The sequence below is a fragment of the Paenibacillus sp. OAS669 genome, assembly GCF_014873645.1.
GTDB lineage: Bacteria > Bacillota > Bacilli > Paenibacillales > NBRC-103111 > Paenibacillus_S > Paenibacillus_S vulneris.
On sequence record NZ_JADBDR010000003.1, the window covers coordinates 171479 to 402164 of the forward strand.

Here is a 230686-nt window from a genome sequence, read left to right on the forward strand (position 1 = left end):
CTGGTATCTCAAGGCAAACCGGTGACGGCAAGCGGGCAGGCATCAGGCTTCGGCGCACCCGCGGCTAATGACGGCAATTACTCGAATTATTTCGATTGGAACAGCACCTCCTTTCCGGCGTATTGGCGGGTGGATCTGGAGCGCGAATATGATCTGAGCCGCATCGATTTGAGCTGGAGAGAGACGAACGGCTCGGAGGTCTATTACACCTATAAGGTCGAAGCCAGCAACGATGATGTTAACTACACAACATTGGTAGACCAGAGCAAGAACAAGACGACCTCTTTCTTAAGCCATAAGCTGTCCGGCACCTATCGTTATGTTAAAGTAACGATCCTGGGCGAGTTCGGCCATTCGAACAATGCGGATAAGCCTGTCACCTGGTACAGAGGTTTGCATGAAGTAAGGGTCTATACTTCGGACAGGAAGCTTGACCCGCCGGCCGGACTCACGGCGACGCCGTTCATCACCACAAGCCAAACCAAGGAAACGAGTGTGAATCTCAATTGGAGCTCGGTGACGAATGCGCAGTGGTATGCTTTGTATCGGTCGAACGACAGGAACGGTACGTATTCCGAGATTTATACCGGCAGAGCGGCGGGTTACAGCGATCTTAATGTAACGGCGAATCAAACTTATTACTATAAGGTGAAAGCCTTCCATAATGGCGGAGAATCAGAGGATTCGGCCGTGGCGAGCGTAAGAACGTTCGTCGTGCCCGATCAGCTCGAAACCTATGACAACACCGTAGAGATGAAGTGGCTGGATGAAGCGGGCAATCCGAAGATTTTTCCCACGATCCAAGTGGGCTCGACATCCTACTATTACGAATACGAACGGGACAGCAGCGGCTTCAAGCAGATGAATGTCCAGACTTCGCAGGACGGGGAGCATTGGACGCCCAAGAAAGCGGTTCTCACCAGGGACTCCCATCCGGAGCTGGCAGCCTGCAAGTTCGAATCGTTGAACTTTACTTATCATGAGGGAACAGGCAAGATTGTCGTCTGGCTGCACTATGAAAATAATAAGGATTATTCCCTTGGCAGAGCAGCCGTCTTATCAGGCTATCCCGGAGAGGCGTTGACCTTCCACGGCAGCTTCAGACCGAACGGGAACGACTCTCGTGACATGACGTTCTTTAAGGATGACGATGGCACGGGATATATCATCTCGGCAGGAAACAATAACAATGATTTGTTCTTGTATAAGCTGAGTCCGGATTATCTTACCGTCGAGAAGCAAGCGGCCAAAATTCATGAAGGCAAGCATCGTGAAGCTCCTTCCATGATCAAGAAGGACGGCTTTTATTATCTGTTTACCTCCGAGGCGGCCGGATGGTATCCGAGCAAGGGAATGTATTCGTCCGCAGTGTCCATTGAGGGACCGTATTCGGAGCTGAGAAAAATCGGGAATTCGACGACCTTCTCCGCTCAGTCCGGCGGCGTCTGGACGATCCGTGGAACGGATACGACCTCCTATGTCATGCAAGCGAATCGATGGCTGCAAGGATGGGCCAGCGGGGCCACAGGCTCCAAGCAACGCTGGCTGCCGATAGCGCTGGATAACGGATATGCTTCTTATGATTACTACGATCAGGTTCTTTTGAATCGCAAGACGGGGGTCGTTGTCCCGGTTCAAGATGGCATGCTCCTGTCCCAGGGCAAGCCTGCCTTGGCACAGGACTCGGCCGATGGGAAACCGGCGTCCTATGCCAACGACGGGGACTATACCACCAGCTGGACAGCTGCCAATAATTCCTGGCCGAAGTGGTGGATGGTAGACTTGGAGGATGTGTATGACTTAAGCCGCATCCAGATTTCCTGGTATTTGGTGAACGGGTCGGAGGGCTATCACAGGTACCAGATCGAAACAAGCAAGGATGGCGTCACATTCACGACCGCGTTGGATCGTACAGACAACAAGGATTACGGGTTCACATCCGATAAGCTGTCGGTCGAAGCGCGATACGTGCGTGTGAAGATGATCGATGCCGTGCTGTGGAACAACCCGGGCAACAACTGGTATACGCCTCAGCTTGGAGAAGTGAAGGTATTCGGTTACCCGGTCGACCGTAAGCCTCCGGTAACGACAGCGGCAGTAACACCGGCCTTGCCGGACGGAAAGAACGGCTGGTACGTACATCCCGTGACGGTTAGTCTGGCTGTATACGATAACCTGCCTGGCACGCTCAAGACGGAGTACAGCCTGGACGGCGGCGGCACCTGGCTCAGCTATACCGGGGCAATGACGGTGCAGCAGAATGGTATGAATCCGCTCAGCTACCGGTCAACGGACAGGGCGGGCAACGTAGAAGCCGCACAAAAGGTCACTATCAAGCTGGATACGGAGGCACCGACGATTACAGTGACAGGCGTGGTGTACGATCGTATGAGTGATACCGGCACCTGGCTGCCCTTGATCACGATGAAGGACGATGTATCGGGGATCGATGAGAGCACAGCGCAGGCGACGCTGGATTCGAAACCCTACAAGCTTGGAGAGGCCATTCCGCTGTATACGCTGCCGCTCGGTTCGCATTCGCTAGCGGTCTCCGTGAGTGATAACGCCGGCAACACGAAGAGCTCCACCGTGACATTCCAAACCTATGCAAGCGTTGACGGCCTGAAAGCTTTGGTCGCCAGGTTCGTACAGAACGGCTGGATCGATAACGCCGGAATTGCCAACAGCCTGCAGGTAAAGCTGGAGCATAACAATATCAAAGCGTTTATCCACGAGGTGGAGGCGCAGAGTAACAAGCATATTACCAAAGAAGCGGCCGGATATTTGCTGCGCGATGCGAGTGCAATAGCACGTTAACCGGTCTTACTTGGATAGGCAAAATCTTAGTTTACAACACGTATGCAAAATCCTCATGCCCCTCTATCTTTCCGACTAGGGAAAGGTGGAGGGTCTTTTTCTGCAGTGCCAAACCCGGAAGAATCGAGGCCCGCCTGAGTTTTGTTTTGTTCCGGAACGGGTTCAAGCGGCAACTTTTTTTGAAGGGGTGTAACTTTCCCTGGTTTCATTCGTGTATAGAGAGAGGGGGGATGGAATGAAACGGTATTCGTTGGACAGCGTGTATCAGTTATATGTTAAAGATGTTTACCGGTATTTGTTCTCCCTCTGCCGGGATCATCATGCTGCGGAAGATTTGGTTCAAGAAACGTTTTACCGGGCTTACCTGTATTTGGAGCACTGCAAGGACGACAAAGTAAAGCCGTGGCTGTTCCGCGTTGCTTATAATGCATTTGTGGATTCCTATCGCAAGCAGAAGCGGAGCGTTCCGACCCAAGCGGAGTTTTTTGCCCGGCTGCCGGATCATCGTACCCCAGATCAATATGTGTTGGATCAAGAGCAGTGGGAGCAGATCGGAGATGTCATTCATGCTTTGCCCGAGCTTCAGATGCAGGCGATTCTGCTGCATGACTTTCACGGGCTGTCCTATCAGGAGGCTGCAGATATTATGGAGATCCGACTTTCACATTTTAAAATATTACTGTATCGCGCCAGGCAAGCCTTAAGGCAGCATAAGGAAAGGAAGGAGCAGCTATGAGCGAACACTTCAAACGTCAGCTACAGGACTATGCGGAAGGCAAATTAACAGGCAGCGAGAAAGAGCAGCTGGAGCAAGAGCTGGATAAAATGGAAGCTTACCAGAAATATTTGAATGAGATTCTGGGCAAGGAGGAGGAACGTGGTCCGCTCCAGGATGGGGCGGCTTCAACCAGCAAAGAGGCCTCTTTGCTTCGTAAGGGCAAATGGAAAGCCCGTTTGCAAACGGCCTTGACCGCCATCGGGATTCTCATTTCCGTAACGATAGTAAGTGCTATATTGACCGGATTGTTTTACGGGCTCGGCGATCGCTCCGCTGTGTACCAAGACGTTATTTCCTCGGCAATATCGCTGACCAGGCCTAATTTAAGTGTGAGCGGAAGCAGCAATTCGAGCGCCTTTTTCACGATGGATTACAAAGGAACACTGCGAAAGAAAATAGGGTCGGTGGAGTCGTCAATCGGGGATTTTCAGTTCTCGTTCTTGCTGGGGTGGCCGGGGATCGAACAGACGACGTGGCGTAATGAAGCCTCTGCTTCGGGTGCTTATTTGTTCCAGCTTCCTGATGCCAAGCATAAAGCGGTCCCGGAATGGACTCGGCTGGATAAGCTGCCGGAGGGCACGGTTTCCGAGGTGTTCGTCTCCTTGGATAGGTTGTACACGACTGATGAGCTGCTAAAGCTTCTCGAAGACAAACATATGGACCCGGTCTGGTTCGCCGCTTACACGGATCAAGAGAAAAGGACTGAGGACGATCCGGCGGTGATGGCCCCTGTTGGCTTTCCGTCAACTCCTATTTGGCATAAGAAGGATATGAAGGTCGACAGCTATGAGGAGCAAAAAACGGGGTGGTTCAGTAAGGTTGTCATAACGAGCTCCTCCTCGCCCGGGGTTCAAGTTTATGGAGACGGACAGATCAGGGAGCAAAATTTTATGGATACCCTCCATCTTCTGCAGCAATACTCCAGGATCACCCAGCGTCTCGCCCCTCGTCTTCAGCTGGACTCTGCCGTTCAATATCTAGAAGTAAACGGCGTTAAGCTGTACGGTATCGTCTTGACAGGTCCGACCAAGGAGCTGTTGAAGCTGCAGCAAGAGCCATGGGTGTCCACTATTCGGGTGGGCGAAGTGCGCTTATGGAATTGGCATGACCGTCCATGAGAGAGGGAAGGGCAGCCAGAGGCTTTTCGGGGCTCCCCGCAAAGTACCTGAATCAGGTTCGAAGCCAAGGCTCACTTTGTGGGGTTATTTTGCTGCCGTTTCCCTCTACCGCTGCAAAGACGGATTCTTGTAGAAAACGCCGTAACAAAAAAAGAGAGCTGCCCCGGCATAACCCGCATCTGGGGTCCTGAATCAGCTCCTGCTTGCTTTACCTTCATTTTATATGCTTATTTTCTTGTGTCATCTGGTACTGCTTATTGGCTTTGTAGGCAAAGAAAAGATACAAAATAATCATGAGCGGAATGATCATCCAGAAGAAGCCTCTAAAGAAAGCGAACGGAGTTTCAAACCAGAAGGCGCTCCAAAAGGAAGCTCCGGTTTTTTCCCACAGTCCTGGCGTGTAATATAACAACTTGGGGTTCAGAAGAGCCCCTACTTTAATCGACCCGGTGGAAACCAATGCGGCGAAAATAGGAATAAACGTTGCCGCAAGGGTAAACCACATTTCCGATATCCGTTTATAGCGGCTTGCTTTGGAGTCGGCATCAGAGAAAATATCCTCATTTCCACGGGCGTCGCTTCTTTTAAAATATTGCGTGCCGGAGCTCTTCGTTCCTGCAATGTGCTTCCAGCCGCAATCCTCAAATAGCGCCAGGTAATCTTCAAAATCCCCCTTCTTTTTAAAGGTGCGGTAATCGATTTTGATCATGGCAAGTTCAGGCTTCGCCGGTTGAAACTCATATCCAAACGATGATTTATTGGTTAGCTGATACCCTTGCTTCGCCATCTCGTTCAACCATTGCTCTTCTTTATCAAAGTTAAGAAAAAACTTGAATTTTCTCATCTGTCATTCCTCCCGTTCTTAACCGAGAATTGGTTTGGTTACTTCAATCATATGAATCATTCGTTCTAGGTCGAGCCGCAAAATCTCTCTGCCTTTATCTGTAATAGCGTAAACCTTGCGCCGGCTATCATCGCTTTGAACGGGCTGTATAAATTGAAGCTTCAGCAGATTCTCGACCGCTCCATACAGCGTTCCTGCCGCCATTCTGACCTGCCCGCGGCTGAGCTCCTCCACCTTTTGCATAATCAAATAGCCATGAGCTGGCTCCATCAAAGCCAAGAGAATATAGTAGACGGTTTCCGTGAGCGGTAAATGCTTATCGCGACTCATATAGGACCTCCTTTTTATTCAACCAAACTGTATATCGTCGAACTGTATAGTTATACTATATACATTCTGACTGTATATTGCAATGGGGAAAAAGCCTTAGAGAAGAATGAACTCTATTGGGGTTGAAAGGGCATCGTCTGGGGTCATTCTTATGTTTGAGGATTTTGAGAAAGGAAAGGTTTTCTCAAAGCGTACAAAGCCGTATAATGGACTGATGGCAATATTTCCCTTAGGGAGGACCGTTATGAAAACGAGAAGATTTCAAGCTTCCGATATGAACCAGATCGTCTCGCTGTTCTACGAAACCGTCCATTCGGTTAACGGCAGAGATTACTCGCAGGAGCAGCTGGATGCATGGGCGCCGAGAGATGAGCAAGCCCTGAAGCTGAAAGCCTGGGAAGCTTCGATGAGCCGCAATGTCACTTATGTTGCTGAGGCTGACGGGGTCATTACCGGATTTTCGGATATGACTTCTGAGGGACATCTGGACAGGCTGTACGTTCACAAAGACTATCAAAGACAAGGCATTGCTTCGATGTTGGTGGAGAGTTTGGAAAATGAAGCGAGACGGCTGGGGCTGGTTGAGATCGATGTGGAGGCGAGCATTACGGCCAAGCCTTTTTTTGAAAAGAGGGGGTATCGGGTCCTGGAATCGCAGGTGGTAGAGCGCAGGGGGGTGAAATTAGCGAATTATAAAATGATCAAGTCGTTATGAGGAAGCCGTTAAAATCCCGAGCTGGATACCTCATTCCCCTAACCTAAATCATATTGGTTCGCATTAAATCATCGGAGGAAGCTTGAATGAGAATCATAGATCTCTCACATCCCATTTATGACGGGATGTCTGTGTATCCTGGAGACGCCGAAACCTCGCTGGTACGCTCCAAGCATATCAAGCGAGATGGCTATACTAACCATCAGTTGTCCGCAAATATGCATGCCGGTACGCATATCGACGGGCCTATGCATCTTTTGGATTGCGATAAGTATCTTAACGAATTTCCAGTGGAAACCTTTGTAGGGGAAGGATGTCTGCTTGATGTCTCCCAAGATCGAACGATCGACTACAGGGCGGAATATGAGCAGCACATTCAGCAAAAGCAAATCGTCCTATTGTACACAGGATACAGTCAATATTATGGACAACCCCGGTATTACACGGATCATCCTGTGCTGACCCTCCAATTTGCAGAATTGCTGGTGCGGAAGCAGGTGAAAATGATCGGGCTGGATTTCCCGTCACCGGACTCATACCCATTTGAAATCCATAAGTATTTGTTTCAACACGACATTCTGATTATTGAAAATTTGACGAATGTGGAGAAGCTGCTGAAAGTGCCATCTTTTGAAATTATAGCCTTGCCGTTATCTATTAAAGCGGACTCTTCTTTAGCCCGGGTTGTTGCGAAAGCGGAATAGATGACAGGGGCAAGCGGCGGTTTTGTTATTTTAACGGATACGATGGATTCAAATCATTTTAACAAGAAAGAGATGAAGCATTGATGATCTATATCGCACTGCTGCGGGGGATTAATGTAGGCGGCAAAAATAAAGTCAAAATGGCCGATTTGAAGAAAATGATGGAACAAATGGACGGCATAAGCCGCGTGCAAACCTATATTCAAAGCGGCAATGTGCTGTTCGAGTCCGATGAAGAGCATGGATCGCTGCGCCAAAGAATGGAGCGGGAGCTGGAGAACACATTTGGCTTCGCTATTACAGTCGTTCTAAGAACTTTGGACGAGCTGCGAGAGGTGGCTGCCCATTGCCCATTTACTGAAGAAGAAATTGCCGAAGCGGATGCGGCCTCCGCTGCGGAAAGCTTATATGTGGCGTTTCTGCTGGAAGAGCCGTTGCCGGAGAAGCTCGAAAAACTAAAGCCGTACCAAACCGCGGATGATAAATATCATGCAGCGGGACGGGAGATTTATCTCTTATTCCGCTACAGCGTCCGCGATTCCAAGCTGGCGACGAATCTTGCCAAGCTGGAGGTTCCGACCACCGTACGCAACTGGAAGACGGTATCCAAGCTGCTGGCTCTTGGGCTGGCAATGGAGTCTTGAGCCGCGGCAAGCTCAGCAGGCCTTCTTGAGAGGCCTGCTTTCTCATACCAACCTATCCTGGGTGGTCGCGTATCCTCCGCTATTCCGCTTGTAAAATCTCCGCAAGGGCTTTAACCCCCTCCGCAATGCTTGATTCCGACACGTTGCCGAATCCCATAATGAGCCGGTCTTCGTACTGTCCTTTGGCGATGGTATACTTCTCCGCAGGATAAATAGTAATGTTCCGTTCCGCAAGCCGCGCAGCTGCATAGGAATCCAGCTTGTATTTGTTTAACTCCGCTACCAGATGCAGGCCCGCGGCATCGCCGGATATTCGGACCCCGCTGCCGAACGCTTCGGATAAGCAGGCGATGAGACGGTTTCGTCTTTTGCCATAGATGCGTTTCATACGGGCGATATGACGCTCCAAATGATGCTCGGCTATGAACCTTGCCAGAGTGAGCTGGGGTAGGGTCGGGCTTTGCATACCCGCCAGGCGCTTCAGGCGATGAAGAGGAGCGATCAGTTCATTAGGCACTACTATATAGCCTATCCGGAGTGCAGGGAACAGGTTTTTGCTGAAGGTTCCGACATAGATGACCCGTTCGGCATCCAGCTCTCTTAAAGCATGGACCGGCATTCCCGCATAGCGGAATTCACTGTCGTAATCATCTTCAATAATGTAACAGCCCGTCTGCCTGGCGTACTCCAGAAGCTCCATACGGCGCCCTATCGACAGAATACTGCCAAACGGAAATTGGTGGGAAGGAGTAACAAAGACACACTTGGGCCGAACGGAAGACGGGATATCATCGATGCATAGTCCGTGGTCATCGACAGGAGCGGGTACAATGTCAGCCCCGGTAGAGGCAAACATCTCATAAATAAAGGTAGCAGTCGGATCCTCTGAGACCATGGCAGCTCCGGGTTTCAATAAAAGCTGGCACAGCAGGGCTATGCCTTGGGTAGCACCGGCCGTAATAATGACCTGGGATGGAAGACAATGAATCCCTTTGGTATTTCGTAAGAGCCGGCATATGACCGTGCGGAGCTCGAGATTGCCCTCCGTTTGGTCATAGCCGTACTCCCATGCATCTGTAGTTTCGTATACGGCCAAGGCGGTTTCCTTCCATTTTTTGCGGGGAATATGCTCCAGTGCCGGAAAGCTTGGGCGGAAATCAATGCGATGGAAGTCTGTAGTAGTTTTAATAGAATTGGCTGCGTCAAGGGAGAGGCTTTCCTGCTGGAAAACCGGAGAGGGCCTTCGGCCGCCAAAATCCACGACATAAGTGCCCGAGCCTTGTCTGCCCTCCAAATAGCCTTCAGCGATCAGCTGCTCATAGACCTCCACGATAAGTGCCCGCGATACCCCGAATTCGCTTGCAAGATCTCTTGTTGACGGCAGTCTCCTGCCAGCCGGATATATGCCTAGAAAGATTCTCTCCCGCAGAAGGGTATAAACCTGCTTTGTCTTTGTCCCTGCAGGGTGGGACATAGGCTGTCTTGGCATAAGGATGCCCCCTTTTGACCCTGAATTGGTATGCTTAACTTAAACAAAATGTGGTACTTATTGCTACCAATTTAACATGATAACATGGACATTGCCAATGGAAAACAAAACATGGGAGGAAGGTGAAAACGATGAGTCTGTGGCTGCAGCTTGAGAGAAGCAGTAGGAAGGGCAAGATGGCCGATGGATTCATGATCGCAGCCCTCTTCATGGCCTCTTTGAATTTGCGGCCGGGGATCAGCAGCATAGCGCCGGTCCTTGAGAGCATCCGGGGAGAATTGGGGATGAATGCCGCTGTCGCAAGCTTGCTGACCTCCATCCCTGTCTTGTGCATGGGCTTCTTCTCACCGCTTGCTGTTAAAATTGCCGCACGCATCGGAATCGAGCGGGTTATTGCCTGGTCACTGGTGCTGATCAGCGGGGGCACCATGCTGCGCCTGGTCGTACACTCCACAGCCATTCTCTTGGCGACTTCAGTCCTGGCAGGCTTGGGGATTGCGGCGATGGGGCCCTTATTATCAGGGTTTATCCGGAGGCATTTCCCGCGCAATATCCCCATGATGATCGCCGTTTACTCCATGGCCCTGTCCTTGGGGGCCGCACTAGGCTCCAGCTTATCCGTTCCCTTGCAAATGGCCGCCCATTCGTGGCGAATGTCGCTGGCTTTTTGGGCGATGCTGGCTGTGGCAGCAGCACCGGTGTGGTATGCTGTTGTCAGACAAAGGGAGGAAGCTCCCGAGGATACGGCTGATCCGGCTCAGGCGGCAAAGCTGCCCTGGGGAAGTAAGAGGGCTTGGCTGCTGACCTTGCATTTTGGTCTCATGGCATTCGTATTTTATTCGTTAATGGCGTGGTTGTCGCCCATCACGGAAAGCCTCGGTTATTCCCGCCTCTATGCGGGAAATGTGCTGACAATCTTTGCTGTAGTTCAGATTCCCAGCAGCTGGGTACTGCAATTGCTGCTGAAGCGTGTCCCATCCCGCTTGTTGTGGCTGCTTAGCGCATCGTTATTGCAGCTCATCGGATTCCTGCTGATTTTATGCACGATGGTTCCCTGGTTAGCGGCTGTGCTGCTAGGCTTTGGATCGGGGATGCTGTTTGCGCTTGGAACCTTGCTCCCGATCGATGCGGCCTCAGGTCCGCAGGAAGCATCCTCCCTGGCTGCCATGACGCAATCGGCGGGATACATTATCGGGGCATTAGGACCCATCCTTTTGGGCTGGTTCAATGACATGACGCACCAATTTGGCTTGGCGGTCCTGCTATTGATCTTCGTCACGGTTATATTAATGGTGATTCAAGCTCTTATCTGCTCTCGAAATACGAATAAGAAATTAAAAGCGGTGACTCAAACTACAAACATGCAGGAGGGAATAGGATGAAAATATTTGTAGCAGGCTCCACAGGGGTTATCGGTCGTTTCCTGCTTCCCAAGCTAGGGCAAGCGGGTCATGAGGTCATTGGAATGACCCATGATGAAGCACGGAGGCCCCTCATTGAAGCTATGGGGGCAAGGTCTATGGTAGTCGATGTGTTTGATCGCGAGGCTATGATTAAGGCAATAGGGGAAGTGCGGCCGGATGTGATTATTCATCAGCTGACTTCGTTAAGCAACTGGAATTTCGCCGAGAATGCCAGGATTCGAATAGAAGGAACCCGCAATCTGGTGGATGCCGCACAAGCGGCAGGGGTTAGGCATATGATCGCACAAAGTATCTCTTGGGCATATGAGCCTGGCGATCATCCTGCAACAGAAGAAGTTCCTTTGGATATTCATGCACCTTTGCCCCGCATATCAATGATAAATGGAATTGTTGCATTGGAAAGGACCGTAGCCGAAATGCCGCACCACGTCATTCTCCGGTATGGAATGCTCTACGGACCGGATACTTGGTATGACGTCAAGGGAGACATGGCGGAAAAAGTACGAAATGGTGAGCTGCCGGCAACGGACGGACTCACGTCGTTTCTACATGTGGAGGATGCGGCAAATGCCGCTGTCCAGGCACTGGATTGGCCCACAGGAGCGGTAAACATCGTAGATGATGAGCCCGCTTCCGGTAAGGAGTGGCTGCCTGTTTACGCGCAAGCCCTGAATGCTCCTGCCCCCGTGTATAAACCTGGAAGTAATCGGGGGGAACGCGGGGCATCGAACACCAAAGCACGGGGAGAGTTAGGGTGGATGCCGATGTACTCTTCCTGGAGATCCGGATTTGCACAAAGCTTAAAATGATATAGTAGAAAATCAGTGAGGGACTGCCGTTGGGCAGTCCTATTTGATCTTAATATAATTTTTAAACTTCGAGATTCCCCGCAAGTACCTGAATCAGGTTATTTTACCTAGTAGATTTATTAAGAATCGGCAGTGTATAATGCTTTTAGCTAAGAAATGAAAGATTCCACTCCCCTTTCAGCAGCCTCTTTGACCCTATCCCTTCACAAGGAGTGAATGAAGCTAATGCGCGTTATACTTATCGATGATGAAGAGAATGCGCTGGATATTCTGGAAATCCTATTGCGCGAAATTGGCAGTGTAACGGTGACCGGTCGCTATACGAATCCGATGCAGGCGCTTGATGCTTTGGAACAGCTGCAGCCGGATGCCGTATTTTTGGATATCCAGATGCCGGGTATGCTGGGAATAGAAGCAGCGAGACGGATTAAGGCTGCAGCTCCGCATACCCAAATTGTTTTTACCACCGCCTATTCCGAATATGCAGTCGAAGCCTTTGAGCTTCAGTCCATAGACTATCTTTTGAAGCCGTTTACAAAGGAACGCCTGCGAAATACCATTTCCCGATTTGTGAAGCTGCAGCCGAATAACAGCCCGACAGAAGCTGAGCCTGGAGCTGGAACCTACGTTCAATGCTTCGGAGGCTTCCAAATTCAGACGGCCAACGGTCTGCTTTCCTGGAAGACGAATAAGGAAAAAGAGCTTTGCGCATTCCTGATTCATCATGCGGGCCAACAAGCGGATGCTGCGGTGATGATTAACTCGATCTGGCCGGAGTCTGAGCTGGATAAAGCGAAAGCTTATTTGTATACATGCCTCTCGTATTTGAGAAAAAGCTTCCAGGCTAACCACGTCAAGCTGAAGGTAACCAAAGCAGGCAGAGGCTACGCCATCGACATGGAAGGAACTCAAAGCGATGTCGCGGAGTTTCTGTTACTAGCCGAGCAGACGGCATCCGAGCAGGCTATGAGTGAGAAGCAATACGAAAAATTGAACGTGCTATATAAGGGGGAGTATTTGCAGGGCTGTGATTTTCATTGGGCGATGTGGAAAGGAGAAGAGTTGAAGAATAAATACATACAAACGTTGAGGACGGCATACGGCCATTTTTTGAGAAACGGCAATATGGCGCTTGCTGCGGACAGCCTACGGCATGTGTTGACAGCTTCCCCCGACTCGGAGAAGGATGGGAGAGATCTGATCCGGCTGTATCTCCATACGGACAAGCGTAACGAGGCCATGAAAATATTCCGGCAGCTGGATCACGCGGTTCGAGTCAATCTCGGTGTCGAGCTGGAAGAAGAGACGGTTCGCTTGTACAGAAGCTTCGCCTAATTCATTCGAGGAGACCAGCATGAGAAAAAAACTGGCCGCAGCGGCGGTAACTCTAATCATGTTAGCTGTTAGCTACGGATTTTTATATCATATGTTCATGGCGAACGAGAAACGTACGCCGGTGGCGACCGGAGGCCGAATGGATCTTAGCGGATGGCTCTTTTTCGAAAATGGAGCGGTTCCGCTTGACGGGGAATGGGAATTTTATCCGGGCAGATTGCTTGGGCGCGATGACCTGCTTTCCGCCTCCGGTTCAGATGCTTCACATGATCTCATCGACGTACCCGGTTCATGGGGAAGCCGGATGGATATGTTCGGTATGGCAACTTACCGTCTGCAGATTCGTGTAGATGACACCAGTCGAACCTACGGATTAAAGACGCTGTCCATTCAAATGTCCAATCGTATTCTGGTCAATGGAACGGTCATTGGCTCGGCGGGCAGACCGGAACAAGGCTCCTACACCGGAAGTAACAAGCCATACGTAAGCTATTTTACTTTGAAGCCAGGCTGGAATGAAATTATCGTTCAAGTCGCTAATTATGACTTCGCAACCAGCAGCGGAATTTCCAATTCTATATTTTTCGGCTATTCGGAGCAGATTTCCAAGCTGCGGGATACCGCGCTTGCTCACGATTTAATCTCGATCTGCTGCTTTTTTATTATCGGCATCTATTTTATCGGCATGTATCTGCAGCGGAAAAGCGATTTCTCTTTGGCCGCCTTTGGCCTTCTCTGCTTATTTACGACTGTGTACTTATCGACGCGTGGAGAAAGGCTGCTATTTATTTTATTTGACTACGTCCCCTACAGCATCTATATTCGCATGCAGACGATTTCGGTGTACGCCGCTTGTATCTCGCTGCTGCTTTACGTGTATACGGCATTTCGCCCCTTTTGCTCCAAGTGGACGGTGTATGTGGGCATCGGCTTCGGATTGTGCCTGATGCTAATCGGGCTTGTCGATATTAACAATAGCAAATATCTTAGGGTGCTTACAACTTTTTACGCCACGGCCCCTTTTTTATATGCGACGTATGTGTATGTGCTGGCCGCTTTTCATCGGGCGGAAGGCAGCTTATATCTGGTCGTAGCGGCGATATCCTTTAATTACCACTCCATGATTCAAAGCTTTAATGTTTATACGAATGTACCGTTATATCTCACCTTTCCTTTCGAGGTGTTCCTGGTTCTGCTGATGCTTGCCTTGCTGATGTCGCTTCGATTTTCCAATTCGTTCAAGAAGAACGAGCAGCTTTCCCTGCAGCTGCTTAAAGCAGATAAATTGAAGGATGACTTTCTGTCGAAAACCTCGCATGAATTTAAAATGCCTTTGCAGAGCATCATCATGATCTCTGAATCGATGATCGGCGATGAGCACAAGCCTCTGCCTGTGGAGCAGAAGGAGAAGCTGGAGCTGGTGCACAGCATCAGCAAGAAGCTGTCGCAGCTGGTCTTCGATATCTTAGACCTGTCAAGGCTCAGGCAGGGAGACCTGACGGTCAGGCCTGTGAAGGTGGATGTGCGTACTACGGTGGATATTGTCCTGCGGATCTTTTCCTTCCTAATAGCCGGCAAACAGATAAGCTTAATCAATAACGTTCCGGAGCATTTGCCGAATGTGCTGGCGGATGAAAACCGGTTTCGGCAAATATTGAACAATCTGCTCGATAATGCCGTGAAGCATACGGAAAACGGCACCATTGAAGTATCTGCGGAGGAACGGGACGGGGCTATTGAAATTTCAGTCAAAGACACGGGAGAAGGAATCGACCCCGAAGCTATCTCGCTTATCTATGAACCCTTTCAATCGTTCGAATCATCGGGAAGTCATAGCTTCGGTCTGGGATTACCTATCGTGAAGCAGCTGGTTGAGCTGCAGCATGGCCGCATTTCGGTTTTTTCTGTCAAAGGCGAAGGCACCACATTTACCTTCAGTCTTCCATCTGCCGGAAATAGCGATGGCGTCAAGATGGAGAGACCGGCACACGGTGAACTGGGCGGCAAGCTGACGGAATCCTTCCCCACTCCTTACTATATGGAGAGTGAAGGGCCGCATACGATTCTCATTGTGGACGATCATGTCGCGAACCTGAAAATTTTGATCGATGCGCTTAAGCCGCTGAGCTGTAATGTCATCGCCGTCAAAAACGGGTATGAGGCGGTCGAGCAGCTTGATATGCCTAACACGGTCGATCTGGTTATTTTGGATCTGATGATGCCCGGAATGTCCGGGTTCGAGGTATGCCAGAAGATCCGCAGCAAATATACGCTGCTGGAGATGCCGGTGTTGATGGTGACGACCGCGTCCCAGCCTCAAGATAAGCTCGCTGCTTTCGAAGCGGGGGCCAATGACTTTCTGACGAAACCGTTCGACGCGATGGAGCTGAAGGCGAGAGTCAAAGGCTTGCTGCTGATGAAGGATTCGCTTGAAAAGGCAATCGAGCTGGAGGTGGCCTTTCTGCAGTCCCAGATCAAGCCTCATTTCCTGTACAATGTGCTGAATACGATCATTGCCTTAAGCTATACGGATGAGGAAAAGTCACGGAAATTAATAACGGATTTGGCTGATTATTTGCGCGGCAGCTTCCGTTTCAGCAATGTTCAGAAGCGGACTACCTTCTCTCAAGAGCTGAGCTTGATCCGTTCTTATGTCGAGATTGAACGTGCCCGATTTAAAGACAGGCTGAGGGTTGAATATAACGTATCGGAGACGATGCACGGCGTCAGCATCCCGCCGCTGCTGCTCCAGCCGCTTGTTGAAAATGCAATCCGTCACGGGATCGGCGGACTGACCGAGGGAGGCACGGTGAAAATCACCGCAAACAAAACCCAACACCATTATTGCTTTCAGGTTGAAGATGATGGGGTCGGGATGGAAGCCGAGAAGATCGAGCAGCTGCTGGATCAGAATCAGGAGGCTGGCCGGGGAGTCGGACTTAAAAATATTATGAAACGCCTCCAATATGAATATCATTCCGAATTGCGGATGGAAAGCATACCGGGAAAAGGCACTAAGGTCACGGTACTGATTCCGATGGAAGTGATCCGGGACTCTATTCCAAAAGCAAATATCGTTTGATGTGCTGCACCAAGACGGCAATCTTCACCGATGCGAATCGGAGAAGGTTGTCTTTTTTTATAAGCCTAGGGACTTCTTGTGAAGCAGCTGATTAAGCTTACAAGCCAACTCACCGTCCTGCGGAGTTCATTTGTTTTCTAAACAAATCTTTAGGTTACAGATTGTTACATCATTCGATAATCTATGAGCCTTAAGAACTAGTTTTTAAGGTTTCTTTAAGGTTTGGTGTCGTAAGGTGTAAAAAAACACTAGGAAGGTCCTAGTAGGCAAGATGGGATGGTTCTCTAAGACTCCGGCATACCGGACAAAAGGCTTTCACGACAGCCTAGTCATCAAGGATTCTATTTATCTGAGGAGGTCTAGTTTTAATGCTTAACAGCAAGACGGCAAGACGATGGTGCTCAATCATTTTATGCTTGAGCATGTTATTTTCGCTGCTGCCCTGGGATGTTCCTGAGGTGGAGGCGGCGAGTGGCAGTTGTGGATCTGGAGATCTTGAGGTCAGATTCGGTTCTGCAGCGGTTAGAGTTGGTAACTGTTCCTACGACGCGGAGAATGCGTTAGCGAATTTTTGGAATTCAACTCCAGGCTACAGCCCCAGTAATATTGGCGGTAACCAGGATTTTGCCGGCGGGAATATTTTTGTTTATTCCGGCGATACGATGAATTTAACCATCAATGTTGCCCAAAATCCTACCTTGCATGATTTGGCTATGAGCGGGGATGCGACGGTTGCTATCGGATGGTCGTCTCTGCATTGGGTTGAACAAGGGAGCGGATGCGGTGTTTTTGGAGCATTTAAGTGCTTTCAGGGAACCGAAGTGACAGTCAGTGTCGATGGCAAAATCCTACTCGATGAAACTGCTTGGGATGGTGGAGTCGGTTCTAGGCACACTAACGATGTTGCTATCAATACTAACTCCGTGATTTTCATTAAAATAAAAGGGGTTCGGGACGAAACCGATGCTCCGTCAGGTCCAAGAGGATTATACGTTAAATTTAAAGATGAAAAACGTCCCGTTTTAAAGGACTATACCTTTAATGGCAATGGCGTGTCGGAAGTAAATGAAAAAATAGGCAAACGCGAGTTATACGCTAAGAAGGATGAATTTATCAGCATAGCTTATAACTTCAGTGAGGCTGTAAGACCGACGTCAGTGAGCTCAGCATACAGCGACCCATTTCTGAAGCATAAGCTGTTTGTAAATCCGGCAGATACAGGGTTACCGGCTGCCGGCGTTCAGCAGTATTTAACGAATACAAACTACACCGCAGCCGATTTTGCTCAGGGCTTTGACAAAGTGCCCATTACGAAAAGCATTGAATATAAGTATACGGCTAGCAAGTATCACCATAGTGGCAACATTCCTCTTATACCGGTCATATCCAGGACTGAGGCAGAGACGAATGCAAACAACGATATCTATGATATGGATTCGTCTTTGGAGCAAAAGCTTAGGGGAGCTGTACTTGCTGACGCAGCAGGGAATATAGTTCATGATTTTTCAGCCTTAAATACTCCAAGCAGCGCAACTACAGTAGGCGAAAATTACTTAGTCAACAAGTCTGTCGACCCCTTTGATTATGAGCACGGAGGCTTTAGGGTCATTGTGGATGCTGTGCGGCCTAAATATACGAAGGTTGGCAACGGGATTCAGCCGGAAATTTTGACCGGGGTCACCTTGAACCGGAACGACGGCTTCGATTTCACGGTACAGCTGACGGAAGAAGCCAAAGTAAAAACGGGGTGGAAAGCAGGGCAAACGTACCTGCTGCTGAATAACGGGATGAAAGCGGAGTATTTTTCAGGTGATGGTACGGATAAATGGACCTTCAAACTGAAAATTCCGGAAGGTGTGGACATAGAGGCCCCACTTCTTAAGGTGATAGCCTTGACCCATGAGAATCAGGTCATTGATCCTGCGACCAATCAGAATAAAGATACTAACGTGCTTCAGGATTATGCAGGCAATATGCTGATTCAGCCAGCTAACTATGACGATATCTTCACCGATCCGGAGGATGGCGAGGACGCCTCGAAGGTCAATTCCAAAATAGACTGGGCTCAGCTGTCCATCGACAATACGAATCCGGAAGTCAGCTACCGGTATGAAGCAGGCGGAGCTACCGACAAGATTTATCAAAAATCAGGAAAGGTCACGATTGACGCTAACGATCCGCCTTTGATCGTGCCACCACTGGATCCTAACCAACCGGGAGAGATTAGACCAAGCAGAGGTATTTACCGTCCTTCCAATATGACGGGATCGTCTGCACCTGCTGTAGGGCTGGTCTACTACATGTGGAGTCAAAGCCCGAACGATCCTTTTGCAGGCAAAGAAGCGGATCATTTTGCAGCAGTCAAAAGATTTTCCCTACAGGGCATTCAGCCTAGTAAAGATTTGTATCCAGGTGATGATTTTAAAGATATCAAGTTCAGCGTCGCCAACAACAAAACGAACCTGATCGCTGTGCCGTCTGAGGCATTGGCTGAGGAGAAAAGCGGCGAATGGTACTTGCATACTTGGACAGCCGATATGACCTGGGATTCAGCCAGGGAACTGATGCAATACCAGAAAAAACAGAAGTATGTTGAGAGTCACCCAGAGCAATATGAAGCGTGGATAGCAGAGGCTCCAGGCTCTGAAGCAGATAAAATCTTTTATGCAGACAATAAAGCGTTAGCCCAAGTGGGCGACTACGGCAACCTGGAGGTTTGGCCATTAAAAGACTTTAAACAAGACGATTCCAACTGGGTGTACAGTGTAGGAACTATCAAGATCGACAATAAGGCACCGACAGTTGCTGTCGAAGAAATCAGCGGAGACAACACGGCTGCGGTTCAAATGAAGCTCAGCATCACGGATGAGCACAGCGGCGTAGATAGCAGCTTCTACCAATGGGTGAAAAAAGAATCCGGCTCAATAGAAGAAGCGGCATGGATGCCTCTTGCAGGAAACCAAGCTATAGTAACAACTCAGAACGAGGTTGTTGAAGATGGAGAGTATGTTCTGAAAGTGAAAACGCGTGATAAGGCTGGCAACGAACGGATGTTTGACAGCCAGAAGATTACAGTCAACTCCTCCGATCAAATCAGCGGCCGCTTTGAGCCTGACTCCAATATGGAGGTCTATGTTAAAAGCCACGATGTGCAATTTAAGCTTATGGGGCTTAACAGTCAGGGACCTCTATCGCTGATGTCGGTGACATCCGCAACGTACCCGGGAACCGTCACCCAAACGACTTATACAAGAACAGTGACACAAACGACGTACTCGGGAACTGTAACGCAATCGACCTACCAGGGGAAAGCCCTGTTATCTGTGAACAATCTTATTTATGCAACGTATGCGGGTTACGCGGTTACTTCCAGCCAGCTGCGCCCGGGAGAAGCTTCATTTAAAGCCTTTGCCAGTTATAACAACGGGAGTAATGGAGAGCGTATTTACACGGTACCTGCCGATACGTCTCTAAATGGTAAGCCGTACATTCATATTTTGATCAAGGTCAATGACGGCGGTTTTGAGAAAACGTATTATTTTTCCAAGCAATACGCTTTCGACAACGAGCCTCCAACGGTTACTTTCAGCAAGACCGGTGTCAGTTATCCGCAAGATAAGCAATCAGTAACCGCAACGGTGAATGATCGCATGAGCAATATAGGGCTGCAAAAGAAATATCAATGGATCGACGATCAGCTTCCAGCTCCTAACGAAGCGTCCCCAGGATGGTCCGATTTGCCGGAAGGTGGGCAAGTTGAAATTAGCAATGCTGTGCTTCAGCCAGGGGAGCAAAAAAGCTTCCGTCTGTATGTATGGGCTACCGATGGGGCGAACAACAGCGTCATTGCAAAAACATCCGGAGTGTTTGTTGTATCGAAGTCTGAGGGTGCCGACAAGCCTCCTGCCGATGTGACATCCGACCTGATCTACTTGTACGGCGATGAAGAAGACGGCTATACGGCTATTGTGAAGCTCGGATTGGCTGAAGAATCGGTAGATAAAGGCGGTTACGATTTCTCCGTATCTCCCGACAATGGGGCTAATTGGCTCAGATGGCGTCCTTATACGAACTTTGTTGCACTTAAGGTGCCTACGAACAAAACCAGCGATTTGCATATTCAAGTGAAATACAGAACGCCTACGGGAGTTGTCGGTGAACCCAAGAGTCTTGATGCGGGCAGCATATCCAAACAGATGCCGGTCTATGCCTTAGCGACCTTAAGCACCGAGAGGCCAGTCAACGTACAAACAGGAGTAGATATTGATATCGCAGCTCCGCTGGGGATCAAAGTCGTGCCTTCGGCAGTGAATCCTTCAACACCGGTGCGTACCGGCAATACGTTCCATGTCAGCCAAAACGGACTGTATTCCTTTGATCTGACGGACAACGCCGATGCGTCCAGAAAAGCGACCCTGTATGCTGTGGTTAAAAATGTGGATACGATTGAACCGAAAGGCACGGTTGAATATTTGACGACAACGCAAACAAACGGGAATGTAACGGTTCAGCTGACCGGATTATCCGAACCGGTTACGGTTACTGCCCCTGAGGGCCGCTCGACCTACACTTTTAATGAAAACGGCACATTCGCATTTAAGTTTAAAGACGAGGCGGGGAATGAAGGCGAAGCCGTAGCAACCGTCAGTAATATCGATAAAAGCACGCCGAAAGTAAGAGTCGTGAGTTCTTATGCTTACGGTGAGAATGGCAGCAAGACATTCGGAACGATTGTGGACGATAACGGCAAAGTGCTGTACTCCAACGGAGTCACCTTAACGGTAGAAAAAGATGACAATGACAAAAACAAGCAAATCTTCTACGTGGATGGCAAGGATAGTGTGATGCTGCTCGACAACGGCACCGCTTCGTTTACGGTCTCCGACCAGTACGGCAATACGACTGTGGTGAAGGGCGAGGTAAACAATATCATCTCCACGGCTCCGACACCGGCTGCGATAACGTATACCTTTGTCGATGAAGACGGCAATGCCTTGCCGGACAGCAAAATCGTAACGATAAACGGACAGCCATATGCTAAGGGCAAAATGAAGGTAACGCTGACCGGACAGCAGGAGCATAAGGTCAATAAAGTATTTGCAGGAACGACGCCAATTCAAGTAAATGGCCAGTATACGAATCAAATCAGCGATGCGGACGGATCGTACAGCTACTCGCGTACGTTCTCAGCGGATGGATCGACCCTGGTCGCCCTGACGGACCTTCTCGGGAATACGAGGAAAGTTCCTGTAACGATCAAAGGCTTGGATAACACTCCGCCGGAGATCAAGCTCAATATGTCGTCGGTCGGCATTACGCAAAATAAACAAGACTTCGATGTGACCAGAGATTTGGGTGGATATACCGTAAGCGACAATGTGTCCGCCACACAAGACATCAAGGTTACGATCAGCGGCTTGGATCTGTCCAAGCTTGGCCGTCAGAGAGTGACTTATACCGCCGAGGATCAGGTAGGTAATACTTCGGTAGCTTATCAAGACGTGACTGTGGTCTCGAGCGACGGCATGCTCATCTTCGCCGATGATGTACTTATTTCCACCTCCAGCGGAGAATCGGCCTTGTTCGATAAAAATACGCTGACCTTCAACATCTCGAAGTACAACATCATGGAAGTCAACGGGCAGCAGCAGGTTAACGAATGGGGTACTTACGATCTGATGTATCAGCCGGGTCTGTACAGGGAAGGGCAAATGAAGTACATCGCCAGCAAAATTTCGTACAGCGACTTGGTGAACGGCAAGTTTAAGGTCACCTTCCCTGAAACAGGCTGGTACACGATCATTGTGAGAAACCAGGAGCGGGAACGTGAATATTCAACCTTCTTTATCGGCAAGAAAGATTAATCGTCAAAACAGATAGGATCAAGGGCCTCTTGCCAAGGGCGCCCTTGTCCTTGTTAAAAAGATGGCATTTACGGGTTCAAGATAGGAGGCAGTTGAATTGAAGCTTCTCAAAAGGACGCTTGTCTTATTATTCGCACTCATTTTCATCATGGGCTCGAATGCCCAGGTTGCGTCCGTTCTTGCGGCTGAGCTTAGTGCTCCCAAAGTGACGGTACTGCAAAACGATTTCATTAAAATTACAGTCGATAATGGTACCGGACGGTATGGCATAAGAACGGTAGCCGGACAGCCGATTCGCAAAAAGGACGATAACGTCAACATGCTGTTCCGTGGTGATGACCCGGAAACTTCCTTTACGACGTTTCGGATTGATGGAACCGATTATATTTTCGGAAATCCGTATAAGTTCGGGGCTAATTTTTTCTCGGAGGTAACTCCGCCTCGAATTGTTGAAAACACCGATCGAACCAAACAGATCGAAACGATCTGGCGGATCAAGGGTGTAGAAATTAAACAGATCCTGATGCTCTATAGCGACAGCTCGGATAAGAAAAACGCAGGCAATGTGAACATCCGATATGAAGTCATCAACCGAAGCGGCGCTCAGGTAGAGCTTGGCTCCCGGATTTTGCTGGACACGATGGTAGGAGGAAACGACGGTCCGGAATTCCAGATTGGAACTGCGTCTAAGGCACCTCTATTGGTCGAGAGAAAGCTTGTTCACGATCCGGAGAATGACCCGGCGATTACGGAGGAGGACAGACCGTTATATAAATTGCCGCCTTATTGGGTGATGCGGGATAAGCTGGATCCGACGAATCCGCAGGCTACCAACGTAATGGCTTATGGCTTCAATAACTTTGCGGAAAAAAATATTAACATCGTCGATGAAATGATCGTTGGTCATTGGAACGGTCTGGCGAATACCAAATGGGACTATACGCCGAACCCTAATCTTGATTTTACGAGAGATACGAACGATTACGGAACGAAGGATTCGGCCGTTGCTTTCTATTGGAATCCGAAATCACTTGCGAACAATGCGATACAAACGTTTGAAACGGTGTACGGCTTAGGGGAAATTATCGAACCGGATAAAGTATTCTCCATTCGTTATCTCGATACCCCGCAGCAGCTGGCTACTCTAAGCGACAACAGCAATTATGCCAACGAGGGCATATTCGATATGTACGCGGAAGTAGAAAATCTCGCTATGTACAACATGGAGCAGTCCAAAATCGAGGTCGAGCTGACCTTGGATTCCGGACTCAGCTTCGTCAAGCTGGATGAGTCAGGCAACATTATGCGCGACGCGAACGGCAAAGCTCTGACGGAGCCCGTTCGAAACAAGAAGCTGGAGTTTAGAAAAACGGCTACGCCGGAGGAAGCGGAGAAGGGCATTATTCCGAAATACAAGCCGGGCGAGACCGTTACCGCATCCTTTAAAATACAGGCAAAGGGAAGACCTTGGCCGACAACCAAGCAGTACTTGCTGACGGCAAGAAGTCCTGAAACCCAGGTCAAGCTCGAAGGGCAGACGGATGAAGGGATTAAAGCTCAGTATGAGTCCAGCAAATCCAACTTTATCTTATTGCCGGCTATCGGCAATGCCGTACCAACGTATGCATACGGTCTGTCTCCTAAAGAAGTGTACAGCGCCGATGTAAAATACATCACGGCCAATATTTCCAATATTGATGCCTATAATACGGGCAACGAGACAAGCGAACCGAACTTCGACCTGTTTCTTAAGGAGAAGGTGACAGGTAAGCGTTATAAGGTTCCTGTCAAAAGCTCGGTCATTATCCAACCGACTGATGACGGCTTCTCCGGTGATATGCGCATTACATATCGTGGCGGAGATTTGGTAGATGACAAAGGGAAAGTAATCCAAGCGGGACTTGGGCCTGAGCTGCCTTTGGGTGAATACCAGGTTGAAATTGATTATAAAGGCGATACCGGAGGCGATCCGGAAATCGCTGCGATGTATGACATCACGACGTCCCAAACCTTTGCTGTAACGGATAACGAGATCAATCGGGTCCGTGAGGCGAAGCTGATGGCCGTGTACAAGCAAAAGGTCGATTTAAGCCATGTGACGCCTTCGTTGAACGGTAAGCTGCTGGAACAGATCAATGAAGCTTTTCCGGGAGAGCCGTTTAAGAAGGGAGAGGATTTGTACAGTGCTGTAACGGTGTACAAGCAAACCAAGGCGTTTTTCGGTACAGCAAGCAAGGCATTGGATCCGGAATTCGATTTGGCGGCGTTCTTGGACGATGAAAAGCTGAAGGAAGTTCCTGCTTACAATTACCAAATGTTTGAATCGGAAGAGGAAATGGATGAATTTTTCGCGGATGAAGCTCGGGAGAAGCTGGTAGACATCCGCGGGATGATCAAGCAGGCGGGCACCGGTAACGACCGTCAGGTCGTTGTAGATACGAAGACCGAGCCGGCGATTATTAACGGGGCCGTTGCTTATCGGGGTAAGGATATGGTGTTTGCCCGTGGCAAGCTGGATATTTTCGGTGCCAAACAGCGGATGAACGGCTATGATAGCATGCCATTCTTCGACACGCTCTTTGTGAAGGGGGACGGAACGCTTAGTGTAGCGAACAGCGGATTTGTTTTCCATAAAGGAGAATGGACGCTCGATTTCTTCAACGGTTTTGAGAAAACATTAGGTGAAGGGTATACCATTCCGCAAGCGGAATATCCCGAGAAAAAAGGAAATGAAGAGGACGACAGCTTAAACGGCTCCTTAAAATGGGCTTCAGGTGCGCTGGGAGACAAAGCGAATCCGCTGCGTCAGGTAATGATCGAGCTGGTCTACTTCAACAAGCATAGCTTGTTCGCCGTGCCGAACTTTACTTTTTCCGGCTTTGGGTTATCGTTTAACGATTTTATTCTTAGACCCGGCGGCGTCTCCTTCGGAGGAACCATCTCGCTTAAGGTGCTGAACGCTGAAGTTCGCAATGTCCAATTTAACGAGAAAGGCTTTGTCGGGATTGAAGCCGGACTGAAATTTGATTTGAATGAAGAGTTAGGGTTATTCGAACCAAAGAACAAGGATAAGAAAGACGCAAAGGAAGATCCGGAAGGTCCTAAGAAGCCGAGCGGTGAGATCGACATTGTTCACTATGTGCAGCCGGTTGACGGCATTTCCAATACTTACGGATTAAAATTCGATGCCCAATTGAAAAGCATGACGGAAATCGGGGTCGAAATCGCGTTCAAGAAAGTGGATGACGGACGGATTTTGCCGGATGTGCTTGGCTTCAGTGCTTCGCTGAAAAATCCGGGAGTGCTGATTACCGGAGCAACTTATTTGACCGGAATACGCGGAGCGGTCCGTGAGCTGGCAGATACGATTGCCGGGGGAACCAAGGATGATCCGTTCCCGCTTGTCATTGAGGCCGGCGTCAGCTTGCGGTTCGGTATTGCCCCTGCTTACTTCTTTGGCGATATCGATCTGACGCTGAAGCGAACAGGAATCGCAATCCAAGGGAAACTCGATTATTCCCCAAAAAGTGATCCTGAAGAAGACGACTTAATCAAAATGCTGACCCAAGCTCTGATCGAAGCGCAATGGGTAACTCCATGGTTCGTAAGAATGCAGGCGGAGGTCGATATTGGCGGCTGGAATGTCATTGTAGGTAAAGTCGGAGTGTTCGTCGGACAAAATCTGGAGAAGCACCGGACGGACTTTGAAGGGTATATCGGAGCGAAGATACAAATTCCTGAAGAGGTGCCGGTTGTCGGCGGTATGCCGTTATCCAGCGTATTTTTCGGAGTGAACAACGATAAAGTATGGGGAAGCGTAGGCATCCTGTTCATTTCCCTAGGAATTACTTATTACTGGGGCGGCGGGGTTGAATTCGGAACCTCCAGCGAGCAGCTTCCTGACGGATTTACTCATTTGCTGATCGACGATCCGGAACGCGGACCGCGTCTGCTCGTTATCGGGCAAGGGGTCAAGACAGTCGCAACCTCTTGGGTAGAATCGGAAAAGGAAACTCATGAGATCGTATACCGTGATGTAGACAAGGGTGTTAAAGTGCTGGATAACGGTGCGATGAATATCGGCATCGGCGGCATCAAAGTGAAAAACAGCGGACGTATTCATGAAATTCCGATGAATGACGTATCCGGCAACGCGATTATTGAAGTGGAATATGATAAGGATCTGCCAAACCTGACGTTGAAGGATGCGGCTGGTCAGCCTTACCCGATCATTTTTGATGACGAAAATAAGAATCCGCAAGCGACAGCCTTTACACAGCATATCAAGCCGGACGCCAAGAAGGGAGATAAAGCGGATCATTGGAAGGCGTACATCATAGTTCCGCAGGATCGGGTAGCGAATGGCGGTACATGGACCCTTACCTCCGAGGCGGCGGTACAGAGCCGATTGTTGAATGTGCCTACTCTTCCACAGCTGCAAAACGTCAGCTTGACCAAGGATGCCGGCGACAAGAACAAATTCACGGCAAGCTGGACAGTCGCCAATGCCAAGAAGGAAGATACGGTCAATCTGTATTTGACTAAGGATACGGTAAGTGCGGCTACTACGAAGCTTGCAAACGGGGAAGATGTGCTTGAACCAGGGGATCCGGGCATTCTGATTGCCAAAAATGTTCCGGCTGCCGACGGCCATAAAGTGATTGACGTTACTAAAGTATCCCTGAACGAAAACGGTGGCGAAGAGGATATACAAGATATTACCGGGCTTATGCAGCAGGGCAATTATTATTTGCGTGCCGAGCTCAAATCCGAATCCACCTTCGGTACCAAAACCTCGGCAGAGCAATTCGAGATCATCGATCGACTAGCTCCGCAGGCCGTTAGCGACGTAACGATAGAGCCGGCAGGGGACGGGTATTTCAGTCTATCCTTCAAACCGGCTGCGAAGAAGGACGAGTTGAACAATTTCGAACACAGCTATGTTATTAATGCCATGCAGGAGCAGGGAGGCAAGCTGAAGCCTTACAACAATTTCGGTGAGCTCATGTTCACGGAAAAAGAGCTTGCAAACCATTGGAATCCTGCAACAGGCAAATACGAAGGCATTATGCTCGGCGGCTGGACCCCTACCACGACATCGGAAGCCAAGACGGATCCGAAGAGCCTGGACGCCAAGCCCGTAGATCCGGCTGAAGTGAAGTATGTCGGATTGCAGGTTGGCCAGGAGTATACGATAGGCGTGTCGTCTGTCGTCAAGCCTTCCAAGGAGCTGGATAAAAATGAAAACTACCATTATGCGAACCGGGTAGATAGCGCCAATACGCTGCTTCCGGTGCCTGTGAAGCCGGAGCTTCAACCAAGCAAGGAGCTGCTGCAGAAGCCTCAGCCGAAAATCGATTGGCTGACCAACAATGTGAAACAGCAAAGTATCGAGCTGTTCTCGAATCAGCCGGATGTTGCCGTAGAGGCCTTCTACGACAACCAATCGATTGGCCAGGTTCATCTCGACAATGATGGCAGCGGAAGCCACGGTGTGCTTGAGCTGAAGCAGCCGCTTACGACGGATGGAACTTATGCTATTGAGCTGCTCACCACAAATACGAAAACCAAAGATAGCAAGGTCAAGATGCTCTACCTGACCGTGGATACCCTTGCTCCTGTATTGTATCTGGACAAGCCGTTAACAGGTGCCAGAACGAAGGACGGCAAGATTGTATTCTCTGGCAGAAGCTCGAATGATGCCGTTCTGAAGGTGAGCGGAAACGGGAAAGAAACCGTTCTGAAAGTGCAGGACGACGGCCAATTCTCCGGTGAGGTGGCTGTAGAATCCAACGGTCCGACGGCTGAGCTTACCGTCAAGGCGGTCGATGGAGCCGGCAACGAGAATACGGCTGTTGTATCGGTGACGAATGATCGTTATGAAGTTCCGGCAGGGCTCGTCATTCATCAAGTGCCGGTCATGAAGCGCGGAGACAGCCAGAAGCTGGAAGCCTTCCTGCGTGTGTCCGATGGCAAGGACGCTCAAGGCAAGCCGAAGTTCAAAGAGGTAGCCGTTCCAGGGCATGTCAGCTATTCGGTCCTGTCAGGCGACGCGGTCGATCTGAAAGACGATGGAACGATCACAGCGCAATCGAGAGGAGCAAGTTTGGTTCAGGCAAGCTATGAGGTCGCAGAAGGGGTTACCTTGCAGGCTATGGCTGCGGCTGCGGTAGAGGTTCCAGCACCAACAGAGCTGGGAACCATTATGGCGACCACCTCAGCTTTGAGTAACGATAGCAGCAGAACAAAAGTAACAGTAACCGATGCTGGTGAAATGCTCGGCTATCAGCTGGCGTACAAGGTGTTTGCCAGAACAAGCGCAGTGCTTCCGAAGCTGAATCAGGATATCAGCAGCTGGAGTATCCTGCCTGCGAACGGAATCATAAATGCAGAAGCCGGAAATGACGTTGTTGTCGCCAAAAGAACCTCCACGGGCAAGCTGGCCGTAGCTTCAACAGGCATACTGTCCGCCAATGTATGGCGGTCCAAAGGAGGCGGCGGTGCCGGAGGTAGCGGTGGTTTTGGAGGAATTCCAACGCCAACGGAAACCTCGGAAATTACCATTAATGAGCAGCGCATGAATGCCGAGAAGCAGGATAATGTTCTTGTAGCCGACATTACGGCGGCGAACGTGGATGCTGCAGGCAGCGGAGACATCGTGATCACCTCTTTGGATAATACCGTGAGGGGCTATACGTTCCGGGTAGATCCGGCGGTGGTACAGCATGCGGTAAGCAAGCAGCGGAATCTTGTTATCGATGTTCCTTTGGCGCGGTTGACCTTAACGCCTAAACAATTGCAGGATCGGAAAGGAAACCTGGAGGTCCATATATTCCAGAACGAAAGCTACGAGCTGGGAGAACTGGGCAGCATAGCGGACAGTCTGGATTCGACCTTACTGGGATCAGGACAAGGCGTTTCCATTAAGACGAATATTCCGGCCGCCAGCTGGAGCACCTATGTTCCACTACGGGTACCGGTACCGGGTTCCATCGACCCGAGCCACCTTACAGCGGTTATGCTGAAAAATCCGGAGGGCGCTTGGACCCCGCTGCCTTGGAAGCTGAATAATAGCGGCAATGGGTCTTACGTCGATGTTCAATTGACGGGGAACGGAAATATCGCCTTTATCCGAAACGAAAAAACATTCTCTGATGTAGAGGACGGCTACTGGGGCAAGGATAGCATCAGCCAGGCGGCTGCGAAGCTGTTCGTACTAGGGAAAGACAAGGACCAGTTTGATCCGGAAAGCCATATTACCCGGGCTGAATATCCGACGATCCTGCTGCGTGCAGCAGGGATGATGAACAAGAACGGTCAAGCTTCATTCACCGATGTGAATACGGCAGACTGGTTCGACCGCAGTGTGTCGGTTGCAGCACAAATGGGTATCGTGAATGGTCTTGCAGATGGCTCTTACGCTCCTCAAGCAACGATGTCGAGAATCGAAGCCATGACAATGGCAGGACGATTGCTTAAAGTGCTCGGACTTGCTGAGGATGTGTCCAACGAGGAGGCCGATCAGCTGCTCAGTACTTTCTCAGACGCAGCGAGCGTTCCGGAATGGGCTAGAATACCGGCTGCCATCTGCATCAAGAATGGCATTATTGAAGGGGATAACCATAAAGTGAATCCGCTCGACGAACTGACGAGGGCACAAGGGGCAGCTATTGCCATAAGACTTGCCTCGTGGATCGCAAGCAACGAATAAACGAAAGCTACCGGCTTAAGTCTAGATGACTTTTGCCGGTAGCTCTTCGGATTTTTACCAAACTAAGGCGGTGTAAAGATGGCATTGAAGCAAAAATCCATCTATGCGATTGGATTTGCTATAGTAGTTTTAGCATTAATAGCCGGCTTTATGACATTCCGTGCCAATGCAGGCGCAAGCCATTGGACGGATGGCAGTAACGCGGATACGAGCTGGTTTGACAACGCAACGGAATACAGAACCTATACGATTGATACGTCGGCTAAGCTGGCAGGTGTTGCCAAGCTCGTTAACGATGGGACTAACCGGAATGGGGTAGCTGTTAACGGGTTCAGCGGGAGAATTTTAGAGATTAGCCAGGATCTAGACCTGTCCGGGCTCCAATGGGTACCTATCGGAACGGATGCCAGACCCTTCAAGGGCACGCTGATTGCCGCAGGCGGAGTGACTAAAGAAATTAGGGGCATGACCGTAAGCGACAATACCATGTACGGAGGCTTCATCGGATACATGGACGGAGCTACCGTAGGCGGCTTTAAGTTTACGGGAACCGGCAGTATTACCATGACCTCAGTGACTCAAGATGTCTATGTGGGTGCAGCCGTCGGTAAGATGGTGAACAGCAGCATTTTATACGACATTACTAATGATATGCCTATTACAGTTGATTCGAAGACCCGTGATACGTACGTGGGGGGAATCGTCGGTCAGGGTGGTGGTACGTTATCCAACTTGAAAAATAATGGCGCGGTAATAGCACTCGGCGGCAACGTTTATGCCGGTGGAGTTACAGGCAGCGTGTACGGAAATATGGTTAAAACGTGGAATACAGGCGCGCTGAACGCGACAAGCAAGACCAGTCAGGATGTGTACGCCGGGGGAATAATCGGACAATCGCCGATCTCCATTGTGATGGATACGGACAATACGATCATCTCGAACTCCGGTACGGTTACCGTATCCGGCGGTTTGAAAAATTATGCCGGCGGTATCGTGGGCAAGGCTAACGGGATGGCGAAGTTTTCTGCCAATACTTCCAATAGCGGCTCCGTCAACATTAACGCTCCTTCTGCAGGCGGATCCTACGCAGGCGGATTGGCGGGAGCATTGGGCACCGCGAGTACGGATATTGTGTTTAACAATACGGGCGTTGTAACTAACAACGGCGGAAGCAACGTGTACACAGGGGGGGCTGCCGGTTATATCGAAGGTGCTCTTTCCTGGGAAAAAAGCTATGTGAATAGTGTTAACGTGACGGCATCCGGTAAAGATCATCTGTATACCGGCGGATTGATCGGTTATGCAACAGGGGATTTCAGCTTTAAAGGAAATGCCCAAAATACCGGAGCGATCCGCGTAACAGGCGGAGCTCTAGCGGATAAACCGGATGAAGCCTATACCGGAGGTTTGATCGGTTATGCTGAGAATCGGGTTTTATTCGAAAGTACAGCCTCATCGGCTTATGAAAACAGCGGAACGATTACGGTAAGCGGCGGAACCGGCGTCTATACCGGAGGTGTTATTTCCAACCGGGCCTATGCGAGAACTGGGAATATGATTAGCAATGTCACGAGTAAGGGAGACATCAAGGTTGATGGTAAGACAAAGCTCTACACAGGAGGCTTCATCGGCCTCATATCGGCAGATAGCCCGGATAAAACGATAGCAAACGTAATGTTTGCCAATGATATTACCGTCACGGCTGCATCTTCCGCTCCTGAAAGTACAGTTAGTACGGGCGGTATCGTCGGCTATATGGCAGGCGGCAGTGCTAGCATCAGCAATGCTACCTTTACCAGAACCCCGTCGGCTGTGGTTAACGGAGTTCAAACCTACAAGGGTGGTACGATCGTATCCACAGGCGGCGGCGCTAGCACGTATACCGGCGGTATTGCCGGATATGTGGATGGAGGTACGGTTTCCAACGTCAATGCAGGAAACACGAAGGAGAGTCTAGCAGCGATCACTTCCGACGGCTTCATCGGGGGTGCAGCGGGCTACTTGAAGGGGACAATCAACACAGCAGCCATCAAGTATTTGACAGCAACGGTTCAAACGGCAGACGGCTTTGCCGGGGGAATTGCCGGTACAGCGCAAGGAGCCATTTCCGGTGAAATTATTGTTGGGGATGCTGACGCGTCCGGCAGTAATAGTGTGAAGCTTGAAGCTGCAAACGGCATCGACCGGTTGACAGCGGGGGGTATTGTTGGCCGCAATGAAGGACCTCTCACTGTCTCGGGGACGAAAATTTTAGTAACCCGAATCTGTCTGTTGAATGAAGCGGGAAGAACCGGTTACAGCTTGGGTGGCGTGGCGGGTACGCTGACGCCTGAAGCTCAAATTGGAGCGGCAGGGGCTCCCGTAAAGGTCAAGCAAGTGGACATTCAAATCAACGTGGATCAAAGTAATATAGGTGGAGCTATCGGTGTAAACCGTGCGCCGCAAACTTTTGTTTTTATTGAGGGACTATCCGTTCAAGTATCGGGTTCCGAGAATAAGGTGGGTGGTGCTGCCGGTGTTCAGGACACGGTAATAGGGAATGGGACCGACAACAGCTTGGTCATAGAGGGTAAAGATATCACTATGACCTCCCAAGGAAATGCGCTTGAGCTCGGTGGACTCTTTGGGGAAAATGTCAAAACAACGCCGAAGAGCTCGGCCTCTAATGTTCATGTGACAGCAGCAGGTTCTGCGAACCAAATCGGGGGTATTGCCGGTAAAAACCTGGGCGCGATTACCCATGTACAGACCCAAAAGCATCATCTTGAGGTTAGTGGCGAAGCAGGAGAAATCGGCGGTATCGTTGGACGATCCGAAGCACCGGACGGAAGTTCATCGCCAGCAAGCATTAACAACGCCTCGGTGCAAGCAGGAGAAGAAGTGCTGATCCAATCATCGGGAGCCAACAACGTTCTTGGCGGTATTGCCGGATATGCCAAAAATACGGAAATCAAGGATTTCTCGGTAGATGCGGAGCTTCCTGATTACGCTACATTATCCGTCACGGGCATCAATGCCATGGCCGGAGGTATCGCAGGTCGCATCGAAAACAGCAAAATCATTGGTGACGAAGTCAAAATCAATGCAAACAATCTGTTTATCATCAGCACGGCTGCTGCTGAGTCTCCCCATATCGGCGGTATCGCGGGATATAGCAGCCAAACCCGAATGGAAAAACTCGCATCGGGCTCTGTTAATTTGGTTGTAAATGGACCTGGTTCCGTAGTCGGCGGTATGCTCGGCTATAATCTGGGAACGGAAACGACCTCCATTCTTATCAATAATAATACGTCTGCACTCAGCTTAAAGGTGACACCTACCGCGGTTTCCTCCACAGTAGGCGGTATTGTTGGGATCAATGACCGGCGTGCGGGAGACCCGACTGCCGATCCGGGCAAAGCGGTCAGCACCATTCAGAACAGCCGAGCCGTGGGTACCTTATTGGTAAATGCAGAAGGTTCACTTATCGGCGGTATGGTCGGTGAGAACCGGAGCTTGATTGCCAATAACAGCATTTCCGATAAAATTTCCGTTACTTCCGAAGGGAATTCAAGCATTGTCGGCGGTTTAGCCGGACGGAATACGGAAACGGGAACCTTATATTACACGTACTCTAACGCGAACATGACGATCGAAGGCGAGAACACGCTTGCCGGCGGCTTGGTGGGCGAGAACCTGGGTCAAGTGCTGGCCTCTTATGTGGACATCGCTGTCACAGGCAATGCTCATGGTACGGAAGGCAGTCCTGTCTATTTGGGAGGACTGATAGGCCGCAACAGCGGAACTATGGACAAATCCTATTCGGTTTCCACGGTTACGGCAAAAGGCAGCTACTCCATAGTCGGAGGCTTGGTAGGTGATCATGTTGCGGGCAGCATGACGAATGCCTATGCAGCTAAAGAGGTTATTGCAAGTGCTGACCATTCCTATGCCGGAGGTCTTCTCGGCAGAATTACGAACGGAACCGTAACGACCGCCTATTCTGCAGGCAAAGTAACGGCAGTGGATGGCTCGTATGCGGGCGGCTTTGCCGGACGCTATGACAATACCAATAAAGAATTGCTGTACAAGGCTTATTATGTGAAGGATATAGACAACGACATTAATGGGGATTTGCCGGATTTTGCAGACGGTAGCTTCCTCTGGCTGAATGCTCATGCACGTTTGAGCACGATCTTGTCTGCAACGTTGAAGGACAGAAGCTACTTCCCGGGATTGTCCGGCTGGGATTTCAACTCGACCTGGAGATACGGCTCGGTGGATGCCGAGTATAAATATCCGGAGCTAATCCGTATTGCCAATGGCGGAGGAGAGACGGGCGGCGGCGGTGACGTCAATGCCAATATCAACTGGTATGTTCGTGATCCAGGAGCGATTACCTTCACGCTGAAAAGCGAGGCGGAGCTTGCCGGACTCGCGGCTATAGTGAACGGCACGATCCCTGGCGTTCCGAAATTCTCTTTTGAAGGCAGAACGATTAAAGTTATGAACCCGATCCACATTCAATCCAAACAGTGGATTCCGATCGGTCTTAATGAAGACAGTGCGTTTCAAGGTAGCTTTAACGGAAATAACCAATTGATTGACGGTCTGACGTTAACGTCGACGACCGCTTATTCCGGACTATTCGGAGTGATCGGGCAGAAGGCTAAAGTGGAAAGCATCAAGCTGGAACCTTTGTCCATGGCCGGGCAGCAATATACAGGCGTGCTTGCCGGATTCAATAAAGGCACCGTATCGGGTATTGACATTAAGCTGGTAGGCGGGGCCAAGATTAACGGCGGTACGGTTGGCAGCCTGTTGGGGAAAAATACCGGTACGATTAACAAGGTGGACATTAAAATTGAAGGCGGAAGCCGGATCGAAGGCACTGGTGCCAATGCCGTTGCGGGAGGACTTATTGGCGACAATGCGTTTGCCATGAATCCAGGCCTGTTTACATTCCAATCGGCAGACGGAAGTGTCGGAAGCTCGGCAAATCAGGCTACCATCGGCGGGCTGATAGGTAGACAAGCCGGAGATATCACCGGAATCAGCATGAATATTGCGGCTAATTACCGAATTTCAGCTGCGGGTCCAAGCAGCATTGTGGGAGGACTAATCGGGCAGCAGGTTTCAGGCAAGCTCGAGAACATTAGTCTTGCCTTTACTGACGGTACATTGCAAGCACTCGGAGCGGGATCGACTCTGGGAGGAGTCGTTGGACAATCCGGTGCGGATAATCCGATGAATCATGTGGCGATTGCTGCTGCCAATGCCGGTCAGCATATGCTCGGGAACGGCATTATCGGCGGTATCGTAGGTGTGAAGGAAGGAAAGGGCAGCAATTCCTTTGATATGGATCAAGTAAAAGCAGATGGTGTGACACTGTCCAGCTCAGAAGCAAGTGAGCAAGCCATCGTCGGCGGTATTGCAGGAAAGCTTGTCAACTCCGCTGTGCGTCAGGCATCGGTGAGCGGTTCGCTCCAAGCTGCTGGCGATCGGGTGTCCGTCGGCGGCGCCGCAGGGCAAGCCGAGCAGTCCATCCTTTATTTGATCGATGTGAAGTCAGATATCGAGTCAGCTTCTAAGACAGGTGAAACCTTTGTCGGTGGCGTGGCAGGACTTTTATCGTCGAATGACGTTAACAAAAGCTTTGATTTTGGCAAGCTTGCTCCAATGTATCACGGTGTTTATAATGCATCGGTGTCATCCAAAACCGTGAAAGCCGTAAGTGCCGATAATGGAGCGGATCTATACGTCGGCGGTATTGTCGGCAGCAATAAAACGTCTTCCACTTATCATTCCTTATCTGCTGCAGAGATTACCGTCAACGGAGGGAAAACCTCTATCGTCGGTGGCGTCGCTGGCTTCAGCAGCGGTATTATGGTAAGCACAACGGCGCATAGCAGCATTGCTGCAGATGCCAGCCGCGTCTACCATGTCGGGGGATTCGTGGGTCTTGCGGCAGGAGGAGAAATTCATTATTCGAACGCGGCAGCTGTTGCGGGAGAGAAAATCACCGTTGGCAGTGCCGTTACGAAATCGGGCATGATACCGGCTGCGCATGTCGGCGGCTTTGCAGGAATGGCGGACAACACGTTGTTTGCGGATTCTTTTGCCAACATTCCTGTACAGGTCGTATGCGACAATCAGGATAACACCATTTATGCAGGTGGCTTTGCAGGCCTATTGGGCGACGCAGATCCGGCAGGCGCAGGGGCCATTCACCGGGGTTATGCTAAAGGCAGCGTTGATGTCCAGGGTATAACGGGCGCTTATGCAGGCGGTTTTGCAGGTTCGGCAGACCGTTATGAGATTAATGATGCTTATGCGACCGGGAATGTAGTAAACACAGGCTTCGATACGAGAACCGGAGGCTTTGCGGGTGTCATCGAACGGTATGCAACCGTGAAGAACGCCTATGCGGCGCAGGACCATGTGACGACTAACGGGGTTAACCATGCCACCCGATCGTATACCGGAGGCTTTGCAGGGTATAACGACGGCGTAGTTCAACAGGTTTTTGCCGGCAGTACAGACATTAAGATGAATGTAACGGGCGCCAATGCATTCAGCGGTGCACTCATCGGCTATAACTTTAGAGACGGTAAGATATCTTCTTCCTCCTATCTTGGCTCTATGGCTCCTGTGGGCCGCAGCTTGGGTTCCGTAGAAGCTTATAAAGCGGAGGGAGACCAATCGGGCTCTTACGGCTTCGGAAATTGGAATTTCGAAGCGGATGCTTCCTACCTGAGCTTGTACGATGCCGGTGAAGTTGTGATTCAGAACGCAAAACAGCTTCATGGCGTAGTAGCGCTGTACAATGATTCGGATTTGAGCTTTTACCGGTTATTTAACCGGACAGCCGATAGCAAGCCTAGCTTGAACAAGCTTTCGCTCGGTGCAGATATTTCGATGGAAGGCACTTCGTGGACCCCTTTTGCCGTGTTCAATGGGGAATTCGATGGTAAGGGCAAGTCGATCAAAGGACTTCAAGGTACGGCTGAAAGCGCGTCTGCTTATGGATTTGTCGCAGAAAACAACGGTAAAATCAGCAACATCGTCTTTAGCGACGCTAACCTCACTGGTGGAACGAATACAGGTATCGCAGCAGGAATCAATCACGCGGGAGCGGTCCTGAGCGGAATTACAGTAGGCGGGTCGGTGAAGGGTACGGAGTATACCGGAGGAGCAGCGGGACTTAACCAAGGTGAGATTACGAATGTAACGATTCAGACCTTGAGCGTAACCGGTACAGATTACACAGGCGGCGCAGCAGGAAAAAATGAGAACTCGATTTCGAAAGTAAATGCTGGTGATTTGTCCGTAAAAGGCTCTCTGAATACGGGTGGAATTGCAGGTGAGAACCAAGGCGGGCTTACGAATATCAGCATTCAAGCTGCAAAAGTGAATGGTACTGACTTGACCGGCGGCGCGGCAGGGACCAATGGAGGGACTTTGTCGGAAGTCAGCATTACGTCTCTGACACTTGAAGGAGCTAATAACACGGGCGGCGTATCCGGCAAGAACTCTGGTACCATCAGCAAAGCGTCTGTCAACGGCATCATTAACGCTGCAGGCAGTGTTGTGGGTGGTATTGCAGGCACGAATGACGGTAAAATCAGCAAAGCTTATGCAAGAGGAACACTCCGCACCCTCCAGGAAGGCCAAACTGTGATGGCAGGCGGAATTGCGGGAGAGAATGGAAAAGCCGGAGAGATCAGCGAGTCATTCTCCTTTGCAGATCTTTCGATTACATCGGACCAAGCGACGGCCGGAGGTATTGCGGGGCTGAATCGCGGAGCGATCGCTAACACGTACAATTCAGGCCGTATCCAGGCTATGGGAATGGTGAAAGCATGGGCTGGGGGTATCGCCGGTTACGCAGTGGAAGGTGCGATAAGCGATTCGATGAATTATGGCGAAGCTTCTGCAGCCGTCAACGGTAAAATTGTACCTGGCTCCGCGTATTTCGGCGGTATAGCGGGTCAGAGGAACGATGGGGCCGTAATCAAAAATACCGCCTTTAACAAGCAAATGCTCAAAACGAGCACAGCTTATTATACGACGGCAGGAAAACGGTCCGAAGGAGCGGCAGGAGAAGCTGTTGGCCTGCTTGCCAAGGATATGGTCAAAGGAACGCTGCCGATTAGTCTGGATGCAGCCGTATGGAAGGGAGCACCAGGATTTTATCCTCAGCTCGCTGCGTTCAATGGAACCGCAGCATCCAAGCTGAGCGCCGCTTCCTTGATTCTGAACGATAAAGACACCCTGTCCAGCATCAAATCCGAATTTGAGCTGACTCGCGATAATGAAATGGTATGGACGGCAGATCCGAAGGCTATTGCACTTAACCTCACTTCAGGCACAGCGAAAGGTTCCATGGTAACATCAGGCAGTGCTGAATTGACAGCTGCTGTCCATGGTGACACAAGAGTATGGACCGTAAATGCGCCTGCTCCTGCCTTTGCAGAAACGGCTTTGAAGCCGAAAGTGGTCTCGGGTAATACTTCTTTCACTAGTCAAGTATCCGTTAAGCTGGCTACCGATGAAGCTAACGGGGTCATTTATTACACCTTGGACGGCAGTCAGCCGGACCCATGGTCCATGGTCTACACGGATCCGATCGTATTGACCAAGACGACCACGATCAAGGCCATCACCATCGCAGAGGAAAAGGAAAGCAGCGAAGTGCTGTCGGGAGCCTGGACGAAGTTAGAGCCGGATAAACCTAGGGGCGGCGGAGGAGGCGGCATCTGGTTGCCTCCTGCGGTAACCGAGCCGGCTGTTACAGCGCATATTGGCTCCAAAGCAGTTAAGGCGGATGACAATGCATCCGTGACGGTTGCAAGAAACAGCAAATTGACGTTATCGGCACCGGACGGTCAAATCATTTACTATACGACCGACGGAAGCACTCCGACCAAGAACAGCCTGCGCTATACAGGAGAGCTGATTCTTACCCGGAGTATGACGATCAAGATGATTACGGATCAAAATGATCAAGTAGTCACTATCCACTACGAGGTGGAAAATGCGAAGTTCGATTTAATGAGCGATGCCGGGCAAATGAAGTACATTTCCGGTTACGAGAACAACGAGTTCAGACCGGAAAAATCGCTCAGCCGATACGAAATTACGGACATGCTTGCTCCTTTGCTGAATAAGGAGGATGTAACTGTCAGTAACCTGCTGAAGGACGTCGACGGCAGCAAGGAAAATCAAATTGCGTTCTTTACATCCGCAGGCATTATTGACGGTTACCCGGACAATACGTATGGCGGTGATAAAGGCCTCACAAGAGCCGAATTTGTCGTCATCATGTCCAGAGTGCTGAAGCTCCAAATTAGTGAAGCGGGAGAGGCTGCATTATCCGACGTATCCGGCCATTGGGCGGAGAAATATATCAATTCCTTTACAAAAGCAGGCTACGTCGACGGCTTCCCGGATGGGACCTTTAAGCCTGACAGCGAAATTACAAGAGCTCAGGCCGTTGTCCTGATCAACCGCATCATTGGCAAGGAGAAGCAGGATTTGCCTGCAAAATTCAGTGATCTTCCGTCATCTCACTGGGCTTATCAAGATATTATGGCAGCTATGAAATAAGCTTCAGAATTAGAAAGGCGGCAATGCAAATGAGAAAAAAAGTAATGGCTGCAGGGTTAGGCATATTCCTCTTGCTGCTGGGCGGCATCGATTTTTTTGCCAAAGCCAATGCAGATGAGGCCGCTGTATATAATGCCGAGGATATTTATGAACGGTCGGAAAGTGCCGTGTTCTACATCCGGGCTCTGAACGGCGACGGGGCGTTAAAAGCCACCGGAACCGGGGTGGTGGTTTCACCCGATGGAGTGGCTGCGACAGCGTGCCACGTTCTTTCCGAAGCGGCGCAGCTGGAAGGAGTGTTTAACAACGGACGCACGGTTTCTCCAATTGAGGTGCTGAACTGCGATGAGCAGACGGATGCGGCGCTGCTGAAGCTGCCTGCACTCCATGATGGCTCACAAGGGATTACCGAATATCCTGCGCTCCCATTTAGAGAAACGGCAGTAAAGCATGGAGAACAAGTATTTGCCATCGGTTATCCGCTGAAAGATACTCCGATCATAACCGAGGGCATTGTGAACTCTCCGAATGCAGAGATCAACGGGCGGGGCCGTATTTTGACTTCGGCCCAGATCGTAAGCGGCATGTCGGGCGGACCGATCATAGACAAGTACGGGCGGTTAGCCGGGATTATTTCCGGCTCGCTGAAGACGATGAATAATATTCATCTAGTCATCCCGATGAATGATGTGCGAAGTTTGATGACATCGCCGCAATAAGATGAATCTGCAAAAGAGCTGTTCGATTGACGCAAAAACCGGTACGCCAAATGGTGTACCGGTTTTTTTACATTATAGTGTGATCTGTTCTCAGTAGATACTTGAATTCATTTTATAGAGAAGGCTTTGCTGGCAGCCCTGAATGCCTCGCCGATCTTGCCCTTTTGTGATGGAAAACATAGGAACCGGCAATCAAAATGTATCCGATTATAAAGAGCAACCATCCGCTGGGCGGGTCGCCAACCGATATGCTGGAATACATGGCTCCGGATAAATCAATAACAAACCCGGCATAAGCCCATTCCTTTAGCCGCGGAAAACCGGGCGTCAGCAGGGCTATAACCCCTAATAGTTTCGCAGTTCCAATGAAAGGCAGGAGGTAGGCCGGGTAGCCTAAATGTTGAAATAGTTCAACAGCGTCGGGTACGGACAAAATGTCAGGAATAGAACCGAAAACCATGATGGCTGAGAGCAGCCCGGTAAAAATCCAGTAAAAAATAGCTGTTTTTTTCATGCGTTATTCTTCCTCTCCAGTTTTGTTTTGTTTTGTTTCTGGCACAAACAACTTTGTTAAACCGTTTTCTCCCGCGGGCAGGGCATTACACAAGAGTTCAGCAACGCGCAGCCGATTAGGCACTGCAAAAACGTTATTATCGAGTTCATGTTTATAATATAACCGATAAGGAATATTCCTGTAAAGGAATATTTTAAATTATTTTTCGATTTTAGATTGAGGCAGCAAGTAAAGCAAGAACATATCTTAAGACCCATTGGATTATTATGGTAAAATAGTGGGGGGTTGAGGTTATTGAAGTTTTTATGAGGAAGGAGAGAGCGAGATGTGCAAATTTTATCAGGGCATAGGTGTCCTATTCATAATACTAGCTGGCTTGTTCTACACCGTAGAACGGTTTGGTTCTTGGATTGCCGTTGGCTTATCATCCGGAGGGCTGGCTGTCCATTCAGGGAATGGCTCCTTCAGCTCGCCTCAAGTAGATTTTACTGATAACCCGTTTGTCGTCATTTTCTTGATATTGGGTATTGTTATGTTTTTGTATGGTATAAAACAGAAATCTCCCTGAGCGGACTAAACAGTAGGACACGATATGTCAGGGTACTCCCTTTATACTGAGGGTGTAAGTCAAACCAATCAAGGAGGGAATATCCCAATGCAAATCCGTATCGCAACACACGACGAGCATCGAATGGCTGTCATTCAAGAAGCAGTGAAGCAGTTTCGCAAGGAGCATCCGGATGTCAGCGTTGTTCTGGAGATGCTTCCGGATAAGACGTGGATGAGGGAAAAGCTGATGGAGATGCTTCGTAGCGGCAACGGTCCCGATATTGTGGAATGGGAAGACGCAAACATAGGGCAATGTTTGGAGGGAGGCTTGCTGTCCGATTTGTCTGAGTTCATTGAACGAGACCAAGTCGATCTTGATGATTATTATCCGTGCATCCGCAATGCAATAACAGACCAGGGCAGGGTAGGGGCGCTGCCGGTGATGACGGAAACGATTGGTGTTTTCTACAATAAGGAGCATTTTGACGAAGCGGGTCTGCCTTATCCGCAGGAGGGCTGGACATGGGACGAATTTACGGCCACCGCGGCGCAGCTGACACGGACCGATGAGAACGGAAATATTGTGCGTCACGGCGTGTTCACCAGCTTCGGCTATATGTTCTACATCGAGCCGGTTGTTTGGAACAACGGAGGGGCATTCCTGGCCGAGGACGGCAGGACATTGGACGGCTATTTAAACCATCCGGCCACAATAGAAGCCTTCGAACAGTATTTGAGTCTGATCGATAAAGGAATTTCTCCAAGATTGGGCGTGGGGCGTGAATCCTGGATAGATTGCTTCATTCACGGCAAAATGTCCATGTATATGGATGCGAATTGGGCAATCAAACCGATGTCACAAGTGCAAAAAGACAAATTCGGCGTCGTCGGCTTTCCGTCGAACAAGATACAGCCGAAAGCCAATGTTTTTCAAGTCTACGGCTATGGAATTTCGCCGCAATGTGCCAACAAGGAGCTGGCATGGTCGTTTCTTCGCAAGCTTGCTTTACCGGGTAGCGGGGTCGATAAGCTATGGGCGGTTATTAATCTGGCCGTATCCAAAACGACAGCGATCCAAAGCGGGCAGGCGGCAGATCCATTATATATCCCATTCCTGGAGGAGTTGAAATATGGCCGAAAGAGCGCCTATCAATGGCTGAATATGATTCCGACTTTCCATCACCATAAAACCTTTGATACGATGCGCCACGCATCCGATGTGAAGCGGGTACTGCAAGAAACGGTCGATAGAACACCGGTCTTACAGCCTCTTGACCCTCACTCGCTTCCAGGATGGTAGCCGGATAAATAAGACCGCAAATGGAGTTGATGACGGTATCATGAGCAATATGCATCGGATCCTGTGGTTCGACGAACGAATCCGCGCCAAGCGTTACCCGAATGCCAAGGACTTGGCGGAGCAGTTCGAAATATCCGTTCGCCAGGCGGGACGCGATATCGAATACATGCAAAGCTCGCTCCACGCACCGATATCGTATAATGCCAAGCATCGCGGCTACGAATATGAGGATGCGGCTTATATTTTACCTTCCGTATTTTTGACGGAGACGGATGTGCGGATTCTTAACTTTTTAATCTACAAGTATGAGGAAGCGGCACAGTCCATGGGGTATATCGAAGGATTGGACCGGGTCGTGCAGACGCTCAAACGCTTCGTTCCCTATCAGCCTGAAGAGAGCGAGATTCCGCTCCTGTATGCAGACGCGAAGCAGGCCAACATGAAACATAGCATCGACGAGGCTATTAAAAGGAGCCTGAAGCTTAATATTACGTATCAGGACCGGGAAGACGAGTACACCGTCCTTGTACACCCGTATCGAATCTATTCCCAGTCCTCGCATTTGTACGTAATCGCCTTTTGCGAGCAATCGGGAGAAGTAGAGTATTATGCTCTGGAGAAGATGACACGAATCGCTTTGACCGACACCGTATATAGCATGGTGAAATAGCGGCTCAACGCCAGGTTGGAGCGGGAGCGGTTCCTGCCTTGCGCCAGTTTAAAAGAAGCATCGCCCCTTATCAGCCCGCAGTCTGATAAAGGGCGATGCTTTTAACCTGAAAAATGATGCTCAATCAACCGCTTGGCCGCACTCAGGAAATGTTCCGGCCGGAAGGAGGTCTTATCGATATAGGCGCTCATCATGGCCCCATCGCTAATGATGCGGAGCTGTGAAGTCAGCTCTTCCGGATCGCGAACGCCGCCTTTCATCGCAATTTCCTTCACCTTATCCCATGTCCGGTGGCGGTTCTCTACGGCGGACCGGTGACCCGGATGCTCCAGATCGGGAAACTCGACAACCGCATTCATAAATGGACATCCGCGAAATTCCGGATGAGTCATCCGCTCGACCAGTTCATCCAGAAGGGCATACAGCTGGTCCTTCGGGGAGTCGGGAAAGCGCTGGATGGCTTGTTCAATGGATATGGATCTATTGCAATGCCTTTTCTCCAAATATGCGACGATGAGGCTGTCCTTGGTCGGGAAGTTGCGGTAAAAGCTCGCCTTGGCGACCCCGGATTCTTCGATGATCCTGTCGATGCCGACGGCACGAACCCCCTCTTTATAAAACAACCTGGAAGCGACGCGCAAAATGCGCTCCTTCGCCGTTTCTTTCTTTTCCATAGATGATCACCCAATTCCAAATGTAAGGAAAAACCGATATTGACACGAGACAGATCTGTCTGTATCATACGAATCAGTAATGGATGAGACAGTTCTGTCTCATTTATTGTAATCGAGCATACCTGCTTATGTCAATGTTCCCAGGGTGCGTAAAGGAGGAGAAAGATTTATGTCTCAAGCGGCGGCACACGGCTCGCTAAATCGTCAGCAGGTGGAGGTGCATGCCCTCCAGCGTCCGCATCTCATGCTGGCGGTCATTTTGCTATCTGTTTTTATGGCGGTAGCCAATATTTTTATTGTCAATGTGGCGACCCCTTCGATACAGCAGGGGCTCCATGCCGATTTCTTCGGCGTTCAATTTGTCATCTCCGCCTACACCCTGTCTTATGCCATCGCGCTTATTATCGGCGGCAGACTTGGCGACCGCTTCGGGCGGAGAAATATGCTGCTTGCCGGCGTCGCCGGCTTTACGGTCAGCTCCCTGTTGTGCGGGTTATCTACCGGAGTGGGGATGCTCGCCGTGATCCGGGTCGTGCAGGGCTTGAGTGCAGCCATGATCTCGCCGCAAATTTTATCACTTATTCAAGCTCAATATGCGCCTGAGAAAAGAGGCAGGATATTCGGCCTTTACGGAGCTGCGCAGGGCATTGCCGCCTCTACGGGACAGTTGATCGGAGGGCTGCTGCTGTATTGGAACCCCTGGAATCTGGAATGGAGAATGGTATTCTTCTTTAGCGTACCGATAGGCCTCGCGCTGTTGGGCATGATTCCTTTTATCGCCGACTCCAAGGAAAAGGTTCAATCGAAGTTGGATTGGTTCGGCGCTTCGTTAGTCGCCGCCGGCTTACTCCTGCTCGTGTACCCGCTAGTGCAGGGCCAAAAAGAGGGCTGGCCGGTCATCCTCATCATTAGCCTCTTCCTATCGATTCCCGTGCTGGCTTTGTTCGGCTGGGTACAGCAAACCATTTTGCGCCGCAACGGCGATCCGTTCATGAACGTGAATTTGTTCAAGCAGCGGGGCTTCAGCATCGGGATGGCTGTCGTCTTCTTGCTTATGTCCTCCCAAGCCAGCTTCTTTTTAATCTCCGCTTATTTGTTCCAAATCGGGCTGGGATTTTCCCCGCTCAAAGCCGGAGCTGTCATTTTGCCTATGGGAATGGGGTATTTCCTTGCCTCACTCTTATCCTCGCGCGTTGCTTCCCGGATAGGGCCGCATGTTCTGAGCCTGGGTTCAGCGCTCACAGCGGGAGGGTACCTGTTCCTCGCGCTTACGGTGCAGGGCTCAGGGCTGTCGCCGAATATAGCCACATGGCTGCCGGCGTTGACCATCCTTGGACTAGGCCAGGGCTTTATTGCCGCTCCGCTGACGAATGTCGTGCTTTCCAAGGTCAACAGGCAGGATATCGGCTCTGCCTCCGGGATTTTGACGACAGGAATGCAAGTGGCTTATGCCATCGGAATCGCCCTTATCGGGATCGTATGGTTAAATTCGCTCAGCCACAATGCAGATAAGGCCGGCGCTCAGACCGAGGCGCAGCTTCGTCAGCAAACGGCGGTCTATGCGCCGCTGTCAGCAGAACAAAGCGAAGCCGCACTTTCCCGGTTCCGGGTCTGCTATCCGGAATTCGTAAGCACCCGTGCTTCCGTTTCAGCTGGCTGTACCGATCTGGCCTCCTTCTCCCCTGAAGCCAAGAAGCTGTTCGCGGACGGGGTCCGGCAGGCGACCACAAGGAGCTATATGGCAGCCTTTGTCTTTTGTCTGTACGTGCTTGCGGTATACACAGTTTTGCTATTGCCTTTAAGTCTCATTTTAGCAAGAAAAACTAGGCCTGCCAGGCAGTAGAATGTGAGTATTAGGTCCCCCTCTTTATAGGAGCAGGGACTTATTTTATATCATTTATGTAAAAAAATGCATATACCTATTAACTAATGTCATTTTCTTGCCGATAAAGTCAACCAAAGGAAATATTTATCAAAATGAAAATGAGGTGTGCGTGTACAAATGGAATGGTACATGAAAGTAATCAAAAATTACGCAGGATTTGAAGGGCGGGCAAGACGGCAGGAGTATTGGATGTTCGTTCTATTCAATGTTATTATCTCTGTTGTCCTGTCGTTATTAAGCTACATCACAAGTCTGTTCTCCATATTATCGATGCTTTATGCTTTGGCAATACTCGTACCGTCTATTGCGGTTGGGGCACGTCGATTGCATGATACGGGAAGAAGCGGATGGATGCTGCTGATTGGTTTGATCCCGATCATCGGGAGCATTATCTTGATTGTGTTTATGTGTCAAGACAGCCAAGCGGGTGATAATCAGTACGGCCCGAACCCTAAAGGTGATTTGTACGGAAATACGACTCACACTATGTAATGAAAAAGTGACCTCGAAAGAGGTCAAAGGTGTTGTAAAACTCTGTTTTGCGTGAACTATGCTACATATGGAGGTGGGGTATGCCTCGGAGGAGTTTACGTCCGCCTTTGAAACCCGTGAAAATACCGCTAAATCCAATCCAATTCACGGGTTTCAACAGCGGCTGGAGGGGGATACCCCACTGGAGTATATTGGCAGTAGTTCAAGCTTCACAGGTTTTTCAACAGACTCTAGACCTCGAAAGAGGTCTCTTTTTTTGCCCAAAACCCGAAAGAACATGAAGAAGTTTTTCTCTTTAATTCGGTCTTTCGCTGTATTTTAATGAATAGAAGGAATCGATTCGGGAGAGGCGGGGTACAGTGTCGTTAACCATTCTTTTTTTAATGGGAATTATAGGGGTTACGCTTGTTATGACATTCAGAGCTGCGCTGGCAAGGGCTATACTTGACGACAACGCCGTCGTTCAAAGATTGCGAGGAGCCGCATGGTTTCATCATTATTGGAAAGGCGGTCTGCTGCTGTTTGCGGTGAATGCCGCATTGTTTTTTACCGCCGTGCTTGGATTTTACGGGGCCATAATGTATTCCATACCGTACGTTCACATTCTGCTGATGCTTATTGCTGTCGTGGGGAGTATCTATGTATGGCTAATCATCAATCGCTCTTGGCAGGGGCTGCGGCGTGACCGTATCAAGATGGGATTGGTGGGAAGCAGCTTTTATGCTTTATTAGGCATGATGTTCATGTATGGGCTGATGACACTTAAGCCATCGTATCCGGGTGAGGATACCTTTATGGGAGCCATCGGTCTCCTGTTCGCCATCGTTGCAGCCCTCGGTGCATTCGTCACATGCTTGGTATTGACCGGCTTTTCGAAGAGCGATCAGAAATGAATCATAGGCTGTGAGAACTCGATCGGATGCGGGTCGGCCATACAGAGCTCCATTACTTATTATTTCTGCGTCTGATCTCAGCCAGCTTGATCTCCAGCTCATGCTCCAAATCCAGCTCAAAGAAATTTGCAAGCTTGCACAGATAAGCCAGGCAGTCGGCAAATTCCTTCCCCAGATTTTCTTTAATTTCTTCCTTCGCCTGCAGGTAGGCTTCGTTTTGGTCCAGGCCCGCGTCCCTCAAATCCGCCGTTCTATACAGCAGGGTACGGAATTCCTCCGCTACCTCGGCAACCTCTGTCGTGAGCAGCATGTGAATATACAGCAGAAACTCCTTGCTGGATTGAAAGTCATTCTTATCGACCTTGTCCCAGCCCATATCCTCCTGAAAAGTCTGATACATTTGTTGAACCGCTTTCAATTAACCTCTTCCCTTCTGATCCTGTTATAAATTACAATTATTGTTATTATACGACATAGATAGGAGGAAGAACATACATGATTTATGTCATCAGGCACGGGCAAACCGATAGGAACAAGGAAGGCAGACTGCAGGGGAGACAGGGGCTTCCGCTCAATGACAGCGGCATCAAGCAGGCGGAATGGGTAAGAGACCATCTTCGGCACATACCGTTTGATTACGTCTTTTCCTCTCCCCAGGAAAGAGCGCTCCAAACGGCACAAATCATAACGGGGAAGCCGCCGATAACGGATCCGAGACTCGATGTGTTTGATCTGGGCGAAGCGGACGGACTAACCAAAGCGGAAGTCAAAATGGCCGGTGCCGTTCCCGATCCCAGCGTGTATGAAGGCGTTGAGGATGTGGACGGGTTTGTTAGAAGGGTTTTCGCATTTATGCATGAGCTCGAGAAAAAGTACGGCTTGCAACAGGCCCACATTCTACTATCCGGACACCGGTGTACGACGGGATGTATAGGGGCGTATTTCGAGGGTCTCCCCAAGGATGGCAACCTCATGAAATTATCTTCAGATAATGGACAGTACAAAACGTATTCGTTCCGTTCGTTGAATTAGACATAACTATAATAAAATAAAACGAGGTGCATTACTAAGATGCCGCTGCCGATGATTCATTTCCAAGTTGCTGTTCATTTTTTCCGGAATGAGGATATTCCTGCTTCTTTTATTCTTGGCAGTATAGCGCCGGATGCTATCCACATGAGAAAGAACGCAAGCAGAGAGGATAAGAAGAGAACTCATTTTGATGCTGAATCCGATACTAGTAAACGGGAGCTCGTACAGAGGGAATATTCCCATTACATCAGCATGAATGCCGATGAGGAATGGAAATGGTTTGTTCGAGGATACTTTGCTCATGTGCTTACCGATTATTTTTGGGTGCAGCAAGTGTATTCCAGCTTTAAAGAGAAGGCTTTGGCTGATGGGCTGGAGCCCGAATCGATGAGAAGAGCCTATTATCGGGATACGGATCAGATCGACTTCAACTACTATCGAAACAAACCGTGGGCTGGAAAGATTTGGAGCCAACTGATTCAATCCAAAGCCTTTGCTCTGGAGCCTTGCGTTACCTTTGATGAAGTAAACTATTGGCGGTACAGGACGGTACATTGGTTCGATCTGTTGGCCAAGGAGCCGGGAGAGACGCCGCGTTATATTACGGAGCCGATGACCGAGGAATTTAGCCAAGCTGCCGCCGAGCGCGTGAAACAGGTACTTACGGATTGGGACCCAACGCTTTAATATTTCGTCTAATGGCAGCCGGACATAAGAGTATAATCATTTATTACCTTTATTTGGTGCGTGGATGAAGCATATTATTAGGAAAGGGCTGCCGCCTAAAGGAGTTTGATGATCATTCGACATAAATTCGTCTCCAGGGGGCTTGCGCTCATGCTGAAACCGGAAGAACAATATGCTCATGCACAATCGCAGTTAAACATACTGACTGAGATCCAGGCCCTATGTACTAAGCTTAATGTGCGCTGCTGGCTGCGCGGGGGCTGGGCGGTAGATTTTCTGCTTGGTAAAATAACCAGACCCCATGAAGATATAGATTTAGTCGTATGGGCTAGGCATCGTCAGAGAGTCGAGCGGGCCCTCAAGGATGCAGGGTACCAGTGCAACCCCATAAGCTCATCTCAAACGGACTTCCGGAGAGAGGAAGTGGATGTGCAGTTATGTTACTTGGCCAGAGGGGACGACGGCCGGATTGTAGCGAACGGTAAGCCTCATTGGGTATGGAGGGCGGATGCCTTGCCGTTAAAAAGGTTTCTTCTGTATGGGATATCCTCGTATGTACTGAGCCCGAATCAATTGCTGGAAGAAAAGGAAGTCTACAAGCAAATCGGCAGACTACCGCGTGCCAAAGATGCGGAAAGCATAAGACTGCTTCAAAGCATAATGGACTTTTGATCATGGAAGAATTGAACGATTAAGGGATGGAAGCGTATGATCTTTAGAGAATTGGATGAGCTGGATGAAAAACTGAAGGCGGGCATGGAAGCATTGAGAGGCACCATGATCGTATCTAGGGGCCGCGTACATATTTTGCAGGAGCTGCCGGGATTTGCCGCAATGATCGGCGACGAGATCCAGGGATTAATCACCTATCATCTGCGTGAGGACGAATGTGAAATTGTCTCTCTGGACAGCAAAATCGAGGGCAAAGGTCTAGGAACGAAGCTAATCCAACTTGTTATAGAAAAAGCAAGACAGAAGGGCTGCAGACGAGTCTGGCTGATTACGTCCAATGATAATACAAAAGCGATACGCTTCTATCAGAAAAGAGGCTTCGATTTAAAGGCTGTTTATCCCGATGCGATTACGGAAGCACGAAAAATAAAGCCCTCCATTCCATGGGTAGGGTACGACGGCATCCCCGTTCGGCATGAGGTTGAATTTGAGTATAGGGTAACGCAGCTGTAAGGTTGTTCTGCTCATAGATCGCTGCAGAATGAGGAGGATGTCAGGATGACGATAACCCGTGAGACCATTATACAAGAAATCGCCGCCGATCTCGGAAGTCAGGACTATATACTGGCAATCTGGCTGGAGGGCTCGGACGGTACCGGGAGCTTGGACGAATATTCGGACATCGACATGATGTGCTATACCAAGGAAGGCTTCGGAGAGGCCGCATTGTCGCGGCTGGATGATTGTATCGGACGCATGGGTGCGGTCGATATTGCCTATGAACAGCTGGGGCGGCCCGCCAGTAACCGTTATAAGGTTTATCATATCATAGGGACCCCGGACCATTTGTTGATCGATGTGACCGTGCAGAGCGAGAGTATGCCCGTTGCATTTATCCATGAGGACCTGACCGTCGTACCGGTTGTTTTGATCGATAAAGCAGGCATTGTGAAAATGGCGCATGTAGAGTCTGCTGCCCATCTATCCCGGCTTCGCCAGCAATGGCTGCAGGCCCAGGCTATATACAGCCAGAGGAGCCGGGCAGTGAAGTATACTAAGCGCGGGCTATTTTTGGAGTCGATGATCTACTATCAGAAATACGTTTTGCAGCCGTTGGTCGATGTGCTCCGCATCCTCCATACTCCTTATCAGGCGGACTGCTATTTAGTGCACGGTTCGAGGGATTTTCCGGCGGACGTGGTGCTGACTCTGGAATATCTATATGGGGTCAAAACCGTGCAAGATATAGCAGAGCGGATCGAGGCGGCCGATGAGCTGTTTCATCAGGCTGTGGCTGAGACGAAGGCCAGGCTCTCCTGGGCATAGGCGGATTAGAGTAACCACTGCGCTAAGTCTTGAGCAGCACAAGCAGCCCTCCACACGGATAAAGTGATGGAGGGTTCTTGCTTTCCGGCGTTTATTAATCCTAGCCAAACAAAATATCCAGTACAGTTCCCAGCTGCCCTCGGCTTTTTCCTTCAAGAATACTGGGATTGTACACTTCGACGAAACCGCAATGCTCACAGGAAACAAACAGAAAATGATTGTGTTGAATATCTAGGAGCTTGCTTAACCCGGTTCCTGTCATAGCAACTTCCTTGATTCTGCAGCTAGTGCCGCTGCATTTGGAGCATTTGAACTTTTCCTGGATGGCATCCTCGATTCTCATCAGCATTCGCCTCCTATTTATTTACAACTATGACGAGTGGTTGTAATAGAAAGTTCCGGTCCCGAAGAAAAAGAATCAGTCATACATCGTCATAATAGCCTGTGCCCCTGCCACGACGGCTTGCCGCAGCTCTGCGGGTTCCAGAATGAGAAGCCGGGCCCCGAACCCCAGTATGATCCCGACAGCCGATTCCAAGGTATTGAATGCCAATTCAGCTTCATACCATCCGTCAGGGGAGGGTTCGCTCCACGCTTGGATGCGGACATAACGTGTCTGCTCCAAACGGGCACGGGCCTCTTCGTGCACCCTTGCGCGTGCCGGATAAGTCGGCAGATCCGCGCGGAACCGGTTCACCGACTGCTCCCAATAGGAGGCAAGCTGAAAGCCTTCCGGCCGTACGGCGGGTGCTGACAGCATTTCCGCCGCGCGAATGCGCGAGATACGGTAGGTTCTTGGCTCGACAGTTTTCATATTTTGGGGGTCACTAGCATTCGAATCAGCAGGAAGCGCAACAAGGTACCAAAGCGTGCCCTTCACTACAAGGCCTAACGGATGCACCGTGCGATAGCCGGATCTGCTTTCCGATACGTAGTCCATATGAAGCTGCCGCCCTTCCCAGACGGCCTCTTGCACAAGGTGCAAGAGCGGCACATCCTCGCCGGACGGATGCCATCCGGCTCCGTCCACGTGCAGCCTCTCGCGGGTGTACTCGACATCCCGCCGCAAGGTGGGGGTCAATGAGGCCAGCAGCTTAAGCAGCGCGGCCTCAAAGGTACTGTCCCAGCCGAGATCGGCGACATGACGATGGGGCTTGGCAGCGAGTAAGGAGACGATCTCGCTCTTGTTCATGTTGGCCCAGTCTGTGCGATATCCCTCCATCAGCTTCCAGCCTCCTTGCGAACCTCGTTCGGCATAGACAGGTATGCCTGCAGCGCTAAGCGCCTCCATATCACGGAAGATGGTTCGTACGGATACTTCTAATTTTGCAGCCAGCTCATTCGAGGTCAGACTGCCCTGCGTATGCAGCAGGAGCATAATTTTCAAAAGCCGGTCCGCTCTCAAAGGGCATCACTTCCTTGCTCATGGTTTTCTTTTATTTTATCACATATATATGACAGTCCTTGACATGATTACTTTGTTATCTTAAAGATGAAACTAAGAGAGAAGGAGCTGCTAGTAGGATGAGCATTCATGCGAACAAGCCATTGGAAGGGCGCGTTGCTCTAGTTGCCGGAGCGACTCGTGGTGCGGGCAGAGCCATCGCAATCAAGCTGGGAGAAGCGGGGGCAACAGTGTATGTTACCGGCCGGAGCACCAGAGGCAACCCGTCCCCGATGAAGAGACCGGAGACCATTGAGGAAACCGCTGAGCTGGTCACTGCCAGGGGAGGCTTCGGCATATACCACGCTGTGGATCATACAGAGGAGTCCCAGGTGAAGATGCTGTTCGAGCGCATAAGCGATGAGCAGAAGGGACGGTTGGATATTCTCGTCAATGACGTATGGGGCGGGGAGATGCTCGTCCACTGGGGTACGGGCTTCTGGGAAAGCCCGCTGGCAGACGGCCTCCTTCTTCAAAAGCAAGCGGTGCACTCGCACATGATCACTTCGTATTACGCCGCGCCCCTTATGGTGAAACGTAAGCGGGGACTCATCGTCGAAGTGACCGACGGGGTAGGCTATCACTATCGTGGCAATCTGTACCACAGCCTTGCCAAAATCGGAGTTTCTCATCTAGCTCAAGCGATGGCGGCCGATCTCAAGCCGCATGGCGTTGCCGCAGTTTCGGTGACCCCGGGATTTTTGCGCTCCGAGGAGATGCTGGAGCATTTCGGAGTTACGGAGGAGAATTGGCAGGAAGCAGGGAAGAAGGATATTCATTTCCTGCAATCGGAGACTCCGTTTTTCGTCGGGCAGGCGATTGCTTCCTTGGCGGCGGACCCCCGAGTGATGGATAAAACCGGCCAGCTCCTCAGCTCATGGGGATTATCGGACGATTACGGATTTGCCGATGAAGACGGCCGACGCCCGCACTGGGGACGCTACGCGGAGGAGCAGGGCTTCAGCTAGAATGAGTTCGGCTTGAACCAAACTATTTTCAAACAATTCGGCGTATAAATAAAGGATCGCAGACTGTTATGCCAGTACTTCGATCCTTTTTTCTATGAATCATCATTGCTAAACGAACATTTGTTTGGTAAAATTACAATAATATGGTACAGTGTGTCAGTTTGGCAAGTCCAGTTCACTTGATGACATCGTCTTCTAGAGTGTTGGATCAGAGAGCTTTCCAATCCATTCATCAGGATGGCTCGGCCCTAAAGGAGGGGACAGAATGATTAAGAGAAAACTGACCGCCGCCTACTTCACTTCTTGGGCTATTGTGCTGTGGGTTTCATTTCCCTTCATGTCTCTGGAGGGAGCTTGGAATGCCGCTCAGAACTATTTGTCCTGGGCTGCTATCATTGGGATGTATGCCGTACCTTCCATTTTTCTGTACGGTATTCTTATTTCCTCTCTGCTGGAGCTGGGCGCAGCGAAGCTGAAAGTTTCCGGTCCTGTCGAATGGATAACGTCCGGCTTACTGCATGCCGTCTTCGGGCTTTTATTCGGTTTTGTCCTCCAATCTTCCATGTTCAGCATCATGGGCGGGGCTTCGGCGATCTTATTCTTTCTTATCGACAGAATCATTCTGGCGTTTCTTCCGTATCTCAGACGGACCTTTCGCGTTGTACTGCTCAGCGTACCCCTTCTTCTTTTTGGAATATCCGCAGGAGCGATCTATGCTTTCTCACCACCCAAACCGCCCTTCACCAGTATGAATGCCGTGCAATTCGCAACTTCGGGCACCGGCACGGTAATCGACTTATTCCCTAAGCAAGCCGGTATGGTGAAGCTTCAGATCGAAGGGTATGATGTAGAGCGAGAAACGGCCGTGGAAGAGACCGGGGAAAAAGAAAAGTATCTGGTACATTTCATAGAGCGTTGGAGCAAGGGGGAAGAAAAGGGAGAACACCGCATGATTTATGAGGTGACCCGAGGTGCGATGGGAGGAAAGGGCGGCGGAGGCGACGAGCCGCCTTATAGGAGGTAAGGGAGCAACTAAATCTAAGCGAAGGATGGGAAAAGTATGGGTTCGATCGATGCGGAGCTATCGGAACGCGTCCTGGGTTGGGTAATCCGGGCCGTAGATCCCGAGGCGACAATTCTTTCCGTACAGCAGCTGCACGGAGGCGTGTCATCTTTGGTTCATGGGATCAACTTGGCTGTACGCGGAGAAGTAAGCTCGGTCGTGCTGCGCCAGTTCCATGACGCGGAATGGATTCGGGAGGAGCCGGATCTGGCTGTCCGCGAAGCGGAGAGCTTGCGCAGGGCGGTGCAGTCGGTCGGCGTGCAGACGCCGAGGCTGATTGCCTTCGACGCGACAGGGGATCAGTGCGGCATGCCGGCCCTAATGATGACCCGGCTCGAAGGCTCCGTTGTGCTGGAGCCGAGGGAGCCGAACCGGTGGCTGCAAGGAATGGCCGAAGCGCTGGCAGGCATTCATGCGGCGGATGCAAGTGGCTTTGGATGGACGTTTAAGCCGTATACCAACGCTGCGAAGATGGATGCATCTTCGTGGTCGAGGTATCCGGACAAGTGGCGGATGGCGGCCGAGATCGTCCAAGCCTCCCGTCCGGAGGCAGTGACACGATTCATTCATCGCGACTATCATCCAACGAATATTTTATGGAGCGGGGATAAAGTGAGCGGCGTGGTGGACTGGGTCAACGGCTGCCTGGGCCCGGCAGGCATCGACGTCGGCCATTGCCGTGTGAACCTTGCGCAGCTGCATGGGGTCGCTGCAGCCGACACATTTTTGGAGTATTACCGGAATCGTACCGGAGACTCCTTTCAATACGATCCCTATTGGGATCTGGTTACCTTGATCGATTATGCCTTCTGGCCTCCTGACGTCTATGAGGGATGGACGGCGTTAGGGATGACCGGACTAACGAAGCAGATCATCATTGAACGGCTGGACTCGTATTTGATAAGCGTTCTAGACCGCGTGTCAGATTGTTAAGGCTTATTTTCAGTTGCATCGCTTTCAGGAATAGCCGCCTCGGGAGACGGTTGATGAAGCCGCACCAGAAACTACAAAAAGAAGTGTGGGAGAGCACACTTCTTTTTGTAATTTGGAGCTATAACTGGCCGCCGCTATCCTTGGGATTCGCTGCGCTCCAGCTCCTTATGCACGATAGGCGCTACCCGAGTGCCTAGCAGCTCGATGGCATGCATGATGTCGCGATGCGGCATCGTGCCGACGTTGATGTGGAGGAAGAAGCGGGTGACTCCCAGGTTTTTGCGCAGCAGGAGAATCTTCTCGGCTACGAATTCGGGATCGCCGACATAGAGCGCACCGCGAAGACTGCGTCCGGCATCAAAGGTGGAGCGGGTGTACGGTCCCCAGCCGCGTTCGCGACCGATGACGTTCATTTGGGCTTGTGTCGGCGGGAAGAACAGGTCGGCCGCTTGTTCGGTTGTGTCGCCTACAAATCCGTGCGAATGGGTCGCGATCTCCAGCTTGTCGGGATCATGCCCGGCCCGGACGGCGGCCTCTTTATAGAGCGCTACTAACGGTGCAAAGCTCTCCGGCATACCGCCGATTATGGCGAAGGCGATGGGGAGCCCGAGCATCCCCGCGCGAACGGCGGATTGCGGATTTCCGCCGCTTGCAATCCATACGGGCAGCGGATCCTGCACGGAGCGGGGGTAAACCCCGAGATTATCGATGGGCGGACGATGCCCGCCGCGCCAGGTCACCTTCTCCGATGCTCTGATCTTGAGCAGCAGCTCCAGCTTTTCCTCGAACAGCTCGTCATAGTCTTCCAGACTGTACCCGAAGAGCGGGAATGATTCGATGAACGAGCCGCGGCCGGCCATAATCTCCGCCCGGCCGTTGGAGATGCCGTCTAGAGTAGAAAACGCTTGATATACGCGAACCGGATCATCCGAGGACAGTACGGTTACTGCACTTGTCAACCGGATCCGCTTGGTCATAGCCGCTGCCGCAGCCAGCACAACGGCTGGCGAAGTGCCTGCGTAGTCGGCTCGATGGTGCTCTCCGATGCCGTAGACATCGAGACCGACCTGATCGGCCAGCACAATCTCCTCTACTGCGTCACGCAGACGTTCGGCATGGCTGATGCTTTTACCGGTCACCGGATCCGGAGTTGCTTCCAGAAACGTGCTGATTCCAATTTCTATTTTCTTTGCTTGATGGGCCATTTGATTTCGCCTCCTATATCCTATATATTACTCACTTTTTTATGGTTTCTCAACTAAAGTAAGTAAATAAAAGGGAAGGATGCGCCGTGGAACGAGAAATCATCCGGGCAGCGCGGGAGCTGGCATCACTCCGTTCCCTTTCCGCAGTGTGTCCGGAGAATGAAACGCGGATCAAATGATAGAAGAAGTGGAGGTGCGAACATAGGGGATTAGCAAGGGTTTCTTGGACTATTATGAAGTTCATTCTGAATTAGAGGAATCGGATGATAACGGTTGACGGCAGAGCATATCTTTGCTGCCGCCGGCCGCCGAATCATCTGCTTGCTTGTTGATCTGGGGCGTGTTTGCCTCTTACAGACTCAGAAGATTTTTCATTTTATCGGGGGTATCGTCTAAAGGCATATTAATTGTCACTGTAAGGTGCGGTGACGTTGTCGAAAGAAACGAAATCTGATCGAAAACAAGACGCCCCGCTATCGGATGATGATTGACCTTCAGCCCCTCAGGACCGCTTAACACATCATGCTGCGGCCACCAGGCTCTGAATTCTGCGCTGGTTCTGTTCAATTCCTCAATAAGCCCGCTCCACCAAGGATCGCCGACGAAATTTCCGTATAGGGCGCGAAAATTAGCCAGCCGATGCCGGGCATGATTCTCCCAGTTTTCCTGAAGCATCAGGCGGACATACGGGGACGTAAACGTCCGCCAGACCGAATTGCGCTCACGGCTGGACATCGCCGCATAATCCCCATATACGAGACAAGCCGCCCGATTCCACGCCACGATATTCAGGCGCTGATCCGTAACATACGCCGGACTTGTCCCTTGAAGATCGAGGAACGCTTGTAACGTTGAATCTACAGGTTCATCGATCGGTGCGGCGTCGGCTGGCAGCTGTTGCAGGGCAAGCATGTACAAATGCTTGCGTTCATTGGAATCTAGCTGAAGCGTGCGCGCAATGCTGTCCAGGACCTGTGAGGACACTTGAATGTCCCGCGCTTGCTCTAGCCAGGTGTACCAATCCACGCTGACTCCAGAGAGCAGCGCTACTTCTTCCCGGCGCAATCCTGGCGTGCGGCGCCTTCCTCCTCCGGGAAGACCTGCCTGCTCAGGAGAAAGGCGCGCGCGCCTGGAACGTAAAAACTGGGCCAGCTCCATAAGCCGTTCCTTGGCCGTTGGTGCCATTAGATTCACCTGCCTCTAAAGAAGGATATTAGGGTAGGAGAATAACTCCTAGGATAAACCGTCATCTTCTTTGCTGCTGTCATCCATTATACACTCTCCCTGAAGAAAGCAACTGCTTTCAATTAGGGAATAGAAGGGAATGGAGACAAATTGGACAACATCGCGCAAATTCAGACGGAAACGTCGAATAAGATGACAAGGGCTTTGCTGCTTCTTGGCATATCGTTAGGATACTTTATGGTCCTCCTGGATACAACTGTCGTGAGCATTGCGCTCCCGGCAATTCATGCGGACATGGGCGTAGGCATCGTCGGCCTGCAGTGGGTCGTGAATTCATACACCCTGGTTTTTACAGGCTTTCTGCTCTCAATGGGGGGAATTGCCGACAAGCTGGGAGCCAAGCGGGTGTACGTTGGCGGTCTTGTCTTGTTTCTTGCCGCATCGGCCGTTAGCGCCGCCGTTCCCTCGCTTCCTTGGTTAATTGCCATGCGTGCGGTACTTGGCATCGGCGGGGCCGCTCTGATGCCTTCCTCGCTTTCGCTAATTGCCCGGGCTTTTCCTGAGCCGGCGAAGCGTGCACGGGTTATGGGCATCTGGGCGGCGGTAACCGGAATCGCTATGGCGTCGGGCCCTGTTATCGGCGGATTTCTGGTCGATTCGTTTGGCTGGCGCAGCATATTTCTTCTTAACGTGCCGCTTGCTGCTGCCAGCGTTTTGTTAACATCACGGCTGGTCCCGGAGACGAAACGAAACCGGGAAAGCGGCTTCGATTGGTTAGGACAACTGCTTGCGATTGCCGCAATAACAGCATTGTCCTTTGCAATTATGGAAGGGGAGGTCTATGGATGGGGCTCCCCGGTCATTGCCGGGGGTTTCGGCTTCTCTGCGCTGAGCATTCTTTGGTTCCTGATCCACGAAGCCAAGGCCAAGGCGCCGCTTCTCCCGCTTCACATATTCCGTAATCCTACCGTATCCGCCGGCATGGTTAACGGGATGGCTATTAACTTCGGCTTATCGGCCGTTCTATTCATTCTGCCATTGTTCTATGAACAAATACGGGGTTTATCCGCTCATATGGCAGGACTTGCGCTTCTGCCGATGACCATTCCGCTCGCGGTGAATCCGGTGGTAACCGGGCGCATTGTGGGGCGCTTCGGAGCGCGAATCCCTATGACAGCCGGCTTCGCACTTACGGCTATTGGCGTGCTGCTGCAAACCGGAGCGGATACGGACACGGGCCATATTCTTGCAGCGATTGGATTGCTGCTAATCGGCCTCGGAGTCTCGCTCACGATCCCTTCGTTAATGACGGCCGTTATTTCTGCTGCGCCGAAGGAACAGACCGGCACCGTATCCGGCGCGCTTAATTCAAGCAGACAGCTCGGGGCTACCCTTGCCGTTGCCTTTGCCGGAGCGATCATAAACGGCAGCGAATCGTTCACAGCCGGGATGCGTGTATCATTCCTGGCTGCTGCAGTGATTTTGTTAGGCGGGAGCCTGCTTTCTTACCTGCTGATGGGCCGCAGGAAGGGATAGAGCAGTCGCAGCTGCGATAGCTCGTATCAGTCCAGTCCCTTAGGTTTAGGGGGCTGGCCCTCTTGGCAGAGTAACTTTCCGATAAAGTGCCTTCCCCACACCAGGGGGGCGGTTCATTTTCCACAAAACAATAAATCCCAATAAGAACGGAGTGCTTCATTTAAGAAAAATTCATGTAGCATTGGTCTGGATAACGGATGACGCGGGCAACGTCCTTCTGGTGAAAAACGTGAAAGGGGATAGAACCTATTGGGATCTTCCGGGGGGTGCGGTTGAAGAGGGCGAGACCTTCGAGCAGGCTGCGGTGCGCGAAGCGAGAGAGGAAACCGGACTTCATGTCGTCCTTACGGGTCTGAGCTCATTAAGAGAGAAGATTTTTTCAGAGACCGGCAGCCATGCTGTGATTGTCACTTTTTTTGCCCAAATCACTCATGGCGAGATGAGCTGTCAAGGAGATCCGGATCAAGATATCGCCGAGCTTCGCTGGGCGGATATGGACACAGCCCGGCGGCTCATGCCTGCCCTGTTCGAGGAGTTAAGGTTAAGCTCTGCGGGTGATAACTATGCTTATCATGGAACCGTATAACCATTCTGAGCCATCCTGCATTAGTGAAAGGCCGCCCACAGCAGAGATATCCCCGAACAGAACAGCAGCACGTCCAATACGTAATGGAAGGATGCGGCGTTCATTCTTTTTACAATGGCCTTGGCTCCAAAAGTGCCGAGCATGAGGGAGCTGCCGACGATAACACCTTTGAGGATCATGTCCGCCGGCAGGGCTCCGAGCTCCCGAAACGTGGCGATTTTACTGAAATAAATGGCAAGCGAGCTGGCGGCTTCCGTAGCTAGAAATGCTCCCTTGGTTAGACCGAAGGAGGTAAACGCAGGCACACTGAGAGGTCCTGTAGATAAAACGATTCCTGTTAAAAAGCCGATGACAGCTCCGGCAGCCGAAAGCTGCCACAGGGAGATACGTATCTGCTTGGATTGCAGCCAGTGCCTGACAGGGATCATCGCCAGAAAAAATAGAGCCAGCCCAATATCAACCCAATGAGCGGGTAATTCCCATAGCGTACGTGCCCCTAGTGCAGCAAAGGGGATGCCGGGAAGCGAGTATGCGGCAAATGCTTTCCAATGAATTTCTCGTCTCCAGGTGTAGACCCTTGCGATATTGGCCATGACGGCGGCTACGGCCATAATGGGTACGGCTTGCTTGGGACCGAAGGCAACGATCAGAACAGGCATTAACATGATGGATGAGCCGGTTCCGATGATGCCGCTTATGGCGCCTGCCGCCAACCCTACAGCGAGGACGAATAGGTAGGATGATTCCAAGACGTTACACTTCCTTTATCATATTGGCAATTTCTATAAAAACAGCTATTATTTTTATATATTAGGCCGCCTCATGCTTCCAAGCTTATGATATATTTAAAGAGGATGGGCAGCAATGTTCAATCCATAGAAGGTTTCGACCCCCCCCCCACCGGTCAACGGATACACGGGATGGTTGTGTACTCGGCAGATAACCTCCTGCGGAACCCATTTAAACCTGGAATCGGTTCTCAAATCACCTCTTGAAAAAAGCGATTGGATTTAAGCAGGTTGCCGCTTCGGATCAGCCGCCTCGTTGCGTTAAACCGTCTTCAAAGATTACACACCTAGCATAATAGCCTGGGTTTAAAAAAAGGAGCAGCCAAAGATCGTGTTCAACGCACCCGCTCTAAGAATGAAGGATAACAAATCCTACATAAAATATTTCTTCATGGTCACTCTATTTGTCGCGGTTCTTCTAAGCTTTCGGCTGCTTTGGTCCGTGATGTTTTCAACTCCGGAGCATCCTACCGTGGTTAAAGGTGTGCTTGACATGCGCGGTTGGAACTTTGAAACCTCACATACCATCAGCCTTAATGGGGAATGGGAGTTTTACCCTTCAGCCTTCATCTCGCATGAAGCATCAACCAGCCGTTCGGCCGAAGCTCCGCATTATCTCCAGGTTCCCGGGGACTGGCGCAGCGCTTTTCCGGAAGGTACCGACACGTCTTACGGATACGGGACCTACCGGCTGCGTATTTTGGTCGATGCAGGCCTGAAACAGCCTTACACAGTCTGGATTCAGGACATCCAAGCCTCTTCCGTCGTAGAGATTAATGGTCAAAAGCAAAAGGAGTTCGGCCATCCGGCAGAGAATCGGCAAAATTACAAGCCTTACAATGTTTCGTATACCGCCTCGTATGAGGCCAATGGGGCGGAGGAAATCGAGCTGCTTATCCGCGCAGCTAATTTTGAGCATCCTTTTTTCGGGGGCATAGCCAAATCGATCCGATTCGGCTCGCAAGCGGCCGTTGACTTTGAGCGTTGGTATTCCATCGGCTTTCAGCTTGTGACATTTGTCGTCCTGCTGCTGCACGGCCTGTATGCATGCATCCTGTACCTTTTCCATCCACGGCAAAAAGCGCTTCTTCTATTCTTCCTGCTGCTTCTGGTCGCGGCGATTACGGTTGTGTCCGATAATGACAAGATACTGCAGATTTGGTTTCCGATCAATTATATGTGGATTCTAAAAATCCGATTGTTCGCCTACATGGGAGTTTCTTTTTTTATTCTATATTTGACTAAAATGTTATATGGAAAGCCGGACAACCGACGATTGTTTCATTTTTATACCATTCTTCTCGTACTATATTCGATCTTCACCCTATTCGCATCGCCTCCGCTTATTTATTATTCCAGAAAGGCAATGCTTTTCGGATTTTTGTACTTCTTTCCGATGCTTTGGTTTGTTTACCTGGCCATCAAGATGGTGCTTAGAAGGCAGAGTGACTCCATCTATCTGCTGCTTGCGATTATAAGCATCGCTTCAAGCATTTTGTGGGGAGCCTTTAATTTCAGTGAGAAGGTTAGCAACGTATTTTTTCCAGTCGATATGATTGCGGCTATTATCGCATTCTCTTCCTATTGGTTCAAGCAGTATTTCCGCAATGCAGAGGAAAATGCGAGACTGAATAAGCAGCTTCGAGAGGCTGATAGGCTTAAGGATCAGTTTCTCGCCAATACATCGCATGAGCTAAGAACTCCGCTGCATGGGATTTTGAATATTTCCCAAAGCCTTATGAACAGACAGCAGCATACGTTGGATAACAAAAGCATGGAGGACTTGCAGCTGCTCGTCATGATCAGCACCCGGATGTCTCATATGGTGGAGGATTTAATGGACGTGGCGCGTCTTCAGGAGAAGCGCATTGTGCTGAAGAAGGAACCCTTGGCGGTCCGCTCCATCGTCACTGGTGTTTTCGGCATGCTTGCGTTTATGACGGAGAGCAAGCCCGTTCAGCTGGAAATGAAGATCCCGGAGACGATACCGCCCGTTCTTGCAGACGAAAAAAGATTAACGCAAATTTTGTTCAATCTGGTTCATAACGCTCTAAAGTACACTATGCAAGGGACGGTAGCCGTATCTGCCCGAAGCGAGAACGGCCAGGTCGTTATTGAAGTTTCCGATACAGGGTATGGCATGGATGCAGAAACGCAAGCCCGTATTTTCAGCAGATACGAGCAGGGATTTCACGGCGGCAGTAATAGCTCGGGGATTGGTCTCGGGTTAAGCATCTGCAAGGAGCTTGTGGAGCTTCACGGCGGGGATATTACAGTTCGCTCCACTCCGGGTGAAGGCTCCGTATTCAGCTTCACGCTGCCTATGCTGGATTTGCAGGAAATACCTGCATCAAACCTTGTGGCGTGTGGCATAGACACACCGCCCCGGCTCCTTCCGGAAAGCGTAGTAGGTCCATACCCATACCCTTCTATCGAGGTGGAATCGGTACCTTTTGAAGAAGGAAGGGCAAATATACTTGCAGTAGACGATGATCCGGTGAATTTGAAGGTGCTTGCAGGCATTCTCGGAACAGAACCTTATAATCTCAAATTAGTTTCCTCTGCGGACGAAGCATTGTCCTTGCTCGGCACGGAGCAGTGGGATTTGATTATCGCCGATGTGATGATGCCGGAAATGTCCGGCTACGATCTGACTCGTTTGGTAAGAGAGCGCTTCTCTGTATCAGAGCTTCCTGTCTTGCTGTTAACGGCACGTAACGAGCCCGCGGATATCTATGCGGGATTTAAGTCCGGTGCTAACGATTACGTCGCCAAGCCGGTCGATGCATTGGAGTTAAAATACCGAATCCGGTCCTTAATTGCGTTGAAGCAGTCGGTTCACGAACATCTTCGCATGGAGGCCGCCTATCTGCAGGCGCAAATACAGCCTCATTTTCTGTTTAATACCTTGAACTCCATTATGGCCTTGAGTGACCTGGATACCGAAAGGATGCGCAAGCTGGGGGATGCGTTTATCGAATACCTGCGAATCAGCTTTCATTTTCTAAATACAGGCAGCCTGGTACCTCTTTCTCATGAGCTGAAGCTTGTCCGTACTTATTTGTATATAGAGAAAGAACGATTTGGTGACAGGCTCTCCATCCTGTGGGAAGGGAATGCGGATGAGACTCTGCTTCTTCCGCCGCTGTCCATTCAGCCGCTGGTAGAAAATGCGGTGAGACATGGCATTCAAAGCCGCGCAAGGGGCGGGACGATACGTATCCGGATCGATCGCAAAGGGGATTGCATTCTCATAGAGGTTCAAGACGATGGAAAAGGGATGAAGGCCGACGACATCCGCATGGCATTGGACCCAACGAAGAAGAAAGAATGGGGCGGGATCGGACTTACCAATACGAATCGGAGATTAAAGCAAATGTATGGCAGCGGGCTGATGATTCAAAGCCTGGCAGATCAAGGTACCACGGTTTCATTTGAAATTCCGGTAACCTCGTTGTAAGATTCCTCCTCCGAATGGCATCTAACTGTTGATACGAATGTAACCAACATGGACACTTAGGGGTGAATGGGTTGATTACGCAATGGTTTGAGGACTCTGCCATGTCCAATGAAGTTAGAGATGGTGTGGAGGAGGTCATAAGCCTTCAGGATGACCAGCTGGTAGACCATGCCCGTACAGGGGATTGCGAGGCATTCGGGGAGCTGGTACGAAGGCACCGGGAGAGGGCACTAGGCTGGGCAACCGTCATCACGCAGGATGGTCATCTGGCTGAGGATATTGTTCAAGAGGCGCTGGTGGCCGCGTTTTTGCGGATCGAAACGTTGATGGAGCCGGGCAAATTCCGGTATTGGCTGCAGCGGATTGTCCGGAATCAGGCTATGATGAAGCTTCGCAGGGGGGGGCCGAACGGAAGAGAGAGTTCCTTTTCCGCGTTGGAATCACGGCGATTCCTGTCTCCTTCCGCGGGCGACGGCTCCATGCTGGATCGCCTGTTATATCGCATGACGGTACGCTTGGAGGAAAAGCCAGGTCCTCATCAAGATCCCCAGGTTCAGTGGATGCGCAAGGATCTGTATAACGGGTTGTATCAGCTGCTCCAATGCTTGACGGCGAAGGAACGGGCTATCTTCGAAGCCCATGTATTCCGCCAGTTTACTCCTGCGGAGATTGCCGTAGCGCTTGGTGTTTCCATTGGCTCGGTCTATACGGCGATCTCCCGTTCACGTACGAAGGTGCAGAGGGAACGCATTCGTGTCTATTTTCGAGGTTTTTTGTTGGAGAAGCAGCAGCATGGAAAGCCTACCCGCCGTGTGCTTGTACAGCCTATACGAATGTGAGGAGATGACGGAAATGACAGAGCGTTCCTGGGACAAGACATATACCGCTGCAGCGCAATCGATTTATGCAGCACTGCAATACACGGACAAAAAAGACGACTATTCCCTGGTTGATGTGATGGGGCTGACCAGCCATGCATTTCGAATCAATATTCATCCTGCGGATGTAAGCCCTGCGGGACCGACCATGTTCTCGCCTATGGAGCTGCTGGAAAAGGGATTGAATCTTCTTGGATTCCGGTGCGAGCAGCTTCATGGCTTTCGGACACCGGCACCGCCGGAAAAGCTGGAGCAAGCGATCCGATTCGCTCAGGAGACGATCGACCGCGGGATCCCGGCCATCGGATGGAGTCTGTTTATTCCGGAATTCGGGGTCATATACGGATATGACGACGAGCTGCAGGAGCTTTACTGCAAAGACCCTTCACATGACGGGCCCCTGCCCTATGCCAAGCTGAATGAGCTGCCGTTAAACTTCGTCTTCATGCTGCGAATTCTTGAATCGGTTCCCAGCGATCTGGTACAGGCGCTGACAGGGGCTTTGGAGCGGGCGATTCAATTCGCCCATGAGGAAGCTCCTACTTTGTCCAAAGAGTATAGACACGGATTAGCCGGATACGATGCCTGGATTCAGGCTTTCCAGAGCCGTACCGTAAACCCGTTCGGCAATGCTTACAATGCCGAGGTGGTTGGCGACGCAAGGGAGTTTGCCGCCCAGTTTCTCAAGACTTTGCCTGATAGATGGAGTGGAGTCAAGGAAATTGGGGAACCTTTCCGGGAATTGGCCCGGGAAGCGGGGAAGCATTATGAGCAGGTAGCGGAAGTCTTTCGTCAATTTCAACAGCGGTTTCCTCATCCGCACGGCGGCGAACCGAACGATCCGGAGCAGGCTCGGGAAGCAATCCGGTTACTGGAGCTCGCCAAGCAGAGCGAGGCGTTGGGAGTAGCTGTGCTAGAGCGAATGTATGAGGATATTTCAATAGCTGTCGGCCGTTAAGGCCGATAGCTTTTTCTTTTTTAAGGTAGGAGGCTTAAATCTTACCTCTCTATTATCCAACTTATGGTAATATAGAATGCATAAAAAGAGGGGATGAATGAAGCTTCAGCTTAAAGGTGTCTTCAAGCTGGTACTGATCGTCAAGCCTGAAAGCCATTTTTTCATAACTACACCGCCCGCCTTATATCTGTTTATGAAAGTACACACGCATTTAAAGGGTTGGTAGTTTATTTTTTGACGGCAGCCAATCGGGCTTCCGCTGCATGACTCCTGGACACATGCCAAATTCCTAAGAAAACAAAGGCGCTGCCTACAAGGTGGGCCGCCGAGACCGGCTCCTTCAGCACGGCATAAGACAGCAGTAACGTGCTGACGGGGATGCATCCGGTATAGACGGCGACAGTTCCCGCAGATACTTTGGCAACACCGCGGAACCACAGGATATAGGCGAGAGCAGTGACGAAAACGCCGTAGTACAGCAGCATACCGAATTCCTTCAGATGAATAGAAGCGAAGTCATATTGGTTAGCCTCGACCAGTGCGAACGGGGTAAACATCAAGAAGGAGAACAAAGTCACGTAAGTTGTTCCGACCAGGGAGGACACGCTGCTTGCCGTCATTTTCCGCAGAATCGTGAGCATCGCTTCCCCGCATACAGCCGCCAGAATGAGAGCCAGACCGAAGGAGGAGCCCGCCGAGTGGGGCGAAAAGGCTGATACGAACCAGGCCGGAGCTTGAATGCTGATAATCCCCAATAAGGAACACGTTACCCCAATGAGGAGTCTAGTCGTCAATCGTTCCTTCAAGAAAATAAAGGACAGAACGGCTACGGCCGCCGGAGTCAGGCTGGTTACGATGCCGGCCTCGGCGGCTGGTGCGGTTTTTAAACCGTAAAGCAGCAGCACGCGGAACAGGAACATCCCAAGGAACGCTTGTAAAAGTAAATACAGCAAGTCTTTTTTGGCCAGTGAAAGACTGGCGCTACGGCTCATCCATACCATCGGGACCAGCAGTATCAAGGCGATGGCAAGGCTTATGGATTGGGATAAAAAAACGGGTAGCTGCATCGTGGTCCATTTGCCTGCTACGACAGAGCTTCCTATAAGAACAGCGGCGGCACTCAGCTCCAGGTAAGCGGTAGTTCGAACGTTCATCCGTTAAGCATCTCCTTTTACTTTGGGTTCTTCTTACTGTAGCAGGCTGTAACTGGTTGTTGGTAGAGCCAGTAATTAGTAGTTTTGAGAGTACCACTTTAAAAAGGAGGGATCGGCCTTTGTGGTTTTCTATTGATAAGCAATCACGGTTGCCCATGTTCCGGCAGGTGTTTGAAGCCTTCCGAGGCGCTATTTTGTCCGGCAGGCTGCCGGCGGGTTACAAGCTTCCCTCCACGCGGGAGCTGGCCGGGGAGCTGCATGTTTCGCGCAACGTGATATTGGAGGCGTACGAGCTGCTGCTGGCCGAGGGCTATATTACAGGACGCCAGGGGGCCGGAAGCTATGTAGCGGAAGGAGCGCGTTTACTCGGATATCGGCCTTCGAATCCTAAGAAATTAGCTGAGAATGAGCGTGCAGGGGCTGACTCGGCTGAGGGTGTGATTTCGTTTCGTACCGGACTTCCAGCCGTCGATTTATTTCCTTTAAAGCAATGGGGCGCCCTTCTTCAGAGCGTGTGCATGGAGGCTTCCACGTCGCAGCTCGATTATGGAGATTGTTCAGGGAATCCGGAATTGCGGCGGATATTGGCCGATTATTTGTGGAGGATGAGGGGCGTGATTGCCAAGCCGGAACAGATCCTTGTCACCAATGGCGCCGTGCAGGCTCTGGATCTTATCGTGAGGGCGCTGCTAGCGGAAGGAGATGAAGCGGTAGTTGAAGATCCGTCCAATGAAGATTTGCGGACGATTCTGACCTCGACAGGCGCTGTTCTGCACCGGATCCCGGTGGACGATTCGGGCATGCTGACACAGAGTCTGCCCGCGGACAGTAGGCCCAAATGTATTTATGTCACGCCCTCGCATCAGTTCCCGTTGGGAGGAATCATGCCAATCCAAAGGCGGATCGAGCTGGTGGAGTACGCCCGCCGCTGCGGGAGCTACATCCTGGAGGACGATTACGACAGCGAATTCCGGTTCGACGGCGCGCCGGTTCATTCCTTGCAAAGTCTCTGCACGGAGAGAGTCATCTACATCGGGACCTTTAGTAAAATTATGTTTCCTTCACTTCGGATCGGTTACATGGTCTTGCCCGAGCCGCTGGTTCCATTGTGCAGGAAGCTAAAGAAGCTGACCGATTACCAGACGCCTAGCCTGGACCAGCTGGCTCTGGCTCGATTCATGGAGGCGGGCTATCTCAACACCCATATCCTTAAAATGAAAAAGCTGTACCGCAAGAGGCGCGAGAAGCTGGTCGAGGCTTTGCATAAGGTGGTGGACATGCCCTTCCGGGTATGCGGCAAGGCTGCCGGCTTGCATATGGTCATACAGTTTAAGCATCCGTTTCCAGAAGGCTTGAGTGATGCGCTGCTGGAGCAGCAGGTGGCTGTAACGGTGCTGCCGGACAACCGGATGCTGCTGGGTTACGGTCATTTGAATGAGGAGCAAATAGAAGAAGGGGTTTCCCGTATAGGCAGGGCTCTACAGGTTGGTGCCGGAGTTTCTTAGACAGATGGCTGATCGGGGGATGAGAGAGTGATAGAAAATAACACGGCTTTGTTGGTAAGCGAGATTCCTTCGGAGACCGAAGCCTCCGGTAATGCGATCAAATCGGGTATTGTCTTAAGCCTTCCAGCCCTCCTTCATCCAACCTCCGATTGGTTCAAGAACATAGGAGCATAGCGTTTCCAGCTCCTCTTTGGAGCCGGGTGAAGCGAGGCACCGTTCAAGCAGTTCGGCTATACTGACGTTGCGGCTCTTTATTTTTTAAAGCTGGTATTTGGGCTTTACAGCCCACCACCGGCGAGTTACAAATAACGTATTGACACACTCCTGAAGGATCACGAAGGATAGCCATTCTTTTTCCCGAGCATCGATAATATCGAGATAATCTTCCCATAAATCGGTTAGCTGAACCCGGAGTTTTCTCGTTTCATCAGCTGATGGAGCCTTTGGGCCCTCATGATAGAAACGGTATGCCAAGGCTTGCAATTCCCGCCATCTCCCGCTATCACCGATTAAGCATCGGCCAGTGGCCAACATAATAGTAATGGTGGCGATGTTTCCCTTGCGTTCGTAATCCTTAACAACATGCTCATACCATGCCCAAGGCGCGATCATGATTTGGAATTCACGTCCGCAATAGTAAATGCTTTCTCTTTGAAAATGATCGAACACGCCGATATAGCATAAATCGACGTCACTGTGTTCTGCCGCTTTTCCAGACGCATAGGAGCCGCACAAAACAACGGTCTCCACGTCTTCTCTTTGGGATAAATCGTGCTGTAAAAACTCGCTGATGAAGTCGTTCGGATGAGCCAAAACTATCACCTCTTTCCCTCCATATTACCATAATGTGGAACTCAATAGTGTGGCTCCTTTCCGCGGCGTATTAGCATGTGTGCTCGATAATCGAGCTGATCCCTTTAGCGTATTTTATCATCAAAGGCATTTTTATCATTATTAATTTCTGCTAAATGTGGTTGAAGAAGCGCAGAAGTTGCAATCATTGATGAGGCTGATTTACAATAAAAAGGTGAGGAATGAATATTCATTCATTTCCTGGAAGGAGGGCGATAGATGGAAGCGACGTTAAGCAAGCGGGATAAAATCATGGAGGCCGCCCTCGTCTTATTCGCGGAGCGGGGATATGACGGGACGACCGTACCGATGATTGCTGACAAGGCGGAGGTTGGAACGGGCACGATTTACCGGTATTTCGAGAACAAGGAGGCACTGGTGAATGCGTTGTTTCAAGACTGCGTCCAAGGTCTCCATGACACCGTGAAGCGGGATTATCCCGAAGCAGGCGGTGTGAGAGAGCAGTTCAGACATGTATTTTTCGCTATGGTTCGTTTTGCCAAGGCGAATATCCACGGCTTTTATTTCGTTGATACTCATAGCAATGCGAGATATTTGGACCCGGAGAGCCGGGAGTCGTTTCGTCAATTGATGGATTTTCTTCATGCTTACGCCGCTGCAGGCATTCAACAAGGGATCATTCGTCCGTCACAAGCGAATGTATTGATTGCGATTGTGTTTGGTGCATTTGCCAAGGTGTTCAGCCTGATTCGCGCCGGAAAGCTGACGGAAACTCCGCAAATGCTCGGACAGCTGGAGGAAAGCTGCTGGGATGCGGTCAGTGTCCATGGGAAGAACGTCTGAACGATGCATGGAAATGAAGGAATTGTGCAGAATGCTAAGTCTGCGTAGTTCTGAACCGCATGCGGAATGAATATTCATTCCTATGGTTGCTTTTGCATAATCAAGCACTTTATTGGCAAATTAACTAGATGAACCTACGACTTGATTTCATGTATGATAAAGTCTCCATTGGAAAGGATGAACTCTATGACTCAACCCGAATCTGTTACGATCCCCCAACCCAAAACCTTCGGACCGCTCGGTAACCTGCCTCAACTGAACTTGGATGAGCCGGTTCAATCATTGGTCAGGGTTGCTTATGAATATGGTCCTATCTTTCGATTCGATATGCCGGGAAGAAGCGAAATCTTTATTTCCAGCCATGAGCTGGTAGAGGATGCCTGTGACGAATCCCGATTTGATAAAAGAGTATGGGCACCGCTCAGGAAGGTGCGTGCTTTTGCGGGGGACGGCTTGTTCACAAGCGAAACGGAAGAGCCCAATTGGCGCAAGGCGCACAATATTTTGCTGCCGAGCTTCTCGCAAAGAGCGATGCAGGGCTATCACGGCATGATGGTCGATATTGCGGTTCAGCTCATTCAGAAATGGGCGCGGCTGAACCCCGATGAAAGCGTCGAGGTTCCCGAGGATATGACCCGCTTAACGCTGGATACGATCGGGCTTTGCGGCTTTAATTACCGGTTCAACAGCTTTTACCGCGAACAGCCGCATCCTTTCATTACGAGTATGGTGCGCGCATTGAACGAGGCGATGAATCAGCTTCAGCGTCTCGGGCTGCAGGATAAGCTGATGGTCATAACGAAGCGGCAGTTCAAACATGATATCCAGGTGATGAACTCGCTTGTAGATAAAATTATCGCAGAGCGCAAAGCCCATGGAAGCGAGGGTGACGATCTGCTGGCCCACATGCTGAACGGAAAGGACCCGGATACGGGAGAGGCGCTGGACGATGAAAACATCCGTTATCAGATCATTACGTTCCTGATTGCCGGGCACGAAACGACCAGCGGACTGCTTTCCTTCGCCCTATATTACTTGCTGAAGCATCCCGATAAGCTACAGAAGGCTTGCGAGGAGGTCGATCGGGTGTTTAAGGATCCCGTTCCGACCTATGGACAGGTACGGGAGCTGAACTATATCCGTATGATTCTTAATGAATCGCTGCGCTTGTGGCCTACGGCTCCCGCGTTCTCGCTCTATGCGAAGGAAGACACCTTATTGGCCGGGAAATATCCGATGAAGCAGGGCGACAGCGTCAGTGTCCTGATCCCGAAGCTGCACCGGGATGTTGAGGTGTGGGGCGAGAATGCCGATGAGTTTGTGCCGGAGCGCTTTGAAGATCCGAGCAAGATTCCTTTTCATGCCTACAAGCCCTTCGGCAACGGACAGCGCGCGTGTATTGGACAGCAGTTCGCACTGCAGGAAGCCACACTTGTTCTGGGCATGGTGCTCCGTCATTTTGAAATCATCGACCATACGAATTATCAGCTGAAGGTAAAAGAGACGTTGACGCTGAAGCCGGAAGGCTTCACGATGCGTGTTCGTCCTCGCGGCGCCCAAACGGTATTCTCGACTGTAGGCACGGCCCCTCAAGCCGAAAAGCGGTCTGCGCAGCAGGAAGAGCCGGCAGCGGCCGTCGAGGCGGCTCACCAAACGCCATTATTGGTGCTGTACGGCAGTAATCTCGGTACTGCCGAAGGCATCGCCAGGGATCTGGCGGATAAGGCCCGTTATCAGGGCTTCCGCAGTGAGGTTGCTCCGCTCAACGATTACGTAGGCAAGCTGCCCAAGGAAGGAGCCGTATTCATCGTCACGGCGTCCTACAATGGCAAACCGCCAAGCAACGCCCGTGAGTTCGTGCAGTGGCTGGAAGGCGTGGAGCACGGCGAGTTGAACGGGGTCCGTTATACCGTATTCGGCTGCGGCGACCATAATTGGGCAAGCACGTACCAGCATGTTCCGCGATTCATTGACGAGCAGCTGCAGGCCAAAGGAGCGACGCGTCTGGTCGTGCGCGGAGAGGCTGACGCGAGCGGCGACTTCGAGAAGCAGGTCGACGATTGGAGCGAGCGTCTGTGGCCGGACGTCCTCCACGAAATGGGCTTGAAGGCCATCAGCAAACCCCAGCAGGAGACCAGCACCTTAAGCATACAGTTTGTCAGTGGCTTGGTTGGCACGCCTCTGGCGGACAGCTACGATGCGACGCTAGCTACCGTTGCCGAGAACAGGGAGCTGCAGAAGGAGGGCAGCGAACGAAGCACAAGGCACCTGGAAATTGTCCTGCCCGAGGGGGTCACTTACCAGGAGGGGGATCACCTCGGCGTGATTCCGGAGAATTCGCCGGAGCTGGTTGACCGTGTGCTGCGGCGCTACGGGCTGAGCGGCAGCGATCACCTCATCATCAGCGGAAGCGGCCGCAGCGCGGCTCATCTGCCGCTGGACCGGCCGATCAGCGTCCATGATCTGTTGAGGCACAGCGTGGAGCTGCAGGAGGCGGCGACACGGGCACAACTGCGGGAGCTTGCAGCCTTCACCGTTTGCCCGCCGCACAAGAAGGAGCTGGAGGCGCTCTTTCAGGAGGAGGCCTACAAGGAGCAGGTACAGAGCAAGCGTCTGACGATGCTTGAGCTGCTCGAGCAGTACCCGGCTTGCGAGCTGCCCTTTGAACGGTTCATTGAGCTGCTTCCGCCGCTCAAGCCGCGGTATTATTCAATCTCGAGCTCGCCCAAGCTGCAGCAGGATAAGGCCAGCATTACCGTCGGCGTCGTCAGGGGACCGGCTAGAAGCGGCCGCGGAACCTATTTGGGTGTAGCTTCGAACTACTTGGCAAGACGCGAACCGGGTGATGCCATCGTCATGTTCGTCAAAACCCCTGAGTCGGGCTTCCAGCTGCCCGATAATCCGGAGACCCCGATCATCATGATTGGACCCGGAACGGGAGTAGCGCCGTTCCGCGGCTTCCTTCAGGCAAGGCGTGCCCTCAAGCAGGAAGGAAAGACTCTGGGAGAGGCGCATCTGTATTTCGGCTGCCGTAATCCTGAGCAGGATTATATATATCAGGAGGAGCTGGAGCAGGATCAGCGCGACGGACTTGTGACGCTTCATACGGCGTTCTCCCGAGTGGAGGGGCAGCCACGGCAGCATGTCCAGGATCTAATGAAGCTCAATGCGGCACAATTCATCGGCGTTCTCGAACGGGGCGGCATGCTATATGTGTGCGGAGACGGAAGCAGGATGGCACCGGAGGTCGAAGAGACGATGAAGCAGGCGTATTGCGAGGTCAAGGGAGTATCGGAAGAAGCAGCCGGCGATTGGCTGCAAGTCTTGCAGAAGGAAGGACGTTACGTGAAGGACGTCTGGTCAGGAGTATAGGCCATTCGGAGACCCGCGCTATGATTTCGCGCGGGTCGAGTCTGTTGAAAAACCTATAGAACTTGAAATATAGCCGAGATACTCCAGCGGGGTATACCCCTCCAGCCACTATTGAAACCCGTGAATTGGATTGGATTTAGCGGTATTTTCACGGATTTCAAAGGTGGACGTAAACTCTTCCGAGGCATATCCCGCCTCCTTATGTTGCACAGTTCTCGCAAAAGGTTTTTTCAACAACCTGGACCCGCGCTGTGGTTTTTGCGCGGGTCTTTCTCATTTTATTTAAATCGGGACTCTCCGCGATGCACATGAACTTCCGCTTTAAAGCTATGCTCCGCTTGTGAAGGGGACTGCGCAGTGAGGAAGCAAGGGTCTCGCTTATGATACAATAGGTGTTAAAGAGTGAGTGAGGAAACACCGCCTGACGGCCTGGATGCCGAAGGCAATTGAAGGAGGCTGAACAGATGAACGACCGTATCAAGAAGCTGTATTCTCTTCTGGAAGATGAAGCATTGGATGTTCTGTTTATTACGCTGCCTAAGCTGGTTTATTATTTTACCGGGTTTTATTCGGACCCTCATGAGCGCTTTATGGCGCTAATCTGTGCCAAGGGCGAGGAGCCGATGCTGATGGTTCCCGTGCTGGATTACGAGAAGGCTGTGCGTTCAACGAGCTTAACGCGCATCGTTTCGCACCAGGACACGGATAACCCTTATGAGGTGCTGAAACGCCATCTTGGGAACGGCATATCCCGTATGGGGATTCAAGCCGAGCATATGAATGTGAAGCGGTATCTCGCCTTGAAGGAAGCGACGGGAGCCGCGGAGATCGTTCAGCTGGATGACCGGATCGCCGATTTCCGGGTGATCAAGAGCGAGCAGGAAATCGCCTCGATACGACGGGCGATTCAATGTATAGAGGAGGCCGTACGGGATACGGTACAGCTGGTTAAACCGGGGGTAACCGAAGTGGAGCTTGTTGCGGAGCTGGAATATCGCATGAAGCGCTTGGGGGCCGAAGGACCTTCGTTCGATACAATGGTATTGACCGGTGAGAAGACGGGTCTGCCCCACGGGGTACCGGGAACGGACGCCGTCCGTGAGGGAGAGTTCCTGCTCATTGACGCCGGTGTTTTCGTGGAGGGTTATGCGTCGGATTTGACGCGTACCTTTGCCGTAGGTGAAGTGAGCCCGCGTCACAAGGAGATCTATGAAACGGTGCTTCAAGCGAACCGAAGCATGATTGAGGCTGTTCGTCCGGGAGTTCCCTTCGGCAGTTTGGATCATGCCGCAAGAAGCGTTATTGAGAGCAAAGGGTACGGGGAATATTTCATCACCCGGGCAGGACATGGCTTCGGGCTCGAAATCCACGAGTATCCTTCCATTCATGGCGGCAATACGGATTTGGTGCGACAAGGCATGGTGTTCACGGCGGAGCCCGGAATTTATATGTCGGGACTGGGCGGCGTCCGGATTGAAGATAATGTATACGTCACTCAGGCAGGGGCGGAAGTATTGACAACTTATCCGAAAGAGCTGACGGTTATCGGAGTCTAGGCTGCAGGCGGCCGCCGTGATATCAAGTGCTTTCATGAAATAAGGGCTGTCGCTTAATCCGCGGCAGCCCTTGGCGTTGATCTTGCGATTCCGGTGAAGGAATCGCCTACATAGTTTATGTGTATCGAATCCTAGTAGAATACAGGATTATTGTTCTCCATTCCAGGAGAAGCCGACAGCGTTAAGGAATGCTCTGGCCAAGGTCATATGGCCCGCCATGTTCGGATGAACCCGGTCCCAGGCCAACGTTGCCGGATAAATATGCTCCAGCACAGGCTTGAACGCCTCCTGCGTGTCAACGAAGACAGCGCCGTATTGGTCGGCGATTTTTTTGACGACGGCGCCGTACCGGTCCATAGCGGCTCTCATGCCATCATTGGGATTAGGCTCGATGTAGTAAGGAGTCATCAGAATTAGGCCCTTCAGGGAAAGCTTCGTACGTTCGATCAGCTCGCGCAGCGTCTGCTCGTACTCCTCTATGTACACATGCTTTTCAACAAGCTGCGGCAAGTCATATTGACGCCATACATCGTTGATGCCGATCATGATCGACAGCCAATCCGGCTTCAAATTCAGTACGTCGGTTTCCCAGCGGTCTTTCAGGTTACGCACGGTATTGCCGCCGATGCCCATATTCGTCACACGGATGCCCAGCTGCGGATAAAAGGATTGAAGGAAGGCATCGACCAAAGCGACATAGCCGTTGCCGAGCGAATCGTTACGGCCTTCCCCTTCCGGTTTTTTTCGGCCGCAATCCGTGATGGAGTCGCCAATCATAACGAGTCGATCTTGTTTTTGAAATAGCAATGCAGATTCATCCTCTCTTAGGTTGAGTTATTTAACTTAGTATTCTATGTTTAACAACCGTTTCCTTCTGGAAATGGAAACGTTTTTGGATCATTGGATTAAATCGGCGTACAGCTTGCCAGACTAACAAGAGGAAATCCATGGAGGTGAAGGAATGAAAGGATCGCTGCTGCACAGGATGCTTAACTGCACATTGGCATTCGGCCTGATTATAGTTTCCGGCTGTACGACTGCCCCCAGGCAAGGCAGCACGGAGACCGCACCGCCAGCCGTATCGCCGAAACCGACAGCTGCTCCGGATCCGATTCAGGATCTGGTGAACTCGATGACCTTGGAGGAAAAGCTCGGGCAGATGGTGCTGTTCGGAGTAGAAGGAACCGTACTGGATGACACGACCCGGAACCATATTACGAAGGACCACGTCGGCGGCTTTATTTTTTTCGGACCTAATATCAAGGATAGTCATCAGGCATGGAGCCTGTTCCAATCGATGCAAAAGGAGAACGCATCCGCCAAGCTCCCTTTATTGCTGGGCGTCGACCAGGAGGGCGGCAGGGTATCGCGCTTGCCTAAGGAGCTTCCCGCCTTTCCTGCAAGTCAGGCTGTTGGAGCTGCCCAGGATCCGGACTATGCCTATAAAGTGGGGAGCACCCTCGCCCACGCTCTGGGGGCCTTCGGCTTGAACATTGATTTTGCCCCGGTGCTCGATGTGAACAGCAATCCGAACAATCCGGTCATCGGGGACCGATCTTTCGGTTCCACGGCCGAAGCAGTAAGCAGGATGGCGATTCCGGAGATGAAGGGAATACAGTCCGGCGGTGTTATTCCGGTTGTCAAGCATTTTCCCGGGCATGGGGACACGTCTGTTGATTCTCACAAGGAGCTTCCCATTGTTCAGCATGATCTGCAACGACTGAGAAGCGTCGAGTTCGCACCCTTCGCCGAAGCGATCCGCCAAGGAGCCGATGCGGTGATGGTAGCCCATCTCCTCGTCACGAAGCTGGATCCGAAGCTGCCGGCATCACTATCTCCTGTCATCATTCAGCAGTATTTGAGGGGAGAGCTGGGCTTTAAAGGCGTCGTCATCACCGATGATATGACGATGGAGGCTATTGGTTCGACGATGCCGATCGATAAGGCGGCTGTGCAAGCCGTTCAGGCGGGGGCGGATATCGTCCTGGTCGGACATGAGCCTGCGAAGGAGCGGGCCGTGCTGAATGCGCTGCTGCAAGCGGCGCGCGAGGGAGCTCTGAAGCAGGAAACGATAGACGCGAGCGTGTATCGGATCGCCAAGCTGAAGACCAAAGCGAAGCTCACCAAGGAAAGCGTGCCGGAGCCGAATATTGCAAAGCTGAGCTCAGACATGAAATCGGCTTTAAAGAGAGAAGCGAAAAAGTGAATGAGTGTGCGGCTGCCAATCGGCAGCTTTTTTTATAGTAAAGGGATCAGTCCGTACTCCTGCGTTCTGCCCTTCTGCTTCTGCTTCTGCTGACAAGCATGAGCCAAACCACCGCGTTGCCTCCCAGGAGCCCTAGCGAACACAGGGTGAAAAACATCCACATGCTAATGCTTGCATGGTTCTTGTCCGATATAAGCAGATAAAGGGTGATAGCGAAGGAGACGAAGAAGGCGAATAGAAGGCATAGGATGATACGGGTGCGCTGTTTTATGGCCGCATTCAAATGGAATTTCACTCCTTTGGACCGTTCTAACGGGGAACCGCGTGAAGTTGCTAACTTGCTTCATACAAAAAAAGAGACCCACTGGCAACGGGCCGCGGGTCTTAAGGTTTATATATTAAAAAGGGGGTCAGGTATTAGTATAGCCCAGCAACATTAAAGGAAGATGAATGGTATATTTCAGTTTTATTACAAATGAAAACCAGCGCTTTTTCCAATTGAAGGGGAGGGATTATTTTCCAAGCGTCGAATTGATCTGGGAGGGGTGATAGGATGTCGAATGAACATGGAATCGTTATGGTTATTCAATTGAACGACAAAATAATGCCGGTAGATAGAGCGGAGCTGTATGAGGATCCGTTGGATGAATTTCTCTGCTCCAATAACTACGGTGAAATCATCGGAGGAGGGACGATGCAGTCCCAGTCGGGGGAAATTCTGTTCTGCGATATTGAAATTCAACTTCATAGCGGGAACGATCGCGAAATGATTATCCGTAAAGTGATTGAAATCCTTGAAGACGCGGGCGCTCCCAAAGGATCGCATCTCATGATTGAAGATTCAGACGAACGCATTGACTTTGGCCAAAAGGAAGGACTGGCGGTTTATCTGGATGGGGTCCATCTTCCTGCCAACGTTTACGCGGAGTGCGATTGCAATGTCGTATTAGAGGAGTTATCCGCACTTGTGGGATCTAAGGGAGAAGTGGAACGGTACTGGCAGGGGAATACCGAAACGGCTTTATATTTTTACGGGGATTCCTTTGAGGAGATGAAAGCTTCTATATCCGGCTTTATCCATACTTATCCGCTATGCCAAAATGCAAGAATTGTCCAGATAGCTTAAACAGGATTCATTCGAGCAGACCATGGGAAATGATTTTGAGTCTGGGGGAGCAGCTATGGTGATTTTTGGCTTTAGTGCCATGTACTTTGTTCCGGTATTCAGCTTTCTCTTTGTGTGGATATTCCTGAAAGCCATAGAGAAAATCGTTCATAAGAGAAAATACACCGCCGAGTTGTTTTGGAGCTGTACGATGTTTGCATTAACTATGTGGACGATTAGCGTAATGACCATCCTTCAATGACCCGCAGATAATGAAATAGCCGCAGAATCCAATACGTAGAGCAGGTACCTCAGTGGTCTGCTCTTTTTTGTTTTGCTGAAAATTCACAAAACGTTCACTTATGAGAAAAATTTCGTTTCGCTATACTTACAAAGAAAAATAAAAGAAGGGAAGAAAGGATTTGCCTACGACGAAAAAGCAAGGGATTTGTTTTGGACTGATGATGTGCTGCGGAATGGTTATAGCAATGACCTTCTATAACCTGCTGATGAATGATTTGCTTAGCGGCATGACGTTTATGAAAGGAATGCTCCAGCTTATTGTAACCTTCCTGGTTGCTGCAGCGTTGGAGCTGCTGGTGGTGAGCCCGATAGCCGGGAAGGTGGTTTCCAAACTGCCGTTTGATAAGAGCAAGAAGCTGCTGCTGATCCTGGCCATGTCCGGCTGCATGGTGCTTGGCATGGTAACATTCATGTCGTTCTACGGCCTGATAACGGCTTCTATCAATAATGGACTTCCTTCAGATTCCTTGATAAAAAGCTACCTTTTGATTTTTATTAAAAATCTGGTATTCGCTTTTCCTCTGCAGTTACTGATCATGGGGCCGCTAGTCCGTTTTTTATTTTCCAAGATGGTTAGAGCCCGGCAATCTTTAAAAGCAGCTTAATTCCAAACCATTCTTGGAATAAATCTCATCATGAGCTGGCATATGCCGCGCGGCGGCCTGTGCGAATACAAAGGGACAGCTGTCTAAGCAGGCAGCTGTTCTTTTTGTTTGCTGAAAAATCTCTCATATATTCTGAAATTTCCTGCCTCCAAGCAGGCAGCAGCCAGCAGCCAGCAGCCAGCATAGTTGAGCGAACGGGCTGACAATTACTGCTCGAGGCCAGCACAAAAAACGGCATTGACATGGATGGTATCCATATCAATGCCGCAGCTTTTTCCTTAATCATTAAGCAAATTCGTTAAGAACCTCAGGCGTCCAGTCTTTGACACCGTTATCTTCAATAATTCCTAACACAACATCCGTAATATCGGGATCAGCTATCAGCTTATCCTGAACCCGAAACTTTATATCGTCAGCATCGGCCAAGGTTAAGCCTTTGCGTAATTCTATCATAGCATCGACGTGGTAATAGCGTCCCTCCTGGGTAATCCGGAGGTCGTTAATGTCGGTTACATCTTTGTCGGAAAGAATCAGCATGGCGACCCTCTCAGCTACATCACGGGGAGCAGCTACACCGATTAAGCCTACCATATTGTCATAACCAACTCTAAAGGCTACGCCTACCATTAATAAGCCGATAAGGATGGTAACGACCCCATCCAACGCATTAAAGGCCGTCAAAGAGGTGATCAGCACGGCTGCCAAAGCTAATACCGCGCCCGTAACAGCAACCAGATCCTCGTAAAACACAAGACGAGTAGGAGGCGCTGAGCGGCCCACGTGTTTAAAAGATGAAAAAATAAATCCGAATCCCTTGGTTTCGACCCGGGCTTCCTTCGTAATTTCCTTCATCGCTTTCAACAAGATAGCTCCGTCGACGGCAAGGTTAAACAATAACGCTCCGATATTTAACCAGAATCCTCCGCCGGCCTGAACGGGATGCTGAAGCAAATGCCATCCTTCGCGAATCGTTTCGTAAGCCATGATGCTTACTACAATCACAGCTATCATACAAAAAATGTTAATCACTCGTCCGAATCCCGTAGGGAACTGCCGGGTAGGTTTTTTCTCCGCAAGAATACTGCCTGCGAATACAAAGCCTTGGTTAATGCTGTCCGCCAATGAATGCATGGATGAAGCGAACATAGCTCCGCTGCCGCTCATGGCAGCACCTACACCCTTGACTGCGGCAATCAAAGCGTTGCCGATCATCGCCAGTGCAGAAGATTTGTTACCTTTCTTCAGTAATTCCAATAAATTTTCTCGTTCCGGTTCGGGGTCCATTGTTTCCTCCTAAAGTATTTGGAATTCATTTGAACATTCCTAAGCCCAGCCGAGTTGTAAGCTTAGGCTTAGTTCTATCATATACTACGAGCAAGGGCTGGGGAAAGTTTCACAACAATTTATATATCGGCCTGCTCGTCCTTTTTTGACAGATTAAGTAATAAAACCATCCTTTTTGTCAATAATAAGAAAATTTACGTGAAAAAACATATCTGATTTTTCATTCTTGTGGTATCCTACTTACAAACAACTTTTAGAGGTGAAATCTATGCAATCGACTGTAGTGCCTACAACCTATTCAAGAACGAATCCGTTCCAAGCCAAAGTAATTAAAAATGTAAACTTAAACGGTGCAGGCTCCAAAAAAGAAACGAGACATCTCGAGCTCTCGTTAAAAGGATCCGACCTTTCATATGTTCCAGGTGACTGCCTTGGTATTCTTCCTACCAATGATCCGGAGCTGGTAGCTTCCATTCTGAGCGAAATGAACTGGGATGGAGATCAGCCTGTTGCCGTGAGCAAGCAAGGGGACACTCTGCCATTAAAAGAAGCGTTGTCTACCTACTTTGAGCTCACATTGTTGTCGAGAAAAATGCTCCAGCAGGCGGCTGAATTTACCGATAACGAGAAGCTGAAAGCGATGGCGGCCGACGCGAATCAATTGAAGGAATATACCGAAGGCCGTGATTTTCTTGATATGCTTCGGGATTTCGGTCCTTGGAAAGCATCTGCCCAAGAGCTGGTTGCCTTGTTGAGAAAGATGCCTCCGCGGCTGTATTCCATCGCAAGCAGCATTGCCGCCAATCCTGAAGAAGTGCATCTGACGATCGGTGCGGTGCGTTATACGGCCCATGGACGCGAACGCAAAGGAGTTTGCTCCGTACAATGCGCAGAGCGTCTTCATGAAGGCGACACGCTTCCGATTTTTATTCAACAAAACAAGCACTTTAATCTTCCGGAATCTCAGGACACCGATATTATTATGGTAGGTCCGGGAACAGGAATCGCGCCATTCCGCTCCTTCATCCAGGAGCGTGCGGTGAGCAAAGCGTCCGGAAGAGCATGGCTGTTCTTCGGTGACCAGCATGCAGCGACGGACTTCCTGTACCAAAGCGAGCTGGAAGGATATCAAAAGGACGGCGTGTTGACTCGAATCGATGCTGCGTTCTCCCGTGATTCGGAGCAAAAAGTATACGTTCAGCATAAAATGCTTGAAAACAGCAAGGAAATGTTTGCATGGCTGGAAGGCGGAGCTTGCTTCTACGTATGCGGTGATAAGCAGTATATGGCGAAGGACGTTCACAACACTTTGATTGATGTCATTGAAAAAGAGGGCTCCATGACCCGCGAAGCGGCTGAAGCGTACCTCAATACGATGCAAGAGCAAGGACGTTACCAACGCGACGTGTACTAAAATGCATAGTGCTTCGTAGGGGCTGACCCAATAGCTATAAGGAGTGACCCTTATTTCCGCAGGTGCGGTTTAAACTGGTCACTCTTTTTTTCTGTTAAAGAAGCAGACCGCAATTTGACCATTTTTGGATGGATATGGTATTATCGTTCTCGTCCGGAAACAGCGGATCGCGCGCCTCCTGGGGAAAGCACCTTGGAGGCATTTTATTTTTCACGGAAGACATGGGGGGCTATACATCAGATGAAACCATTAGTAATCGCCGCAGCTTGCATTATACTCTTAGCAGGGTGTCAGCCTAAAGAGCAGACTGCTGCACCAACCACAAGCCAGGCCGGAGGCACAGAGACCGCAAAGCAAGAGGGGGAAGCACAGAAAGTCCAAGTGGATAAAGGGCTCTTGAACGTCGAAATCACTCTTCCGGCATCTTTATTTAAGAACCAGGATATGGACAAAGTCATCGAAAAAGCAAAGGCTGACGGGGTGAAGGATGTAACCCCAAATCCGGATGGTTCCGTCACCTATAAAATGCCTAAATCGGTCCATGCCGAGATGATGAAGAAAATGGAGAAGAACATCACGGATTCCGTCCAAGATTTAAAGAGCGGCAATAGCTTCAAGTCCATTAAGGATGTCACTCATAATAAATCTTTCTCCGAGTTTACTTTGATAGTGGATAAGAGCGCCTACGAAAAAAGCTTTGATGGTTTCGCATCCATAGGGCTTGGCATGAGCGGCATGTACTACCAGTTGTTTAATGGGGTTTCTTCGGAAAAGCTGAAAGTGTCCATCCAAATCAAGGACGAGGCAACAAAAGAAGTGTTCAAGACGATAGTGTACCCGGACGCTTTAGACCAAATGAAAAAATAACGGACAATGCCCTCACCTGGATAAGATCTTAGTGGGGGTATTTCGTTGCTAAGCTATGATACTAATGATTTGATGAAGGATGTGATTCGGATGTGCCGCTACGGGATGTACGGTCCATACAAGGATATTTTCGCTTGTTTTGCCTGCCGCAAAGTGTTCAAGCAGACTTCCCGTTATGAGCTAAATCAACCGGAAGCCCAGAACAGACATTACAACTGTCCCCAATGCGGGGAAGTCATGAAGGATATGGGGCATGATTTTAAGGCGCCTAGACAAAATGACCTTAAACAATGGCTGAAGGTCGAGCAGCTGTATCAACACGGCTTTACTTATCATTCCTGCGGATGCGGGGGACCCGGGTACAGACCGGCGAAGCTGTCGGAGGTAGAAAAGTTCATAAGAAGCCGGAAAGACTTTGCCTCTGAAGGAGAACGCTTGCTGCACAATTTGACGGTCAAGATATAACCTTACTGCGAACTGCCGCTGTGAAAATGGATTATGATTAAGCCAAAGGGGGAAAAGGGATGGACCTGCATGCCGCCGAGAAGCGAATGAAAGAATGGGCCGCCGCAAACTCATCTTCCTTAGGGTTGAAGGGAGCGGATACGAAGGCTGAGTATATTTGGAATCCGGGAGGATTCGTCAATCAGTCCTATCGGATTTCCGACGGGGAGACGATACGGCATGTCAAGCTTTCAACGGAAGAAAATGCTTCTAGTCTTAAGCAATGGACCCTGATCAGCGAGTATCTGTCCCATCCATATCACGCCCCCCGGTTGGTGGGAGAAGTGACGCAGGAGATCCTGCCCGGGTATTCATATGGCCTGGTGTTTGAATATATTAAGGGAGAGCCGCTAAGCTCCATTTCCAATCCGGATCTGGTCGTGGAGAAGCTTCTGAACGTACTGAAGCGGCTGCATTCCGATGCAGAGATACGGCGCAGAATCCCAGGGAAGGCGAAGGGGCGCTCTTATGCAGAGGCCTTTATAGAGGAATACGTAGCCCGTTTCGAAGAGGATATGCAGGTCATCCGAGCCAAGCGGCACTTGCTGGCCTTTGTGACGGACAGCTCTTTAGATTGGTTTGATCATGAAGTCGAAGCCTTGAAGCAGATGGCGAACCGAAACGAGGCTTTTCAGAAGCAAGCGCAGGATATCGTGCATAACGATTTGAACTGGCAAAATGTTTTAGTCGAGGATAGTGGTCATTTTTGGATTATCGATTGGGATAACTTGGTGATCGACGGGGACGCTGCGATGGACTACTCTGTGCTTCTTTGGCCGATGGTTCGCTCCCCCAAATGGCCTTGGTGGAAGGAGAGGGTCGTAGGTTTGGCAGGGGAAGAGCTGCTTGAGAGAATGGAGCTTTACTTCAGAGCCAAGCTGCTGGATGATGTTATTGATATTCTTGCTGATTACGTGGAGGCGGAAAGCATACCGGAGGTCAAAGAAAAGACGCAAAGACGGGCCAAAGAAATCCATCTTCATGCCTATCCCGAGTATGTTAGATTGTACGCAAAATAACATCATGTACTGACATAGTAGACCCATGAGGCTGCTGGAATCATCCGGCGGCCTGTTTTTACATAACTGCCACTTGAAAAAAAGATCATTTACATAAGAACAAATGTACGATATTGTTATTGGGTAAATATGGAATTCGCTTTCTAAGGGAGGGCATTGTATGGGGATTCAATCGGTGATTCATCATCAGGTACCTGTTCAGAGCTTCAGCAAAAGCTGATCGATAGCGGTATTACAGCGACCTTGGAGGATGGCGGCGGATGCGGGTGGTGGCTGTATTTTAGCGATATCGACGGTAACCGGTATTTCGCAGCCGAGGACAAATAAGGCTCTTAATTTACCTATTTCATGGAGGTATGGATGACAGAACCTAAGGAAGTATGGCACCGCCATTTAGGAGCGTATGGGATTTGCTTGCGTCAGGAGGATTTGTTAGTGATCCGAAAAGGGGGCGGCCCCTATATCGGGCGTTACGATCTTCCGGGAGGTACTGTAGAGGAGTATGAAACCTTGAACGATGCGGTGATAAGAGAGTTTGTCGAGGAGACAGGGTTGAAGGTACGCATCGAAAGGAATCTCGGTGTGTGCGACTATATAGTTCCCTATGCATTGCGTAAAAAGGGAACCTCTCATATTCATCATGTGGCTGTATTTTACCTGGTTCAAGAGCTGGGCGGAGTGTTGGCGAAGCCTGACACTTTTGATGGGCAAGATTCTTTAGGTGCCTTATGGGTTTCCATTCGAGACATTACGGAAGATAATGCATCCCCGCTAGTTGTTCAGGCCGTGGAATGGATAAAGAAAGGGCAGCTGCCTGTTGAATCGAAAAGGCTGGATGATTGGGTTGTAATTAGCAGCTGATCGTTCGGGAAAGAGCCCGAAGGCTTATTGAAGCCTTGGCGGAATCTCGCGGTCATGCCGGTCCTTGCTGACTTCTGTAAAAATATTGGGAGACGGGGCTGGCGTTCCGAGCTTCACTCCCAGCATTAGCTCCAGATCGCCTCTAGTTACAGGCTGGGCGTGGGGCATCAGCTCATATCCGAACTCTCCATTGTCTTCGATTGTACCGGTCTTTACGTTGCGGATGCTTGAAATCCCGGCGATTCTCAGCCGTTTCTCCAGATCATCTACGGACATGCGAAGCTTCTTCAGGTTATCCAACACCATTTGTCCTTCCGAAATGACAAGGACGGATTTGCCTTTTAATATCGTTTCCGAACGGTTCCAATGAAGGGTGAGAAATTCCATAGCCACTAAAAATGCAATGAACGTCGCAGCGGCTAATAAGGAATAGCCTATGCCTTTGCCGCCGACCTCCGAACCAAGAATAGCACCGATAGATAGCAGAATAACGATTTGAGGCGTCGTCATTTGAGATAAAGATTTTCGTCCTGCCAATCTTAAAAATACGGTCCCCATAGCCGCCAATATAAGCGAATTAACAATAATATTCCACATATGCCGCCCTCCGAATGTTAATTTATTACAGTATTATTTGCATCTATGGGGGGCGCTTATGCATTGCTACAGCTATGAGGAACAGCAGAGGCAGCTTGCTTTTCATAAAATAGGCGCAGTATATAACTTTAATCTAGTGAAATGCGTCTATGGTTTAGGAAGAGCTTTCAGAACTGAGAGGGATGATAATGAGCAAAGAAAGCAATAAAGTTGTTGTGCTGCTCCTAACCATAGTCTGCCTGCTTCCGTTTCTTTTTCTCTGGTGGTTTATATCGGCAATGAATTCACCGATGGTGGACAATTGAAGCCCGTTTGAAAAACAATTTCGAAATCTACGGTGAACGGTACCAAGGTCCGGAGTCGGAGGACTCGTGGACGGACATTTGTTTTCCCATACGAAGAGTTACCGGAGATTAGTGAGGAGAATGTAAGTGAAACGATGGATTGGATTCATGGCCCTGACGATATTGGTCTCGGGCTGTTCGGGGGCTGCCGAAAGCAAGACCCAGGCTGCAGCGTCACTGATCCCACAGCTGGTTTTGGAACAACCTTACTATCAAGAGCTGTCTGCCCAACCCTCTCTTGAGCTGGAATTTTCTCCGCTGCCTTCAACTGAATTTCAGGAGTTACGTGAAGAGAAGCCCCCTAAGGAAGAGGTCTTTTTACATACAATCGAGGTTCAGACAAGCCATGAGCAATCTATCCTTGTTCACCTTTACGCACATAAAGACGATAAGAATCTCATTTATGGCTACTTGCAGGATCAGGATACCTGGTATAGCTTAGGGCGGCTTTCGGGCGACGGATCGAGTAAGGTTGAGCCTTCCCAGTGGAGAGGAGGGACCGTTCCGGAATTTGAGGTGAATGGCTCCATCGGATTAAGCATCTTTTACTACAGGGAGGACTCCCGTAAATGGGTTAAGGATAACGATTTCCAGATGCATGAGATTTACAAGCTCGATCTTGATGGTGACCATAAGGCTGAAATTATTGAGACGCTGTGGACACAGGATCCTTATGTTGCCGTTTATCGGTGGAATCCTGGCGTGAAGCAGTTTGAAACCGCGCATATCGCCCCTGCGGCTAATTCATTCTTTGCCGGGGGCAGCGAGCCGCAGTTTGCTTTTCCCTTTCAGGAGGACGGACAATGGTACATTCAGTCGGGAAATGGAGATGTGTACAGCTTTTTCAAGTATAGCAGCGGCTCCATCACCCCGGTCATTCTGGATGATACCCGAAATAGGTTAAAAGAACAGCTCAGGTACTAAAGGGTGAGGAGGGGAAGTTGTTGCCTAAGTCGATGGGAGCAGCGGCCGTTACGTTTCTTCCCAGACCCATTAGCGACTTCACATGTCAGCGTATTTGACTTTAATTGAATGATCGTTTATTATTCAACCATGAGATATAAGGACAAAAATAAAAATGAAGCTATTTTTCAAGCAACCATACAGCTTTTGAATGAGATCGGCTTCTCTGAAATTTCCATGTCTAAAATCGCCAAACGGGCTCAGGTATCGCCAGGAACGATCTATGTTTACTTCGAAAACAAGGAGGACATGCTGAGGAAGCTGTTTTTGAATGTCGAGCAAAAGATTAGTTCAAGTATGTTCCAGGGTGTTCATCATCCAATGCCGGTCAAGGAAAGATTTGAACTGATTATGAGCAACTATATTGAATTCATTCTTAACCATAAAGATGAATTCCTCTTCTATGAACAATTTTGCAACTCACCGCTTGTCGAGAATTTGTATCTTGAAGATTCCAGTATGATGTTCCAGCCTTTTTATAAATTGATTGAGGAAGGCAAAGAACAGAAGCTGCTTAAAGATTACGATACCATGCTGATGTTAGTTTTGATTTATGCTCCTGTTACCGAGCTTGCCAAGCAATATTACAGAAGAGAATTTGAATTTAATGATAAAAATGTGAAGGACTTGATTCAATCAAGCTGGGACGCTGTCAAAGCATAAGGAGTCCTTCTTTTTTTAAATCATAAATGAATGAACGTTCAATTTTTATTGATTTTAATAAACAATTGGAGAGTTGGTACCTATGTCCAGTAAGAAAAGAACGGAATATCAAACATCCAAAAACTTCGTAAACGGGAGGTTTAAATATCCTGTTGAAACGACTGTCGATTACAACGTGAAGGCTTTGCTCCCCATCTTGCGGCAATATATCAAAGGCAATCCCAGGGCTCGGCCGAAAGAAATACTTCCGGTCCAGCGAATCGTGGCACCTTTATCAAAGGAAGATGTTAATAAAACGGCTGTTACATGGCTCGGGCACTCTACTTCGTTAATTCAGCTGGAGGGGCGGCTATTACTGTTAGATCCGATATTTGAGTCCTATTCCTCTCCTTTCAGGTTTGGCGGCAGACGTTATAGCGAACAATTGCCCATTGAAATCGAGGATCTTCCGCAGATTGATGCGGTGCTTATCTCACATGATCACTATGATCATCTGGATTTCAGGTCTATCATGAAATTAAAAGATAAAGTGAGAACATTTCTTGTCCCTCTTGGGGTTGGCGGCCGTTTGGAAAGATGGGGTGTTGTTCCTGACAAGATTGTGGAGCTTGACTGGTGGGAGGAATTTGGGTTTGAAGGACTGAAGTTTCGCTGCACACCGGCAAAGCACTCATCGGGAAGAGGGATTTTTAGGAAAAACACTACGCTGTGGTGTTCCTGGATTATTGAAGGAAAACATACAAAGATATTTTTTAGCGGAGATAGCGGCTACGGCCCTCACTTTAAAGAGATTGGCGAAATCTGCGGTCCCTTTGATCTGACATTAATTGAGGCTGGACAATACGACAACAATGGCTTGTGGCCACTGCATATGCTGCCCGAGGAGACAGTTCAAGCCCACATTGAACTTCACGGTAACATATTGCTCCCGGTTCATTGGGGCGCATTTACACTCGCGTTCCATGACTGGGATGAACCGATCAAGCGTGTTCTCAAGGCTGCAGCTGAAAGAAGCGTCGTCATCGCGGTACCTCGCATAGGTGAAAGTGTTGAGATTGGTTCTTCCGAAAAGCCATCGGTTCCATGGTGGAGAGATATTACTTGAAGGGGGTGATTCATGTAAAAAGCGGCGCATCCAACGATGATCATTTTCTTATAAAAAAAGAAAGATTTCCAGTTTTGAAAAAAATGAATAACTATGATTAGGAGGCATTTATGAAATATTATTTATTAGGAAAAAGCGGATTACGCGTCTCGGAGCTTGCTCTTGGCACCATGACTTTCGGAACGGATTGGGGATGGGGTGCAGACAAGGATGAAGCACGCAATATGCTGGACATTTATCTTGATCGGGGCGGAAATTTTGTCGATACGGCCAGCGGTTACACGAACGGAAGCTCGGAAAAAATGTTGGGTGACATTCTAGGCGAGCGGCGTGAGCGTATCGTTCTTGCTACAAAGTATACGATGAATACGCACCAAGGGGACCCGAATGCAGGCGGAAATCACAGAAAAAATATGATTCGCTCTGTTGAAAAGAGTTTGTCACGAATGAAAACAGATTATATCGACCTGCTGTATCTGCACTCCTGGGACAATACGACGCCGGTTGAAGAAGTTCTGCGGGCCATGGATGATCTTGTGCGAGCGGGCAAGGTGCTCTATGCAGGGATATCGGATACGCCAGCTTGGCAGATTTCGCGGATGCAGACGATCGCAGACCTGAGAGGATGGTCTCCTCTAATTGCTCTGCAAAACGAACATAGTCTGATCGAGAGAACGTCGGAAAGAGAGCTCACTCCGATGGCTCAGGAAATGGGGCTCGGGATTATTGTCTGGTCGCCTCTGGCTAACGGTCTTTTGACCGGAAAATATTCAAGAGAGGATTTGCAGCAGCGAAATATGGAATCCGAGGGCTGGAGTTCACGGATAACCATGATGGCTAGCCATGGCATGTTAAACGAGCGAGTATTTAATATCGTGGATGAAGTCAAAAAGGTAGCAGATGAAGTGAATGCTCCAGCAGCACATGTTGCGTTGGCATGGCTGAGAGCCCAATCGTCCGTTACATCTATTTTGCTGGGTGCTAGTAAAGCTGGGCAGCTTGAAAGCAATTTGAACATGCTGGATCTGAAGCTGTCTGAAGCGCAGCTGCATAGACTCGATGCGATAAGTGCGATTGAGCTGGGGTTTCCGCATAAATACTTAAATGATCCTGCAAATCTGTGGGGCGTTTTTGGGGGCGTAGCCGTCGAGCGTCGCTAAGATATGTACAAAACACCTTCAAGTGATGTTTACCATGTCGTTAGATATGGAAATAAACTTGGAGGTGTTTTTTGAAAATGATAGAATTTTTCACTCAAATACTTGTCAATTTCGCCTGCGCAAGTCGAGTACTTTATTTTCCAGCCTATAACATTATTTTCTTCCGACAAAAGAGGGCTATTTGCGCTGTAGCTCAACTCAGGGTTCCATATTATAAAGCTGAAACGGTGTACAGGGGAAGATGGGATAAATTTAGTATGTGAAACGGCTAATATTGGATATGTACAAGGAAAAGTCTGCCTCCTATAATTGATAATAATTATCAGTATCAACTGAAAGGTCTAATTACGGGGGGAAGCAATCGGATGAGAGTAATAAAAATGATGTTGGTGCTAGTCCTGGCGCTGGCGGTTTCAGCTTGCGGGCAGTCGAGTACGGCTGGGACCGGGGATAGGAACAATAGCGGTCAGGCTGCCGATGGAGGTAAGCCGCCGCAAGGCGCTGCCGCCTACACAGAGAAAACAATTAAACACGCTATGGGTACGGTAACGTTGAAGAAGAAACCGGAGCGCGTCGTCGTCCTGTTTAACGGCGCTGTAGATATTGTTGTCACACTTGGCGTAAAACCGGTCGGGGCTGTAGAATCCTGGGACCAAAAGCCTTGGTACAACTATTTGCGTCCTCAAATGGAGGGGGTCAAGAACTTGGGGGATGAGCTTCAGCCGAATGTGGAAGCCATAATGGCATTGAAGCCTGATTTAATCATCGGACAAAAAACACGTCACGAAAAAATATACCCTCAGCTAAACAGTATCGCCCCTACGATCATCATGGAGGAATTGTTTGACTGGAAGGAAAACTTGAAGATGGCTGCAGATGCTCTGGATAAAGAAGACGAAGCGGCGAAATTCTTGAGTGATTGGGATAAGCGTGTCGCCGAATTTAAGCAAAAGGTTGGCAATAAGCTTGCGAATACAGAAGTATCGCTGATCCGGTTTGAGAAGGACGGCAGCGCGCGGATATATGTCACGGGTTTTGCAGGAACGATATTTAAAGAGCTGGGACTAAACCGGCCAAAAGCTCAGCAGGTGGAAGGCAAGAACGTCGTCAACTTAACTTCGAAAGAACAGATGTCTCAGCTTGACGGGGACTACATATTCGACATCACCCAGATCACAAGCGATGCGAACCACGCGAAAACACAAGGCGACTGGACATCACATCCGCTATGGAAAGGCTTGAAAGGCGTCAAGAACGATAAATATTTCAAAGTAGATGTCATTACATGGAATTTAAGCGGCGGTGCTACGGCAGCAAAAGCGATGCTCGAAGATCTGTACAAATACTTCGATATCAAATAGCTAATAAATGCCTATGAATGAGCCGGGGTGCTCATTCATTTGTGCATCACAGGGAGATTCTCAGATGATAGCAAGCAAATCTACAACCGGATGGAAATGGTTCGGGTTATTGGCAGGATGTATCCTTATGCTGCTGTGCGCTGCCTCAAGCATCCTGTTCGGAGCGACGAACTACAGCTGGCACACGGCGTGGGATGCAGCTTTTCATTACAATGAGGAAATTACCGAGCAGGTCATTGTCCGCACAACCCGGATACCGAGGGCGTTTATTGCTGCGTCGATCGGTGCAAGTCTCGCGATAGCAGGCGCGCTCATGCAGACGCTGACTCGTAATCCGCTGGCGGCGCCAAGCGTGCTCGGGGTGAATGCCGGTGCCTCCTTCCTTGTCGTATTGGGAGCAGTGGTATTCTCTGTCACATCCATGCAGATGCTTATGGTGCTGGCCTTTATTGGAGCGGCAGGCGCCGCCATTATCGTGTATGTATTGGGTTCGGCCGGACGCGACGGGTTAACGCCTTTGAAGATTGTTTTGGCCGGTGCGGCAATGACCGCTTTATTTTCTTCTTTTACCCAGGCCATTCTCGTCTTGAATAAGCAGGGCTTGAATACGGTGCTCTACTGGCTGACAGGCACGATCGCCGGCCGGTCCCCCGATAATTTAATCGCAGTTCTGCCTTACATGATCCTTTGTTGGATGGCGGCATGGGCCATAGCCAAGGATATGAATCTTCTGATGATGGGAGAGGACACGGCGAAAGGCTTGGGACAGAGGACGATGTGGGTTAAAGTGACGGCCGGGCTCATTATCGTTGTACTGGCCGGCGGCTCCGTATCCGTTGCCGGACCGATCGGCTTCATCGGGATTGTCATCCCGCATATTTCGCGATTTTTTACCGGGGTGGACCACCGGTGGGTGATCCCGTACTGCGCCGTACTGGGAGCCATTCTTCTCCTTGCGGCGGATCTGGTTGCCCGGTTCATCATGATTCCGGAAGAGATGCCCGTAGGTGTCATGACCGCGTTAATCGGAGCCCCGTTCTTCATGTATATCGCGCGGAAGGGGTTGGCCCGATCATGAAGCAATATGTCCCTTTGCGCACTAAGCAAGGCCGTCTCTCCATACTGATGCACAAGAAAACGATGTGGGTGTCGCTTGCGCTTTTATCAGCTTGTTTGCTGATAGCCATCCTGAGCACCGGGATGGGAGAGCTGTATATCTCTCCGTGGAACGTGGTTCTAAGCCTGCTCGGAGCAGGCTCCGATGACTATTCCATGGTGATTCAGAAGCTGAGGCTGCCGAGAATATTGGTCGGCTTGCTTGCGGGAGCTTCGCTGGCCGCAGCCGGAGCGATGCTGCAGGGCATCGTTCGCAATCCGTTGGCTTCGCCGGATATCATGGGAGTAACGGGCGGGGCTTCCGTTGCCGCCGTAGGCTTTCTTACTTATTTTGCAGGCAGCTTGAGCATTCGCTGGCTGCCGGTTGCAGCATTAATAGGAGGGGCGGCCGTCTCCATTGTGCTGTACTTGCTGGCGTGGAAGCGGGGCATAACCCCTTTTCGGCTTATTCTGGTGGGCGTCGGCATGTCTTCTCTTATGTCTGCAGCAACCTCGATGATGATTATGTTTAGCCCCAGCAATGATGCGGGTCAAGCCTATCTGTGGCTGACCGGGTCTGTGTATGCCGCCAACTGGGAGAACGTTCTGACCATCTTGCCTTGGACGGCCATCCTGCTGCCGCTTTCTTTCATTCTGGCCCGCCATGTCAACATCAGCCAGCTTGGGGACGACATCTCGGCAGGTGTCGGAAGCTCTGTAGAGCTGAACCGGATGCTCCTGCTGCTGGTCAGTGTGGCGCTGGCAGGAGCTGCCGTCGCTGTGGCGGGCGCTATAGGCTTCATCGGGCTTATCGCACCGCATATGGCGCGCAAGCTGGTCGGTTCCAGCTTCGAGAATGTGCTGCCCGTCTCCGCGCTGCTGGGAGGCGCCATCGTCCTGCTGGCCGATCTTGTAGGGAGAACCTGCTTTCTCCCGTTGGATGTGCCTGTAGGCATCTTCACTTCCGCTGTAGGAGCTCCATTTTTTATTTATTTGCTGTACGCAAGACGAAACTCGAGATAAGACTATGCATTAGAACAGGGAGGATTATCGTATGACAAGAACGGATACGAAGCCGGCAGGAAGTGTGGCCGAATTGATCAAGCAGAGAAGAACGATCAGATTATTTAAAAGCGATGAGGTCCCGACCGAGCTGTTGAAGGAGCTTCTGAATGTGGCGGTTTGGGCCCCGAACCATGAGTACCGGGAGCCTTGGAGATTCATCCTGTTTCAGGGAGAAGGGAGAGCCAAGCTTGCTCAGGCAATGGTACAGACCTATTCGGCAGAGGAGCGGGAGAAGTACGGCAATAAGAAGATGGACTACTTCCTGCGGGTACCGGCCCATCTTGTGATCGTCATGCAAGAGGATCCCCGGCAAAAAGTATGGGAGGAGGACTATGCCGCTGTCTGCAGCCTGATTCAAAACTTCCAGCTTGCAGCTTGGGAGCAAGGGCTTGGCGTCGTTTGGAAAACCAATCATTACAGCTTTGAACCTGATTTCAGGACGGCGATCGGCATCCGGCCGGGAGAGAAGATTGTAGGCGTGCTTCATATCGGGTACCCGGAGATCATTCCGCCGGCAAGACCTCGTACTGCAGCTGAAGAGCGATTGACTATCGTGGAGCATAGTTAAATAGAGAATGCAGCGGAATAACCCTTCCCAACAGTGAAAAAACCATCTATACTACAAAGTAATGATAATGATTCTCAATGCTGTTGGGGAAGGTGAAATGCAGATGCTGAAATGCCAATATCCTCTTGTTATCCTCTCCTCCATACATAAGCGCCGCTATCCCAAGTACCATACGCCGCAGTTTCCGGCAATTCCTGCTGACCTATTGTGCGTAGTAACCGGCGGGAAAGGGATGGTACGAATACAAAATCAAATGATTCCCCTAGGTCCCAACCAACTGTTTTATTTGAAGCCCTCCATGGAAATTGAGGTAATGCTGGAGTCCGATTATGCGGATTACTATTTGTTAATGCTGCGGCCAGTGACTGTTACCAGGCAAAAAGGCGAATGGTCATGCCAAGATTCGAACGGCACTATAGACCTTTTGCCAACCGGCAGGCTGCCTTTCCAGCACGCCAAAGGATGGATTCAACAAGTCGAGCAGCTGTACGCTCTCAGCAAGTCCGGGTCCAAAACCGGTTCTTTAGAGGCTCATCAGCTTTTTCAAAGACTTGTTCAAGAGCTTCTTCAGGAATTGCCCGAGCAGGAAGGGACAGAGCCATCGAGCAACGGCATCGACGAAAGCATAGGGTATATGTACAAGCATTACTCCGAGAAGATTAAGCTGGATACATTAGCGGACATAGCCGGTTTAACCAGGACCTCCTACTCCAGGAGCTTCAAAAAAGCCAAAGGGATCACACCGGTTCAATATTTGAACCAGATTCGGATTGAGAGCTCCAAGGAGCTTCTGAAGCAGGATTGCTCCATTCAGGAGGTTGCCGAATCCGTCGGCTTCGGAAATGAATTTTATTTTAGCCGCATGTTCAAAAGGACGATCGGTCTATCCCCCACCGTTTATATGAAACGCAAGCAATTGAGAGTGGGAGTGGCATCCTGCTATAGATATAGGGAAAATCTTCGCACCTTGGGCACTGAGGCCTTATATGAAATGAACGGCTATACCATTGAGCAGCTGAGTCCGGAGGAGCATCGAAGATTTGTCCAGGTACAGCTGGATGCTTTACGGGAAGCCCAGCCGGATATTATTTTATCCGATTATCGGCATCTGCCCTTCTACGATCGTCTAAAGGATATTGCCCCGACGATTTGTCTGGATTTTACGATGGATTGGCGCCAAAATCATTGGAGAATAGCGGAGCTTGTAGGCCGGGAGAAGGAAGCCAGACATAATTTCGATCAGATGGAGCTTAAGGTGAATTATGCCAAAAAAGTGCTGTCTCAACGGCTCGGGAATGAGACGCTATCGGTCATGCGCTTTTATTACGGCAAATTCCGCGTGTACGGCATGACCGATCATCCCTTGAATCATTTGCTGTATAAGGAGCTTGGGCTGAAGCCGGGGAGCTGTGTCCCGCAGCATGAACGGAGCAAGGAGTATTCGATGGAGAATATGCCGCCTTTCGAGACCGACCACCTGATGATCTACAAGCATCACGTGGGGCCGAAGGACGAAGCTAATTTTGCGGCCCTGCTGGCTGGTGAAGAATGGAGTACGATGAAGGCCGTTCGGAATCATCAGATTCATTTCACTCCGAATTGGATCGGCAAGAGCTGGTCGCCTACCGGGCAGAACGAGATCATCGATTATTTGCTGGCAGTTTATTCTTCGGTGAGAGCTTACGAATAAATTCATCCAACTCGATGGTTAAAGGGGTTTGCTTGTATGAAAGCATTAGAAGGAGCAGATCGCTGGAATAAGAGGCTTTCCTGTCCCCCTGATACAACGTCATGGTGTACGAATCCTCATCCTGTCCCTGGTATTGATCGGCTGGCTGCAAACGGATGCGTTGTAATCGTTCGGATAGGGCCTGGATGATGTCGGGTTCTTGAATGGTGATCCGCTTTCCTTGTTTAAATTGCAGTTCAATTTTATCGATACGGCTCACATCAAAATCAAGTATGGTGCTTAGAGGGATACCTTCTTCACTTGGTTTGTTGTCTCCAGCGATAGCTATTTCATAGGCGGTGGTCTGCCCAGGATAACTCATTGAGCTAAACCTTGCTTTCCAAACCTCTACGGTCTGGCCAATGGTAAGGTCATCGAAGCGGAGCTTTGAATCCTGCCCCTTTCTATGAATGTTCGAATCGCCGGCAACACTAAACCAACTCGCCTCAGGAGTAGGATTTATCAATCCAGTTCTTTTATTGTAATTAATAACAAGAATACGTTTCCTTGAATGATCAATTGACATAATATTCCCCTCAACATCCGCCTGGTGTGAAATAGTGAAGGTGGTAATGGAGAGAGGGAAGGAACCTCCGACTTCATTGAATAAGGCGTTTTTTAACGCTTCGATCTCATCGTAATTTAACATGTCTCTGTGGCGATAGAGCCTTCGAACTTCAAGCCGCTCTATATCGTTTTCGGTGAGGAGTGAAACAGGCTCCAGGGACAATTTTGTGAAAAGAGGCTCAAACTCTTTCATACCTGACGAACGGAATTTATCCCGGTAGTTTGCTTCTGAAGCGGTGAGGTGAGCTACAGCCTCGTTATCCTCGTAATGCTCAATAGCCCTAGCCGGGTGAATCCACTTTTCTCCTAAATAGGTTACTACGCGATACCATGGCTGGCAGCGTTCTGATTCCGGTTGGACGCTACCTAGAGTTTCGTCACTGCAAGTATAAAGTTCACCGAGCACTCTTACTGTCTGTGGGGAAAGTGTTCCCACGGTTCGTTCATTGTCCCCAGGAAAGTCATAAATGTCCTCAATATCCTTCAACGTGACATCCATCCGGACTGCATAATATTTTTCTTTGATCACCGCTGGCCCGTTTTGCAGCCATTTTTCGCCAAGCCATGTTTTTACAAGATACCGGTTATTTTCCAGTTGATTAGGTGATTCCGGGAGACCATTGCTTGTTTTAACTACCTGAACCGACTGGAAGGCTGATATAATTCCGACCGGCCCGTCGTTTGTTGAGGCCCCATTATAAACAGGGGTGTCAGCAAGCAGAGTAAGCTTTCCCGGCTGTTCATTTACACTCGTATCGGCTTGAGCCTCTGCAGCGTATATGGTTAAACAAGTAATGAATATTGCGATGATGATGGAGCAGAATCGCTGGAATCCATTTATTTTTGTCAAAATTACCACCTCTTTCCACACGTTTAGACGCATGGGATGGATGAAAGTTTCCCCCTAAGGAAAAATTCCAGATACCTACTTAAGTAACTGGCTAAGCGAAAAAGGTGATTGACACATTGGTCATTATGGATATAATTGACATTAACAATTGGAAATCCGATTATGCCAATGATGAGAATCCAACTCGGAGGCGTTTTCGTCAAGAGCTTTCCTTGGGGAATGCTTCCTAAGTCTACCGGCCCTGCCCGTTATCGCGGAACCAAGAGGATTGGACTGCGTAACCCGCAGTTCGATCAAGTTGGGTGGCACCGCGAGCAGACGCTCCTCGTCCCAATAAGACGAAGAGCGTTTTTTTGTTTCCACAAAAATGGGAGAGGATGAGTAAGGATGAATCGTGTCTACAACTTTAATCCGGGGCCGGCGGCTCTGCCGCTGGAGGTTTTGCAGCAAGGACAGCAGGATTTTGTCGAGTATCCATCGTATGGAATGTCGCTAATGGAAATGTCACACCGTAGCAAGGCTGTCGAACAATTAAACGAAGAAACGCAAGAACTATTAATTCAAGTCCTGGATCTTCCTAAGGATTATCATGTGCTGTTCATGGGGGGAGGGGCAAGCACGCAGTTTGCGCTAACGGCGATGAATTTTTTAAAGAGCGGTAGAGTCGGAAGTTATATCCTAACGGGCAGCTTTTCGGAAAAAGCTTATGCCGAGGCCCAGACTATTGGCCATGTAAACATTGTGGCCAGCAGCAAGGAGCACCAATGGAGAATACTCCCGCAGATTAAAACCCTGCCGCTAGCGAGTCATACGGCTTATGTGCATATGACGACCAATAATACGATTGAGGGTTCGCAGTTTCATGAAATCCCCGATACGGAGCAAATACCGCTGATTGGGGATATGACAAGCGATATATTGAGCAGAAGAATGGATTGGACCCGATTTGCGATGTTCTATGCAGCGGCACAAAAAAATCTGGGTCCCGCTGGGGTGACAGCGGTCATGATACGTGATGATCTGCTAAGGGAGTGTAACGAACATATCCCGGCCGTCTTCAAATACACCACCTATGTCCAGCACAAATCGCTGTACAATACGCCCCCGGTTCATTCCATTTATATGATGAAGCTGGTATTGCAATGGGTAATGCGACAAGGGGGGATTGCGGCGTTAGAGGAACAGAACGAGAGGAAAGCCGGACTACTGTATGAGGCTATTGATGCCAGCCATGGTTTTTATCAAGGGATCGTAGATCCATCGGCGCGTTCTGTTATGAACGTTACCTGGCGGATGGAAGACGAGCATATAGCGAAACGGTTTGTACAGGAGGCTGAGCGCAGCGGATTCGCAGGCCTGGCTGGACACCGAAGTGTGGGGGGCTTACGAGCTTCCATTTATAATGCGGTACCGCTTGAGGCTTGCAAGGCGTTGGCGGCATTTATGTGGGATTTCCAGCAACGTAATGGATAAAGCAATCTGAGGGCGCTAGGCGTTCCCCGTATCAGGCATCAAAAAAGCCGCCGGCTCTCGGAGCCAGGCGGCAATGCTTTACTTAACCTCGTTCAGACGCTCTTCCAGACGATCCCAAGTTTCGGTGATGCCCTGCAGCATGCCCATATCCATAACGGTCTTGAGGGCTTCCGCAGACACATATTCACCACGATTGACCAGCTTCGTCTTACCGCCCAAATCGATAAATTCCAATACGACCTTGGTCGACGGCATAGAATCGTTCGAATTGCCTTCTGCATCGGAGAAATAGTCCGTGTAGACGATTCTCTCCGGCTCGACAATTTCTTTGTACACTGCTTTGCCCCATGATTCCATACCATAATATTGCCCATGGTTCTGATCGACACACTTCATACAGTAGTGCCATACGCCCCCGGGACGGAAATCGATGCGGCATACCGGAACCTCCCAGCCTCTAGGTCCCCACCAGTGCTTAAGATGCTCCGGCTCTTTAAACATTTTGAACACGAGATCGCGCGGCGCGTCGAAAACACGCTCCAGTACCAGTACCGTATCATTTTCCACCCTCGAAACCATTGCGTTGCTTGACATGGTCATTCCTCCTCATGATTTGAATGCTTTAATGATTGTTCCTTGCTCTGCAGTTCACGCAAGTAGTTATCCAGATTATCGAATCTTTCTTCCATGACGCGCCGGAAGGAATCCACCCAAGAATCCAAAGCTTGGAAGGGCTCAGGCCGCAGCTTGTAGATCCGGCGATTGGCTTCGGCCTTCACCTCCAAAATCCCGCTCTCGCTAAGCACCTTCAAATGCTTCGAGGCTTGGGGCTGGCGGAGTCCCAGTCGGTCGGCGATTTCTCCAACGGTCAGGGGACCGTCTCGCAGCAGCTCGACGATGTCCATCCGATTCGGCTCGGCTAAAGCGCTCAGCGTCTTCATGTTCATGTCCGGATGTTTCCCTGACATGTCGTTCACCTCGTTACATGATGGTCTGCCGGAATATCCCATCTCCTTTTTTATTAGGATCGACTTCTTATGGATTAAATATACCGTAAAGGGAATATTCCTGTCAAGGAATATTATTGGTGCAATGTTGCTTTTTTAGGGGATGGAGTGAACTATAGGGCTATTGAACATTTGTTAACAATGCCAATCAACAAAACAGGTCAACCAGAACCCCTGATTGACCTGTTAGTACGAAGCGTCTTAATCGCTCCCGCGCTATTCTTCCACTATATCTGCCCTCAAATCGCTTGCAACCTCCATCATTGTGGGGATCACCGCTTCATTGGTGCCGGATACATAAAGGTCCCCTTGATAATGACGGAAAGGAATCTTCGCATCGCCATAGCTCCACATGAAAAAGTCGCCCTCAATGGACATGCTGGTGGAGCCCTTCACCGTAAACACGGATGTATAGGCAAAATCAGGCTTGGCTGAAAAGTACTGCTTGCACTCTTCCAAGGTAATGGCTGACTCCGATGGGTTGTTGTCCTGCAAGGTTCTTGTAATACGATAGCGTTTATTCATGCTAAAGTGCCTCCATAGGTTTCGATTGCTATTTGTCCCATGACCCCTATTCTACCATGACGGTTTGAATTTCACTATTCCTGTCCGCAAGGCAGCGTTAGAACATTGGAAAAACCATTGCTTTGTCCCTGGACAAGAGTGAAATTACCGGCTGTAAAAAGGAGAGGAGGTTCATTATAATGTCATCCATATGGATAAACTGAAAGTAAATTCAATGTGTCTTGGTGTATAAGAGAGGTGTAGCAGCTTTGGAACCATTACTGCGCATGTGCGTTATTGATGATATTAAAACCATTGTGAACGGCATTGTTCATCATATTCCTTGGGAGGAGCATGGAATTCAGATTGTCGGCACGGCCTCGAATGGAGAAAAGGGGATTGAGCTGATCCGAACAACGAAGCCCCATTTGATCTTATCCGATATTCGCATGCCGAAGCTGGACGGGTTGGAAATGACCCGCTCGGTCGTTAAGCAAGGGGATTTGACCAAAATTATTTTTTTGAGCGGCTATACCGATTTTGACTATGCCCAGCAAGCGATCCGGTTAGGGGCGTTTGACTTCATCCAGAAGCCATTTACCCCTTCACAAATATTAGAGGTCGTCTTGAAAGCCAAGAAAGCGCTGGAGACGGAGCTTTCCGAGCTCGAACGGATGAAGGAAATGGAAAGTAAGGTTCGTGAGAGCATGCCGCTGCTCCGCCAGGAGTATTTTCGATTGCTGATGCGTTACCCGACAAGCCCGATTAGCGCAAGCAAACGATGGGATTTTTTGCAGATCCCGATTGCGAAGCAGCATTTTACCGTCATGCTCGTGGAGATTGATCATTTCACAGAGCGGAGCCAGTCCCTCCCGGTGAGTGAGGTGGAGCTAATCCGCTTTGCCATTCAAAATATAATGGAGGAAACGATCGCTACCTATACGACGGGGCTGGTGTTCCGGGAGGATGTGCATCAGTTTGCGGCGATTTTGAACCCTTCACCCACTGAGAAAATGGAAGTTATAGCGGAAAAATGCCGGGAGCATATCAGCCGCTACACCCGCGAAACCGTCTCTATCGGATTAGGCAGCGAGGTTCAGGAAATTCATGAAATCGCTCATTCGTATCAACAGGCCATAACCGCTCTGTCGTACAATTTTTATACCGGGGGGGACAGCGTCTACAGCTTCAGCAACGTTCCCGAGCATAATGGACTGTCTCCGAGGTATTCTACGGAAAAAGAAAAAGAGCTGCTGTATTGCATCCGTTTGGGCAACGAGCAGAAGGCTCTGCAAAGCCTGGACGAGTTTTTTCAGGAGAGCCAAGCGATGTCGATGTCAACTCCTCCGAATCCGGAATCGATGAAATCGGTGTACTTCGAGCTGACCTTTCTGATTAACAGGGTGCTGGCCGAGAAAGTCCCGCCTGAAGAAATGGCCGAGATGGAAGCTCTGATGCTGGATATGAAGAACGACCCTTCCATCAACCTTAGTGAGCTGCAGGAGCAGCTTAAACGGCTGTGCCGGGTAGGCTGCCAAAAAATCCGCAGGCAGCAGAGCAAAGAGGCGAGCCAGCAGGTAGATGAAGTGATTGCGTATATCCGGGAGCATCTGGACTTGAACCTTACAGTCGGGGAATATGCCAAAATGGTGTATTTGAGCGCCAGCTATTTTTCCAACCTGTTCAAGAAGGTGACCGGGATGACGGTTACGCAGTTCGTTACGATGGAACGGATGGAGCGGGCTAAGGAGCTGCTGTCGCAGGGCATGCAGGTACAGGAAATTTCCCTTGCGCTCGGCTACGAGGACAGACCGTATTTTACCGAGCTGTTCAAAAGGCATACCGGAATGACGCCGTCGGAGTTCAAGCAGCTGTATGGCCTTCCCAAGTAAGCCTTATGGACCTTGCAATGCATAGGGGCGGACGATCACAGTTGCATTATCCCCTCTCAAAAGTGAGTTTCTCTCTCCTTGAGCCTGCAATGTTTCTCTTATAGTTAAGAGGAAGAAAGTTCATAAGGAGAGGATCACGCGTGTCTAAGAGGTCATTAAGCTATTTCAATTCCTATGTGTTCATTATACCTAGTCTGGTGCTCACGCTGGTTCTCGGTATTTATCCGATACTGTGGGCGTTCCGGTTTATGTTCTACGATTATCAGGGTTACGGTGTCCCGAATTTTATCGGTATAGATAACTTTACCCGTGTAATGAAGGACGATCAGTTCTGGCAGTCAGTGTACAATACGTTCCTGTATGCTGCCGGCAAAATTGTGGTCACAGTCCCCTTATCCCTGATTTTGGCGGTTATTCTGAATCAGGCGCTGAAGGGCAGGCAGCTGCTTCGGGCCATTTATTTCATGCCGACGATCATCAGCGCATCGGTCATGTCCGTTGTTTTCGGGATTGTGTTTAATTCGTACAACGGGATCCTGAACCAATATTTAATGAAGCTTGGCATCATCTCCAAGCCGATTGAGTGGCTGGGGCCTGACCATGCCATGCTCACCGTCATTATTATTGCCATTTGGGGGGCGGTCGGGAACTATATGCTTCTGTTTATCGCAGGTCTGCAAAATATTCCGGACGATCTGTATGAAGCGGCCTCCATCGATGGAGCCAACTGGGTGCAAAAATTTTGGTTTATTACCGTTCCGATGCTCGGCCCTATCCTGCAAATGATTATGATGCTCGTCATCACGGTTTCTCTGAAAGGCTACGAGAACATTATGGTCTTGACGGAAGGCGGTCCTTTCGGCAAGACGGAAGTCATGTTCCTGTATGTGTATAAGCTCTTCTTCCCGGTTTCCACGACGAATGCGAACGTACAACAGATTGGTTACGGGAGTGCCGTAGGCTTTGTAACGGCGGTTATTGTAGGCATCATCACCCTGGTGTACTTTGCTGCCTCCCGCAGACTTAACAAGATGTACTAATCATTCTTCAGGAGAGAGGGGAATCAACCGATGAATACGAATGTATCTGCACCCGGCGGCTTGAATGCCGCTAACCAAACGAAACGGCAATTACGATTGTACAAATACATCTCTTTCACGATTTTATGGGTATTTTTGCTTGCCCTTGCGATTATGACCTTGTTCCCGGTAGTGGTGGCTATTCTGGGTTCTTTCAAAACGAACATGGAAGTGACGGTTGGAGCGACGCTGCTTCCAGAGAAATGGCATTTTTCCAACTACATTGAGGCTTGGAAAAAGGCGAACTTCGCCCTATTTACCTGGAACAGCGTGTTCGTCAGCGCAGCCGCTACCGTCGGGACTCTGCTGGTAACTTCCATGGCCGCCTATTCCGTTGACCGCGGAAATTTCCCGGGGAAAAAAGCGTACGTAGCGCTGCAGGCGAGCACCATGTTTATCTCGATCGGTGCGGTGGTTTTGCGCCCGCAGTTCGACTTGATGGTCGCACTGCACTTGAATCAATCGCTCTGGGGAGTTATTCTGATTCTCATAAGCGCGCATGCGACTGCCTTTTTCATGCTGATCGGCTTTTTCAAAGGGATTCCTAAGGACCTGGACGAGGCCGCCTATATTGACGGATGCAATTATTACACGGTATACTGGCGAATTATACTGCCGCTGCTAAAACCGGCCATTGGCGTAACGGCGTTATTCACTTTCCGGAATGCCTGGAACGAATATATTCTTCCTTTCGTATTCACCATGAGCAATCCGAAACTGCAGACCTTGACGGTCGGACTGACGAACCTGAAATATGGCGTCGGCGCAGCCGCCGAGTTGCAGCTGATGTTGGCCGGGGCGTGCATTTCGATCGTACCGATGCTCGTCGTCTATATCTTCGCGAACAAATCGTTTATGCAGGTGACGGCCGGCTCCCTAAAAGGATAAATGATTTCTAAACGAAAATAACCTCTAGCTCAGGCTAGGTTAGATTGTTGAGAAACCCTGTTTTGCGAGAACTATGCTATATGTGGAGGTGGGGTATGCCTCGGAGGAGTTTACGTCCGCCTTTGAAACCCGTGAAAATACCGCTAAATAGAATCACCTTTCACGGTTTCAACAGCGGCTGGAGGGGCATGTCCCACCGGAGTATATTGGCAATAGTTCAAGCTCTATAGGTTTCTAAACAGATTCACTCTAGCTCAGGCTAGAGTTATTTTCGTTTAGACAGGAAATCATGAAGAGAACGAATAGTGTCGGAGTGATAGGGACTTATCGATTTTGATTTTCATACAGCAGGCGGTGAAGCTAAGAGATGAATCGGTTTTTTTATCGCTCATCTTTGAAGAGAAGAATTTGGATTACCTGTATTTTCTTAACGGTGCTGTGCATCGCGGCTACGGGGATCATGTCGTACTACATTGCCTCCAAGGTAACGGAAAACAATGCGTTTCAGCTGAGTCAGAACACTTTGAACAAATCCGCTCAGGTGCTCGACGAACGGCTGAGGCATATTGTGGTATCGTCTTCGACGATAATGATCAGCGAGCCGTTCAAGCGGATGATGGAGGATTCCGCCATGCGTAACGTGGATAGCTATTACCAGCATTTATCCGCGCTGCAGTCTCCCTTCACGCAAATCAAGCTAAACGAGTCATCGATTGAGTCTGTACTGATCAGCACGCCCATCGGGGATTTTTACCCTACCAATGCGGTGCGTAATACGCAGATTCCGTTCAAGAGCACTTCGATGTACAACCTGTTAGAAGAGCGCAGCAGCCCTGCTGTCTGGATGGAAGGACATGAGGATACTCTGTTCACCGGACGCAGCCGCGTCATCTCCTTGCTGCTCAAGCCGTTTACCGAGGGCTCGGGCTCGGATGTGTATATTGTGATCAATGTGAAGGAAGAGGACATTAAGCAGGACATTTACCAAAATTTTAACAGCAAGGGAGCGGAGTTTCTCTTGCTTGGCAGCGAGGGACGGGAGGCAGTGCCGATGACCGCAGCCTCCTCTTCTCTAAGGAATGATCCCGGCTTCCTTAACCTGCTGGCGGACCAGAAGGTGGGGCATTTTGAATATACGATGGGTCAACCGCGCAATAAGCTGCTGGTCAACTATTCACGTCTGCGGCTGGTCGAGGATTGGACGCTGATCAGCCTGCAGTCGAAGTCGGAGCTGCTGAGCCAAATCACGTTAATCAAATGGTGGATTGTGCTGATTATGGGCGTGTGCGTGGTGATCGCGTTTGTGCTCTCCAATGTGCTGTCCGAACGGCTTCTTAGGCCTTTGTACAAGCTGCAGGGACTCATGCATAAGGTGGAGCGGGATAATGCGTTGGACGTTCGTTTTGAAAGCCAGTTCAACGACGAGGTCACCAAGGTCGGCCACAGCTTTAACCGGATGCTGACGGAACTGGCGGCCTTGATCGAAGAGGTGAAGCTGTCGGAGCAGGAGAAGAGGAAATCCGAAGTTAAGGCGCTGCAAGCCCAGATTGATCCGCATTTTCTATACAACACGTTAAATACGATTCTCTGGAAGTCCGAGACGGCCGAGCAGCAGGATGTAAGGGAAATGATCATTTCCCTCTCGAAGCTGTTCCAGCTCGGGTTAAACAACGGGAATGAAATGACGACATTGGAGAAGGAATTGGAGCATGTCAGACAGTACCTGGACATTCAGCAAAAATGTTACGAGGGTCTGTTTACTTATATTATCGAGCTGAAGAATCCGGAGCTGGCCCGGCTGCCCATGATCAAAATTCTTTTACAGCCCCTGGTGGAGAACAGTATTCTGCACGGCTTTCAGCAGATGGAGCAGGGCGGGTTTATTCATATCTGTATTGAACAGGAAGGCGGCTATGTGAAGCTAAGCGTAGAGGATAACGGGTGCGGAATGGATGCAGAGGAGGTCTATAGTCAGCTTACCTCTCCCGGCACGGCAAGGTCATCCTACGCATTATCCAATGTGTACAGCCGGCTTCAGCTGTATTACGGCTCCGAGGCGAGGCTGAAGCTTGCCAGCGAACCCATGGTACGCACGGTGGTTACGATATGGCTTCCACTCGATGGAAAAAAAGCGATTTCATCCTCTATGGATAGTTGATTTGTCCTTCCTGCGGTTCGTCCGGAATGAACTATAATAAACAAGCAAACCTGACTTTAACCTGCATGGGGGAGGATTTTAGATGAATAAGAAAGTGTACGTACCGGCCTTAAGCATGCTGCTGGCAGTATCGCTAAGCGCTTGCTCGACTCAGCCGGACAGTTCTTCTGCAACGAACAGCGGCGCCAAAACCGGAGGCAAAACCAAGCTGACGTATTGGACCAATGACCGTTCCGATGCCGACTATATTAAACAAGTGATTGCGAAATACAATGAAACGAACAAAGATAACGTAGAAGTTGAGATGACGGTAATGGCCGATAATTACGACCAGTCCGTAGATATCGCTTTTGCCAGCAAGCAGGCGCCTGACATTCTGCGTGTTGACTTTAACAAAGTGGTGCCTTGGGTAAAGAAAGGCTTCTTGACGCCGCTGGATCCTTATATGAGCGAGGATATGAAGAAGAAGTTCTCCAGCACGTTAATCGAGGAAAAGAACCTGTATGAAGGCAAGATTTACAGTCTGCCTAACGTAGGCCAGATGTGGCGTTTAATTTATAACGTCGATCTGTTCGAGAAAGCGGGTATTAAAGAACCGCCAAAAACGTTGAAGGAGCTGGTCGAAGTCTCCAAAAAGCTGACGGAAGCGGGTAAAAGCATCGGAGCTTACGGATTCGCGGGCAACTTCAAGAACACCTCGGCTATCGACCGAGTCGCTTATCCGATTGCAACGTTGAGCGGTACGGGAGTAGTCGAAGGATACAATCTGAAGACAGGACAATTTGACTTCGGCGCTTATAAAGAAATTGCAGAAGCTTTGCGCCAAATGAAGGTTGACGGCAGCATGCTGCCAGGTTCGGAAGGGCTGGATATCGACCCGCTGCGCGCGCAATTCGCTCAAGGCAAGATCGGTATGTACATTAACCACTCGGCGGAGCCGGCTGTATACAAGAGCCAATTCCCTGCCCAAATCAAATGGGCTGCCGCACAGGTTCCGACCATTGACGGTACGGTGAAGGGCGCTTCGCTGGTTAACGGGGGCGCGTACTTGTCCATCAGCAAGGATTCCGAGAATAAGGAAAAAGCTTGGAGATTCCTTGAGTACATGTACAGCGACGAGGTTCAATCCGGTTACCAGGAGAACGGCTTCGGCGTATCCATTCTGCCGCATATTACTGCTACGGCCAAGAAAGCTAATATTCCGGGTATCGAGGGCTTTAACCCTACGAAATATGACGCTCTCTATCCTGCGGCCCCTACGCTGATTATTGAAAGCAAGGTCGAAGGAATGAAGAAATCGGATGCGCTGACGAAATATATGATTCAAGGCGGAGACCTGGATCAAGTGATCAAAGATTTGAATACGCGATATAATGCGGCTCTGGACAAAGCGAAAGCTTCCGGAGACACGCAGGCCAAAGCAGACCCGAACTTCGATTCGGCCAAGCTGCAGGGCACTTTGGCGAAGTAAGCCGAGTCACGGAACAACCCTTGAAAATGGAATTATTCCTTTTTAAGGGTTGTTTTATTTTGAAGCTGAGCTGGCAAGCTTTTATGCTCCCGGTACTGGGAAGGGGTGACGCCGAACAACCGGCGGAATAGACGGGTGAAATAAACGGCCTCCATCCCGACATGCATGGCCGCCTGCTGAACCGTCATGTTCGGATTCTGCTCCAGCAGCTGAACTGCCGTCTGGAGACGCAGCTTCTGCAAATATTGAAGCGGTGTCGTACCCAGCGTTTCTTGAAATAATCGAGTAAGCTGCTTAGAAGAATAGCCGACATGAGCGGAGAGCTCAGCCATCCCCAGGTTCCGCTGCAGATGATCCTGTAAGAAGCGGGTAGCTGTGTGGACGACTGCATTACGATACCGCATCGGTTTGGGCAGGCTTGTACTTGGAGGGTTTCCTGCCGCGGCTGCCTGTTTCTTGACCTCAAGGCAAAAGGAGAAGAGCAGCTCCGCGGATTGCCAAGGATCATAGTCCGGTCCGGAGTGGCTCCAAATCGCATAGAGCAGTTCGTCCAAGCGAGTTATTTCCTGAAGCTGCATACGGGAAAACGTGGAACCGAACCCCCAATGAGACAAGGGTCCGGACTCTCTTTCCATGAACGTAACATAGCCCACGAGCCAAGGCTCGGCATCCTGCGGACGGTACTCATGAGGGAGCCCGCCAGGGATGTATAGCAGCGTACGGGGTGGTACAGTGTCCCATTTGTCCTCACCTGTCAAGCGAAAGAGGCCTGTCCCCGAGAAGGACAGCAGCAGCTGATTGGCGGAGAAGCCTTCCCAGCGGTTCATAGGCTTCTGTTCATCGGCACCAACGGTATAAACGGCAAAAGGGATCTCTCCCTCAAGTGAGGAGAACAAGCTGCTTCGAAGCTGTAAATGCTGGATCATATATACCTCTGAATGTCCATTTTGTACTAGATGTTGTCCGCTTTATGATCTTAGCGGCAGGGCGATACCTTTATATAATATAGGTAATTATATTGCTTTGACAATGAAATAAGAAAAGGAGCTCATCACTATGTCATTTGTGAACAAATATTGGGAAGACCCGAATGTCCTCCATGTTAATCGCAAGAAGGCGAGGTCCTACTATATCCCCTATTCCGGCAAGGAGGCTGCGAAAGCAGGCCAAAGGGGAAGATCGCCTTTTTATCAGACATTGAACGGCAGCTGGAAGTTTCAATACTATCCGAGTGTGACTCAGGTGCAGGATGGCTTTTATCAGGAGCAGGCTGACATTAGCGGCTGGGATGATCTGCTGGTGCCGTCCTGCTGGCAGGTGAACGGATACGACCAGCTTCAATATGTGAATGTCCGGTATCCGATTCCTGTGGACCCTCCATACGTTCCGGATAGGAATCCTGCAGGCGTATATGTCCGTGAATTCAATCTGAAGGAACAATGGGGTGAGAAGGACAAGTACATCGTGTTCGAAGGAGTCAACGCCTGCTTCTATTTATGGGTGAACGGCGTATTTGTCGGCTACAGCCAAGGCAGCCGGATTCCTTCGGAATTCGATATAAGCTCCCATGTGAAGCGCGGCCGCAACCGCATAGCCGTTATGGTGCTGAAATGGTGCGACGGCACTTATCTGGAGGATCAGGATTTGTGGCGGTATACAGGCATTTTCCGGGACGTGTACCTGCTGGCAAGGGATGCCTCGCACATTCGCGACGTATTCGTCAAGCAGCAATTAACGGAGGATCTCAGCCAAGCGGTTCTGCAGGTGGAGCTGGAAGCAACGGGAAGCGCGGAAGTGAAGCTGGAGCTTCAGGACGCTCAAGGCAAACCGGTGGTTGACGGCGTGACGATCGTTGATGGACGGGGCCGCGTGCAGTTAACCGTGGACAATCCGCAGCTGTGGAACGCGGAGCAGCCTTACTTGTATCAGCTGTACGTGTGCTCCGGTAAGGAAGTTCTTCGTTTTCCGGTCGGATTCCGGCGGATAGACATTGTGGACGGCGTATTTAAGATCAACAATCAGGCGATCAAGCTGAAGGGGGTCAATCGTCATGATTCCCACCCGGAGCTGGGGCAGACCATCCCTATAGCTCATATGATTCAGGATTTGCGTTTAATGAAGCGGCATAATGTAAATACGATCCGCGCCTCCCACTACCCGAACGATCCGCGGTTTCTTGAGCTCTGCAATGAGTTCGGTTTCTATGTTATCGATGAAGCTGATCTGGAATGCCATGGGATCGGAAGAGCGGAGGATTGGGCGGAAGGAGCTTTTCACAAATTGTCCGCTAATCCCGAGTGGAGAGCGGCTTTTGTAGAACGGGCCGAACGCATGGTGGAGCGCGACAAAAACCAGCCTTGCGTGATCATGTGGTCGATGGGGAACGAATCCGGGTATGCCGAAAATCATATGGCTATGGCAGAATGGACCCGCGGACGCGACAGCTCCAGACCGGTTCATTACGAAGGAGCGGCGCCGGTTTATAAAGGAAATCCGAATGTGGAATGTCTCGATCTGGAGAGCCGCATGTATGCTTCGGTAGATGATATTCGCGGGTATGCTGAGGATGAAAGCAATACGAAGCCGCTGTTCCTATGCGAGTACAGCCATGCGATGGGGAATGGCCCCGGGGATTTGAAGGACTATTGGGAAGTGATCTACCGCTATCCCAAATTAATGGGCGGCTGCGTGTGGGAATGGTGCGATCACGGCATCAAGACCGAGACGGCGGATCGCGTTCCGTTCTTTGCTTATGGCGGAGACTTCGGCGAGGTGCCGCATGACGGCAATTTCTGTATCGACGGTCTTGTCACACCCGATCGGACTCCTCATACGGGGCTGCTTGAGCTCAAGCAGGTGATCGCACCTATTCGAATCGAAGCGGATGATCTGAAGACAGGCTTAGTGAAGGTAACGAACCTGTATGATTTTGCAGATTTGTCGCATCTGGCTCTGCGGTGGAAGCTGGAGAAGGATGGAGAGATCATCCAGCAAGGAACCGTATGGGAGCTTACAGCTGCTCCGCATGCAGCACAAGTCTTGAAGCTTCCTTATGAAGTACCGGCGAATCAGGCAGGAAGGTTTTTCCTGACACTATCCTGCTGGCTCAAAGAGGAAACGCGTTGGGCGGAAGCAGGCTACGAGATCATGTTCGAGCAGTTCGAGCTTGAGCAGGATTCGATCGATGCTCCAATTGCGGGAGGCGACGGATGGGGTGCTTCCGATATTCAGGTACGGGAAGAAGCCGGAAGGCTTGTTGTGGAAGGCTTTGATTTCCGCCATGTATTCGACCTGAATGCCGGAGCTTTTGTTGAGATCAGCAAGCAAGGAGTTCCTATGCTCGCCGCTCCGACCCACTTCCAAATTTGGCGTGCTCCCATAGACAATGACATGTATATGAGGAAAAAGTGGCAGGACAAGGGGCTCGATGGGGCCAAGACCAAGGTATATCGTGCCGAATGGAAAGCTCAAGGATCCCAAGCGGTAGAAATTGCCGTCAGCTTTTCGCTGACGGGGTATAACCGTTATCCGTATCTGCATGGGGAAGCCAGCTGGATCATCGCTGGAACGGGAGCGATCGAGCTGGATGTGCAGGTGAAGGTTAGAGAAGATCTGGAGTTTCTACCCCGCTTTGGACTGCAGCTGACGATGCCTAAAGGGATGGAGCAAGTCGAATATTTCGGGAACGGACCTCATGAGAGCTATATAGACAAACGCCAGAGCGTGAAAAAAGGCCGTTATCAGCTAACGGTAGACGAGATGTTCGAGAATTACATTATGCCGCAGGAGAACGGCTCGCGGTTCGGAACGGAACGGGCGGTTGTCTCGAACGCACTCGGTATGGGTCTAGCTTTTCAGGCTTCTCAACCGTTCTCCTTCCAAGCGTCCCACTATACGCCGGAGGATCTAACGAAAGCGGAGCATACCTTCGAGCTGGTCAAAAGAAAGGAAACGATCGTCCATCTTGACTATAAAATGAGCGGGGTAGGGTCAGCCTCATGCGGACCTGAATTGCTCGAGCCATACCGTTTCAACGAGAAAGAATTTCAATATAAGCTTAAGGTGCAGCCAGTCTTTAAAGAGGACGGCTATGATGGGATTTGAAGAACGGTGTGAAAAAAGCGAATTCCTCCGCCACGGATAGTTGATTTGCCCTTCTTTCCTGGAATCGAGGCTGGTCTATAATAAAACCAGTACTTGTTAACGAAAGCAGCACAAAAAGGACAGTCCTAGAAAATGAACTTGATTCATTGGAAGGACTGTCGTTTTTTGACAATGCAGCGTTTATAGATTTAGCTTCGAAGCCATGGCCCCACTTTGTGGAGGTATTTTGTCATGGCAGATACCATCAAGGGAAGGGTGACAAGGCATGTTATGGACGAAGGAAAAGCTGGCCGCGCGAATTAAGGATATCGAGGGCTTCCGGTATCGTGAAAGCATACAGATCACCGGCATGAAGATGAAGCAGGACGAGGAGGGACGGATCGGTGCTTACCCGACTGAAGACGGCGAGTGGAAGGAGGTATCGATAGGCGATCGGTGGACAGGCCGGGACCTGTACAGGTGGCTCGCCTTCACAGCGGACGTTCCTGCAAGCTGGCAGGGAAAAAGAATCGTCGGCCGGTTCGATTTCGGCCGGACGGGCGGTGGCAACAACAGCGGCTTCGAATCGCTATTGTTCTTGAACGGCCAGCCGTATCAAGGAGTGGATTCCAATCACGAGGAAGTATTCCTGGCTCCGGAAACGGCGGGAACCAAAGTGAAATTTCAGTTTCGCCTTTGGTCAGGGCTGAACGGGTACGGCAAAGCCGAGCCTATCGAAAACCAGCTTCAACGCGCTGAGCTGAGCTGGCTGGACGAAACGGCGGACGATCTATATTATACGAGCCGGGCTGTGCTTGAAACGGTGGAGCAGCTCGAAGAAAACCGTCCGGAGCGCCATGAGCTTCTATCGGCTTTGGACCGCGCCTATCTGCTCATTGATTGGAGCGATCCAGGCTCAGAAGCGTTCTATGCTTCGCTGGCGGAAGCGCTGGGACTTTTGCGCTCGGAGCTCGATCGGATGCCCAATAACCATCCGGTTCATGTATACTGCATCGGACACACCCATATCGACGTGGCCTGGCTATGGCGCTTAAAGCATACGCGTGAGAAGGCGGCGAGGTCGTTTTCCACCGTCCTTAGATTAATGGAGCAGTATCCGGATTATGTGTTTCTGCAAACTCAGCCGCAGCTGTATGAGTATATGAAGCAGGATTACCCGGCCATTTATGAGCAAATCAAAAAGCGTGTGGCAGAGGGGCGTTGGGAAGCCGGAGGGGCGATGTGGCTTGAAGCGGACTGCAATCTGGCTTCGGGGGAATCGCTTGTGCGGCAGCTCTTGTACGGCACACGTTTCTTCCGCGATGAGTTCGGCGTAGAATGCCGCTACTTGTGGCTGCCCGATGTGTTCGGCTACAGCTGGGCGCTGCCGCAAATCCTGCGGAAATCCGGTATCGACATGTTCATGACGACCAAAATCAGCTGGAACCAATATAACCGGATGCCTCATGATACGTTCGTCTGGAGAGGCATCGACGGCAGCGAAGTGCTGACCCATTTCATTACGACGCCGGACCCGGGGACGAGCGAGGGAGCCTTTTACTACACTTATAACGGCAGCATCACTCCGGCTTCCATTCAAGGAATCTGGGACGGTTACCGGGATAAGGAAATCAATCAGGAGCTGCTGCTCTCTTACGGCTATGGAGACGGAGGCGGCGGGGTTAACCGCGAAATGCTGGAGATGCGCCGCAGGCTGGAGAGCATGCCGGGGCTTCCGCAAGCCAAGACGGGACGGGCTGATGAATATTTTGACCGGCTGAAGGAGGAGATAGCCCTCACGGACCGCTATGTTCATACGTGGAATGGCGAGCTGTATCTGGAGCTTCACCGCGGCACTTATACGAGCCAGGCCTACAACAAACGCGCAAACCGCAAGCTGGAGCTGTTGTACCGGGAGACGGAATGGATGTCCGTTTTGGGAAGCGGCCTGCAGTCCGTCTGGAGCCTCTATCCGCAGCAGAAGCTGTACGAAGGCTGGAAAATCATCCTGCGCAATCAGTTCCACGATATCATCCCGGGCTCTTCGATCGGCGAAGTGTATCAGGACAGCAGGGAGGAATACGCCGAAGCCTTTGCCATTGCCCGTCAGGCGTGGCAGGAAGCGGGAGAACGGCTTGTTGCAGGGGATGAAGGGGCGGAAGAGAAGCACTTCACTTTATTTAACAGTGCTTCTTGGCAGCGCAGCGATGTAGTCCGTATTGAAGCTCTGGCCGGAATGGAACAAGGAATATGGACGGATACCGAAGGGAATGCGCTCCAGGCTCAGCTTAGCGGCGGGCAATGGCATGTTTACGTGCCGGATATGCCGGCGATGGGGTATACAACGGTGAGATTCGCCGTGGCCTCGAGCAGTGATGCGAGCCAGCCTCGTCCGTTCTGTGTTACGGAGAGCGGGCTTAAGACACCATTCTATGAAATCGAGTGGAATGAGAAAGGGCAGCTGACAAGGCTGTACGATCTCGCGGCAGACCGCGAGGTATTGGCGAAGGACGCTCGCGCCAACGTGCTTCAAGTATTCGAGGATAAGCCCAAGGGGCGCCACGAGGCGTGGGACATCGATATTTTTTATCAGGAAAAAATGCGTGAGGTCGAGCAGCTGACGTTCGTGGAAGTGGAGGAGGCTGGACCGGTTCGCGCTGTAGTCCGGATGGAGTGGAAGTATCGAAGCTCCAGCATCTGCCAAAGGATGATCGTCTATGCCGCGCATCGGCGGATTGATTTTGAAACGAAGGTTGACTGGCACGAGCAGCGCCAGCTGCTGAAAGCGGCTTTCCCCGTCCAAATTCATGCTGCCGAGGCTACCTATGACATTCAATTCGGTAATGTAAAACGGCCGACACATTGGAATACAAGCTGGGATTATGCCAGATTCGAGTCGGTAGGGCATCAATGGGCGGATTTATCCGAGCGCAGCTATGGGGTCAGCTTATTGAACGATTGCAAATACGGCTATGATATCAAGGATAACGTGCTTCGCCTGTCGCTGATTAAGTCGGCGATGGTGCCGGACCCTAAGGCGGATCAGGGAGAGCATGAATTCATCTATTCGTTATACCCGCATGAGGGCGATTGGCTGCAGGGCGGCACCGTGCCATCCGCTTGGGCGTTGAACAATCCGGTGCAAGCGATTAGCGGCAAGCCGGAGAAGCCGCAATTTTCTCTCTTGGGACTATCTGCGGACCATGTGATGATCGATGCGGTGAAAAAGGCGGAGGATAGCAATGCCGTCATCGTGCGGATGCATGAATTCGCAGGGATGAGAGGCAAGGTAACGCTGACAAGCGATGCCCGTATTGCAGGCTGGCAGGAGACGGACTTGATGGAATGTCCTGTCGACGGGGTGCAGGAAGAGGGGACGATCTCGTTGGAGATCAGCCCTTATGAGATCAAATCGATTTTGCTCTATTTGAGGGATTAACCTTTGCATCAATGGAAGAAGCAGGCTGTCAGCATCGCTGACAGCCTTTTATATTCATGAGCGGATTTGCTTAATGAAAGTCTGTAGTTGTGTTCAATATGTAAGGCTATGTCAGGATCCCTTATCTGCTTCGAAGCCAACGAAGCTGTTCACCGCTGACCGGAATGAGCCGCTTGTTCAAACGCTTTGTATGGAAACGCGGGATTAGCGCTTGCGCCGGGACGGGCTCCAGATGGTCGAGCCAGCCTGCCAAATAGCCGATCAACCCGCTTAATCGCTCCGGTGCAACCCCTTCGGCACGCAGCGCTGTGAGAGACAGGCTTTTGTCCCGTTTGGAGAATCGGTTGCCATCCGCATCGACCAGCAGAGGAATATGTGAGAAACGCGGAGGCTTCCGGCCGAGCGCCCCGTACAAAGCAAGCTGTCTCGGCGTAGAGTCGAGCAGATCGCTTCCCCGCAGCACATCCGTAATCCCCATCGCTGCATCATCCACCGTTACGGCCAGCTGATAGCTGAACATCCCGTCGGCCCGCTTGACGACAAAATCCCTTAACGTTTCAGCTCCATACGTTTGCGTACCTGTGATGCCATCCACGAAGCTGATCGGGTCATCAGGCATCCTAAACCGAAGTGAAGGGGTTTTAACCGCCTCCTTCGCGCGTCGCTCCTCGTCCGTTAAATGGCGGCATAGGCCAGGGTATGCCTCCCCTTCTGAAGAGAGGCCATGCGGCGCGCTGGCAATTCGGGCCAGGTCCGCGCGGCTGCAATAGCACGGATAAGTAAGCCCATCCGCTTTCAGCCGATCCAGAGCCTTGTCATAGAGCAGCTCGCGGCGGCTCTGTTCATAGGGGCCGAAGGGACCGCCGATGCCAGGTCCTTCGTCCCAATCAAGGCCGAGCCATTGCAGATCCTCCTGCATCTGCTCCGCCAAGGCGGGGCGGGATCTTAGCTTGTCGATATCCTCAATCCGCAGCAGGAATTGTCCGCCGGCTTGGCGGATTTGCAGCCATGAACACAGCGCCGTGAAAGCATTTCCGATATGAAGCTGTCCAGAGGGGGTAGGGGCGAACCGTCCGCGTCGAAGCATATAGATCACACTCTCCTGGTAATGCTGACCTGGAATGCAAAAAAAGAGCAGCTAGGCCGCTCTATGCTTTCGATTGCTTATGTACCAATTGAAATCGGATGTGATAAATGGCGGAGCCGACGGGATTCGAACCCGCGGTCTCCTGCGTGACAGGCAGGCATGTTAGGCCTCTACACCACGGCTCCGCGTTGCAAACCAGTGTTCTTAGTACAAATAGTATACTATCATGAAGCCGTGCCGTCTGACAAGCTATTTAGGAAAATTTCTACAGCTGCATCATTCCCTTTTGCGGCCTGTATCGGATCATTAGAAGATAAATAGGGCTCGCAGCCTTTTTCATAACAGAGGATTTTACTTGTAATAAGAACTTATGTTTGGTAAAATAGGGATAACTTACAAATAATAGGGATTTTAAGCGAATCTTTCATGTGGGAGCGATTGAGCGATGGAACCTGTTTTGGTTAAGAAAGAACGATTGGTGATCGTTGGTTTCCAGCAGCGTGTGCTTCCCTACGATAACGCGATTCCGCAATTGTACGGTCAATGGGCGGAGCGGGCTAACGAGGTTGATCAGGTGATCCCTGGACGAACCTTCGGTGTGGAACTGGTACCATCAGGTTCAACAAGGGAAGACGGTTTTGAGTTCGTAGCGGGAGCCAAAGTCATGACGGAGAGCTTGGTTATACCTGAGGGAATGATTACATTTGTTGCGGAAGCGGGAAGCTATGCCGTTTTTACATACAGAGGAACATTAGGTTTTATTCGGACCTTTATCGACCGCATATATAGGGATTGGTTGTCCCCCAAGTGGAGCGTTCGGGCAGGGTATCATATGGAAGTCTATGATGAGAGGTTCCTGGGACCTTTCAACGAAGAATCGATAGTGGAAATCTGGGTCCCTGTCACCGTTAACGAAGCGGCCTCTATAGCCTGACCTATATGGCATTACCAGAATTGCAGCGGAGATGATGCGGCGAATGAAACCAATAACCCGAGAACCTTATTTGAGACGGATAGAGTTGATAAGGGAAAGTGTTCCTTCCTTTGATCATTATCCATTTCATCTAGGCTCTATTCAACGATTGCATACGTTATCTTTTCATCCCAAAGTGACCTACATTATCGGCGAGAACGGAATGGGCAAATCGACATTAATGGAATCCATTGCCGTTGCCTGGGGCTTCAATCCGGAGGGCGGCACGAAAAATTTTACATTTTCAACGCAAGCCACCCATTCGAATTTGCACGAGCATATTCGGATAGTCAGCGGGGGACGTAAGCCGCGGGACGGATTCTTTTTCCGTGCCGAGAGCTATTATAACCTGGCTACTCATATCGAGGAGCTGGATAACGAATTCTCTTTCGGGCCGCCGATCAAAAACTCCTATGGTGGGAAGTCGCTGCATGAGCAGTCCCACGGAGAATCCTTCTTCGCCGCATTCCTGCATCGATTTGGAGGACAAGGCTTGTACATTCTGGACGAGCCAGAAGCAGCCCTGTCCCCGTTCCGGCAGATGGCGATGCTATCGCGTATTCATGAGCTGGTCGGGCAGAGCTCCCAGTTCATTATCTCCACGCATTCTCCAATATTAATGGCGTACCCCGACTCCATTATTTATTATTTGACGCCGGAGGGAATTGAGGAGCGGCGGTTGGAAGAGACCGATCACTTTATTATCATGAAGCAGTTTCTCAATAACAAGGACCGGATGATCGATGAGCTTTTTAATGGCTACGGCGAGGAGTAAATCGGCTGATTTAGCCTGAGACAGACCATTGGTTTTCTTCTGATGTCCGGCCTTTAATCATATTTCTCGTCGTCGATTCTGCTCCTATTCTCCATAATCAGCTCGGCCTCCGTTTCGAAGTTCAAGTAAAGCGGAGCAGGCAGGCGATCCGTGATGTCCCGGATAAAGGGCATCTCCAACAATTCATCCAAAGTTTGCGGACGAGGGTTTAGTGCATAGACCCATTCACGCAGCGCGTCGATGAAACGATAGAAGGCTGCTTCAAATGCATTCGCCATCTCTTCCGCCTCTTCCTGATCCGATCGGGACATGGCATTCCAATGGCTTAAAGCGGTGTCCAACTCCTTAGTTACTATATCCTTCATTCTGATACCCCCTAATCCATTCATAATACATCTTCTATTATACTTGCAATGAGCTTCAGAATCTCCCACTATGCAGATTTATAAAATACGGAACGAGGTGCTATGTTGCTTATTAAGGATAGCCGAGTCTTGATTCGTTTGATGAAGGATGCCGATGAAGATTATGCAAGTCTTTTGAGATGGCTTAACGACGAGCAAGTGCTTCGTTTCATTGAGGGGCCCAGTGCCCGGTACACACTGGAACAGATTAAGGATAAGTATGGCCCGCGGGCAAAGGGCGAGCACTATGTAACCCCATGTATGATCGAGATGGAATCGACATCAATTGGATATATTCAGTTTTACCCTCTGCAGCAGGAAGAAATCAAGGCTTATGGTGCTCAGGAGGATAGTCGGACCTTCGGGATAGATCTGTTTATCGGAGAAAGCATGCATTGGAATCAAGGGATCGGGACAGCAGCTCTGCGATTGGTTACTTCCTATTTGTTCGATGTAAAGGGAGCAGACGAGATCTATATCGACCCTCAAACCTGGAATACCAGGGCCATTAGAAGCTATGAGAAATGCGGCTTTGAAAAAGTGAAGGTGCTCTACGGACGCGAATGGTTCGACGGGGAGCGGAAAGATAATCAGATTATGCGCCTCTCATCGAATCGAAGACGGATTGAAGGAGGGGAGTCTTGAATCCCAAGGAGATTCCGAACGCTAGGGCCATGCTGGAAGCCGGCCGATGGCAATTTACTTAGCTTGCGGTTCCAACCCGACGAAACCTATAATGAAGCTAACCATTCCAGCGATATGCTTGGAGATAAACTAACAAACGAATGAAGGTACATCTTATGACTACAATCAGAGAAATGAAGCTGCAGGATTATGAGCAAATGATCGAATTATGGCAGCGGATCGACGGGCTGGCTTTAAGCGAGGCGGATTCGAAGGATAGTATTGCGGCTTATTTGCACCGGAACCAGGGGCTTAGCTACGTATGTGTCGATAAGGAGACGGTAGTGGGGACGATATTGTGCGGGCATGACGGAAGGCGGGGCTTTATTTATCACGTTGCGGTAAACCCGGAGTATCGCCAGCAAAGAATCGGCCATCGCTTGGTAGAAACAAGCTTAACCAAGCTGAGGGAGCTAGGGATCGATAAATGTCATATTTTCGTTATCGAGGATAATGAGATCGGCAATCGCTTTTGGAAGGCGGCAGGTTGGGAAAAGAGAAGCGGATTTTTAGTCTATTCGAGAAACACCGGGGAGCAGTAAACCTCATCACTATATTGTCTTAGGAGGTGAGTGCGGTTGATCTTTTTTGATTTGGACGGAACCTTATTAGATTTCAAAGCTGCGGAATTCATGGGAGTTCGAGGCTTCCATCAGCAATTCGGAGAGAGGCTCAAGCTCCAAGACGTGCCTTGTGAATCATTTTATGAGGAATGGTGCCGCGTAGCGGTAAAGCATTATTCGCGTTATTTAAAGGGAGAGCTGACCTTTGGGCAGCAGCAGGCGGAAAGAATGAAGGAGCTTGTAAAAGGGGAAATCAGCGATAAGGAAGCGTCAGCTTTCTTCGATACCTATATTTATCATTTTGAACAGCACTGGAAGCCTTATGATGACGTACTCCCCTGCCTCCAAAAGCTCTCTGGTTACAGATTGGGTGTCATTACGAACGGGGATTCCTGTCAACAAAGGATGAAGCTGGAGCGAATGGGGTTGAAGGATTACTTTGATGTTGTGGTCGCCTCGGGAGACATCGGGGTATCGAAGCCGGATGCGGCAATATTCACATACGCTTGTCAGTGTGCAGGGGAAGATGTTATGAAGGCGACCTATGTAGGCGATGATGTTCGTACGGATATTGTTCCTTGCGAGAAGCTCGGGATTTACGGCATATGGCTTAATAGAAAAAATGAATCTCCGGTTGTGCCAGTACAGCGGGAGATCCGTTCCTTGGACGCATTGTTCGACTATTTACCTTGCTAAGGGGATAAGGAGGGACAAATATGAAAGCATTTCAGCTTCGTCCGTTTATTCCTTCCGGAAAGGATTATGCACTGGCCCAACGATTTTTCGAAGCACTGAGCTTTGAGAAGGTATATTCGGATAATGGCTTGAGTATTTTTCGAACGGAAGGTCAGGACTTCTACCTGCAAAATATCCACAATCAAGAGCTGCAGGATAATTTCATGGTTGAATTACTCGTCGATGATCTTGACGGCTGGTGGACGCATATACAGGAAGCGGAGCTTGCCGAAAGATTCCCTATTAAGGTTAAGGAACCGACCTTATACCCATGGGGGAAGCGGGAGATCCATCTAATCGATCCGGCCGGTGTTTGCTGGCATCTTGCCGAAATGACTGTACCGTCCGGATAAGTGAGAACGGGTGAAGATTTAAATCGTTATTCCCTAGGTAATAAATTCCATTTGGTTTAGCCGAAAAAAAGTTTGGGCTCATGTCAGATTAGCACCTTGTGATGGCATCCTATTGTGATCAGGCATATTGCCCTGAATCAATAAAATATCAGGAGGCTTATGATGAGCGTACAGATGAAGACAGAGGACCCATCTCAAAGAACAGCATTTGAATGGAAGGGGCTCGCGTGTGTCTATATTCCAACCAGGGATGTAGTTAAAGCTGCTGATTGGTACGATAGGATGCTGGGAATGAAATCCAGTATTCTTGAACCCGGAAGCCATGCAATGCTATCGATGCCCGGAATGGGCTTATTCCTGGTGCATACCGATCTGGAATCGACAGTCAACTTTTATAAGCAAGAAGGCGGGGAACCGGAAGCGGCATGGTGTTTTAGCATCAAGAACATCGAAGGGTTATATGAGCATTTGAGAGCCCATGGCGTACAGGTAACGAAATTGCGGCACCGTGACGATTGCGGGATCAACTTTCAGTTCTACGATCCGGATGGCAACTATTTTGATGTTAATGATGATCACCGGATTTTTGTTCCTTTGGATAGAGTGAAGAAGGAAGAGGATCTGTTTGTTCTGCTCAAGCGCAAGGTCGGTTCTAAGGAAGCAATAGCCGATTGGGATGCTGTATCGGATACGCTTGGTAATAACAAACGTCTGCCTTGCCGCGTTGTGCTTCACGGATGGGATGAATTCCGTGCCAACTGGCCGGAGCAAGCAATGGAACTGATGCAAAGGCTTGAGAAGCATAATGAAGCCCATACGGACAAACGTGCGGAAATTATAACTCGTTAATTTAACAATTTGCAAAGAGAACGGTTGCTTCGGCAGCCGTTTTTTAAACATTTTAGGGTTTGCAAATAGAGGTTCCCCGGAAGGTACCTTTAATTAGATTTCAAGCCAAGCCCACTTTGTGGGGAATGTACGACTAGCGGTGGAATGTTTGTATATAGATGATTTTTATCATCCACTTTCCAGAAAAAAATTGTATTTTTGTATGGTAAAGGGTTTGGAAATGCAACGAAAAGGGGGGATCTCGGTGGAATTGTACCTATCACAAGAAATCGACAGCGAAGGCAAAGCCTGGGTAAGAAATAAGCTGATCGAGTTTAACTGGCGTCATTTTCCTGCTGAGCTAAGGAACCGATATCAAGAGGTAAACCTGTTTCTGAAAGATGGCGAGGGTCATATTTTGGGAGGACTAGTAGGGGAAGTATGCTGGAACTGGCTGGAGGTCCACTATGTGTTTGTAGAGGAAGCATACCGTAGATCGGGTTATGGTAAACAGCTGCTCGACCAAGCTGAACGCATGGCCCAAGAGCAGCAGTGCGATTTCATCAAGCTGGATACATTAAGCTTTCAGGCGTTGGGATTTTATCAAAAGCTCGGTTTTGATATTTAAACGATTCCTAACGCGGGAGGACACACTCATTATTATTTAAAAAAAGACCTAACGTGTTAGACGCGGATTACGCTGGGGGAGTCTTGAATTATATGAATTATATGGACAAAGCTGACGGAGAAATACCAAATATGGAGGTAAGTGATATGAAGACGCCGAGAGAAAAAATATCTTTTCGGTTACATACGCCGTCCGATACCCATGCTATCGTATCCTTGATCAGCCGCGAACCGTATCATTTCATGTACGGAGTAACAGCAGAAGAGTTTGAGCGTGATCTGGATGAACCGGGCGAACGCATTCGCGAGCATACTTTTGTCGTTGAGGCTGGTGCAGACATGGCTGCGTATTTTTCCTTGTGTTTCGTCAAAAGGAACTCTCATACGGCGGTTTATTGCTACGGAACGGTTGACCCTGATTGGCGCAGACAGGGTATTGGCACTGCTATATTTGACTTTATTTTCTCGAAACTTGAAAAGATTGCATTAGAAGAGTCGACTCCGATTCATTTCATTCATCGCGCCATAACACGTATTCCTGGTGAAACTGCACTGGGCATTCGGTTCCGCATGCAGGAGCAGCAAAGCTTGGAGGTTCTTCGTTGGAAGGCCGTTGAGGATTTGAGGCACAGAGCTCCGTCAAAGGAATGGCTGTTCCGTGCCCCGACCCTTGCAGATGCCCAAGCCTGGGCTGAAATTTATAACGATGCGTTTGGAGGTAATAAAAGTACGGCAAGCGTTGTCCATGAGTTCGAGGGGACAGGATTTTCACCGGAACTGTATCTGTTGTGTACTACTCTGTCAGGAGAGCCCTTGGGCTTCGTCTCAGCTACTCTCAGAGGGACCCAAGGGCGAATACCTACCATTGCGGTACGGCACGAGCATCAAAAGCGGGGTATCGGTAAGGCGATGCTATCCCAAATTCTTCAAAGATTAACTGTCCAAGGGGCGGAGGATGTTCGATTGTCTGTTGATACTGCTAACGCAGCGGCCAGGTCGCTGTACAGCATGTTTGGTTTTCAGCAGGATTACAGAAGAATCCATTACGCGACAAAGTTCTTGCCATAGTCTTAAGGAATGCATTTTAACGAATGAAAGGTGAAAATTTCATGACCAAAAAGAGAAACGATAGCAAGGAAGTGCAGCGCGCGGTGCCGGAATCTGACCTTCCTGCGGGGTTGGCGAAGCCGGCTGTAAGAGCTCTTACAGGTGCCGGTTATGTACGTCTGGAACAGTTCGCCAAGCTGAAGGAATCCGAGGTTCTTCAACTTCACGGCATGGGTCCCAAAGCGATGGAGCTGCTTCGCCGCGCCTTGGCAGAGAAGGGGCTCAGCTTCGCTGACGGCTCCTGAAGATTTAGGTTATTTTAACTTCATGTTAATCTGCGTATGGATAATTAAGGTATATCGACTACCTGGATGGAAGTGATGTACCTTGACGATCCGTATGAGATTAACCCTGCTTTATTCGGGCATTTTGACCTGCGTTTTATTATTTTTTAGTGCTGCTCTCTACATTTTTTTGGAGGCTTCCATATACAATGACTTGAAAAAATCGTTGAAGGCTCAGACAGCACAAATTCATCAACATATTGCTTACCAGCTGGAAATTTCCCCGCGAGGCTCGAATTTGGTCATCGGGCTTGATGATCTGGATACCGTCAGCTCGGGAATGTACATTCAGATTACCAACTTCCTTAGCGGCACCAAGAGCAAGACAGTCAATTTGAGCCATGCTGAGCTTCCCTATTCTTCACAGGCTTTGACGAGAAATCAAGAAGAGGAGTATTCCGTCGTTCCGATCCATAATACGTCCTTTTTGATCTATAGCGAGCCATTAGTTTGGAATGGAAGCACCGTCGGAGTGCTGCAGGCCGCTTATAATGTCGGCGTAATGGAAAGGTTCCTCGCGAATTTGCGTTGGATTCTTGGCCTCTTAGCCATCATTGTAGTGACCCTCGCCGCTTATATAGGCTGGCTCTTTTCACGCAAGGCGCTTAAGCCGATCTATTCGTTAGCGGCTGCGGCCAGGAAAATCCGGCATAGCGACGACTTTGGAACGCGAATCCAATATCAGGGGCCAATAGATGAAATAGGTCTTTTAAGCGAAACCATGAATCAGATGCTTGAACGCATTCAGAACATATATGCCCAGCTGGATCAATCGTCGATGATGCAGCGCAGATTTGTAGCCGACGCATCGCATGAGCTGAGAACCCCGTTGACGTCCATTCAAGGAAATGCCGAATTTTTGAAAACCGTATGGGGAGCCTCGAACCGCAAGCGGCCTCATACTCCTGTGGAAATTGAAATCTCTTTGGAAGCACTGCAGGATATTACGGATGCTTCCGAGAGGATGGGGAGACTCGTCAACGATTTGCTGTCTCTAGCTAGAGCCGATTCCGGTTTACAAATGAGCAGGGACGTATGGGAGCTGCGGTCAATTATTGAAACCGTCCTAAGCAAAGTCGAGTCCATTCCGAAGCATGTCAATTGGGCTGTAGAGAAGGCAGAGCTCACGCAGGGGATTCGTATCGTTGGAGATAGAGATTATTTGCAGCGGATGCTGCTTCTTTTTATCGAAAACGCCTTTAAGTTCACGCCCCAAGGGGCAGTCAAGCTGATTGTTGAGAAAGAGGACCAGAGAATAGGATTCAGGATAGAGGATACAGGAATCGGCATGAGTGAGGAGGAGATTGCTCATATTTTCGACAGGTTTTACCGGGCGGACTCCTCCAGAGGAATGACGCCTGGCAGCGGATTAGGGTTATCGATCGCCAAATGGATTCTTGAAGAGCACGGCGGGACGGTTCACGTTAGAAGCACGAAGGGTGCGGGATCGGCTTTTTCGATCTGGCTTCCTATTTATGGCGGCAATGATTGCGGTTCGGCCGCACTGACGGAAGGGGATAGCGTATGAATGCCCAAATAAGTAGGAAACGCTGCGCCATCTGCAGTTGTCTGAAGTGAACGTAAAAGGCAACAAAGGCTTGAGGGCGAGATATATCTATAGGTTTATGGCGCAGCCGGAGTTTCAAGATGTGCAGGATGACGAAGCGTTTATTTGTATTTTGAAAAATAACCGATTACTCTGAAGAGCTATTTCGTCAAAATCTTCATAAGAATATCGATCTGGCTAGACCAGCCTTGTTCCGGCGCTTCCTGAAGCATCAATCCCGTGATAACGGAGAAGTAGAGCATTAACAGCTCGGAAGGATCCCCTGCGCAAAATTCCCCGGACTCCTGTCCCTTTATCAAAATAGGAGCCAGCTGCTGGATCGTTTCTTGAGGCGAATACTGCCCTAGGATTTCTTTAACCTTACCGGGTACGTCATCGGATTGCCGCGCATGCTGCAGCAGAAGAAAGCTGTATTTATGATTGTCCTCCAGCATTTGAGCCGTCAATGTCCGGATTTGCTCCAAGGGAGTGCCGGGCAGCTGGTGCAGGCTGTGAATAGCGGATTGGGCCGCCTCCATCGCTTCCTGTACAAGTAAGGTAAAAATTTCCTCTTTGGATTCAAAATACCGATAAGAAAGCCCTTGGCTTACGCCGGCTTCGGCGGCGATCATACTCATCTTTGTACCCGAGATGCCCCGTTCTGCGAATACTTTGAGTGCGGCTCTTTTGATTTGTTCCTTTCGTTCGTCTGGAATAGGTTCTGCTTTGGTTTCGCCTGTTGGTAACACAGTCATACACGCTCCCATGAATAGGATGTTTGTTCTTCACTGATGCTCCACAATTTCTCGGCTGCAGCTCTGTTAAGACCTGATGCTACCGGTGTCTTTTGCTGCATATCTGCGTAGTAGAGCCCGCTTTGCCCCGTAACGTCGTTGGAGTCGGCCAGCCAGACCAACGTCTCAGCACCCTTCTCGGGAGTACGGGAAAATAATTTCATCTCGCTCATCGACAGGCGAACTACCGCCCCGTTATTTTGGTTGAAATTGGTGGCCACTAGGCCGGGATCGAAACAGTATGAGGAGACCCCCGTTCCTTCCAAGCGTCGGGCTAATGCAGCGGTAAATAATATATTCGCCAGCTTCGTCTCGGCATAGCGGAGGGTAGCTCCGCCTAACAGATTGAGCGGGAAGGTGAACAATTGTTTTGCGCTAATATCCTCGAAACGGATTCCACGCCTAGCCATCTTGTGCCCGTGGGAGGCGGTTGTAATGATACGGGCATTCCCGCTTTGCTTCAAACGGTCAAGCAGCAGGCCGGTTAACAGAAAAGGGGCCAGATGATTAACCGCCCAAGTCATTTCCAAACCGTCCACTGTAAGCTGGCGCGTCTCGTACATAGCCCCGGCATTGTTGATCAACATATCCAGCCTGGACCACCGGCTCAAAATCTCGTTCGCCGCCTGGCGTATGGATGCTTGAGAAGCCATATCTGCAAGGAAAACATCTACCGTATTATCCTTGGCGATAGCACGGAGCTGGGCTGCCACCTCATTCGCCTTGGCTTGATTACGAGCCACAATGCCCAAGTTAGCGCCGCGAGCGGCCAGCTCCTTGGCTGCCGCCAATCCGATTCCGCTGGTAGCTCCGGTGATCACAATATATTTGCCTTGTGCTGTCCATTGATTATTATTCATTATTTTGTTCATCATTACAACGCCTCCATTAGTGAATGAATGATTCATTCATTTTTCTTCATGATAACTTCGAGTACCAGTTGTTGTCAATAGACTTTTATCAGACACTATACCGAGCAGCTCGGAAGTTTCTTTGAGGAGAGTATAATCGTAGTTGTTTTTTCACACCGGGACATGGATGGGTGTGGTAAAATAATGAAAATAAGAGTGTGCTTAGTAAACGCAACGGCTGATTTTAAGTGAAAGAACCCTATAACATAAGATGTGGAGGGAATAGCTAATGCAAATCGTGGACTTACGCAGAGAAGACATGGCACGAATACAGGGGGCCGCTGCCCTCTTGATGGTAAACTTCACAGAAGCCTGGGCAACCATGGAGGAAGCCTTGCTAGAAGTAGAGGAGAGCTTGGAGGAGGACAGGATCAGCCGAGTGGCGGTTGATGAAGACGGCACTGTCGTAGGCTGGATCGGCGGTCAGAGCAGCTACGGCGGCCATGTGTGGGAGCTGCATCCGTTGGTGGTAGCAGAGAGCTATCGGGAACGCGGGATCGGAAGGACGTTAGTGACTGATTTTGAGGCATGCGTCCAAGCTAGAGGAGGTATCACGATTTACTTGGGAACAGACGATGAGTCGAACGGCACGAGTTTATACGGACAAGAGCTTTATCCGGATGTGCTGGGCAAGGTGATGCAGCTGACGGATCGGAACAGACATCCTTTTGGATTTTACATGAAACTGGGGTTTGAAGTGGTCGGTGTCCTGCCGGATGCGAACGGATTCGGCAAGCCGGATATCTTCATGGCCAAACGAGTCGGACCCGGAGAGGGGCGGGGATAGTGGACTGCTTGGGCTGCCGAATTGCCAATGGGACGGAGCCGGACGTGAAGATCGTTTATGAGAATGAGTATCTAAGCTGCGTTCTGGATATCGCTCCGTTTAACGAGGGCCATCTGCTCATTCTTCCGAAACGGCATGTGCTGGATGTCGATGAAATGGACATGGAAACAGCACACCGCATTATGGAGGCCTCCATGAAGCTATCCTCGATAATCAAGCGAGTATTTCATCCTGATGGGATCTCGATATGCCAGAATGGCGGCATATTCAACGACCTGAGGCATTATCATATGCACTTGATCCCGAGGTATAAGGATGATGGATTCAGCTGGAGCGAGCCCTTATCCCCCCATAACGCAGGTGAACGGTTAAGCGAAACCCGTGATAAGATCGTAGAAGCCTTGATCAGGAATGGGAGCGGGACCTAACCTGAGATGAATAAACAGAAGGCACCGCAGCCGGATGTATCCAAGGGTATCGTGGGTATAGTATTTAGGCTTACACTATCCCATTCATTCATGGAGATTTGGAGGATTCCCAATCTTTCATTAACAAGGTGAATATACTGAAGTGATTGATTTTTGGTGAAATGGAAGGCAGCTAACGGCTGTACAAATTTGGATTGGAAAAAAACGTACACTTGCTCTATGAAAGATTCAACGGTTTATTTTCAAATGGATGCACCTCATTGAAGGGAGTAATTAGTACACCCCCGCAAAGCGGCGCATTGATTTCGAGGCTAGTTCAATTACTTTGCAAGGAGCCACTAAAGTCATCATGTTAAAAAAAGCCTCTGCTGCATATAGCAAGCAAAGGCTTAGAAGGTCCCTTCCAAATGAAAGGTTTGCCCGATAAACGTTTGACGGTGTACTTCTTAATGCTCGCCTTCAGTGAAAACCTGGAACGAGACGCCGAATTTATCGGTCAGGTTGCCGTAAGCAGGGCTGAAATGGGTTTCCTGCAGCGGCATATGAACTTGTCCGCCTTCCGACAAAGCTTCGAACATTTGCTTCGCTTCGCTCGCATCCTTGGTGGAAATGCAAACGGTAACCTGATTGCCGCTTTGGTGGGGCTGACCAGGGAACGTATCAGAGAGCATAAGGTCCGTCTCGCCGACCTTCAGCAAGGAATAGGCGATCAGTCCTTTGGCCGCGTCAGGCAGCGGGAACTCCGGATTAGCGGGCATATCGGCGAACGTAAGGCTGTGGAGCAGCTGGGCGTTCAAAGCTTTTTCATAAAATGCAATAGCTTCCTTGGCGTTACCGTTCATCACAAAATAAGGCAGCAATCTAACTGTCATTATCAATGTCAGCTCCTTTGGTTGAATGGTTGGAATTCATGATGCTTCCGTGACGTGGTTTCCTTGTCGGCGAAACAGCACCACCTCCCAGTATTACCCATAATCAAACTATATAACAAAGAACATATGTTTGCAATCCGAAAATTGGTTATGTCCGGTCGTTCCTATTATTTTGTGATAAAATGGAAGTAAGTTGGATGCTTACATGGAGAAGCGGAGGTGATTACGATTCGTATTTCAGAATTGGATCCTGATCGTCTGACGAGACAGCAGATGACGACACTATTGTTCGAGGGCATTGCAGACGATGGAAGTCACGGCGACTGCATCTTTGTATTTGGCAGCAACAAAAGCTTGCGGTACAGGCTGCCTGCGGCAGTTGAGCTGTATCGTCAAGGCAGGGCTCCGAAGCTTCTCCTGTCGGGGGGAACCGTATGGCCGGCGCAATCCAATCAATGCGAGGCAATGCTTATGAGGGAGAGAGCTATTGAGCTTGGGGTTCCTCCTGAGCATATTTTGACGGAGACGGAATCCAGGCACACGAAAGAAAATGTTCTCGCCTCCCTGCTCGTCCTTGATAGAGGCCTAATGCTTCAGAATGTCCGCAGGCTATTGGTCGTTACTTCAGCATATCATGTGAGAAGAGCCCATCTGACTCTGAAAACTTACATGCCCCGGTGGGTCCAATATACCCTATGTCCAGTAGACGACCAAACGACCAAACGGGACAACTGGTGGCTTAGTGCTGAAGGGGCCAACAGAGTGGAAGCCGAATCCCGTAAAATCATTATGTACATCAGAGCGGGCGCCATTGAAGACGACGTATTGCCGCAAGCCAAACCATAGGAGGGGACTCAGCATGATAAAGGCGGTCGTATTTGATTTTGACGGGTTGATCATTGATACGGAGACCGTTTGGTACGAATCGTATAAAGAAGTTTTCGAGGCGTACCAAATCGATTTTCATTGGGAGCTGTTCGTAAATTGTGTAGGGACGGACGATTCGGCGCTGAACCAATATATCGATGAGAAGGTGGTGAACCTGGAGGTATGCCGGGATGACATTAAGCGGCAGGCAAAAGAGCTGCATAAACAGAAAATGAAAGCGGTTCCTATGAGGGATGGAGTTCAGGATTATTTGAATGAAGCGAAATCATTAGGATTGAAAATAGGGCTTGCTTCTAGTTCAAAGCGGGAGTGGATCGAGTTTTTCTTGAACAAGCTGCAGATCGGCGAGTACTTTGAAGCTATTTCAACAGGGGATCAGGTGGAGAAGGTGAAGCCGGATCCTACTCTTTATTTGAGAACGCTGGAGCTTCTTGAGGTGGCCGCTAATGAATCGGTTGCCTTCGAGGATTCCTCTAATGGCGCCAAGGCGGCGACAAGGGCGGGCATGAAGTGCGTTATCGTACCTAATGAGCTGACGCAATTTCTTACGTTCGAGAAGTATGATTTACGGATATCTTCCATGAGTGAAATGAGCCTGGAGCAAGTCATTCAGCATTTCAATTAACGGATGGCCGAGGTGGGGAGATGGAGGTAGAGCTGCAGCGAGTCGCTTATGAGGAAAAGGGGATTCTGCGCAATCTGCTGGAATTTTATTTATATGAATTAAGCGTTCATCTGGATAGCCTGGAGTTAAATCCATACGGACAATTCGAATATCGGATGCTGGACCACTATTGGACGGATTCGAGCCGGCATCCGTTTTTCATTCGTGAGTCGGGAAAATTGGCGGGGTTGGTGCTGGTCAGAGAGTGGGAGCGGGCTCCCGATCAATCCGTCACCTGGCTGATGGCGGAGTTCTTCGTCCTTCGCAAATATCAGAAGCTGGGGATAGGCCGATCCGCGGCATTCAAGACCTTCGACCGGTTTCCGGGACGATGGATCGTATCCCAAATCGAACATAATACGGCAGCAAGGGCATTCTGGAACAAAGTTGTCGCCGAGTACACGAACGGTGTATTTCAATCTATACAGTTTGGAAATCAGCCAGCCCAGCATTTTGAAGTAAAGGCCAAATAAGAGGGGTTAACGATGCTGAAACGGTTTTTACATACCGTTCATTTTATCGAGTAGGTTAGAGGAATACATCAAATACAGGAAGAGGCTTTCCATTGGAAGGCCTCTTTTTTACAACTCTTTTTCCACTTCTATTTATGGATATATCATCTTGTGATAAAAGCTTTAGACGGAGACCATCTCTGGCTAGGGCTCTTGGTGTTGAGCTAAAAAGCGGTTGACCTTTATCTGTTAATGAACTGTTTTCTAACAAGGAAAGGATGAACAGCTTCAAATACAGCACAAGCTGCAATAATGTCCAAGAAAGTCAAAATTGTACCAAAGAAAGACTATCCATAACAACGGCTTCCCCCATGAAGCAAGTCAATAAATCCAAGCGTACCAAGGGTTTCGGAATTCGGATAATACCCTGAAATAAGTCTATTGTGCTGTAAACAGCAGGCCGCGTATAGTTTGGGATATCGGCCCGAGCCGGAACCAATAGGGCTGTAGATGCTATAGTTTTGCATGATCATGATATAGCAACAAGTACGTCACAGGAAGAAGGGATGCACATGGACCAAAGTTCTACACAAAGCAAGCCGCAAATATTGCAGACAGCCGTCAGGCGCCGGCAGGCAACGGGGTTTTTGCGGGATTACCAGCTGTACTTACTGCTTGTTCTTCCTATTTTGTATTTTATTGTCTTCAAGTACGTTCCGATGTATGGAGCGGCCATTGCTTTTCAGGATTATAGTATTTTCCAAGGAGTAACCGGCAGCGAGTGGGTCGGCTTCGAAAACTTCCGGCAGCTGTTTGCGATGAGCCAGTTTTATCAGGTTGTACGGAATACGCTGATCCTCAATTTCCTGGATTTATTCTTTTCGTTCCCCGCACCTATTGTCCTTGCGCTTCTGCTTAATGAGCTCAGGGTCATTTGGTTTAAAAAAATGGCGCAGACCATTTTGTACCTGCCCCATTTTATTTCGTGGATCATTATCGGCGGTCTCGTGTATCAGATGTTTTCTACCAACGGAGGTCTCGTCAATAACCTGGTCACGAGTCTCGGCTTGCAGCCCATTCCATTCTTAACGGAAAAAAACAACTGGGTGCTCGTGTACCTGGCAACAGGAATATGGCACAGCGCCGGCTGGGGGACTATCATTTATTTAGCAGCGCTAACAGGAATCAACAAGGAGCTGTATGAGGCAGCGGAAGTTGACGGCGCCGGAAGAATGAAGAAAATATGGCATATTACGCTTCCAGGTATCCGCTCGACGATTGTCGTGATGCTCATTATGCAGCTTGGCCATATTATGACGATCGGCTTTGAACGGCCGTATGTGATGGGCAACCCGCTGGTTATGGATTATGCGGAAGTGATCAGCACCTTCGTATACAAGGCGGGACTCCAATCGGCACAATTCTCGCTGGCGACGGCGATGGGCTTGTTCCAGGCATTGGTTGGACTTGTTTTCGTCATACTGGCCAACACGATCGCCAAACGCTTCGGGGAGCAAGGAATATGGTAGGAGGGAACGATATGACAACTGGATTGCAGCGGAGAGCGCCAAGGATACGGATCACAGACGTCGTCATTATGCTGATCGTAGGAGCAGCCATGCTCCTGTGTCTCCTGCCGTTCCTGCATATTATCTCGATTTCATTAAGCTCCAAGCATGCCGTCTTGTCCAATCTGGTCACGATTTTTCCGCGGGAAATCGATTTTCATGCTTATGAGATCGTGTTTCAGGATTCAAGAATGCTGTGGTCGATGGGGCTGACCATCATCCTGACGGTTGCATATACAACAATTAGTATGGCGATGAGCATCTGTGCGGCGTATCCATTGACGAAGGAGCGATTGAAGGGAAGATCGGTCTTCATGATCTTGATCGTCTTTACGATGTTCTTCAGCGGCGGCTTGATTCCCGAATATTTGCTGGTGAAGCAGCTCGGTCTGCTGGACAATTTGTTAGCGCTCATCGTACCGGGAATGATCAGTGCGTTTAACTTGATTATTTTGCGGACCTTCTTCTCGTCGATCCCGGCGAGCCTGGAAGAATCGGCGTATCTGGACGGCAGCTCTCATATCGGCACGTTACTGCGTATTGTTCTGCCGCTTTCGCTGCCGGTGCTGGCGACGCTCAGTCTGTTCTATGCGGTCTCCAGATGGAACGGCTTCATGGACGCGCTCTTCTACATTACGAACGCGAATTTGTATCCGATTCAGCTGAAGCTGTATCAGGTCGTGATGAACAGTATGGTAACGGACTTAACGGCTCAGGAGGGCGCGGTTCAAATCGATGTCGTCCCGGAAGGAATCAAGGCGGCCAGCATCATGTTCGCTACCACGCCGATCTTAATCGTGTACCCATGGCTTCAACGGTATTTTGTTTCCGGTATCATGATCGGAGCGGTCAAAGGCTGATCCGTTCCTGCGGATTTGGATTCATTTGGAATTAGCAATTCCTCTGTTCCTTAGAGGTGAAGATAATTTGAAAGTCGAAAACATAGGTGAAGGGGAGTTCTGAACATGAAGGCAAAGCAAAGAAAGTGGTTAGGAGTTTCAACGGCGGCACTAATGCTGACCAGTATGCTGTCGGCATGCTCCGGTCCGGCCAAAGATTCTGTACAGGGTCAATCCAACGGTGCAGGCAAGGAGCCTGTCACCTTGAAGGTGGAGATATTCGATCGCGGCAACGCGCCCGCAGGCGCCGGACCGGTCGACAACAACTTCTGGACGCAGTGGATTCAGAAAAACTTCGGCGATCCGAACAATATCAAGCTGCAGTTCATTCCGGTTCCGCGCAATCAGGAGGTAGATAAGCTTAACGTGCTGATGTCCACCGGCGATGCACCCGATCTTGTGTTTACTTATGACATGAACACGATTTACAATTATGTCAAAGGCGGCGGCTTGACCGAGCTCGGCAAGCTGATCGACGAGAACGGGCCGAATCTGAAGAAGTTCCTGGGTCAGGAGGTTCTCAACTACGGCATCTTTAGCGGCAAGCAGTATACGATCCCGGCGAAGAGACCGCTTCAATTCACTCAATCCTCCTACATCCGAAAAGATTGGCTGGATAAGCTGGGATTGCCGGTTCCGAAGACCACAGAGGAATTTTACCAAACTATGAAAGCGTTTAAGGAGAAGGACCCCGGGCAAACTGGCGGTAAAGTCATTCCTTACGATTTCAGCGCTTCGAACGGCACGAATATTACGACTCCCGGCGTTTTGATCAGCTCATTCGTTAAAAAGCTGTCGGAGGAGGATTTTTACGCGATGCCGGAGCTGCTGAAGCCGGGCTACAAGGACGGCGTCCAGTTCTTGAATAAGATGAATCAAGAGGGCTTGATCAACCCGGATTTCGCTCTGGACAAAGACGGCAAAAGCTTCGAGAGGGACGTGGCGAACGGTTATGTCGGCGCCTTCACGGCGCTGGCGGCTCACCAAAACCTGATGGGGCCAGGGAACGTATTCGATACGCTTAAAAAGAATGTTCCTGGTGCCGAGTATGTGGCTATGGATCCATTTACGAATGAGGAGGGCAAGCATCCGAAAGTAATTTACGACCCGATCGGTATGCATATCATGATTCCGAAGTCGAGCAAGCATGCGGTGGAGGCAATCAAGTATTTGGACTGGATGTCGAAGCCGGACGTGCTGTTTACACTGCAGAACGGTATCGAGGGCCAGCATTATACGCTGGAGAACGGCTTCCCGAAGGCCATTACGACCGATGAGGCGAAGAAAACGTACTATAACAACACCGATATTGCGATTATCAGCAACGGAAGAGATTTTGGTTCCAAGGATAAAAATATCGAGGCAGGCGCCCTTCAGTTCCCGAGCTACAAAGAGCTTGCCAAGCAAACGATGATCAATGCTCTTAATGACGGATACACGAATCCGCGCTTCGAGCGGCCGATCGATTCCGAGATCAAGTACAGCAAAACGCTGGGAGACAAATCGCAGGAGGCTGTAGTGAAGAGCATTCTGGCCAAGCCGGAAGAATTCAGTAAGCTGTTTGACTCGAAAGTCGAGGAATATTTGAAGCTGGGCGGGCAGGCTGTGATGGACGAACGCAGAGCCGCCTACAAGGAAATGAAAAAGAAATAAGCAGGATGCACGGCAATCCCTTCTAATGAAGAGGGGGTTGCCTGAATGTTTACTATAAAAGGGTGGGGAATATGAATATCAACAACAACTACATTAAGCGGATGCTGCTGTCATACCTCCCCATTCTGTTTGTTACTGTCAGTGTGCTGATATTTATTTTTATTTCCATCATCAATGAAATTAATGTTCGAAATGCTATTCAGGCGAACCGGCTCACGGCTGCGTATATTGTGAATATGGTGGACAGCTCGTTAAAAGGCATCTCTTTTGATGCTCAGAAAATGATAGAAACGAGCGGTGAACTGCAGCAATTCCTCGACGGTCCCTCCGACAGGGCTCGGGAATTCGATGTGTCCAATATGCTGAGCGGTCTCATGGTACGATATGGGCTCGTCGATTCGATTTACTTATATCGGGCCAAGGATGGCAAGGTTCTTGATCAAAGCACGATACGTTCGATAGAACAATTTCCGGACCAGAGCTATATCCGCAGCTCACTGGACCGCATGCTGGCGGGAGTCTGGTCTTCGCCACGGCTTAAGGAGAACGAAGGGCTGAACGCATCGACGTCTGTGAGCGTTACCTCCTTGGGGTTGAAAATTCCGCGCGATTCCGGAAGTCTCGGCTATATGATCATTAATATCAAGGTTTCCTCGTTAGATTCCTACATCCGTCAGATGATCGATCAAAAAATTACGGAGACGCAGCTGTATGATGCTCAGGGAAAGCCTTTCTTCGAGGATAGCCATCTGGTTTCGTCCAATAACAGTCTGAATGCGGATATCGTCTCGGATTACACGGGCTGGAAGTATCGAATGAGCATTAAAGGCGGCAAGCTGTTCGATCTATTGTTCCACGGAAGCACGGTGTGGGTCATGCTGGGCCTTGGGGCCATCGTCTTTGCAATCGGGTCGACCTTCTACGTGACACGGAGAAGCTACAAACCGATTGAAGCCATTTTGCATCGGATCGACCGCTTTTCAACGGCTATCAAGCCTTCCGATCAAAGGGATAAGAGCAATGAGTTTGCGTTTATCGATCATGCGATCGAGCGGTTAATAACGAACAACATGGCGTTTCAGGAAAAGCAGCAGGAACATCTGGTCATTCGAAGACAGCAGTTTCTGCAAATTTTGTTAAAGGGCGAATATGATGACGACCGGGCTGCGTGGGAGCAGGAATGGCATCATTTCGGGTTATCGGCGGGTCACTTTATCGTAGGGCTGCTGGAGCTTGATCATTATGTGCAGTTCGGTCTGAAGTACAGCCCTAACGATCAATCATTGTTCAAATTCATTATCAGCAGTGTCACTGTCGAGATAGCCGAACAAAACAGCCAGAGCATCGTAGCGGAGTGGATTTCGAAGCACCAGTTTGTTATTCTTCTTCTCTCGAAGGAAGGCGAGGCTTTGGAACATCACATGCTTCAGCTGTCGGACCAGATCAGAGCCTGGGTAGAGAGACATCTGGATTTTACGGTTACGATCGGCATCGGCTCGGCAGCCAGTCAGGAATCGGAGATAGGGCGTTCGTTTGATGAAGCGGCGGCGGCCGTCAGCCGAAAAGTGACGCTTGGTGTGAATCAAATTATCGATGTGGTTGAAGTCAAGGGGAGACCTGACGGAGAATGGTTCGCTTATCTGGAAATGATCCGCACGATAGTACGCAAGCTCCGTATGTCGGAGCCGGAATGGTTGAGCGAGCTGAAGCAGTTATTCAACGAGATGACCGTTCACCGGCTTGGCAAGGATGATGTTGTACGGCTGCTGCATTATTTCATCTTTCATCTGGAATACGAGGTGGAGGGCACGCTGCCTGAAGCAGCCAAGTTATGGCTTCAGGATGCCAAGCCGGTCCTGCTTCTTGCGCTGGAGCAATCGGATACGCTGGCTCAGCTCGAGTCCTGCTTCCTTGAGGAGCTGGAGCAGCTATCCGGGCGCATCGGAGAACTTGTGCAGAGCAGGCGTTACAATGCACAGATGATAGAGATACGCGACTTCGTGACGAAGCACTTCATGGACCCGAATCTTTCGCTCACAATGCTGAGCGATCGGTTTCAAATCGGCTCCAAGTATTTAAGCCAGCTGTTTAAGGAAAGCATCGGCCAAAACTTCTCGGATTTCCTGATCGGCTTACGAATCGAACATGCCAAAAAACTGCTTCGTGAGTCGGATGTTTCGGTACAGGACATCTCAGACCTTATGGGGTATGCAAATACGACGTCGTTTATAAGGATTTTTAAGAAAATCGTCGGAGTGTCTCCGGGGCAATATCGGGAGTCTCAGCTTCGTAACGAAAGTAAATAAAAGATGAAAAGGAGGTTGGCTGGTGAAGCATCATGTTAACGGCCCGCTTGTTATAAAAGGGCGTGTGCGTATCCAAATTCCCGAATTACGGACTTCTCCGGTCGAGCATGCGATCCGGATGCTGGTCAGAGACTTTGAGGCAGTGCTGGGAGCCAAACCCGAGCTAGTGACGGAAGCAACGGAGGCAGCGGAAATCGGTATCCGTATAGCTGGGGAGAAGGGTGGCTGCCAGCAGCGTCCGGAAGCGTTCGGCTTTCGTTTCTGCAGCAATGGCGGCACCCCTCGCATGGAAATAATCGGCTATGATGATTTGGGCCTTCTGTATGGCATATTAGCATTCAGCAGGAAATTCCTGGGCATCCAGCCGTTCTGGTTTTGGGCGGACCAGCCGTTAACCAAGCGGCATGAGCTCGTGATTCCATGCGTCGATTATGATGCTCCTGAGCCTAGGGTTCGGTACCGGGGCTGGTTTGTCAACGACGAGGTATGCCTGATCGGCTGGAAAGACCCATATCCGCCTTCCAGAGAAGTGTGGGAGCCCGTATTTGAAGCGCTGCTCCGTTGCGGGGGGAATATGGTCATTCCCGGCACGGATTTGCCGAAGCAAGGAATCCATTATGAGCTTGCTTCCGAGATGGGGCTATGGGTAACGCATCATCATGCGGAGCCGTTGGGGGCGGAAATGTTCCTTCGTGCCTTCCCGGGCAGAACGGCCAGTTATCACGAGTATCCGGAGCTGTTCGAAAGCTTGTGGCAGGAGGCTATAGAGAAGCAAAAGGACAAGAAGGTTCTCTGGGTGCTCTCGTTCCGCGGGCAAGGAGATAAGCCGTTTTGGATTGATGATCCTGCTTTTGACACTCCCGAAAAACGCGGGGCGATGATAAGCAAGGTGATTCGCAAGCAGTACGACATGATCGGCAGCGCTGTCTCCAATCCGGTTTATTGCGCAGCACTATATGGAGAAATCGCTGAATTGTACAAGGGAGGGTTCGTGGAGCTTCCGGAGGACGTGATCAAGATATGGGCCGATAACGGGTACGGCAAGATGGTTTCCCGCCGGCACGGCAATCACAATCTTAGGGTACCGGCGCTCCCGGCAGCTGACGATGGAGGCAAGCACGGCCTATACTACCACGTGACATTCCATGACCTGCAAGCCTCCAACCACCTGACGATGTTCCCGGGACCGGCGGAATTTTTGAAGCAGGAGCTTGAGAACTCCTTCTCCTCCGACGCAGATGAATACTTGCTGCTCAATTGCGGCAATATTAGGCCTCATATCTATCCGTTGGATGTGATCCGAGAGCTGTGGAGCGCCGGCACGGTGGATGTTGGCAAGCATTTAACTGAATTCGTACGCAGCTATTATGGCTCCCATCATGGTGAGCTGGAGGAATTATACGGCAGCTATGCGGAGGCGGCATTGTCGTACGGACCGCATGACGATGATTGGGCTGGAGACGAATATTATCACCATCCGGCCAGGGTTATCATCGGCCATTGGCTGCAGGGGAAGGGAGATCAACCGAATCCGAGATTATTCTGGGCTGCGGAGGCGGATTCTTTCCTGAAGCAGGTGAAGGGGTTCGAGGAACGGCTGGAGAGCGGCATGCAGAAATGGGGCGCATGGCTCAAGCGGTGCGGCGAAGTGCTGAATCAGCTTGGAACGGACGATAGGCGCAGAGCCGGCGATCAGCTGCAGTTCCATGGTGCCCTTCATTTGTCCGGCTGCGAAGGGTTTTATTGGCTGTGCCGCTCTTACAGAGAGTATAGCGAGAAGCGTTACCCGCAAGCGTTCGTCTGCGCCTCCGAATCGATGTGGAGCTATCAGAAAGGACTCGACCAATTAAGAGCTTCCGAGCATGGCAAGTGGGACCGGTTTTACCGGGCGGATTGGCTTACGAACATTCAGAGCACCGTCCAAAATGTGGATACTGTAAGAAGGTTCCTTCGCATCCATGGCGACAGTCCCGACTTTTTCTTATGGTATAAGGAGTTCCTGATGCCGGAAACGGAAAAATACATTTATTTGGAAAATACCCACCGCAATCCCTTATCCAATGATGAGCTGGCTCAAAGGCTTAAAGCTTATTTTCAGCAAAGGGACCTTCTGTAGAGCCTGCGGTCTGTGAGAAGGGTACATGCAATAAAAAAGTCCCTGAGCGAGCGATTCTGACTGCACCCAATTGTTAGACACCATCCAACAGTTGAAGGTGCAGTTTTTTTGTTTGCTGCCACTATGGATGCAGGACTGTATGTTAAGAACGGACGATTTTTTGCTGCCTCTGTTCTATGTTTGTAGGCTGCCCATGATTTATTATCAAAGAGATATATGCAAATATGACGATTCCTATAGGAGCGATAGAGATGACAGGAAAACATTCCCCTATAAGCAGTAAGCTGCCCGTCCTGATGCACGGCGCGGACTATAATCCCGAGCAATGGCTGCAAGATCCGAAGGTGCTGGAGGAAGATATCCGGCTTATGAAGCTGGCCGGCTGCAATGTCATGGCCATCGGCATATTCTCCTGGGCTTCGCTGGAGCTTCAGGAAGGCGTGTTTTCCTTCGAATGGATGGATCAGGTGCTGGAGCGTTTTGCACAGAACGGGATTTATGCCTGGCTTGCCACGCCGAGCGGGGCGCGTCCCGCCTGGATGTCCGCCAAATATCCGGAGGTGCTGCGCGTAGGAGCCAATCGGGTCCGCAACCTGCATGGAATGCGGCATAATCACTGCTACACGTCGCCGGTCTATCGGGAGAAGACGGCCATCATCAACGGCAAGCTGGCTGAACGCTACGCCAAGCATCCGGCCGTACTCGGCTGGCATATCTCCAATGAATTCGGCGGAGATTGCCACTGCGGCCTCTGTCAGGATGCCTTCCGCAGCTGGCTGAAGAAGAAGTACGGGACGCTGGAGGCTCTGAATGCGGCTTGGTGGACGACCTTCTGGGCACACACCTACACGGATTGGTCTCAGGTGGAATCTCCAGCTCCCCACGGGGAGAACATGGTTCACGGCATGAATCTGGACTGGCGCCGGTTCGTAACGGATCAAACCGTCGATTTCTGCCGGCATGAGATAGAATCGGTGAAGAGAGCCAATCCCGAGCTCCCGGCCACCACGAACATGCATATGATCGAAGGCCTGGATTACCGCAAATTTGCCGATGTACTGGATGTGATCTCCTGGGATGCGTACCCGACCTGGCATCAAGGGACGAACGATATCAAGCTCGGCGCATCCATAGCGTTCTACCACGACTTATTCCGTTCGATTCTGAAGAAGCCGTTTCTTCTTATGGAAAGTACGCCGAGCTTGACGAACTGGCAGCCGGTCAGCAAGCTGAAGCAGCCGGGCATGCATCGTCTGTCCTCGCTGCAGGCGGTAGCCCATGGATCGGATTCCGTGCAGTACTTCCAGTGGCGCAAGAGCCGCGGCTCCAGCGAGAAGTTTCATGGCGCCGTGGTGGATCACGTGGGCCATGAGCACACGCGAGTCTTCCGGGATGTGGCGGAGCTGGGGAGGTCGCTGGCGGCCATCTCGGAAGTCACGGGCACTTCGACTCCGTCGGAGACGGCGATTCTGTTTGATTGGGATAACCGTTGGGCCGTGAAGAATGCCCAGGGTCCCCGAAATATGGGGATCCATTATGAGCAGACGGTCCTGGACCATCATCATGCCTTCTGGGAGCAGGGAGTGCCGACGGACGTCATCGGCAGCGAAGACGATTTCGCACCGTATAAAGTGATTATCGCCCCCATGCTGTATATGTGCCGTGAAGAGACAGGCAGGAAGCTGGAGCGATTCGTTGAGAACGGCGGTACCTTGGTGGCTACCTATTGGTCAGGCATTGTCGATGAGCATGATCTATGCCATTTAGGAGGCTTCCCCGGACCGCTTCGCAAGGTGCTCGGTATCTGGGCGGAGGAAATCGAAGGACTGTACGAGGAAGACCGGAACGGGCTGGCGTTGTCTCCGGATAACGCTCTTGGTCTGACAGGAACCTTCGAGGCTCATGAAATTTGCGAGCTGATTCATGTGGAGAGCGCCGAGGTGCTGGGGCTTTATACGGACAGCTTTTATGCCGGGCGCCCGGCTTTAACAGTGAACAGTCTGGGCCAAGGACGCGCGTACTATATGGCTGCCCGGCTGAAAGCGGATTTCCTTTCCGCTTTTTACCAACGGATCGTTGAGGAAGCGGGGCTTCCCCGCACATTAAATACCGACCTGCCGCGGGGTGTTACGGCCATGTGGAGGACGGATGGGGAAACGGACTATGTGTTCGTAATGAATTTCAGCGGGATGGAGCAGCAGATTCCGCTTGATGGGCGCGAATATACCGATCTGGAAAGTGGAGAGCCTGCAGGGGATAGTTTAAGTCTGCCGGTTCACGGTATAGCGGTGCTAAAGCGAGAGGCGTGAAGTGTGGAGCGGGGTGCCGGAGAAAAGAAAAACCGGAGCGCTATGCTCCGGTTCCGGCATGCTGTTGAAAAAAATGTTTTGTGGGAACTATGCTGCCTACGAAGGTGGGTAAGCCCGGAGGAGGTTACGTCCACCATTGAAAGCTGTGAAATACCGGTGCATAGATTTACTCGCACGAGTTTCAATAGTGGCGGCTGGAGGGGCATACCCACCGGAGTATATTGGCAAAGTTCGAGCTCTATAAGTTTTTCCTCAGATTCACAGGATCAAACCATAGCCTGATCACATTGTATGAATAAACCGTTCCAGCTCGTTCGCTACGGCATAAAGGCTGGCGCGATTTTCGAATTCATGGCGCGTTTCCGGCAAGGGAAGCAGCTTATGGTATTCACGGATGGCACGCAGCGTTTCGCGCAGATGGGCTGTTGAGCTTCCAGGTTTCAGGCTGCTGACCTCAAGAATAAAGTCTCCTATCCGAATGCCCTGGTCCATCTTAACCGAAATTCTTGAAATATACGGGAGCATTCGTTCCAGGATTTCGTACTGCTGGCGTTTTGTATCAAAATAACTCTCGTAGGAGTTCGTTTTGCGCAGTAAATTATTCTCCGCATCGAGCACTGCGAGCCTCTTGGCTTGCTGAAGCTCGTCGCCAAGCTGCAGCAATTCCTTCCCGTCCCACAGCGTATAGCCTTCCTTGAGATAGGCGGCCATCTCTTTCAAAATAACGGAAATGAGCCGGTCCACTTCCTCCTTACGGCGGTTTAACTCCTTATCGATGCTGGGCATGTACCAATTAACAAGCAGGGCGACACCTAAGCCGATTACTATCACCAAAAACTCATTAAGGAAAAAGGCCGGTTCAATGCCTCGATGCATATAGACATGCATGACGATAACCGAACTGCTTGCGATGCCTTCCTGCATGCGAAACCGGACGCAGAACGGGATAAACAGCAGCAGATAAACGAGAAAGGAATACGGATGATAGCCGATGATAGCAAACAGCAGGCTCGAGAATAAAAGGCCGGATAGACAAGCAAACAATCGGCTGACGACGGCTTGCGTTGATTGCTTGCGCGACTTTTGAATGCACAGCAGGGTCAGTATCCCCGCCGCAGAGTAGTATTCGAGCTGCAGCAGCTGGGCAAGCAGAATGGAAATGCTGACGCCGACGGCAGTTTTTAGAGTACGGAAGCCGATTTTCATCTTCGTCATGCTGTCACCACCAATAGCATTTTGCTATATTGTATAGCGCTCGGGTTGGAGTGTAAATGTAATTCACACAAAAAACAACATCATTCAACAGCATTTTTGAATAATAATTGAAAACATTGTCGTTGCAGTGAGAAGGTTCACGAAATACGAAAAAAATGTTGTATTACATTACATAAAAATGGGCTGAAAAGCAGAAAAAAAGGCGTTCCACAGCGGAACGCCTTGAACCTGTTTGCTTCTAAGATGCAGCAGCCTGTGCAGCTGATCTGCGATTGGATACGGCTACGCCAACCAGAATAAGAATCCCGCCGACGATTTGAACCATCTGGATCGTATCCCCAAGAACGAGATAAGCCACGATAATGGCGATGAACGGGGGAATATTCATAAACATGGAGCTGGTGGATGCACCTACCTCGGAAATGCTCTGATTCCACCAAAAGCCCGCCAAGCCTTGGCCGAAAATAGCGGCGCAAGCCAGCAGCAGCCACATCGTGAGGTGAAGGCTGAAGTGCATATGGCCTTGACTCGCTTCCCATAGGGCTGCGGGAGTCATCAGGACGGTTCCCATGACGGTTGCAAAAATAGTGATGTCATAGGATGGCATGCTAGTTGTTAATTTGCGGATGAACAGCAGGCTGACGGACAAGGCTAGCATAGCCAGCAGCAGCAAAATATCGCCTTGCGAAATGCCGATAGATTTGCCTCCGAACAGCACGATAAGAACGACGCCGACAAGCGCAAGGCCGGCCCCGGTCAGCTTGTTCACCGTGATGGCCTCCCTCAAGAATATGCGGGCAAGCAAAGTAGTAGCGACAGGAGAGAGCGCAATGATGAGTGATGCATTACCGGCCGTAGAGTGCTGAAGACCGATGAAATAAAAGAATTGGTTGAACAGGGTGCCGAACAGACCTGCAAACAGCAGAATAAGCCACTCTTGCATAGTCGGACGCTTCATCCTCCGGTTAATCAATGCCACCGAAAGCAAGAAGAGCGAGGTTAGTACAAGACGGGAGTAAGACAAGAAAATAGGAGAAAAATCTCTCAGCAAATAGGCGCTTGCGACATAGTTGCACCCCCATAGCAGGGAGACGCCTAGCAAACGCAAAAAAACAGCCTGATGGGCCATGACAGCAGAATTCCTTTCGATTTCACACATGATTCGTCCATTATAATCAGCGGCCAGTTTTATTGTAAAACCAGAAATAAGCTAAAAATAACAGAAATTCGGGCGTATGCCTTCGTTGCGGCGGTAGAGCATCGGCTGTTCTTACGAATAGTGGCAATCGATAATGCTAAGCCAGCTTTCCCTGGAAAAAGGTTGAGCGGGATACTCGTTAACAGGCGATTTTAGAAAAGGCTTTGACGGATAAATAAATATTTGATACACTCCTTATATGTAATTATTACGTTTAAATAAAGGCAAGAGTACTTAAATGATGAAAATCATAGGAAATGATAAATGGTAAGAAGAGGGGCTGCTATCTTGGTAGATGGTTTTTATTATTTTTGATAATCGTAAAAATTACATATAAGTAATTGAGTTGTCTGAGTGTTAGCAAAGTTCCAATGAAGGGAGGTGATCGCATGCGAGTCGTTGTCACATTGGCGTGCACAGAAACGGGTGATCGTAACTACACCACAACGAAGAACAAAAAGACGCATCCGGAACGTCTGGAATTGCGCAAATACAGTCCTCGTCTAAAAAGAGTAACGCTTCATCGCGAAACGAGATAATACATCATCTTGATGGGTAAGGCCGGAATCTGGGTTCCGGTCTTTATGTTTCGCTCAGATGAAATAAATCCATGATACCTATCTCTTCGGGAGGAAAGAAATCAATGAAAGCTTTATCCAAATGGCTAATGACCAGCCTTGTTTTGATTATCGCAGCGGGATGCTCCGCGAAAGCGATCCCGAATAGCGGGAATGCCTCTACCGAATCACAGCCAGCTGCGGACACGACGAAGTCATCTCCTGCTCCGGATCACAAGGGATTTATGAGCTTTAAAGACGACATAGGACGTACGATTGATCTGAAAACGCAGCCGAAGAGAATCATCGTGCTATCGCCGCAGCTGCTGGATCTTCTCTATGCTGTTGATGGAAGCACCATCGCTAAGACTACTTCACCAAGCGCAGCCGTCCCCGAACAAGCAAAGGGCATCGAAGATGTAGGGGGAATGACAACCGTCAATACGGAAAAGCTCCTGGCCTTGAAGCCGGATCTGGTGATCGGTTCCACCTCATTTCATCGTGAATTAGCCAATGTATTGGACGCAAGCGGCATTCCGTTTGCTCTCTTCAGCCTCAGCACTTATCAGGATTTAAAAGAAAAAGCCCCTCTGTTCGGTCAACTTGCCGGTAAGCCAAACAGAGCGGATGAGGAGCTTGCCAAGCTGGATGAGAAGATCAAGCTTCTTACGGCCAAACTGCCGGGACAAAAGCCGACCTTCATTATGCTGAACGTCACGCCGACCAGCATCTCCGTTCAAAGAACGAATACGGTCGGACTTGAAGTCGCAGGAATGCTGAAGATGAAAAATGTCGCTGAAGCGCTCGATGCTTCTTCCAAAAGCCAGTCTACGGCTCCCTATAGCTTGGAAAAGGTGGTGGAGCTGAATCCTGATTACTTATTTATCCTGATTCATGGCGCCCGTGAGGACGGTGAGAAGAAAATAAAATCCGAGCTCGCCGCACAGCCAGCTTGGTCTTCCCTGCGAGCGGTCAAGGAAAATCACATGACCGTCCTTCCATCCGACCTGCTGCTATCCAATCCCGGTTTCCGGTTGAACGAATCCGTCGCTTATTTAGCCGAATATGTGTATCCGGAGATTTATAAGAATGCCAAATAAGGGAGAACGAATCTCAGGCCGAAGAAGTACGATTGTCCTTGCGTTGCTCCTTGCAGCAGCTTGTCTGTCTATTGCGTTCAGCCTTAGCTCCGGCGCGGTCTCGATATCTTTGCCTGACATATGGGGCTATTTGTTTCACGATAATGCGGGTCCGATGAAGGAGGTCATCTGGAATATCCGGCTGCCCAGAACACTGATTGCTGCTCTTGTGGGGATTCATCTGGCGTTGTCCGGGGCGCTGCTGCAAGGAGTTATGCGCAATCCGCTGGCGGATCCGCATATTATCGGCGTTTCCTCCGGTGCGGGGCTGGTCGGCGTCGTGATTCTGATTTTATTCCCGAATTTGCCCTGGCTGCTGACTCCGATGGCTTTTCTCGGCGCCTCGGGAGCGGCCGTCGTTATTTATTTGCTGGCCTGGAAAGGCGGTATTCAGCCTGTACGCATTATTTTGGCCGGCGTAGCGGTATCTGCTTTTCTCGGTTCCGGCATTTCGGCACTGCTGACCTTCTACAGCGACCGAGTCCACGGGGCGTTAGTGTTTCTTGTGGGAGGGCTGGCAGCCAAAAGCTGGCCGCAATTATCCATCATGCTGCCTTATTCGGTTATTGGCGCAAGCTTGGCTTTGGCAGGTGCCGCCCACATGAACATTCTTGGGCTAGGCGATGCGAATGCCAAGGGATTGGGGCTTCGCGTCGAGGCGACCCGTCTCGTCATGACGGCCGTTGCTGCGCTTCTGGCGGCAAGCGCGGTCAGTGTCGTAGGCCTGCTCGGTTTTGTCGGCCTGATTGTTCCTCATTCGACGCGGCTCCTTATCGGCAGTGATTACCGGTTTCTGCTTCCGGCGACAGCTCTGATGGGCGTAATCGTCGTTACATGCTGCGATACGTTGGCACGTCTTCTTTTTGCCCCGATAGAGCTGCCTGTCGGTATCCTGATGGGAGCCTTGGGAGGGCCGTTCTTTTTATATTTGTTGAGGAGAGAAGCGGAATGATCTCGATGGCGATGCACGATATATCCGTCCAGTATAACGGCCGAACGGTCATCAACAAGCTGAATTGGCATGTAGACTCCGGGAACATATACAGCATTCTCGGACCGAACGGATGCGGGAAGAGCACCTTGCTGAAATCTATTTCCAGCCAACTGAAAGTACAGACCGGCTTCATTCATCTGGATGGCAAGGCGCTGAACAGCATCACACCTCGCCAGCTGGCCAGGCAAATGGCGGTTCTCCAGCAGAGTCAGGAAAAGCTGCCTGAGCTGACTATAAGAACCTTGGTCGGCTACGGGCGGTTTCCCCATAAGCCGGTTTGGGAGCGGCTCGGTAAGGAGGATGAAGCGATCATTGACTGGGCACTGGCACAGACAGGCACCGAAGCCTATGCAGGGCGCAAGCTTGCTTCGTTATCAGGGGGAGAACGGCAGCGGGTCTGGATCGCGATGGCGCTTGCCCAGCAGCCCGGTATTCTGCTCCTGGATGAGCCTACAACGTATCTGGATGTCAGCCATCAGCTCGAAATTATGGAACTGATAAAAGAGATTAACCGGTCGTATGGAGTCACGATCATCATGGTGCTTCATGATATCAACCATGCGGCTTCTTACTCGGATGAAATAGCGGTCATGAAGCAAGGCGGTTTATATGCAAGCGGTACCCCGGAGGAAGTGATCACGGCTTCCATGCTCGCAGACGTCTTTGGCGTCAGAGCCAGAATGGACTGGGATAGCGAGAGCGGGCGTCCCTCCTGCCTGATAACGGGGCTGGTCGAGAAAAAAGCGCCTGATCGCAACCGAGAGGAGCTGTTTCAACCGTTTTCCCGCTCGCAGGGATAACCATTATCGAAGGAGGTTCAGGATCTATGCAGGACATGTTTCCGTTTACGGCAATTGTTGGCCAGGAAAGAATGAAGCAGGGGCTGCTTCTCAATCTAGTGAATCCAAGGCTTGGAGGCATATTGATACGCGGAGAGAAGGGGACAGCCAAATCGACGGCGGTTCGCGCGCTGGCCGAGCTCATGCCGGATATCCATGTGGTTACGCTGCCTGTCAGCGCTACCGAAGACAGAGTCGTAGGGACGCTGGACATTGAGCATGCCATCAAACAAGGCGAAAAGCGTTTCGAGCCTGGGCTTTTGGCAGCCGCCCACGGACATATTTTATATGTGGATGAAATCAATTTGCTGGATGACGCCATTGTGGATGCGCTGCTGGATGCGGCGGCTATGGGAGTTAATACCGTGGAACGGGAGGGGGTGTCTTATTCACATCCATCGCGATTCATCCTAATCGGCACGATGAATCCCGAGGAGGGCGAGCTTCGTCCGCAGCTGCTGGACCGGTTTGCTCTCTCCGTCGAAGTGAACGGAGAGAAGGAGGTGGACACCCGAATGGAGGTCGTTCGCAGAAGGCTTGCGTTCGAATCGGCCCCCGATCGGTTTCGAGGACGGTTCGAGCAGGAGCAGGCAGCGCTTCAAAAGCGGATTATGGAATCGCGCCGGATGCTGAGCCTGATGGAGCCTACGGATTCTATGCTGGAATGGGCTGCTCATATCGGAATCCGATTAGAAGTAGACGGCCATCGAGCAGACATCACCTTAATCAAGACGTCCATGGCGATAGCTGCGTTTGACGGAAGATCGCAGGTTACAGCGGAGGATATGATGGAAGCGGCCATGCTGGTCATGCCCCATCGGATGCGCAAGCAGCCTTTTGAAGATCATGTTCATGGAGCGGAATCCATCCGCATGCTGCTGAACAATATGCAGATGGAGAGCCATTATGTTTCCTAATGAGGCCTCGGCTCCTTTTCCATTTTGTGCGGTGGTCGGACAGGAACGGGCACAAAAGGCCCTGCTGCTTCATGCCATAAATCCCAGGATTGGCAGCGTGTTGTTGTGCGGAGAAACCGGGACAGCCAAGACGACGCTAGTGCGTGGTCTTACTGCCTTGCTGCCGCAAAGAAGAAGAGTCGTGGTGCCGATTCATGTTACCGAAGATCGGCTCTTCGGGTCAGTAGATAGTGCTGCGGCTTTCCGTCAGGAAGGAAGAAGGCTGGCCCCAGGCTTACTCTCGGAAGCAGATGAACAAATGATGGCTGTAGACGATGTGCAGCTGATGTCCGAGCCCCTGCTGAGGTCCATTCTGCAAACGGCGGAGAACGGTTCCTACCGGATCGAACGGGAAGGCTTGTCGGAGCTCAAGACGGCCCGGTTTCTTCTGTTCGGAACGATACATGTGGATACTCTGCATAGCCATGTGCTAAAGCAACCATTATGGGATCAATGGGGGCTTTTTGTCCAGATGGAACCTGTTCGAGGGCATGAACAGAGACAGCAAATCATCCGCCGCTGCCTGGCTTTCGAACGAGACAAAGCCCTTTTCGTCAGTGAATATGAGTCGGAAACAAGAGAGCTGCTTAACAAGGTGACGAAGGCATCGCTGCTTCTTTCTTCAGTACATGTAGGCAAAGATATGCTGCGGTTGGCAGCTGAAATATCGCGAGAAGCAGGGTGCCAGGGGCACCGGGCGGAAATGATACTTGTCCAAACAGCCACGGCTATAGCCGCTTGGGAGGGCCAGATGGAAGTGAAGTCGCATCATGTGCAGGAGGCGGCACCATACGTGATCCCGCATCGGATGCGAGACGCTAAGGCTCCTAATGATTTGTCCGAAACTCCGTATAATGGCCATGTAATGAATGGCTCCGACAGACAGGACGAGATGCCTGGAGTGCCATCTCGTCCTGAACGCTACCCTCATGCACCATCCGAAGCCCAGCAGCAGGATGCAGAGGATGAGCTTTCGCCGCCCAAACATTCTGGGATGGATTTCAAAGCGGATGCTCATAACGAAGCCCCTGTCAATGAAAGGAACGGGGAATCACCGGATACGGTCGGTGCGCGGGAAATCGTAGAGGCGATCGGGCGAGATTACGAAGTGTTCCGCTATAGCTTTACCGCTATATCCAAGCCTGGCAGCGGAAGATTCGGTAAGCGCAACAAGTCCGCAGCGGGAGTGCGTTCCACATCGGGCCGTTATGTTCGGGCTATGCTGCCCAAGGGGCCGGTTCGGGATCTGGCTCTGGATGCAACGCTACGGGCGGCGGCCCCATTCCAACGTCTTCGCCATGACCGGTTACTGAGGAGCAAAGGGACACGGGTCAGCCGGCTGCTGATCGAAACAAGCGATCTTCGGGAAAAAGTACGGGAAGCCCGATTGGGAACGGCTCTTCTATTTGTAGTGGATGCCAGCGGATCGATGAACGCTTCCAAGCGGATGAAGGCCGTTAAAGGAGCTATCGTATCTTTACTGCGCGATGCTTACCGGCAGCGGGATGGTGTAGGCTTGATTGCATTTCGCGGGGAGAAAGCCGAGTTGATGCTGAACATAACCCGGAGTGTCGAGCTTGCCGAACGCAAGCTGAGAATCATGCCTACAGGGGGCAAGACGCCTCTGTCTGCTGCTTTAAGGAAGGGCGCGGAAACGCTAGAAGCCTGGATGAAAAGAAAGAGCGGCCTAGTACCCGCCATGATTGTTATCACCGACGGTAAGGCGAATGTAAGCCTCAAACCGGATAGCGATCCATGGAATGAAAGCTTGAATATCGCCCGGCGAATCGCCGCCTCCGGCATTCAGACGATGGTGATCGATACGGAAGCCGGTTTCGTTTCCCTAGGGTTTGCGAACAAGCTGGCAGAGGGGCTGAGGGCAGCCTATTATCGTCTTGAACAAATAGAAGCAGGTAATATCGAACGGGCCGTACGCAGCATGCTTACATAATTCATGGGGGGAGATACAGCATTGAACATCATCGTTTTGACAAGCAACGAAATGATTCAGGCCCATCTGTCGGAAGCGTACAGGTCTTTGAACGACGATCAGCGAAGTCTCTTGAAGCTGAGCGTGATGAACCTGGATGGACGGCAAGCCTTTGTCTTGGATAGTGAAAAAGAACGAAGCTTCGAGGAAGCAGACTTACTGCTCTTTGACGCCCACGGAGTCCGCAAAGAAGTGGTCGGACGCCTCTCCCGGTTTATTAGCAGCCTGACCGCTCATGTTGTGCCGGTAGGTAGCGATTCTTCCGATATTCGGGCATTAACGAGGCTTGGCAGCTTGAGAGCAGATGATCTGCATGTTCCGGCGCTGCGAAGCAGAGCGCATTCGATTGCTGAAGAGCTGCGCCAAGATTATTTGAGCTTCGTTTCCTTCAACGAATACTGGCGCGGCGGCGGAGCGGCCAATATGCTCGGTCTTCTTTGTATGGCGGGACGGGAATACGGCCATTGCGACATACTGCCGGAACCTGCCGAGCCGAACGTGCTGCAGGAGCTGTGCATTGTAGATCCGGCAACCAGAATCGCCTATTCCTCTGCCTCCGCTTACTGGAGCAGCCGAACGGCCAGCAGCAGGCCTGTTGTAGCTCTGTTCTTTCTAGGTAACGGCAATCCGGGGCTCGTTTCGGATTGTATCGGCCCGATCAGTAGTAAGATCGAGGAGTTCGCTGATGTTCTGCCGATTGCTTTTCCATCGGTTATGAATATTTCTGTGACAAGATTGCAGGAATTGCTGCAGGATGCGGAACGTCGCGTCAACCTGCTCGTCAATTTCCTGCCGTTCCGCCTCGGTTCCGGGCCAGGCGGCGATGCTAACGGTGAAGCCAAAGAGCTGCTTACCGTGCTTGGAGTGCCGATGCTTCATCCGTTTTTTCTATCAGGGATGATGCACGAGGAATGGGAGCACTCAGCTCGCGGTCTGAATCCTTCCCAGCTGCTTGTTCAAGTCATGCTGCCGGAACTGGACGGCAGTATTGAAACGTATCCGGTAGCGGCATTGCAGCGCGAGAGCACGGATCGGGAGCTTGGCATTGAACGGACCCGCCTGGCGTTGATTCCCGAAAGAACCGATAAGCTGATCGGCCGCATCCGAAGGTGGCTTAATTTGCAAAGCACATCAAACCGGGAGAAAAAGCTGGCCTTGATCGGTTACAATTATCCCCCGGGAGAAGGGAATGTGTTTGGCGGATCTTTTCTGGATACGTTTGAATCCTTATCCCGCCTGCTTACATTGCTTAAACAAAATGATTACGATGTAGAGGAGATGACTGCCGAGGAGCTGCATGCGAGCTTCGTAGAGGGCGGGCTGGTGAATTCGGGGGTATGGTCCGGCGAGCATGCAGTGTCTTCGATGATCCGCTTCCATGATTCCGATTTTCAGCGTAAGCTTCTAAGCAGAGTCTGGGGAGAGGGGGCTGTGGCACGGTGGGGAGAACCACCTGGCGACGTCATGTCGGAGGAGGGAGCATTTCTTCTGCCGGGGATCATCAATAAGAATGTGTTTATCGGGCTGCAGCCTTCGCGCGGCATCCATGAGCATCCCGAGCAAGCGGTCCATGACCGGACGCTGCTGCCGCCGCATCAATATACTGCATTTTATCAATGGATCAGGGAAGAGTGGAAGGCGGATGCGTTAGTCCATATCGGTACCCACGGAACGCTCGAGTTCCAGCAGGGCAAAGAATCCGGAATGTCTGCTCACTGCATTCCTGATGATTTTATCGGGGAGCTGCCTCACTTATATTTTTACTATGTCGGCAATCCTTCTGAGGCGATGATCGCGAAGCGGAGGAGCCATGCGCTCCTGATCGGCTATCAAGCCCCGCCTTTCATGGAAGCCGAATTGTATGGAGAATGGTCAGACCTTGAAGCGCTGCTTCACGAATACCGAGCTGCCGAGCAATTGGATCCTGACCGGTGTACCGCTATCCTCGCCAGAATGCTGGATAGTGCCAAGCAGCTCCATCTTAATGCCGGCGAGCCCGAAACCATCGAAGAAGAGCTGTACAGGATGAAACGATCGCTGATCCCAAGCGGACTTCATGTATTAGGGGAGGGATACTCTTCGGAGGAAGCCTCTGCGCATATGAGGTTCGTCCTGCGTCACGAGCGCGGTAGCATCCGTTCCTTGCGCGGGCTGCTGGCCGATCTTCAAGGCCGGAATACAGAAGCAGGGGCAGCTGGTGGGGAGACCGAACTATGGCATGAGCTTGATCAGCAAGCAGAGGCGGTTGTCCAAGCCTACATAGATACCAGAGAGCTACCAGAGTCTTACCGGGGTGCGCCAGCCGAATGGCGGGCAGCAATGCAGGAGTCGCTCGAATACGGTTATACATCTTATCAAGCCAGCAAAAGCAACAATGAGCTGCAGAGCTTGCTTAGAGCGCTTGAAGGCCGATACATTCCGGCGAAGCTGGCGGGGGATGCCCTGCGCTCACCGGAAGTGTTGCCCTCAGGGTACAACTTGGTTCAGTTCGACCCGCGAGCGGTACCAAGCCAGACGGCAGCAGAGAGGGGAGCTGCCACAGCGGAAAATTCCATACGGCGGTATTACGACGAGCATGGCGAATACCCGAATACGACGGCAGTCGTATTATGGGGACTGGAGACCTCACGTACCCAGGGTGAAACCATCGGGCAAATCCTGCATTATTTGGGCGTCCGAATAGCTGGCGGGACGATGCGCACTTCCTATGACATCATTCCGCTTGAACAATTAGGACGTCCCCGCCTGAACGTTGTCGTTCAGATTACTGGAGTCTTTCGCGATATGTTCCCTAATTTGCTGGAGGATTTAAACCGTTTGTTCCAGCGCATATCCGAGCTGGATGAGCCGGAGGAAGAGAACTACTTTAAAGCCCGTACCTGCGAGACGGCGGCATCGTTAAGTCAGAACGGCTACAGTGCAGAAGAGATGGCGGATCTGGCGAGCGCTAGGATTTTCGGTCCGGCTGAAGGAGCATACGGCACTTCGGTGACCCGGCTCATCGAAACCAAGCATTGGAGCGGAGAAGATGAATTGGGCAAAGCTTACGAGGACAGCCAGCATTATGTATACAGTCTGACGCAGCGAGGCAGAGGAGAGCCGGAATTGCTGCGCTCTCATCTGAAGGCGGTCGATATCGTATCGCAAATCCGCAGCAGCCATGAGCATGAAGTAACGGATTCGGATCATTATTATGAATATTTCGGCGGCTTATCCAAAGCGGTAGAGATGGCTAAAGGCGGCAAGGCTGACATTCATATTACGGATACTACCGGCGAGCATGTTATTACAGAGGAAGCGGAGCGTGCTATTGCACGTGGTATACAAACCAGGCTGACCAATCCGAAGTGGATAGATGCGCTGCTGCTTCATTCTTATCATGGAGCGCAGCAGATCGCCAGACGATTTGAGAATGTGATGGGTCTGGCTGCAACGACAGGGAGTGTAGCTCCATGGGTATTCGAGCAGCTGAATGATGTGTATGTCAAGGATGAATCAAGAAGCCGACAGATGGAACAAAATAACAAATGGGCTTATCATACCATGGTGGAGACGCTGCTTGAAAGCCATCAGCGCGGCTATTGGAAGCCGGATGAAGAAACGCTGGATAAGCTGCGCAGGAAGTACATCGAGCTGGAAGGAAATCTGGAATAGCTCCGGTCTCTTCATCAACGATATTTCGGCCACAAGAAGAGGCCGACTTTTGCCAATTCGCAAAAGTCGGCTTTTTTGCCGTTTCGTTATATAATAGAATGGGTAATGTACTAAAATGCCTTCTTCTTCGCGCGCTAATTGTTTTTTTCGAGCATATCAACGAAAATCCGGACTAAAGTCCGAACTATATGAGTAAGATGGATAGGGTATTTAAAGAGAAAGGGGGCTGCTTTGATGGAAGATCGCATGGAGCAGAGATATGTACCCGAGCAACCGATCCTGCCGCTGGAAGGCGGGATGGTCTATATGGGAAAAGATTTATCCCTAAATCGAAAGGTTATTCTGTACTCTCTCGATATTCCGGACGAAGAGTTTGTTCGGACCTATACGCAAATGATAGGGGAAGCATCCCAGTTTACGGACAGGGCGTTTATTCATATTCTGGATACGGGATACAGCCGCGCAGCGAAGCGTTTAACCGCTGTTCTAAAGCCTTGTAACGGTACGCTGCTGATTACGGAAATCGACAAAAAGACGCTGGCTTTTGCAGAAATGATATCCATCGTGCACAAGCTGGCGTTAGGCATGCAAAAAGCGCTGGAGGAAGGCATTGTCGGTTTTTCCGTACGCCCGGACAATATATGGCTCGATTCGGAGCGTTATCCGGTGATTATGAATTATTGGGAGCAAGGAAAAGACAATGAGCGCGGGACATTCGGATTAAGCAGCTTGCTGCTGCAGATGCTGACAGGCTCCTCCACGGCACAGCTGCATTTGGAGGATGCTTCTGTTCAAGAGGCTTTAAGAGCGGTGCCAAGCGAGCAAAGAAGCGTGCTTGTTCCACTGATTCAGCAGGCGATGACGGAGGATGTTTCGTTAAAACTTTTCATTACTCAGCTTGCCCGCATAGTTATAATGAGAAGCTCGCAGAGCGCGGCAAGTACCGCGGAGCCTGACACGAGAAAACGGCCTGTGTCGACGATCATGAAATCGCCGGCAGATGAGATACCGGCACCAAAGAAGGCGGCCCAGTACGACGAGCCTGTACGAAAGGCGACCCGAATCGTTGAGGAAGACGACGATGAGGAAGAAGAAGAGGAAACCCGAAAGCTGACGGTAGGGAGCGTGATGAAAAAGCTGCTCTTTATCGGCGGGGCGATCGTCGTTATAGGGATATGCTCCGTGCTGATCCTGATGGGCTTGCTCGAGGCCTTGAAGCCGGATAAAGGCTATAGTCCTCCGAGCAGCAACGCCGTTTCGGAGACGACGCCGACACCAACGCCGGAGCCTAAGGCAACACCGAAGCCGGATGCGCCGAAGGAGACGAAGCAGCCTGATAGCGGTAGCGTGAAGACTCCAGGCAGTCCGACTAAAGTTCCTAATTTCATCGGAATGACAGAGAGTGAGGCTCATCAGGCCGCTCTGGCTGCCGGTCTGCGTTACAAATTTTCTCTAGAAAACAATGATATGGAAAAGGGGAAAATATTTAAGCAGGATCCGCAGCCAAATGCTGATGCCAAAGCAGGCGATAGCGTCGTTTTTTCGATAAGCAAAGGGCCGTAACATTCGTTTAGAAGCCGTAACATTAGATAAAATGAATAAAGCCCGATAAACCGCTGCGAGGCGATTTATCGGGCTTTGTCTATAGAATTTATAGATTTCGGGGATCCCCGCAAAGTACCTGAATCAGCTCCGAAGCAAGGGCCACACTTTGTGGGGCTATTTTAAGTATAAGAAAGTCCGTTAAGCTGCGGCAGCGGGATGGCGGTCCAGCCCGGCAGCTGCTTTGCATGCGCCGATTCCGGGTCGAACAGCAGAGAGACCAGCTCCTCTGCGGACAGCTCCAGGCTGACGCTTCCATCCGGGAGCGTCACGCAGTATTGGCCCTCCTGCAGGGCGGTGACTGCAGGAACAGGGCTGCCGCTCGCGCGCAAATAGGGAGCGGCTTGCTCGAGCAGGCGCTCGGCGCTAACGACGAACACGGTTCCGCTGTTCGTCCCCGGCGTCGAGGCCAAGCCTGCTTCGCGCAGCAGCTGCATGAGCTCGTGCTCATGCCAGCCGACCGCAACCTGGAGCTCCGCAAGGTTGAAGCGCTCTACCGCGTCGGCGAGCATCGCGCCGACGGCTTCAGCCGGCCCGGCCCACTCGGTGGCCGCCGGCTGTCTCTTGCTGTGATAGCGGCCGGGGGCCTCGATCACAGCATAGCTGTCCACGCCGCCTCCCGCCGGGGCGGCGACGAGCACCTGCTGCGCCAGCTTCGTGCAGCTGGCGTGGGCTTCCGCACCGAGCAGCCGCTGCAGCTCGGTGACGCTTTGCGCGAACGCGACCTCACGGGCGTTCGCGGCAGCCTGCATCGCGAACGCGTCCGTCGGCGCGTGCGGGCGGACCGTGCGGCCGCTAATCCCCGCGGTTAACGAGCGCAGCCGGGCTGCGCCCTCGGCATCCAGCGTGAACCGCTCCGTGCGGCCGAAGTGATAGCAGTGCGCCCGCGTATACAATGAGCGGTCGCCCGAGATAAACACCAGCGAAGCGCCGGCCTGCTCGGCGTGCTGCTTGCACAGATCCAGCAGGCGGCCGGCGGTGCCTTGGCCGCGGTAATCCGGATGGGTGCATACCGATCCCATCGAGAATACGTTCAGCCGCGCGTCGCCTGCTTGCAGAACGAACGGGACGAAGCCCATGAAGGAGACGAGCTTGTCACCGACGAAGGCTCCATAGGAATGGCTTTGCCCTGGCGAGAAAATAAGCGGGAAGGCGGTGCCCATCGAGATTTGCTCGGCATCGCGGAAAACGTCGTCCGCCAGCTGGACGGCCTGCTTCAATTCACTGCTTTGTACCAATCGAAATTCCACTTCTAGCGCCTCCCATACGGATCATGTCCATTGTTGTTAAGTTAAGTATGCGATCATGGATGTCTCTACTTGAATGTATACTCGCAAGGGATCGCTTAGTCGCGGATTTCCACGATGATTTCGATTTCTACCGGCGTATGGAAGGGCAGATCGCTCGTTCCGATAGCGGAGCGGGCATGGCGGCCGTTCTCTCCGAATACTTCGACCAGCAGGTCGGAGGCGCCGTTCATAACGTAGGGCTGGTCTCCAAAACCGGGCGCGCTGTTCACGAAGCCGAGCAGCTTGACGATTTGAACGACGCGGTCCAGATCGCCGAGGTACCCTTTTAGTACAGCCAGGCAGTTAATGATAACCTGACGCGCTGCTTCTTGGCCTTGTTCGATGGTGAGGTCGCTTCCTACCTTGCCTTCATACATCAGCTCTCCGTTGATCCGGCAATCCTGCCCGGATAAGTACAGCAGGTTGCCTGTGCGCTTGCATGGAACGTAGGTGAAACGCGGCTCCGGGGATGGGGGAAGGACGATGCCCATGTCCTGTAATTTTTGTTCGACTTTGTTCATAAATGATGACCTCCATTGGCATTAGATTTGATCATGTAATGATTCTTTGTATAAAGGAATAAGGGCTAATGACTGCAGCAGTGATGCGCCCGGATCAGAGCGCCTTCTCTGGCCTGGGTATGACGATGGCCGAGCAGCGTAGGCTTTCCGCCGACCAGCACATGCGAAATACCTGCCGGGTACTGGCGCGGATCCTCGAAGGTTGCGTTGTCCTGAATCGTTTCCGGGTCGAATACCGCAATGTCGGCGGCATAGCCGGGGACCAGCAGGCCGCGTTTGCCGAGCTTGAAGCGCTGCACCGGGAATGATGTCAGCTTGCGCACGGCTTGCTCCATCGTGAGCACCTTGTCCTCCCGCACATACTTGGCAAAGACGCGCGGGAAAGTACCGTACAGCCGCGGATGCGGCTTGCCCGTCTCACAGGTCAGGCTGTCAGACGCAATCAGCGACCGTTCGTAGCCGATGACCTGCTTCACATCCTCATCGGCCATATGGAAATAGACGATAGAGATGCGGCCCTGCTCTTCAAGCAGCAGATCCATCATGCAATCGGCCGGATGCTGGCCACGTTCCTCGCTGATCTCAGCCAAGTGCCTGCCTTCGAGATGCCGGTTCGCTTCGTTGTGCACGGCGGAAATAAAGACGCTTTGCCAGCCGGTGGAGCACACCAGGTTATCCCAGTCCTGCTGCTCCTGTCCCAGCTCCTCGCGGATGCGTTGGCGTAAGCCGGGGTCCCGAAAGCGTTCAAGCACGCTCTCAATGCCTCCTTCCAGCGCCCATGGAGGGAGGATGGTCGTCAGCGTCGTAGAGCCGGCGTTATAAGGGTACACGTCGCAGGTAACATCGAGCCCGCGGGAGCGTGCTTCCTCTATGAGCTCCATCGCTTCCAGCACTTTGCCCCAATTGATTTTGCCCGCTGCCTTTAAATGGCTGATGTGCAGGGAAACGCCGGCTTTCTCGGCAATCCAGATGACTTCCTTGACGGAAGGAATCAGATTGTTCCCCTCGCCGCGGATATGGGTAGAGAACAGTCCATTGTACTTGGGCAGCACGGAGCATAGCTCGGCGATTTCCTCCTTGGACGTATAGCTTCCCGGTGCATACAGCAGTCCGATAGAAAAGCCGATGGCACCGGCCTTCAGTCCTTCCTCCAGCATATGCTTCATAAGCTTCAGCTCTTGGGAGGTCGCCGGGCGATTGGCAAAGCCCATCACCGCGATACGAAGCGCCCCATGAGCTACGTAGGTAGCGATGTTCTCCGAAGGAGAAGATTTAGAAAGCGTTTGCATGTACTGCTCGACGGTTTCCCAAGGCCATTCCCAGGATGTTCTCCCAAGCACCGGCTGAACATAGCTTTGCAGCAGCTCTGCCTGTTCCCGGACGAATGGAGCGGGAGCGAGCCCACAGTTGCCGACCACTTCCGTCGTTACGCCCTGGCGGATTTTTATTTCACTGAACGGATGATCCAGAATCATAAGATCGGAATGACAGTGGCCGTCAATAAAGCCGGGGGAGATCACCTGCCGATGGACATGAATCGTCTCGTGCGCCTCCATATCCAGCTGCCCCACAGCTGCAATTTGCCCGTCTTTGACGCCTACATCCCCGAAAAACCAGGGGTTGCCTGTTCCATCGACAATACGTCCGTTTTTCAAGATTAGATCCAGCATGCGCTATATAGCCCTCCTTAAGGCGTAGTTTATTTGGAATATTCAAAATTTTCCGACGATAAAAGGCGAGGTCTATGCAAGTAAAACCTGAAATGTGTTAAAAAGCCTGCAGAAATGGAAACATAGCATCGGTATCCCGGTGGGGTATCGCTTCCGGCCAAGCTTCCGAAGCAGGCTTTGCTGCGCAAAGCCCTCAGCTGTTGTTCCTGGGAAATTTGATTCTATTCGCTTTACAGCGGGGTTCCCGAGAACAAAAGCAGACGCTTGAAAGATTATTAAAGGATAACTTACTTCGTAAGCAAGAGAATACCCCACCTATCCATCGTATGGACCCGTTACCAAAGGAAAGTGATTCCTTCCATGCTCTACTCCAGCATTCCCCGCCCCAGTACGTCGAATGGTACAAGCTGGTCTCCTTGCTGGAAAAAGACGCGATTATGCAAATTAACGGTACTGCAAATATGATTAGGAATAATATGCAGCCGGTCTCCAACCTTCAATTCGGCACGCTGTGCGTCAGGACCGAGCCGCAGCATGCCGTGCTCTTCGGACATTCGCTCCAATATGGCATCCTCCAGGCCGACGACATGGCCGAAGCCTTGGAGCAGGAGCGGCTCGGTGTTTGGCTGCACATCGGTCGCGAACGTCTTGCTGCCGCCGTCGATGACGGCCAGATCTGCCGATGGACGGCTCACGACCGTGACGAGCACGCTGCCTGCACAATCCTCTATCCCGCAGACGCCAAAGCGGGCCTGCATCCGATCCTGAAATACGTAGGTGCCCGGGCGAATTTCGGTAACGCCTTCAACGGCTGCAGCGTATGCGCCTGTCGGGGTGGAGCCGACGCTGACATCGGTAATAGGAATGCCTTGGGCACGAATCCGGTCTGCGAGCCCGACCATCAACCGTCCTTCCTCCTCACCGGCGCTTTTCAAATCCAGAGTGGGCTTCTTGTTCATCAACGCACCGCGGAACGTGTAAATACCGGTAAGGCGCAGGGCTTCCATCCCATGGATGCGGGCAGCCAGAGTCAGGGCATCCTCGTACAATACCCCCGTCCGCCGCAAACCTGTATCGATCTCAAGCCGTACGTTCAGCGTATGGCCAAGCCTTGCAGCCGTTTGCGACAGCAGCAGAGCGCCTTCCTCGCTGTCTACGCCGAGAATCAGGTCGATTTGCTTGCTCAGAGCTGCGGCGCGCTCGATTTTGGATTCGGTGACAAGCGGGTAAGCAATGAAGATGCTGGTGATTCCGTGCTGCGCCATCACTTCTGCCTCGGAGACTTTGGCTACCGTAATGCCTACGGCTCCCGCTTCAATCTGCTGGTGCGCAACGTGGGGCATCTTGTGCGTCTTGGCATGGGGCCGCAGGCGGACTTGATGCCGGCGGGCTGTATGCGCCATGCTCTGAATGTTGTGCTTCATGATCTCATCCTGGATGATGATACAGGGCGTTTCCGGTACAAAGGACGAAGCAACGGTAGGGCTCATGCTTCCTCATTCCCTTCTGTTTCCAGTAGTGTTTTGCCTTCCTCCAAATAGTTGTACAAGGTATACTTGGATATATTCAAATAGCCGCAAATTTTTTCTCCGCCTTTTTTAATCAGGAAGGCTCCTTTGCGGTCGAGCAGCTGAATCATCCTCATCTTGTCTTCCTTGGTCATAACAGCGACAGGCTTGCCGATCTGCTCCTGCGCTTCTTGAATCAAGGCATCCAGCAGATCGCTGACGTTGCTGACGAACGACTCCTTTACTTCAGTCTGCAATCCGGTGGAGGTGAGGGATTGAAGTGTTTTCTCCGCTATCATCAGCTCGGTAATATCAAAATTAATGCACAGCGCTCCGACCGTCTTGCCTTCGCTGTTCTTCATGTAGATGGAGGTGGAGCGAAGAATGCGGCCGTCTTTGGTCTGGGTCACATAATTGAACTTGTTGCCGTCCACATGATTGCCGCGGAGCAGCTCCAGGCCAAGATTCGTGCCGGGATCTCCGACCTTTCGGCCGGTAATATGACCGTTCTCGATCGCTGTTATTGTGCTTTCATACGAGCCCGTCAGGTCGTGCAGCACGACCTCGCAGTTGTCGCCGAATTGAGCGGCAATTCCTTTCACCAGGCTGTTCAGAAATTCGGCTTCCTCGCGAATATGCTCCATAACGAAGGGCGTCTCCTTTCTCCCGGTCATCCGGGGACCTTTCTGAGAACGATAGTATCACAACCTTTTCAAAAGTCAAACAAAAAGTTTGTTTAAAAGAAAAAAAGTATGGTAGTATACGATGGAATGATGTATGCGATTACAAAATGAAGATGCCTGGGGGAATCTATGATGTGGCGCTGGTTCGGGAAATCGTTAAAACGAAAAATGTCCCTGTTTTTGCTGCTGGCGATTCTGCTGCCTTTGTTATTAACCGGGGTCGTCTCTTATACGATCGCCACCTCCATTACGGAGGACAAGGCCAAGCAGTCCGGGATGAACACGCTGCGGCAGATCGGGGGCAAACTGGATTTTATTATCGAGGATGTGGAGAGCATGTCCCTGTTCATTATCGGGCAGCGGGATATTCAAGCCTACCTGGATGATGAAAAAGAGGATGTCGTCCGGTTCACCTTGAACGTCGGCTTTTTAACCAATCTGGCCTTTTCCAAAAAGCATATTTCGAACATTACGATTACAAGCGACACAGGAAAGCCACCGCTTTCCAACACAACCGTACTCCAGTCCGGGCTTCCCGAGGTGCTGAAGCAAAATGAGCAGATTTACCACAGCAGCACGCGATGGTGGACGCCCCTGTACGAGAATCAGACGACGGAGGGCTTGAAGAAGGTCATCTCCCTTGTGCGGCCTGTTCGTAGCACCAACAATTTTAAGAGTCTCGGAATGATTTCCATCAGCGTTGACGAGGCTGAGATCGCCCGGTATTTGACGGAAGCGGGGTGGGAATCGAGCGGCTTCGTGCTTCTGCTGGATCAGCAGGGCCGGGTATTATCGAGCGGCAAGCCCGAGTGGCTGAATCATATGATTACGGATCTCTTCCCGGATATAGGGGAGATGGAGGAAGACAGCGGCATTCTGAATTACGGGACGGGGAAGGAGCAGAAAACCATTCTGTATTACACGATCCCCGGACAGCGGTGGAAGCTGGTCGGTTTTATCCCGACCCAAATTTACATGAAGCAGAACGGCTATGTGCTGATGGTAACGGCCGTAGCGGTTGGTCTTGCTTTGCTTATGGCGGCCGGACTTGTCATTTATTTTCTGCAATGGGTGACACGTCCGCTGACCAGGCTGACCCAAAATATGAAGGACATCAATCCGGATGAGCCGATCCCTCACTTTGAGGTGCGGAGCACGGATGAGGTCGGCTTGCTGCTGCGCAGCTACAACAAGCTGAGCGACCGTATCCAGCGTTTGAAGGAGCAGGTGCAGAAGAACGAGGCAATGAAGAAGGAAGCGGACATTCAAGCGCTGCAGGCGCAGATCAATCCGCACTTTTTGTACAATACGCTGTCGTCGATCCATTGGATCGCGCTGATGAATAAGGACCGGCAAATTGCCGAAATGGTAGGCGCCTTGAGTGATTTTCTCCGATTCAGCCTGAATAAGGGGGAGGAGTTTTGCCCCGTCCAGCAGGAGGTGGCTCACGCGCAAAACTATGCTTATATCCAATCGATCCGTTTTCCGGAGCAATTCGAAATCGAGTTTTTCATTGATCCTGCCATGCTGCAAACCCCGATGCTGAAGCTGCTGCTGCAGCCATTGATCGAGAACAGCGTCATTCACGGGATTCAGAAGCGGAAAGAAAAAGGCCACGTATACGTTCACGGCGAGCTGCTCGGAGCATCGCGGATGAAATTTGTGGTGGAAGACACGGGAATTGGCATGGAGCCGGCCAGACTGAGGGAAATCCGCAGAAACATAAAGGCGGAGGATACCCGAACGGGGATGCTTAAACCAAGAGCCAGCTACGGACTGCGCAATGTCCATCAGAGGCTGCTCCTGCATTACGGCCATGAATCGGGGCTAGAGATAGACAGCGAGCCTGGAAAAGGAACGAAAATCTCGTTCACCATTCCGATAGGGGAGGAATTGACATGAGAATTTTGATTGTAGATGACGAGGTGATCATCCGCACCGGATTGTGCACGGTGATCGACTGGAAGGAGCTCGGGATGGAGCTGCTGCCGCCGGCCTCCTCTGCGGAAGAAGCGCTTGAGCGGGTTCCGGTGGAAAAGCCGCATATTATACTGACCGATATTCGCATGTCCGGTATGGACGGAATCGAATTGGCGCATAAGGTAAAGGCCATACTGCCTGACACGGAAATTGTCATTCTAACCGGCTATGACGATTTTACTTATGCCCAGCAGGCGCTAAGAGAAGGGGTTACAGATTATTTGCTCAAGACGAGCCGTCCTGAGGAAATCATTAAGGCTGCGTTGAAGGCAAAGCAGCGCATTCTGGAGAAGTGGGAGGCGCTTAAACAGGAAACGGTCCAAACGGCGGCACTGCGCAGCCAGCTGCTGGAGCAGTTGATTATACAAGGGCTGGAACAGGAGAGCGTTCCTGAGCAATTGCAGGTCTGGTTTTGCAAGAACGGCTTGCAGCAGCCGCAGGGTAAGACTGCGCCTATGAGGGTTATGCTCGTATCTGCTTTGGGCTGGGGGGATAACCCGCTCGCAAGACTTTTACTTGGTGCCGCCGAAAATATGCTGTTCGAGCTGCTGCCTTCCGTCACGCTGCTTAAGAAGGACCGGATCATGCTTGTGCTGCCTGCAGCGCCTGACATAGCGGACCGCGAAGTGCTGGAGCGTGCGCTGCTCCGGGTGGAGCAGACGCTGAAGTGCACCGTCTATGCAGCGGCGGGCTGTGCCGTCAACGACTACGCCGGGCTCAAAATGTCCTATCTGGAGGCGGAGCATGTGTTTTCTTTCCGGGGATTGGCTGGGGAGCGAGGGCTGTATACGATCGATGAAGTGAAAGAGCGCAAAGGAGGCAGGACCGTGTGCTCCCAGAAGGAGGAGGCCGAGCTTTCCGCCATCCTGATGAGCAATAATCCAACGGAGCTGCGGCACTGGGTGAATCAGAAGGTGCGTTCCCAAATGGAGGACGTATCCGTGACGGCTCTGTCTTTGCAGGCTTATTTGCAGTCGATCCTTTTATCAGGGCACCGGTGGCTGGAGAGGGCTGGTTCGTGTGCCGGGGATTTGGCAGGCGGTCAAGAGCATGGACGTTCACAGCCTGCCGCCCATTTGTTTACCTGGGAGTCGCCTGGCCAGCCCGAAGAAGATGTGTTCCGGCTGCTGTCGGGAATGATGTCCGCTTATCATGAGTCCTTGGCGGAGAGCAAGTTCTCTTACATTCATAAATCCATCGCCTATATCAAAGCTAATCTGGATAAGAATTTATCGCTTCAGCAGGTGGCGCAGTTCGTCCATTTGAACCCGAACCATTTCAGCGAAGTGTTCAAGAGAGAGACGGGTCTTACCTATATCGAGTTTGTAACCCAGGAACGGATGAGGCAGGCGGCCGAATGGCTGCAGGGCTCTCAGGCCAAAATCAGCGAAATCGCCAACCGCGTCGGTTATGAGGACATCAAATATTTCGGCCAGCAGTTCAAGAAATACTCGGGGCATACCCCTTCGGACTATCGCCAGCTGTCAAAAGGCTGAAAAAATTCCCCCATCACTCCGAAGTCTCTCCCGTTTTGCATGCCGGGACTGTCCCCTATACTTAAAGCTGTAAAGAGAAGACCAAGGAGGGTATAACAATATGAAAAAAGCGGCGGCGGCAGCACTGACAGCGGTTATGGCAACGGCTCTTCTGGCCGGCTGTGGTTCAACCGGTACGGACGGCAAAGCGGCTGGAGACAGCGGCAGCAAAGATAAAGCGCAGGCCAAGGTAAAGCTTTCCTTATGGCATAACTACACGGGCGACGATCTTCGTGCCAAAAACATGAGAGCCATTATGGAGCAATTCAAGAAAGACCACCCGAACGTGGACCTGGATATTCAGGGGATTCCGCCCGATGGCTATAGAGCCCGTTTGAAAACGGTTGCTGCAGCAAACGAAATGCCGGATTTGTTCGTCATGTGGCCTGGGGTTATGACCAAAGAGTTCGTAGGCGGCGATTTGCTCCAGCCGATCAATGCGCTGCTGGACAGCAAGCCGGAGTGGAAAAATGGCTTCCTGCCGAATTCCTTCGACGATTTCACTATCGATGGCAAGACGTACAGCGCTCCGATGGGATTGTCCCCGACGTCGATCCTTTACTATAACAAATCAATCTTCGATAAATATGGCGTGAAGCCGCCAAAAACATGGGATGACATGATGAGTCTCGTGGAAACGTTCAAAAAGAACAATATTACGCCTATCGCGCTGGGGAATAAAGCGGCTTGGCTGGCCCAGTCGAGTATTTTAAGCTCGCTGGCCGATCGTGTCACCGGCTCCGAATGGTTCTTGAACGCCGCCAATCAAAAAGGTGCGAAGTTCACCGACCCGGAATTCATTCAAGCATTGACCTACCTGCAGCAGCTCGGCAAAGCGGGAGCGTTCCAGGAGGGCTTCAACAGCATCGACAATACGCAAATGGAGCAGTATTTCGCACAGGGCAAGGCGGCGATGATGATCGACGGCGGCTGGGCGTTGACCAATCTTGCGGCGAGCGCATCCAAAGAAACATTGGATAACATGGCCGTCACCGTACTTCCGTCCGTGCCAGGCGGCAAAGGCGATCCGAACTCGCTGTCCGGCGTTGTCGGCACCGGTCTCGGCATGAGCAAGAAAACAACCGGCGCAGCCAAAGATGCGGCTTATGAATTGATCTATGCGTTATCCGGCCCTGCCGCTCAAAAGTCCACTCTGGAGAGCAATCAGCTGGTCAGCTACAAGGTAGAGCTGGATAAGACGAAAGTATCTTCCTTGTTTGCGCAAGTCTATGAAATGCTCGGCAAAGTGAAAAGAACGCCGGTATACGACGGCGTGCTGAGCTCTGCGGCAGCGGATGTAGTGAACAATGGCTTGCAGGAGCTGCTGATGGGCGGCAAGCCGGAGGATATCGCCAAGAAGATTCAGGAAGCGCAGGCGAAATCGGTGGGAGTCAAATAATGTAGCAGGACAGCAGATGGCTCCAGTCTTGGCGAAAGGCTGGGGCCATTGGTTTCGCTGGGGTGAATCAGCTGGCGAGAAGCCGAGTGTGGGGCAAATTGGCTAATATATCTCCGGTGAGATATGCCCCTCCAGCCGCTGTTGTTACCAGGAAAATTTGAATTAATTATTTTATAGGTTTTTTTCCTGGTAACAAAGGCGGACGCTTTCGCTCTTCCGAGGCATATCTCACCTCCGTTTTAGCCAATTTCGCGGGGAGGCAGGCTTCTCTGGCCGAGTATCGCCCACACTTGAAACTACATTTATATTTAATAGGTCAGTTTCGCGTTAGCGAAACTAGGCTTGGCGGTAAGCCCTACTTTATTTGAAAATTTAAGGTAATAGGTGGGGTATCCCCTGCAGGAGCGATAGCGACCGCCTTTGTTATCGGGAATTCACCGCTAAAAAGGCGGATTAATTAAATATTTCCCGATAACAACAGCGGCCGGAGGGGGATACCCCAGCGGAGTAAAATTAAATTTCATAAATTAGGGTTTCTCACCGCCCACGCCAACATAGCCAGTTTCGCTAACGCGAAACTTTAGGAGGGAAGTCATGACATCAGCGGCACGCATACGGGGGTTCATAACAGTTGCGCTTCTTCCGGCCTTTGTGCTATACGCTTTTTTTGTTATCATACCGGTGTTTTGGTCCGCTTATTACGGTTTTTTTGACTGGAAGGGGATCGGAGCTGCGAAGTTTATCGGCTTCGACAATTATGCGGAGGTCATCAAGGATCCGATTTTTTGGAGGTCGTTCAAAAACAATATGCTGATCGTGGCGGCATCCGTATTCGGCCAGGTGCCCATTGCCTTGGTGCTTGCCATTGTATTATTGAAAAACACGCTGTTTCAACGTATGATCCGCGCCTCCATTTTTATGCCGATGGTGCTTTCATCCGTAGTGGTAGGGATTATTTGGGGCTACATCTATCATCCGCAAATCGGGATTCTGAACTTTTTGCTGGAAAACCTGGGTCTTGCCTCGTGGAAAAAAGCATGGCTCTCCGACCCGAAAATTTCGATGTATGCCATCATGGTGCCGATTATTTGGAATTATATCGGTCCGTACATGATTATGTTCATCGCTGCGCTGCAAAACATTTCCCCGGAAATTGACGATGCTTCGCAGATCGACGGTGTCGGTCCGGTGCGCAAGCTGTTCGTCATTACACTGCCGATGATTTGGGATACGATCAAGGTTGCGGTCGTTCTATGCATTTCCGGAAGCTTGAAGGCTTTCGACTTGATCTATGTGATGACCGGCGGCGGTCCTGCTCATTCCACGGAGCTGCTCGCTTCTTATATGTACAATAATACGTTTAACGTGTTCCGTTACGGCTACGGCAGCGCCGTGTCGACGGCGATCATTATTCTGAGCTTGGCCTTGATTGTGGGAAGCCAATATTTGATGAAGCGGGAAACGAGATAAACGAATGGGAGGGAATACGATGGAATCCGGATATGTAGTGAAGACGACCGCCTTCCCTCAAGGGCAAACCGGGCAAAAGGTAAAGAGGGGCTCCATCAACATCATGCTCACGCTTTACGCTTTAGTTACGCTTTACCCGTTATTTTGGTTATTCATGAGTGCGTTCAAAAACAATGAGGAGTTTTTCTCGGCTCCTTTTTCATTACCGTCGCAGTGGCATTGGGATAATTTCAGCCGCGCTTGGGAAGTATCCGGTATGGGCGTTTCGCTTATTAATTCTACCATTGTTACTATTGCTTCCTTGGTGCTTACTCTGGTGCTTGGAGCGCTTGCAGCTTATGTATTGGCAAGATTCGAGTTCAAGCTGAAGCCTTTGATGATGGGACTTTTCCTGCTTGGCATGCTGATTCCCATTCACAGCACGCTGGTGCCGCTATTTATTATTATGAAAAAAATCGGGCTGCTGGACAGCTACGGGGCGTTGATTTTGCCCTACACCGCGTTTGAGCTGCCGCTTGCTATATTCGTAACCGCCGCATATTTGACCTCTGTTCCTAAAGAAATTGAGGAAGCTGCGCTAATGGACGGAACCGGGTACTGGGGCATCTTTTTCCGTATCATGCTGCCTCTTAGTATTCCTGCGCTGTCTACCGTCGCTATTCTCGCTTTCTTACGATTCTGGAACGATTTTGCGTTTGCACTTGTGTTTATCAGCAAGCCCGCTCTGAAAACGCTGCCGCTCAGTCTCTCAGTGTTCGCTACCGGCTATTCCACGGATTACAAGCTGACGATGGCCGCATTATCCATTGCCGTGCTGCCGACGATCATCGTGTTCCTGCTATTTCAGGAGCAGATCATGAAAGGAATGACGGCAGGGGCCGTAAAGGGGTAAAATAGAATCGAAGGAAAATAAAATCAAGGATAAGCAGGGAGGAACGGAGCATGGCATTGTCCAATCGTATCGGCGTTATTGTCGACAGCTTTGGTATCGGTGTGCGTGAAGGCTTGAAAAAGGCGAAGGAGGTTGGCGCCGACGGCGTGCAAATTTATGCGGTGAGCGGGGAGATGGACCCGGCTGCTTTGTCGGCGGATGCGCGAAGAGAGCTGAAAGCTTATATCGCTTCTCTCGGTCTTGAAATTTCTGCTCTATGCGGCGATCTCGGCGGACATGGCTTCCAGGATCGTACGGCTAATGCGGCCAAGGTGGAGAAGTCGAAGAGGATTCTGGATTTGGCGCTTGAGCTTGGTACGAACATCGTGACCACGCATATCGGGATTGTACCGGAGGACGAGCTAAGCGAAGTCTACCACAGCATGCAGTCCGCCTGTGAGGAGCTCGGGCAGTATGCCAAGAGCTTGAACGCCTATTTTGCTATCGAGACAGGACCGGAGCGTGCGGCCCATTTGAAGCATTTCCTCGATTCGCTCAGCACGAACGGTGTTTCCGTCAACTTCGATCCGGCGAACATGGTCATGGTGACCGGCGATGACCCGGTCCAAGGGGTTCATTTGTTGAAGGATTACATTGTTCATACGCATGTCAAAGACGGCATCCGTTTCCGTGAAGTCGATCCGAGAGAAGTGTACGGTGCACTTGGCTTCGAGCCTATGGATCACGGCAAAATCGCGCAGATGGTATCCTCCGGCGAAATTTTTAAAGAAGTGCCGTTAGGGGAGGGCAAGGTACCGTTCGACGCTTATTTTGCTGCCCTGCAGGAGATCGGCTATCAAGGCTATTTAACGATCGAGCGGGAAGTCGGCGCGCAGCCAGAGGCCGATATTCGCAAAGCGGTGGAGTTTATCCGCCGTTATAAATGAAGCTTTCATTAGTGATAGGTAAGAGATGAATCGTGTATGGAGCGCCAGTTTGGCTTTGATGCCGGGCCTGGTGCTTTTTTGCGACGGATACAAATACCTTTCACCGTATAAATGGATATGAGAAGAGCTTGAAAGGAGCGTTCTCATGGATATGACATCTTTTTTGATTTACTGCGTGATTGCTACTTTTACACCGGGACCTACTAATCTCGTCATCTTGTCCACCGTTAACCATTTTGGGGCAAAGCAAGCCATGCAGTATTCGTACGGTGCAGCGGCCGGTTTTGGCTTATTGCTTGTGATTTCTGCTGTTTTGAATAACTTGCTACTAACGGTCATACCGAAAATAGTAATTGCGATGCAGGTTGTTGGGAGCATATACATGCTATATCTAGCTTATCTCATGTGTAAATCGGATTCGTCCAATCCTGCAGGAAACCAGACGGCTACCTTTTTATCCGGCTTTATGATGCAGTTTCTAAATCCAAAGGTAGTACTTTTTTCATGGACGGTCGGGAAGAAGGGGATTGTGCGCTTTTCCACTCCTATTGTGTACGATCATAGACTAGGAGAACGGGTGGTTAGCCTTTCTAAAGCAATATTAGGCGATAAAGACGAGGCGTTATGCAGCGAAATGCCAACTTGGAACAAGTCCTCAAGCTGGATGAGATATGTACAGAGCTTACTTTATCCAAATTTCAATTTATCCGGTTATTTAAGGCTCATACTGGAATTTCCCCTTACCAATACTTCCTTAATTGCAAGGTAGAACGCGCCAAGCAGTTAATTGAACAAAATAAAGATATTTATTTAGCGGTTGCTGCATGTGGTTTTTTCGATTTAACCCACTTAAATAAACACTTTAAAAGCGTATATGGAACAACAGCCCTAGAATATATTTCACATCTTCACTAAGACGAGATACCCCCACCCGCTGTTGTAAGCAAATGAGGGCATGGTTTATAACCCTAACGATTGCTGCTGATAAAAATACCTGAGGATTTCTGAATGTGGATTTGGCCGTAGGACTGAGCCATCTTTTGATCAATAAATTGTTTAAACCGATCCGCCATCCCGGGGTCCAGAACAACCTGATCTGGGGAAAATCCATTCATAGACAATACATAGTTCACAATGGCATCGGACTCCGTTACCAGCAATGAATCCTCATACAAATGAAGCTCTACATCGCTGAAATACTCTAATAGCTGCTCTCTCCCATTCTCAAGAGAAAAGCGGCTCTCAATGGAGCCGAGCACTTCATTGTACTTGGAGTGGGGATCGAACGCATTGATGATCTCTCTCATCTCCAGCATGTTCCGGTTGCCTACCGTACTAGCGTAGAAGGTGCCGTCCTTTTTTAAAACCCGCTTAATCTCCGATAGGGCTTTTCTTCTGTCCACATGATACAGCATATGATTGGCGATGACGATGTCGAAGGTACCGTCAGGATAATGGAGCTGCTCGGCATCCATGACCTCGAAGTGAAGTCTGCCTCTTAAAGCATCCAGTTTTGCCCTGGCATCCTCCAGCATTCCTGAAGAAATATCCGTAACGGTAATATCCCAGTGTGCCGGAATCCGCTGGGCGTTCGCCATCCACAGTAACCCGTTGCCTCCCCCGAGCTCGAGAACCTTGGCAGGCTCCTTTAGCTTGAACTGATCGAATATCCAACACGGCCACGGGTATTTGTTCGTGCTGAACATACGGTGCATATAGATTCGTGCATTGAAATTACCTGGGTTCGCATACTGTTTTTGCTGAAGCTTTTCCTTATTCTCCATGATCTTTAACCCCTTCCTGGGTGTTGGCAGTTGATGTCCGCCATGTTTCCATTGCATCGGCGTAACGTGTCAAACGATCGGCAAGTACCCGAATCTCATCATCGTTCCATTCCATAAGAATATCGGCCAGCCCATCGACACTTCTTTCGAAGAATTCCTTGAGCATCTCTTCGCCAATTTCGGTTAGGCAGATGAGACTTGATCGGAGATCATTTGGGTCGGAAATCACGGAAATCTGGTTTAATTGTTTCAAACTCTGAATTCGTCTAGTAATTGAGGAGGGATTCATTTGCAATTCTTTAGCTATATCCGTCAAGCGAATTTGCTCGCGGATTTTAACGAGCATCAGGATTTCGAACGTCACTCGATCCAGATCGGACCTTCGATCCTGTGCATGCTGGAACTCTTTCACTAGCTTTAGAGTTCCTAGAGCCAGCTTGCGCAGCTCATTGCGGCTCTTCGTCAAAATAAACACCACCCTAGTAAAATTAATTTATGTTGGTTGCTCTAAGTTTAATTTATTTGCTTGCACAAAGCAAATAATATTTTTGAAAAAAATGGAGCTACGGGATATATCAGGCAGCTCCATTAACAACGTAATACAATTAGTTACCATATTTTGAGTGTACCCACCCGAAAAGATTGATGTTAAGGTTAAAACTAGGGAGGTATTACATTAAGACTAATACGACTTAGGAGGTTACAATGAAGAAATCTGTCATCTTGAGTTCCGCGTTAGCCATAAGTATTATGTTTTCTAGCGTTGCATCTGCAGCTACATATGATCAGTACTCGGCTAAAGACGGTGATACGTTCTGGACAATTGCCGATCGGCAGGGCGTAAGTTTATCCAGTTTAGTGGAAATAAACCCTAACATTGATCCGAATAATATTTATGAGGGTCTGGTCCTAAACTTGCCCAATGGACATAAGCAAAACTGGGAAGCACAGGCAGATGCAATGATTGCCAAAGGAATGACGCAGCTAGGAGTTCCCTATGTATTTGGAGGAGATCAGCCGTACCAAGCATTTGATTGTTCCGGCTTTACTCAGTATATGTTTAGAGAGATTGGAATGGAGCTTCCTCATTCATCCTCCATGCAGAGCGAGCTAGGAGAGTATGTTCCAGCCGATCAGTTACGCAAAGGCGACTTGGTGTTCCTAAGTGGTACCTACCAAGCAGGGGTGTCCCATGTGGCCCTCTATATTGGCGATAACAAGATATTACAAGCTGGAACCATGGGAACGAGAGAAGTAAAAATCAGCACCTTATTCGGTACACCCTATTATGACTCCCATTATTGGGGAGCACGCCGTCTAATCAAATAGTTGTTGTATCCTATAAACTAACCGTTGGTTCAAGAACGGTCAAAGTATTATTATAGGTGTTTAAGTTAGCCACAGCTCCAATAGGTATGGCAGCCTTATAGATTCCGTGAGCGGACGTCAGGTTGGTCATAAGCGCCTTACCTATTGGAACTAAGACCTCGTCTATCAGATCATTGTAAGATGTGCCATAGGCCGTTTGGCATTCTGTACATTCCCCCATGACAATACCGGCACAGTCATTAAACTTCCCAGCAATTTTTAAATGATTGATCATTCGATACACTTTGTTTATGGGCTCATGTGTTTCTTCTAGGAACACAATTTTTCCTTTCGTATCGATTTCATATGTGGTACCAAGTGTATCCACTATGGAGGAAAGATTACCTCCGACAATTGGCCCTGTCACATTGCCAGCAACTTTACTGGAAAGTACCCGATTGGGAGGGTTTCGAATAGCCCTAGGGGCGACGACTTTAGAAGTGGCCTCAAAAAATTGATCGAAATTATATGCTGGAGTCGTTGCCCTAAAATCAAAAAGCAGCAAGCTGGAGAACGTAACCAGGTCAGAAAATTGATATAAGGCATTCATTAATACGGAAATGTCACTGTAACCGGTAAGTATTTTTGGATTCGCAGCAATGACTTCGTAGTCCAAATAAGGGAGAATTCCCAGAACTCCAACCCCTCCTCTAGTAGGAAGAATCATGTTCACTTTTGGATTCTTAAACATATCCATTAGATCGGATGCTCTTTGTTCATCCGTCCCCGCAAGAAATCCATCATCTGAATAGACATAGTTGCCTACAACAATTTGAAATCCCATGTTACGTAAAAAAGAAATACTAGTATTGATCGTGTCAGAATGAAGAGGACTCCCCAAGGTTACTATTCCAATGGTATCGCCACGTTTCAAGATAGGTGGATGTACTGGCACTAATCGACACTCTCCCCTCCTATACCCATTTTGTATATAAATTTATGTTTGGTAAGCAGGGATAATGCGTGGCCATCTGGTCAGACCTATAAGCGAATAGCCCTATCGAGTCATATTCAGCAAAGGGCCGGTTTGTTATGATTATATACGGAGCTTTTAGCTGCTAATTTGGAGAAAAAACCAACCTTTACCTGGACCATAGTCGTGGAAAAATATAGTCCCTAGCCGAGTTTATTAATTAGTCTTCTCACACTACACTTAAATTGTTAAAGTTAATAACATTTAATAATTAACTAAAAAAGGGTGAGAAGGAAATTGAAAAAAGTATGGCGTTTCATCGTGTATGTGTGCGTAATGGTTCTAGTTGTGGGAGGGTCTGGAGCGATCGGTTTTGTAAGCACGATGCAGGAGGCGATGTCAGCCTATGATAAGCCGGTTCCTGCTTCTTTACAAAGCGTCCAAGCTCCTGTCTATGATTCGAAAAAGCAGACCGTGGCTGTTGTATTAGCAAACGAAGTGACCGAGGTGTTCGATTTTCTTGTACCCTACGAAATGTTCTCCATGACGGGGGAGTACAATGTATTTGCGGCAGCTCCCGACAAAAACATCAAATCTTTGACTGGCGGCCTAGATGTCGTGCCGCATGTCACTTTCGATGAATTGGATCAATTAACAGGCAAAGGTCCGGATATCATCGTAATTCCATTCATGCCGATCTTGGATGAGGATAAATACAGGCCTGTACGTGAATGGATAAAGAAGCATTCCGGCAAAGAAACGACATTGCTGTCGATCTGCAATGGGGCGGAGAATTTGGCGGATGCCGGCCTTCTTAACGGAAAATCTGCAGCAACACATTGGGGAGATATCGGGAGATTGGAAAAGAAATATACCGAGATTTCTTGGAAAAGGGATCAGCGTTACGTGCATGACGGTAATGTAATCTCTTCGGCGGGACTTACTTCAGGGATAGATGCTGCGTTGTACGTCATATCGAGGCAAAAGGGAGAGCCGGCAGCTGCGAAAGTGGCGAAGGAAATGAATTACCCTTCCTATCATTTTGTTCAGCGTCCGCAAATGGAGCCTTTCACGGCCGGATTAAGCGATATCGTCTATGTATTGAACAACGCGTTTCAATGGAGCAAGAAAAAGAACGGGGTTCTGCTATATGACGGGGCCGACGAGCTGATGTTATCCTCGGCTTTTGATACGTATGGGGCCTCCGGCACGACGACAACCATAACGGTATCAAGCAAACGAGAGCCGATCGTTTCCCGGCACGGACTGAATCTGGTCGCCCGATATCAACTAGCGGATGCTCCGAAACTCGACAAAATGATTTTCGTAGGTCCGGACGTTAAGAAGCTGGCTGCGAGCGATATCCGAAGCTGGAACGAGAACGGCGGGAAGGCTGAGCAGCTTTACCTGCATAGCGATTCACCGGAACGGTTCGCGATGGAGCCTGCGTTTGAGGATTTGGCGAAGCAGGAAGATATCCGGACGGCGAAATTCGCCGCCAAGCGGCTTGAGTACCGTTCCACAAGTCAGCTTCAGTTGGAAGGGGCACCCTTTTCATACGAAGCATTCGGCATACTGGTTTGCATCGTCTTGCTGTCTCTGTTCGTTCTTTATTTGGCAGACAGACGTTTCGTAAGGAGAAAGACCGTTTCCGCATGAGGCAATAAGCCAAAGAAGCATCGCAGACGCCTGGTCTGGATGCTTCTTTACCGTTAGAGAACTTTGTTATAATCATCGAATAAGGCTTATCCCTTGGCTTGCGTTTGAATCTTTCGGGCGACCCGTTCCCCTAGCTCGGCAGATGCCTGATGCAGATAGCCAAGCACGATGCGTTGCGTTTCGGGAGATATGCTGGCAAGATCGGCGGCCAGGTTATCTGCCAGGTGCTCCTGCTGCACTGGTGCAAGAGCATGATAATACTGACCGGCCTGCGCGAAGTCGTCTTGTTTGGGCAGGTCGGACCGCTCGAGGCGACCTTCCACGAATCTCCCGCTGCCGCTGGTCGCAAGGGAAGCAGGCGTCCAATTGTGCTGGTGATTGATCGGAATTTTGCGGAAGTCCGGACCGAGCCGCCGGCGCTGCGAATCCCAGTAAATGTTGGCGCGTCCCTGGAGCATCTTATCGTCTGACAGCTCTGCGCCTTCCAGCAGGTTCGAAGGGGAGAAGGCCAGCTTCTCTACTTGCTCCATATAATGATCCGGATTGCGGTTTAATACTAATTTCCCGACCGGGTGCAGGGGATACTGACGCTCATCCCATACCTTGGTATCGTCCAGCGGATCGTAGGGGAGGGAGGATTCGTCTTGGGGGTTCATCAGCTGTACATAAAGCCCGTACTCGACGAGCTTTCCCGCTGCTAACGTATCGAATAAGTCCTTGCCGGCATAATCCGGATTCTCGCTGGCGAGCCGGGCCGCTTCATGACGGTCAATATATTGAATGCCCGCAAGAGGCAGCCAATGGTATTTCACATAGGTGCGGACACCTTGTGCGTTTTTCCAGACATAAGTGTTGACGCTGTGACCCGGAATGTGGCGGAGGCTTTTGACAGTACCCGCATCGGAATAAAGCCGGACGAGAAAATGGGTTGATTCCGGCGCTCGGGCGATGAAGCCCCAAAAGCGTTCAGGATCAAGGAGATTGTTGACGGGTGACGGCAGGAAGGCCTTGATTGACTCCGGAAAGCGGATGGGGTCCCGGACCAAGAACACGGGGAGATGGTTACAGACAAGATCGAACACGCCATGATCCGTATAAAATTTGGTGGCGAATCCGCGCACGTTGCGTGAAGTATCCGGCGTGCCTTTGTTGCTGACGGCCAAGGAGAATCTTACCGCGACAGGGACCTGTTGCCTTGGATGCTGCAAGAAGCTAAGCTGCGTATACGCCGTCATGGCATTTACGGTCTGAAAGTAGCCGAATGCGCCATAGCCTTTGACATGCACGGGTCTTTCCAGCAGCTTCGCATGTATGAAAGTCTCCAGCGTCTCATGCAGAACGTTGTCCTGCTCCAATATGGGGCCGCGTTCGCCTACCGTCTGCGAATGAAAAGCAGAAGGAGCCTCTCCCGGCCCGTGGCTAGGGCGATTTCTCTGGTTCTCGTTCATTTCTCAACCTCCATATCGGCATGCGAGTGGTTTGGATATAGTAAAAGGTATGAAATGCTTCTATGTGAATATGACTGACAGTACGGCACTCCAGGACGAAGAACTAGAGATGACAGCTGCAGCAAAAGACAAAAAGAATAGAAAAACGCACTGCCCCGGTCGCGGACAATGCGTTAACTACTTTACTTCCTATCGGCCAAAATCTTCTTGATGCTGGTGATTTGAACACAAATGCACACGACCTCGATCGCTAATTGGAGTTCATGGATGGAGGGAAAAGTAGGAGCGATTCGAATATTCCGGTCTCTCGGGTCTTTTCCATAAGGATAAGTAGCTCCTGCATTAGTCAAGGTCACCCCAAGTCCGGCTGCCATGCTTACAACTTCCTTCGCACAATGATCCAGCGTGTTGAGACTGATGAAATAACCCCCATTGGGTTTGCTCCACTCGGCAATCTGTTTGCCGCCCAGCTCAGCTTCAAGATGCTTCAAAACCAAATCAAATTTCGGCTTGATAATAGCCGCCTGCTTTTGCATATGAGCCTTGAGATGATCCAAACTCGGTAAAAATCGAACATGGCGAAGCTGGTTTATTTTATCCGGACCAATTGTTTGAACCCCAAGCTGTTTTCTAATAAAATTAATATTCTCTTCACTGGATGCCAGCATCGCAACGCCTGAGCCCGGAAACGTTATTTTGGAAGTAGAGCTGAATAGATAAACACGGTTGGGGTTTCCGGCAGTTTTGCAGGCTGTCAGGATATTTTTGAGCTGATCCGGTGTATCCGATAGATGGTGAACCGTATAGGCATCATCCCAAATGATCCGGAAATCCCTTGCCTTTGTCTCCATGCCGGCGAGTCTATCCACGGTTTGATTGGAATAGGTGGTTCCTTCGGGATTGCTGTACTTGGGGACACACCATATCCCTTTAATGGAATCGTCCTCTCTAACAAGAGCTTCAACGGTATCCATATCCGGGCCATCCGGATTCATGTCTATTGTTATCATCTCGATGTTCAACTGCTCGCATATCGCAAAATGCCTGTCATAACCGGGACTTGGGCAAAGAAATTTCACTTTGGGGAGCCTTCCCCAGGGGAGTTCGCCTGCACTGACGCCAAGAAGCATGGCTCTGGTCAGAGTATCGTACATCATATTCAGGCTGGAATTACCGCCGATAATGATCTCTTTGGGACTCACTCCGAGCATTTGAGCAAATAGCTCTTTCGCTTCGGGAATTCCATCGACTCCTCCATAATTGCGGTAGTCCGTACCATCAGCTGCTCTAAAGGATTCGTCTGATTTCAAAATATCCAGCATTTCCATAGATAGCTCAAGCTGCTCAGGGCAGGGCTTCCCCCGGGACATATCCAATTTCAGATTCATGCTCTTGTATTCATTGTATTTCCCCAGTAATTCTTGGTGAATAGTGTTTAATTCATGCGTCTCCAGTTTCAAAAAATCGGTTTGCATCTCCATTTCCCCGCTTTCACTCCAATTTGAAAAGAAAAACCAAAAAACTCCCGCCTTCAAGATCATGGATCTTGAGGACGAGAGTTATTAGCTTCGTGGTACCACCTCGGTTTATTGATATGTCGCCATATCAACCTTTTCGGGTACGGCAATTTGGAAGCAAATTGGTTATACCCTATCTCTATAACGGGAGATCCCGTCGCAGCATCACTAAGAAAAGAACCTATCCTAGATCCGTGCGAGGCTCCGAGCCTTTGTTCATTAAGATCCTTATTACTCCTTTCCACCGAACAGGAGCTCTCTGTAAATAACGATTCCTAATTACTGTTCTCTTCATAGCCTTGTATTTTGTTTGAATTTTGAAAATATAGTAGCAAAGGTACGCTTGTTTTGTCAACGTATAACTTCTTCTGACCGGATTCTTTTTTTGCACAAGAAAATGGCGGCAAGCAACCAAACAACAGCCCCCATACTAAACGGTAAAAATCTAAAGTTATAATTAATGACATCATCGATTCCAAGCAGCAATTTAAAGACGAATTGAAGGTTGGAAATCAAGTTCGCGCAGATTTGGTAGCTTCCTTCCGTTACTCCCTTTTTCCATCCTACCTCGTCGATGAACCAAGCGAGAAGGGTTAGTACTGTATACAGGCCCAAAGAAATCATGCACCATTTTAGATATCTCATTAGAAACTCCTATAAAAGTGTTCGAAAGTATTTTTTTAAAGTTATAAAAAGTATCGCTTGTAGTTTTACAAGTTATTCAAATTATATCATGCGAGTGATCATGCCTAAAAGTAGAACAAGAGAGGAATCGATGTGGGGTGGAGGAGCGGAAGCGTCCGCCTTTGAAGCTCGTGTTCCAACCGCTGCAAGCCTATAATTCAAGGAACACGACTTCAACAGCGGCCGGAATCCCACATCGGTTCCTCCTCACGCACAAATGTACGGGTTTAACCGAATAAGGTTTTTATTTTTACCGAACACTTACCCAACCGACAAGGTTCCCGCTTTTTTGCGTACAAATAGGCTATAATAGTGTCTGAAATGACCATGATGGAACTCCATTATTACCGTATGATAAGAGTAAAGGATGCAACTCCTGAGGCCGTTCGGGAACAACTCCGACCTTGTGCCTTAAGAAAGACGGTACAGCTGCTTTCCAAGCTTGTTTTACTTTGTAAAACTGTTAGGAGGTTTTCCAAGTGGAGAGACAGTTACACAGCAGCCAATTTATTAAAGAGCAGTCGTTTCCGTTCTGGATCCGGCGTTTTTTTCATGACCATGAGCATGTTCCGCTGCTGCACGGGCATGACTTCGTCGAGCTGGTCTATGTCGTTCGGGGCGAGGCGCAGCATGTGTTTGAAGGGAGCTTTTACGATATCCGCTCGGGGGACGTGTTCATCATCAATCCCGGGGAGGTTCATACTTACAGCATCAAACCCGGCAAGGAAATCGAGATCATCAATTGCTTATTCCTGTCCGATCTGATTCAGGGCAAATGGCTGCAGGAGCTGGGCGTATCGCAGTCGATGGACTATTTTTACGTGCATCCTTTTCTGGATAAAAGAGAGCGTTTTCATCGCTGCCTGAATTTGAACGGTCAGGATGCGACGCGCACCCAATTTTTGCTGGAGACGATCATCCATGAATTTGAGAACCGTCAGCCGGGCTTCGAGCCGCTTATTCGGCTTCAGATGGTAGAGCTGCTTATTTTGCTGTCCCGGGCATACCGTCATGCGGAAGGGCAAAGCGGCAGAGAGCATGTGCGCAGCAGCGCAAAGCAGCTTCTTGTCCGAAGAATTTGCGGCTATTTGGAACGCTATTACGATAAAAAAATTAGTATTTCCGACCTGTGTGAGCTATTCAATATCAGCTCGCGGCAGCTGAACCGGATTTTTAAGGAGTCGCTCGGCATGACGGTGGTGGATATGATTCACCGGATCCGCATCGAGAGGGCGAAGCATTTATTGCTGGAAACCGATGAGAAGGTGATTACTATCGCCGGACGCGTCGGGTATGAGGACCCTGCCTTTTTCAGCCGATTGTTCCATCGGGAGGTAGGCTGCTCACCGGGCAAATATCGTGAAACCTCCTAATCCCTTATTCGCGGAGGCCGCTTATGCGCTATTGGAATGATCAGCTGCTGAAGACGAAGATGTTTATTTCCTATTCCGTCGTCTCCTTGTTCATTGTAGGGATTACCTGCGGTATTTTTTATTATAAGAATACGAGCGATATTAAAGATCAGACGTTTTCCTTGTCGAAGATCATCTCCAAGCAGTTTTCCGAAATGATCGATCTGTACATTCAGAACATAGAGGAGCTGTCGCTTGCCATCTCTATCGACCCGTCCATTCAGGGGATTTTGTTCGACTTTTACAAAGCGACCGATCCTGTGGAGAAAGAGGTTGTGGGCTACAAGCTGAATCCGATTTTGTTCAATTTCTCTTATCCCAAAGCGTACGTTCAGCGCATCTCCATCTACTCGCTCGATAACCATTTGTACCAATATTCCAAGCGGGTGGAGCCGAGCCCGAGAAACCAGCTGACACCGGAGCAGTTGAGCGCACTAACCGTGTCCTTAAGCAAGAAGCCGTTCGTGAGTCTGCCTTCTTACGAAATCAACACAGATGAGCAGCATGCCGAGAAAGGGATTTCGTTTATCCGTAAAATTACGAAAATCCCAACCCAGACCATTATCGGCTTTGCCCAAATCGATATCAATGTAAATGCATTTAATATGGTGCTGGCGAACACCAATGCGAATGAAATGCAGCATACGATGAATGTGCTGATGGTTAACGACGAGGGCCGAATCATCTACGAGAATGGGAGCGATGCCCCAGAGAGTGCCCAGGACATGTTCGAACCTGGCGTGCTCAGCCGAAATGACACGGAGGGCGAGCTGAACTGGAGGCATACCGAGTATTTGTATACCGTCGTCAAGTCGGGCTATACCGGGTGGAATACGGTCATCCTCATCCCCAAGGATGTGCTTCTTCAGAAGCAAAAACGCATTCAAGACATCGTCCTTCTGGTCGGTGTGCTGACGATGCTATTGATTGCTGCGGTTTCCTACCTGCTGTCTCATCAAATCTTGCGGCCCCTTAACAACCTGATGCGCAACATGTCGCGAGTTGAGCTGGGTGATTTCAGCCACAGAATGGATTATTCCGGCCGCAACGAAATCGGCAAGCTGAGCCGAATGTACAACCACATGCTGGAGAGTATTTCCAGGCTAATCCACGAAGTCTATGAGTCGAAGCTGGCGGAGAAGCATGCGCAGCTATCGGCTCTGCACGCACAAATCAACCCTCACTTTTTATACAACACCCTGAACATCATGAAATCGATCAGCCGGCTGAGAGGAATCGAAGAGGTAGCCGAGATTTCCGAGTCGCTGGCCGGACTGTTTCAATACAGTATGAAAAATATGCAGCATCCGGTAAGGCTGCAGGAAGAAATCGAGCATATTTACAATTACTTCAACATTCAACAGCATCGGTTCGGCAGCCGGGTTCAGCTCTGCTGTGACATTCCGCCTGAGCTGCTCGAAGCCCGGATACTGAAGCTGACCGTCCAGCCCTTGATCGAAAACGCCTTTAATCACGGCCTCCGCAGAACCAAATCGGGAGGCTGCATTACGCTTCGTGCAGCGGAAGCCCAAGGGATGCTCACGATCACCGTTCACGACAACGGAGAAGGAATAAGTGCCAAGACCTTAGCCCAGCTGCAGAAAGCGTTCCAGATGTCCAATGCGCTGAATTTTTATGAGAATGCCGGCCACGGCATCGGATTATTGAATATTCGCCAACGGATTCAGCTGTATTACGGCAAAGAATACGGGTTAACCGTTGCCAGCAAGCCGGGTGAAGGAACCTCTGTTTCCTTGGTCTTACCGTTCGTCACGGAGGTCAAAGAAAGCCGCAAGGCAGAGGAGGCTGCGCTATGAATATTTTTGTAGTGGAGGATGAGCGGTGGGCTCTGGCGGAGCTGGAGCAGATGATGCTGGCCAAGTATGGCACCAGGCATCGGATTCACGCCTTCGATAATGGGGATGATGCTTTAACGGCAGCAGGCCGGCAGCGTCCGAGCCTCGTGCTGACGGATATTAACATGCCGGGAATCGATGGACTGGAGCTGATTGAGGAGCTGGCCAAGCTGGATTCCTCGATCAAATGCATCATCCTGAGCGTTCACGATGAATTCGAATATGCCCGGCAGAGCATGAGGTTCGGCGTGGGGGAGTATTTATTGAAGCCGGTGAAGAAGGAGGCTTTGTTTCAAGCCATCGACCATGCCCTTGTTCATATCGAGGAGGAAAGAAGAAGAAGGAGCGAATGGTTCGCAGGCTCACTTGCCCAAATGCTGCTGTCGGAGGAAGTCAGGCTTGAAAGGGCAGAGATTGAGCGCGAAGTGAACCGCTCTGTGTACGGGATGGTACTGCTTTCGATAGGTTCAAAAGATACGCCGCCTATCTGGAGGCAGGTAGATCAAGAAATTCATTCCCTGGAACAACAGCTGCAGTATGTCGGCGACCCGGAGAGAACCGTGGTCAGCGTCGATCTGGATGCCAGGCACAGATTGCTGCTCCTTCCAATGCTTCCGGCAGAGGAGTCTCTGCTGCGGTCCGCCTTGTCCCATCTCTTTGATCGTCTTAAGCGGCTTCCCGCGCATCTTCAGATGGCGTTCGCCGTTAAGAAGGAGAAGGAGCCGGTTCGCAGCCTGTTTTTGCAGATGAAGCAGTGCATAGAGGAGCAGGCGGTATTCGGTATGTCAGCTTACCTTATTCCGGGCATGAAACGGCAGGAGGCCGATCTGCTGAAGGTGTGGGATAAAGTCCGCGCGATGGACGTTCATTACAGAAAAGGCGATTTGCTCAAGGGACATCAGGTGCTGGATTGCATTATTGAGGAATTGACTCAAAAGCGTGTGACGAGGCATCAGCTGAAGCTGTTCGTGCAGGATATGCTGTTCTCGCTGCATTACCGTCTTGCGGCCTCGAGCGGCGGGCTGGTGAGCTGGACGGATTGGCAGGAGGATTTGCGCAGCTTGAACGGCTGCAGCAGCTATGCCGAGCTGACGCAATGGCTGCAGGAGAAGCTGGTTGATTTGTATTGCGGACATGAGTCTCAAGACGAGAATCCCAAAGGGCTTGTTCCCATGCTGCTGCAGCATATTCATCAACATTATCAGAACAACATCTCGCTGCAGCAGTTCGCCTGCGATCATCACATCAGTCTGGGCTACTTGTCCCGGATGTTCAAGAGTCAGACCGGCACGACCTTCTCCGAATACATCACCGGTTACCGCATCCGCAAGGCGAAGGAGCTGCTGAGCGGGGGCGTCGACCGGCTTCAGGAGGTCAGCCAGCTGGTCGGTTATGAGGATACGAAGCATTTTAGCGCGCTGTTCAAAAAGTATGTCGGCCAGACTCCTATGGCGTATGCAAGAGAGCATAGTGCCATTAGGAAAAATTCCCCCCTTTAATCCGTACAAATCACCTGTATTCGCTGAACACAGGGCCCGCTTACAATAAACCTACAACAAGTTAACGTAAAGCTCGGTCGCCATCGGGTGTGCTCTTCTCAATAAGCGAATGCTTACGAAGCAGGTATTCCTTCAGACAAACACTAAGGGAGGAAAGAAAGATGAAACGAACCCAATTGTTCACGGTTGTTTCCTATGCGGCCTTGATTTCGGTGCTTGCGGCTGGATGCAGCTCTTCAGGTCAGCCTTCAGGCGGAGGGACCTCAGCCCCCGGCGGCGGCGCGCCTTCCACAGCCCCCTCGGCAGGCAAAACGAATGAACCGACTACACTGACCCTTCTCATTGGCTCGACCGGAACAGCCTATCCTGCCACCCAAGCGGTCGCAGCGGAAGCGGAAAAAAAGCTGAACATCAAGATCAAATTCGACATTAAGCCGGACGGCACCGAAGGGGACAACCTGGTTAAAACTCGATTGGCTACGGGAGAAATGGCGGATATTTTGTTCTATAACTCGGGGTCGCTGCTGCAGGCGTTGAATCCGGAAGAAAATTTCGTCGATCTGTCAAAAGAGCCGTACATGGCGAATCTGCTGGATTCGTACAAGGAGACGATCAGCTCCAACGGCAAAGTATTCGGGGTGCCCGGCGGTTCCTCCAATGTCGGCGGCATTTTGTATAACAAAAAGGTTTATGCCGAGCTGGGGCTGTCCGTTCCCAAAACATGGGCTGAATTTATTGCCAACAGCGATAAAATCAAGGCTGCTGGGAAAACCGCTATCATCGGGTCCTACAAAACGACATGGACCTCACAGCTGTTCGTGCTCGCCAACCAATATAACGTGCAGTCGCAGGTACCGACGTTTGCCAAGGATTATACGGAGAACAAAGCCAAATATGCGACGACGCCGGCGGCGCTTCGCGGGTTTGAGATGACCAGTGAAGTGTTCAAAAAAGGCTACTACAATAAGGATTTTCTGGCTACTACCTATGATACGGGGCTCAAAATGCTTGCCGAGGGCAGCGGCGTCCAGTATCCGATGCTGACCAGCGCTATCGATGCCCTGGCCCAAAACTATCCGGATAAGGTGAAGGATATCGGCGTATTTCCGATTCCGAGCGATAATGAAAGCCTGAACGGGTTCACCGTATGGATGCCGAATTCTTATTACATTAATAAGAAGAGCAAGAACATCGACGCCGCCAAAAAGTTCATCGAGTTCCTGATTTCACCCGAAGGCCAGAAAGCCTACATGTCCAAAAGTAAGGCGAACGGCCCTTTCGTCGTCAAGGGCATCCAGGTTCCGGACGACGCGTACCAAGCGGTCAAGGATATGCAGACTTACTTTGATAACGGAAAGACGCTGCCGGCGCTGGAATTCATCTCGCCAGTTAAGGGCCCTAACCTGGAGAGCATATTGATCGAAGTCGGAACCGGGCAAAAAACAGCAGCCGAAGGGGCCGCTGACTACGATAAGGATGTCAAGAAGCAGGCGCAGCAGCTTAATCTTCCAGGGTGGTAAGATTCATTGATTGGGATACAGCTGCTTGCTCGCGGGGTTCTCTCACCGCAGCCTATCCGGCCCTGCGCATCACGGCAGGGCCGAATTTTATCCACATGAAAGGAAAGGATCCAGATGACGCTTACTCAAAAGAAAATGTACTCCTACTTGTTTCTGCTTCCGGCCGGGATCATTTACTTCGTCTTTTATCTGCTTCCGACCATCATGTCGTTGTTTTTCAGCTTGACCCGCTGGACACTGACCAAATGGCAGTTCATCGGGCTGGACAATTACATCATGTTTTTTGACGAGTCCTCCTTAAAGATCGGCTTCAAAAATACATTGATTTTCGCCGTCGTGACCTGCGGCCTCAAGGTGATTCTAGCCCTGCTGCTAGCAACGCTGCTGACGTCGCGTATCTGGTTTAAGGATTATTTCCGGTCGATGGTGTTTTTCCCGACCCTGCTCAGTACGATTGCCGTCGGGATCGCCTTCAGCACGATGATGCATCCGACGCAAGGGGTTATTAATACCGCACTTGCCGCCATGGGCATCAACGGGCCCGACTGGCTGGGGAATACCAGCATCGCGCTTCTGTCCGTAGCGCTCGTTGACGTCTGGAAGGGCGTCGGTATCGCAACGGTCATTTACATCGCCGGCATCATGTCCATCCCCCAGCATTACTACGAGGCTTTGAAAATAGACGGAGGAAGCGCGTTCCGCGGCTTCTGGCATATTACTTTGCCGCTCAGCCGGCCCGCAATGAACTCCGTCATCATTCTCGCGTTCATAGGCGGATTACGGACGTTTGACCTGATTTGGGCCATGACGAAGGGGGGACCCGGCTTCTCGACCGACCTTATCGCTTCCATTATTTACAAGCAGTATCAGGCAGGCTTCTACGGATTGGCTACCGCAGGGAATGTCATCCTGTTCATTGCCATTTCGGTTTTGGCGTTTCCGCTCTACATGTTCTTGAACAGAAGAGAGGTGGACCTGTGAATCGTGTCGTGCAAAAGACGGTCGTCAGCATCATCATGCTCGTGATATCGACCGTTATATTCTGGGTGCCCTTCTACTTTGTCATTATTAACTCCTTCAAATCTCCGACCAAAGCGGCGGATATGAGCATGGCTTGGCCCGATTCCTTTCATATTGTCGAGAATTATAAAGCGGTGCTGCAGGCGGCGGATCATATGCTGGTTCGGGCGTTTTACAACAGCACGCTCCTGACTGTTCTGTCTATTGCCGGGCTGGTCATTGTCAGTTCGCTGGCAGGCTTCGTCCTACAGCGGAGGGAGAAAGGGAGGGGAGCGGCGACGCTCAACTTCCTGGTGCTGGCCGGCTTGATGATTCCCCCTGCCGTCGTGCCTACGATATGGGTGCTCAACTCCGTAGGGCTGTTCAAGACGCTGCCGGGGCTTACCTTGGTCGAAATCGCCCTGCATTTTCCGTTTTGCGCCATCCTGTATAAAGCTTTTACCGCCACGATTCCCCGGGATATTGACGAAAGTGCGTTCATCGACGGCTGCGGCGGCTTCAAGCTGTTTACTCATATCATTTTTCCATTACTAAAGCCTGTATCTTCGACCATCATCATTATTCAATCCGTCAGCGTGTTCAACGATTTCGTCAATCCGCTCTATTTCTTGCCCGGCTCCGAGAATGCGACCGTCCAGCTTACGCTGTACAACTTTATGAGTATGTACATCACGTCCTGGAACCTGCTGTTTGCCGATGTGGTGCTGATTTCCATCCCTCCTCTGGTTCTGTTTATTTTCTTCAACAAAAAGATCGTCGCCGGTATGACGGCCGGCTCTGTTAAGGGCTAGCCTTCAGCGGATTTCCGGCCGCATCGACCATTCGAATGGCGTAATGCACAATGAAGCCTGCTCTGGAGCGAAGTAAACTGAAGGAGATAAAGAGGCTGGTTTTCGTTAGAACACTTTATGCAGCTGCTTACTAGGGAGTTTCGGAAGAAAACTCTGTGGAGAATCCAAATCTTCGAGAAATTTGCTAAATAGGGAAGTGGGGTATGCCTCGGAGGAGTTTACGTCCGCCTTTGAAATTCGTGAAAATCCCCCTAAGTCTAATCAAATTCACGGATTTCAACAGCGGCTGGAGGGGCATATCTCCCTGGAGTATAGTAGCAACATTTCAAGTGCTTTGGGTTACTAGGAAAAGTTGAAGGCGGAGGTGGGGTGTCCCCTGGAGGAGCGATAGCGTCTGCCTTTGTTATCAGGAATTAACCTCTGCAAAGATATAATTAACAATTTCCTGATAACAACAGCGGCCGGAAGGGGATACCCCACCGGAGTACACAACCACTTTAAAGTATGGGAATTATTAAAACGAAGTCAACGCTTACGAAGCAAGTTTTCTTACGAAAACGAAGTCAACGCTTACGAAGCAAGTTTTCTAACGAAAACTAAGCCAACGCTTACGAAGTGAGTTTTCTTACGAAAACTCTGAGGAGGAGAGTACATGGAAAGCTCCAGCGGTAGTGTACTTTGGTTCACAGGCCTTTCAGGCTCCGGCAAAACGACTACAGCGCAGCAAGTATGTGCGAGGCTGAAGGAGCTCGGCCGCCCCGTCGAGCTGCTGGATGGCGATGCCGTCCGAGCGTCCATCGGTAGAGGATTAGGCTTCAGCCGGAGCGACCGGCTCGAAAATATTCAGCGCATAGCCTACATTGCCAATTTGCTGTCCGGACACGGCATAACCGTCCTTGTCTCAGCCATCACGCCCTATAAGGAAATGCGCGATTATTTGCGGAGCCATGTGAGCGGTTATGTCGAGGTGTATGTAAGCTGCTCCCTTGAGCAATGCGAAGCACGGGACGTGAAGGGGTTGTACGCCAGGGCTAGACGGCAGGAGATTCCTCAATTCACAGGCATTTCGGATGCTTATGAGATACCCGAACAACCGGATCTCACCATCGATACGGAGAAGCGTTCGGTAGAAGCGAATACAGAGCAGATCCTGGAATGGCTGCGGAGAAACCGCTGGAAGGCCGAAGCATGGACCGTGCAGTCGGCCATTGCTGCCGGGAGGGAGCAGCCTGGCGAAGGCAAGGCGATCGAAGAGGTGAGGAACATCCGATGAAAATCATCCTGATTTCTCTCGATACGCTGCGTGCCGACCGTCTTGGCTGCTACGGATACGACAAACCGACAAGCCCGCATATCGACCGGATTGCCTCGGAAGGCGTGCTGATGGAGCGGGCCTATGCTGCGGATATCCCTACGGAGGTAGCACATACGGCTATTTTTACCGGAAAAATAGGGTTATCAAGCGGAATCGTCTCCCACGGCTCCGAGCTGGCCTACTTGCCCAAAAGCGTGAAATGGCTGCCCTCCTTGCTGAAGGCTGCCGGGTTCACGACCTGCGCCGTAGACAATTTGTATAACCTGAAGGAGTGGTTCGCCCGAGGCTATCAATACTACTTGAACAGCTCCGGGCCCAAGCGATGGATTGACGGGCGTACCGTCAACGATCTGGCGCTGCCCTGGATTCGGGAGCATCAAGAGGAGGATTTCTTTCTGTTCCTCCATTACTGGGACGCCCATACGCCCTATTTGCCTCCGGAGAAATATATCGAACCTTTTTACGGCAAGAACAGGGATCCCTACCGGAAGGACGGCTCGGGCATGGCTCCGGTTTATGAGCATCCGGCGTATCCTTTTTTCAAGCATCATCATTACAAGCTGCTGGGCCCAGTGACCGATGCGGAATATATGAACGCGCTGTACGACGCCGAAATCCGCTATCTGGACGATTTGCTCCGGGAGCTGGATGATACCTTGGAGCACTTGGGGATCAAGGAAGAGACACTGCTCGTTCTGTTCGGCGATCATGGGGAAAGCTTGACCGAGCATGAGATTTATTGGGACCATTGCGGGCTGTATGAGCCAACGGTTCATGTTCCGCTCATTATGCGGTGGCCCGGACGAATACCGGAGGCGGTGCGGGTTAACGGCTTTGTCCAGCACGCGGATATTATGCCGACCCTATTGGAGGCGGCGGCAAGCGCGGCTTCATCGGGTATGAGCCCATCTGTGCTGGCCGTACCGGACGGGATCGACGGAAGAAGCTTATGGCCTTCCATTCGGGGAGAGGCGAAGGGGACGCTTGACGAAGTCTTTTTGAGCGAGTGTGCCTGGCAGGCGGCAAGGGCGATTAGGACGGAACGGTATAAGCTGATCCGGTATTACGATCCGGGGCTTTTTCAGCGTCCGGTGACGGAGTTATATGATCTGCTTCATGATCCGGGAGAGCTTGTCAATATAGCGGATGCGGAGCCGGAATTGGCCGAGGAGCTGGAGATGAAGCTGAATCACTATGTGAGGACTAAATTAGCCGGTAGAGCGGACCCGATGATGAGACAAATTCATGAAGCGCAGCTGCCGTTTCGCAGGAGAATCGAAGCCATTCTTGCCGAGGTAGGCTTAACGTGGGAGGAGTGGATTCAGAACCCGCAGAGGGAACGTTACGACGCTTTGGAGAATGCGGCCTCGAAGCACGGGGGATAGACCATCATCCGGCTTACGATTGACACAATCGACTCTAAGGATGTCGGAATCGGCAATGCTGCGGAATCACAGGTGGAATATAATGGAAACAGCTATAGCACCTCAGAACCGAGAGAGCTCAGACACACGGCAAAAAGGCTCGCAGAAAAGTTTCGCACACTAAATCAGGAAAGGTGGTGCAGTCCCCGCTTGCAGATTCTAGGTGACGAAGCAAGTGGAGGGGCGCGAACGATGGCACTGAAAATCGGAATTGTCGGAATGAACGGGATTGGAATGCGGCATGCGGAATGCTATGCCTCCGACCCGCTGGGCGAGGTCGTTGCAGTCTGTGACGTAGTCAGGGAAAGGGCCGATAAAGCGGCGGAGAAGTACGGTGTCCGGGCTTACTACAGTCTGGAGGATATGCTGCAGCAGGAGCCGGAATTGGATATCGTCGATGTAACGACCGGCGGGATCGATAACGGAAGCTGGCATTTTGAACCAGCCATGCAGGCCATTGCTGCCGGGAAGCACGTGCTGATAGAGAAGCCGCTGGCGAACGACATCCGTGAAGGCAGAGAGCTGGTGCGCTTCGCTGCCGAGAAGAAGGTGACGCTGGGCTGCAACCTGAATCACTATTTCTCCACTCCCGCTGAACGGGCAAGACAGTATATGGATTCCGGAGATATTGGCGAAACCGTCTACTGTCTGGCCAAAATGGGCTTCAACGGCGGGGAGGAGCTGTACTCGGCCCCGAAATCTCCCAAAGATAAAGGTCAGCCCTATTTTCATATGAAAGCGTTCTTAACCCATCCTTTAAGTGTTATGCGCTATTACTGCGGGGATATCACTCATATCCAGACGTTCTCCAACCAGGCGGGCTTCCGCAAAAGCGCCGGGGATATCACGGTATCCATCAACAGTATTCATGTGAAGTTCGCCAGCGGAGCCGCAGGCTATCTGCTCAGCCAAAGGGGCGACGCGACCTATGGGCTTGGCGGCTGGTGGACGATGGAGGTCGGCGGGACGAAAGGAACCTTCTGCATTGAAAACTGCGTGGAAAAGGTATCCTACTGGCGCGCGCAAAAAGGTATTCCGGCCATCGGGTCCCATCCGCAGCCGGAGGTGACGTCCTCCGGTGTAACGGAGTTCAACACGACCTTCAACAATAGGCTGCATGCCTTCCTCGAAGATATTACGAATGGAGTGCCTCGGGAGCATATCCGCGCCTCCGGCCGGGATGCGCTGGCTGTGCTGGAGTATACGTATGCGGTGATCGAATCGTATGAGCAAGGCGGCGCAGTAGTCCGGCCTCATCCGCTGCCGGCCTTCCACGGCGATCCGCTGACTATGAAATAATCTTTAGTTACATCCCGGACTATATACGAATGCTAGCCATCGGAAGAGAGCGTGGTTCGTTCCGAAAATCCATAGACTTATGAAAAAAAGGGAGCGTGTAATCGATATGATAAAGCTTGGCGTCAATTCGGTACTGTTTAAAGAGTTTACTTTTGCCGAAGCAGCACGGCATATTGCGCTTAGCGGTTATGATGGCGTAGAGATCTCAGCCATTCAAGGGATGTGCGAGCATCTGGATCTGGCCCGTTGGAGGGATCAGACGGCAGAGCTTCGTTCGATCGTTCAGGATAACGGCTTAAGCTTTCTGTCGATGGAGTTCGGCAGCGTGAAGGAAGAGGAGCGGCTTCTAACTGCATTCGAGGCTGCGGCGGAAATCGGAATCCCTATCGTCAATATCGGTCCCGGGGGCAAAACGGGCGTGGAGGAGGATGTGCAGCGCTCGATCGACCAGCTCCAGCGGATGTCGGAGAAGGCAGCTGCCTTGGGAGTCACGTTGTGCGTGAAGGCACATATCGGCCAGGCGATCCATGATACGCCGACTACGTTGAGAGCGATGGCCGAAGTATCTTCCCCGGCATTCGGCATTGATATGGACCCGAGCCATATTTACCGGGCGATGGAAAATCCGGAGGATGCGCTGCCTGCCGTGATCAGCAGGGTGAAGCACGTGCATATCCGGGATTGCCGGGGACGTGAGCAGGGGCCCGGGCCGATCGAGCTGCAGGCATGCGGACGCGGAGACATTAACCTGTTCGCCTACTGCAAGGCGATGGTTGACCATCAATACGACGGCCCGGTCGTCCTTGAAGTGATAGGAGCCAAGCCGGAGCATTCGTTGGCTCAGGTCTCCATCATTGCAGCCGAAACCTACGGCTATCTGAATGCTTGCCTGAAGCAGCTGGGCGCCCGATAAGTGCCCCCGTTAACCATCTCAACGGATTTGAAGGAGCGTGCAAACCTATGTCCACATCCCCCAAAAAGCCGAATTTGATCCTTCTAGGCATCGACAGCCTGCGAAGAGATAGAATGAGCTCTTATGGTTATTCCCGGTTAACGACACCGCATCTCGATAAGCTTGCGGGTGAAGGAGTGCTGTTCGAGCAGCACTTCAGCCCGAGCATCCCTACGACACCGGCCTACGCTGCGATGCTTACCGGCCGGGACTGCTTCGGCACCGACGTGGTCGCCCTCCGCCATAAAGGGCCGCTGGAAGGCCGAACCTTGGCCGAAGTGCTGAGCGAGCATGGCTACAACACGACCTGCGTAGGCTTTACCGGCAATCCTTCGTCACGGGGCTTCGACAAGTACTTGGACTATGAGGCATGGATGCCCGATGAAACGGGCCGCTGCCCGAAAGCGGACAATTTGAACGCGGTAGCCATCCCTGAATTGAATCGTCTGGCGCAGGACGACAAGCCGTTCTTCCTGTTCCTCCGGCATATGGACCCTCACTCCCCTTATTTGCCGCCGAAGCCGTACGAACGGATCTTTTACGGAGGCGATGAGCGCGACCCGGACAATCATTCCATGGAGCCGGTGTATGATTTCAAGCCGTTTGCGGATTTCTTGAAGTCATGGATTCCGGAAGGGGTCACGGATCAAGAATATGTGAGCGCCCAATACGACGGGGCCGTAGCCTATATGGACGCCGGCATTCAGAATATCCTTCAGGCTGTCGATTCCTTGGGATTGACCGAGGAAACGCTGATCGTTGTCACCTCCGATCATGGGGAGACCTTGTGCGAGCATGATTGCTACTTTGACCATCATGGACTGTATGACTGCACGCTGGTCGTACCATTAATCATTAAATTTCCGGGAAAGGTGCCTGCCGGAAAGAGGGTGTCGGAGGTCAGCGTAATTCATGATATTATGCCGACGGTTCTGGAGCTGCTGGATATCGATGAGCCGTTGGAGATGGAAGGCCAAAGCCTGCTGTCCTTCATCAGCGGTCAGCCGGAGCGTCGAATCAGCGAGCTGTACATTACGGAATGCACCTGGATGCGCAAGCACGGCTGGCGAACCCCTCATTGGAAGCTCATCCGGGCGCTGGAGCCCGACTTTCATTTCAAGCCGGAGGTCGAGCTGTACAATCTGATTGAAGATCCGCTGGAGAATCATAATGTGGCTGATCAGGAGCCGGAAATCGTCGAGCTGCTGACCGCAAGGATGGAGGCGCATATCGCGCGCCGTGAAGAGGAGACCGGCCGGACGAATCCGATGTACACGAACCTCGGATGGCATGGCAAAGGGGATGCTCCGTTCACCTCCTCCCAGCAAGCGTATGACACGCTGCATATAGGCAGCTCGCTTACGGCCCGTTCGCTCCAGGCGAACAAGAGCAAGTAGATCCGAGAAACCGTATAGGAGGCAGCCGCAATGATACGAATTGCTGTAGTCGGGGTCAACAATATCGGCAAGATTCACTGCCGTTATTACCATCAGCACCCGGATACCGAGCTTGTCGCCGTTTGCGACATCATGGAGGACAGAGCGCGGGAAGCAGCCCTCGCTTATGGAGTGAAGGCTTATACCGATCTCCGGCGCTTGCTTGCGATCGAGGAGATCGATATGGTCTGCGTGGCGACCGGAGGCGAAGAGAAGGGCAGCCATCACTATGATCCGGTGATGGCTGCGATCGAAGCGGGCAAGGATGTGCTTGTCGAGAAGCCCATCTCGAACAGCATCGAGGAGGCCCGCTCGATGGTGAAGGCTGCGGCCGACAAGGGCGTGCGATTCGGCTGCAACCTGAACCACCGCTTCACTCCCGCAGCGGCCAAGGGCAAAGAATGGATCGGCCGTCATATGCTCGGCACGCCTTTATTCTTGAACATGCGGCTCACGATCGACAACAAGGCGGATTTCACCGAATGGTTTCATATGAGGGCGCTGCACCCGCATTCCATCGATGTGATGCGCTACTTTTTCGGCGATGTGAAGCGGGTCCAGTCCTTTATGACCAAAGCGCCGGGACGTATGACCTGGTCGACGGCCAGCGTCAACATGGAGTTCGCTAATGGTGCGGTCGGTCATTTGACGGGGAGCTACGATATGTCCATGCTGCACCCGATTGAGTGGTGCGAAGCGGCGGGAACCGAGGGCAGGTTCATCATCGAGAACGTATACGAAAGCATTACGTATTATCCGCGTCAAAGCAGCGAAAAGCTGGTGATGCAGAACTCGATCATGCGCGGCATGCAGGGCTTCAACGACACGTTCGGCAACCGGATTAGCCGGTTTATCGAGCAGCTGAAGGAGCAGGCTTCGCCGGAAGACATCGAAGGCTCGGGTGCCGAAGCTCTGGCGGCACAGGAAATTATCGAGGCGGCGATCCGCTCCCATCAATCCGGAGGAGCCGTAGTTGAGGTGCCCGCACTAAGATAAGGAGGATGGACGAATGGCAAACCGGACGCCTATCATGAATCATCCCGTGAAGGCCCGATCAGACGGCATCCGAACTGGACGGCTAGGGAAGCATCTGAAGGCCTATTTATTTCTGGCTCCAATTCTGGTGTCGATTGGGCTGTTCAAATATACGCCGTTCGTCCATGCTTTCCTTCAATCGTTCTATGAATGGAACGGCGCTAACGTGAACCGGTTTATAGGCTGGGATAATTTCAACCGGTTGTTTCATGATCCTGCTTTATATGTCTCTCTCAAAAACATCGCTTTGTTCACCGGAAGCTTTCTCTTGATTCAACTGACGTTTCCGCTGCTTGCTGCTATCGGTGTATTCCGCATCCGGCAGGCGGGCGCGAGATCCTTTTACAGATGCATGTTTGTGCTGCCGATGGTGGTGCCGCAAATCATTGTCTATTTATTGTGGAAATGGATTTATGTAAGCGGAGGTTTATTGGACCGCCTGCTGGAGTCAATGGGTCTTGAACAGCTGATTCACGCCTGGCTTGGAGAGAGCGGGACGGCGCTGTGGTCCATTGTGTTTATCGGCTTCCCTTGGATATCCGGCATCTTCTTCCTGATTTATCTGGCCGGACTCATTGCGATTCCTGCAGAGCTGTTTGAAGTGGGCAGCATGGACGGAATGAGCGGCTGGCGGCGGTTCTGGCATATCGAGCTCCCTCTGCTTCGCAATCCGATCAGGCTGGTTCTCATCCTTGCCTTTATCCAGCAGTTCCAAAGCTTTGAGAATGTGCTCGTCCTGACCAACGGCGGCCCGGGGTTCTCGACTCTGACGCCCGCCCTGTACTTATACAAAAAAGGCTTCGAATATAACGAACTCGGCTACGCATCCGCTGTCGGAGTTGTCGTGTTTGCCATATTGCTGCTATGCACTCTTGCGGCAAACCGTTTTATCAAGCAGGCAGATCAGGCCGAATAGGGGGTGAACCATGAGAAGGCTGGGTGCTGCAGTGAACTACTCGGTTCTGACGCTGCTCTTGCTCTTGACGCTCGTTCCGTTTTACATGCTGGTTATTTCTTCACTGAAATACCGAGATCAAGTGATCCACCACTTCTGGTCGCCGTCCTTGCCGCTGCACGTGAACAATTATGCCCAAGCGTTCGTTCAGCTGTGGCCTTATTTATGGAATTCGCTGCTGATTACATCGGGCATTATTATCTGTGTGCTGGTCAATTCGACATTGGCGGGGTATGCGTTCGCCCGGTTTTCTTTTTTTGGAAAGGGCGTGCTCTACTACCTGATTATTATGCTGATGATGGTACCTGCCTTTCTCATCCTGATCCCGCAGTTCATCCTGTTTAAAAATTTGGGCCTGATCAATACGTACTGGGCGCAAATCTTCGGGCCGATGGCCGGCGCTTCCGCTATGGCGACGATGCTGATCCGAACGTTCTTTGAAGGGCTGTCCAGAAGCGTGCTTGAAGTCGCGGAGGTTGATGGGGCGGGGGATGTGAGAATTTATTGGCAAATCGCGCTTCCTTTGTCGGTGCCGATTCTCTCAACCGTCGCCGTCATCAACGCGCTGCTAGGCTGGAACAACTATGTGTGGCCCTTGGTCGTGACCTCGGGGGATAAAGTCAAACCGATCATCCTGGCGCTAGGAAGTGTTCACGGTCCGATGGATCAAGTACAGGGAATGCAGTTTGCAGGCTATGTTATAGCGTCCTTGCCCCTGCTGCTGCTGTTTTTGTTTGCCACGAGGACGTTCGTTTCCGGTATTACGGCAGGTGCGGTGAAGGGTTAGCACTTATGCAGCGATTTGAACAGATGAGGTGATGGGATTGAATGCTCGCAAAAGCTGGACGATTCCGCTTATTGCCATGAGCTCCGTTATGCTGCTGCTTAACGCTTGTACGTCCAACGATACGTCGGCTCCTGGCGGTGAAGCTCCAAACGGGGGAGGCAAGACGATCGAGTTGAACGTCATGGTCATGCTGGAGAGCGATGGGGATGAAGCGGAGCGCAAATCATGGGAAAGCATTGCAAAGACATACTCGGATTCGCATCCGGGAGTGAAGGTGAACCTGCAAATGCAGAGCTTCGCCGGAGTCGAGCAGCATCGGACCTGGGTGACGACCCAATTGATCGGCAAGACGGCCCCGGATCTATTTACAACCCGCTATATTTGGGATCAGGAGGATTTGAAAAAAGGGCTGCTGGTCGATCTGACCCCCTATTATAAGCAAAAGACGGCCTATTCCGGCGATCAGACATGGGAGAAGCTCTTCCCTCCGACAATCCTTCAGCAGCTGATAGGGGATGATAAAACCTATGCCAGCGTCCCTAACTATGTTAACTCGGTCCGCGTTTTGTACAACAAGGATTTATTTGCCCAGGCAGGCATTACGAATGTACCGAAGACATGGAACGAGTTCCTTGATGCGCAGGAGAAGCTTCTGAAGATCAATGTCGTGCCCTTCGCATTCCCTAACTCCAAGCCTGGCGACTATAACTACAACTGGACGATCCGGATCTTGACAGAGGAGCTGCTGGCCGGCTCGTACGATAAGCTGGATATAGACAAAAGCGGCTTTATCGAAGTGAACGAATACGTGAGAGGCGTAGATCAGGGCATCATCGATATTGAAAAGGCTCCGTTCAAGGATGTCTTTCCCATCGTCAAAAATTGGAGTAAATATTGGCCCAAGGGCTACAACGGGCTGGATTTTGAAACGGCGGGAGATTTGTTCCTGCGCGGCAAGGCCGCTATGGTCATGCGCACATCGGGGCAAAGCAAGGCTCTGTTCGAAACGAGCGCCCGCAAATTCGAAATGGCAGCCTTTCCGCTGCCTTATTTGACCAAGGAGAATCACCCGGATGCGATAGGCAAGCTGATGGAGATCGGAGGCGTACCAGCGGGGAACATGGCGATCCCCAAAACCATTGCACCTGAAAAAATGGAAGCTGCCGTCGATTTTCTCGCCTATACAACATCACCCAAGGTGCAGGGACTGCTGGCGGAAAGCTTGTACCGCACGCCTGTCATTGCCAATGCAGCGCTTCCGGATAAGCTGAAGGGCTTCCAGTTTGTCGGCGAACGGATGCAGCTCAATATTTATGCCGGCGAGGTGGATAAGAACGTGACCGAATATAATCAGAAGCTGGGCCAGCTGTATCTGGAGGGCTCGAGTACCCTGGATAAATATATAAGCGAGCTGAAGAAGCTGATGGTGGACGGAGCCAGGAAGAAGATGAGCGACAACAACTGGACCAAAGAAAATAATTACGGGATCAAAATGCCATGAAGACGCCCAACCTGCTAGTGATTATGCTGGATCAGCTGCGCTTTGACTGCGTGGGGCATCATGGCTTATACCCCGTTCAGACACCGAATATCGATCGGCTTGCCTCGGAAGGCATCCGATTCAAGAATGCATTTACACCCATTCCTACGTGCTGTCCTGCCAGGCAGTCGTTCATCAACGGCAGAAGGCCGGAAACTTTTGGGGCGTTATGGAATTTCAAAAACGGCCTGCCTGTTCCGGCTCTTGCCCCAACGGAGTACGCATGGCCACGGGAGCTTCAGCAGCGGTCCTATCGCAACGTGCTTCTCGGCAAATGGGATGTTCATCCCGAGTATACTCCTCTGGATTATGGCTATGACTCCTTTGTCAGCTTCACATCTTACAAAAGGATGATCGAACAGAAATACCCCGAGGTGCAGTTTCAAGCGGGATATGCCGGGGAGCGAAGCCCGATTCCGCTGGAGGATTCACAGACGCATTGGCTAGCGGCTCAAGCTTGCGGTCTTATTGGGGAGATGGCCTCGGGAGAGACGGAATCTCCCTGGTACATACAGCTGAATTTTACGGAGCCGCATCTCCCCTGCCGGCCGTCGGAGCCGTTCGCATCCATGTATGCGCCCGAGTCGGTACCCCAATGGGGCGGATTTGAGGAGACGTTCCTCAACAAGCCGTATATTCAAAAACAGCAGCTGCTTAGCTGGCAGGTGGACGCTTTTACATGGGAGGACTGGGCGCCGATCGTTGCCAGGTATTACGGGATCATCAGTCAGGCGGACGACGCTATCGGCAAAGTGCTTCAAGCGCTGGAGGAGTCGGGTGCGGCTGAGGATACCCTCGTCGTGTTCACAGCCGATCACGGAGATATGTGCGGCTCACATCGAATGATGGATAAGCATTATATTTTATATGACGATGTCGTCAAGGTTCCGTTCATTGTGAGATACCCTCAAGTCATACATCAAGGCGGAATCCGATGCGACTCCTTTGTAAGCAATCTGCTGGATTTGCCGCCGACTCTATTTGAGCTGCTGGGCATCCCCGTACCTTCCTTTTTCCATGGATGCTCTCTTGCGCCTTGGTTAAAAGGGGAGGAGGTGCCGGATTGGAGAAAGGACATCGTCTCCACGTATAACGGACAGCAATTCGGACTGTACACCCAACGAATGCTGCGCACGGAGCGCTGGAAATACATCTGGAACACGACGGATGTCGATGAGCTGTACGACCTGGAGCAGGACCCATATGAATTGACGAACCGGGTTAATGATCCCGGCTGCAAGGAGCTGTTGATTCAATACAGGGCCAGGCTGTACGAGCAATTGATAGCGGAAGGCGACGGCCTGGTGCAAAATGAATGGATGCGCAACCAACTGCTGCATAATGCCATATTGTGATCCCGGCGCACATCAGAATAATAGAGCAAGAAAAGAAACAACCCGCGTGCAACGGGTCAGGTTGTTGAAAAAACCTTATTTGTGCGAATTATGCTGCATAGGGTGGGGAGGTATGCCTCGGAGGAGTTTACGTCCGCCTTTGAAACCCGTGAAAATACCGCTAAATCTAATCCACTTCTCGGGTTTCAACAGCGGCTGGAGGGGCATACCTCACTTGAGGTATATTGGCAATAGTTCAGGCTCCATGGGTTTTTCAACAGACACACCCGCGTATTGCGCGGGTGTATTTCTTTGTATAAGAAAACCCCCAGTTCGACTGGGGGTTCAGGAAAGCTTATAGCTATGAGTAGTCAATCCTTTGAACTCGATGATAAGATGTTAGCCGGTCTGCCAACCGCTAAAACTTATCGAAGGAGAACAAAGGATGGACAACAGCAGTCTAGCACACACGAAATGGAACTGTAAATACCATGTCATATTTGCTCCTAAATATCGGAGGCAAGTGATATATGGAAAACTAAAAAGAGAGATCGGAAAGATCTTACGAGAGCTATGTGAACGAAAAGGAGTCGAGATCATTGAAGCAGAAGCCTGCCCGGATCACATCCATATGCTTGTAAGTATCCCACCGAAGCTCAGTGTATCGGAGTTTATGGGATATTTAAAAGGGAAGAGCTCACTGATGATTTTCGATAAATTTGCCAATATGAAATAGCGTTATGGGAATCGGCAATTTTGGTGTAGAGGGTATTACGTGGATACGGTAGGGCGAAATAAGAAGATCATCCAGGAGTACATACGCAACCAACTGGATGAAGACAAGAATTATGAGCAGCTAACGATGAAAGAGTTGATCGACCCGTTTACGGGTGAGTCGGTGAAAAGGGGCAGGTAAAGAGGCCCCTTTCAGGGGCTAGCCCGGGGCAATTCGCGGTTGGCAGCCATTTCAGAGCGCCTTTAGGCGCCGGCTAGTAACATGCCCTTATAGGGCTAATGGAAGCCACCGGCTAAGCCGGTGGTTATGACTTTCCTCTGAATTTTTTGCTAACTTCCAGTATTTACTCAACTATGACGCATTGATATTCCATTGCTTCAACTTTCTTGTCGAAAGCCCTCCATTTCATTACGGAAGCAGGCGGCGGGATGTTCGGGCTGTTCGGTGTGGGGACTTGTCATCGGCATCGTCCTACTTGATCTGGGCGTTCAGAGAGCGAATTCCGCTAACGGATTTATAGCCTTATAAGTCGCTTGAACATGGTTTACATGACATCTCTTCCCTCGCTTGGGGATGTGGGGTTGGGATGGGGTTTGCGCGGTCGAAGGGGGCCTGTCCCTAATCGGATTCGCCGCATGGGGAATCGGACGAATCAGGGAGCGAAGGATTATTGATTTCTCCTAATGTAAGCTCCTCGATCTTATAGTGCTTCGGCCTTTAAGTTTACTTATAAGGCTTCCGAAAAAATTAGAATCCCACCCATGAATTTAAATGATTGACTGTGCAACTATATCATGTTATTGTATGTTCAATAATTGTATGCTCAATTGTTGTGTATGCAATAATTATATTACTGCAAAAGAGGAGTGATTTCTGTGACAACAAGTCAAATTTCCGTCGCTATTGTGTACCACAGCGGTTACGGTCATACGCAAAAACAGGCAGAAGCCGTTGCAAAAGGGGCGCAAGAAGTAGACGGAACGTTGGTGGAACTATATCAGGTGGCCACTTTAAACGATGAATTATGGGAGCGGTTGGAACACGCGGACGCAATAGTCTTCGGATCTCCGACTTATATGGGCGGGCCTTCTGCCGTGTTCAAAAAGTTCATGGAAGCAAGCAGTAGCAAGGTGTGGGGAAGGAATTTAAAGTGGAAAGATAAAATTGCCGGAGGCTTTACCAATTCTCAGAATATCAATGGAGACAAATTAAACACTTTAACCTCTTTAGCGCTTTTTGCCGCTCAGCACGGAATGCATTGGGTCGGGCTCGGCATTTACGGGGGTTGGAATACGAAGTCGGCCAGTATCGACGATGTCAATCGGTTGGGGAGCTTCATTGGAGCGATGGCGCAGTCGAATGGAGATGCCTCTCCGGAGGAAGCGCCACCGGCATCCGACTTGAAGACTGCTTCGATTTTGGGAAGACGGATAGCGGAGACGACGCATCAATTTGTCTACGGTCGGCGCATATGGAATTCCCGATAACCGTCGTTGAAACTCGGTGAAAGACTGTTTTTCTCTTTCGTGCACATAATGCGACCGTCAGTTCCGAAGAAAGTGGGGTACCTACATGATACTCAACCGAATCGACAGCCCGTCGGACCTTAAAAAGCTGAGCGTGATCGAATTATCGCATCTCGCCCAGGAAATCCGCCAATTTCTGATTCAACAACTATCCGCGGCGGGCGGCCATTTGGCGCCGAATCTCGGCGTCGTAGAGTTGACGTTGGCTATGCACTACTTGTATAACAGCCCGAGCGACAAGTTCATCTTCGACGTCGGTCACCAAGCTAGGTTCATAAGATGCTGACGGGACGGATGGACCGGTTCCATACGCTGCGCCAGAAGGACGGCTTGTCCGGTTTCGTCAAGCGCGCGGAAAGCGAGCACGACGTCTGGGAAGCCGGCCACAGCAGCACTTCGCTCTCGGCCGCGCTCGGTATGGCGCTTGCCCGCGATCTTAAGGACGATACCAACAAAGTTTTGGCCGTTATCGGCGACGGGGCTTTGACCGGAGGCATGGCGCTTGAGGCACTCAACCATATCGGCCACGAGAAGCGCAACCTGACGGTCGTTCTCAATGACAACGAGATGTCGATCGCGCCGAACGTCGGCGCTTTGCACAACTACCTCGGGAAGGTCCGCTCCGACAAGACGTACCGTAAAGCCAAAGAAGAATTCGAACGGCTGCTGCGCAAAATCCCGGCCGTCGGGGGTAAGTTGGCAAAGACTGCAGAACGATTGAAAGACGGCTTCAAATATTTGGTCGTTCCGGGCATGCTGTTCGAGGAATTCGGACTTAAATATTTCGGCCCGGTCGATGGACACGATATCGAGAATCTACTTGATACGTTCCGCCAAGCCGACAAGGTGGACGGCCCGGTGCTGATTCACGTACTTACCGTTAAAGGCAAGGGGTATTCGCCAGCGGAAGCCGATTCGCTGAAATGGCACGGCATCACGCCGTACAAGATCGAATCGGGCCAAGTCGTCAAGCCGGTCGGTCCTCCTATGTACACGGAAGTGTTCGGCAATTCGCTGATCGAGTTGGCCGAGCAAGACGACCGAATCGTTGCGATTACGCCCGCCATGCCGAGCGGTTCGGGGCTCATTCCTTTCGCCAAGCGGTTTCCGGACCGGATGTATGACGTCGGAATCGCCGAGCAGCATGCGGCGACGATGTCTGCCGCACTGGCGCTGGAAGGGCTCAAGCCGGTGTTCGCCGTCTATTCAACGTTCTTGCAGCGCGCTTACGACCAGGTCGTCCACGACATTTGCCGCCATAACGCCAACGTTATCTTCGCCATCGACCGTGCCGGGTTTGTCGGCCCGGATAGAGAGACGCACCAGGGCGTTTACGATATCGCGTTTCTCCGTCACATTCCGAACCTGGTGCTCATGATGCCCAAGGACGAGAACGAGCTGCGTCGTATGATGAAGACAGCGGTCGATTATAACGACGGTCCGATCGCTGTTCGTTACGCCCCGCATTAACGGGCTCGGCGTACCGACGGACGAACAACCGCAGTCGATTCCGATCGGCAAATGGGAGGGCACGCTCTGTTCTTGGATGAAAGGGGAGGAGATGGGAATGATATATGGGCTAATTACCGCGGTTTGCTTCGGATTATCTGATTTTATGGTTACCCAAGCAACCAGGAAAATTCAGACGCTGCCTGCTCTCATGTGGATTCAATTGATCGCTTCGATCCTACTCGGTAGTTACGTTTGGCTGCAATCCCCGCAAGTAAATGGAGATCTTTCAATATGGGGAGCGGCAGCAGCCATCAGCATCGTGAATTTTGCCGGAACACTTTTGCTCTATCGGGCATTTGAGAAAGGGACTTTATCTATCGTCTCCCCAATCGGATCTGGATTTGTTGTCGTAACTGCCGTCCTTGCCTTCGTCGGAGGAGAACGGCTTCCATGGAATTCGATTGTTGGTGTAATGCTGTTGGTAATCGGGGTTATGACGGTAACTTGGTCGAAAAAGAGCGACAGCACGCAAGCGACATTGTCCGGGGTTCCGGAAGCGGCAATCGCCTCACTATGTATCGGCTTTTACTTCTGGGCGGTCGGATATATTACGCCGTATCTTGGCGTTCTTCTTCCCGTGCTCATCACTCGGGTTGTCCAACTGCTCTGCGCGCTTGCATGTTTGCGAACTCGAAAGATCACCCTTCCTCGGATATCCTTTTCCACCGGGTTTATCTTGATTTTGGCGGCACTGCTAGATTCTGGCGCGTTGCTCTCCTTCAACCAGGGACAATCTCTTGCCTATACGACAAGCACGACGGCACTTACTTCATTATATAGTGTCGTCACTATTCTAATGGCATGGGCAATCTTAAAAGAACAGCTCGCGAGAACCCAGTGGATCGGAGTTTCCGTCGTTCTGCTCGGCGTCATTGCGGTAAGCCTGTAGAGTATAGCGGATGGGACGATGGTTCATTGGTCTGAAGGAGGGGAGAAATCAGTGAGAAATCATGCGTTCCGAAATGGGATCATGGCATGCTTGTTTACAAGCTTGATTTGGGGCGGGCAGTTCCCTGTTGCCGGAAGCGTATTGCGGCATATCGATCCTTTTTATTTTACTTGCATTCGGTATACGATAGCTGCTATCTTGTTTGCTCCGCTGCTTTGGTTGAAGGAGGGGCGCGAGGCGTTCAAGCTGGAGGGGAGATTCGGAGAACTGTGGTTTTTGGGAAGCATGGCCTTTACTGCTTTCAACTTTCTCGTGTTTCTCGGACAGCAAATCGCGGGACCAACAGGAGCGATCATGACTTCCGTGATGTTGAGCTTTTTGCCCGCAGTCAGCGTGGTCGTTTTGTGGATCTGGAAAGGGTTGAAGCCAGAGCCAATGACAATGGGATGTGTGTTGTTTGCGATCATGGGCGTTATATTGGTTGTAACTGAGGGGAAAATATCCATCCTAATCGACAACCCCGACCATCTTACGGCTGCGGTGCTTATGTTATCAGGCGTCATTTGTTGGGCGTTTTATACGATCGGTGGCAAAGCATTCCCGGCCTGGTCGTCCTTGCGCTATACGACTTTAACATGTCTGTTCGGAACGTCCACCTCTCTTTTTATCGTTGCCGGAAGTACCGGAATCGGACTGCTGAAGATCCCGGATGCGCAGTCATTGCAGGACACTTTATGGCAACTTGCTTATATGAGCATCGCCGCCGGCGTTGCAGCTGTTCTTAGCTGGAATGCCGGAACCAAGCTCTTGAACCCGGTGAACGCCAGCCTGTTTAACAACCTTGTTCCTATCGTATCCGTAGCGATTACCGCGCTGATGGGCTACAAGATACACGCTGTTGTCATTGTAGGGATCATAATAGTTCTGGTTGCGTTATTGGTTAACAATGCGTTAATGCGTTTCAGAAGACCAGGAGCAATACCAAGAACAAGACCAGATCGGACTAATGATGGGGCATGAATGTCTCGAAACTCAAGTTTATGCCAATTTATCACTATTTCCAAGAGGAGGATGGTGAATGAGCTCTCAAAGTGCAGCCGTCTCGATAGAAGAAGGTCTCATTGAAAGGGTGTTGCAGCTGGATGTCATTAGCGGGTCGTACAAGTCGTCGGTAACCCCGAGAAAATCGACGCGATGGTCGATCTCCTAAAGCCATATGGCTTGCGCGAGTTGACCTGTATCGGCATCACCGCAATGACGCGCGGCATAGTGGAGTAACAATTGCACTACCCGTGTCTAAACGCATACGCTGCAATGCTAACGATTATTATGGGCATACACGGTTAACTGGCCGGATTTGGGACTTATTTGACGTGAAGAGGGGAATAAACCGTGAATATTATGGTTACGAATGCCGCAGTTGACTGCTTTCAAAACGACTGGGAATACTGCGCGGGAGACTTTATTCGTGTTTTTGTCCGATACACCGGCGGTGGAAAAGATGCATTCGCTTTTGGCATCACGAAAGACGATCCGCAGAATATCGCGGCCCACTATATCGAAAGCGGTATTACTTTCTTTATGGAAGAAGTAGATATATGGTACTTAGACAACCGTAATCTTACGATCGATTGTCGAAACGGTGAAATTGTGTTTGACCGTGGTTGATTCCTTCGGGGTACTTTCAATATTTGAAGAAAAACCAAAGCATGGAGCATTTGAAGGTTAATCTGGATGTGCAGTCCTCTTTCAATAACGAGCAATCGGTGGAGTCAATAAGTGATGGCATGGGTATAATTGGATATTCGTCATCGGTGAGCTAGTCTTGATTGGTATACATCAACAATTTCCATCCAATAATATAGTTGCGCAGTCAAACACCCTGATGTATAGTGGTAGTAAAATTTAAACTGTGGGGATACGATGATCAAATTATCTGAAGATGAATTGGCAGCCTGGCGTTCGTTTATTAAAACGCATGCACTGATTATCGAATATATTGAAAGAGAGCTGGCAACCGAAAAAAAGGTACCTTTAACTTCATATGATGTGTTGATCGCCTTGTTTGAAGCGCCTGGAAAACGATTACGGATGCATGAATTGGCGAGCAAAGTAGTGCTTAGCCGAAGCGGATTAACACGGTTGGTAGATCGCCTTGAAAAGCAAGGGCTGATTGTCCGGGAACGAAGCGATACGGATCGGCGCGGTGCCTATGCAGTTCTTACACGTGAAGGCAAACGTGAATTGCTAAAAGCTTGGCCGATTTACGCAAGAGGAATTCATGAGTGCTTTATATCCGGGATGAACGAGGAGGAGGTGGCTACGATTCATCACATCCTTGAAAATATTAAGGGGCGCTTGGTGGAAAAGGTCTGACTTAAATCAGTATATGGATCAATACGGATTGAGATTGTAAAAGCCTAATCCGCGATAAGCGGATTTTGTTCTTTTACCGTATTTGATGTTTTTAATGCGATTAAAACGGCATTCTTGAATACATTGACTATCTGGTTTTGATATAGCGGAGGCTGAAATGGTATGGAATTTTCAAAAATTTAGACGTTTTTTATTAGCTTATACTTTAGTTATTATTATGCTTACAGGTGCTGTACTTTTACAACAAAGGGATATTCTCTTCCCGGAAATTGCCGGGATAGCGATGGGTGTGATGGTGTTTGCAGTACCACATTGGATAAAGAAGCCCGTTCATGTGTGGCTTTCGCCAACATTCGCTGCACTCATAGGCACTTCGTTGAACATTTTGCCTCTAACACCTCTGCTGAAAATATGGATGGGATTTGGGATTATTGTTATTCTAATGCACATCTTCCGAATCCATTTTGGACCCACGATTCCTGCTGGATTGCTGCCAATCTTTTTGAATCTGCACGATTATGTTTTTGTAGTCACAACGGGTATCTTTACATTTATGATTATGCTGGCCGCTTTTCGATTGAGAAAACCAGACAAGATGTCTGGGGAGACATCGAATTTTCGTAAGAAAATGGATACGGTCGTTATAACTATTGTTTTAGGCCTCAGGATTGGTCTGGCATTCGTAACAAAACTAGAAATTTTCGTGGTTCCGCCTATTTTTGCTCTTATTTTCGAAGTTTTTCATGCCAAAGGGTTTAAATGGAGTTTAATTCCTTCCCGTTTAGCGATATTGACGATCACAGCTATTATTTCAGTCGGAGTCTATCATTTGTTCGCAGGATCGACCATTTGGGTTGGTGTTATAAATGTATTGATTACAATCATTATGTGTACTTTGTTTAAAGTCCCTGTCCCTGTCGCATTTGGTGTCTCCTTAATGCCGCTTATTGTCCCGGCATGGGGGTCCTGGGGGTTTCCGATAGGTGTCTTTGTCACAACCGGAGTTTTGATGTGTTTTTCTGCAGCCTACCGCCAGTTTAGGAACAAGCGAGACGTAACTGTGTAAACCGTATTCCGAAAATTTTGTCTTCACTAGTTTTTAAGTTGAAAAGCTCAGTACATGTATAGCATAAAAAGAAAGTAGTGAAGATGATGCAGACAATGTGGTTCCGGTCCTGTATAGTCATGTGTTGATATAGCTCCTGTTGTTGCTCCAGTTCCTACCGGGTGGAGTTTGGCTTGGTCTGGTTTGAGGCTGTCGTTGTGGCGCTGATGTCCTTACTGCTGTCTGTGCTGATTCGTTCGAAGGCCGCGGGAATGGGTGTGATGCTTGCCGTATTTATTTTGGAAACAATTCTTTCCAACATGGTTTCATCTTCGGAATCGGCCAAATATCTTTTTATGGTAAGTTTGGATTTGACCAAGTATTTAACGGGAAACCTCCCAAGGGCGGTCTACCGCACTTGCACGCTTGCTTCCCAATCCCTGGAAGTCGCAGTTTGATGAGCCTAATGCTGAAAACATATTCGGACAGCGGCTGTCGTCAGCCATAACGGCAAATTCCCGTGTGCTCGATATCGGCTGCGGCTCAGGGGATTTTCTTAGCCAATATGCTCTCATAGCCCAGGAAGCCGTAGGGATTGATAACAAGGATGCTTTTATCGCTACCGCCAATCGGCGTAAACCGACAGACCGCTTTTGCTATACGACGGTCGATGTGGATCAAGGACTGCCTTTTCCCGCTCATTATGTTGATATTGTTTTTTCAAAAGGCTATGTTAAATTTTATTGTTGTTTCTCGACCACAAAAAACCGCCTACTCTGAAAAGGCGGTAACGTCTTATTTACTTTAACTCGTTAGTCCAAACATCTTGTAAAGGCAGTCCTTTTTTAGTTCTTGCAACATCAATTACATGTTGTATAAAATCCGTTTTAGAACGGGTATATTCATCCAAGTTCACATTAAAATTTTTAGCGGAATTTCTCTTGAGTTCCCCATATTTTTGAACTAATTCAGGGTGTTCTCTCAAATAATCTCTTAATATCAATTCATTTCTGTTATAGAACTCATCATTGTAAGGGATGATGTGTATGTTATGGGTCCAGACTCCATCTGTGTATTTATAGAATAAATATCTACTACTCATGCCCGTTTGAATGTAATGGTATAACTCTGAATCAAGTATAGATCTATAGTAAGCTAACTCTGAAAAAGGTGACACTCCAACGAAGATATCGATTATTGGCTTTGCTTCTTGACCAGGAATGGACGTACTTCCAATGTGTTCAATGGCAATAGCTTGATCACCAAGAAGCGAGGATAGGATGCACTTCTCTTGTACAAAATCAATTGTCCATTGTGGATTATATTTAACAATTTTTATTTCTTCACTCATGCCTATACATCCCTTTCTTTTTGTTTTTCCCATGAAAATGAAGATTCCAGAGTTCACTATTACTTCTAATTTTCGCTTTACCACTATTTGAGATAAGATTCTCCACGTTTGATCGATATTAACCCGTTAGGAAGAAAAAGAAGTTCTTCGAAGTTTGGTGTTTGTCTCTTTAACTGTAAACAAGCAAGATGTAACCAGCATATTTTTCTTATTCGACGTTGTGTTCTCATACTCCTTGCTGTCCAAATAGCGGAACCACGCCAGATAATGTTGTAGATACTTGGTTGCAACACCATTGAAACGGTCTAACCATCTTTTCAGACGACTGTGGTAACTGTTGACATTTTGGATGTGGTACACGCCTTTCAAGCGTTGTTTCCCGTCGGACTTGAAACGGTAATGAGCCAACCCTTTTGAATTCGCATAGGAAGTGAATGCTCTCCACGAATCGGTGCAAAGAACATTTGAGTCGGATAAGTGAGTACCAATCACCTCATCCAATTTCGTAGTCCGAATACGCCCACGTCCAAGAACGCTTGAGTACGTCATTTTCTGACGGTCACGGGCAACCAGCACACACCCTTGGTCGTTGCTAATGCCACGATATTTGGCTTTGCCGCCACGTTTACGTGGCTTGCGTTCGGTGATTTTCCGTTTACCTTTTTCAGAGTACAAGAAATAAGTTTCGTCCATTTCGACAATACCTTGAAAAGCTTCCGTTGGAATTTGCTTCAAAGCGGCGAGAATCTTATGCCGCCAGTAAAACAAAGTCACATGTGTGACCTCTTCATGCAGTATTTCAGCACACTTACGTAATGAAAAGCCCTCCATCATACATTCAAAAAACCGAACCCATAGATGAGGTCTTCTCGTACGTTGGAGAGGGGTATTCGTGAGGTCGTTAAACGTTTGACGGCAAGACTTACAACGGTAGCGTTGACGTTTGACCTCTCCAATACGTGTTTTTACAACGTACTTCCCAAACCGCACGACGGAGTGATTTTTGCAATGAGGACAAACAAGCCCATCTTTATGCTTCTGCTCTTGTATTTCATCTATCGCACGTATTGGAGTCGCCATCCCCTTGGTACGGGACTGCAAAAATTGGATAAGCTCTCGCTTTCCGCTACCGTCCAAGGTATCAGCAAGCTTTTTCAGTTCCTTCAAATCCATGAGTAAATCATCTCCGAAACAATGATGTTACCCTAAATATAGAACAAACGTTCGTAATTATCAAATATCAACAACATGGTTTAACATAGCCTTTCAAAAAAAGGTCCATGGCTCTTCAAAGACCATAATCGGGAAGCCGGGGCTTGAAGCAAAAAGCTTGGAAAGAGTACTTGGAACGTGTGGAGCGAACTTTCAAAGAAAATGCGACTTCCCGTGGGTTAAAGGTAACAAATTACTACTTCCTCATAACCGGAAGATCCAATTACTAGATAAAACCGTAAACGGCAATCCTGCTAAAATCATTTCCACAATATGCTATCGGTGATAAACTAGAGCTATAGTAGATTTGCACACTATGGATATCCATATAGGAGGCTGTTACGGGAATGCCTAAAATATTGATGACTTATCCGCAAGGCAAATTCAAAGTACTGACGATGAGCTATGATGACGGGAGAGCGGCGGACCGCAGGCTTGTCCAGATTTTCAACGACTATGGAATCAAGGGCGCTTTTCATATTAATTCCGGTTTGATGGGTACCGGTGACAGAATCACGAAGGAAGAGGCCGCGGAGCTGTACAAGGGGCAAGAGGTGTCCACCCACACCGTCACACACCCGACGATCGTGAGATCACCGAGAGAGCAGCTGCTTGAAGAGGTGCTGGAGGACCGCAAGGCGCTGGAAAAGATGGTAGGCTATACGGTTCGCGGGCTGTCCTATCCTAACGGCTCCTTCAACCGCCAGATTAAAGAAACGCTGCCCTATCTGGGCATCGAATATGCCAGGGTCGTAGAGACGACCGGGGGCTTCGGTCTTCCTGACGATTGGATGGAGTGGAAGCCGACCTGCCACCACAAGCGGAATTTAATGAGCTTGGCCGAGACTTTCGTGGAGCTGCATAAAAATCAATACCTGTACATGATGTACGTATGGGGTCATAGCTATGAGTTCGACACGGATAACAATTGGGATTTGATCGAGAACTTTTGCCAATATATCAGTAACAAGGACGATATCTGGTATGCAACGAATATCGAAATCGTTGACTATTTCAAAGCGTTCCGCCAGCTTCAATTTTCCGCTTCAAGCGAATTTGTCTACAATCCTTCTGCTAAATCGGTATGGATCAGTGTTGATGGGGATATCGTAGAAATTCGCGGCGGCGAGCAGGTATCCTTGGTCTAACCCGGAAACATGGCAATGTAGGGAACGATTGGGTACAATAAGCTTAAAACTGCCAAAGGATTAGGAGATGCTGTTATGGAAAATGCCAAATGGATTACCTATTTCGGATCCTATGCGGGGAAACAATCGCCGGGGATTCACGTTTATATGCTGGACGAGCAATCGGGGGAGCTTTCGAGTATAGAAACCGTGTCGGGTCTGATCAACCCTACCTTTTTGACAGTCAGCCAGTCCAAGGGACTGCTGTATTCCTATACTCAAGCGGATGAAGGGCAGGACAGCGGAGCCGTGCTGACGTACCGGATTGATCCGGAGTCGGGTGCCTTGTCTTTGGCCGGGCAGGAGCCAAGCCTGGATAAATCGGCGACGCATATCAATCTCGATCATGCGGAGAATTTTGCGATGACCGTCAGTTATTCGGAAGGGACCATTAACCTGTTCCCAGTTCAACCGAATGGTCAGCTCGGCCCGTTATCGGATAAAGTACGGCATGAAGGCTCTAGCGTCGTGCCTAAGCGGCAGGAGAGCGCGCACCCTCATTCGATCTATACCGATCCGACCGATCAATTCGTGATCGTCCCTGACCTGGGATTGGATACAATCAAGGTATACCGTCTGGACCGGGAGCAGGGCAAGTTCCTGCCGCATGACGATGTGAAGCTGGCTCCGGGGTCCGGGCCGCGGCATTTTGCTTTCCATCCATCCCTGGCTTACGCTTATGTTATTAACGAATTGAATTCGACGATAACTGTATTTACCTATGACGGGCAGGCCGGCAAATTGCAGGAAATTCAGACGGTATCCGCTCTGCCGGAGGACTTTAACGGTACCAGCAGCACCGCTGAAGTGCAGATCTCCGCTTGCGGATCGTTCCTGTACGGCTCTAACCGGGGACATGACAGCATCGTCGTGTTCGCTATCGATAAGAGCAGCGGCAAGTTGAGCCTGGTTCAGCATATTTCCACCGGGGGCGAGCATCCGCGCCATTTCAGCCTGACGCCGAGCGGGCGTTATTTGCTGGCTGCCAATAAAGATTCCGATTCGGTTCACGTCTTTAAGGTGGACCCAGACAACGGCAGACTGTCGGCAACAGGGCAATCGATTTCGATTCCGCAACCAACCTGCGTTCGCTACTACAAGCTGCCTTCCCAAGGAAGCATAAAAGAGGTCCTTTCCCTTTGATAGGGAGAGGACCTTTTTGGCGTTTACGTAAGCCGCTTCCGTCGACGATACTATTGAAACTTTTTGTAGTCGGGATCGTCGTTGATCGGATCGTAATCCAATTCGGTAATTTTGGAATAGGAGTAATGACCGTATTCATCATAGTAATGAAACGGGTTATCCAATTGATTAGGCAGGAAATAGTCTTTGAGAAGCGTAAGGAAATTACGGAGCATAGTTCCACCTCGGCTTTATCATTTATGTAAAGTATTTACAGTTTGGGGGATCCTATGCATCCTTAGCTCATGAGATCGTAATCCTGATGGCGGAATCGCGGCTATTCCCGTCCTCGGGTTCCCAGATTGGCGAAGCTGCATAATATCGTGAAGACACCTAATGCCGCGCCGAGCCATAGCTGCTTATGGTCATTTATTCGTTGCAGGAAGGGGGCGATAGCCATGAAGAAACCGGTGACGGCCGTGATGAGGTTAGGAAGCGAGTCTCCCGTTGCTTGGCTTATGGACCAGAGGGATGCTGCGATCTGAATAAGCCCGACACCCATGCTGAACCAGAACGCTGCCCCGGATTCCGTATAACTGAATACCCAAGGCGATACTATTAACCAAAGTCCGAAGAGTAAGATCAAGACGCTTCTCACTTTCATCCAAAGCACCTCCCATTACAATCATATGTAGCAGATAGGCGGTTGGTTACTAAAAATAAAGCGATTTCATTTTTAGGGTTGACAGAAATCGCGGATTATTTTACAATTTTGGTAACGTTTCCGGTAACGTTACCAAAAACCTGTGCTGCTTATTCGAAGCTCCTGACGAATCTATTGGGAGATATTTTTAACAGGTAAGGTTAAGCGCTTTCCCTTTTATTTCGTTAAGAAACACTTTGAAAAAGGGGGTGTAATCCCATGATGAACATCCTCATCATTACTGTGGACCAGCTGCGGTGGGATGCCCTCTCTTGCGCAGGCAACCGAGAGGTCCATACGCCGAATATGGATCGGCTGGCGGAACAGGGAGTCCGGTTCACCCATGCGTTTACGAACGCTCCGGCATGCATGCCGGCAAGATCCTCGCTCCTTACAGGACGGTTCCCCCATGCCCACCGGGTAAGAGGCGGAGGCGTCCGGTTGCCGGAGGAGGAGGTGACGTTCCCGCATATTCTGAGCCAACGCGGCTACCATACCGCCCATATCGGCAAGCTGCATGTGCAGAACCATACGTACCGCGATCATACGGCACCGCATCCGAGCTACGGGTACCGTACTCTGCAGGTTACGGATGAGCGGGGCACTTATCGGGATCCGTATACGCAGTGGGTGGAGCGCAACTATCCCGAATATGCGGAGGCGGTCCGGCTGGAGCCGGGAGCAACCCGCGTGAGAAGCCGGACGGACCATCTGTCCGCCCGAGGCCGCTTCCCGGCAAGGGCTTCTCACAGCAAGTGGGTCAGTACGGCTTCCATAGAATTCATGGAGCATTACGGGGACACTCCTTTTTTGCTGTGGTCGAGCTTCTTCGATCCGCATTCCCCGTTTATCATCCCGTCCGATCTGGCCGACCGGTATGATCCCGCCGCAGTTACTCTGCCGAGAAACTGCGAGATTACGGCGGACAACGAGGAAGCGATTCGGCAAAAGAAAGCGGCTTACTACACGCTGGTCTCCCATGTCGACGATTGCGTGGGAGAGATCCTGCGATATCTCGATGAATCGGGATTGTCGGACCGAACTGCAGTGCTGCTGTCCAGCGACCACGGGGAATTTCTGGGCGATTACGGACGCTGGGGCAAGGGAAGGTCCGAGGATGAGAGCATTCGGATCCCGATGATGATACGAACGCCGGGGATGCTGCGGCAGCCTCCAACGAAACCTGTAGTGGAGGATATCGTTCAGCTGTTCGACCTGGCACCTACCATCTGCGATTTGACGGGCAGCATGAAGCCGCATTCCATGCAGGCGAGAAGCCTGCTCCCGCTGCTGAAGGGAGAGAACGACCCCGGCAGGCCGCCTTTCGCCCTGATCGAGCATAACTTCGAGGTATCCCGTATCGATACGGCCGAGGTGTTCGAGAAGACGCTCCGCAGTCATGACTACCGCCTGACGGTTTGGAGCGACCGGGAGGAGGGGGAGCTGTATGATTTGCGGAAGGACCCCCTTCAATCCGAGAATGTTTGGGACGCCCCGGAATACAAGGATGTCCGTGCGGAGCTGGTCTGGAAGCTCCTTCATAGACTTATGCAGACGGAAACGACGCTTCCGGTAAGGACGAATCCGTTCTGACCCGGCTGGGCTTGATAGAACGATTCCAGTGAGGTAAATGAAAACCCAAAAAAGGAGAGGGACAGAAGTGCAAAGTCAAATCGTACATCGCATCATCGACGTGGACAATAAGCGCGCTCTGCCGAAAAAATTCCGCATGACCAGTCCGCTTGCGGAAGGCTTGAGCCAACCGCCGGATTTCACCGGCCTGACTGACCTGAGAATTTCGGGCAGCGGCCAATTCTCGCAGCAAGGACTTCGGCTCATGCAAGTGACGATTGGCCAGCCGCGTATAACGATTGTCGACCTGAGGCAGGAAAGCCACGGCTTCGTTAACGGGATGGCGGTCAGCTGGTATGGACCTAATAACGGCTGCAACATGCATCTCACCCAAGAGGAGATACGGGCGGAGGAGGGCCGTCTTCTGCAGCAGCTTGCGGATGCGCAGGAGCTTGTATTAGACCGGCTGGAGAAGAAATCTGTCGATCTGGATAGTCCGGTCACGGGCCCGAAGCTCGTGCAGACCGAGGAGGAGATAGTGAGGAGCGAGGGGGCGGACTATATCCGTTTCTTTGTGACGGATCATCACCGGCCGTCGGACGGAGAAGTCGACCGCTTCATCCGCTACGCCGTAGGATTGCCCGAGGGCACGTGGCTTCATTTTCATTGCCGCGGCGGTGTCGGGCGGACGACCAGCTTTATGCTCATGTATGACATGCTGCATCACGCAGGCCGGGTAAGCCGAGAGGATCTATTCGAAAGACATGTCCGAATCGGCGGCAAGGATGTAAGCAGCGCTGATCCTAAGGATGAATTCAAGTACGGTCCTGCCTTGGAACGATTGGACTTTCTTCATCGATTTTACGATTATTGCGCAGGCAACCGGGACGGCTATGCTACGACATGGTCGCAATGGCTGGCGTCGAGCGGCTCGCCTTCTTAAGGAGCGAAGCCGTAGCTTATGGTTGACCGCGAGCTCCTGTAAGAGCCGGGCTTGGAATCACGAAACGCTTCTTTTCGGGAACGATTGTTGACCCGACAAAAAATATACCGCAAGGCAAAGATGTTTTCGTTGACAAAGAAAGCGGTTTATTTTACACTTTTGGTAACGTTACCGGAAACGTTACCAAAGGAGAATCCCAACTATGCTAACTATTAAAGATATCGCCAAACAGCTCGGTGTTTCCGTCTCAACCGTATCACGGGCGCTCAATAACCATCCGGATATCCGGGAAGAAACGAAGCAGGAAGTGCTGGAAGCCATGAAGCGGTTCAACTATACGCCGAACGCTTTGGCGCGAAGCCTGATTCAACGCAAGTCCAACACGGTAGGCCTGATGATCCCGGATATTACCGATCCCTTTTTCTCGGCTATGGCCCATGATGTAGAGGAAGTGTTGTCGGAGAACGGATACCAGGTCGTTTATGTGAATACGTCACGGAGACCGGATAAGGAAAAACGCTTTTTGAACAGCGTGATGGAGAGGAAGATGGACGGCATTATCGTGACGCCGGACTTCCTGGATGACGACGCGAAGGAGCTGCTGCAGCGGTTGAACATCCCGGTGGTCTTCCTCCGCAGGCGGCCTCCCGAGGAGCTGAACATGCCTTTCGTTGACGTCAACCATTACGAAGGCGCGTGTCGCGCGATGGAATATTTGTTCTCGCTAGGGCATAGGCAGATCGGGTTTATCGGGATGCCCCGCTATTCGTTTACCGGTCAGGAACGGTATCGCGGTTATATGGACAGCTTGAAGAAGCAGGGGATTACCCCGGACCCCCGAGGTATCTCATGGAACGGCAGAACGATTGAGTGCGGGTACAAGGCTATGGAAAGACTGAGGGAAGAGCTCCCGGACATGACGGCCGTATTTGCGGCGAACGATCTGCTCGGTGTAGGCGCTTTGGAATACACGGCCAGGAACGGGGTAGCCGTACCGGACCAAATCAGCATTATCGGCTTCGATAATTTGGAGGTCACTGATCTGCACTGGATTAAGCTGACCACGGTAGCCCAGCCTCGCAAGGAGATGGGACGCAAGGCGGCGGAGCTGTTAATGCAGATGATGACAGACAATCTCCTGACGGCGGATTCGATTACGCTGGAGACACAGCTGATCGTACGGAACACTTGCTCAGGGATCGCCAGATAACAGCACAAAGCAATAGAGACTTCGCATTGACAAGTCTCTCTATTTTTAGCCTGAATGATAACGCTTACTTCATGGTTTTTGATCATTGCAGGGAGGTCGGTTTGGATGTCAAATCCGGATGCAGAGGCAAGGATTCAATTGGTTGTGGAGAGAGAGAATATAGATCGGCCGCCCAAGCGCTTCCGCATGGCAGCTTCCCCGTTATCCACAGATTCGGGCGAACCGGATCTTACCGGATTCAGGGAGCTTAGAGCCTCCGCCAGCGGGCAATATTCCCATAAGGAGCTCCAATATCTCAAACGCATCATCGGTGATGTGCCGATTACGCTGGTGGATTTGCGGCAGGAAAGCCACGGCTTTGTCAATGGGATGGCAGTCAATTGGCTTGGGGCGCATAACGGGGCTAACAAGGGACTGAGCAACGAAGAGGTGCTGGCTGTGAACGACCGGCTGCTTCACAATTTGCGCAGCGAGGCGGAGATAAGCTTCGACTATGTGGAAGGCAAGTCGGTACTGATCGAGCTTCCGCTGAAGCAGCCTGTACGGGTGGTGAGCGAAGAGGCACTGGCCCAAGAGGAAGGATTAGGGTATCAGCGGTTTTTCGTGACGGATCATCACAGACCATCAAATGAGGAAGTAGATCGCTTTATCGCTTGGGTTCAGCAGCTTCCTGAAGGCATGTGGCTTCATTTTCATTGTCGTGGAGGCGTAGGCCGGGCCAGTACGTTCTTCTGCATGTACGACATGATGAAGAATGCAGTCAACGTAAGTCTGGACGATATGCTGCAGCGGAATACCGCTATCGGCGGAAGAGATTTTCACCGGATGGATCCGAACGATGTTTACAAATACGAGGCGGCGCTGGAACGGCTGGATTTTGTCCGTCGATTTTACGAATACTGCGTTCAAAACGCGCGTACGGGATACGAATTATCATGGTCCGAATGGCTGGAGCAGCCTGCAAGATGATTCCGGCTAGGAAGGAATGCATGGTTCCTTACAAGGGTAAGCGCTTAATCCAACAGCTGTTGGCACAATATAAAAAGGGGGTTATCCCATGGGGAAGACAGCAAGCCGAACAACCATCGCTTTGCTGCTGAGCTCGGTCCTGTTAGCCGTAAGCGGCTGCGGGGGGACGACGGGCAGTAAAGGCAATGCTGCAAACGGAGATTCGGGCAACGCAGCCGGTTGGGCGGAGAAGGCGGGACTGAATAAGACAGAGACTTCGGCAGAGCTCTACGCCAAGGCAAAGGAGGAAGGCTCGGTCGTATTGTACTCCATGTCGAGCCGTGTCAGCGATGTCAAGGACTCCTTCGAGGCCAAATATCCGGGCGTGAAGGTAGAGGCCTATAATATCAGCTCGGTCGATATGCTGGAGAAGCTGGTTCGGGAGCATGGCGCCGGCATTTATAATGCAGACGTTATTTTCACCAAGGATACGGGCGGCACGTTCACGATGGAGCTGCTCAAAAAAGGCATCGTCCATAAATATATGCCGAACGATCTTGTGGGCAAAATGGTGGAGCCTTATAAAACGCAGGTCGACGGCTTCGTTCCTTATGTCGAAGTGAGAGGAATCTTCTATAACTCCGAAGTATACAAAACGCCTCCGATCACGAACTGGTGGGATCTTACGACGCCGGAATGGAAGGGGCGCCTAATGATCAGCGATCCGATGAAGTCGGCGGATACGATGGACCTGTTCCTGGCCTTCGTCCAGAATGCGGACGACATGAAGCAGGCTTACAAAGAGAAATTCGGTAAGGACATTGAACTGAACGGTTCGCCCAATGCCGGATATGAATTCATTCGCCGGCTAGCCAAGAATGACCTGATCCTGACCAATTCAGGAGGGGATATCGTCAAAGCGGTCGGCAAAACAGGGCAGACGAAGCCGCCTGTCGGGCTGGCGGTCTCCACCAAGCTGCGTGAAGCGCAGGGCCAGGGACTCAAGCTCGGCGTCTCCTACGATATTAAGCCGAAGGTGTCCCATGTGGAGCAGGCGCTCCTGTATGTTGGGGATCAGTCGAAGCATCCGAATGCGGCGAAGCTGCTCATCCGTTGGATGGCCGGAGAAGCGGACGGCAATGGAGATGGCTTGAAGCCGTTCAATATTTGGGGAGCCTGGCCGACGCGGTCGGACGTCAAGCAGGTGGAGGATTTGCCGCTTGCGAAGCTGAACGTATGGAAATACGACCCGGTCTTCTACTATGAGAATTCGCCTAAGGTTCGCGACTTCTGGCTGAAGCAGCAGTAATAGGGTACAAAAATCCTTTCTGAAAAAAGTAATTATTGCAAACGCTATCATCGATGAATATGCCTGCAAATTATGAAACGGGAGGCTTCATCATAATGAGGACAAAGCGCAAAGCGGTTACCGCGCTGCTGGTTTCGTTTACGATGCTGTTCATGCTTGCTGCCTGCAATTCAGGCAACGGAACCGGAGGTCAAGGCTCGGGCGGAGACGGGAAGCAGGGGGCGGCAACGAATATTCAGGCAGCCAATGAATGGGCGGAGAAGAACGGGCTGAACAAGACGGAGACTGTCGACGAGCTGTACGCCAAGGCGAAGCAGGAAGGGAAGGTTGTCGTCTATTCCCAATCCAGCCGGATTAAGGATGTTAAGGCGACCTTCGAGGCCAAATATCCGGGTATTAAGGTAGAGGCCTTCAACTTATCGACCAATGATATTGTCGAGAAGGTCATTCGAGAGCAGGCGGCGGGTATTTACAATGCGGACGTCATCTTCGTTAAGGACGCCAGCGGAGCCGTATCGACGGAGCTCACGTCCAAGAAGCTGGTTCATAAATATGTGCCTTCGGATTTATCGGAGAAGATGGTTGAGCCTTACAAAAGCAAGAGCAGCGGGCTTGTGCCGTACTTCAGCCTGCGAGCGATCTTTTACAACACGGACGTGTACAAAACATCCCCGATTACGAACTGGTGGGATTTGACCCTGCCGGAATGGAAGGGCAAGGTGCTGCTGAACGATCCGATCGATTCGGCCGATATGATGGATCTGTTCCTGGCCATGGTCCAGCACGCCGACGAAATGAAGCAGGCCTATAAGGACAAATTCGGCAAGGATATCGTGCTCGAAGGTACGGAAAACGCCGGCTATGAATTTATAAAGCGCTTTCTGAAAAATGACCCGGTCCTGATGAAGTCAAGCGACGAGGTCGTGGAAGCCGTGGGCGCAACAAACCAAGGCAAGCCGCCTATCGGGATCGGCGCCTCCAGCAAGCTGAGGGATGTCGTGGAGAAGAACCTGAGCATTGCCGCCACCTATGACGTGAAGCCCCGCATTTCCGTTGTCGGGCCGTCCTACTTGTATGTGGCTGATAAAGCGCCTAACGTCAACGCCGCCAAGCTGATGATTCGCTGGATGGCAGGGGAAGCCGACGGCAAGGGCGACGGGTTCAAGCCCTTCAATGTTATGGGCTCGTGGTCGACCCGAACCGATAACGGACGGACCGACCAGCTGCCGATTGATAAGCTCCATGTGTGGGATTACGACTCCGACTTTTTCTATAAAAATTATGTGAAGTTCAGGGAGTTTTGGCTCAAAATGCAGTGAGTAAACTCATTTAGGAAAGCAGGGGAAATCCATGAAAAAAGCGAGGACGACTTGCGCTCTGCTAGCAGCCTTCAGCATAGTAATCGCAGCGTGCAGCACTTCAACCCCCAAAGCTTCAACAGATCCCGCAGCCAATAGAGCAGCAGCAGCCGCATCAGGACAGGGTAAATCGGAGTGGGCGGAGCGGAACGGCTTGTACAAGACGGAAACGGTAGATGAGCTTTATGAGAAAGCGAAAAAAGAAGGCAAGGTGACGGTGTACTCCACTTCAGGGCGCATTAACGATGTAGAAAAGACGTTCGAGGCCAAGTACCCCGGCATTCAGGTCGAGGCGTTCGATCTGAAATCCAACGTCATCATGGATAAGGTCATACGGGAGCAGGCTGCAGGCATCTTTAACGCCGATCTGGTCTTGACCAAGGAAGTGGGCGGCGGCATCGAAGAGGAGCTGGTCAAGAAAGGCATGCTGTTCAAATACCTCCCGGATGATATCGCAAAGCATATTTATGAGCCTTGGCGCAGCAAGGGAATCGCCTTCGTTCCCTACCTGGAATTCCGCACGCTGTTCTACAACACGGAGCAGAATAAGACGCCTCCAGTGAACAACTGGTGGGATTTGACGACGCCGGAGTGGAAGAACCGGGTGCTGATGGTCGATCCGATGCAGTCACCGACTCAAATGGATATGTTTGTAGGGTTCGTCGTCAATTCAGATGAAATGGCCAAAGCGTATAAAGAAAAGTTCGGTACGGACATCGTCTTGAACGGGACGCCTAACGCCGGCTACGAATTTTTGCAGCGCTTCTATAAAAATGTCATCCTCGTAAAATCAAGCGGCGACGGTCAAGATGCCGTAGGCAAAGCGGCGCCGAATAAGCCGGCTCCCGTGTTCATCGGGGTGTCGGGAGATATTCGCAAAATGGCCGACAAGGGCTTGAAGGCCGACATCATTTGGGATATGAAGCCGAGGCTGTCGGTCGTAGACGAAGGCTTGCTGTTCGTAGGCAACAAGGCGCCTCATCCGAATGCGGCGAAGCTGCTGCTGCGCTGGATGGCCGGGGAAGCAGACGGCAAGGGAGAGGGGACGGCGCCGTTCAACGAAGTCGGCTCCTGGATGACCCGCGACGATGTGAAGCATAAGAACAGCAAAAACATTAACGAGCTGAACGTATGGCAGTACGACAGCGAGAAGTTCTACAAGGTCTATCAGGACGTCGTCAATTTCTGGATTAAAAATCAGTAAGTTCACACCATCGAAACGGAGTGTTGCCCATGTTAGGTTTTTCGATTCAAAGCCCTGTATTTCTTGGAAAAGCAAGCAAGGACAGTCCCAACGATCTGATCGCCCATTATGACCGGGTGGAGCATTTGCTGGATGCGCTCAAGTCGAGCGGAGTCGGCTCTATCGAAATCCGGATTCTCCCGCGGGGAGCGGACGAGTGGGCCTATCGCGATCTGATCCAGACGATATGGGATATCGGGCTTCAGGTGACGATTCACGGACACGTAGCGGGGGAGCATCCAGGCTCCCGGTTCGCGGAAATTTATCCTTCGATGAGCTATGTGCTGAAGCATTTTCACAAGTATCAGGACAGCCTGACGATGGCGCTGCACGCCTTCGATGCCAAGACGGGCTCGGAGGATGAGCTTCACCGCCAAACGGTTGAGCTGCTGCGCGATTGGGTCGGCATGATTGACGCCGAGCAGCTTCCGCTTCGCATCGGCATTGAGAATAACCGCAAAAAATCGAGCAAGGTTGACCCCGGCGATTCAATCGAGGGTGTCCTCCGAATCGTGAACGAGGTGAACAGCCCTCATGTCGGCATTACATGGGATATGGGCCATTTCTACTCGAATCTGCTGGATGTCCGCGGCTTGAAGGAGCTGCCGGAGGAGCCGCTGCTGGACCTGCCTCCCGCCGAATTCCTGCAAAAGGCTATCCATACGCATATTCACGGCATGGGAGCTACAGGGACCCATAATCCTCTGACACGCAGGAACAGCCTTCCTCTGGAGTATTATGTCTCCGCCCTTCAGCAGGCGGGATACCAAGGGATTTATAACCTGGAGCTCACGATGAACAAGTTCGATCAAGACCAGTCGCTGTGCGCGCATGTCCTTGATTCGGTCAGACGACTGCAGGCGGCAGCATTACTCGAATCGACAACATAACAGCCATGGACTGTAAAGGGGTGTAAGTGGTGAACAATATCGAATATTCAGGCACGTCGGCTCCCAAGTACTCGATGACCCGCGCCGTCAATCTGGTAAAAGGCTTTTTCACGAATCCGTTATATTTGATCAGTACCATCGCCATTCTGTTTCTTGGCTACACTATTGTCATTCCCATGTGGGAAATTGTATCGCACACCTTTACATGGCATCCGGAGGACATTCGGTCGAATCCGGGAGCCGTGCCGGGCGAACTGACGCTGAATCACTGGCTGCACGTGCTGTACAGCGATATCAGTCAATCGATCTTTTACAAGCCGTTATTGAACTCCTTCAATATCGCCGTATTCGTCTCGATCTTCTCGATGATCATCGGTGGCGGCCTGGCGTGGCTAGTAACCCGGACGGACCTTCCGTACAAAAAGGTCTGGGCGTTTCTGGCCATTATTCCTTACATGCTGCCGTCCTGGATCAAGTCGTTCGCCTGGCTGATCGTGTTCAAGAACGACCGGGTTGGCGGGACACAGGGGATGCTCCAGTATGTATTCGGCATCAATCCTCCGGATTGGATATCGTACGGCTTTCTGCCGATCTCTATCGTGCTCGTTGCCCACTACTACACGTTCTTTTATCTGCTTATCGCGGTATCGCTCAGCTCGATCAACAGCAGTCTGGAGGAGACCGCCGATATATTGGGAGCAAGCCGGTTTACGATTCTCAGAAAAATTACGTTTCCGCTGGTGCTTCCGGCTATTTTGTCCGCATTGATTCTAACGTTCTCCAAAAGTATGGGTACGTTCGGTGCGGCCGCATTTCTCGGTCTTCCGGTCAAATATTACACGATCGCTACGATGCTTTACGGCAGCATGAAGAACCGGATGATCTCCGACGCATACGTCTTGAGCTTGATCCTGATCATCATCTCGTCGTTGACTATCTATTTCAACCAGCGGGCTATCGGCAAGCGCAAAAGCTATGCGACGATCGGGGGCAAGGATTCGAGGAAAAATCTGAATCCGCTCGGTCGCTGGAAAATTCCAGCCGTCGCCGCCGTCTTCCTGTTCATGTTCTCTGCGGGTATCTTCCCGCTGCTGCTTCTCTTATGGCAGACCTTCATGCTGCAGGACGGAAATTACAGTCTCAGCAACCTGACCACACACTATTGGTTCGGGGATTCTGACTTCTCCATCGCCTCCGGCGAGGTCGGAATTTTGAAGAGCGACACGATCTGGCTGGGCTTAAAAAATTCTTTACAAATCGCATTGCTGGCAGCATCAATCGCGGCTATAATGGGTTTAATATTCGGATATGTCATCTCCAAAGGGAGAAAATCTCTTTCCGGAAAATTGGTAGAGCAGCTGTCCTTTATGCCTTACCTGATTCCAGGCATATCCTTTGCCGCCATTTATTTATCCATGTTCGCACAGCCGCACTTACTGCTTCCTGCCTTGTATGGAACCTTATCTATCGTCATTTTGATTACCATCGTCAAAGAGCTGCCGTTTGCAACCCGGTCGGGTACGAGCACTATGCTGCAGATCAGCGGTGAGCTGGAGGAAGCGGCCAAGCTGCACGGAGCCTCCTGGTTCCGGCGATTCTTCAACATCATGATGCCGCTGAGCCGCAAAGGCCTTATAAGCGCTTTCCTGCTCCTGTTTATCAGCGCCATGAAGGAGCTGGATCTGATCATCCTGCTCGTGACGCCGAAGACGAGTACCTTGACGACACTGACGTTCCGTTACGCGGAAAAGGGGTACCAGCAGTTTGCAGATGCCATCGTTATCATTATTATCGCAATTATATTGATTACGAATTTTGTTGCGACGAAATACGGCAAAGCCGATCTTTCGAAGGGCATAGGAGGATAATATGAGCGGAATCCAACTGAGCAAGATTAATAAATACTTCGACAACAATCATATACTGAAGGATCTGGATTTGTTTATCGAGGACGGCGATTTCATGACGCTGCTCGGGCCTTCCGGCTGCGGCAAGACGACGACCCTCCGCGTCATTACCGGATTGGAGAATCCGGAGGGCGGGATCCTGACGATCAACGGCAAGGAAATGGTCAACGGAGCCAAGGGCTATTATGCGCCCCCCTCCAAACGCGGCTTGAATCTTGTATTCCAAAGCTATGCTTTGTGGCCGCATATGACGGTCTTCGATAATGTGGCCTTCGGCCTCAGCATTAACAAAACGCCGAAAGCAGACATTCGCGGCAAGGTGGAAAGCGCGCTGGAGAAGATGCGGATCAGCCAGTACAAGGACCGGTATCCGTCCGAGCTGTCCGGTGGACAGCAGCAGCGGGTCGCCATTGCAAGAGCGATTGTGACCGAGCCGAGAATTTTGCTTCTCGATGAGCCTCTCTCCAATCTGGACGCGAAGCTGCGTCTCGAAATGAGGGCGGAGCTGAAACGGCTGCACCGCGAGTTGAAGACGACGATTATTTACGTGACTCACGATCAGGTAGAGGCTCTGACCATGTCGACCAAGATCGCCATCTTTTTCGAGGGCAATCTCGTGCAGGTCGACACGCCAAGGAATATTTATCGTCATCCGGTCGATTTGCGGGTGGCGGATTTTATCGGCAATCCCAAGATCAATTTCATTGATGCCGACGCATCGTATCATAATGGCAATTTGATGGCGGATTCGGAGCTCGGCACCATGGTGATCCCCGGCGTTCAGCCTGTCTCGGGCAAGGCCGTACTGGCCGTATATCCTGAGGACATCCGCATATCGCCGGACAAAACCGATGGCGCGTTTCCTTTAAGCATCTATTCGGTCATGCCGGCCGGTTCGGAGACGCTGATTCAACTGACGACCCGCGGAGACAATCTTCTGCTGGCCAAGGTGATTGGCGAGCTGGACTATCCCGTCGGCAAGACGGTGTGGGTAACCATCCCCCAGGAGAAGGTCAACGTGTACGACAAGGAGACGGGAAGATTGATTCCCCGAGCAAGCGATGCTGTGCCGAACAATGAACTGAAGCGTAATATTATTTAGAGAAACATAAATTACAGGGCTGGGAGAGAAAGACATTGACAATGGTAAGCGGAAGCGTATGGGAAATTACCCATTGGGAGCTGGTGCTCCGGATGATATTAGCCGTAGTATTGGGCGGTCTGATCGGAATAGAGAGGGAATACAGCAATCATGCAGCAGGGTTTCGTACCCATATTCTGGTTTGTGTCGGATCAGCGACGATCATGCTGCTGTCCATCTACGGCTTTTCCCAGTTTGTCAATGAAACGAATGTTCGTACGGACCCTGCCCGTCTGGCGGCACAGGTCATCAGCGGCATCGGCTTCCTGGGAGCAGGCGCTATTCTGCGCAACGGCAACATGATCAAGGGCTTGACGACAGCCGCTTCGGTATGGGTTGTGGCGGCCATCGGCCTGAGCGTGGGAGCGGGCTTCTACACAGGCGCGTTCTTCTGTACCTTTCTCGTGCTGATCAGCTTGTTCTTGCTGAACAAATGGGAGAAGCATCTGATGAGAAACCGCAGATATCATGAGGTCGAGATCCAGATCATCGATAAGCCGGGGACGCTGGGCCGCATAGCCTCTATCTTCGGAGATCATGATGTGCAGATTGCCAACTTGAAAATGATGCCCGACGAGCATACGTCCAGCGACAGCTCCGCTTCGCCGCCCATGAACCTGCATTTTAGCCTGAAAATGAAAAAGCAGGAGCAGCTCATCTCCGCAATGGAGCATATTGCTGCTATGGACGTTGTTATTTCTTTGGAATCCCAGCTGCTTCAAGGCCTGAAAACGAATGGAAGTAAAGAAAATTCGCTTTCCATATAAAACAGACAGGGTGGCTGGAACATGTGAAAAAAATACTACTCATTTCCGATTTGGACGGAACCTTATTGAATCAAACGCATCAAATCAGTCCCGAGAATGAAAATGCCATCAGGCGATTTAAGGAAATGGGCGGTCTGTTTACTTTAGCGACCGGACGGATGGAGGCTGCAGTAGAGCCCTTCATACAAAAGCTTGGTATCGACGTGCCCGTCATCCTATATAATGGAGCCAAGATTGTGGATCCGGTAACCAAAAAGGTACTGTATGAAAAGCAGCTGACCATTCCGCTTTCGTTATGGTCCCGATTCATGGCTTCCCTCACGGAGGCCGACGATATGGCGCTGCTTGTGTACCGGGACGGCCAAGTGTACGCGCCGGTACGCAATGCGGTACTGGAAAAGCACGAGAAGAAGGACGGGGTCGTATGTCTGCCCTTCACTGACGACCTCATAGCCGGTCCCGTCACCAAGGTGATGATCATCAGTGACTCGGTCCAGAAGGCCAATGAGCTGGAGCAAGCCGTTCTGAACAGCGGTTTGCCCTGCGAGATGGTCTATTCGGAATCCAATTATTTGGAAATTTTGCCGCAGCATGCGACCAAAGGAACCGCTCTGGAAGAGCTGGTCAGGATACTGCAAATCGACCAGCCGTACACCATAGCGGTAGGTGACAACCTGAATGATCTGGCGATGATCCGGCAGGCCGATCTCGGCTATGCGGTTGAAAATGCCCACCCTCAATTGGCCGCCGCCGCTGATGCGGTGACCGTGCATCATGAACGGCATGCCATTGCCGCCATCATTGGAGATTATATCGAAAAGAGGAGAGAGCTGGCATGAGCTATGTGGAAACGGCAGGCAGAATAGCGAGAGAAGCGGGACGAATGATCCACTCCCGAATGGATACGGACTTCTCTACCGAGCAGAAGAGCTCCGTCTTCGATGTCGTCACGGAAGTGGATAAAGCCTCGGAGCAGCTCATAAGGCAGCGCTTGAAGGAAGCTTACCCGGAGCACGGTTTCCTTGGAGAGGAGGAATCGTTCGCTCATGCGGGAGAGCTGGAAGAGCGGTTGGAGCAGGCCAAGAAGGAGCCCTTCGTCTGGATCGTCGATCCAATTGATGGAACGAATAATTACGTGCAGGGCATCCCGGGCTTTACGGTTTCCATAGCGTTGGCTTGTTACGGCGAGCTTAGAGCCGGAGTCATTTACGATCCGTGCCGGGACGAAATCTTCTGGGCGGAGAAGGGAAAAGGCGCCTTTAGGAACGGCAGCCCGATAACGGTATCGAATGCGGCAGAGCTGGCACAAACGGTAGTAGGGACCGGTTTCCCGTCCAAGGCGGCAAACCGGCAAGCGGTGATGACAAGCCTCCAGGAGATAGCCCCTCAATGCCGCTCCATCCGGTCGCTGGGCTCGGCAGCCCTGCATCTGGCGTATGTGGCTTCCGGCAAGCTGGGCGCGTTCTGGGAATACGGACTTAACGCGTGGGACGTTGCGGCAGGGGTGCTTATTATAGAAGAAGCCGGTGGAAGAGTCACGGATACCCTGGGGAATCCGTATCAATTGAGCGTGAAGCATATTGTCGGAAGCAACGGCAGCGTTCACGATGCACTGTTAAAGTCGTTGATTCCGCTGGGAATATAATGGGCCGACCTGCTGGGAGCAGGTCGGTTTTTATAAATTTCGGGGTTCCCCCGCAAAGTACCTGAACCAGCTTCGAAGCCAAGTCCCCACTTTGTGGGGTTATTTTATGGGGATCCTAGCCCCACAAAGTGGGGATGGAGTCTGTTGAAAAACCTGAAAATCTGAAAAATTTGCTTTGGTACTCCGGTGGGGTATCCCCTTCCGGTCACTGTTGTTCTCGGAAAATATGGATTATATTCGTTCCACAGCAGGTATTTTCCGAGAACAAAGGCGAACGCTATCGCTCCTCCAAGGGATACCCCACCTATTACCTTTCACATTTTTCTAAATGAACAGGCTTTTCAACAACCTGAAGCCCACTTAGAGGGGCTATTTTTGTGTTTATGTAGTAAGCCGTAACTTGTTGCCAAATTTTATACTTTCATGTATCTTATAGTATATTAATTATTTCCAAATTCCCCATCTAGAGGAATACACCGCAGAGAATATTGGAAGCGCTTTTAAGAATGGGGGCGATGACATTAATATCGTGTAATTCGTGTAATTCGTGTAATGCAAAATGAATCTTTGAGGCTGATTACTCTATGAGGAGGGACTACATCTTGATTAAAAAAATCTTAAGCAGTATGGCGTTAGGCAGTTTACTGGTAACTTCATCTTTCGTTGGTGCGGGCGGCACAGCGGAGGCGGCGGTGATCACTTCCATACCTAACTCGACTAAGGTGGAGAAAAACTATGACAGCAGCTTTTTAACGGTTCCCGGCTATGCATCTCTAGGAGTTAAGGATAGAAGCAGCTATATAGGAACCTCTTATTATCGTACGGTCAGCAATGGAAGAGAATTTTTGCAAGCCATCTCGGATGCGAGCAGCGGCGCAGTCAAAGTTATTGAAATTACTGATGATATCCACCTGGGATGGACTGAATTAGCTCTCGATTCAACGGAAAGGTCTAAATACAGTTTTATTACAAAATATCCGAACCCGTCGAACGGATTTACAAATCCGCTATTAATCGAATCCGGGGTATCCAAATTAAGCATAGCCAATATAGAAGGACTAACGATTTTCTCTACTTCAGGCAAGACAATTAAGCATGCTGAACTGAAATTACAGGCGTCCGTCAATGATATCGTAATAAGAAATCTCAATTTTGACGAGATGTGGCAGTGGGATGACTCCGGAAAGCATAAGGAAGTAGGCTGGTCCTTTATCAAGGTCAATGGCGCTAATAACGTGTGGATAGACCATTGCAAGTTTTCTATAGCGGCCGATGGAATGATAGATTTGGAGAATGGCGCATCCAACGTCACTTTTTCCTGGAATGAATTCGGACTAGCAGCTGATCCGAATCCAACGGTAAGCAGCTCTGTTTATCAATCTATCGATTATATGGAGCAAAAATATATAGCAGGCACATTGGACCTGATAAACAGCGTTTATTATAAAATGCGTAATGAAGGCGCTACCAAAAATCAGATTATGGCTTATGCCGCATACCACTCGAAAGTTCATTTGTCAGGCTCCGGCGATAAAGATTACACGAACTACGTCGGTCCTAACGGCGTTGAAATTAAAGACGGGAATCAAAGAATTCGACTGACTTTAGCGTATAACAGCTATAAGAATGTCGGACAACGCTTGCCCATGATTCGTCAAGGCACCGGGCACATCTTCAATAACTATTTTGATAATTCCACTCATCAGAATGCATTGGATAGCGTTGAGGCTATTGCCAAATACGGCGGGGATAAATTATCTCGCGGAGTCAATGCAAGGAACGGTGCTTCCATAGCGGCAGACACGAATGTATATAATGCATTTAACGAACCGCTGATTGGTGCCGAACGCCAAGGTGACGATACGGCTAATATGAACGCACCTTTTGACATGCTATTCCAAAATGCAATGAACCATAGTCTCATTGTCAATTCAACAGTAACCAACAGCAGCGGCACTTATACAGGCAGCAGCTGGGATAATAATGGCGATAATGCGTTTACCAAAGGAATAACCTGGTATGACAAATCTACTATCGGGAAATGGGCTTGGTCTTCTCATATCGACGGGGTAGAAAACATGAGTAAAATGAACCCGCCGACTACACCGTTTACGTTTACCTACCGGTATGACGAGCAATTGCCTTATGTTTATCAAACCTTCCCTCTGTCCAGCGTTGTACCGACAGTCAATCAAAACGCGGGAGTTTCCAAGATTACTCTCAGTAAGGAAGCCTGGCTCAAAACAAACTATAACACGGATGCCTATTCGACGATAGAAGCAGAAAATTACAACGACATGTCAGGCATTAAGGTTGAATCAAGCACTAAAGGTGGCCAGATTGTTGGAAATATTCATGAGGGGGATTACATCGGATTTCGTAATGTTCAATTTGGAATGACAGGACCAACCCAATTTGTTGCAAATGTGGCTTCCAAAAAAGAAGGAAACATTGAGATTAGACTGGATAGCCCGACAGGCACTCTGGTGGGCACATGTCCCGTAACGGACACCGGCGGCTGGGATACGTGGGAGGCACAATCTTGTACCATCAACGGTCCTACAGGCACTCATGATGTTTATCTGAAGTTTACAGGTAAAAGAGGATTTATATTCAATATCGACTGGTTCAAGTTTATACAGTAACATAACAGCCAAACTAAGCCCCCGTAACCGTACGGGGGCTTTAGTTGTCAGAAGAATTATACCTTTCTAAACCAGGCAAGAGCCAGCAACAGAAAATTCTAGTTTAGACGTACTTCACATGATATCTTTA

General features: G+C 50.4%; 185 protein-coding genes, 1 tRNA gene, 5 pseudogenes and 1 other annotated feature (1 of these 192 only partly in view). Of the genes and pseudogenes, 147 read left to right on the forward strand and 44 right to left on the reverse strand.

The window, feature by feature from the left end:
• The 3 genes from GGC63_RS08755 to GGC63_RS08765 all read left to right on the forward strand — a co-directional run.
• A protein-coding gene (locus GGC63_RS08755) for a family 43 glycosylhydrolase (protein WP_192701958.1) crosses the window boundary here: on the forward strand, nucleotides 1-2817 show its 3' portion. 2703 nt of this gene lie to the left of the window's left edge; the window shows 2817 of its 5520 coding nt (coding positions 2704-5520); the start codon falls outside the window, past its left edge; the stop codon is at nucleotides 2815-2817.
• A gap of 235 nt (nucleotides 2818-3052) precedes the next feature.
• The gene (locus GGC63_RS08760; RefSeq protein WP_192701959.1) at nucleotides 3053-3553 is read left to right on the forward strand and encodes a sigma-70 family RNA polymerase sigma factor; all 501 of its coding nucleotides are present in this window, start codon (nucleotides 3053-3055) and stop codon (nucleotides 3551-3553) included.
• Nucleotides 3550-4713, forward strand: a complete 1164-nt coding sequence (locus GGC63_RS08765; RefSeq protein ID WP_192701960.1) for an anti-sigma factor — start codon at nucleotides 3550-3552, stop codon at nucleotides 4711-4713. The genes GGC63_RS08760 and GGC63_RS08765 overlap by 4 nt, the downstream gene beginning before the upstream one ends.
• 214 nt (nucleotides 4714-4927) lie before the next feature.
• Here GGC63_RS08765 and GGC63_RS08770 read toward each other — a convergent pair whose 3' ends face one another.
• A complete protein-coding gene (locus GGC63_RS08770; protein ID WP_192701961.1) occupies nucleotides 4928-5557 on the reverse strand; it encodes a DUF2812 domain-containing protein in 630 nt (209 codons plus the stop codon).
• A gap of 18 nt (nucleotides 5558-5575) precedes the next feature.
• The gene (locus tag GGC63_RS08775) at nucleotides 5576-5887 is read right to left on the reverse strand and encodes a PadR family transcriptional regulator (protein ID WP_079912347.1); all 312 of its coding nucleotides are present in this window, start codon (nucleotides 5885-5887) and stop codon (nucleotides 5576-5578) included.
• Between the two features lie 244 nt (nucleotides 5888-6131).
• On the opposite strand from GGC63_RS08775, the gene GGC63_RS08780 reads away from it, so the two are divergent.
• The 3 genes from GGC63_RS08780 (at nucleotide 6132) to GGC63_RS08790 (ending at nucleotide 7950) form a co-directional block, all read left to right on the forward strand.
• Entirely contained in the window at nucleotides 6132-6602 is a 471-nt protein-coding gene (locus GGC63_RS08780) for a GNAT family N-acetyltransferase (protein ID WP_192701962.1), read from the forward strand.
• Nucleotides 6603-6688: 86 nt separating this feature from the next.
• Nucleotides 6689-7306 (forward strand): cyclase family protein, encoded by a 618-nt coding sequence (locus GGC63_RS08785; RefSeq protein ID WP_192701963.1) that lies wholly within the window; start codon nucleotides 6689-6691, stop codon nucleotides 7304-7306.
• Nucleotides 7307-7389: 83 nt separating this feature from the next.
• On the forward strand, nucleotides 7390-7950 hold the full coding sequence (locus tag GGC63_RS08790) for a DUF1697 domain-containing protein (protein ID WP_318781007.1): 561 nt from the start codon (nucleotides 7390-7392) through the stop codon (nucleotides 7948-7950).
• Between the two features lie 79 nt (nucleotides 7951-8029).
• Here GGC63_RS08790 and GGC63_RS08795 read toward each other — a convergent pair whose 3' ends face one another.
• On the reverse strand, nucleotides 8030-9439 hold the full coding sequence (locus GGC63_RS08795) for a PLP-dependent aminotransferase family protein (protein WP_192701965.1): 1410 nt from the start codon (nucleotides 9437-9439) through the stop codon (nucleotides 8030-8032).
• A 131-nt stretch (nucleotides 9440-9570) separates the two neighbouring features.
• Between GGC63_RS08795 and GGC63_RS08800 the strand changes: the two genes are divergently transcribed.
• The 8 genes from GGC63_RS08800 to GGC63_RS08835 all read left to right on the forward strand — a co-directional run bounded on the left by GGC63_RS08800 (nucleotide 9571) and on the right by GGC63_RS08835 (nucleotide 39971).
• The gene (locus tag GGC63_RS08800) at nucleotides 9571-10821 is read left to right on the forward strand and encodes a CynX/NimT family MFS transporter (protein ID WP_192701966.1); all 1251 of its coding nucleotides are present in this window, start codon (nucleotides 9571-9573) and stop codon (nucleotides 10819-10821) included.
• Nucleotides 10818-11672: an NAD-dependent epimerase/dehydratase family protein gene (locus GGC63_RS08805; protein WP_192701967.1), complete on the forward strand. Its 855-nt coding sequence runs from the start codon at nucleotides 10818-10820 to the stop codon at nucleotides 11670-11672. Before GGC63_RS08800 ends, GGC63_RS08805 begins: the two co-directional genes overlap by 4 nt.
• 225 nt (nucleotides 11673-11897) lie before the next feature.
• A complete protein-coding gene (locus tag GGC63_RS08810; RefSeq protein ID WP_225948061.1) occupies nucleotides 11898-13007 on the forward strand; it encodes a response regulator in 1110 nt (369 codons plus the stop codon).
• Nucleotides 13008-13026: 19 nt separating this feature from the next.
• On the forward strand, nucleotides 13027-16089 hold the full coding sequence (locus GGC63_RS08815) for an ATP-binding protein (protein ID WP_192701969.1): 3063 nt from the start codon (nucleotides 13027-13029) through the stop codon (nucleotides 16087-16089).
• 368 nt (nucleotides 16090-16457) lie between these two features.
• Entirely contained in the window at nucleotides 16458-21953 is a 5496-nt protein-coding gene (locus GGC63_RS08820) for an Ig-like domain repeat protein (protein WP_192701970.1), read from the forward strand.
• A gap of 97 nt (nucleotides 21954-22050) precedes the next feature.
• Nucleotides 22051-29664, forward strand: coding sequence for an S-layer homology domain-containing protein (locus GGC63_RS08825; RefSeq protein ID WP_192701971.1), 7614 nt, complete (start codon nucleotides 22051-22053; stop codon nucleotides 29662-29664).
• A 78-nt stretch (nucleotides 29665-29742) separates the two neighbouring features.
• Nucleotides 29743-39252, forward strand: a complete 9510-nt coding sequence (locus GGC63_RS08830) for a chitobiase/beta-hexosaminidase C-terminal domain-containing protein (RefSeq protein WP_192701972.1) — start codon at nucleotides 29743-29745, stop codon at nucleotides 39250-39252.
• Nucleotides 39253-39281: 29 nt separating this feature from the next.
• Nucleotides 39282-39971 (forward strand): S1 family peptidase, encoded by a 690-nt coding sequence (locus GGC63_RS08835; RefSeq protein ID WP_192701973.1) that lies wholly within the window; start codon nucleotides 39282-39284, stop codon nucleotides 39969-39971.
• A 112-nt stretch (nucleotides 39972-40083) separates the two neighbouring features.
• Here GGC63_RS08835 and GGC63_RS08840 read toward each other — a convergent pair whose 3' ends face one another.
• Nucleotides 40084-40485: a DoxX family protein gene (locus GGC63_RS08840; RefSeq protein ID WP_192701974.1), complete on the reverse strand. Its 402-nt coding sequence runs from the start codon at nucleotides 40483-40485 to the stop codon at nucleotides 40084-40086.
• A 655-nt stretch (nucleotides 40486-41140) separates the two neighbouring features.
• Here GGC63_RS08840 and GGC63_RS08845 point away from each other — a divergent pair.
• Together GGC63_RS08845 and GGC63_RS08850 are read left to right on the forward strand one after the other, a co-directional pair.
• Nucleotides 41141-42334, forward strand: a complete 1194-nt coding sequence (locus tag GGC63_RS08845) for an ABC transporter substrate-binding protein (RefSeq protein WP_192701975.1) — start codon at nucleotides 41141-41143, stop codon at nucleotides 42332-42334.
• 40 nt (nucleotides 42335-42374) lie between these two features.
• Complete coding sequence (locus tag GGC63_RS08850; protein ID WP_192701976.1) at nucleotides 42375-43004, forward strand: helix-turn-helix transcriptional regulator; 630 nt, start codon at nucleotides 42375-42377, stop codon at nucleotides 43002-43004.
• Between the two features lie 101 nt (nucleotides 43005-43105).
• On the opposite strand, the gene GGC63_RS08855 is transcribed toward GGC63_RS08850, so the two are convergent.
• Nucleotides 43106-43678, reverse strand: a complete 573-nt coding sequence (locus GGC63_RS08855; protein WP_192701977.1) for a TetR/AcrR family transcriptional regulator — start codon at nucleotides 43676-43678, stop codon at nucleotides 43106-43108.
• Nucleotides 43679-43847: 169 nt separating this feature from the next.
• Between GGC63_RS08855 and GGC63_RS08860 the strand changes: the two genes are divergently transcribed.
• The 3 genes from GGC63_RS08860 (at nucleotide 43848) to GGC63_RS08870 (ending at nucleotide 46948) form a co-directional block, all read left to right on the forward strand.
• A complete protein-coding gene (locus tag GGC63_RS08860; RefSeq protein WP_192701978.1) occupies nucleotides 43848-45521 on the forward strand; it encodes an MFS transporter in 1674 nt (557 codons plus the stop codon).
• 159 nt (nucleotides 45522-45680) lie between these two features.
• On the forward strand, nucleotides 45681-46055 hold the full coding sequence (locus GGC63_RS08865; protein ID WP_192701979.1) for a DUF805 domain-containing protein: 375 nt from the start codon (nucleotides 45681-45683) through the stop codon (nucleotides 46053-46055).
• 410 nt (nucleotides 46056-46465) lie between these two features.
• Entirely contained in the window at nucleotides 46466-46948 is a 483-nt protein-coding gene (locus GGC63_RS08870) for a hypothetical protein (protein ID WP_192701980.1), read from the forward strand.
• Nucleotides 46949-47000: 52 nt separating this feature from the next.
• Here the strand turns inward: GGC63_RS08870 and GGC63_RS08875 are convergent, their stop codons facing one another.
• The gene (locus tag GGC63_RS08875) at nucleotides 47001-47366 is read right to left on the reverse strand and encodes a MazG-like family protein (protein ID WP_192701981.1); all 366 of its coding nucleotides are present in this window, start codon (nucleotides 47364-47366) and stop codon (nucleotides 47001-47003) included.
• 77 nt (nucleotides 47367-47443) lie between these two features.
• On the opposite strand from GGC63_RS08875, the gene GGC63_RS08880 reads away from it, so the two are divergent.
• The 5 genes from GGC63_RS08880 to GGC63_RS08900 all read left to right on the forward strand — a co-directional run bounded on the left by GGC63_RS08880 (nucleotide 47444) and on the right by GGC63_RS08900 (nucleotide 50665).
• The gene (locus GGC63_RS08880; protein WP_192701982.1) at nucleotides 47444-47980 is read left to right on the forward strand and encodes a histidine phosphatase family protein; all 537 of its coding nucleotides are present in this window, start codon (nucleotides 47444-47446) and stop codon (nucleotides 47978-47980) included.
• Between the two features lie 39 nt (nucleotides 47981-48019).
• Nucleotides 48020-48667 (forward strand): zinc dependent phospholipase C family protein, encoded by a 648-nt coding sequence (locus GGC63_RS08885; protein WP_192701983.1) that lies wholly within the window; start codon nucleotides 48020-48022, stop codon nucleotides 48665-48667.
• Nucleotides 48668-48817: 150 nt separating this feature from the next.
• Complete coding sequence (locus tag GGC63_RS34855; RefSeq protein WP_192701984.1) at nucleotides 48818-49339, forward strand: nucleotidyltransferase domain-containing protein; 522 nt, start codon at nucleotides 48818-48820, stop codon at nucleotides 49337-49339.
• 36 nt (nucleotides 49340-49375) lie between these two features.
• Complete coding sequence (locus tag GGC63_RS08895) at nucleotides 49376-49852, forward strand: GNAT family N-acetyltransferase (RefSeq protein WP_225948062.1); 477 nt, start codon at nucleotides 49376-49378, stop codon at nucleotides 49850-49852.
• Between the two features lie 45 nt (nucleotides 49853-49897).
• Complete coding sequence (locus GGC63_RS08900) at nucleotides 49898-50665, forward strand: nucleotidyltransferase domain-containing protein (protein WP_192701985.1); 768 nt, start codon at nucleotides 49898-49900, stop codon at nucleotides 50663-50665.
• A gap of 100 nt (nucleotides 50666-50765) precedes the next feature.
• On the opposite strand, the gene GGC63_RS08905 is transcribed toward GGC63_RS08900, so the two are convergent.
• Nucleotides 50766-51008 (reverse strand): zinc ribbon domain-containing protein, encoded by a 243-nt coding sequence (locus GGC63_RS08905; RefSeq protein ID WP_079912372.1) that lies wholly within the window; start codon nucleotides 51006-51008, stop codon nucleotides 50766-50768.
• A 75-nt stretch (nucleotides 51009-51083) separates the two neighbouring features.
• Nucleotides 51084-52070 carry a helix-turn-helix transcriptional regulator gene (locus GGC63_RS08910; RefSeq protein ID WP_192701986.1) on the reverse strand — a complete coding sequence of 329 codons (987 nt, stop codon included), beginning with the start codon at nucleotides 52068-52070 and terminating at the stop codon, nucleotides 51084-51086.
• 119 nt (nucleotides 52071-52189) lie between these two features.
• Between GGC63_RS08910 and GGC63_RS08915 the strand changes: the two genes are divergently transcribed.
• From GGC63_RS08915 to GGC63_RS08925, 3 genes are all read left to right on the forward strand, one after another.
• Complete coding sequence (locus GGC63_RS08915) at nucleotides 52190-53077, forward strand: SDR family oxidoreductase (protein WP_192701987.1); 888 nt, start codon at nucleotides 52190-52192, stop codon at nucleotides 53075-53077.
• A 265-nt stretch (nucleotides 53078-53342) separates the two neighbouring features.
• On the forward strand, nucleotides 53343-54101 hold the full coding sequence (locus GGC63_RS08920) for a hypothetical protein (protein ID WP_192701988.1): 759 nt from the start codon (nucleotides 53343-53345) through the stop codon (nucleotides 54099-54101).
• Between the two features lie 36 nt (nucleotides 54102-54137).
• Nucleotides 54138-55073, forward strand: a complete 936-nt coding sequence (locus GGC63_RS08925) for a phosphotransferase family protein (protein ID WP_225948063.1) — start codon at nucleotides 54138-54140, stop codon at nucleotides 55071-55073.
• A gap of 134 nt (nucleotides 55074-55207) precedes the next feature.
• Here GGC63_RS08925 and GGC63_RS08930 read toward each other — a convergent pair whose 3' ends face one another.
• A complete protein-coding gene (locus GGC63_RS08930; RefSeq protein WP_192701989.1) occupies nucleotides 55208-56278 on the reverse strand; it encodes an LLM class flavin-dependent oxidoreductase in 1071 nt (356 codons plus the stop codon).
• A 351-nt stretch (nucleotides 56279-56629) separates the two neighbouring features.
• A complete protein-coding gene (locus GGC63_RS08935; RefSeq protein ID WP_192701990.1) occupies nucleotides 56630-57463 on the reverse strand; it encodes a helix-turn-helix transcriptional regulator in 834 nt (277 codons plus the stop codon).
• A gap of 150 nt (nucleotides 57464-57613) precedes the next feature.
• Here GGC63_RS08935 and GGC63_RS08940 point away from each other — a divergent pair, with 150 nt between their 5' ends.
• Complete coding sequence (locus GGC63_RS08940) at nucleotides 57614-58999, forward strand: MFS transporter (protein WP_225948064.1); 1386 nt, start codon at nucleotides 57614-57616, stop codon at nucleotides 58997-58999.
• A gap of 151 nt (nucleotides 59000-59150) precedes the next feature.
• Complete coding sequence (locus tag GGC63_RS08945) at nucleotides 59151-59585, forward strand: NUDIX hydrolase (RefSeq protein ID WP_192701991.1); 435 nt, start codon at nucleotides 59151-59153, stop codon at nucleotides 59583-59585.
• Between the two features lie 20 nt (nucleotides 59586-59605).
• Here GGC63_RS08945 and GGC63_RS08950 read toward each other — a convergent pair whose 3' ends face one another.
• A complete protein-coding gene (locus GGC63_RS08950; protein WP_192701992.1) occupies nucleotides 59606-60334 on the reverse strand; it encodes a sulfite exporter TauE/SafE family protein in 729 nt (242 codons plus the stop codon).
• 370 nt (nucleotides 60335-60704) lie between these two features.
• Here GGC63_RS08950 and GGC63_RS08955 point away from each other — a divergent pair, with 370 nt between their 5' ends.
• From GGC63_RS08955 to GGC63_RS08965, 3 genes are all read left to right on the forward strand, one after another.
• A complete protein-coding gene (locus GGC63_RS08955; RefSeq protein ID WP_318781008.1) occupies nucleotides 60705-63833 on the forward strand; it encodes an ATP-binding protein in 3129 nt (1042 codons plus the stop codon).
• A 71-nt stretch (nucleotides 63834-63904) separates the two neighbouring features.
• Nucleotides 63905-64672, forward strand: coding sequence for an RNA polymerase sigma factor (locus GGC63_RS08960; protein ID WP_192701993.1), 768 nt, complete (start codon nucleotides 63905-63907; stop codon nucleotides 64670-64672).
• A 13-nt stretch (nucleotides 64673-64685) separates the two neighbouring features.
• The gene (locus tag GGC63_RS08965; RefSeq protein WP_192701994.1) at nucleotides 64686-65669 is read left to right on the forward strand and encodes a hypothetical protein; all 984 of its coding nucleotides are present in this window, start codon (nucleotides 64686-64688) and stop codon (nucleotides 65667-65669) included.
• A 227-nt stretch (nucleotides 65670-65896) separates the two neighbouring features.
• Here GGC63_RS08965 and GGC63_RS08970 read toward each other — a convergent pair whose 3' ends face one another.
• Nucleotides 65897-66823 (reverse strand): DMT family transporter, encoded by a 927-nt coding sequence (locus GGC63_RS08970; protein WP_192701995.1) that lies wholly within the window; start codon nucleotides 66821-66823, stop codon nucleotides 65897-65899.
• 119 nt (nucleotides 66824-66942) lie between these two features.
• Here GGC63_RS08970 and GGC63_RS08975 point away from each other — a divergent pair, with 119 nt between their 5' ends.
• On the forward strand, nucleotides 66943-68328 hold the full coding sequence (locus tag GGC63_RS08975) for a PLP-dependent aminotransferase family protein (RefSeq protein WP_192701996.1): 1386 nt from the start codon (nucleotides 66943-66945) through the stop codon (nucleotides 68326-68328).
• Between the two features lie 258 nt (nucleotides 68329-68586).
• On the opposite strand, the gene GGC63_RS08980 is transcribed toward GGC63_RS08975, so the two are convergent.
• Nucleotides 68587-69150, reverse strand: a complete 564-nt coding sequence (locus GGC63_RS08980) for a nucleotidyltransferase domain-containing protein (protein ID WP_192701997.1) — start codon at nucleotides 69148-69150, stop codon at nucleotides 68587-68589.
• Nucleotides 69151-69399: 249 nt separating this feature from the next.
• Here GGC63_RS08980 and GGC63_RS08985 point away from each other — a divergent pair, with 249 nt between their 5' ends.
• From GGC63_RS08985 to GGC63_RS08995, 3 genes are all read left to right on the forward strand, one after another.
• Nucleotides 69400-69984 (forward strand): TetR/AcrR family transcriptional regulator, encoded by a 585-nt coding sequence (locus tag GGC63_RS08985; RefSeq protein ID WP_225948065.1) that lies wholly within the window; start codon nucleotides 69400-69402, stop codon nucleotides 69982-69984.
• A gap of 186 nt (nucleotides 69985-70170) precedes the next feature.
• Nucleotides 70171-73356 (forward strand): bifunctional cytochrome P450/NADPH--P450 reductase, encoded by a 3186-nt coding sequence (locus tag GGC63_RS08990; RefSeq protein ID WP_192701998.1) that lies wholly within the window; start codon nucleotides 70171-70173, stop codon nucleotides 73354-73356.
• A gap of 464 nt (nucleotides 73357-73820) precedes the next feature.
• Nucleotides 73821-74912: a M24 family metallopeptidase gene (locus tag GGC63_RS08995; RefSeq protein WP_192701999.1), complete on the forward strand. Its 1092-nt coding sequence runs from the start codon at nucleotides 73821-73823 to the stop codon at nucleotides 74910-74912.
• A 147-nt stretch (nucleotides 74913-75059) separates the two neighbouring features.
• Here GGC63_RS08995 and GGC63_RS09000 read toward each other — a convergent pair whose 3' ends face one another.
• A complete protein-coding gene (locus GGC63_RS09000) occupies nucleotides 75060-75689 on the reverse strand; it encodes an SGNH/GDSL hydrolase family protein (RefSeq protein ID WP_412973859.1) in 630 nt (209 codons plus the stop codon).
• 184 nt (nucleotides 75690-75873) lie between these two features.
• On the opposite strand from GGC63_RS09000, the gene nagZ reads away from it, so the two are divergent.
• The 3 genes from nagZ to GGC63_RS09015 all read left to right on the forward strand — a co-directional run bounded on the left by nagZ (nucleotide 75874) and on the right by GGC63_RS09015 (nucleotide 79131).
• Complete coding sequence (gene nagZ / locus GGC63_RS09005) at nucleotides 75874-77118, forward strand: beta-N-acetylhexosaminidase (RefSeq protein WP_225948066.1); 1245 nt, start codon at nucleotides 75874-75876, stop codon at nucleotides 77116-77118.
• A 553-nt stretch (nucleotides 77119-77671) separates the two neighbouring features.
• Nucleotides 77672-78244 (forward strand): hypothetical protein, encoded by a 573-nt coding sequence (locus GGC63_RS09010; RefSeq protein WP_192702001.1) that lies wholly within the window; start codon nucleotides 77672-77674, stop codon nucleotides 78242-78244.
• A gap of 401 nt (nucleotides 78245-78645) precedes the next feature.
• The gene (locus GGC63_RS09015; RefSeq protein WP_192702002.1) at nucleotides 78646-79131 is read left to right on the forward strand and encodes a DUF2798 domain-containing protein; all 486 of its coding nucleotides are present in this window, start codon (nucleotides 78646-78648) and stop codon (nucleotides 79129-79131) included.
• 285 nt (nucleotides 79132-79416) lie between these two features.
• Here GGC63_RS09015 and GGC63_RS09020 read toward each other — a convergent pair whose 3' ends face one another.
• Nucleotides 79417-80415 (reverse strand): cation diffusion facilitator family transporter, encoded by a 999-nt coding sequence (locus GGC63_RS09020; protein WP_192702003.1) that lies wholly within the window; start codon nucleotides 80413-80415, stop codon nucleotides 79417-79419.
• 268 nt (nucleotides 80416-80683) lie between these two features.
• Between GGC63_RS09020 and GGC63_RS09025 the strand changes: the two genes are divergently transcribed.
• From GGC63_RS09025 to GGC63_RS09050, 6 genes are all read left to right on the forward strand, one after another.
• On the forward strand, nucleotides 80684-81829 hold the full coding sequence (locus tag GGC63_RS09025) for a sulfite reductase subunit alpha (protein WP_192702004.1): 1146 nt from the start codon (nucleotides 80684-80686) through the stop codon (nucleotides 81827-81829).
• Nucleotides 81830-82069: 240 nt separating this feature from the next.
• Entirely contained in the window at nucleotides 82070-82696 is a 627-nt protein-coding gene (locus GGC63_RS09030) for a hypothetical protein (RefSeq protein ID WP_192702005.1), read from the forward strand.
• A gap of 90 nt (nucleotides 82697-82786) precedes the next feature.
• The gene (locus GGC63_RS09035; RefSeq protein ID WP_192702258.1) at nucleotides 82787-83161 is read left to right on the forward strand and encodes a hypothetical protein; all 375 of its coding nucleotides are present in this window, start codon (nucleotides 82787-82789) and stop codon (nucleotides 83159-83161) included.
• Between the two features lie 59 nt (nucleotides 83162-83220).
• Entirely contained in the window at nucleotides 83221-84219 is a 999-nt protein-coding gene (locus GGC63_RS09040; RefSeq protein ID WP_192702006.1) for an aminoglycoside phosphotransferase family protein, read from the forward strand.
• A 156-nt stretch (nucleotides 84220-84375) separates the two neighbouring features.
• Entirely contained in the window at nucleotides 84376-84546 is a 171-nt protein-coding gene (locus tag GGC63_RS09045; protein WP_179136123.1) for a hypothetical protein, read from the forward strand.
• A 33-nt stretch (nucleotides 84547-84579) separates the two neighbouring features.
• Nucleotides 84580-85080: an NUDIX hydrolase gene (locus tag GGC63_RS09050; RefSeq protein WP_192702007.1), complete on the forward strand. Its 501-nt coding sequence runs from the start codon at nucleotides 84580-84582 to the stop codon at nucleotides 85078-85080.
• Between the two features lie 24 nt (nucleotides 85081-85104).
• Here GGC63_RS09050 and GGC63_RS09055 read toward each other — a convergent pair whose 3' ends face one another.
• Nucleotides 85105-85677, reverse strand: coding sequence for a DUF421 domain-containing protein (locus GGC63_RS09055; protein ID WP_192702008.1), 573 nt, complete (start codon nucleotides 85675-85677; stop codon nucleotides 85105-85107).
• 431 nt (nucleotides 85678-86108) lie between these two features.
• On the opposite strand from GGC63_RS09055, the gene GGC63_RS09060 reads away from it, so the two are divergent.
• The 10 genes and pseudogenes from GGC63_RS09060 to GGC63_RS09100 all read left to right on the forward strand — a co-directional run bounded on the left by GGC63_RS09060 (nucleotide 86109) and on the right by GGC63_RS09100 (nucleotide 95691).
• A complete protein-coding gene (locus GGC63_RS09060; protein ID WP_192702009.1) occupies nucleotides 86109-86945 on the forward strand; it encodes a hypothetical protein in 837 nt (278 codons plus the stop codon).
• Nucleotides 86946-87074: 129 nt separating this feature from the next.
• Nucleotides 87075-87230: pseudogene (locus tag GGC63_RS34860) on the forward strand (TetR/AcrR family transcriptional regulator); the annotation flags it as partial.
• 3 nt (nucleotides 87231-87233) lie between these two features.
• The gene (locus GGC63_RS09065) at nucleotides 87234-87647 is read left to right on the forward strand and encodes a TetR/AcrR family transcriptional regulator (RefSeq protein ID WP_256865456.1); all 414 of its coding nucleotides are present in this window, start codon (nucleotides 87234-87236) and stop codon (nucleotides 87645-87647) included.
• 82 nt (nucleotides 87648-87729) lie between these two features.
• Nucleotides 87730-88752 carry an MBL fold metallo-hydrolase gene (locus GGC63_RS09070; RefSeq protein WP_192702010.1) on the forward strand — a complete coding sequence of 341 codons (1023 nt, stop codon included), beginning with the start codon at nucleotides 87730-87732 and terminating at the stop codon, nucleotides 88750-88752.
• 110 nt (nucleotides 88753-88862) lie between these two features.
• Complete coding sequence (locus GGC63_RS09075) at nucleotides 88863-89912, forward strand: aldo/keto reductase (RefSeq protein WP_192702011.1); 1050 nt, start codon at nucleotides 88863-88865, stop codon at nucleotides 89910-89912.
• A gap of 365 nt (nucleotides 89913-90277) precedes the next feature.
• Nucleotides 90278-91273: an ABC transporter substrate-binding protein gene (locus tag GGC63_RS09080; protein ID WP_192702012.1), complete on the forward strand. Its 996-nt coding sequence runs from the start codon at nucleotides 90278-90280 to the stop codon at nucleotides 91271-91273.
• Between the two features lie 64 nt (nucleotides 91274-91337).
• Nucleotides 91338-92351 (forward strand): FecCD family ABC transporter permease, encoded by a 1014-nt coding sequence (locus GGC63_RS09085; protein ID WP_192702013.1) that lies wholly within the window; start codon nucleotides 91338-91340, stop codon nucleotides 92349-92351.
• Nucleotides 92348-93391, forward strand: a complete 1044-nt coding sequence (locus GGC63_RS09090) for a FecCD family ABC transporter permease (protein ID WP_192702014.1) — start codon at nucleotides 92348-92350, stop codon at nucleotides 93389-93391. The genes GGC63_RS09085 and GGC63_RS09090 overlap by 4 nt, the downstream gene beginning before the upstream one ends.
• 31 nt (nucleotides 93392-93422) lie before the next feature.
• Nucleotides 93423-94001, forward strand: coding sequence for a nitroreductase (locus GGC63_RS09095; RefSeq protein WP_192702015.1), 579 nt, complete (start codon nucleotides 93423-93425; stop codon nucleotides 93999-94001).
• Between the two features lie 103 nt (nucleotides 94002-94104).
• Nucleotides 94105-95691 (forward strand): AraC family transcriptional regulator, encoded by a 1587-nt coding sequence (locus GGC63_RS09100; RefSeq protein WP_192702016.1) that lies wholly within the window; start codon nucleotides 94105-94107, stop codon nucleotides 95689-95691.
• Here GGC63_RS09100 and GGC63_RS09105 read toward each other — a convergent pair.
• Nucleotides 95642-97147: a hypothetical protein gene (locus tag GGC63_RS09105; protein ID WP_192702017.1), complete on the reverse strand. Its 1506-nt coding sequence runs from the start codon at nucleotides 97145-97147 to the stop codon at nucleotides 95642-95644. The two genes, GGC63_RS09100 and GGC63_RS09105, sit on opposite strands and share 50 nt — an antisense overlap.
• A 387-nt stretch (nucleotides 97148-97534) precedes the next feature.
• On the opposite strand from GGC63_RS09105, the gene serC reads away from it, so the two are divergent.
• Complete coding sequence (gene serC, locus GGC63_RS09110) at nucleotides 97535-98620, forward strand: 3-phosphoserine/phosphohydroxythreonine transaminase (protein ID WP_192702018.1); 1086 nt, start codon at nucleotides 97535-97537, stop codon at nucleotides 98618-98620.
• 78 nt (nucleotides 98621-98698) lie between these two features.
• Here the strand turns inward: serC and GGC63_RS09115 are convergent, their stop codons facing one another.
• The 3 genes from GGC63_RS09115 to GGC63_RS09125 form a co-directional block, all read right to left on the reverse strand.
• Nucleotides 98699-99214, reverse strand: a complete 516-nt coding sequence (locus GGC63_RS09115) for an SRPBCC domain-containing protein (protein WP_192702019.1) — start codon at nucleotides 99212-99214, stop codon at nucleotides 98699-98701.
• Between the two features lie 2 nt (nucleotides 99215-99216).
• A complete protein-coding gene (locus tag GGC63_RS09120) occupies nucleotides 99217-99588 on the reverse strand; it encodes an ArsR/SmtB family transcription factor (protein ID WP_079912410.1) in 372 nt (123 codons plus the stop codon).
• Between the two features lie 255 nt (nucleotides 99589-99843).
• Nucleotides 99844-100152, reverse strand: a complete 309-nt coding sequence (locus GGC63_RS09125) for a hypothetical protein (protein WP_192702020.1) — start codon at nucleotides 100150-100152, stop codon at nucleotides 99844-99846.
• A gap of 248 nt (nucleotides 100153-100400) precedes the next feature.
• Between GGC63_RS09125 and GGC63_RS09130 the strand changes: the two genes are divergently transcribed.
• From GGC63_RS09130 to GGC63_RS09150, 5 genes are all read left to right on the forward strand, one after another.
• Nucleotides 100401-102023: a response regulator gene (locus tag GGC63_RS09130; RefSeq protein ID WP_192702021.1), complete on the forward strand. Its 1623-nt coding sequence runs from the start codon at nucleotides 100401-100403 to the stop codon at nucleotides 102021-102023.
• Between the two features lie 140 nt (nucleotides 102024-102163).
• Nucleotides 102164-103063, forward strand: coding sequence for a sugar ABC transporter permease (locus GGC63_RS09135; protein ID WP_318781009.1), 900 nt, complete (start codon nucleotides 102164-102166; stop codon nucleotides 103061-103063).
• Nucleotides 103064-103093: 30 nt separating this feature from the next.
• Nucleotides 103094-103990: a carbohydrate ABC transporter permease gene (locus GGC63_RS09140; RefSeq protein ID WP_079912413.1), complete on the forward strand. Its 897-nt coding sequence runs from the start codon at nucleotides 103094-103096 to the stop codon at nucleotides 103988-103990.
• A gap of 367 nt (nucleotides 103991-104357) precedes the next feature.
• On the forward strand, nucleotides 104358-106148 hold the full coding sequence (locus tag GGC63_RS09145) for a sensor histidine kinase (RefSeq protein WP_192702022.1): 1791 nt from the start codon (nucleotides 104358-104360) through the stop codon (nucleotides 106146-106148).
• An 82-nt stretch (nucleotides 106149-106230) separates the two neighbouring features.
• On the forward strand, nucleotides 106231-107619 hold the full coding sequence (locus tag GGC63_RS09150) for an ABC transporter substrate-binding protein (RefSeq protein ID WP_192702023.1): 1389 nt from the start codon (nucleotides 106231-106233) through the stop codon (nucleotides 107617-107619).
• A gap of 32 nt (nucleotides 107620-107651) precedes the next feature.
• Here GGC63_RS09150 and GGC63_RS09155 read toward each other — a convergent pair whose 3' ends face one another.
• Entirely contained in the window at nucleotides 107652-108545 is an 894-nt protein-coding gene (locus tag GGC63_RS09155; RefSeq protein WP_225948067.1) for an AraC family transcriptional regulator, read from the reverse strand.
• Nucleotides 108546-108675: 130 nt separating this feature from the next.
• On the opposite strand from GGC63_RS09155, the gene GGC63_RS09160 reads away from it, so the two are divergent.
• Together GGC63_RS09160 and GGC63_RS09165 are read left to right on the forward strand one after the other, a co-directional pair.
• Nucleotides 108676-111723, forward strand: a complete 3048-nt coding sequence (locus tag GGC63_RS09160; RefSeq protein WP_192702024.1) for a glycoside hydrolase family 2 TIM barrel-domain containing protein — start codon at nucleotides 108676-108678, stop codon at nucleotides 111721-111723.
• Nucleotides 111724-111988: 265 nt separating this feature from the next.
• The gene (locus GGC63_RS09165; RefSeq protein ID WP_192702025.1) at nucleotides 111989-115141 is read left to right on the forward strand and encodes an alpha-mannosidase; all 3153 of its coding nucleotides are present in this window, start codon (nucleotides 111989-111991) and stop codon (nucleotides 115139-115141) included.
• A gap of 121 nt (nucleotides 115142-115262) precedes the next feature.
• On the opposite strand, the gene gluQRS is transcribed toward GGC63_RS09165, so the two are convergent.
• Together gluQRS and GGC63_RS09175 are read right to left on the reverse strand one after the other, a co-directional pair.
• Nucleotides 115263-116228: a tRNA glutamyl-Q(34) synthetase GluQRS gene (gluQRS, locus tag GGC63_RS09170; RefSeq protein ID WP_192702026.1), complete on the reverse strand. Its 966-nt coding sequence runs from the start codon at nucleotides 116226-116228 to the stop codon at nucleotides 115263-115265.
• Nucleotides 116229-116336: 108 nt separating this feature from the next.
• A tRNA-Asp gene (locus GGC63_RS09175) sits at nucleotides 116337-116413 on the reverse strand.
• A gap of 260 nt (nucleotides 116414-116673) precedes the next feature.
• On the opposite strand from GGC63_RS09175, the gene GGC63_RS09180 reads away from it, so the two are divergent.
• Entirely contained in the window at nucleotides 116674-117162 is a 489-nt protein-coding gene (locus GGC63_RS09180) for a GyrI-like domain-containing protein (RefSeq protein ID WP_192702027.1), read from the forward strand.
• A 43-nt stretch (nucleotides 117163-117205) separates the two neighbouring features.
• Nucleotides 117206-117976: an AAA family ATPase gene (locus tag GGC63_RS09185; RefSeq protein WP_192702028.1), complete on the forward strand. Its 771-nt coding sequence runs from the start codon at nucleotides 117206-117208 to the stop codon at nucleotides 117974-117976.
• A 53-nt stretch (nucleotides 117977-118029) separates the two neighbouring features.
• On the opposite strand, the gene GGC63_RS09190 is transcribed toward GGC63_RS09185, so the two are convergent.
• Nucleotides 118030-118341 (reverse strand): hypothetical protein, encoded by a 312-nt coding sequence (locus GGC63_RS09190; protein ID WP_192702029.1) that lies wholly within the window; start codon nucleotides 118339-118341, stop codon nucleotides 118030-118032.
• Nucleotides 118342-118470: 129 nt separating this feature from the next.
• Between GGC63_RS09190 and GGC63_RS09195 the strand changes: the two genes are divergently transcribed.
• From GGC63_RS09195 to GGC63_RS09235, 9 genes are all read left to right on the forward strand, one after another.
• Nucleotides 118471-119025: a GNAT family N-acetyltransferase gene (locus GGC63_RS09195; protein WP_192702030.1), complete on the forward strand. Its 555-nt coding sequence runs from the start codon at nucleotides 118471-118473 to the stop codon at nucleotides 119023-119025.
• A 155-nt stretch (nucleotides 119026-119180) separates the two neighbouring features.
• Entirely contained in the window at nucleotides 119181-119606 is a 426-nt protein-coding gene (locus GGC63_RS09200; RefSeq protein WP_192702031.1) for a GNAT family N-acetyltransferase, read from the forward strand.
• Between the two features lie 36 nt (nucleotides 119607-119642).
• Complete coding sequence (locus GGC63_RS09205) at nucleotides 119643-120323, forward strand: HAD family hydrolase (protein WP_192702032.1); 681 nt, start codon at nucleotides 119643-119645, stop codon at nucleotides 120321-120323.
• Nucleotides 120324-120343: 20 nt separating this feature from the next.
• Entirely contained in the window at nucleotides 120344-120715 is a 372-nt protein-coding gene (locus GGC63_RS09210) for a glyoxalase (protein WP_192702033.1), read from the forward strand.
• Nucleotides 120716-120889: 174 nt separating this feature from the next.
• Nucleotides 120890-121564: a VOC family protein gene (locus GGC63_RS09215; protein WP_225948095.1), complete on the forward strand. Its 675-nt coding sequence runs from the start codon at nucleotides 120890-120892 to the stop codon at nucleotides 121562-121564.
• Nucleotides 121565-121808: 244 nt separating this feature from the next.
• On the forward strand, nucleotides 121809-122171 hold the full coding sequence (locus GGC63_RS09220; protein WP_192702035.1) for a GNAT family N-acetyltransferase: 363 nt from the start codon (nucleotides 121809-121811) through the stop codon (nucleotides 122169-122171).
• Between the two features lie 146 nt (nucleotides 122172-122317).
• Nucleotides 122318-123238: a GNAT family N-acetyltransferase gene (locus tag GGC63_RS09225; protein WP_192702036.1), complete on the forward strand. Its 921-nt coding sequence runs from the start codon at nucleotides 122318-122320 to the stop codon at nucleotides 123236-123238.
• 41 nt (nucleotides 123239-123279) lie between these two features.
• Complete coding sequence (locus GGC63_RS09230; RefSeq protein WP_079912565.1) at nucleotides 123280-123522, forward strand: DNA-binding protein; 243 nt, start codon at nucleotides 123280-123282, stop codon at nucleotides 123520-123522.
• Between the two features lie 82 nt (nucleotides 123523-123604).
• On the forward strand, nucleotides 123605-125089 hold the full coding sequence (locus tag GGC63_RS09235; protein WP_192702037.1) for a sensor histidine kinase: 1485 nt from the start codon (nucleotides 123605-123607) through the stop codon (nucleotides 125087-125089).
• A gap of 179 nt (nucleotides 125090-125268) precedes the next feature.
• Here the strand turns inward: GGC63_RS09235 and GGC63_RS09240 are convergent, their stop codons facing one another.
• Both GGC63_RS09240 and GGC63_RS09245 read right to left on the reverse strand, forming a co-directional pair.
• The gene (locus GGC63_RS09240) at nucleotides 125269-125862 is read right to left on the reverse strand and encodes a TetR/AcrR family transcriptional regulator (RefSeq protein WP_192702038.1); all 594 of its coding nucleotides are present in this window, start codon (nucleotides 125860-125862) and stop codon (nucleotides 125269-125271) included.
• Nucleotides 125859-126773, reverse strand: coding sequence for an SDR family NAD(P)-dependent oxidoreductase (locus GGC63_RS09245; protein ID WP_192702261.1), 915 nt, complete (start codon nucleotides 126771-126773; stop codon nucleotides 125859-125861). The genes GGC63_RS09240 and GGC63_RS09245 overlap by 4 nt, the downstream gene beginning before the upstream one ends.
• Nucleotides 126774-127041: 268 nt before the next feature.
• Here GGC63_RS09245 and GGC63_RS09250 point away from each other — a divergent pair, with 268 nt between their 5' ends.
• Both GGC63_RS09250 and GGC63_RS09255 read left to right on the forward strand, forming a co-directional pair.
• The gene (locus GGC63_RS09250) at nucleotides 127042-127599 is read left to right on the forward strand and encodes a GNAT family N-acetyltransferase (RefSeq protein WP_192702039.1); all 558 of its coding nucleotides are present in this window, start codon (nucleotides 127042-127044) and stop codon (nucleotides 127597-127599) included.
• Nucleotides 127599-128027 carry an HIT family protein gene (locus GGC63_RS09255; protein ID WP_192702040.1) on the forward strand — a complete coding sequence of 143 codons (429 nt, stop codon included), beginning with the start codon at nucleotides 127599-127601 and terminating at the stop codon, nucleotides 128025-128027. Before GGC63_RS09250 ends, GGC63_RS09255 begins: the two co-directional genes overlap by 1 nt.
• 446 nt (nucleotides 128028-128473) lie before the next feature.
• On the opposite strand, the gene GGC63_RS09260 is transcribed toward GGC63_RS09255, so the two are convergent.
• Nucleotides 128474-128899 (reverse strand): VOC family protein, encoded by a 426-nt coding sequence (locus GGC63_RS09260; RefSeq protein WP_079912435.1) that lies wholly within the window; start codon nucleotides 128897-128899, stop codon nucleotides 128474-128476.
• Nucleotides 128900-129118: 219 nt separating this feature from the next.
• Here GGC63_RS09260 and GGC63_RS09265 point away from each other — a divergent pair, with 219 nt between their 5' ends.
• From GGC63_RS09265 to GGC63_RS09305, 9 genes are all read left to right on the forward strand, one after another.
• Nucleotides 129119-129745: a YdcF family protein gene (locus GGC63_RS09265; RefSeq protein WP_256865450.1), complete on the forward strand. Its 627-nt coding sequence runs from the start codon at nucleotides 129119-129121 to the stop codon at nucleotides 129743-129745.
• Nucleotides 129746-129761: 16 nt separating this feature from the next.
• On the forward strand, nucleotides 129762-130412 hold the full coding sequence (locus GGC63_RS09270; RefSeq protein WP_192702262.1) for an HAD family hydrolase: 651 nt from the start codon (nucleotides 129762-129764) through the stop codon (nucleotides 130410-130412).
• Between the two features lie 20 nt (nucleotides 130413-130432).
• Entirely contained in the window at nucleotides 130433-130924 is a 492-nt protein-coding gene (locus GGC63_RS09275) for a GNAT family N-acetyltransferase (protein WP_192702041.1), read from the forward strand.
• A 551-nt stretch (nucleotides 130925-131475) separates the two neighbouring features.
• Nucleotides 131476-132432, forward strand: a complete 957-nt coding sequence (locus tag GGC63_RS09280) for an ABC transporter permease (RefSeq protein WP_192702042.1) — start codon at nucleotides 131476-131478, stop codon at nucleotides 132430-132432.
• Nucleotides 132433-132443: 11 nt separating this feature from the next.
• Nucleotides 132444-133331 carry a carbohydrate ABC transporter permease gene (locus GGC63_RS09285; RefSeq protein WP_192702043.1) on the forward strand — a complete coding sequence of 296 codons (888 nt, stop codon included), beginning with the start codon at nucleotides 132444-132446 and terminating at the stop codon, nucleotides 133329-133331.
• 105 nt (nucleotides 133332-133436) lie between these two features.
• A complete protein-coding gene (locus GGC63_RS09290) occupies nucleotides 133437-135023 on the forward strand; it encodes an extracellular solute-binding protein (RefSeq protein WP_192702044.1) in 1587 nt (528 codons plus the stop codon).
• A 71-nt stretch (nucleotides 135024-135094) separates the two neighbouring features.
• Entirely contained in the window at nucleotides 135095-137329 is a 2235-nt protein-coding gene (locus GGC63_RS09295) for a helix-turn-helix domain-containing protein (protein WP_192702045.1), read from the forward strand.
• A 52-nt stretch (nucleotides 137330-137381) separates the two neighbouring features.
• Nucleotides 137382-139445: a glycosyl hydrolase 115 family protein gene (locus GGC63_RS09300; RefSeq protein WP_192702263.1), complete on the forward strand. Its 2064-nt coding sequence runs from the start codon at nucleotides 137382-137384 to the stop codon at nucleotides 139443-139445.
• A 251-nt stretch (nucleotides 139446-139696) separates the two neighbouring features.
• Nucleotides 139697-141754, forward strand: coding sequence for a beta-galactosidase (locus GGC63_RS09305; protein ID WP_192702046.1), 2058 nt, complete (start codon nucleotides 139697-139699; stop codon nucleotides 141752-141754).
• 282 nt (nucleotides 141755-142036) lie between these two features.
• Here GGC63_RS09305 and GGC63_RS09310 read toward each other — a convergent pair whose 3' ends face one another.
• Together GGC63_RS09310 and GGC63_RS09315 are read right to left on the reverse strand one after the other, a co-directional pair.
• The gene (locus GGC63_RS09310) at nucleotides 142037-142969 is read right to left on the reverse strand and encodes an aromatic acid exporter family protein (protein WP_079912443.1); all 933 of its coding nucleotides are present in this window, start codon (nucleotides 142967-142969) and stop codon (nucleotides 142037-142039) included.
• Between the two features lie 238 nt (nucleotides 142970-143207).
• Entirely contained in the window at nucleotides 143208-144098 is an 891-nt protein-coding gene (locus GGC63_RS09315) for a DMT family transporter (protein WP_192702047.1), read from the reverse strand.
• Nucleotides 144099-144556: 458 nt separating this feature from the next.
• Here GGC63_RS09315 and rpmG point away from each other — a divergent pair, with 458 nt between their 5' ends.
• From rpmG to GGC63_RS09355, 8 genes are all read left to right on the forward strand, one after another.
• The gene (rpmG, locus tag GGC63_RS09320; protein WP_079912445.1) at nucleotides 144557-144706 is read left to right on the forward strand and encodes a 50S ribosomal protein L33; all 150 of its coding nucleotides are present in this window, start codon (nucleotides 144557-144559) and stop codon (nucleotides 144704-144706) included.
• 104 nt (nucleotides 144707-144810) lie between these two features.
• Nucleotides 144811-145824 (forward strand): ABC transporter substrate-binding protein, encoded by a 1014-nt coding sequence (locus tag GGC63_RS09325; RefSeq protein WP_192702048.1) that lies wholly within the window; start codon nucleotides 144811-144813, stop codon nucleotides 145822-145824.
• Nucleotides 145814-146815: a FecCD family ABC transporter permease gene (locus GGC63_RS09330; protein WP_192702049.1), complete on the forward strand. Its 1002-nt coding sequence runs from the start codon at nucleotides 145814-145816 to the stop codon at nucleotides 146813-146815. The genes GGC63_RS09325 and GGC63_RS09330 overlap by 11 nt, the downstream gene beginning before the upstream one ends.
• On the forward strand, nucleotides 146812-147657 hold the full coding sequence (locus GGC63_RS09335; RefSeq protein ID WP_192702050.1) for an ABC transporter ATP-binding protein: 846 nt from the start codon (nucleotides 146812-146814) through the stop codon (nucleotides 147655-147657). The genes GGC63_RS09330 and GGC63_RS09335 overlap by 4 nt, the downstream gene beginning before the upstream one ends.
• 26 nt (nucleotides 147658-147683) lie before the next feature.
• The gene (locus tag GGC63_RS09340) at nucleotides 147684-148613 is read left to right on the forward strand and encodes an ATP-binding protein (protein ID WP_192702051.1); all 930 of its coding nucleotides are present in this window, start codon (nucleotides 147684-147686) and stop codon (nucleotides 148611-148613) included.
• A complete protein-coding gene (locus GGC63_RS09345; RefSeq protein WP_192702052.1) occupies nucleotides 148603-150603 on the forward strand; it encodes a VWA domain-containing protein in 2001 nt (666 codons plus the stop codon). Before GGC63_RS09340 ends, GGC63_RS09345 begins: the two co-directional genes overlap by 11 nt.
• 21 nt (nucleotides 150604-150624) lie before the next feature.
• Entirely contained in the window at nucleotides 150625-154296 is a 3672-nt protein-coding gene (locus tag GGC63_RS09350) for a cobaltochelatase subunit CobN (RefSeq protein ID WP_192702053.1), read from the forward strand.
• Between the two features lie 234 nt (nucleotides 154297-154530).
• On the forward strand, nucleotides 154531-155859 hold the full coding sequence (locus tag GGC63_RS09355) for a PASTA domain-containing protein (protein ID WP_192702054.1): 1329 nt from the start codon (nucleotides 154531-154533) through the stop codon (nucleotides 155857-155859).
• 161 nt (nucleotides 155860-156020) lie between these two features.
• Here the strand turns inward: GGC63_RS09355 and GGC63_RS09360 are convergent, their stop codons facing one another.
• The 5 genes from GGC63_RS09360 to GGC63_RS09380 all read right to left on the reverse strand — a co-directional run bounded on the left by GGC63_RS09360 (nucleotide 156021) and on the right by GGC63_RS09380 (nucleotide 161530).
• Nucleotides 156021-157148: a GNAT family N-acetyltransferase gene (locus GGC63_RS09360; protein ID WP_192702055.1), complete on the reverse strand. Its 1128-nt coding sequence runs from the start codon at nucleotides 157146-157148 to the stop codon at nucleotides 156021-156023.
• Nucleotides 157149-157243: 95 nt separating this feature from the next.
• Nucleotides 157244-157708 carry a RidA family protein gene (locus GGC63_RS09365; RefSeq protein ID WP_192702056.1) on the reverse strand — a complete coding sequence of 155 codons (465 nt, stop codon included), beginning with the start codon at nucleotides 157706-157708 and terminating at the stop codon, nucleotides 157244-157246.
• A 65-nt stretch (nucleotides 157709-157773) separates the two neighbouring features.
• Nucleotides 157774-159378 (reverse strand): N-acyl-D-amino-acid deacylase family protein, encoded by a 1605-nt coding sequence (locus tag GGC63_RS09370; RefSeq protein WP_192702057.1) that lies wholly within the window; start codon nucleotides 159376-159378, stop codon nucleotides 157774-157776.
• Nucleotides 159379-159743: 365 nt separating this feature from the next.
• Nucleotides 159744-160802, reverse strand: a complete 1059-nt coding sequence (locus tag GGC63_RS09375) for an alanine racemase (RefSeq protein ID WP_264082021.1) — start codon at nucleotides 160800-160802, stop codon at nucleotides 159744-159746.
• Between the two features lie 62 nt (nucleotides 160803-160864).
• On the reverse strand, nucleotides 160865-161530 hold the full coding sequence (locus GGC63_RS09380; RefSeq protein WP_192702059.1) for a transcriptional regulator: 666 nt from the start codon (nucleotides 161528-161530) through the stop codon (nucleotides 160865-160867).
• Nucleotides 161531-161698: 168 nt separating this feature from the next.
• On the opposite strand from GGC63_RS09380, the gene GGC63_RS09385 reads away from it, so the two are divergent.
• From GGC63_RS09385 to GGC63_RS35090, 8 genes are all read left to right on the forward strand, one after another.
• Entirely contained in the window at nucleotides 161699-163471 is a 1773-nt protein-coding gene (locus GGC63_RS09385) for a sensor histidine kinase (RefSeq protein ID WP_225948071.1), read from the forward strand.
• A complete protein-coding gene (locus tag GGC63_RS09390) occupies nucleotides 163468-165045 on the forward strand; it encodes a response regulator (RefSeq protein ID WP_192702060.1) in 1578 nt (525 codons plus the stop codon). Before GGC63_RS09385 ends, GGC63_RS09390 begins: the two co-directional genes overlap by 4 nt.
• Before the next feature lie 100 nt (nucleotides 165046-165145).
• Nucleotides 165146-166483 carry an extracellular solute-binding protein gene (locus GGC63_RS09395; protein ID WP_079912460.1) on the forward strand — a complete coding sequence of 446 codons (1338 nt, stop codon included), beginning with the start codon at nucleotides 165146-165148 and terminating at the stop codon, nucleotides 166481-166483.
• A gap of 594 nt (nucleotides 166484-167077) precedes the next feature.
• Entirely contained in the window at nucleotides 167078-167953 is an 876-nt protein-coding gene (locus GGC63_RS09400) for a carbohydrate ABC transporter permease (RefSeq protein WP_192702061.1), read from the forward strand.
• Between the two features lie 103 nt (nucleotides 167954-168056).
• A complete protein-coding gene (locus tag GGC63_RS09405; protein ID WP_225948100.1) occupies nucleotides 168057-168845 on the forward strand; it encodes a carbohydrate ABC transporter permease in 789 nt (262 codons plus the stop codon).
• Between the two features lie 50 nt (nucleotides 168846-168895).
• Nucleotides 168896-169771, forward strand: coding sequence for a sugar phosphate isomerase/epimerase family protein (locus tag GGC63_RS09410; protein WP_192702063.1), 876 nt, complete (start codon nucleotides 168896-168898; stop codon nucleotides 169769-169771).
• Between the two features lie 145 nt (nucleotides 169772-169916).
• Nucleotides 169917-170540 carry a LysE family translocator gene (locus tag GGC63_RS35085; protein ID WP_192702064.1) on the forward strand — a complete coding sequence of 208 codons (624 nt, stop codon included), beginning with the start codon at nucleotides 169917-169919 and terminating at the stop codon, nucleotides 170538-170540.
• On the forward strand, nucleotides 170441-170686 hold the full coding sequence (locus GGC63_RS35090) for a helix-turn-helix domain-containing protein (RefSeq protein ID WP_318781020.1): 246 nt from the start codon (nucleotides 170441-170443) through the stop codon (nucleotides 170684-170686). Before GGC63_RS35085 ends, GGC63_RS35090 begins: the two co-directional genes overlap by 100 nt.
• 53 nt (nucleotides 170687-170739) lie before the next feature.
• Here the strand turns inward: GGC63_RS35090 and GGC63_RS09420 are convergent, their stop codons facing one another.
• Both GGC63_RS09420 and GGC63_RS09425 read right to left on the reverse strand, forming a co-directional pair.
• Nucleotides 170740-171555: a class I SAM-dependent methyltransferase gene (locus GGC63_RS09420; RefSeq protein WP_192702065.1), complete on the reverse strand. Its 816-nt coding sequence runs from the start codon at nucleotides 171553-171555 to the stop codon at nucleotides 170740-170742.
• Nucleotides 171545-172021: a MarR family winged helix-turn-helix transcriptional regulator gene (locus tag GGC63_RS09425; protein WP_192702066.1), complete on the reverse strand. Its 477-nt coding sequence runs from the start codon at nucleotides 172019-172021 to the stop codon at nucleotides 171545-171547. The genes GGC63_RS09420 and GGC63_RS09425 overlap by 11 nt, the downstream gene beginning before the upstream one ends.
• Nucleotides 172022-172260: 239 nt before the next feature.
• Between GGC63_RS09425 and GGC63_RS09430 the strand changes: the two genes are divergently transcribed.
• On the forward strand, nucleotides 172261-172884 hold the full coding sequence (locus GGC63_RS09430) for a LysM peptidoglycan-binding domain-containing C40 family peptidase (protein ID WP_192702067.1): 624 nt from the start codon (nucleotides 172261-172263) through the stop codon (nucleotides 172882-172884).
• Between the two features lie 10 nt (nucleotides 172885-172894).
• On the opposite strand, the gene GGC63_RS09435 is transcribed toward GGC63_RS09430, so the two are convergent.
• A complete protein-coding gene (locus tag GGC63_RS09435) occupies nucleotides 172895-173818 on the reverse strand; it encodes a S66 peptidase family protein (protein WP_192702068.1) in 924 nt (307 codons plus the stop codon).
• Between the two features lie 315 nt (nucleotides 173819-174133).
• Between GGC63_RS09435 and GGC63_RS09440 the strand changes: the two genes are divergently transcribed.
• Complete coding sequence (locus GGC63_RS09440) at nucleotides 174134-175495, forward strand: DJ-1/PfpI family protein (RefSeq protein ID WP_192702069.1); 1362 nt, start codon at nucleotides 174134-174136, stop codon at nucleotides 175493-175495.
• Between the two features lie 86 nt (nucleotides 175496-175581).
• Here the strand turns inward: GGC63_RS09440 and GGC63_RS09445 are convergent, their stop codons facing one another.
• The 3 genes from GGC63_RS09445 to GGC63_RS09455 all read right to left on the reverse strand — a co-directional run bounded on the left by GGC63_RS09445 (nucleotide 175582) and on the right by GGC63_RS09455 (nucleotide 179105).
• Entirely contained in the window at nucleotides 175582-176943 is a 1362-nt protein-coding gene (locus GGC63_RS09445; RefSeq protein WP_192702070.1) for a catalase, read from the reverse strand.
• A gap of 182 nt (nucleotides 176944-177125) precedes the next feature.
• Nucleotides 177126-178424, reverse strand: coding sequence for an aminotransferase class I/II-fold pyridoxal phosphate-dependent enzyme (locus GGC63_RS09450; protein WP_192702071.1), 1299 nt, complete (start codon nucleotides 178422-178424; stop codon nucleotides 177126-177128).
• A 64-nt stretch (nucleotides 178425-178488) separates the two neighbouring features.
• Nucleotides 178489-178764, reverse strand: a binding site (T-box leader).
• 47 nt (nucleotides 178765-178811) lie between these two features.
• Nucleotides 178812-179105 carry a hypothetical protein gene (locus GGC63_RS09455; protein WP_192702072.1) on the reverse strand — a complete coding sequence of 98 codons (294 nt, stop codon included), beginning with the start codon at nucleotides 179103-179105 and terminating at the stop codon, nucleotides 178812-178814.
• 518 nt (nucleotides 179106-179623) lie between these two features.
• On the opposite strand from GGC63_RS09455, the gene GGC63_RS35095 reads away from it, so the two are divergent.
• From GGC63_RS35095 to GGC63_RS35325, 28 genes and pseudogenes are all read left to right on the forward strand, one after another.
• Nucleotides 179624-180517: an AraC family transcriptional regulator gene (locus GGC63_RS35095; protein ID WP_079912473.1), complete on the forward strand. Its 894-nt coding sequence runs from the start codon at nucleotides 179624-179626 to the stop codon at nucleotides 180515-180517.
• 23 nt (nucleotides 180518-180540) lie between these two features.
• Complete coding sequence (locus GGC63_RS09465) at nucleotides 180541-182373, forward strand: sensor histidine kinase (protein WP_192702073.1); 1833 nt, start codon at nucleotides 180541-180543, stop codon at nucleotides 182371-182373.
• Nucleotides 182370-183911 carry a response regulator gene (locus tag GGC63_RS09470; protein ID WP_192702074.1) on the forward strand — a complete coding sequence of 514 codons (1542 nt, stop codon included), beginning with the start codon at nucleotides 182370-182372 and terminating at the stop codon, nucleotides 183909-183911. Before GGC63_RS09465 ends, GGC63_RS09470 begins: the two co-directional genes overlap by 4 nt.
• A 161-nt stretch (nucleotides 183912-184072) precedes the next feature.
• Nucleotides 184073-185431 carry an ABC transporter substrate-binding protein gene (locus GGC63_RS09475; protein WP_192702075.1) on the forward strand — a complete coding sequence of 453 codons (1359 nt, stop codon included), beginning with the start codon at nucleotides 184073-184075 and terminating at the stop codon, nucleotides 185429-185431.
• A gap of 114 nt (nucleotides 185432-185545) precedes the next feature.
• Nucleotides 185546-186412, forward strand: coding sequence for a carbohydrate ABC transporter permease (locus GGC63_RS09480; RefSeq protein WP_079912477.1), 867 nt, complete (start codon nucleotides 185546-185548; stop codon nucleotides 186410-186412).
• Nucleotides 186409-187242, forward strand: a complete 834-nt coding sequence (locus tag GGC63_RS09485) for a carbohydrate ABC transporter permease (protein ID WP_412973857.1) — start codon at nucleotides 186409-186411, stop codon at nucleotides 187240-187242. Before GGC63_RS09480 ends, GGC63_RS09485 begins: the two co-directional genes overlap by 4 nt.
• A 652-nt stretch (nucleotides 187243-187894) precedes the next feature.
• Complete coding sequence (cysC, locus tag GGC63_RS09490) at nucleotides 187895-188515, forward strand: adenylyl-sulfate kinase (RefSeq protein WP_192702076.1); 621 nt, start codon at nucleotides 187895-187897, stop codon at nucleotides 188513-188515.
• Nucleotides 188512-189942 carry a sulfatase gene (locus GGC63_RS09495; RefSeq protein WP_192702077.1) on the forward strand — a complete coding sequence of 477 codons (1431 nt, stop codon included), beginning with the start codon at nucleotides 188512-188514 and terminating at the stop codon, nucleotides 189940-189942. Before cysC ends, GGC63_RS09495 begins: the two co-directional genes overlap by 4 nt.
• 231 nt (nucleotides 189943-190173) lie before the next feature.
• The gene (locus GGC63_RS09500; protein ID WP_192702078.1) at nucleotides 190174-191280 is read left to right on the forward strand and encodes a Gfo/Idh/MocA family protein; all 1107 of its coding nucleotides are present in this window, start codon (nucleotides 190174-190176) and stop codon (nucleotides 191278-191280) included.
• Between the two features lie 106 nt (nucleotides 191281-191386).
• Nucleotides 191387-192193 carry a sugar phosphate isomerase/epimerase family protein gene (locus GGC63_RS09505; RefSeq protein ID WP_192702079.1) on the forward strand — a complete coding sequence of 269 codons (807 nt, stop codon included), beginning with the start codon at nucleotides 191387-191389 and terminating at the stop codon, nucleotides 192191-192193.
• A 47-nt stretch (nucleotides 192194-192240) separates the two neighbouring features.
• A complete protein-coding gene (locus GGC63_RS09510; RefSeq protein ID WP_192702080.1) occupies nucleotides 192241-193629 on the forward strand; it encodes a sulfatase in 1389 nt (462 codons plus the stop codon).
• A gap of 30 nt (nucleotides 193630-193659) precedes the next feature.
• On the forward strand, nucleotides 193660-194664 hold the full coding sequence (locus tag GGC63_RS09515; RefSeq protein WP_192702081.1) for a Gfo/Idh/MocA family protein: 1005 nt from the start codon (nucleotides 193660-193662) through the stop codon (nucleotides 194662-194664).
• A 13-nt stretch (nucleotides 194665-194677) separates the two neighbouring features.
• On the forward strand, nucleotides 194678-195619 hold the full coding sequence (locus GGC63_RS09520) for a carbohydrate ABC transporter permease (RefSeq protein ID WP_192702082.1): 942 nt from the start codon (nucleotides 194678-194680) through the stop codon (nucleotides 195617-195619).
• A 10-nt stretch (nucleotides 195620-195629) separates the two neighbouring features.
• Nucleotides 195630-196445 carry a carbohydrate ABC transporter permease gene (locus GGC63_RS09525; protein WP_192702083.1) on the forward strand — a complete coding sequence of 272 codons (816 nt, stop codon included), beginning with the start codon at nucleotides 195630-195632 and terminating at the stop codon, nucleotides 196443-196445.
• Nucleotides 196446-196482: 37 nt separating this feature from the next.
• Nucleotides 196483-197946 carry an ABC transporter substrate-binding protein gene (locus tag GGC63_RS09530; RefSeq protein ID WP_192702084.1) on the forward strand — a complete coding sequence of 488 codons (1464 nt, stop codon included), beginning with the start codon at nucleotides 196483-196485 and terminating at the stop codon, nucleotides 197944-197946.
• Complete coding sequence (locus GGC63_RS09535; RefSeq protein WP_192702085.1) at nucleotides 197943-199340, forward strand: sulfatase-like hydrolase/transferase; 1398 nt, start codon at nucleotides 197943-197945, stop codon at nucleotides 199338-199340. The genes GGC63_RS09530 and GGC63_RS09535 overlap by 4 nt, the downstream gene beginning before the upstream one ends.
• Before the next feature lie 424 nt (nucleotides 199341-199764).
• A pseudogene (gene tnpA / locus GGC63_RS09540) lies at nucleotides 199765-200235 on the forward strand (IS200/IS605 family transposase).
• Between the two features lie 695 nt (nucleotides 200236-200930).
• Nucleotides 200931-201542, forward strand: a complete 612-nt coding sequence (locus tag GGC63_RS09545) for a flavodoxin family protein (RefSeq protein WP_192702086.1) — start codon at nucleotides 200931-200933, stop codon at nucleotides 201540-201542.
• Nucleotides 201543-201627: 85 nt separating this feature from the next.
• Nucleotides 201628-203109: pseudogene (dxs, locus tag GGC63_RS09550) on the forward strand (1-deoxy-D-xylulose-5-phosphate synthase); the annotation flags it as partial.
• A gap of 39 nt (nucleotides 203110-203148) precedes the next feature.
• Complete coding sequence (locus GGC63_RS34415) at nucleotides 203149-203982, forward strand: DMT family transporter (RefSeq protein WP_225948103.1); 834 nt, start codon at nucleotides 203149-203151, stop codon at nucleotides 203980-203982.
• A 51-nt stretch (nucleotides 203983-204033) separates the two neighbouring features.
• Nucleotides 204034-205002 (forward strand): DMT family transporter, encoded by a 969-nt coding sequence (locus tag GGC63_RS09560; protein WP_192702087.1) that lies wholly within the window; start codon nucleotides 204034-204036, stop codon nucleotides 205000-205002.
• A gap of 58 nt (nucleotides 205003-205060) precedes the next feature.
• Nucleotides 205061-205192, forward strand: a complete 132-nt coding sequence (locus tag GGC63_RS34885) for a hypothetical protein (protein ID WP_264082022.1) — start codon at nucleotides 205061-205063, stop codon at nucleotides 205190-205192.
• Nucleotides 205138-205260 (forward strand): annotated as a pseudogene (locus tag GGC63_RS09565) (acetolactate synthase small subunit); the annotation flags it as partial. The gene GGC63_RS34885 and the pseudogene GGC63_RS09565, both read left to right, overlap by 55 nt.
• A gap of 123 nt (nucleotides 205261-205383) precedes the next feature.
• Nucleotides 205384-205650, forward strand: a complete 267-nt coding sequence (locus GGC63_RS09570) for a HesB/YadR/YfhF family protein (protein ID WP_225948105.1) — start codon at nucleotides 205384-205386, stop codon at nucleotides 205648-205650.
• Between the two features lie 255 nt (nucleotides 205651-205905).
• Nucleotides 205906-206358 (forward strand): MarR family winged helix-turn-helix transcriptional regulator, encoded by a 453-nt coding sequence (locus GGC63_RS09575; RefSeq protein WP_192702089.1) that lies wholly within the window; start codon nucleotides 205906-205908, stop codon nucleotides 206356-206358.
• Nucleotides 206359-206515: 157 nt separating this feature from the next.
• Nucleotides 206516-207424 carry an HPP family protein gene (locus GGC63_RS09580; RefSeq protein WP_192702090.1) on the forward strand — a complete coding sequence of 303 codons (909 nt, stop codon included), beginning with the start codon at nucleotides 206516-206518 and terminating at the stop codon, nucleotides 207422-207424.
• 161 nt (nucleotides 207425-207585) lie between these two features.
• Nucleotides 207586-207804: pseudogene (locus GGC63_RS09585) on the forward strand (ABC transporter permease); the annotation flags it as partial.
• 25 nt (nucleotides 207805-207829) lie between these two features.
• A complete protein-coding gene (locus GGC63_RS35325) occupies nucleotides 207830-208183 on the forward strand; it encodes a methyltransferase domain-containing protein (protein ID WP_225948072.1) in 354 nt (117 codons plus the stop codon).
• Nucleotides 208184-208202: 19 nt separating this feature from the next.
• On the opposite strand, the gene GGC63_RS09595 is transcribed toward GGC63_RS35325, so the two are convergent.
• Entirely contained in the window at nucleotides 208203-208787 is a 585-nt protein-coding gene (locus GGC63_RS09595) for a GrpB family protein (protein ID WP_225948073.1), read from the reverse strand.
• 93 nt (nucleotides 208788-208880) lie between these two features.
• Complete coding sequence (locus tag GGC63_RS09600) at nucleotides 208881-209927, reverse strand: IS1595 family transposase (protein ID WP_192702093.1); 1047 nt, start codon at nucleotides 209925-209927, stop codon at nucleotides 208881-208883.
• Between the two features lie 386 nt (nucleotides 209928-210313).
• Here GGC63_RS09600 and GGC63_RS09605 point away from each other — a divergent pair, with 386 nt between their 5' ends.
• The gene (locus tag GGC63_RS09605; RefSeq protein WP_192702094.1) at nucleotides 210314-211114 is read left to right on the forward strand and encodes a polysaccharide deacetylase family protein; all 801 of its coding nucleotides are present in this window, start codon (nucleotides 210314-210316) and stop codon (nucleotides 211112-211114) included.
• Between the two features lie 75 nt (nucleotides 211115-211189).
• Nucleotides 211190-212296, forward strand: a complete 1107-nt coding sequence (locus GGC63_RS09610; RefSeq protein WP_192702095.1) for a lactonase family protein — start codon at nucleotides 211190-211192, stop codon at nucleotides 212294-212296.
• A 50-nt stretch (nucleotides 212297-212346) separates the two neighbouring features.
• Here GGC63_RS09610 and GGC63_RS09615 read toward each other — a convergent pair whose 3' ends face one another.
• Both GGC63_RS09615 and GGC63_RS09620 read right to left on the reverse strand, forming a co-directional pair.
• Entirely contained in the window at nucleotides 212347-212511 is a 165-nt protein-coding gene (locus GGC63_RS09615) for a hypothetical protein (protein WP_192702096.1), read from the reverse strand.
• A 101-nt stretch (nucleotides 212512-212612) separates the two neighbouring features.
• Nucleotides 212613-212939, reverse strand: coding sequence for an SPW repeat protein (locus GGC63_RS09620; RefSeq protein WP_192702097.1), 327 nt, complete (start codon nucleotides 212937-212939; stop codon nucleotides 212613-212615).
• Between the two features lie 258 nt (nucleotides 212940-213197).
• On the opposite strand from GGC63_RS09620, the gene GGC63_RS09625 reads away from it, so the two are divergent.
• The 14 genes from GGC63_RS09625 to GGC63_RS09690 all read left to right on the forward strand — a co-directional run bounded on the left by GGC63_RS09625 (nucleotide 213198) and on the right by GGC63_RS09690 (nucleotide 230556).
• Nucleotides 213198-214571, forward strand: coding sequence for a sulfatase (locus tag GGC63_RS09625; RefSeq protein WP_192702098.1), 1374 nt, complete (start codon nucleotides 213198-213200; stop codon nucleotides 214569-214571).
• 67 nt (nucleotides 214572-214638) lie between these two features.
• Complete coding sequence (locus GGC63_RS09630; RefSeq protein WP_192702099.1) at nucleotides 214639-215493, forward strand: protein tyrosine phosphatase; 855 nt, start codon at nucleotides 214639-214641, stop codon at nucleotides 215491-215493.
• A 202-nt stretch (nucleotides 215494-215695) separates the two neighbouring features.
• Nucleotides 215696-216703 carry a LacI family DNA-binding transcriptional regulator gene (locus GGC63_RS09635; RefSeq protein ID WP_192702100.1) on the forward strand — a complete coding sequence of 336 codons (1008 nt, stop codon included), beginning with the start codon at nucleotides 215696-215698 and terminating at the stop codon, nucleotides 216701-216703.
• Between the two features lie 105 nt (nucleotides 216704-216808).
• Nucleotides 216809-217672, forward strand: coding sequence for a fused DSP-PTPase phosphatase/NAD kinase-like protein (locus GGC63_RS09640; protein ID WP_192702101.1), 864 nt, complete (start codon nucleotides 216809-216811; stop codon nucleotides 217670-217672).
• Between the two features lie 88 nt (nucleotides 217673-217760).
• Nucleotides 217761-218960: an ABC transporter substrate-binding protein gene (locus tag GGC63_RS09645; RefSeq protein ID WP_192702102.1), complete on the forward strand. Its 1200-nt coding sequence runs from the start codon at nucleotides 217761-217763 to the stop codon at nucleotides 218958-218960.
• Between the two features lie 95 nt (nucleotides 218961-219055).
• Entirely contained in the window at nucleotides 219056-220279 is a 1224-nt protein-coding gene (locus GGC63_RS09650; RefSeq protein WP_192702103.1) for an ABC transporter substrate-binding protein, read from the forward strand.
• Nucleotides 220280-220310: 31 nt separating this feature from the next.
• Entirely contained in the window at nucleotides 220311-221522 is a 1212-nt protein-coding gene (locus GGC63_RS09655; protein WP_192702104.1) for an ABC transporter substrate-binding protein, read from the forward strand.
• 29 nt (nucleotides 221523-221551) lie between these two features.
• Nucleotides 221552-222451 carry a sugar phosphate isomerase/epimerase family protein gene (locus tag GGC63_RS09660; protein WP_192702105.1) on the forward strand — a complete coding sequence of 300 codons (900 nt, stop codon included), beginning with the start codon at nucleotides 221552-221554 and terminating at the stop codon, nucleotides 222449-222451.
• Nucleotides 222452-222480: 29 nt separating this feature from the next.
• On the forward strand, nucleotides 222481-224319 hold the full coding sequence (locus tag GGC63_RS09665) for an iron ABC transporter permease (RefSeq protein WP_318781012.1): 1839 nt from the start codon (nucleotides 222481-222483) through the stop codon (nucleotides 224317-224319).
• A 1-nt stretch (nucleotide 224320) separates the two neighbouring features.
• The gene (locus GGC63_RS09670) at nucleotides 224321-225460 is read left to right on the forward strand and encodes an ABC transporter ATP-binding protein (protein WP_192702106.1); all 1140 of its coding nucleotides are present in this window, start codon (nucleotides 224321-224323) and stop codon (nucleotides 225458-225460) included.
• 41 nt (nucleotides 225461-225501) lie between these two features.
• The gene (locus GGC63_RS09675) at nucleotides 225502-226266 is read left to right on the forward strand and encodes an MgtC/SapB family protein (protein ID WP_192702270.1); all 765 of its coding nucleotides are present in this window, start codon (nucleotides 225502-225504) and stop codon (nucleotides 226264-226266) included.
• Nucleotides 226267-226289: 23 nt separating this feature from the next.
• Nucleotides 226290-227105, forward strand: a complete 816-nt coding sequence (locus GGC63_RS09680) for a Cof-type HAD-IIB family hydrolase (RefSeq protein WP_192702107.1) — start codon at nucleotides 226290-226292, stop codon at nucleotides 227103-227105.
• Complete coding sequence (locus GGC63_RS09685; protein WP_192702108.1) at nucleotides 227102-227911, forward strand: inositol monophosphatase family protein; 810 nt, start codon at nucleotides 227102-227104, stop codon at nucleotides 227909-227911. Before GGC63_RS09680 ends, GGC63_RS09685 begins: the two co-directional genes overlap by 4 nt.
• A 602-nt stretch (nucleotides 227912-228513) precedes the next feature.
• Nucleotides 228514-230556 carry a carbohydrate-binding protein gene (locus tag GGC63_RS09690; protein WP_192702109.1) on the forward strand — a complete coding sequence of 681 codons (2043 nt, stop codon included), beginning with the start codon at nucleotides 228514-228516 and terminating at the stop codon, nucleotides 230554-230556.
• Nucleotides 230557-230686: the final 130 nt, after the last annotated feature.

Excerpts from the sequence above, each read along its gene's own strand:
- GGC63_RS08760 (WP_192701959.1), top strand. The coding sequence starts at position 3,053 with ATGAAACGGTATTCGTTGGACAGCGTGTATCAGTTATATGTTAAAGAT.
- GGC63_RS08765 (WP_192701960.1), top strand. The coding sequence starts at position 3,550 with ATGAGCGAACACTTCAAACGTCAGCTACAGGACTATGCGGAAGGCAAA.
- GGC63_RS08770 (WP_192701961.1), bottom strand. The coding sequence starts at position 5,557 with ATGAGAAAATTCAAGTTTTTTCTTAACTTTGATAAAGAAGAGCAATGG.
- GGC63_RS08775 (WP_079912347.1), bottom strand. The coding sequence starts at position 5,887 with ATGAGTCGCGATAAGCATTTACCGCTCACGGAAACCGTCTACTATATT.
- GGC63_RS08780 (WP_192701962.1), top strand. The coding sequence starts at position 6,132 with ATGAAAACGAGAAGATTTCAAGCTTCCGATATGAACCAGATCGTCTCG.
- GGC63_RS08785 (WP_192701963.1), top strand. The coding sequence starts at position 6,689 with ATGAGAATCATAGATCTCTCACATCCCATTTATGACGGGATGTCTGTG.
- GGC63_RS08790 (WP_318781007.1), top strand. The coding sequence starts at position 7,390 with ATGATCTATATCGCACTGCTGCGGGGGATTAATGTAGGCGGCAAAAAT.
- GGC63_RS08795 (WP_192701965.1), bottom strand. The coding sequence starts at position 9,439 with ATGCCAAGACAGCCTATGTCCCACCCTGCAGGGACAAAGACAAAGCAG.
- GGC63_RS08800 (WP_192701966.1), top strand. The coding sequence starts at position 9,571 with ATGAGTCTGTGGCTGCAGCTTGAGAGAAGCAGTAGGAAGGGCAAGATG.
- GGC63_RS08805 (WP_192701967.1), top strand. The coding sequence starts at position 10,818 with ATGAAAATATTTGTAGCAGGCTCCACAGGGGTTATCGGTCGTTTCCTG.
- GGC63_RS08810 (WP_225948061.1), top strand. The coding sequence starts at position 11,898 with ATGCGCGTTATACTTATCGATGATGAAGAGAATGCGCTGGATATTCTG.
- GGC63_RS08815 (WP_192701969.1), top strand. The coding sequence starts at position 13,027 with ATGAGAAAAAAACTGGCCGCAGCGGCGGTAACTCTAATCATGTTAGCT.
- GGC63_RS08820 (WP_192701970.1), top strand. The coding sequence starts at position 16,458 with ATGCTTAACAGCAAGACGGCAAGACGATGGTGCTCAATCATTTTATGC.
- GGC63_RS08830 (WP_192701972.1), top strand. The coding sequence starts at position 29,743 with ATGGCATTGAAGCAAAAATCCATCTATGCGATTGGATTTGCTATAGTA.
- GGC63_RS08835 (WP_192701973.1), top strand. The coding sequence starts at position 39,282 with ATGAGAAAAAAAGTAATGGCTGCAGGGTTAGGCATATTCCTCTTGCTG.
- GGC63_RS08840 (WP_192701974.1), bottom strand. The coding sequence starts at position 40,485 with ATGAAAAAAACAGCTATTTTTTACTGGATTTTTACCGGGCTGCTCTCA.
- GGC63_RS08845 (WP_192701975.1), top strand. The coding sequence starts at position 41,141 with ATGCAAATCCGTATCGCAACACACGACGAGCATCGAATGGCTGTCATT.
- GGC63_RS08850 (WP_192701976.1), top strand. The coding sequence starts at position 42,375 with ATGAGCAATATGCATCGGATCCTGTGGTTCGACGAACGAATCCGCGCC.
- GGC63_RS08855 (WP_192701977.1), bottom strand. The coding sequence starts at position 43,678 with ATGGAAAAGAAAGAAACGGCGAAGGAGCGCATTTTGCGCGTCGCTTCC.
- GGC63_RS08860 (WP_192701978.1), top strand. The coding sequence starts at position 43,848 with ATGTCTCAAGCGGCGGCACACGGCTCGCTAAATCGTCAGCAGGTGGAG.
- GGC63_RS08865 (WP_192701979.1), top strand. The coding sequence starts at position 45,681 with ATGGAATGGTACATGAAAGTAATCAAAAATTACGCAGGATTTGAAGGG.
- GGC63_RS08870 (WP_192701980.1), top strand. The coding sequence starts at position 46,466 with ATGACATTCAGAGCTGCGCTGGCAAGGGCTATACTTGACGACAACGCC.
- GGC63_RS08880 (WP_192701982.1), top strand. The coding sequence starts at position 47,444 with ATGATTTATGTCATCAGGCACGGGCAAACCGATAGGAACAAGGAAGGC.
- GGC63_RS08885 (WP_192701983.1), top strand. The coding sequence starts at position 48,020 with ATGCCGCTGCCGATGATTCATTTCCAAGTTGCTGTTCATTTTTTCCGG.
- GGC63_RS34855 (WP_192701984.1), top strand. The coding sequence starts at position 48,818 with ATGCTGAAACCGGAAGAACAATATGCTCATGCACAATCGCAGTTAAAC.
- GGC63_RS08895 (WP_225948062.1), top strand. The coding sequence starts at position 49,376 with ATGATCTTTAGAGAATTGGATGAGCTGGATGAAAAACTGAAGGCGGGC.
- GGC63_RS08900 (WP_192701985.1), top strand. The coding sequence starts at position 49,898 with ATGACGATAACCCGTGAGACCATTATACAAGAAATCGCCGCCGATCTC.
- GGC63_RS08905 (WP_079912372.1), bottom strand. The coding sequence starts at position 51,008 with ATGAGAATCGAGGATGCCATCCAGGAAAAGTTCAAATGCTCCAAATGC.
- GGC63_RS08915 (WP_192701987.1), top strand. The coding sequence starts at position 52,190 with ATGAGCATTCATGCGAACAAGCCATTGGAAGGGCGCGTTGCTCTAGTT.
- GGC63_RS08920 (WP_192701988.1), top strand. The coding sequence starts at position 53,343 with ATGATTAAGAGAAAACTGACCGCCGCCTACTTCACTTCTTGGGCTATT.
- GGC63_RS08925 (WP_225948063.1), top strand. The coding sequence starts at position 54,138 with ATGGGTTCGATCGATGCGGAGCTATCGGAACGCGTCCTGGGTTGGGTA.
- GGC63_RS08930 (WP_192701989.1), bottom strand. The coding sequence starts at position 56,278 with ATGGCCCATCAAGCAAAGAAAATAGAAATTGGAATCAGCACGTTTCTG.
- GGC63_RS08935 (WP_192701990.1), bottom strand. The coding sequence starts at position 57,463 with ATGGCACCAACGGCCAAGGAACGGCTTATGGAGCTGGCCCAGTTTTTA.
- GGC63_RS08965 (WP_192701994.1), top strand. The coding sequence starts at position 64,686 with ATGACAGAGCGTTCCTGGGACAAGACATATACCGCTGCAGCGCAATCG.
- GGC63_RS08970 (WP_192701995.1), bottom strand. The coding sequence starts at position 66,823 with ATGAACGTTCGAACTACCGCTTACCTGGAGCTGAGTGCCGCCGCTGTT.
- GGC63_RS08985 (WP_225948065.1), top strand. The coding sequence starts at position 69,400 with ATGGAAGCGACGTTAAGCAAGCGGGATAAAATCATGGAGGCCGCCCTC.
- GGC63_RS08990 (WP_192701998.1), top strand. The coding sequence starts at position 70,171 with ATGACTCAACCCGAATCTGTTACGATCCCCCAACCCAAAACCTTCGGA.
- GGC63_RS08995 (WP_192701999.1), top strand. The coding sequence starts at position 73,821 with ATGAACGACCGTATCAAGAAGCTGTATTCTCTTCTGGAAGATGAAGCA.
- GGC63_RS09000 (WP_412973859.1), bottom strand. The coding sequence starts at position 75,689 with ATGATTGGCGACTCCATCACGGATTGCGGCCGAAAAAAACCGGAAGGG.
- nagZ (WP_225948066.1), top strand. The coding sequence starts at position 75,874 with ATGAAAGGATCGCTGCTGCACAGGATGCTTAACTGCACATTGGCATTC.
- GGC63_RS09010 (WP_192702001.1), top strand. The coding sequence starts at position 77,672 with ATGTCGAATGAACATGGAATCGTTATGGTTATTCAATTGAACGACAAA.
- GGC63_RS09020 (WP_192702003.1), bottom strand. The coding sequence starts at position 80,415 with ATGGACCCCGAACCGGAACGAGAAAATTTATTGGAATTACTGAAGAAA.
- GGC63_RS09025 (WP_192702004.1), top strand. The coding sequence starts at position 80,684 with ATGCAATCGACTGTAGTGCCTACAACCTATTCAAGAACGAATCCGTTC.
- GGC63_RS09030 (WP_192702005.1), top strand. The coding sequence starts at position 82,070 with ATGAAACCATTAGTAATCGCCGCAGCTTGCATTATACTCTTAGCAGGG.
- GGC63_RS09035 (WP_192702258.1), top strand. The coding sequence starts at position 82,787 with ATGTGCCGCTACGGGATGTACGGTCCATACAAGGATATTTTCGCTTGT.
- GGC63_RS09040 (WP_192702006.1), top strand. The coding sequence starts at position 83,221 with ATGGACCTGCATGCCGCCGAGAAGCGAATGAAAGAATGGGCCGCCGCA.
- GGC63_RS09050 (WP_192702007.1), top strand. The coding sequence starts at position 84,580 with ATGACAGAACCTAAGGAAGTATGGCACCGCCATTTAGGAGCGTATGGG.
- GGC63_RS09055 (WP_192702008.1), bottom strand. The coding sequence starts at position 85,677 with ATGTGGAATATTATTGTTAATTCGCTTATATTGGCGGCTATGGGGACC.
- GGC63_RS09065 (WP_256865456.1), top strand. The coding sequence starts at position 87,234 with ATGCTGAGGAAGCTGTTTTTGAATGTCGAGCAAAAGATTAGTTCAAGT.
- GGC63_RS09070 (WP_192702010.1), top strand. The coding sequence starts at position 87,730 with ATGTCCAGTAAGAAAAGAACGGAATATCAAACATCCAAAAACTTCGTA.
- GGC63_RS09075 (WP_192702011.1), top strand. The coding sequence starts at position 88,863 with ATGAAATATTATTTATTAGGAAAAAGCGGATTACGCGTCTCGGAGCTT.
- GGC63_RS09080 (WP_192702012.1), top strand. The coding sequence starts at position 90,278 with ATGAGAGTAATAAAAATGATGTTGGTGCTAGTCCTGGCGCTGGCGGTT.
- GGC63_RS09085 (WP_192702013.1), top strand. The coding sequence starts at position 91,338 with ATGATAGCAAGCAAATCTACAACCGGATGGAAATGGTTCGGGTTATTG.
- GGC63_RS09090 (WP_192702014.1), top strand. The coding sequence starts at position 92,348 with ATGAAGCAATATGTCCCTTTGCGCACTAAGCAAGGCCGTCTCTCCATA.
- GGC63_RS09095 (WP_192702015.1), top strand. The coding sequence starts at position 93,423 with ATGACAAGAACGGATACGAAGCCGGCAGGAAGTGTGGCCGAATTGATC.
- GGC63_RS09100 (WP_192702016.1), top strand. The coding sequence starts at position 94,105 with ATGCTGAAATGCCAATATCCTCTTGTTATCCTCTCCTCCATACATAAG.
- serC (WP_192702018.1), top strand. The coding sequence starts at position 97,535 with ATGAATCGTGTCTACAACTTTAATCCGGGGCCGGCGGCTCTGCCGCTG.
- GGC63_RS09115 (WP_192702019.1), bottom strand. The coding sequence starts at position 99,214 with ATGTCAAGCAACGCAATGGTTTCGAGGGTGGAAAATGATACGGTACTG.
- GGC63_RS09120 (WP_079912410.1), bottom strand. The coding sequence starts at position 99,588 with ATGTCAGGGAAACATCCGGACATGAACATGAAGACGCTGAGCGCTTTA.
- GGC63_RS09125 (WP_192702020.1), bottom strand. The coding sequence starts at position 100,152 with ATGAATAAACGCTATCGTATTACAAGAACCTTGCAGGACAACAACCCA.
- GGC63_RS09140 (WP_079912413.1), top strand. The coding sequence starts at position 103,094 with ATGAATACGAATGTATCTGCACCCGGCGGCTTGAATGCCGCTAACCAA.
- GGC63_RS09145 (WP_192702022.1), top strand. The coding sequence starts at position 104,358 with ATGAATCGGTTTTTTTATCGCTCATCTTTGAAGAGAAGAATTTGGATT.
- GGC63_RS09150 (WP_192702023.1), top strand. The coding sequence starts at position 106,231 with ATGAATAAGAAAGTGTACGTACCGGCCTTAAGCATGCTGCTGGCAGTA.
- GGC63_RS09155 (WP_225948067.1), bottom strand. The coding sequence starts at position 108,545 with ATGATCCAGCATTTACAGCTTCGAAGCAGCTTGTTCTCCTCACTTGAG.
- GGC63_RS09160 (WP_192702024.1), top strand. The coding sequence starts at position 108,676 with ATGTCATTTGTGAACAAATATTGGGAAGACCCGAATGTCCTCCATGTT.
- GGC63_RS09165 (WP_192702025.1), top strand. The coding sequence starts at position 111,989 with ATGTTATGGACGAAGGAAAAGCTGGCCGCGCGAATTAAGGATATCGAG.
- gluQRS (WP_192702026.1), bottom strand. The coding sequence starts at position 116,228 with ATGCTTCGACGCGGACGGTTCGCCCCTACCCCCTCTGGACAGCTTCAT.
- GGC63_RS09180 (WP_192702027.1), top strand. The coding sequence starts at position 116,674 with ATGGAACCTGTTTTGGTTAAGAAAGAACGATTGGTGATCGTTGGTTTC.
- GGC63_RS09185 (WP_192702028.1), top strand. The coding sequence starts at position 117,206 with ATGAAACCAATAACCCGAGAACCTTATTTGAGACGGATAGAGTTGATA.
- GGC63_RS09190 (WP_192702029.1), bottom strand. The coding sequence starts at position 118,341 with ATGAAGGATATAGTAACTAAGGAGTTGGACACCGCTTTAAGCCATTGG.
- GGC63_RS09200 (WP_192702031.1), top strand. The coding sequence starts at position 119,181 with ATGACTACAATCAGAGAAATGAAGCTGCAGGATTATGAGCAAATGATC.
- GGC63_RS09210 (WP_192702033.1), top strand. The coding sequence starts at position 120,344 with ATGAAAGCATTTCAGCTTCGTCCGTTTATTCCTTCCGGAAAGGATTAT.
- GGC63_RS09215 (WP_225948095.1), top strand. The coding sequence starts at position 120,890 with ATGAAGACAGAGGACCCATCTCAAAGAACAGCATTTGAATGGAAGGGG.
- GGC63_RS09225 (WP_192702036.1), top strand. The coding sequence starts at position 122,318 with ATGAAGACGCCGAGAGAAAAAATATCTTTTCGGTTACATACGCCGTCC.
- GGC63_RS09230 (WP_079912565.1), top strand. The coding sequence starts at position 123,280 with ATGACCAAAAAGAGAAACGATAGCAAGGAAGTGCAGCGCGCGGTGCCG.
- GGC63_RS09240 (WP_192702038.1), bottom strand. The coding sequence starts at position 125,862 with ATGACTGTGTTACCAACAGGCGAAACCAAAGCAGAACCTATTCCAGAC.
- GGC63_RS09245 (WP_192702261.1), bottom strand. The coding sequence starts at position 126,773 with ATGAACAAAATAATGAATAATAATCAATGGACAGCACAAGGCAAATAT.
- GGC63_RS09250 (WP_192702039.1), top strand. The coding sequence starts at position 127,042 with ATGCAAATCGTGGACTTACGCAGAGAAGACATGGCACGAATACAGGGG.
- GGC63_RS09260 (WP_079912435.1), bottom strand. The coding sequence starts at position 128,899 with ATGACAGTTAGATTGCTGCCTTATTTTGTGATGAACGGTAACGCCAAG.
- GGC63_RS09275 (WP_192702041.1), top strand. The coding sequence starts at position 130,433 with ATGGAGGTAGAGCTGCAGCGAGTCGCTTATGAGGAAAAGGGGATTCTG.
- GGC63_RS09280 (WP_192702042.1), top strand. The coding sequence starts at position 131,476 with ATGGACCAAAGTTCTACACAAAGCAAGCCGCAAATATTGCAGACAGCC.
- GGC63_RS09285 (WP_192702043.1), top strand. The coding sequence starts at position 132,444 with ATGACAACTGGATTGCAGCGGAGAGCGCCAAGGATACGGATCACAGAC.
- GGC63_RS09290 (WP_192702044.1), top strand. The coding sequence starts at position 133,437 with ATGAAGGCAAAGCAAAGAAAGTGGTTAGGAGTTTCAACGGCGGCACTA.
- GGC63_RS09295 (WP_192702045.1), top strand. The coding sequence starts at position 135,095 with ATGAATATCAACAACAACTACATTAAGCGGATGCTGCTGTCATACCTC.
- GGC63_RS09305 (WP_192702046.1), top strand. The coding sequence starts at position 139,697 with ATGACAGGAAAACATTCCCCTATAAGCAGTAAGCTGCCCGTCCTGATG.
- GGC63_RS09310 (WP_079912443.1), bottom strand. The coding sequence starts at position 142,969 with ATGACGAAGATGAAAATCGGCTTCCGTACTCTAAAAACTGCCGTCGGC.
- GGC63_RS09315 (WP_192702047.1), bottom strand. The coding sequence starts at position 144,098 with ATGGCCCATCAGGCTGTTTTTTTGCGTTTGCTAGGCGTCTCCCTGCTA.
- rpmG (WP_079912445.1), top strand. The coding sequence starts at position 144,557 with ATGCGAGTCGTTGTCACATTGGCGTGCACAGAAACGGGTGATCGTAAC.
- GGC63_RS09325 (WP_192702048.1), top strand. The coding sequence starts at position 144,811 with ATGAAAGCTTTATCCAAATGGCTAATGACCAGCCTTGTTTTGATTATC.
- GGC63_RS09330 (WP_192702049.1), top strand. The coding sequence starts at position 145,814 with ATGCCAAATAAGGGAGAACGAATCTCAGGCCGAAGAAGTACGATTGTC.
- GGC63_RS09335 (WP_192702050.1), top strand. The coding sequence starts at position 146,812 with ATGATCTCGATGGCGATGCACGATATATCCGTCCAGTATAACGGCCGA.
- GGC63_RS09340 (WP_192702051.1), top strand. The coding sequence starts at position 147,684 with ATGCAGGACATGTTTCCGTTTACGGCAATTGTTGGCCAGGAAAGAATG.
- GGC63_RS09345 (WP_192702052.1), top strand. The coding sequence starts at position 148,603 with ATGTTTCCTAATGAGGCCTCGGCTCCTTTTCCATTTTGTGCGGTGGTC.
- GGC63_RS09355 (WP_192702054.1), top strand. The coding sequence starts at position 154,531 with ATGGAAGATCGCATGGAGCAGAGATATGTACCCGAGCAACCGATCCTG.
- GGC63_RS09365 (WP_192702056.1), bottom strand. The coding sequence starts at position 157,708 with ATGAACAAAGTCGAACAAAAATTACAGGACATGGGCATCGTCCTTCCC.
- GGC63_RS09370 (WP_192702057.1), bottom strand. The coding sequence starts at position 159,378 with ATGCTGGATCTAATCTTGAAAAACGGACGTATTGTCGATGGAACAGGC.
- GGC63_RS09375 (WP_264082021.1), bottom strand. The coding sequence starts at position 160,802 with ATGAAGCACAACATTCAGAGCATGGCGCATACAGCCCGCCGGCATCAA.
- GGC63_RS09380 (WP_192702059.1), bottom strand. The coding sequence starts at position 161,530 with ATGGAGCATATTCGCGAGGAAGCCGAATTTCTGAACAGCCTGGTGAAA.
- GGC63_RS09385 (WP_225948071.1), top strand. The coding sequence starts at position 161,699 with ATGATGTGGCGCTGGTTCGGGAAATCGTTAAAACGAAAAATGTCCCTG.
- GGC63_RS09390 (WP_192702060.1), top strand. The coding sequence starts at position 163,468 with ATGAGAATTTTGATTGTAGATGACGAGGTGATCATCCGCACCGGATTG.
- GGC63_RS09395 (WP_079912460.1), top strand. The coding sequence starts at position 165,146 with ATGAAAAAAGCGGCGGCGGCAGCACTGACAGCGGTTATGGCAACGGCT.
- GGC63_RS09400 (WP_192702061.1), top strand. The coding sequence starts at position 167,078 with ATGACATCAGCGGCACGCATACGGGGGTTCATAACAGTTGCGCTTCTT.
- GGC63_RS09405 (WP_225948100.1), top strand. The coding sequence starts at position 168,057 with ATGCTCACGCTTTACGCTTTAGTTACGCTTTACCCGTTATTTTGGTTA.
- GGC63_RS09410 (WP_192702063.1), top strand. The coding sequence starts at position 168,896 with ATGGCATTGTCCAATCGTATCGGCGTTATTGTCGACAGCTTTGGTATC.
- GGC63_RS35085 (WP_192702064.1), top strand. The coding sequence starts at position 169,917 with ATGGATATGACATCTTTTTTGATTTACTGCGTGATTGCTACTTTTACA.
- GGC63_RS09420 (WP_192702065.1), bottom strand. The coding sequence starts at position 171,555 with ATGGAGAATAAGGAAAAGCTTCAGCAAAAACAGTATGCGAACCCAGGT.
- GGC63_RS09430 (WP_192702067.1), top strand. The coding sequence starts at position 172,261 with ATGAAGAAATCTGTCATCTTGAGTTCCGCGTTAGCCATAAGTATTATG.
- GGC63_RS09445 (WP_192702070.1), bottom strand. The coding sequence starts at position 176,943 with ATGAACGAGAACCAGAGAAATCGCCCTAGCCACGGGCCGGGAGAGGCT.
- GGC63_RS09450 (WP_192702071.1), bottom strand. The coding sequence starts at position 178,424 with ATGGAGATGCAAACCGATTTTTTGAAACTGGAGACGCATGAATTAAAC.
- GGC63_RS09455 (WP_192702072.1), bottom strand. The coding sequence starts at position 179,105 with ATGAGATATCTAAAATGGTGCATGATTTCTTTGGGCCTGTATACAGTA.
- GGC63_RS09465 (WP_192702073.1), top strand. The coding sequence starts at position 180,541 with ATGCGCTATTGGAATGATCAGCTGCTGAAGACGAAGATGTTTATTTCC.
- GGC63_RS09470 (WP_192702074.1), top strand. The coding sequence starts at position 182,370 with ATGAATATTTTTGTAGTGGAGGATGAGCGGTGGGCTCTGGCGGAGCTG.
- GGC63_RS09475 (WP_192702075.1), top strand. The coding sequence starts at position 184,073 with ATGAAACGAACCCAATTGTTCACGGTTGTTTCCTATGCGGCCTTGATT.
- GGC63_RS09480 (WP_079912477.1), top strand. The coding sequence starts at position 185,546 with ATGACGCTTACTCAAAAGAAAATGTACTCCTACTTGTTTCTGCTTCCG.
- cysC (WP_192702076.1), top strand. The coding sequence starts at position 187,895 with ATGGAAAGCTCCAGCGGTAGTGTACTTTGGTTCACAGGCCTTTCAGGC.
- GGC63_RS09495 (WP_192702077.1), top strand. The coding sequence starts at position 188,512 with ATGAAAATCATCCTGATTTCTCTCGATACGCTGCGTGCCGACCGTCTT.
- GGC63_RS09500 (WP_192702078.1), top strand. The coding sequence starts at position 190,174 with ATGGCACTGAAAATCGGAATTGTCGGAATGAACGGGATTGGAATGCGG.
- GGC63_RS09505 (WP_192702079.1), top strand. The coding sequence starts at position 191,387 with ATGATAAAGCTTGGCGTCAATTCGGTACTGTTTAAAGAGTTTACTTTT.
- GGC63_RS09510 (WP_192702080.1), top strand. The coding sequence starts at position 192,241 with ATGTCCACATCCCCCAAAAAGCCGAATTTGATCCTTCTAGGCATCGAC.
- GGC63_RS09515 (WP_192702081.1), top strand. The coding sequence starts at position 193,660 with ATGATACGAATTGCTGTAGTCGGGGTCAACAATATCGGCAAGATTCAC.
- GGC63_RS09520 (WP_192702082.1), top strand. The coding sequence starts at position 194,678 with ATGGCAAACCGGACGCCTATCATGAATCATCCCGTGAAGGCCCGATCA.
- GGC63_RS09525 (WP_192702083.1), top strand. The coding sequence starts at position 195,630 with ATGAGAAGGCTGGGTGCTGCAGTGAACTACTCGGTTCTGACGCTGCTC.
- GGC63_RS09535 (WP_192702085.1), top strand. The coding sequence starts at position 197,943 with ATGAAGACGCCCAACCTGCTAGTGATTATGCTGGATCAGCTGCGCTTT.
- GGC63_RS34415 (WP_225948103.1), top strand. The coding sequence starts at position 203,149 with ATGATATATGGGCTAATTACCGCGGTTTGCTTCGGATTATCTGATTTT.
- GGC63_RS34885 (WP_264082022.1), top strand. The coding sequence starts at position 205,061 with ATGAGCTCTCAAAGTGCAGCCGTCTCGATAGAAGAAGGTCTCATTGAA.
- GGC63_RS09570 (WP_225948105.1), top strand. The coding sequence starts at position 205,384 with ATGGTTACGAATGCCGCAGTTGACTGCTTTCAAAACGACTGGGAATAC.
- GGC63_RS09575 (WP_192702089.1), top strand. The coding sequence starts at position 205,906 with ATGATCAAATTATCTGAAGATGAATTGGCAGCCTGGCGTTCGTTTATT.
- GGC63_RS09580 (WP_192702090.1), top strand. The coding sequence starts at position 206,516 with ATGGTATGGAATTTTCAAAAATTTAGACGTTTTTTATTAGCTTATACT.
- GGC63_RS09595 (WP_225948073.1), bottom strand. The coding sequence starts at position 208,787 with ATGGGAAAAACAAAAAGAAAGGGATGTATAGGCATGAGTGAAGAAATA.
- GGC63_RS09600 (WP_192702093.1), bottom strand. The coding sequence starts at position 209,927 with ATGGATTTGAAGGAACTGAAAAAGCTTGCTGATACCTTGGACGGTAGC.
- GGC63_RS09605 (WP_192702094.1), top strand. The coding sequence starts at position 210,314 with ATGCCTAAAATATTGATGACTTATCCGCAAGGCAAATTCAAAGTACTG.
- GGC63_RS09610 (WP_192702095.1), top strand. The coding sequence starts at position 211,190 with ATGGAAAATGCCAAATGGATTACCTATTTCGGATCCTATGCGGGGAAA.
- GGC63_RS09615 (WP_192702096.1), bottom strand. The coding sequence starts at position 212,511 with ATGCTCCGTAATTTCCTTACGCTTCTCAAAGACTATTTCCTGCCTAAT.
- GGC63_RS09620 (WP_192702097.1), bottom strand. The coding sequence starts at position 212,939 with ATGAAAGTGAGAAGCGTCTTGATCTTACTCTTCGGACTTTGGTTAATA.
- GGC63_RS09625 (WP_192702098.1), top strand. The coding sequence starts at position 213,198 with ATGATGAACATCCTCATCATTACTGTGGACCAGCTGCGGTGGGATGCC.
- GGC63_RS09635 (WP_192702100.1), top strand. The coding sequence starts at position 215,696 with ATGCTAACTATTAAAGATATCGCCAAACAGCTCGGTGTTTCCGTCTCA.
- GGC63_RS09640 (WP_192702101.1), top strand. The coding sequence starts at position 216,809 with ATGTCAAATCCGGATGCAGAGGCAAGGATTCAATTGGTTGTGGAGAGA.
- GGC63_RS09645 (WP_192702102.1), top strand. The coding sequence starts at position 217,761 with ATGGGGAAGACAGCAAGCCGAACAACCATCGCTTTGCTGCTGAGCTCG.
- GGC63_RS09650 (WP_192702103.1), top strand. The coding sequence starts at position 219,056 with ATGAGGACAAAGCGCAAAGCGGTTACCGCGCTGCTGGTTTCGTTTACG.
- GGC63_RS09655 (WP_192702104.1), top strand. The coding sequence starts at position 220,311 with ATGAAAAAAGCGAGGACGACTTGCGCTCTGCTAGCAGCCTTCAGCATA.
- GGC63_RS09660 (WP_192702105.1), top strand. The coding sequence starts at position 221,552 with ATGTTAGGTTTTTCGATTCAAAGCCCTGTATTTCTTGGAAAAGCAAGC.
- GGC63_RS09670 (WP_192702106.1), top strand. The coding sequence starts at position 224,321 with ATGAGCGGAATCCAACTGAGCAAGATTAATAAATACTTCGACAACAAT.
- GGC63_RS09675 (WP_192702270.1), top strand. The coding sequence starts at position 225,502 with ATGGTAAGCGGAAGCGTATGGGAAATTACCCATTGGGAGCTGGTGCTC.
- GGC63_RS09685 (WP_192702108.1), top strand. The coding sequence starts at position 227,102 with ATGAGCTATGTGGAAACGGCAGGCAGAATAGCGAGAGAAGCGGGACGA.